Raw genomic sequence first — 230686 nt, 5'->3', positions numbered from 1 at the left:
CCGTCCTGTTGAAATAACTACTTCAAAGCCTCTATTTTGGGCATATTGAATCGCCTTTATATTTTCTTCACTAATTTCATTCTGGTCGTTTAATAATGTTCCGTCTAAGTCTATCGCAATGAAACTCATGCTATATAGCTCCTTTTCATTCTATCTATTAAATTTTCTTTCTAGCTTTTTTTGCTGCTATCAAGAAAAGAGAGTACTCCCTCTTTCATCTCTTTTATGGGCTATGCTTGAATCCAATTGACTTCCTCTAATTTGGAATCATTTCTCCATTCCTCTGGAAATGGCTGTTCGCAGACAATCACATCTACTTTTTCTAGAGGACAAACTTTACAAAAAGTGTCAACACCAATTTTAGAGTAATCCGTTAGCAATATGACTTGCTTTGATACCTCGACCATTTTGCGTGAAACTAATGTTTCACGTAAATGATAATTACTAACACCACTTTGAATGGAAACACCACCAGCTGAAATGAACGCTTTATCGATATTAAATTGATTTAACATTTGTTCAGTGAGACCCCCGCATATAGATTGATGCTTTGGATCAATTTGTCCTCCCAGTAATAGAATTTGTCCTGTAAACTTATTTTGATTGAGCAATTCGGTCAACACAGACGACACAGGAAGAGAATTGGTTAAAATCGTAATGTCTTTTTTATTTTCAATACACTGGGCAAATTTAAGCATGGTTGTACCTACATCAATGGCAATCACATCTCCGTTGGAAATAAGTTCCACCGCTTTTTTCCCAACCTTGATTTTCGCATCTTGATTCACCGTTGTACGCTGTGTAAATGGAGGCTCCTCAAATTCAAAGACTGTTTTAATCGCTCCACCGTAAACCCTCTTTAACAGTCCTTTTTCCTCTAATATCATCAAATCGCGTCGAATCGTTTCCTCTGAAACATTAAATTGATCAACTAATTCTATAACTTTTACTTTTCCCATTTTGTTAAGTTCTTTTAAAATTTCATTCTTTCTTTCTTCAGGCAAAACAGACATATTTCTCCCCCTAGATCATCAATACTTTATAACATAATGCATTCTTTCTTCGGTACAAGAATTTGAACGCGTGCTCCTTGCTCAAACATTTCCCCACGGTGGTGAAGATAGTCTACATGAAAAGCGCACTCCTCTGTTTCTACTTCATATCTCAAAACATTACCTGCCATGGAAACATCTTTAATGAATCCTTTAATTCCCCAGTTCCCTTGTAAGTCCAACCTGTCTTCACCAACAGAAACTATTTGTAAAACTTCTGGACGAATGGCAACTTCATTCCCTTTTAATTCTGTGGCGCGAACAAGTTTTTGGAAAACTTCCATATTACAGACATTATAATTCCCGATAAATTTTGCAACAAATGTATTGACTGGAGAAGTATAAATTTCTGAAGGAGAACCGGATTGTACAACTTGTCCTTTATTCATGACAAAAATCCGATCAGACATCGTCATTGCTTCTTCCTGATCATGTGTAACAAAAATAGTTGTGATATCTAATTCTTTCTGTATTCTCTTTAATTCTTTTTGCAAACTTTTTCTAATTTTAGCATCTAATGCGCTTAACGGCTCATCCAGAAGCAGTACTTTTGGCTCCATGACAAGCGCACGGGCAAGAGCAACCCTCTGCTGTTGTCCACCAGATAATTGATGAGGATAAGACTCTTCTTTTCCTATTAAATCAACCATATCAATCATATTTTTCACTTTTGACTTAAGATTTTTCACCTTTTTCATTTTAAGGCCGTAAGCGATATTATCAAAAACATTCATATTCGGGAAAAGCGCATAAGACTGAAACACCATACCGACTTCACGCTGACGCGGTGATAAATCAGTAATATCTTTTCCATCAATTAAGATTCTTCCTACATCAACGTCTTCAAGTCCCGCAATGGAACGTAATAATGTACTTTTTCCGCACCCGCTTTGCCCAAGAAGTGTAGCAAATTCACCTTTTTTTAATGTTAAAGAAATATTATTTAAAACTAATTGATTGTCATATCCCTTAGTCACTTGTTCGATGGTTACATAGCTCATTAGTTTTCACCTTCTAAAGTAGTATTTTATGACGGTATTTTTCTTAAAAAAATGAAGGAATTCGCTTCTTATTTTGACCCGACAGGATTTCTTTTGTTTCTAAACGTAAGCTTTAATACAGTCCCCGTTAAAAGTAAAATCATTGAATAATAGGTAATAACAATTGCACTTGTTAAGTGACCACTGCTGTTAAGTTTGTCGGATAGATAAATTTGAAGGGTTTCGAATCGGCCCCCGACAAGCAAATTGGCAAAAGCAAACTCACTAAATAAAAGAGAGACAGATAATAAGGTAGACACTAAAATTCCAGATATAATATTTGGAAACACCACCGTACGAAAGGCTTGGAATTTTGTGGCACCGAGTAATTCAGCTGCATCAACAAGTTGTACAGCATTAAGCGTACGAAGGCTGTTACGAATTCCTTGATACATAAATGGTAGAATGGTTATGAAATAAGCACCAATTAAAATCCAAGGTGTTCCGGCAATTTGAATCGGTCCAGCAGAATAAAGCTTGATTAATCCCACAGCTCCAACAATGGGAGGAACTCCATAAGGAAGCATGGCTGCGGCTTGGAGTAATCCTTCCCATTTACTGAAATATACCGTGATAATAAAAATTGTCGGAAGCATTATAACAACACTAAGACCTACAGACATGACAATTAAAAACAGTGTTCGTCGGAAAGCATCATAAAACCGTTCATCTTGAAACAATTCAATATACCATTTCATTGTATAACTCTCAGGTAAAATGGTATGATCCCATTTACCAGCAATCGAGAATAAAAGTGTTCCTACAAGCGGAATTAATAAATATATAACTAGTAATCCAACAAATAATTTATGAAATGTCAATGAAGACTTCATCGTAGATCCCTCCTAACTCTACGCATCATTTTTTCATTGAACCACATCGCCCCTATCATGGTCGTAGCTAGAAGAACTCCCAACGCACTACCTAGCTGCGGCTTTAATGCAACATCACTAGCAACTAGAGAAGCAATTTGCAATGACAATATGTTATAGTTGCTGCCGACCAATGCATAGGCTGTTGCGTAGGCTCCCATCGCATTAGCAAACAAAATACTGAATGTACCTACAATACTAGGTAAAAGAACTGGAACCCCTATCCGAAGCCAAAATGAAAATGTTGACCCTCCTAATAATGAAGATGCTTCTTTCCATTGTTGCCTAATTCCTTGATAAGACGGGTAAATAAGCATAACGGCAAGCGGAATTTGAAAATAAATATAAACAAGAATGAGGCCTGTCCAGGAATATAAATTAAAATCTGCAAACAGGTCCCAACCAATCTTGGCAAATAGCAACGTAAACAACCCATTGTTTCCAAGTAAGATAATATATGAAAATGAAAGGGGAATCCCTTCAAAGTTCGACGTCATATTGGTAACCATCAGTAGTCGGTTTTGTATTTTTTGAGAGAACTTTGTAAACGAATAGGCTGCAATGACTGCTACAATCACAGAAGTTATAGCAGAGAACAAGGAAATGACCAGGCTATTTTTAATGGCTTGTAAGTAAAATTCACTTTTGAATATGGTTAAATATTGATCAATCGTAACTTGAATTCCATCATCTGCATAAAAACTATTTTTAATCATTGCCACTAATGGTCCTATCTCAAATCCAATCACAAACATAATAAATGGCAGTAAAAGAGCTAATAAGTAAATTTTTTGTTTTTTTATTTTTCGCAAGACTTCTCGCTCCTCTATGTTCTCTAACAATTTGGGAATTGGTCTAACAGTACATTCGTTAAACCAATTCCAGTCAATCTTGAATCATCATTTAATGTTTTTACAGGGTGACTTTTCCTTTCAGACCTGGAAATTGATATGAAATCATTTTATCGGACGGCTCAATATTTAATAGTTCACAAACGAGCGGTGCAAAAGCTAATTGCGGAACCACTTCACCATAAATGCCAGGCTCAACTTTTGGACTAATGATAAAGAGCGGTACATCACGTTCACCATCAGTTATGCCGCCATGGTTGCCATATTCACTCATGCCATGATCCGATGTAATTAATATGTGGTAACCTTCTTTGATCCAAATTGGCAATAGTTGTGCCAACAAGCTTCCCATTTTTAGGATTTGCTCACGATATTCTTTTGATTCCGATCCAAAAATTTCTCCTTTTACATCTACACCGAGCGGATGAATAAATAAAAAGTGAGGGTCATACTTTCTGCGTAAAGCTTCTGCATCCATTAACACATGGCTATCTGGATAGTCATCGTCCCAATAAAATTTTCCGTATTGAATTGGATTGGATTCATCTTCTTGCTCACGGTCTTCAATAAATTGGAATGGCGTACGATTATAAAGTTCGCTTACCCAGTAATAGGACACTGTTCCGTTTCTTAACCCGTTTTCTTTCGTAAGATGAAAGAGACTTTTCTCAGTAGATAAACGAACGGCTTGATTGGACGTAATCCCATTCATTGAAGCCGGCGTACCTGTTAACAACACTTCATATAATGGACGGGAAAGACTTGGAAGCTCCGACTTAACTTTGTAAAGTGACGCTTGATTCGTTTCGACTAAATGCTGAATAAATCCCAGCGCTTCGCATGCTTTATCGTATCTCATGCCATCAACAACAATTGCTATTACTTTATTTGACATGGACTAACACCTCTTCTTGCCAAATCTGAGGTAAATTTTTAGCCGTTTCTTCCCAAGCTTTGTAATCTTCAATTGGTTTTGCATTTTTGTACTGTTCTTCTGGAACCATTTTTTCAGCTACTTCTTTCGGAAGTTCTATATCGCGAATTGGACGGGCAAATCCTTTAGCTAAATTAATTTGTCCTTCATCGCTTAAGATATATTCTCTAGTTGCCATCGCCGCATGCGGATGCTTTGCAAATTTGTTAATAATGGTTGCGTAGCCGCTTACGACTGAACCTTCAGTTGGAATGGTCACTTCAAATTGATCGCGGTTAATTTGGTCAGCGTAACCAAGAGCATTGAAATCCCAAACAAGGGCAACTTCCACTTCCCCTTTTTCGATGTTAGCCGGCTTGGCATCAGTTAAACTAAGGCGGCCTTGCTTGGCAAGCTTAGCAAAAAAGTCAATTCCTGGTTGGAGATTTGTTTCATCACCGCCGTTAGCGATAGCGGCAGCAAGTACGGCCATTTGATTCTGTGTACCACGCTGAACATCTCCCACTGTTACTTTATAATCCCCTCTTAATATGTCATCCCAAGATTTAGGCGGGTTATCTACTAATTCTTTATTAGTAAAGAATGCAATCGTTCCTTGATAGCCAACAACCCAATCTCCATTGTCATCTTTTGCCCACTCAGGTACCTCGTCCCAATAGGAAGTTTTATATGGCATCGTTAATTCTTTTTGTTCCGCAATTGGCCCAAAGGAAATCCCTACATCGCCGATATCGGCTGTTGCATTCTCTCCTTCAGATTCCATTTTGGCAATCTCTTCGGCACTGGACAAATCTGTATCATTGTGTTTCAATGTATATTTTTTCATTACTTCATTCCAAGTTTCTCCCCAGTTAGCCCATGAATCAGGCATACCTACACTATTAATAGTCCCCTCTTCTTTTGCCTTTGTTTCAATTTCTTTCAAGGTTAACGAACTTGGATCCTTAACCACTGGAGCAGCCTCCTCATTAGTAGCTCCACAAGCAGCTAATCCCAGTACACTCACCCCTAACATCAAAGCTTGAATAGACTTGTAACAATTCTTCTTGAATGTGCGATTCATAAAAAGTGCCTCCATTTAGTGTGGAATCTTTAATGTTCATTACTGTTTATTACGGTTTAATCATAATCAGAAAACATTAATCCCACATAAACCAAATGTTAAGATTTTGTAAACCTGCTCTTTATTTCTCCAACTCATCAGCTTTTATCTTCATAAGCATTAACAACAGTCCGCAAACAGGACCAAGGAAAGGCAAGTCTATAAAATAGAATGTGAAAAATTTTTCATTAAAAACATATCATCCTTTTCCCCTTCTTTTTAGCTCGCCATTAACAAAAATCCATTTAGCTAAATAAATTTTCATAAAAAAAACTCTCTTGATACAAGAGAGTTCAGACTGTAGACAAACTCGATGAAAATCGAGTTTGTCTATTTTTTATGAGTTGTACAATTGGCCGTTGATTTTCCACTCCAGGCACTCGCTTTCCGCGGGCGGTCGGGGAGCCTCCTCGGCTTTCGCCTGCGGGGTCTCCCCTAGACGCGCTTTTCCCGCAGGAGTCTCGTACCTTCCGTTCCAATCAACTTTGTCTTACCTTTTAGATAAACACTTTTGCCTGGAGTCATTTTTGTTTTAAAATAGAAGTATTAAAACTTGAGGTGATGAGGATGCTTTCTAAACATGATTCTATTCAGCGAGATCAACTTGAAATGATTACGTTAGATCAACTGGTGCCACCGAACCATTTGGTTCGTAAAATGGAGGCTGCCATTGACTTTCACTTTCATTTATGACTTGGTGAAAGAGATGTATTCAGAGGTAGGACGCCCAAGTATTGATCCAGTTATTTTAGTTAAACTGACATTCATTCAATATACCTTCGGTATTCGTTCCATGCGTAAAACGATTGAAGAAGTTGAAACCAATATGGCTTACCGTTGGTTCTTAGGCTATGGTTTCCATGATAAAGTACCTCATTTCTCTACGTTCGGGAAAAATTATGAGCGACGCTTTAAAGATACAGACCTGTTTGAACAGATTTTCTATCGCATTTTAATGACAGCTGCTAATAAAAAGTTAATAAGTGCTGAACACGTTTTCGTGGATTCCACACATGTGAAAGCCAGTGCGAATAAACGGAAATTTGAAAAGAAAATCGTTCGTAAAGAAACACGAGCGTATCAAGGGCGTCTTCAAGAAGAAATCAATCAAGATCGTGAAAACCATGGAAAGAAGCCTTTTCCATTAGATAAATTTGATAAAGAAGAGACCAAAGAGATTAAAGAAAGTACAACGGATTCTGAGAGTGGCTACTATGTGAAAGATGAACGAACAAAACAGTTTGCCTATTCATTCCACGCGGCTGCAGATCGCAACGGTTTTGTATTGGGAACGATTGTAACACCTGGAAATATACATGACAGTCAGATCTTAGAGCCACTAGTTGAACAAGTGATTGAGAAAGTTGGAAAACCGGAAGCCGTTGCCGCAGATGCAGCTTATAAAACACCAGCGATTACAAGCTACCTATTTAACAAAGAAATCATACCGGCTTTACCTTATACACGTCCTCGCACCAAAGAAGGATTTTTCCGCAAACAGGACTATGTATACGATGAACATTTTGATTGTTACCTTTGCCCTGCGGGCGAAACTTTAAAGTACTCAACAACCAATAAAGAGGGCTATCGCGAGTACAAATCGCCAAAACAAATTTGTACAACATGCTCATTTTTATCTCGGTGTACAGAAAGCAAAGACTGTCAAAAAGTGGTGACACGGCATATTTGGCAAACACATGTGGAAGAAGCAGAAGCAGATCATCTGCGTCATCATCAAGATGTAAAAACTATATATGCGAAACGTAAAGAAACGATTGAGCGTGTATTCGCAGATGCAAAAGAAAAGCATGGTATGCGTTGGACAACTTTAAGGGGACTTAAAAAATTGTCGATGCAGGCGATGCTTACTTTCGCTGCTATTAATTTAAAGAAGATGGCCAATTGGACATGGCGAGGTCCAAAAATGGCCTAACATAGTGGGCTCGTAGAGCCCCAATCTCTTAACTTCAGGAAAAAATTCAAAGGGAATCTCAAAAAGGGGTTCGGAATTTTTTAATTCCGAACCCCTTTTGTCTACAAACTGAACTCTCTTGATACAAGAGAGTTTTACATAGATCTTATTATTATCAATGTTTGGCTATATATAATAATTGGTCTGGGCGGAATTTTTATACCTCATCCATTCCCCCAATTATAGCGCACACTACTAAACTGATAATTACAATATAAAAGTCGTTACACTTCAAAGCCATGTCGAGACTATGAACTATAATAGCCACACCAATTGTAACCGTCACAGTTTATTTCATATGATCTGGAATTCTTCTTTCAAAAGCCCAAATACTGTTCCGAGCACTATACCTAGTGCATTAGCAGAGGAAGCACTTTTTTTCAATTATTGTAAAAATTCAAGAGAGGAAGAAATAAATATGCGTCATATTTTCGTCAATTCCACTACCCTTAGCGCTTTTCTTTTTCCACTTATTTAACTAAAACGAAGCTTCCTCCGCCAATGAGAAGCTCCTTCCCCCCTGCCTAGACTACACCATTTCATTCATTTCAGACTGGGCTAAATCACCAGCTGCTTTCACACGAATACGGGTTGCATTCCCAGGCATATATGCTAAAGGTACATCTTCTAATTTTCGAGTGATTTTTTATTATGCCTCAAGAGATTCGTCCATGGTCAAAACAAACTAATCCTTTGGCAACATCGGCATTAGTATGTCCTTTTTGTTGGATCCAGATAGCAGATTCATGGTTCAAAAATCATTTTGTTTAGGTTTCCAAAAAAACAAAAAATCCATTTATCATTAAATAATGAAAAATGGATTTTAATAAACATTTATAAGATTGTAGTTATAGACCCAGGTAATCCATTTTAAAGACTCTTCCGACGGCGCGCAGAAACTGATAAAGGTTAGAAAAATTGAAAGATCACGGAGGTTCTGCAATGAAGACAAAGATTTTGCTTGATTATTTATACCCATTTTTCACCTAATAAATATGTGCATGATCATAAATCTCCTCTCTCCTTATATTTTTACATTTATTATTATTATAAGGAGGAGGATCATTTAGCAAGCTACAGGTTATAAACGGTTCTCTTATTTACACTTATAAACGTTAAGAATTTCGTTGTGTTGTAATGAAGGAGAATAAATCCGAAACGAAATAATCGTTTCCCTCCAGAGGGGATGCAATTACATTGTTTCATAGTTTTTTATTTCAAATTCATTTAAAGGCCGATTAATCGACTTACTCAATTTTTTAATAAGCTCTTGGTAATCCTTAGTATCATTGGGATCTATACCTTCTCTGACGTTTAGTATCTCGTATCGGTCATACTGTTCTGGAATAAGTTTTCCGTCTACATGGATATAAAGCCTATATTTGATCCTTAGATTCATATTACCATCTCCTTTACTATCAGTTCGATATTGGATGCTATTTTCCTGCAAGAAAAAAAGCCTATATGTGATGCTCCACTATCTATTCATTTATAACCCGAATGTGGTAGCTCGTATTATCTCAAAACCTCTTATTTATATATATATATTACATTTGAGGAGCACATATACCCGAAGAATCATAAGGAGGAATTGTTATATAAATTATAGAACAGCATATTAATGAATATGCTGTATTGAATAAACCTGAATACTTTGTTCTTACTGTATAAATTGTCCAATACGAAAAAACTAGTGTATATGGAGGTTTTTTAATGAATCACCTCGAGCCAGTATTAGAAATGTATAACTATCACGCATGGGCAAATGGAGTCATCATCGATCGGTTAAATGAACTTCCAGAACACATTTACCATAAGGAAATTCAAAGTGGTTTTTCGTCGGTATCAAAAGTGTTGTCTCACATTTATCTGACAGATTACACATGGTTTGATATTATCTCTGGTATAAGTATGGATGAAGCAATGGCATCTTCTAGTGAATTAAAAAAAGAGGTGGAAAAGAAAAGTATTGAGGAAATGAAAAAAATATTTATAGACTTGTACGAAAGAAACAAAGCAATTCTGAGTACAGAGGATATGGAAAAGGTAATGGTTGTGGATAACCCATATGCTGGGTCGCTTGAAACTACCATTTCCGAATCGGTATTACACCTTGTCACTCACGGATCATATCATCGTGGCAATATAGCTACCATGTTACGGCAAATGGGGCACACTTCCGTTATGCAAGATTTTGGTCTTTACCTTTATACAAAATAGAACACCAAACTATATACCATTTCCTGAATAGGGGGATGTATCGATGGATGAACTAGTTGGCTCTTGTGTTCGCTGTGCACATGATGTGTATTGTACGGCTGGTTTTCTGAACGGTATTCTTTTAGATAACAAGAATATCTTATGTTTTAATTGTAAGGATATTTTAAATGCGATGATCAAAGAAGAAAGTTTGGAGGAGGAGAATCAAAACTAGATGTTTAAATAGGTCATGCCAAATTAATGGCATGACCTATTTTGCCCGATGAACAGTCAGATTGACCTTGTTGGTTTCACACATGAACGTTGAGAGGTGCACAGGTTGGTCGTTTGCATCGAAAGCAATCTTCACTATTCTAAATAAATTTGCGCCAATATCGCATTCTAAATATTTAGCATGGATTTTTGTAGCACCAATCACGTCTATAATTTTATCGTTACTGACTATTTCGGTATGGTAATCTTCCAATAGGATCTTATAAGTTGATTCATCCCTTGCAATCTTCTTTTCCAAATCCGGAAAACGAAGTAACGAATAATGAGCGGTATCGTAGAAAAGCGGACGCTCATCTACATACATGAGTCGCTCCAGTTCGAGAACGGGGCTTCCTTCTTCAATGAGGAGATGACCTGCAACATCTTTTGGTGCAGCTATGACCTCACTTCTTAAAATCCGGGAATTCGGTATCTTCCCAAGCTGATGACTAAACTCTGAGAATCCACTTATGGATAACAACTCATTATGAAACTTATTAGATGCAACAAAGGTTCCCCTGCGCGGAATACGTGTCAGTGTTCCTTCCTTAACCAATTCCTCGATTGCTTTTCGAATGGTGATGCGGCTAACGTTATAAGTTTCACAAAGCTCTGCTTCGGTTGGGATTTGTTCATCTGGTTTGTATTTACCGTTCTGAATATCATTCTTCAACATTTGCCTTATTTGCATATATAGTGGCTGGGGGGTTGAAGGATTTAAATTCATATTAGATTCATCCTTATCCGTCAAAATTTATTATTTACTACCTATTATACATGATTTACAGTCCCAGTCACCACGCACCGAAATAGCTAATGGTTTTCGCAGCAGACTCCGTACCCAATTCTAAGCAATTTTCGATAGATTGGCCTTTCAATAATCCATAAATAAAACCGGAAATGAAGGAATCCCCCGCACCCATTGTATCCACCACATTCGCTTTAACGGCACCGCATTGATAAAATTGAATGCCGTCATAGGCAAGTGAACCATTTTCTCCTAAAGTGGCGACCGCAATTTTAGATCCTTGATTTTTTACATCTTTTAAAAATTGGCGGATAAAAGCATCATCCTTCGTATAAGAGAAAAATGGATAATCAACAAACTGCGGTAAAGTCTTCACGAGATCGTGATCTAGCTGATCTGAGAAATCAAAAGAAGTGAGCATTCCATTTTCTTTAAATAAGGAATAGTACTTATCCGCATGTCCCCAAATCCCTGAATGTATGAGCTGGTATGTTTGAATGTAATGGAGTTCTTCAGTCGTTAAGCGGAAATGTTTCATGACACCTTCATCGTATTCTCCAAACCTGCGGTCATTTCCTACCATTTCAACAAAGGTAACAGCTGTTTTTCCTTCTTTCCGCGAAAGATGAGAAATATCAACACCTTTTTCCTGTATCGCTTTAACCATTTTTTCACTGTATTGATCGGAGCCCACCCAGCCGATATAAGCAGATTCAGCACCTAACCCTCTTAAATAGACAGCCACATTTAAAGGATTACCGCCAGGATAGACCTCCCCGCTCTTTTGATAAACATCCATACAGTTATCTCCGACTGTAACCGTTCTCATCATTTCCCCCCGCTTTCTTTAAACTTAAGAGCACTACTAAGTAGTGCTCCACTTATCTTAATATTCCATTTGGCGATAGTATCTTCTAAGTGTTAATGGATGATTTCTCTCACGCTCAAGGTATACGCTGATTCGACTTAATACTGACCAGTTGATGCTAACTGAAAAGTGCTTTCTGAATTCTTCGCTGATGCCTTCCATTTCAAAGTTTTTGGTATCAATAACCGTTATATTTTTTGAGATTTTTTCTACAAATCTCTCTACACGGTCCATCAGCGGTCTAGTTTCATCTTCCCCTTTTAATAAAATAACACTTGTATCTTCAACAACAAGTTCAAGCGTACCATGGAAAAACTCTGCAGCGTGGATGGATTTCGCTTGGATCCATTGCATTTCCTCTAAAATGCACATGGCATATGAATAAGTGTTTCCCCAGAGGTTACCAGAGCCAACCATCATGTGGTAATCCGTGTCTTTATGTGTAATGGCGAATTCCTCTGCTTTTTTGTCAAAAGATTTAACGGCATCTAGAATTGCACGCGGAAGTAGAGAAACTTCCTTCGTGAATTGTTCATATTGCGGGAATTCATCGTTGTTATGCATGAAACGGAAGACGACCATATACAAAAGCATAAAGAAAGTATCAAAAGAGTGCGTTTCAGAACCGGTCGTTATACAGTAATCCGCAATTTGTGTTAACGGAGTATTTGGCTCTGCAACTAAAGCGATTGTAGTGGCCCCTTTTTCTTTACAATACTCAGCCGCTGCAACTGTTTCTTGAGTAGTCCCGGATACAGATGTAAAAATGCAGACTGAATCTTTGCTGAAATGCTTATGATTCATCACCATGAACTCAGCAGCAATTTCTGCATGGACATCGATGGTAGAATTTGATTTTAAAATGTATTCATATGGATACATCATGGCTATGGTGCCGCCAGCACCGATAAGGAAAATATTGCTGTAGCCCCTTTTTGTGATTCCATCTACGATTTCTTCAATCTGGCCTCTAAAAGCAAGGCCCTCTTTTTCTACAAGATTTAGAAATAACTCCTCATCAAACTTTAGCATTAACAGCTTCCTCCCTTATCCCTGTTTATTTGTTATGTCTTGTATTATATCTAAACATAATAATTTGTACAATTGTTTTATTTTAAATTTTAGTGTGTTTGTCAAAAGAAGTCTTAACTTCCCTTAAAATTCTGCTAAGCCACGATATCACTGTCGTTATTTTTCTTTGATCCATATTTCCTTTCCCAATAATAGTAAACCGGCAGACCTGTTGCGATGACGATCAATGCTGCAATCACTCCTTGAATAGGCGCCCAAGTAAATGTTCCCCAAGCCAGCCATGATGCTCCAAGAATAGCTAAAAGCGTCGTTAACCTCCACATTGGCATACGATAGATTGGATTATAATCATCCCTTTTACGGCATTTATAAACAGCGGCAAAGTCCATGATGTTAATTACCAATTGAATCAGTGTGAAATAGCCAAGTAATACTGTTAAATTACTGAAGCACACAAGTATACATGCATACGCAACCTGAACGATGATAGAGAAACTTGGAGTTTCATATTTAGGATGAACTCTTGCAAAACGTTGAAAGAATAGTCCGTCCTTTGCCATTGCGTACTCAAGGCGGGGCTGAAACATTATGCAAGAGCTCAGCGAACCCAAGATAACAATGATCGCCGTAATGGCCACGAATGAAGATGCAATATCAGATAATCCCGGAATATATTTTACAGCTTCAGAAACAGCCGCATTGGAGTTGATTAATTCATCAAACGGCATCAAACCGATGACACAAACGGCTAATAGCGTATATAAAGCCAACACGATGAATACCGAACTAATAAGAGCTCGCGGAAGTATTTTCCCTGGATTTTTGAACTCCCCAGCCATGAAACAAATCGCAGCCATTCCCGTATATGCCCATGTGGTTGCGGATACACCACCTATTAAACTTGACTTTTGGGCACCAGGTCCTGGTGTATAAGCAAAGTTATCAGGATTCATGTACATAATTCCCAAGACAATGACAATCAGGAAAGGAATGATCTTGATAGCCGTGATAATGACTTGGAAAAGACCTCCTTCCTTCACACTTCGATAATGAATCGATGTGATGAGCAGGATGATCGCAATACCCAATAATTTCCCGGCGACCCCAGAGAAAAATGGGAAAAAGGTTGCTAAATAAGAAACGAGGGCTAAAGCCATAATCGATATGGATGGAGGATCCAACGCCCAGAAAGTGGCCCATCCATATAAAAATGCCAGAGGCCTCCACCCAGCTTTATTTAAATAAACGTAACCGCTTCCATTTTGGGGGTATGCTGTCGATAACTCCGCCAGCACCATTACTTGCGGAATGGCAATCACCCCGCCTATTATCCAGGCTAGAATGGAAATGGAAGGAGTACCCGCAGCCTTTGCAACATCACCGGATGAGACAAAAATACCCGACCCTATTGTAGTTCCAACAGCAATAGCCAGAGCAGACCAAAAACCCAGTTTTCGTGTAAGTGTGCCATTACTCATAAAGAGTTCCTCCAAATTAGATGATTAAATTCCCAATTCCCTAACTTTTTCAATTGATTTCTTGATTGCATCGCTTGGATTTTGATAATAATTTGATCCCATAATCTCTAAAGTACAACTTCCTTTGTAACGATGGCTTTGAAGGCTTGTTAAATATCCCCTCCAATTTAAAACCCCATCATCCAGTGCCAAATGTGCATCTGATTGACCATCTCCGTCCATTAGGTGAAAATGGCCTAATTCGGGAAGGAAGGAATAGTACTCATCAGGTGTTTCACCTGCCAGATGCATGGAAACCGTATCTATCATTCCTTTTAATGAAGTAGATTGGATTTCCTCTAACATTTTCTTTAGCCCTTTTGAGTCGATTACCAGATTGGATTCATGCTTTGTCAATGGCTCTAAAACAAGAATCAAACCTTCCATCTCAGCTACTTTGGTTAATTGAAAGATTGAGTCACTTGCATATTTCCATGATTCCTCTTGTGAGACAGAAAAGTCCCCTATTCCAGAAGTGATAAGCATCATGTTTGTGTCTAACTCCAGCGCGGCATAAAGATTTTCCATAAAATATTCCATGCTTTTTTTTCGCCAATGAGCATCCGATGATGCAATGTTATATGGATAGATACATTGTTCTGGAGTATAGCAAATGATTTTCATATTTCTAGACTTAATTTCCCTTCTCAAACTCCTTATATTTCCTAATATGTTTCGATAAACATACAAATGTGGCTCCCCACCCCATAACTCAATGCTATTAATCCCAAGGTTGTCCATGCAATCCAAAAAATAATGAAAAGGGAAATGCCTAAAAGTTATATTCATCCCTGCAATATTCAATTATTTCACCCCCTCATAATGACTTTTTTATTTGTTATGCTTTGTATTATAATTAACCAGTACATTGATTGCAATAATTATTTTGAATATTAAAAAAATAATTATTCGCAAAATACGGAAAAGTCGTGATTTTATTATTCAACATTAATTAACTATTTTTTAATGAATACGAATGGTAGAATGTTAAAGTATTTATACCTGTGCACAAATTTCTCTGGTACATTGTGAGTATTATATGAGTGATTATTGTTTGTAATATGATATACCTGTAGAATGGATGTTAACCTGGGGGATTTCCAAGAGATAATGTATCCTGAAATATTGTCAAGTGAGTGGTTAATAAAGAATAAACACCTCAAAAAAGCCGTAATTGAGGTCAATCTCCTTAAATGCTGTATTTTTATCGGAAAATATAGGTGGGTTTACACTAATACTTCGTGAGTCGAATTAGTTTCTAAAACTATTAAAAATAGCAGGCAGTACAATTTGTACTATCCTAACGGAAAGGACGTGCCATAATAATGAATCATGACAAAACAGCCATCACAAAAATCCGTACAGGTCCCATGTTTGCGGTGATGCTGGCTGGTGCTCTAGTAGCTTTCTTAAATCAGACTTTAATTAATATTGCATTGCCTCAATTAATGACTCATTTTGACATATCAGCTGCAACAGCGAATTGGCTTACTACTATCTTCTTATTGGTCAATGGGATTGTCATCCCGATTACCGCTTTCTTAATGGAACGATTCAATACAAGACAATTATATCTAGCTTCGATGGGACTCTTCGCCTTAGGAACTTTTTTATGCGGAATTGCACCCAGCTTCTCCGTCTTATTGATCGGACGTGTGGTTCAAGCAGCAGGTGCGGGGATTTTGTTCCCGTTGATCACAAATGTGATTTTCACTTTATTTCCGCCTAACAGACGCGGTTTCGCAATGGGCATATTTGGTATCGCGATGAACTTTGCCCCAGCTGTAGGACCTACACTATCAGGATGGATTATCCAAAACTATTCTTGGCGGGTTCTGTTTTTTATCATTTTCCCATTTGCCCTACTTGACTTCATCTTTGCCATTTTCATCATTAAAAAAGTAGGGAAAACCAGCCGGCCTAAACTCGATAAACTGGGTGTAATACTATCCACTATCGGATTCGGCGGGGTTCTATATGGATTTGCTACTGGCGGTACCAAGGGATGGGGCAGTCCCGAAGTACTGACGATGTTCCTTGTTGGAGGAATCAGTTTAGTTGTATTTGTCTGGAGGCAATTTACTGTATCTCATCCTATTTTGGAATTTAGAATTTTTCGGTATCGGATGTTCACTTTAACGACAATCATCAACATCATCGCAACCATGGGTATGTTCTCTGGAATGATCATCATGCCAATCTATATGCAGAATATCCGTGGGTTCACTCCGATGGAATCCGGTCTAATGCTATTGCCTGGCGGGATTTTAATGGGGATCATGTCCCCTATCACAGGTAAGCTATTTGATCGATTTGGTGCGAGATGGCTTGCGGTGAGCGGACTTGCCATCACTATCATTACAACCTATCTTTTAACGCGGCTTCAAACAGATACGTCCTATTCTTATGTGGTGTGGGTATATACCATTAGAATGTTCGGAATGTCGATCCTGATGATGCCTATCTTCACAGCCGGATTAAATGAATTGGCACTTAGCCTAAATAAATATGGCACAGCGATGGTCAATACATTGAGAATGGTGGCGGGTGCCGTTGGCATGGCATTCTTTGTGTCCATCATGACAAACCAAGGAACGAAACATGTTCAGGAAATCTTATCTCAAAGGAACATATCACCGGATAATACATCACAAATGGCGAAGGCCATTAAACAGGGCAGCGTAATGGGAGTGGATGATGCATTCATGATAGCAACAGGTTTGACCATAGTTGCATTCATACTGGCCTTTTATATACGGCAAACTTCACCACAAGAAGATACCATTACAAATCGCCTATCAAAAAAAAGCAGCTTGAATAAACAAGGCTAAATCCAACCTATTTTCCAAGGTATAAAAAATTCTTATATTATTAAACTGACTTGCCCCATGAAAACATATAAATGCAAAAAAAGAGGCACTTTTTATGAGTGTCTCTTTTTTTGCCCAAATTACATCATGGCCTCAACGAGAAGACCTTTATTTTGATTAGCTTACTCCCATGTGAATTAAAAATATCTTATGAAGAACAAATAGCAATCGTAATTTCCAATCAGCTAAGTATATATTTAGATTTCTCTCATATATTTTAAAATAATGATTTGGACAAGGGGAATTTTTTTATGAAAAAGTTTGTTACGCTGCTTTTTTCAAGTTTTTGCATTGGAGTAGGTCTTAACTTATTTATTATCCCCATTCATCTAATAAATGGCGGGATATTTGGCATAAGTTTATTAATCAAATATGTTTGGGGAATCCAGGTAGGACATACCATGCTCATGATCAATATTCCCATATACCTTCTATCTCTTCTATACGATAAATCATATTTCTTTAATGCCATCCTTGGGTTAGCATTCACTTCAACCATTATTGATTGGCTAACACCACTAAACGGTTTGGTTCATCTGCCGATCATAACAAGTGCCATTATCGGTGGAATGACGATTGGGATTGGTGTCGGTTTTATGCTGAGACAACATATTAGCCCAGGTGGAGTGGATTTACTAGCACTATTAATATCTAAAACCACAGCAACCAATCCTGGAATTATTATTTTTATCATTGATTCTCTCATAGTAATTGCGGGAATCATTATATTGAAAGACTTAAAGTTAATGTATTCCCTCATCACGATATCCTGTGTCGGGTTCTGCGTCATTATAATCAATTCTTTTAAGACAATTAACTTTTTAAGATAAAGTTGTACTTACAAGTGCTGAACAAGGAATGCTCTCCCTTACGATATGCATTTTGCTCGTACTGTACTCGGGATTTCGTACGTTTTCCCATGATTTCGCACCGTTTACGCGTGAGTTTGGTCCGTTTACTCGTAAGTTACGGCCATTTACTCGTGAATTCGGCTTATTTACTCGTGAATTCGTGCTACACTTGTGATTTCGCTCTGTTTACTCGTGAGTTTTGGCTTCTTACTCGTGAATTTTACTGTTTTACTCGTGAGTTTTGCTGTTTTACTCGTGAATTCACCCTATTTACTCGTGAGTTCGTACTATACCCATGATTTCGGCTGTCACCTTGTGGGAGTAGATTTCTGAAATCAAATGAATATTTTTCAAGAAATAACTGCAGGCAAACTCGCTTTTCTTCAAGTTATCCTTCAGTCAAGCGTGATTCCTAAAGGATTGTGCCACAACTGTTTAAGATTATTTTTTTAGAATGCATTAAAAAAAGAAAAGTGGAATATGATTAAAATGTCAATCTAAGGGAGGGAATGTGAATAAATGAAAAAAACAAAAATTATATATTGGATTTTCACAGGACTTTTAGTGGCACTAATGGTTTTGGGTTCTATTCCGGATATAATGTCTGTTCCCGATGCAGTCGCTTTATTCAATCATTTAGGTTATCCTACTTACCTCCTACCCTTTATTGGGATTGCCAAATTATTAGGTGTCGTGGCAATACTTATTCCAGGCTTTCCAAGAATCAAGGAATGGGCTTATGCTGGTTTTGTATTTGATTTGACGGGGGCTATGTATTCAAGCATTTCAGTGGGCGACCCTGCCAGTGGATGGCTGATTTTCATTATCGGGTATATATTGATAGCCGGCTCTTATATTTACCATCATAAAATATTAAAATCCGCTTCTTCTGGCACATCGAGCAATAAGAATAGTTTAACAATATAAATAAATTGGCCATGAAAAAACACCGTGAAAGGTGTTTTTTCTAATTGTATAAAAGTGGAGGAAGTGATATCAAAAGAAATAAAATCAAAAGCGTCCCAATAGGTTTCCTTATTGGGACGCTTTTTTTAGTACATTTGATTAACTTACTGTTTTTGAAGTTAAATACGCGACAAGGATATAGCGTTCAGGTGCTGACCCAATATAATCAAAAGGGTAACAGGTACTGACGGTTAGCGTTGCCCGTGGCTTTGGTACGATTACGGTTCGATCATCCTTATCCACAATCCGAACTTTGTTGACTTTGTATGTGAACTCTCCTGCCGATGTTCTTACTATCAACAAATCTCCTTCGCCCACTTGCCCGAGTTTACGGAATACCGTATCTCTATGACCGGAAAGTACGGAATTGTCATTTTCACCAGGTAACACACTTCCTGCAAAGTGACCAACGCCTTTTTCCAATTCATCCTCATTTGTGCCATGGAAAATAGGGAGTTTTGTTTTTAGTTTGGGTATATACAGCTCCCCGATTTCTTCACCCGTTTTAGGGCGGACAGGATATAGCTCTTTCTTTGTTGTGTCATTACTTGGTGTTTTATCAATTGTTGGTTTATCACTTGGTGATTTCTGTACAGTTTCATTCACTTGGCTACTTGGAGCATGAGTCTTGTAAAGATAGTAGCCTTTTGCAAACTTATACAGATTTGATGTGGAAAACCAAACCCCAAATAAAATGATGGCAATTGCACAAGAAAGCAGCAGTAACCGCTTTTTCTTTAATTTTTTCATATTAAGCTTTCCTGATTTTTCGATACATCAAGCTTCCGAACAAGACAAGAAATAGTCCTAAAAGGGCACTAGGCAAATAACCGGAAGCGGTATTTGGCAGTTTAGCACCTTTTACGGTTTGATGTTCTGAATTAGTATGGGCACTGATCTTTTGTTTTACTGGTTTAGCAACTGGTGCCTTTCCAATGGTCTTTTGTACCTCTTTAGCAGATTCCTTTATTTGTCCGCCTGCATTAGTAAGAGTATCAGAATCGACCATATCACCTGTTATTAACAGATCAGCCAAGAACTTCCCGTCAGTATTATATATTGATATTTTCAAGTTAGCACCCTTCAATTCTTCCAATTTCATTAAATCCAAAAGGGATACAGGTGATTCCGAGCCACTTTTCACAAGGGAATAGGAAACATTAAGCTTAAAGATGGAAAGTAATTCTTCATAGATTGAGGCCATTTCAGCTATCTGTTCAGCTGTAAGCTCGGTTGCTACATCAAATTCCTCGTAAGCCATCATGCGGTTGCCCAATTCTTCAAGTTGCTTGACTGTTTCCGGGTTGGAAAGATGGTCTTCCAAAGACATCAAGTGGTCTTCAAGCCGCTGTAGTTCCTCTTCCGTTAGACCGAGTTCCTGCTCGAAAATAGGAAGAAGCTCTTCGGCAACTTCGCCATCCATCCCGCCGCCAGTAAGGTTCCAAACAGTTTCTTCAAGATTATCTATGTATATATAATCGTTAATATTTTCACCATTTTCTTCCAACATTTGAAGCAAGGCTTGTTTATCCAATCCATAATTCTCATTAAAATAATCTAAGTTGCTTAGATCTGCCTTTATGACGTCACCCAGGAATTCGCTAAGCTCTTCGACAGATTCAAATTCTTCCGTGCTAAAATCATAGGGTTTCAATGACGCTTCGATATCTTCTAGTGTTACTTGGAAGCCTCTTTCCTTGCTAACCTTGGCCAAATAATTGACTAATTCTTTGTCAAAGTTCGGATCGCGTTCAAAATCGCCCTCTTCTGTCTCTTCTGTATAGAAATAAACAGTTTCATCGAGGTCCCAGATAAAGATATAATCGTCTAGTTCTTCGCCATTTTCGTGTAATAGATTAATTAGGCTCTCATTAGTTAGATTATAATCTTCATAAATGGCATCTAAATTACTCAAATCAGCCTTAATAACTTCGCCCAAGGCTTCTTTTAGATCACCAATAGATTCAAAGTTCTCAATACTTTCATCGTAAAAAGAAAGAGATGTTTCAATATCATCCTTCGTCACTTCAAAACCCCTGACAAGGCTTACCTCTTTTAAATACTTTGTAAGTTCTTTCTCAAAATTCTTGCTTGGTGCCGCCGATGCTAATTGCGGGAATAAGCTAATCAACAACGTAAATGAAACTAAAATGGTCCACAGTTTTTTCATACTTTTCTCCTATTCATAACATTTCATATGTTTCTAGAAAATTATAAGGTAATAACAATAATTTAACAATGAAGTTATTTTTTCCAATAAGGAAAAATTGCTATATTACTTACTTTTTAAACAAACTTTTTAACAGCATATACCACTGTTTACGGTAATCAAGACGTATTTCTTCCTATTTATATATTGACTTCAAAAAGAGGGATTAAAAAACTCCCGCTAATGTGACTCCAGGTAAAAGAATTATTAATATTTTAGGGGAAACATAACTTAGCTCAAGCAAAATGAATATAAATTCACCACCGGGCTACATCAATTTCAAGTAAAGTAGTCAGTCTATAAGTATCAGACCTCATAGCCTATAAAGTTACGCTTAGACAAAGCGAAAAAAGACATACTCGACCTGGAATGGGTCGAGTATGTCGGAAACAGCTATCCAGCTTAATACTCCTTCTTCTACAACTAGACAAAAAACTACAGGTTTTTTATCATTATTTAATCACCGGTATTAACTACTGATACTATACCGTTTCAGAGATTTAAAATGAGTGTTTATTTAATGAGGTCCCCGTATCATATTTAAGACTACTTAAATAAAAAAATGATTCAGGAAGTTAAGCAGTATTACCTGATCGATTATTATTATTTTATTTCCTTTATTGAATTCCTTTTACCTTGTTAAATAAAGAATATAGATATTTTACGCATAGATAAATTGTTTACCATCTCCCACTCCTTTGAAATTATCTAGTTGTACTCACCCGTACAAACCTCCTAGGGCCGATACGTCATTTAAAAGATAAAAGGAGAACGACAGCCCCCTTTGCAAGTTAATTATTTTGTTCGCTAATCCAATCATTTAACTTCATCTATAATGATTCCTGGTTAGTTAATCCATATCCAGCTTGTGAAGTATAAGAGTAGTCACCATTTTTAATCGGCTAAAAAACTACTTATTGTCCTTCAGGGTTTTTGCAACAGATGATTTAAAAGTAAGCAAGCGTTCAGCATTTTTTAAATTACCAAAGCCGAATTCATTGCTGAATCCGGCTTTGGCTAATTCTACTATTTTTCGAAAATTGCATTAGATAGAAGACGGAACAAGTAATCCGGGTGGTCGCGGAAACCTGCTTCTAACCCAATAAGAGTTACATCTTTATTCTGTTCTTTTACGATTACGGCTTGGCCCTTGGCGGTTATGTTATTTTGCCAGTGACCAGCTACGAAGAAATTATCTGAATCTGCAAAGGTCGCGACAATTTCATCATTATCCGTACCCGTGAACCATGTTGGACGATAGACAAAGCCGATATCATCCTCTCCATAACCTGCTGTTAAACCAGTTCCCTCATAATCAACTTTTACGATACCATTACTGTTGGAACCTCCTACATTAATGATGTCGTCTGTAAGACCGAGTGTTTTAGTTGCTCTAGATGCACCAGCACCTACAGCTATATATTTGCCTCCTTCATTTAAGAAGCTTGTCACATTGTCTTTAAATGCATTAAGTTGCCCGGCGTTCTGTAATCCAAATTCTTTATTAGCTTCGGAAAGGTTAGTAGAAATGAGACTTTCCGTTCCACTATAGACAAAAATATCAAAACCGTTAAGGGGATTTTTAGCCACTTCGACTGGCGTAACTTCTGTCACATCAAAACCTAGTCTTTTCAAAGCAAGCTTTGTTCCTGCGTGTGATTTCTGTTTACCCATACCTCCATCCTTTAATATAGCCACTTTTACAGACGTAATAGCCACTGCATCTGCTGGTACATCAGCAGTTCCAACCTGTAACCCAGATTCTTTCACCGCTGCTGATACCTGATTAGCTACTGTTTTTGCAAAGAAGTTACCTTGTGCATCACGTACAATAGGTATTCCTTGCTTAAGCAATCTATTTACTAAATTTACCGATTGGACAGAGCTGTTCGGAATCATAAACGGTCCTTTTCCTGAAACCTTTCCTTGACCTGTAATCTGGTTTACTTTCGTTGCATTGACTTTAATAGGATTTTGCGTGGCTACTGCCTCGAATCCCCAAAGCTCCGGTAAGCTCCATGCGGAAATGTCGTACATTGCTGGGGTATCGTTCGTGATGTCTTCCCCATCCCAGAGCATCGTGTTTGCTAATCCGGCTTTCGCCTGGTCCATCTCAACGAGATAAGTTCCTTTTGGATATAACACTCCATCCGCTTCAAATGCATTCACAGCTTGAACAACTTCAATATCATTATTGATCAAATGATTTACAGCCTTATTCGTAACAGTCGGATCCTTAGGGTCTAGTGGAAGTATGTAGGCTTTTGGAAATAACCCTTCCTTATGAAAAGGATGGTCAAAGTTAATTCCTCTTTTAAAAACTTCAATTTGATCAGTAATCATGGATTGCTTGTTGGCTGTTGCAAATTTCAGTGCTCCCATAATCGAATTATACATCCATCGTACGCCGTCCCAATCATTTGTTGGAGCTTCTAATGTATGACCGTAAGCACCATGATACATCGCATACATTGGTGTGAAAATTGGTGGGTAATCATCCCAGCCAGCGGAGTCATCGCGCAGCGGAATATAGGTACCTTTCATGTTTTGATACAAGGATCCTGAATAGTTCTCATGATCCTTCATTATTTCCGCTTCCATCGCTTCTGCCTGTTTATAGGCCCATTTTCCGTATAAGTCATACTCATAATTAGGATTATGCGGTGGCGTACAAGGCTCAATTAACCCCTGCAGATTTGGCTGATAATTCTTCACATAACCATGAGTATCAAGGAACACCATCGGGTTCCATTCTTTAATGAGCTCAACCATCTCTTTCGTTTCTGGCTGCGATTGGGTGATAAAGTCACGATTTATGTCAATTCCTTCGCCATTAAAGCGGGTGGCATCAATACGTCCATCAGGGTTTTGTACGACATTGAAAATAAGAATATTATTCTCTAAAACGTCTTTGGTTGTTGCATCATTTTGGGTAGCAAAACGTTCAATTAATTGAAGGATTGCATCGCTTCCGACAAATTCAGTCCCATGAATAGAGCCATTAATCATGATTGGAACTTTAAAGTCTGGATTATTGGCAACCCATTCTTGAGCTTTGCCTGGATTCTTAAACATTTGCTTTCTAAGTGCCTTCACTTTTCCGAACTTTCCTTGTGTTGTTGGGTCGGCAATCGTGACAACATAGAGTGGGTTTCCATCAGCTGATGTTCCACGGACTTCAACTTTCACACGGTTTGAAAGTTTTTCAATCTCTTTTAATTTGGAACCAATTTGTGAAAATTTCACAAAGTCATAGTTTTCGCTATTAAACTTGCTTCCGTCCTGTTCCTCATATGTATTCACATTTGTCCATTGAGGTTTCTCAGCATGTCCAGAACTCCACGGTATTACTGTTAGTAAACTCACAGCCATCAGGCCGGATAATGCTTTTTTCTTTTTCATCCTAAAACCTCCAGTATGATTTTTTTTGTATATATCCCACCAAGTCGTTCAAGGTTTATTTTATTGGGATTCGCTTTCCTATTGCAGCACTAGTTTCGGAAGGTCAAATTTATGTAGTGTTACTTGCTGGGGACCTTATCAAATTTTATAAAGAATATTTTTAACGATGTGGTTTGTTCAACGTTATAAAATTAAACCGCTTTCAACAGGGTTTGTTCAGCCATTTAGCGAGTCATTTCGTGTTGTATTCAATTAAAATATGTATTAGTTAATTAACGCAATATCTAAACCCGCATTGGCTACTGTAGCTGATTAAATTCCTTTCTAGACTAATAAATTTCTCCTTTTCTGCTCCCTACTAATATTTTAAATTTACATGTTTAAGAGTATCGCCTCCTTATTAAGAAATAGTAACTACAAACTTAGATAACTGTTTTATAATATTATACACTTATTTTTGTGCGAATTAAGAATTTTCAGTTAATAATAATTGAATTTTTATCCTTTTTTCATACATCAGAAACATAAAATTATTTACAAATAATTTCCACGCGCTAAATTAGTAAAAATCTGTATAACTGTTTTGAAGTTTGTCCCCAACGGTCAGTTACATGGGAAATCCCTCGAATCCTTTGAAATTCATGTGCTTTTTGATTTCCTCTAATCAGTATTATGAAAACTAAAATGAGCTCACTTTTCTGATAACCTTATATTGAGTATAGTAAATAGAGCAAACCACAAATGTTGAACTTCCGTACTTGGGCCTAAAAAACATATTCAGTATTGCACACTGCGAAGGAATCCCGAGAGGACTATTATAAAACTCCTAGGCCACAGTTGATAAAAAAGCAACCGTTTTATATCCAAACGGTTGCTTTTTTTCATTGCTATAAAGGTTTCCAAATTCTCTTTAAATCTATTGGTACGAATACTTTATCCCCATGCTTATATATGATGAGATGTAAAAAGTATGGTTCTAAACTTAACCCTTCTGTTTTATGTCTATCTGGATTTTATTGATAATAGGAGCCCATTCATTGCACTTACACTATTAGATTTAAATCTCCACACACATAACTGACAAAGAACTTGAATATCATTTACAGGCATCGTACTCCATGAAATTTAATTGATTGAAGTAGCAATACAGAAAAGGATGTAGCATTCGCTCCTTCCTTTTCTGTATTATGGGACATTAATCGAAGAATAGTCTTGGTCTACGACTATCAGATGAACTTTTTCACCTTATTTAAGGGCAGTTTTTATAACAATGTGATTATCATACTTATACCTTGGCTAAAAGCTCCTAAGGTTTACTGAGCTTTCTTGAAAAGATTGCCTAATCAAAAAGGAGATAGAGCAACATTTTGGTCTAGATCATATTTAAGCAAAAGTTGCAGTACTAAAATACTTGCTTTATTATTTAGGGTATAGTATATTAATTGACGCATCAACTATTGAGCTATCAATTACTTTGTCTAACGTATGAAAAGAGGGTGTTTCTTGACGAATTCATTGTGTAATGAATCCTTAATTTTATATAAAATGAACTGCCTTAACAAACAGATAAGTTCAAAATTTGAAAGTTGTACAGGCATTAGTCAATCAAGACATGATATCTTATATCAGCTTTATCAAGTTGATGAAATTAGTCAAACAGCACTTCAAAAAGAGGTTAACATTGACAGTGCAGCGATTACCCGGCATTTAAAACAACTTGAAGCGACTGGGATGATTTTAAGACGCAAAGATCCGGAGGATAATCGATTTACTCTTGTCTGTCTTTCAGATCATGGTCGCAAACAGATTATTCTCTACCAAGCTGAAAAGGCTCGTTTTGTCACTTTAATGCTTAAAGATTTTAAAGAAGAAGAACGTCAAGAGTTAACAGATATGCTGACACGAATTCAAAAAAATATAAGCCAAGTCTAACACTTGCTTAAATTAAACTACTAAATTTAAAAAGAGGAGACTATCAACTATGGCTACTACAGCACAATTAACAAATGATTTCAAAGAAATTGTCACAGGACGCCGCTCCATAAAAAATTACGACAAATCCGTAAAGATCAGTAGGGAAGAAATGGAGAAAATACTTACCTTAGCGACACTTGCTCCTTCTTCAGTTAATATGCAACCATGGCGCTTCCTTGTAATTGATAGTCCTGAGGGAAAAGCAACACTTGCACCTCTTGCTCGCTTTAACCAAAATCAAGTCGAAACATCTTCCGCAGTAATTGCCGTATTTGGTGATATGAACAATTTTGATAACGCCGAAGAAATCTACGGTAAAGCTGTAGATTTAGGGCTTATGCCTTTAGAAGTAAAAGAAAACATATTAGCTTCATTTGCTGGATATTTCGAAAAAATCACTAGAGAAGAGATGAAAGAGGTCGTTCTAGTTGATGGTGGTCTTGTATCCATGCAACTGATGCTTGCGGCTCGTGCTTATGGCTATGATACAAATCCAATTGGTGGCTATGAAAAAGGCCAGATCGCAGAAGCTTTTGGATTAGAAAAAGATCGGTACGTACCAGTTATGCTAATTTCAATCGGTAAAGCAGCAGATAATGGCCATCAATCAGTTCGTCTTCCAATTGATAAAGTCGCACAATGGAAGTAAAGAATCCATTCATTTCAACCGAGATGTTATTTTTACTTTAATTATATATTAAGTTTATTATGCTTAACAAATGAGAGGATGACGTTTAATGATTATCATTCATGCCGTATTCAATATTAATCCAGCAAAACAAGATGCATTTCTAGAGGAGATTCAACAGCTAATCGCAGCTTCAAGAGCGGAAAGTGGAAATGTTTCTTACAATCTTCACAAAGCTACAGAAAAAGACAATGAGTTTACAATGGTTGAAGTTTGGCAAGATCATCTAGCGGTTGCAAGCCATAATTCAAGTGAGCACTTTACCTCGTTTGTTGGTAAAGCTAAAGAATTCCTCTCTTCACCTTTAATTGTTAACGCATTTGAAGGACAACCATTAAAATAATGAGTTAAAATGTATGGGATATCCTATATACCATCTTATAAAACAAAGAGTTGCTGCTTCAGTAAAACAAGCTGCAACTCTTGTTTATTTCTATTCCATTTTCTCGAACATCACGCGCTTATTTGGCGTACATAATCTGTGTGACAATTTCCATGGAAAGAGGAATGCAAATAGTTCCATTTATTTATCGAATTTCAGTTTTTCCAAAGCATCCGCCAATGCTGTATCAATCGGTTCTTCTTTATTTTGATTCTTCATGAAATTGGAGATTTCTTTTTTCGACACTTTTTGATTTTTGTTTTGTTAATTATTTTTATGTTCATACGAATTCTAAAAGGAGGGCTGAAAGTGTATATGCTTCATTCACCAAGGATGGATATCCCCCACAATAAAGCGAAATATCTAGGGATGGCCGGCTAATTTTTTTGACGAGTTTCTTCTATTACTTGAGCTTTCGGTCGCCCGAAAGGCACACCGTTTTGCAAAGCCACATCAATTGCTTCACGCTGCCGTTTCCGGATCCTATCCCGTTCTTCTTCCTCCATCTAGGAAAGAATTTGCAAAACTAAATCTGCAATGAATGTACCGAGACTATCTTTAAATTGAGTTGTATCGAGCAATGGCATATCCAAAACGACGATATCCTCCTGGATATTTTTTGTAATGTCATTCCACTCTTTTAGTATCTCCTCTTTGTTCCGACCAAAACGATCAAGAGAATAAATGTATAGAATGTCTCCTTTAAGTACCACACATTTTAGTAATTGGTATTGAGCCCTATTGAAATCTTTTCACATTATTTATCCAAAATATCACGTGGATTAACGCCTAATTTTTTTATCGCTTCTAACTGCCGACCTTCATTTTGATCTTTGCTACTAACTCGTGTGAAACCAAATTTACGAACATCCATTTTTCCATTCCTTTTTCTGCTTTCTTCCCTCTTATACTGCCAAAATCGTTCGTAAAAGTGTGTGCAACACTAAGTACGTTCGTAAAATGTTTTTCAACTTTAACGAACGTAAAAACAGGGTGAATTTATAGAAAAAAGAACCGTTCATTAAAGTGTACTTTTACGAACGACACCTGTTAGTTTAAGTACACTAATTAAAAAACTTAAAATAATTTCTTTTTTGTTGTTAAAAGAGGCTGCCGATTGGCAGCTAAGCTCGGTGCAACCCCCTCCCCTGAAGTAAGACACCGAAGAAGAACGAAAAACTTCTAATATAATAAGAACCATTAATTAGTTACTAAAGACAAGAATTATAAATTAAAAACAAGAACATTGGAAGCAAGATGGATACGCATTGTCTAAACAAGGGATTCAAAACAAGGATCAAACGAGAAAGCAAATCGAGAAACAGGATAAAAGAAATGATATTGAACTAGGTAATGAATTTCAAATTGATAAACAAGTTCATAGAGCCCCCAAAAAAGTGGACGTCAAGTAAATAAAAAATAACACCAATCTTTCGGGGTTATTTTTTCTATTTATTTTCAGAAACAGCTCCTGAAAAAACCTTAAGAATTTGGGAATCTCCTTCTTTCAAGATAGATTCTTTATTATTAGATGTTTAACAACTTCCTTTTCTTTTTGTTAGGCTGCAGTCACCTCACAATTCATTTCAATCTTCCATAGAAAGCAAAATGTTGATTCCAATAATCTTTTAATTTACTGTACCCACTCCCTTTACTTTCGCGTTATATTTTTCCTTCCCCTACATAAATTCCAACATGAGATATATGGTTATAATTAGCTGTTCCTGAAAAAAATAAAATCACCGGTTTAAGCTCATTCTTGTTGATCCGTTCTGTGTAGTTATACTATTCTGCATCTGTACAAGGAATATTAATTCCAATTTGATTAAATTCCACTGCATAATCCACCCCAATCAAAGCTTGTATTCGGTTAACCCCTCCCCATTGGTAAGCATCCCCTTGTAGGCAAAGAGCCGCGTCCATATGAGACACTTGGTAGGGGTTGCAGTCATAAAAAAAGCCGACAGAATCAACTGACAGCTTTGGGAAACAATATGCTTTTCAACCTTTAACTAATGCGATTAGTCCAGCTTAGTTTTATGCCTTTGGAGGGATTTAACGTCTACTTCTTCTCAATGGTATTTTATTAATTTGTGTTATCAATAATTTTCACACGAGAATTGGAACAAAATAGTTATTATAACTAAACTAGAATTTCATTCTGAATGTTGATTGATTCACTCTGATTAATTCTTGTGTTCTCCCACATCCAATTGTGAAATTGTGGATACGCTTTTCTATATTGTTCAGCATATAATTGATATTTTTCATGATTTTCTTTATTAGGTTCTATTCTTTCTTTTTTAAATCGCACCATGTTTGCCACGGCTTCCTCAATATTTTTATAGGCTCTTCCAGCCACACTAGCCAAAATTGCAGAACCTAAACAAGCTACTTGATTGTCTTCTGGTACATTTATTACAATATTACTCACATCTGCATGAATTTGTAGAAATAATTTACTATTTGTTGCTCCACCTGCTGCATATACCTCTGAGGTGTCAATGCCATTGTTTCTAAAATTTCGGATATTATAATCTGTTCCATATGCAACCGCTTCCAGTACAGCTCTGTAAATATGTGCCCTTCCATGTTTTAATGACAATCCAGATATTAAGCCTCTAACATTTGGGTCTACATGAGGTGACCGGTTACCCTGCCAATAATCTAAAACAATAAGCCCCTCAGAACCTGGCGGAATGATAGAAGCTTCACGATTTAATAGATCATAAACACTCACATTTTTAACATTTGCTATAGCTTCTAAATCCTTACAAAAATTTGTTCTAAACCACTTGATAGTCGAGCCCGATGAAGATTGTCCTGCTTCTACGAGTCTTAATCCAGGAATTACTGCATCCGGAAATGATCCTAGTATTTCCTTTGCATGAATTGGTTTAGTTGTTAATCCATAAACATTATGTGAAGAACCTGTAACTAGCGCTATTTTTCCTGGTTGAGTCACTCCTAAACCAATTATGCCATTAAGGGCATCTACGCCTCCTTGAGCAACAGGTGTTCCTTCGTTTAATCCTAATTCATCTGCTATCTCTTGTGTAAGTCCACCGATATGTTCACCTAATTTACAAATATCCTTAGGCAGTTTTTCAAAGATATCACCTATTCCAATTGCTTCATAAAAGTGCTTTGGAATCCCTCCTTCTTCTTGATTGTAATGCCACCTATATGTTGTGGTACTAACACTTCCAGTGCACCTACCTGTCAGTCTGTAGGTATACCAATCTGAAAAGTCTAAGATTTTGTCTGCGCTTTCATAATTTTGAGGTTCATTTCTCTTTAGCCAAAGAGCCTTACATACCATCCATTCTGGAGAAACATTTCCATAACCGTTGTATTTTAACGCGTCATCCCCAGTGGAGGAAATAAATTGAGCTTCCTCATGAGAACGAATGTCCATCCATAAAAGAGCACGTCTCAATGGTGTTCCGTCATTTTTACAGGGTACAATTGTAGCGCAAGTCGTATCCAAACTTAAGCCAATAATCTGATCTTTAGTGGAACCAGATTGATTCATTGCTTTTTTAATACTATCAACTAAAGCAGCCCACCATTCGTTCGGATCTTGTTCTGCCCAACCAGGTTCAGGGTGATACGTTGGGTAACCCGTAATACCTAATCCAACTTGTTTTCCATATAAATCGTATACCCCTACTCTAACACTCTCTGTTCCAGCGTCAATTCCTATGACTAGCTCCTTTTTCATTGGTACAATCCCCTCTTCCAAAACTAAAATAATTTAAAAAAATCCTCTACAAATGTTCAAGTCACATTTAGAAATCTGGATATTTTCTAAACCACTATAATTTTTCTGAAAATTCCCACAAATTACAATCTTAATAAATAGCAATTACTTTCGGTTATAGCAAACTATTAAATCTTAAATTGCTTTACTTTTTATTATCTTTCTAAATAAGAGGGATAAAGCTCAGACCAAAAATAAGAGAATTTTGATCTGATTTTATTATCCCTCTAAAATATTTGATTATTTTTTATAATCTTAATTTTTTAGATTAAGGTTATTATAAACTTTTTATTTAAACTAAAATAGACTTTAATTTCACAAATTCATTTTTAACAGACTTATTATCTGTACTCTGCATCTGTATTGAGCGTAACTTCCAAATCATCGATTCCTTTTCTTGTTCAATGGCATCAAATGTGATAATTTCCCCTTTTCTTATAGGGCGAGTTACTACTACATTCGGATCCACTAATCCAATTGGAAGAGCACTTCCTGTCGAAGCCTCATTATAGGAAAGTAGTTTTCCATATACAGTGTAGCCTCCAATTCCATCAAGGTGATCTCCGGGTTGTAGATCTTTTTTTGCTACAGCAACCGTTTCAGCCTGTAGGCCCTTCCATGGTGCAATTGTTGCTTCTTTATGAAAATATGCACGTGCGACCGAAAGTGGGGTTTCTAAACTTGTTAAATGGTATGGACGGTACAATACATAGTTTGGACCTTCACCCATTTTCAGATAATTCATTTCATGGTGAACTTCTTCCTTATCAGAAGAAATGATCGCAAATACGCCTGGTGCTACACCGTTTACATAGTCTACGATCCCTTTACCATTAAGAATTCCACCTTGTTCTTTTAGTTGAAATAAAGATGGAAGTTCCCCGACGTTACCTGAGGGTCCATGCATTCCAGCCACATCTGGTAAAAATCCAGTTGCGTTCGCAACCGCATTCATTTCCACCATTGTTTTCGTTCCATCTTGGAATGAAGCGATCATCTTAGGGCTAGCCCCTTTTACCTTGGCTTCTACTTCTGCCGTGGAAGGATTCGCCTCGTGATTTAATGGATTGTTTTTTCCTTTTCCTAAAGCAATAATCTCAAAGCCAATCGCATCTGCAAAATCATATAATTCCATTACTGCTCCTGGCTCATCCCCCGCTGATCCTGTGTAAATCACACCGCTTGCATCTGCCATCTGCTTTAAAAGTGGTCCTACTGTGACATCTGCTTCAACATTCAACATCACAATATGCTTTTTGTTCAATATGGCTTTCCAAGCGATTTCAGCTCCTAAGTTAGGTACACCAGTCGCATCTACAATCACGTCGACACTTGGCAAACTTGTTACCAATTCACTATAGACTGTTCCTACAACCTTTCCTTGTTCAATGGCTTTTTCAGCTTCTTCAAGTTGAGTTGTTAAAACAATTGATTGTTTACTGATACCAGCTTTCACATATGCTTGTTCAATTAATGTTGTATGAAGATCTGCTGTTGCCACAACACGCATGCCCTTCATATTTTCAATCTGAGAAATCATGCCTCTCCCCATTTGTCCGCAGCCAATTAAGCCAACATGTATTTCTCTGCCTAGTTTCTCTAATTCTCTTAATTTATAGTTTAATCCCAACATCTGTTAAACCTCCTAAAATTATTATTAAACACAGTTTGGTTAGCCAGCGATTACAATAATCATTATTAATTTAAATTAAAAACATAAACTAACTATTTATTCTCTTTACAAAAGTTCATTAAAGTTACCTTTGTAAAAATTATATATTTCTCTTGATAATGTTGTCAATATATTTTTTCATTAAACAATGTAACAATCACTTGTTTTACAACATTTACATTCATTTTCTTAATTTTTATTAATTGACTAATTTATCAAACAACATTATTATTTTTACAATAGTAAACAAACTGAACAAATGGAATACCAAATGAAAAGGGGGAATGATTCAATTGGAAAATAGCCTTTCTATAGAACTTGTACGTGTTACAGAAGCAGCTGCTTTAGGAGCTGCAAGGTGGATGGGAAGAGGAAGAAAAGAAGAAGCAGACAGTGCAGCTACACAAGCAATGCGAGAGGTTTTCAATACTATTCCTATGAAAGGGACCGTAGTAATTGGTGAAGGTGAAATGGATGAGGCACCAATGTTATATATAGGAGAAAAATTAGGTACAGGTTACGGCGATCGACTTGATGTTGCTGTCGATCCATTAGAAGGGACTAATATTGTAGCAGCTGGCATATGGAATGCTCTAACTGTACTAGCAGTAGCTGATCATGGGAATCTTCTGCATGCTCCCGACATGTACATGAAAAAAATTGCTGTTGGCCCTGAATCGGTCGGTAAAATTGATATAAATGCACCTGTCATTGACAATCTACGGGCGGTTGCTAAAGCTAAAAACAAAGATGTAGAGGATATTGTTGTGGCTATTTTAGACCGAGACAGACATCAAGAAACCATCCAGGAAATTAGAGTTTCCGGTGCGAGAATTAAACTAATTCCAGATGGGGATGTTGCAGTAGCTATAAATACTGCATTTGAGCATACTGGTATCGATATTATGCTTGGGTCGGGTGGTGCCCCTGAAGGTGTACTAGCAGCTGTTGCATTAAAATGTTTAGGTGGCGAGTTTCAAGGAACGCTATGGCCGCAAACACCAGAAGAAGTGATTAGATGTAGAGAAATGGGGATAAAGGACGTCAATCGTGTATTAAGAATGGAGGACATCGTAAAAGGAAAAGATGCTTTTTTTGCAGCAACAGGGGTGACAGATGGAGAACTTTTAAAAGGAGTTCAATATAATGGAGAAAATGCTACCACACATTCAGTTGTTATGCGTGCTAAATCAGGTACAGTACGTTTTATTGAGGGTAAACATAGTCTAAATAAAAAAAACAATTTAGTAACTATTTATTAGTATCTAACATGCTTTTTAAAAAGTTTTTTATTACACTTTATCAACATTTATTTTATCAGCCAGAAAACGCTTGATAAAATAACATAATTTATCAATTTGAGTCCACAATCATCTTTAGTAAGGCCTTCTCTAGACGATGCTACAATCCACAGAATTGAATATTTTCTTGGTTTGTACCATCGTCTAAAAAACCCTTATTGTAAGTGTTAAACCTTATATATATAAGATAAAGCCTAAAAAGTACTTAAAGCGACTAGAAAGTCAGCTATCTTCTAAAAGAGCCGAAGCTGTTTGCTCGTCTATAATTAATACATCTAAATAATTCCCTCTCAAAGAAGCAGATACACTTTCCAATTTATGAGTTCCTTCGACTACCCCTATTACTTCCTTAATTTGCTTTAGGTGCTCTAATGATAAACCAATAACTTTATCATTTAATGGATGTTTAATTATATCTCCTGATTCATCAAAAAAACGAGAAGCAATGTCACCTACTGCGCCCATTTTGCGAAGGTTTTGTATGTCATCTTCTTGTAAGTAATTAAGTTCTCTCATTGTAGAACCCCTGTAAGGATTTCCTATACCTATAAGAGCTACATCTACTTCTTTTCCCTCTTCAAGAACGGACGAAATCTCTTTCATAGCTACTAGATGATCTTTTAATTCCTTTGTTTCTACAATAGCTGGAGCATATAAGTAAGAACACGTACAATTCATTTTTTTAGCTAATTCATAGGCTAACTGATTAGCATGAATTTCAACGTGTTGTGTTCCCATACCTCCCACAAGAGGTACAATATTCATCACTTCTCTTCGTTCAAATGGATATTCCTTCACCAATTCTGCTAAAGTGGAACCCCATGAAATACCTAGTCGGTTTACATCCTGTTTCTTTAAATATTTAGAGAGATAATAGGCTCCTGCCTGTCCGACTGCCTTTTTTATCATTTCTGGTGTCAATCCAACAGTTGATATGACTACGGCATCTTTTAATCCATACTTTTTCTCTAGTTGTTGTTCTAAATCCACGGTATGAGCGCTTTCATCTTTTATATAAACTTCCACTATTCCGAGGTCTCTTGCCTTTTGCAATAGTTTTGAAATAATAGGTCTAGATACCCCAATTTTTTTAGCAATTTGTTGTTGTGTCCAGCCATCTATATAATACAAATTAGCTACTTTTACTAACTGTCGTCTTTCTTCCCAATTTAACATATAATCGCCTCTTATCTGTTCATATGCTTTTTAGTATAGCAAATAAATATATCAAATGAGAATCACTTAACATTTACTTAAATATTAAATGCAACACATAAAATTTATTTGATTTAAAATCCTCAAATTTCTAAGGTCTAATTAGTTGTAAGTAAAATAAGAACGTCTTTTAAAGACGTTCTTATTTTATAATTTACTATGTGTTATTAACTGGTAGTAATCAGTTCGAAGATCCGACTACATCTTTTAAATTATTGATATCGTTAGATTGATTTTTTTCTTCCGTTTTTGGTAAGGTGATGAATTTCATTAGAAATGCACTAATCAAATATAAAACAGTATAAACCCATATGACACCCAATGTACCTATAATGCCGATGAAGGCGCCAACAATCGCAGGACCAAGGAAAGTACTTAAACCTGCTCCAAGGTTGAGAATAGACATCGCAGCTCCCCTGTTATCAGGTGCTAACGAAGGAACTAAAGCAGATAAGGGAGCATAAGCAGCCAAACAAGCTCCAAAACAAATAGCTGTAATCGTTGTCATTAAATAGTTCGGTCCCATTATATCAGGAACATAGTAAAATGCAGCCATAAAAATCGCACAGCCTACTCCACCAAACCACATAACTGTATTGCGCCACCCTAACTTATCTCCAAGAATCCCAAAAATCAAGTTGAAAAAAATGTTACTAGTCCAAAGTGCTCCGTAAATTTGCAACCATTCTGTTCTTGTGAATCCAATTTCCATCATATATGCAGGCATAAAAACAACAATTCCATATGCACCGGTTGTATTGATAGTTCGCACAATACCACCTAGTCCAATTTTTGGATTTTCAAATGCGATAGTAATACCTTTTGACAAGTATTTGAACGCTTCTTGTCTGTTTTGGAATTTCTTTCCTACGTTTGAATCATCTTTATTGGCAATAATAGCAATTGCAGCACCTATACCTATAAAAATCAGCGCACTCCATAAAGTGTTCATTTCCCCTAGAACCGGAAGGATAATACTAGAGTAATAAGCTCCTAAAACGTTTAATCCAGCGGCAAATGCAAACCAAAACCAACCTACCGCTGTTCCAAGTTTACTACTTGGGGTATAGTATGTAAGCCAAACTAAAAAGGAGTAAGCAAATAATGGATAACCAAGTCCTCTAAGAGTATAAGTTGGTATCATAACCATAAGATTCATAGTTGGTAACCCTATTGTTAAAAAAACGATTGTTCCTAATAAAAATAAAGCTACCCCTATTGCCATTGCTTTTCGGGGTCCTAAAATTTCAGCCAATACTCCTGAAAACCAGGCAGCGATCGCTACAGCAAAACCATAAACACTAAATAATAAAGCCGATTGTTGAATAGTCAAACCATTATCTATTAAATATGATGACAACCAACCTTGTTCAAGCCCATCCCCCATCATAAAAAACATTACCCCTAAATATCCTAAAGCCATTTTAGAATCCATTCCCATTTTCCCTAATACCCCTTGCATATTCCCCCTCTTTTCTCCCATAGGACCCATAAGAGCTAAACTCAAAGAACACTACTCCTAAAGTGCCACCTGAGTCACCCTATCATTTCGCTTCTAAAAGTTTTATAGCTGTTTGTTCATCTGTGATTAGCACATCTAAATAATTTCCTTTCAAGGCAGCGTTGATACTTTCCACCTTATGAGTTCCTTCAATTAGTCCAATTACTTCTCTAATTTCCTTAAGTTGTTCTAATGACAGAGCAATAACTTTATCGTTTAACGGATGCTCAATAGCAACTCCTGATTTATCAAAGAAACGAGATCCAATATCACCTGCAACCCCTATTTTACGTAGTTGTTTTAAATCGTTGTCGTGTAAATATCCAAGCGCTCTCATTGAACCTTTGTACGGGTTTCCTAATCCTATAAGGGCTATTTCTACCTCTTTGCCTTCTTCTAGAACGGACGAAATCTCTTTCATGGCCACTAGATGGTCTTTGAGTTCCTTTGTTTCTACAATCGCCGGAGCATATAAGTAAGAACACGTACAATTCATTTTTTTAGCTAATTCATAGGCTAACTGATTAGCATGAATTTCAACATGTTTCGTTCCCATCCCCCCTACAAGAGGCACAATGTTCATCTCTTCTCTTCTTTCAAAAGGATACTCTTTCACTAGTTCTGCTAAAGTGGAACCCCAGGAAATCCCAAGACGTTTTACATTCTTTTTCTTTAAACATTTAGAGAGATAATAGGCTCCTGCTAGTCCAACTGCCCTTTTAATCATTTCTGGTGTTAAACCGACAGTGGATACGACGATGACATCTTTTAGTCCATACTTTCTCTCAAGTTGTTGCTCTAAGTCCACAGTATGAACATTTTCATCTTTAATATAAACTTCTACAACTTTATAATCTCTAGCCTTTTGCAATAGTTTTGAAATAATAGGCCTGGATACACCAACTTTTCTTGCTATTTGTTCTTGTGTCCAACCATCTATATAATATAAATTAGCTACTTTTGCTAACTGTCGTCTTTCTTCCCATCCAACTACCATACAATCGCCTCTTTATCTACCCAGGGTCCTCTTTCTTTCAAATAACTAGCTTATGCTAAACCAGAGCACCTTTCTTCTTCATAGAGGTTACACTGTTTAAAGCCGCCTCATAGAACGATTCAGTAACTGTAGGATGAGGGTGAATCATTTTTGAAACTTCTTCAACTGTCCCCTCCAAATATACAAAGGCAGAGGCTTCTGAAACCATTTCTGTAACGTGTGAACCAACCATCGTTACACCAATGATTTCTCCATACTTTTCTTCATACACTATTTTGACAAAACCGTCAGTTTCCCCCAAAGTAAGGGCTTTTCCATTTCCAGCATGGTCAAATCGCTCTACTCGAACTGCTAACCCCTGCTTCTCTGCTTCTTCCTCAGTCATTCCTACACTTGCTACCTCGGGTAATGTGTAGATACAACGTGGTACTACTTTATAATCTATTTTGTCGTTAAAACCAGCTGCATTGTTAGCAGCTACAATTCCCTCTGCACTGGCTACGTGTGCTAATTGAAAACCTCCGACCACATCACCAACCGCATAAATAGATGGAATACTAGTTTCCATTTTTTCATTTACCCTGATAAATGGACCCTCTTTTTCAATCGCTACATTTTGAATAGCAGTAAGATTCGGTTTACGTCCTACACTCACAATGAGGGCTTCTGTTTCAAGAGAAAGTTCTTTTCCTTTCGCATCGATACATGTCACTACTTTTTGATCACTCTGTTGCTGAATTTTTGTTACCTTCGTACTTGTATAAAAACGAATACCTTTTTTCTTAAGGAGTTTGTTTAGAAGCTTGGAAGCGTCTACATCTTCACTTGGAATAATACGTTCCGCTGCTTCAATAACCGTTACCTCTGCTTTCAAACTGGCAAAGATACAGGCAAATTCTACTCCAATGACACCACCTCCAATAATTACAACCGATTTAGGAATCTTTTGTATATCAAAAATTGTGTCACTTGTATCAAAATCAACAGAAGCTAAGCCTTCAATCGGTGGTACAACAGGTGTTGAACCAGTAGCTATAATGATACGTTCTGCTTGAATTCGCTCTTCTTTCTCCTTTGTTTCAATCTTAATCACTTTTTCTTCTTCAACCGTGCCGAATCCTTCATACAAGTCTATTTTTCCTTGATTTAACAAATATGCAATCCCCTTGCGCAAACGCTGAATGACATCATCTTTACGTTGTTTCATTTTTTCTATCGAAAAAGAAAGATTCCCTGTTTCAATTCCCCAAGCTTGTGCCTTTTCAATGGATTCGATTACTTCTGCATGTTTCAATAACGTCTTAGAAGGAATACACCCTCTATTTAAACAAGTACCGCCTAAAAAGTCTGCCTCAATTAAGGCCACCTTTTTTCCAACCTCAGCCGCATGTAATGCAGCTACATACCCTCCAGGTCCTCCACCTATTACTACAACTTCATAAGATTTTGTCATTCTTTCCACCTCTTTTATCTTATACTAGCAATTCAAACGGATTCTCAAGAACACGTTTGAGTTCTGTTAAGAATTCCGCTGCTGGTGCACCATCAATCACACGATGATCAAAAGACATACTGACTGTCATCATTGGTCGAACATCAATTGCCCCTTTTATAACAACTGGCTTCTCATGCATTCTGCCTACTCCTAAAATAGCAGTTTCTGGTTGATTGATAATTGGTGTAAAACCATCTATAGCATACATACCGAGGTTACTGATCGTAAATGTAGATCCTTTTAATTGTTCAGGTAACAATTTTTGTTCTCTTGCACGTTTACCAATATCTTTTGCTTCTGTTGTTAAATCGGCTAAGCCTTTATGATTAACATCATACATAACAGGAACCATTAGTCCATCTGGAACTGCAACTGCTAAACCGATATGAACATCATCATTATAGATAATTTCATCATTAACAAAAGATGCATTAATAGACGGAAAACGTGATAATACTGATCCAACTGCTTTTATAATCACTTCTGTGTAAGATAAACGGAAGCCCGTTTGTTTTTCAATGATAGGTAGAAGTTGTACACGTAACTCTTTCACTTTCGTCATGTCGATCTCACTTGTTAATGTAACATGTGGTGCTGAAAAAGCACTTTGGGACATACGATCAGCAATCACCTTGCGCATACCAGAAATTTTTCTTCGCTTCTTAGAAGAAGTAGACGCTTTTTTATTTTTTTCTGGAATAGTTGCCGATATATCTTGTTTAATAATTTTACCGTTTAGTCCACTCCCTGATATCGCAGATAGATCTACGTTCTCTTGTTCAGCAATTTTTTTCGCAAGTGGTGTAATCTTTGTCTTTAATTGACCTGTACTTACATATTGGTTGATATCTTTTAGATGTACTCTCCCATTCGGTCCGTTTCCATGTACAAGTGCTAGCTCAACTAGTTGAGCTTTCGCTACCCTTCTTGCTGCAGGTGTAGCACGTGTCTTTTCTCCAGAGGAGACTTGACCTGTCACTGATATATTCTGAGTTTTTTCGTTGGTGATTTCTTCTTGAACTGATTTGCTTGATTCACCTGATTCACCGGGTGATTCTGCAGGTACTTGTTCATTCGCTTGACCAATGTAACCAATTACATGGTTAACAGGAACCTGATCATCGGTATCAAAATACTTCTTTAGTAAAATACCATCATCGTACGATTCAACTTCAATATTAATTTTATCTGTTAGGATTTCAAAAAGTGGTTCTCCTGTCTCAACTGTATCTCCTTCTTCTTTAAACCATTCAAGGAGGGTACCAGTCTCCATTGTACTACTTAGTTTTGGCATAAAAATTTCTTTTGCCATGCTTTCTCCCTCCTTATTTAAAACGAACTGTTTCTTTTACGGCTTCGATAATATCAGGAACTTGAGGAATAACCGCCTTCTCTAATGTCGGGTTATAAGGAACAGGCACTGCCAATCCACCTAATCTTTTGATTGGAGAGTCTAAATAATCGAAAGCTTCACTTTCAGCAATCATACTAGCAATTTCTCCTCCAAATCCACCACGTTTAACCGCTTCGTGTACTACAATAAGACGACCTGTTTTCTTCACAGATTCTATGATTGTTTCTTCATCTAAAGGTACAAGTGTACGAGGATCAACGATTTCTACGTCAATTCCTTCTTTCTCTAGTTCAACCGCTGCTTCTAACGCTTTATGCACCATAATGGCTGTAGCCACTATGGTGACGTCTTTTCCTTTTCGCTTAATATCTGCTTTTCCCAATGGAATCGAGTACTGCTCCTCTGGTACATCACATTGTGTACGATATAATAATTTGTGTTCGTAAAATATAACAGGATTATCATCATCCATCGCTGCTTTCAATAAACCTTTTGCATCATAGGCCGTAGATGGTTGAACAACTTTTAGCCCAGGAATATGAGCCATCCATGCTTCTAAGCTTTGCGAATGTTGTGCCGCTGCCCCCGTACCAGAACCCGCAGGTGTTCTCACAACCATTGGCACTTTTCCTTTACCACCAAACATGTAGCGTGTTTTAGCTGCTTGATTTACTAATTGATCCATAGCAATTGTAATAAAATCCGAAAATTGCAATTCCAAAATAGGCCTCATACCAGTAAGTGCTGCTCCAACTGCTCCACCTGCGATCGCAGCTTCAGAAATAGGTGTGTTACGAACTCGTTCGGGACCAAATTCCTCAATCATCCCACGTGTTACCCCAAATGCACCACCATATACGCCAATATCTTCACCTAAAATAAATACATCTTCGTTTTGGCGCATTTCTTCGCTCATTGCTTCTCTAACTGCTTCTAAATAAGTAATTTCTCTTGTTTTATCTGTCACGTTAATTCCTCCCATGTTTTAGGCGTAAACGTCTTCTAAAAGACTCTCGATTGATGGCTCTGGACTATTTTCAGCAAACTTTACCGCTTCCTCAACTTCTTGCTTTGCCTCTTCTTGTAACTTATTTGCTTCTTCTTTTGTTAAAATTTTTGATTCTATTAATAAATCCCTAAATTGTTTAATACCATCTTTCTTCCTCCATTCTGTTTCTTCTTCACGTGTACGATATTTCTTAGCATCACTCTTAGAGTGACCTTTCCAACGATATGTTTTCATTTCAATTAAAGACGGACCACTACCTTCACGGGCTGTTTCTACTGCCTCATGTACGGTATTCATGATTTCAATCATGTCATTGCCGTCTACTACCTTACCAGGAATACCGTAAGCGCTTGCTCGATCTGCAATATCTTTAACTCTAACCATATCCTTCACAGGACCGGACATTCCATATTGATTGTTTTCACAAATGAATACAACTGGTAAGTCCCAAATAGCAGCTAAGTTCAAAGCTTCATGAAAACTTCCTTCATTAGAAGCGCCATCTCCAAAAAAACACAACACTACATAACCTTGATTTTTCATTTTAGATGTTAACGCAGCTCCTACCGCTAGTGGAATTCCTCCACCTACAATTCCATTGGCTCCTAAGTTCCCTTTTTCAACGTCCGCGATATGCATTGAACCACCTTTTCCTTTACAATAACCTGTTACCCTGCCAAATAACTCTGCCATCATTTTATTTATGTCACCTTCTTTGGCAATACAATGACCGTGACCTCGATGGGTACTTATAATTTTATCTTTACTCTGCAGAACCGCGATTGAACCAGAGGCTGACGCTTCCTGACCTACACAAAGATGAGTAGTCCCATGAATCATCCCTTTAGCAAAAAACTGATCGACTTTTTCATCAAAGTATCTAATAAGCCACATTTCTTTGTAAAGACCTGTAAGTTTTTCCTCTGTGATATGAGAGGGTAATTTTATTGTGCTTAACATATTTTTTCCTCCTCTTTTACATTTGTTCTATTTAATTACCTTTGTTAACATCATATTTATTTTCCGAAAATTCGTCAAGTAATAAAAATTAATTAACTCGTAAAATAGTTCACCCAACCTCTTAAAATCATTAATGTATATGAATTATTTTTTTTTAAAAAAGATAAGTATATTGACAAAATTACAAAAATAATTTTATACTCTTAACAAAAGTAACACAACAGAACTTTTGTTAAAGGAGTGAGTCTATGTGGGTAATATTTATTGCTATCTTTATAGTGCTTTGGTTATTACAACTTTTCATGACAAGGATGCAGATGAAACACTATCACCAAACAGTTCAAGAAATGAGTAATCGCATTTCAGGTTATCTAGGTGTAGGAGTCGATAGGAAAAGATTAGGTGTAGGAACTATCTTAATTTTAGTAACAGACGTAGAAGGTACTATTACCGATTGCAGAATTATGTCGGGTGTTACAGTCTTTTCTAAATTTAAAAATTGTAAGCGTTTTAAAGGTCTTAATATTTTAGATTTACACCTTTCAAGTCATAAAAGTAAATATCAAGTTTCGCTAAGAACAGCAATTGAAAAAATACAACACCAAATGAATCAAGTGATTTCCACTTGATAAAAGGGAGGAAAATTCATGGATTGGATTGTAGTGTTAGCTGAAGGTTTCATAGGAATGTTTGAAAAAGGAGGAGAAACGTTCATTGGGATGTTAACAGGGATTGTTCCTACTCTCATTTGTTTAATTACAGCTGTTAATGCCATCATTAAATTGGTTGGAGAAGATAGGATTCAGCACTTCGCTCAAAAATGTACTAAAAATATCATTTTAAGATACAGTGTATTTCCATTATTAGCTGTTTTTTTCTTAACGAATCCAATGGCATTTACCTTTGGAAAATTTTTACCCGAAAAACAAAAACCCGCTTTTTACGATTCAGCTGTTTCTTTAGTACACCCTATAACTGGACTGTTTCCACATGCAAATGCAGCTGAGTTATTTGTTTATACAGGGATCGCAGCAGGTATTACACAACTAGATTTATCCCTTGGACCATTAGCAATACGCTTCTTTATTGTAGGTATGATTATAATTTTAATTAGAGGGATTATAACAGAAAAAATCACTACAAAAATGATGAAAAACCGTGCATTAAAAGTAGAGCCTAACTAATCAGATCTAGAGAAGGGAGGAAAAGTCATGAGTAAAAGTCAAGCAGTCCTAACTGCATTTAAACCAATAAAAATATCGAAAGGCAGCAGTGGTTGGGGTGGGCCTTTAGTCATCCAGCCAAATGAAACAAGAAAATATATTGTATCTGTTACTGGAGGAGGTATACATCCTACAGCCCAACGAATTGCTGAAATGACAGGAGGAGAAGCCATAGATGGTTTTAAATCATCTGTTGAAAGCAGTCAAATGGCTTGTGTCATTATTGATTGCGGTGGAACTGCTCGCTGTGGCGTCTATCCAAAAATGGGGGTTATGACAGTCAATTTAACACCAACATCTCCATCAGGCCCTCTAATGAACTTTATCAAAGAACATAACTTTGTTTCAGGTGTGAAAGAAGAAAATATTGGATTTATTTCAGAAGAATTAGAAGTGAAAAATCCGACTCAAGTCACACAGCTAACTTCCTTTCAAACGCCACAACAATTAAAAGAGGAAGCAAAGCAAAAAGCTGCTCAGTATGCTTCAAACGATCCAAGCAACAAATCATTCATCGAGAGAATTGGAAGAAGTATGGGAGGAATAGTCGGAATATTCTACCAAGCAGCACGTGAAACTGTTGAACAAGTCATTAAAAATATATTACCATTCATGGCATTAGTCAGTACCATTATTGGAATCATTTTATACACAGGCATCGGAGATTTGATTGCTAAATTTGTCTCTCCACTGGCTGGTAATATTTTAGGGCTTCTACTTTTGTCTGTCATTTGTGCAGTGCCGATTTTATCACCGATTTTAGGTCCTGGCGCTGTTATCGCTCAAGTTGTCGGTGTATTAATTGGCGTAGAGATTGGTAGAGGAAATATACCCCCAAATTTAGCTTTACCTGCATTATTTGCCATTAATCCACAGGCAGGATGTGACTTTGTACCAGTAGGACTAACTCTTGGTGAAGCAAAGCCCGAAACTGTTGAAGTGGGTGTACCTGCAGTATTAATGTCAAGGCTAATTACAGGGCCAATGGCTGTAGCGTTAGCTTATATATTTAGTTTCGGATTATACGAATAATATACTATGGAGGATGAATGATATGAAAACAATTTACCAATCTAGAGTTACTGAAATAGGTTCACAAGTAGGGCTATTCTTAGAAGAAAAAATGTTTATTTTATTCAATGAAACCGCGCCCGCTGATTTGCGTGACGTCGCTATTGTGCATACACATTGTTCATTAGAAGAGGATATTAAAGTAGGTGACGAATTAGTTATTGACAACCAATCTTTTAAAATCACTTCTGTCGGAAGTAAAGCTAATGAGACTATGAGAGATTTGGGACATACAACTGTTGCTTTAAATGGCTCAACAGAGTCTGAAATGCCAGGAACCATCTGCGTGGAAGAAAAAGAGATCCCATCTATTAATGTTTCATCACAACTTATATTTAGACAAGTACGCTAGAAAATTTCACATTTTTTAAAATTAAAGTGCTAATTTAAAGAATTAGAGAAACCCCAAAGATAAATTTATATTGACGAAATTAGTTACGGACAAATGGGTAAAGGGACGTATTCTCAGGTTGAAATTATGAAGATTGGTCGTCGAACGCCAATCTTCACACTAATTATCCCAACAGGCTTTAGAAGTATCTATTTTGTAGAAACCCCCTATTTTTAATTAAGATGATTTTATTAATCATTGAAACATAGATGTTGCTTTAGAAATACCATTTAGATGTGTTGTAAAGAATAATATAAGTAAATGGGAGGATTTGTTATGAATGCTGTTGAAATAAGAGTTATGAATGATACAGGGTTACATGCAAGACCTGCATCACAGTTTGTGAAAATATCTAACCGTTTCCGATCGGAAGTTTCAGTCATAAAGGATGGGCGGAAAGTCAACGCTAAGAGCATCATGGGTCTTATGAGCTTGGCTATTTCAAAAGGTACCACTATCAGGATAGAAGCTGAAGGATTGGACGAACAAAAAGTAGTAGAAGCTTTAGTTCATTTTATTGAACATGAGTTAGATAATTAAGATTAGAATTGTTTTTTAAGGAGGTAGACAACATGAAAAGTTCGGAAATGGAAGCCAATTTATTTTGTATTAGTTGTAATGATGAAACCCCCCATTTAATCCTTTATATTAATAATAAAATTGAAAGTGTTGAATGTGAAGATTGTAAGCGTGGAATGGTACTAAATAGAGACATCATGAAAGAATTTTATAATGAAGTCTATGAACGTATCTCATCGAAGCCGTCAAGAATAACGACAGAATACAAAGAAGATTTAAGTGGATTTCTATATAAACTACCGATCCGTGTTGTTAGTAAACCTTACCGAATTATGCGTGATTTAAATCAGTCACGTAAAATTATTCGCCGATTTAAAAAGTAATAAACGTTTACTTTTAAACAAAAAGTTTTACTTAGTATAACTGTATTTTAAAAACAGGACATCGATTCTTCATAAGTAAAGGGGCTCTGGTACAAACATAGTATATAAATTCAAAAAATAATTGGATTCCTAACAGAATTTTAACAAGTCGGTCTCTTTACTGAAGTTGTTAAATATTTCTTTGCTTATAGAGCTAATGGTTTTAGGCGCCGTTTTAGGCGTTTCTTTTTTGTTTATAAAGTATAGATGAGAATCTAGCAGCAGCAATTAAGTCCAATATCAAACGTGATACAGTCTGGCGTGTAACTTGTGCTCCTATAAAGGATTCCCCTTTTAAAGTGGGTAATAATCCTCGTTACCTTCTTTATTATAAAGCCAAGTTAATCGGAGTAATGTATAGTCAATGTTCGATTCTTCCACTACTTTTGCCGCAGATTTTAACGAAGGTGTGTGTATTCCAACCATTGCTTTATTCCAGTTACCAAATGCACCAGGAACTTCATCATAAATACCTAAAGCTGTTGAACCAATCAGACGTTTTACACCAGCTTCATCCATTGCGGAGACAATAGATTGTACTGCAGAAGCGTTTAACATATCATTTAAGTAAACAACATCTACCCCAGACATCGAATTGATGAGTTTTGAATATTCCTGAAAGTCTCCTGAAATTATCTCAACTCGTTTGCTTTTCGCTTCCAAACGATAATCAGCTCGTCTTGCATAAAGGACTATGTCGTGGTCTGTTTCTTTAAGTAATTTGTCAGTCAAGATTCGAGAAATTTGACCAGCAGCTCCTAATATTAAAATCTTCAACTTAACTTCCTCCCTTTCATACTGTGGATGATTTATTGGTTTTGTAACGTAGTTATTTATCGTCCAAAAGATCGACTAAAAGATTGTCCAGATTGTACTATTTGACGTGAATTTTCTAAACGGATAGACTCATATTCCAAAAGCGCGTTGCACGCTGCAGTTCCTTTTATTCCATTTTCCACACACTCGGCTAAGATAGCAGCATCTTGCAAGGAAGCATTAAAACCCGATGCAGTAAGTGTTGTAGGTAAATGTGCAGCATCTCCAACAATTGCTATACGTCCTTTTGCAAGAATGTCAGGTATATACTCAGCAACAGGTGCACCAATAAGGTTACGTGTTTTAATGCTATAAAGAATGGTATCTAACCATGGTTGAGACCATCTAACAGAAGCTTTTTCTGCCAGCTCAATCAGTGTCTGTTCAGGGATTTCAGATGCATGGAGTGAATGTTCTACAATGGTTCCTTCTACACATCCCAGACGACGTAACAATTCATTTTGAGTATTATCCGTACCAAGCCCATCCTAATCTTCTTTTTCCTAAAGTGACTGAACCGTCTGCTCCAGCTATAATTGTACCTAGTAAAAAGTCACCAATGCCATCTGGCATAACAAACTTCGGAGCATGGAGGTTAGGTCTGCTTTTTTTCGTTTAGTACAAATAAATTAAATGATAATCAGCCAATATCCAAAGGAACTTGGCTGCTCTCTCTAAATTTGCGAATTAATTCACTTATTAAACTCCCTGAGTTACAAAAACAGCGATAGCTTCTTCAGGTAAGTTAAATAATTATTGCTAATTTAAATGGTTCTTTCTCACTGAAGAAAAGTCGATGATCTTAGATTGGCTTTTTTAACTTTGTGAAGAAATATACTTAAACTATCATGCCCCTTTAGTTCCATAAGAAACTCCTATGGCGGCCAACCTCGCCGCCACCATCTACTACGAAAATCTAAACTCAAAAATAGAGTCTAACCCATAAACCCCTTGACGATAATGGATGATAACAATACAACCAGGCTGAACTTTTTTTGGTGGATCTTAAGGAAGATACCCTGTATAAGAAACTGGTTGTGACAGTATGGAAGAACCATTTAGTATACTGCTAGTACGTATACAAAAATTTTTGTAACAAATCTACTGTCATATGTATTGTTAATCTTTTATTGAGGTGATTCTCCTATGGAAGCAATGATTGAACGGTGTGCTGGCCTAGATGTACACCAAGAAACAGTAGTAGCCTGTGTATTATTTGGTCCATTAGATAAAAAGCCAAAGACCTCTATTGAAACTTTTTCAACTACAACAACGGGACTGTTGGCTTTAAGTGATTGGCTCTCTACCCTTCAGGTATCCGATGTTGTGATGGAAAGTACCGGAGTCTACTGGAAACCAATATGGAATATACTCGAAGGATCTTTTCACCTTGTTCTTGCCAATGCCAGGCATGTCAAAAATGTTCCAGGGCGTAAAACTGATGTGAAAGATGCCGAATGGCTTGCCAAGCTTCTAAGATGCGGACTTATTGAAAGCAATTTTGTTCCACCAGAGGATATTCGTGATTTACGAGATCTTACTCGTTATCGAAAAAATTGATTCATCATCGCACCTCAGAGCAGAATCGCATTCACAAAATTCTTCAAGATGCTAATATCAAGCTAACATCCGTGCTATCAGACATTTTTGGTGTATCGGGACGCCGTATCCTTGAAGCGATTCTAAACGGTGAAAAAATAGAGACCGATGGTCTTCGAAAAATGGTGGATTGGCGAACAAAAGCAAGTATTACTGACATTGCCCATGCAATTAATGGTCGTATTCGCCGTCATCACCGTGATATGTTGCGTTACCATTGGGATCATATGAGTTATTTAGAAAAGCCATAGAAGAATTGGAAAAACAAATCGATCAACTCCTGTCCCCCTATCGTAAGGAAGTAGAATTATTGGATGGTATACCCGGTGTGAACAAAGCTGCCGCAGCTACTTTTATTGCGGAGATGGGCGTTGATATGTCCGTATTTAAGTCGGCTAAACATCTTGCCTCTTGGGCTGGTGTGAGTCCTGGAAATTACGAAAGTGCTGGTAAAAAAAACGAGTAAAACCACACAAGGAAACAAAGCATTAAAAACGATGGCTGTAGAATGTGTACTGGCAACCTCTAGGCAAAATAATCGAATTGCTTCACATCGAAAAAGGATTACCAAACGACAGGGAAAAGGACAACTTCAACCGTTTTGGATGGATATTGAAGAATGTCTTGCATGGACAGCAGTAATGGAGCTGATACTACTCCATTTATAGGAAGCCAATAGTTTGATTTAGAAAGTGTCGGATAAGTAAAGTGGTTCCTTCTAAAAAATAATTGGTTTTCCACACTATCATTATTGATGAATTGAATGGGTGTCTCCTGATTTTCCGGCAGCAAACTACGCGTAGTTAAATAGGGTCTCACTTTTTGAGTTTTTGTCATAGTTCCCTCCTTATTAATATGAATCATTATAGATGTATACTTCGTTACTGCCCACTTCATCCTACACACCATCTGTTTAAATCCAGTTTGTCTAATCCTACGGCCGATCCCTTTGATCCATATTTGAATGGCTATTTGCTGTGCATTTGCTTGTAATAAGTAAGGTTAGGGGTCATTTAATTTCCAGTCTTTAGGATATTAATCCAATTACACTTTTTAGTACTTTCGGTGCTTTTTTAATTCCTTCCGTTCCAACAAAACTGCTCGCACTCGCTATTAATATGCTTGAAGAAATGAATTTGACCACATAAAAAATTCCTGATCCAATAATTAGATCCAGGATTAAAAACCTTTTAATTGTTGAACCTTTTATTATATAAATAACGATTTGGTCGTTTTTCTTCATACTCAGAATGGTCACACCCTTATCTTTTTCTAAATGTTATGTCAAAGAGGGGTTGTCATATTCTTCTGCATCTTGCATTTACTATTTAAGTGGACCCTCCCCTATAATTAGTGCGGTAATCTACATAAGGAGACCATGTATATTTGGAATATTAACAAACTTGTCAAGACGTTACAGGCAGGAACAATAACTGGCAAACAAAAGAAAAGATATCGGATAACTTTTGGGGTACTAGTTGCCCTTACAGTGTTTTCACTGCCGGGAGTTTATAACTCTTCATCTATGAATGGATATGATGTTATTGATCTAATTTTATTTTTTATTATCAATGTGATTGCAATCTATCTTTTAGTCGGTATTTATAAAAAGAGAATGAGGAAAGAATTAGATTTCTTCTTACCCTTTTTTGGCTTACTGATTCCACTGTTTTTACGTAACAGCATATGGACCATACTTTTAACTATCATTGGCTCAATTTACATTGTCTTATTTGCTCCTTTCATTCACTTGAGGAAACTAATATTTTCGATGTGAGTATTAATGCTATAGTCGAAATTGTCATGAATATTATGTTTGTCCATTACTTTAAGAAGATATATAACTAGGCAGCACCTTTTTTGGTGCTTTTTTTAATTTGACTTCACACTTTCACTTCTTCCTGACAGCTTCATTCATGCCTTATAGGTATCACGTTTCTTCCTATTAATTAAACAAACGAGAATCAAAAATGAAAAAATTTTGCCTCTTATCAGTTTCTTAGTACTAATCTCTTTTTCTCCTAATAAACTTAATAAACTAACTATTTAGGAGGGGTGCAATGTTTAATCAAAAGCTGGATAATATTAGGCCGCTTATTTGTAAAATTAATGACGTCACTTACCAAAAGTACCATCTATATAAGAAATCATATGAGCGGGAAGTTTTCGTCATAAAAGATTACGGTGAAGACCGCGGTATTACCAATAAAAGTATTGCATTATTCGAAGCAGTCAAGGATCATTTTGATCGTTTTAAAATTGCTAAAATTACTAAAGAAATTAATAAAGATAATATTTTGCTCGATAGCGATCTCATCCTTATAGACAAAAAAGGAAATGAGCTACACCTTTCTGGTTGTAGTTGCGGGTATGCTGGCACTGGTTCACAGGGGACAGTTGAAATTTTGAATAAGGCTGGATTCGAGATAGATAGAAGGTTTGTGTTTTGTTCAAAAGGATTCACTCTTTTTCATCCAAATGAAGAAAAAGAACTTTATGGCGAACGTTTATAAATTATCCAGATAACGGTCTATATCTATCATTACCTAATCTCCTCAGCAATATATAAAATGGAAATGTATGAAATAAAAAATAAAAAAGCCTTGGGAACTGATAAATCAGTATACCAAGGCTTTAAAGCTATTAATACATTGACATTAATTAAAGATCATTAACGAAACTCGGGATATATCTATGAAGAACAGCAATATATCGACGAAATTCAGGATATATCTCCGAAAACAGCAATATATCGTCGAAATTCAGGATATATCTCCGAAAAACAGCAATATATCGCGAAATTCAGGATATATCTCCGAAAAACAGCATTATCTACATTTCACTGTTAATTACAAAACCTGTTATTCCTCAAGCATGCCCTTCACTCGTTCTACTTTGTCTTCCATCCTGCGTTCTTTATCACGACGGTCATCGATTCGGATATTCGTACAAACTCTAGCAAGACCTTTTTCAAAAGGTACTTCGTGCATCGCTTGGATCACTTCAAACAATTTAGGCAGGTCGCCTTCAATGATTGTATTCATGGGTGTCAATTGAAAACGAATTTCCCCCTTCTCTTCATATTGCTTTAATACTCTTTGAATATCCGCCACATAGCTGCTAACACTTGGAGTTTGTGTACCGACAGGAATAACCGTTACATCAACTATTGCCATTCTTATTCACCAATCCTTTATATGTATTTCAATCAAGAAGCATCCATCCTATAGAAGACGGATGTTTTTTACTATTATAACTCAAACTTCGCACCTGGGAAATTTGAGAAGAGCTTTGAAGTTTGCGATTCGTGAATCAAAGCACTTCATCCCTTACGAGTAGAACTGGATGTATTCCAGTTCTACTCATTTTGGTATTCCAGCTAACAAATCCACCTCTATTAAAATAGAGGTGGATTTGTTTTAGATCGATTTATTATGCCTTATCTTTTCATTTATATAATCCTTATAGACCAACACAGCAACAACAATAAAACTTAGACTAACAAGCCTGTAGATCATCTCTAAACTGATCCATTCTGCTAAAATACCTAATACAAACGCGCTAACTCCAACACCAACGTCAAAACTGGAAAAAAAGGTTGCGTTGGCTGCTCCTCTTTTTTCTTCACTTACCTTTTGAACAGTCCATGTTTGTAAACATGGCATAACGGTACCATAACCTGCCCCAAATAAAATCGCAGCAACGATGAGTTGAGATTCATTTGTCGTATATGACAGGATAACAAGTGAAAAGAATCCTAACCCAGCCGCCATAATGATTATAGACCAAGGTCCTTTTTTGTCATACCATTTTCCGGTAAACGGACGTAGTAAAGTTGAGACAGTTGCATTGATAAGGAAGAATAGAAAAATATGATCTACTTCCCTTTGCTTCCCAAAAAGAACCAAAAATGTGATGATAGCCCCAAAACCTAGTGTTGTAATAACCGTAAGTAACGCTTGGAACCATACGTCTTTTTCAAAAATCATATCCATAAAGCGAAATGGCTTCTTCTCACGCTTTACAATAGTAGGTGGATAGACAAATTGAAGCGCAAGTACTGCCAATAAGCTCAATACGGCTGATGACCATATCAATATTTCGTAGGAAAAAGAGTCATAGATAAGGATACCTATACTCGGTGCAACGATAGCCCCGACCGTTGTGGATATAGAAAAATACCCTATCCCTTCTCCTAAGCGTGTCTTAGGAATAAAATCCACTACCATTGTACTGTTAGCTGTGGTTGATACACCCCATGCTGCACCATGGAAAAGCCGTAACAATAGAAGAAGCCATATCATATTAAGAAACGGATATAGAATTGTAATGACCATTAAAGCTGCACTTGCACAAATGGCCAGACTTTTCCTCTGGCTATCCATTAAATAGTAACCTACAAAAGGCCTGATTAAAACAGCACCTATCGTAAATAATGATGTTACTAGACCAACTTGAATGGAAGACGCATTAATGCTTAACAAATAGGCAGGCAAAATAGGAAGCATCATTTCAAACCCAATAAAAACTAAAAAGTTGCTTATAAATAAAAAAAGAAATGATTTATTAAAGATTCTTTGATTTTTCATATGATTATTCCTCGCTTCTAAATTATTTTTCTAAGTTAGAAGCGTTTGGAACACCGAAACATTTTTCAATTGCCTAAGGTTTTTAGTCAATTGACTCACCCTCTCTAAACCCCTTAAAAAATTTATCAAACAATCATAACAGAACCTACCCTTATAAACAAGCAGCTCTATTTTAAATAAACTTTATAGGATGGAACTAAGTGAGGAAAATCATTTATGGAATATATAAATAGCTTGTGGTTATTTAGGTTGTGACGAGAAAAACCCGACACTTTCTAAATGAGTAAAAAGTTATTGGGAGTACTATGTTTTTTTCTACTGTCAAGTAAAGCAATACAGTGAGCCAATCGCTCTACCCCTAGTTTAATTTGACTCTCGTTCACTTGAGAGATGCATAAACGAACGAGATTCTCCTTTTTATATTCTGCTAAAAACATTCTGGAGGCATCATCAACATATATTTGCTGCTCGTTTAGCATATGAACCACCTGTTTTGCTTTCACATTCTCGGGCAAATTGATGGAAAGATAGAATCCGGAATTCGGTTTAGAAAAAGAAGTATTAGCCGGCAGCAATAATTCACATGCTTCTTGAAGGATTTGCATTTTAGTTCGGTATACCTCTTTTACATTTTTGAGATGATTATTAAACATACCGCTTTTTAAATAGATTTCTAGCGCACCTTGAGAAAGTGCTGAACTATTAAAATCCGAACTGAATTTATAACGTAAAAAGTTGTTCATCATTAATGCAGGAAGAACGACAGTCCCAATCCTTAGCCCTGGGAGAAAAATTTTCGAAAGGCTTTTAATATAAATCACTCTCCCAGAAGGATCAAAAGAAAATAAAGGATCTGATTTTGGATTTGGATCAAGATCTCCTAAAATATCATCCTCCACTATGTATACATCGTATTTTTCAGCTAACTCAACGATTTTTTTCTTTTCGCCATTCGTGTAACTATGTCCAAGTGGATTGTGAAATCTCGGGATAATATAGAAAAACTTTATATCATTATTTCGAAAAATGTATTCCAGTCGATCAAGATCTATTCCTTCCATTGATAATTCAATCCCAAAAGTGGTCGCTTGATGCAGATTGATGGACTCGATGAATCCAAAATAAGTAGGCTGTTCAATTAGAATATTGTTTTTCCCATTTGGAAATGGCATAGAAACTAATAAATGGAGGGCTTGCTGCGAGCCAGAGACAACGACTAATCTTTCTGGTTTAGTGAAGACCTGTAAATTCTCCAAATATTTCACCAACTGTACTCGCAGTGAGTAAAGCCCTTGTTGATCAGAGTATGTAAATAGCTCTTCTTTGTAATGATCAATTGCTTGATTCATACAATGTTGAAATTCAACATAAGGCATAACATTTTTATCTGGACCGGCAGACAAAAAATCAATCACCTCATTTTCTTCCTTCGCTTTTTGATATTCATTCACAACATAGTAGCCGCTTTTAGGAACAGAATAAATTAAATGCTCTTTTTCAAGTTCTGCATATGCTTTAATGACCGTATTTTTGCTACATGAAAAATACTCTGATAATTGACGAACAGAAGGAAGTTTACTGCCTGCAATTAGCGAACCATCTTCTAGGCGAAGCTTAATGTCTTCCATTATCATTATATATTTTGAGTTCATATATTAATCCCCCTCCAACTGTACCAGGACAGATAGGTAAAAAAACGGTTTATTTTTATTGAATGTACTCATAGTATGTTAATTATATCAGAACTGTTTTTAAGATAAGTTAAAATGGTACAGATGTGGTACAAAGTATAAAGATTGGGGTTGGAAAAGATGCTGGGGGAAACAAGAGAAAAATTCGGATTATTTTTGGGATTGGTGGGTGTCATTTGTTTTAGCTTAACGCTCCCCGCTACAAGTATTGCTGTAGAGTATTTTGGGACTACGGTCGTCGGTTTAGGAAGAACGGTTGTTGCTGCTATTTTAGTAGCGGTGGTATTGATCGTTCGAAAGGAAAAACTGCCTTCTCCAAGTCAATTCAAAAGTCTACTTATTGTTGCTGTTGGTGCAGTTTTAGGATTTCCTCTCCTCACTTCTTGGGCAATGGAATCCTTGCCTGTTTCTCATGGAGCTGTGGAAGTAGCCCTGTTACCGTTAGCAACAGCTGGATTTGCTATGTTTAGGGCAGGTGAAATCCCTTCAATCAAATTCTGGGTTTCAAGTATAATCGGCTCTTTAGCTGTCATTATGTATGCACTTCATCTTGGATTCGGCCAATTGCAATTAGCCGATTTAGCTTTACTGGCAGCAGTGATCATACTGGGACTTAGTTACGCAGAAGGGGGGAAATTAGCGAAAGAATTAGGCAGCTGGCAAGTGATTGCTTGGGCCATTATGATCGGTGCTCCATTTTTCATTATTCCAGTTGGACTAAACCTTTCAACTGAAATGCTCCATGCCCCTATCCAAGCTTGGGTTAGCTTAATTTATCTCGCAGTGGTTAGTCAATTTCTAGCATATGTTGCTTGGTATAGCGGAATGGCTATGGGCGGAATAGCAAGGGTTAGTCAGATTCAATACTTACAACCATTTTTGATGATTGTATTTGCAACAGTATTTCTAGATGAATCCATCACATTTTTCACCATTGTAATAGCAGTAATTGTTGTCTTTTCTGTCATATTAGGCAAAAATGCTCCCGTAACAAAAAAAGTAGCTGTATCAGGGAAAAGCTAACTGCATTTAGAACAACCGAATTCCAATAGATGAAAGAGACCGACAGTCATGAATATGGATTCAAAATAAAAATCAACAAAATCGTAGGGAAACTAAGTTATGTCAAAATCATCCATTGTAAGGACAAAAGTTAATCATTGATCAACTGAACGAATTTCGAATACGGATGAGCAACAGATTTCATTATTAATGAAATCAAATCTAAAGAAATAATAGAATGTTACTGCCTAACGGGAGTGTTGATCAAGGATTAACGCTCTTTCTTTTTCAAATTAGGCTTAAATTTCGTATTGTAAAATCCTTATATGTAAAAGCTTTCATATTCATTAGATCTTCCAGATTCCACGACTTAGTTTCAATGGCTTCTTAACCGTTTTCTTTCCTTATCATGGTTCATCTTTTACACCGCCATAAAAAAGCACCCAAACCAATGGATGCCTTCTCCTTTTATTCATTAATTTTGACTTCTTTCAATAGATCATTCCTATACGAAATTGCATCTCGTTCAAAAACTTTTTTAAACCTGTTTTCGTACTCTTCACGGGTTATTAAACCTTTTTCTTCCAGTAATTCCACTATAGTTCTAACCCTTACTCTACTCGACACTAATTCGTTTGTCATATTGGACAATAAAATACTAATTTTCTCATCATCATTCATTTTCTCATCCCCTTTGTTTAACTAATTTGACAAAAGGGACCAATTCCCTGCAAAAAAAGCACCCAAAATAATCGATACTAATGTTTTTAAATAAGTAAAATAAGAGTGGTGTTTGTTCCTCTTTTACACCCTCATATAAACTATGAGCCATACCATAACACCATATTATGGATAACTTTATTGCGTCCTATGGTAATAATGCACCTTTTACTCTATGTAAACTCCTTCAATCTTTGCTACATAAAATAATGAATAATGTTAACAGCTAAGTTTATGCTATTCTATCGGCTTAACCTTATATCTCAAAATTGCTACAAGTTCATGTTCTTGTTTTGGGATATATAAATTCTTCTCTCGTTTTCTCCATTCGTATTTCATTAGTTTTTGTTCCCTTCTATATATTTTTTCCATTCATCTAGAAATTAACAAACAGTTTGTCATCCTATTATCAAAGGACAATAGTTCCTCTAACGTTCATCCACAACCTTTTTATTACCCGTGCGGAAAAGAACATCATTATGATAAATCTGCCCTTTGTCCTGAAGGTCTTTAAGATTCACTATTGGTTGATATTTCTTTTTATCACCCATCTATTATACCCCCTCTGTTGTTCCGGGATAAGACTTTCCACCTATCTTCCGGAAAAGGGCATCCCGAGTCTCTATTTCCCTTCTTTGTCCGCTCACGCTTGAACATTCCTTATTGTAAGCCATCCCCATCGCTGTCCACATGTGTCTGTTCCTTGTCTAATGCCTCATGAAAATCGTTTCGATTAAATGTTAGCTCTCAACTTAAGGATCCATACAAAAATTCCATCCACAATTTAATCGATCTTTTTGAATAGATTTCACTTATAAAAGCCAGATTATTAAAATATATGAGTGATACAAATGAGGGTCCTACATGAATCAAGCTGGTGTTAATGAAAAATATAAGGTATCGCCATTTTATGTGTTTTTTTTAGTGCATTCCATGCAAACTGGATTAGGCGTATTGAGTTTTCAAAGAGATTTGGCTAAAGCGACGGGAACCGATGGCTGGTTATCCATACTCCTAGCTGGATTGATTGTTCATATATTAATTTGGCTAATCTATAAGATATTTAGTTTTGTTCCTGGCGATATAATCTCCGCTAATAATCATGCATTCGGTAAGTGGATTGGTAATTTCTTCAGTCTTTTATTTATTCTTTACTTTTTTGTCCTTGGAATGACGATCATAATCGGCTATATAAATGTCATTCATGTTTGGATGTTTGAAGAGGTACCTTCTTGGGCATTTGCTTTGGTTTTCCTTATCTTGATTTATTATATAAATACAGGGGGATTCCGAACCATTACGGGTATTGCCTTCTTAACTGTACTAGTTTCATACTGGCTTTTATTTGTACCTTTTTATGGTTTTAGATACTCTGATTTCACCGGTTTTCTTCCTATTTTCCATCATAATTTATTCGAAATAATGAAAGGAACTAAAAGTTTTTCATTATCCATGCTTGGATTTGAAATGATACTGATGTATTATCCGTTCATCAAAAATGCTGAAAGATCGCAAAAGTATGCTCACGGAGGAGTTGTGCTCACTACGTTATTGAGCTTATTACTTTATTTTGTATCGATAGTCTTTTATTCACAGAAACATTTGACCCTTACTCTATACCCAACACTAACATTGACCAGTATTATTGAGTTGCCCTTTATTCAACGGTTCGAATACATAACTGTTTCTTGGTGGACCATCATTATCATACCCAATATGGTCATTCCTTTGTGGGCTGCCAGCAGGGGTGTCAAGCGCTTATTCAATGTCCAGCAAAAGTATCCCTTATGGGGAATGTCCATAATCATACTACTTGTGAATATACTTTTTTATGATATCGATTCCTTATATATATTAAATAAAATAATCAATCCCTACATCGTATGCTTCATTGTTATATATTTGCCTCTTCTTTTTGTTTTCATAAGCATTAAAAAATCGCGGAACCGGTTATGAAAAAGTTTGAAATTCCTAGTGATACTGTATTCCGCTGTTCTTATAACGAGCCCACTTTCACGAATTGTCGCCATCAGATAAATATCAATTCCTTCACCAAATAAGTTCGGGCTAGGGAAACAAAAGGAAGACCACTTATTGTGGTCTTCCCAGACTGTAGACAAACTCGATGACAATCAGTTTTTCTATTTATATGGCTTGTACAATTTGAACGTTGATTGGAACGCAGGGCACTCGCTTTCCGCGGGCGGGCGGCCCTCGGCCTTCGCCTGCGGGGTCTTCCCCTAGACGCGCTTTTCTAAGCAGGAGTCTCGACCTTCCGTTCCAATTAACTGTGTCTTACCTTTTAGATAGAACACTTTTGCCTAAAGTCATTTTCGTTTTAAAATAGAAGTATTAAAACCTGAGGTGATTTTTAAGTCCCCTTAAAGTAGCCCAACGCAACCATGCTTTTCTTTTGCATCTGCGAATACACGCTCAACCGTTTCTTTACGCTTCGCATATATAGGTTTTACATCTGTATAAGAAGTTCAACTCCTCTATGAAATGCTTCTTTGAAATGCTTTCCCATATTTAGATTGCTCTAAGAATGCCTGAACTTGGCTCTCCCCTTTTACCACATCCAGACAAAAAACTGGATTCATTATTTTTACCTCCTACACTTATAAACCAGTACCCTAATCCTCCATGCAGTGTCATAGAACTTGTTATACAAGATCTGCGCTGTGTCCCAACCAGATCAACATTTTTCTGCAAATAGTGGGCGGACAGTTTAGTTCACGGGATCAACGCCCTCACACCCATCAGTTGCTTAAAAGAATGGCTTAAAGTTAAGCTAACCAATCTGAAATATATTTATAAACCAGCTACTTGTCCAAACATAAATAAATCTGTCTTTATATGATGTGGTATATGGATAAAGGAGGTGAAATATTTGGGTACTTTTTTAGATGCACAGACTTCACAGAATGCTAGCTATAGAAACTCCATCGCCATTCCCGTCACCACTACACCAGCTCTATTCGGTACACTAGGTTTAAGCACAGTAGGCGCAGGAGCCAATATTCATGTTGAATTTGCTTTCTCAGCTGCCATAAGCTCATTAGCTGCCCTTTTAACTCCTGTCAATATTGAAGTTTATAGAGGGGTAGGCCCCGGTAGGGTACTAGTATATTCAGCACAAATAACATTGCCGGTTGCAGGTCTAGGAGTAGCCTCCGAAACAGTATTCACTTTAGCTGGAGCAGACTTCAATCCTCCATCCCCTTCCAACTTTTTAATTTATCAATCGTTCATTAGTATACCTGCTGGAATAGTAATCTTACCAACGCGTACGGGTCCTGAAAGCTTTTATGCAGCTGAATATTCCGATTAATATGAAAGTAAATAATAAAAGATTATAAGGGAATGAATCGTTTCCCCTTAATAATATTATAAATAATAAAAACTCTCAGGTTTCCAATTCGAGAGTTTTTATTTATATATGGTTAACTGCCCATTTAAATCATGGTTGATTTTGCACTCATTCTTCATCGGGATACTCTGCACTAAAATACTATCTTCTACTTTCACACTTCATACTAGAACTTTTTTCCAAGTCCCTTACCAGGCATTCATATTTTACCCTGCTGGATGGTTCTGGTTACACAAGACGAACTTATAGGAAGAAAACCCCCGAAAATTTTAATATCAGGGGTTTTCTTCATTTTTTATATTTAGTATTTTTCTTCACATACTTAGTTTTATTTAAGTAATCTGGATTGTGCTGCAATTGTAATACAATTTTTTTCACTGCAAAAATCTACATTAGTCTCTCTAAACTCTTTTGGACTTTCAACGTAGGAATAGTGGATACTATCTAACACACGAGCTTTTCAGATTTAGTCATGTGTTCAATAGTAGACTCTTATTTCCAAATAGAATTATCAACTGTGTTATATCGTTAGATTTTTTAGCATTTCAATATATGCCTTCAATTCTGAATCCGTCAATCCTGAAATACGTTCGAAAAAAATAGATTCTTTTTCTTTTAAAGCTTTTATTGTTTTGTCATGACCAAGCTCGGTTAAAGATAACATTACGCCTCGACGATCTTTAGGGTGGGGTTCACTCTTTACATATCCCAGACCTTTTAATTGCCCTATAAGTCTACTGATAGAGCTACGGTCCATTGCTGTTGATTCAGCTAAAGTCGATGCGTTAGTAGGACCATGTGAAAATAACCAGCGAACAATCAAAAAGGCTGCTGGCTGCAAAGTTGTATCAAATGTAGCTGCAGTTCTGACATTAAGTGCATGTGCCTCACTAATCAACGAATTGAGCTGTTCACCAAGAGCTAACTCCAGTTCTTCTCTCAAATCAGAATTATTAATATCCATAGTTCTCCCTTCTCAACGCAACTAAATGTATTTGACATATATCAAATACTTGAATATGATTGATATATGTCAAATATATTTAATTGTTAATACTATGTCAAGTTTATAGAAGGAGAATGCATAATGCCCGAGTATCCAATAATTGTAATGACTGGTGCTACCAGTGGTATTGGTCAGATTGCTGCAATTGAAATCGCAAAACGTGGTGCACATTTAGTGCTGACTGCTCGTAACAAAGAACGGGCTAAAGCAACTGAGAAATTAATTAGAGAAGCTTCACCACATACGGAGGTTGATTTCTATTTTGGTGATTTATCGTTAATACATGATGTTCGCCGTATAGGACTTGAGATAAAACAAAACTATTCAAAAATTGATGTACTCATCCACAATGCTGGGCTTCATGGGTTCGAGCAGCGTGTCACCTCTGAAGGATTTGCCGAGATGATTGCGGTAAACTATCTAACGCCCTGGCTACTAACAAATCTGTTAAAGGACTCTTTGGTAAAAGCAAAAAATGCAAAAATTATTAATGTCGCTTCGGAAGCCTCACGAAATCATGGGGAACTAAAATTACCATATGATTTGACGGACACATCTTCATTTACATTGAGGGGTTCATCTAAAATTTATGGAAAAACAAAGCTTCTAAATATCATGTTTACTGGTGAGTTAGTGCGTCAGTTTTCAGGTACTTTGGTTAATGCCAACGCTCTAAATCCTGGTTTCAATAATACTGGCCTGGGAAGAGAACTTCGTATATCTTCTGTATTGGGAAAAGTCTTAGAATTCCTTAATATCGGAGATCCAAAAAGAGGGGCTGACATCATTGTTCGTTTAGCACTTGATTCCGAATATGAGAGAGTGACAGGGGGATACTTTAATGTTGGAACTGGAGATAAAATTGATCCGATATATCCAGGAAAAGATGTTTCTATGCAGCAAAGTTTGTGGAATGATACCAAAGAATTATTGTTAGAGTATATAAAATGATTTTCTATTCTTCAATGAAGTTACATTTTCCTAAACGGAAATGTATATGGGGATTGATTAATGCGATTCCAATTTAGACAAATAGTCTTTTATTATACAACTAGTGCTGAAACTTTAGTAAATTCAAGTTCAATTTCACTTCCCGTATTTCTCATTTCCAAACTTTTATTACGTTTGTTATTGAACTAACCTCCCTCAATAAACTAAACACACTCTCACGATCGCTCTAGAATTCTTAGGATTTCTTAGTCATATCATTAACAGTTATTTATGTAAGCTCGGATCACTCCTCAAGGGTAGGGATTTATCGAAAAAAGTGTATGCTAAACTAGCCAATTATAGGAAAAAATCAGTTTAAGCAATGTTATGATCGCACTATAGGATATCAATGTTTCATGGAGGTCAACCCTCCCATGTCTCACAGAATCGATGCTCCTACATTCCTTCGTTCAACCTTTCAATAAGGGGTTGCCGCAGCACCCCCTTATGAAGTAAATCCCCTTTAGTTGGATAAGATAAGCTACGACAATGAAAGCTACGATTTTCAAAAATAAACCACTTAATTGAAAACCGTCTATTGATAGCAAAATAAATTATTATTTTAATCGGTGATTTTTAACCTTTATGTTAATAATTTGTATTATGTAAACCAGGAAAGTTAAATATATTGTGTTTAATGATGTCGGTATATGTTGTTTTATGTAGATTGAAATATAGAATAAATATGAACCCTATTTGTTACAAAAAAGTTCACTCAATATGTTAAGTTGGAGACTATCTTCGTTAATTATTAATTACTATAATTTGTCTTACTTGAGTTATTATATTTTTATTTATCACTTAATATTAAATACTTATATTGTATGTTTAAACGGGGTTTTAAAGAAATAAAAGAGGGAAGATATGAAAAAATTAAATGATCAACTATTGATAGACTCATACCTTAAAGCAATTGAATTAGACTTGGAAAAAAAATTCATCCTCGTTCTAGAAGAGGAATTGAAGAGAAGAGGTCTACCCCTTATCGATCAAAAAGGTAGGAGTAACTAATTAGTATATGCTTTAAACTGTAATTCTTTGCTTTGTTTTTTAACCCATACTAATAATTCTTGTTCCTTAGTCAATTCTCTGTATAAGACTCGATCAAGCTGTAAAACTAATTAACTCTCTAAGATTAACCTTTTAGTGTCAAAATATTGACTATAAATCCACTTTTAGAATTAATTAAATCTCTTACTTGAATTTCGACATAAACTTTCATTTGTCCTTTATGAACTAAACTGTAAACGGATTGATACGCAAATAGCATTGTTGAAGGAGACTTCTAATTAATATTCGTTAAGGAGGATGAAAGATGATAAGCGTAACAGTAGATAAGTTAAAGTTCAAGAAACAATTATCGGTGATTGAACAAATCACACTGAAAGATTTTCTGTATACCTGGGTACGTAGCTCCAGCAAGGGATTTGACGATTTTTTTCACCTTGAGTACACAGTAGATGTATTTGCCAAAATGGAAAAAACGACGAATGACAACGATTTGTTGATTTCTGATGATGATTATTTCAGATACATAACATTGACGGAAGATAATCAAATTGTGATAGGTGTTTTAGATATGAATTCAGAATTAAAACATAGGATAATTTCACTAGATAAGATTAAATAATTCTTCGTTTTCTTTAATTCATACAAAATGAGGCAGCGTGGTACACTGTCTTTTTTTATTTGTTCACTATATGTCTTATGGGACGTTACTGTCCTGCCCCAAAAAAGCTGCCTTAAAGACAACTCAGAGCTTCAGCTAATGCACCCGTTAGTTTTAGTAGATTTCTTCACGTACTTTTTAGTATTTCAGTTAATACAGGAATGCCGCCCCATGCCGCATGACGAAGCTAACATTCTGAATTTCTATGGTTTTTTCCAACAGAATAAAAATCATGTAAGAAATATCAAAATATGATAGTATTTTCTATGTCATACATAATTTAATAATTAATAAAGAAGGAGCTAACTAGACATGAAAATAAAAAAATATCTAGGAATCACGTTTCTATCAGTTACACTATTACTTTTTGGATCTATCACTGTTATCCATAGCTCAGCAAATAGTAATCCAAAAGAAGAGAGAGTAGAAGCAACTTCAACAAATCCAAAGTTAAACAATGTGAAAATTTTAGCTACTGGTGGAACGATTGCAGGTTCTGCTACGTCCAATACTGACACAACTGGTTATCAAGCAGGTGCACTTGGTGTTGAAACACTAATTAAAGCTGTTCCTGAACTAAAACAAGTAGCAAATGTGAGTGGTGAACAAATCGCCAATATTGGCAGTAACAATATGGATAATAAAACTTTATTAAAGTTGGCGAAACGAATTAATGAGTTATTAAAATCTAAAGACGTTGATGGTATCGTCGTAACGCATGGAACAGATACCTTAGAAGAAACTGCTTACTTTCTGAATCTGGTCGTAAAAAGCAACAAACCTGTCGTGATTGTTGGATCAATGAGACCGGCTACAGCTATAAGTGCAGATGGACCTTTAAACTTATATAATGCTGTAAAAATTGCTGCTAGTAAAGATGCTAAGAACAAAGGTGTTTTAATCTCATTAAATGACCGGATAGGTTCTGCACGTTATATAACAAAAACCAATACAACCATGACAGATACATTCCAATCGGAGGAACAAGGCTATTTAGGAGCAATCGCAGGTAATAAAATACTTTTCTACAATGAACCTACTCGTAAACATACAACCAAATCGGTGTTTGATGTATCAAAACTAGATAAACTTCCTCAAGTGGACATTATTTATAGCTATCAAAATGATAGTAGATATTTTTACGATGCATCTGTGAAAGCAGGAGCTAAAGGGATTATAATAGCAGGTGAAGGAAACGGTTTAACTTCTGATACTGCTTTTGAGGGTGCTAAAGACGCTGTCAAAAAAGGCGTGATCATTACTCGCTCTAGCCGTGTAGGAAATGGTATTGTTACGAGAGAAAAGATTGACGATGAAAATAATTTTGTTACAGCGGACTCACTCAATCCTCAAAAAGCACGTATTTTGACGATGCTTGCATTAACAAAAACAGATGATCCAAAAGAAATTCAGCAATTTTTCAACGAATATTAATCATTAAAATTAGAAATTTCTTGATTAACTAAAAGTGAATGAAATTTAAAGCATACGATGGTGTGAATCACCAACGTATGCTTTTATTTATTTTTGTACTAAGTTGAACTCAACTGCCCCAGTTGTATAAAGAAAAAGCTGCCTTAAAAGCTCAGATTTCGACTAACGCACCCATTAGCAAAAAACTCTTTACTTAATATTCCTAATATAATCATCCGTTTCATTATAAGAATTTATCTGTTTCGTATTTCCTCGATTTTTCATATAGTAGAAGAGATAGCATAAAATAATAAAAGGTACTCCACAATACAGAGCAATTCTTTGGCTCGCATCAAAAGCAAGACCTATACAAGAAGCAAGACACAAAACACAAGCAGCAATGGGTACAAAAGGATAAAGTGGTGTACGGAATTTTAAATTTTTAATATCTCCACCCATTTTCAAAAAATGTTTACGGAACATGTATTGTGATAAAACAATCCCTATCCAAACTACTACTACTGCAAATCCTGATATAGCCACAAGTACTACATAAACTGTATCAGGTGCAAATACACTAGATAATAAAGATAAACAAGCTACTGCCATACTTATAACTAAAGCATTCAATGGTACTCCATTTGACGTTATCTTTCCAAAAAATGAACTTATCATTTTCTCATTTGAAAGAGACCATAACATACGAGTAGATGCATATAGACCAGAGTTTGCTACTGAGAGTAAAGCTGTAATAATAACAAAGTTCATAATATCAGCTGCATAAGGAATTCCAATGTTGTCAAAAACCATCACAAATGGACTTTCAATGACTCCTGCTTCTTCCCAAGAGATTAAACCAGATAAAACAAAAATTGCACCAACAAAGAAAAACATTGTTCGCCAAATTACATTTCTAATAGATCTAGGAACGTCTTTTTCTGGATTTTCACTTTCTCCAGCAGCAATGCCAATAAGTTCTGTTCCTGAAAAGGCAAAATTAACGGAAATCATGGCCATAAAAACTGGAAGCAGGCCATTTGGGAAAAGACCCCCATCTGCAGTGAAATTAGAAAGCATGGGGGCAGAGGCTCTATCATCCATTGGAATAAATCCAAGCATTGCAGATCCTCCAAGTACAATAAATAAGATAATAGTAATTATTTTAATACCTGAAAACCAAAATTCGGTTTCTGCAAATATTTTTACTGAAAAGGAATTAAGTAAAAATATTAGAATCGCAAAGACGGCGCTCCACATCCAAACAGAAGTGTTAGGAAACCACCTCTGCATCAACAGTCCAGAGGCAGTAAATTCGGAACCTACCGTTACCACCCAAGTAAGCCAGTACATTAAACCAATAGTAAATCCAGTAGCAGGACCGATATATTTGGTAGCATAAGTTTGAAATGAACCTGTTACTGGCATAGCAACAGTTAGTTCGCCTAGGCATAACATGACAAGGTACATGATTAATCCGCCTACTAAGTAAGCGAGAATCGTACCTCCTGGTCCAGCTTGGCTTATTGTATATCCACTGCTCAGAAAAAGACCCGTTCCAATTACACCACCTAGCGAAATCATGAACAAATGCCTGCTTTTCATTGAACGTTTCAACTGGTTTTCATTGGTATCATTTGTGTTTGGCATCTAGTCTCCTCCTCGTTTACTACTCTACAAGTACTTATTTTAATAGATAACAAAATACAAAGTTTATATTCTTACAGAAAAATCAGAATCTTTAATATAAAGACTGACCTGCACAGGTCAGTCTTTATGTCATCATATTGTTTTATTATTAACTTTAAAACAAACAACTTTTGGTTCAGTCATTTCTTGAAGTGCAAACTTAATTCCTTCACGACCTAAACCAGAACCTTTTACACCTCCGAAGGGCATCGCATCAATGCGATAATCTGAGCTATCATTTACCATTACTCCACCTACATCAAGTTTACGTATTGCTCTAAATGCCTTATCTAAATCACGAGTGAATATACCTGCTTGCAGTCCGAAATCTACACGATTAGATTGGGAGATAGCTGTATCAAGATCAGGAACATTATAAATGGTAACAACTGGGCCAAAAATCTCTTCAGTTGCCAGTTTACAATTTTCTGGTACGTTAACTAGAACAGTAGGTTGATAAAAAGACCCTTCACGTTTTCCACCACAAAGCAACTTTGCACCTTTCTCAACAGCTTCATTTACCCAACTTTCAACACGTTTTGCTTCTTTTTCGGAGATCATTGGTCCCATATCTGTTTCTTCTAATAATTTATCACCTACTCGATATTGTTGAGTACGATCTATAAATTTACCAATAAAATCATGATAAACACCTTCTTGGACATATATTCTCTGTACCGCTAAACAATTTTGTCCTGCTGCCCAAAATGCTCCAGAAACAGTTGATTTCACAGCTTCTTCTAAATCAGCATCTTTCAATACAATAACGGGTGAGTTTGATCCAAGCTCCATACATATCTTTTTCAAACCTGCTTTTTGAATAATTGCTTTGCCAGTGGCAAGTCCTCCTGTAAAAGAAATCATTCGTATAGCTGAATGAGTAATTAGGCTATCTCCCATGTCACCTGGATGACCGGTAATGACGGATAAAATTTTCGGTGGCAAATCGGCTTTTTCAAAAGCTTCTGCCAATAAGAGAGCACTTAAGGGTGTTACAGTTGCTGGTTTTACAATAATAGCGTTCCCAGCAGCAATAGCAGGACCCACTTTATGTGCAACAAGATTTAATGGATCGTTAAAAGGTGTTATAGCTACAATAATGCCAATAGGAAAACGATAATAGTAACCTATACGATCTTCGCTTCCGGGCATTTGATCAAACGAAATGGTTTCTCCATTAATTCTCCTTGCTTCTTCAGCACTTATACGAAGTGTTTCAATACAACGTAGTACTTCTTTTCTTGCTTCTTTAATTGTTTTACTTCCTTCACGAGCAATAGTAGTTGCATATCTTTCCTTATTTTCAAGGATCCAGTCCGCAGCACGATGAAGAATAGCAATTCTATCGTGTGTTGGCATATCTGCTGCTATTTTAACTCCTTTTTTTGCTTCTTCTATTGTATATATGACGTCGCTTTCATTAGCAGCAGGAACTGTTGTGATTAAACTATGATCCTGTGGATCCAAGACTTCAATGCATTTATCACGAGATACCCATTCCCCAGCAAGAAACATCTTATTTTTATTTATTAATTTGTCAGTAAATATCATACAAAATCACCTCAAGATAAGTAATTTTTAACTTATAACTTTAAGACTGAAACGAATTATAATTATAATTGATCACGGTTAATGTTGATTAAATCAATAAGAATCGAGAATCCTGTTTCTTTACGTCCAGCTCCGGCTCCAATTAAGGTAATCGGGCCAGCTAAATCACAATCATAAGTAATAGCATTTTGTGCACCTAAAACTCCAGCTAGAGGATCTGTAAGAGGTATAGCTTCAGGTCCTACCTTTGCAATGACTTTATCGCCATCCTTTATACATTTAGCAATTAACTTCCATCTCTTACCTTCTGATTTTGCCCACTCAATGTCCTTTTCCGTAAGATGACTAATCCCTTCACATTCTACTTCTTCTCGTTTCATTGGAATACCCATTACAATGTTAGCAAGAATGGTAGCTTTATATTGAGCATCATATCCCTCAACGTCGCTAGTCGGATCTGCCTCTGCATAACCAAGAGCTTGTGCCTCTGACAATGCATCTTGATAACTCAATCCTTCTTCCATTTTAGTTAGGATATAATTAGTTGTTCCATTCAAAATCCCCCGTATTTCAAAAATGCTGTTCCCTGCCAATGAACTCAGAGGCATTCTTAATGCTGGGGTTCCACTCATAACTGTTCCTTCAAAGCCCCAACGAACATCATTTTTTTTTGCTAATTCAGCTAACTCTTGATAAGCTAGAGAAACCGGACCTTTATTGCTCATTACTACGTTCTTTTTGCTTTCAAATGCTGCTTTACAATGATTAATGGCAGGTTGTCCTGTTTTTACATCAGTAAAGGTAATTTCAACAACAGTGTCTGCATTACTCTCACGTATTGTTTGAAAACTATCCCACCCTCTTACCAAGCCAGGGGTTTCAGGGTAACTATCTAATTCTCCTGTTTCCTTTACAGCTTGTAACGCTAAAGAAAGATCCAACCCCTTTGGATCATAAAGGGAACCTTTCATAACATCAGAAATAGCAACGATTTTTGCATCAAAGTTAAACCCACTACGTAGTGACTCACTTTTATCTTGTAAAATTTCAGCTAACCCTTGACCAACTACACCAAATCCAAGTAATGCTATCCTATGTGTCATATTTCAATACCTCTTCCATTAGTAATATTTTATGCTTTCAACTACAGCTAACAGGGTAATTGGATTCTAAGTAAGAAAAAGCTTGCTCTAAATCTGCTATAAGATCTTCTGTATCCTCGATACCTACAGAGATACGAACTAAACCTTCTGGGATACCAAGGGCTTTACGCTCTTCAATAGTACATTCAACATGGCTGGTCGTTCTTGCAGGCCCATATATCGTTTCAACGGCTCCAAGATTTCCAGCTTTGTTTGCATATTTTAATTTCGATAATAAAACTTTGATAGCTTTCATTTCATCTTTTAATACAAAACTTAATATCCCACCGAACCCTCTCATTTGTTTCTTTGCGATATCATGATGTGGATGCGCTTCCAATCCCGGGTAATAAACTGCGTCAACAAGCTTTTTCTCTTGAAGATACTTTGCAATTTCCATTGCACTTTTTTCTTGTTGCCGTACACGAAGCTTTAACGTTTTCATCCCTCTTAAAATAAGGTAGGCTGACCACGGGTCCATAGTTGCTCCATTAATTTCACGAAAATGATAGACTTTTTTCATTAATTTTTCAGAGCCACATACTATGCCACCTAATGCATCTGCATGTCCACTTAAGAATTTAGTTGCACTATGGACTACAATATCAACTCCTAATTGAAGAGGATTTTGATTAATTGGAGTAGCAAACGTATTATCTATGATAACTAATGCACCCACTGATTTTCCGACTCTTGCTAGCCTCTCAATATCAGTAACTTTCATAGTAGGGTTAGTAGGAGACTCTAAATATAGCACTTTACACCCTTTGGCCACTTCAGCTTCAATTTCTTTATGGTTTCCGGTATTACACAATGTCACATCGACATCAAGATTGGGCAAGAATTCAGTGAAAATTTTATTGGTTCCTCCATAAGTATCTTTAACTGATACAACCCGATCTCCCGGTCTTAGAAATGTATATAATGTACTACTAATAGCAGCCATTCCTGAAGAAAAACCTACAGCTTCCTCTGCCCCCTCGAGTATCCTCAATTTTTCTTCCAGGGCTTGAACAGTCGGATTTGCCATTCGATTATAGGTATAACCAGGTTTATTTCCAAGGGCAACTTCTTGCCATTCATCCACGTCATCGTAATTGTAGGCTACACTAAGAACTACTGGAACTTGGGTTGCATTATATGCAAGAGATTCTTTTTCTCCTGCCCATACCGCTTTTGTTCCATCTTGCACATCTTTAAAGTTATTCTCACTCATATTTTTCCACCTCTAATTTAATTACTTTGTAAAAATGGCCTTGTTGAAACATGAATTTTATTTTGTATATAATATATTGTATATTTTATACTCCACCCCCTTCCACATTACAGTTTTTACCTAGTGTTTTCTTGGGTTTATTTCTTGACATTAAGGTATCTAATACAAATAGTTTAAAAAACTTAAAACAAATGCAAAAAATATACTTTATACTTTATATTGTATATTGTATATAGTACAGAATAGTCTGAAAATATTTTACATATCGAATTATATAATTAACTTATCTATTTTTCAATGCTTTATTATTTTATTCTTAAAAATTCTTTTAAAAAAACTGCATTATTTCTAATGCTATAAGCTTTATCAACTTGAAAAACAACAATTCATAAAAAAAAATGGATGTAGGAGTCGTTTTAAATCTTTAATATAATAATAAATAATAGAGATATTGAAGTCTGTAAAAGATGGTGCTAAGCTAATATAAAAGACAAGAATTTCGAATTATATATTGTATACTATATATATTAACTTTTGGCTTAGGAGGAAACGCTATCAAAAATAAATATCAATCATTAAAAGATCTCGTATATGATTATATAACTGAAAGAATTCAGAACGGAACCTTACTTCCTAAGCATAAGATAAATGAATCGGTACTATGCGAAAAATTAGGAGTAAGTAGAACTCCTGTAAGGGAAGCTTTGATACAACTAGCTTCAGACAATTTGCTCGAGTATCTTCCTAGAAAAGGATTTATTGTAAAAGAACTTGATACCAAGAAAAAGCTAGATGTATTTCGAATTGTTAGTGTATTGGATTCTTTAGCAGCCTCTTTATCTTTAGAGCATATCACAGAAAGTGATATTGAACGTATGGAAGATTTGGTTAAGAAAATTGAATTTTCAATTTCAACAAAAAATTATTTAGATTATCAAAAATACCAAAATCAATTCCATAAAGTATATATTGATAAATGCAATAATCCTACATTAATAGATCTTCTTGATTCTTTACAAAATAGTTTTGTTAGACAAATTTATTTAAGTAATAATGAAGAAAAGCTTTTTGCCGTATTAGAGGAAATGAATGAAGATCATAAAGAAATTACTAATTATTTTAAAAAAAGAGATAAAGAAAATTTAGAGCAACTTATTAAGAATAAACATTGGGAAATAACTCATTTAGATATGATATAGGGTTCCTGTCTTATAGTGGAAGGTAACGGGATTACCGACTCCCACCCACCAATCCGATTCTGGAGAGGGCTTGAAATACTTATATGACTAGTGTTTAATGAACATCACTATTCATTAAATATTTTAACAATATAATATTACTAGCTATTTTGTAAACACAAAGAGCGTTAACCCTTTTGGCTAACGCTCTAAATCTATTAATAATACCTTTCCGACTATGTGTTAAGCTCATACATCACACTCTTCTTTCTCTATTCTATCCCTCATATAAATCGTGACCACCAACATAAATAGGACCGTTTGCATGATCAATTCTTATTGGCCATTCATACGGAACAGATATACGTCTAGCCACACCTCTCCAAAAATTACATAAATCGGCTTCAAAGTCTTGAAACTCTTTTAATAGTTCTTTATAAGATGCACCGTCAAATTGTATAATCATATCCTGCAACCTCATGAAAGCCATATGTCTAATTGCCTTTTCCATTTCTTCATCAGTTGCCTCATCAATAATTGTTCCTGGCGGGGGGAAAAATAGCGTAGATATTATCTACTTCTTCTGTCGTTTCTTGTGTGGGAATCAATTTATTTCGGATCTGATTAAGCATAAAGTCAACCCCTAATGGTTTTTTCTAGTATATATTACCTATCAAACTTAATAAACTAAATAGTCTTAATGTTCAACAAATAAAATTATTAGTCGTGAATGAGCATAGTTGAACATGTCTAATCTCGTTCCATACACGTGACCTAAAAACTACTCCTGCTGCTCATGTGTCTTGTACTCTGCCAAGCTAAGCAACAACTCCTAGTCATTCGCTCGTAAACCGTTTCATTTACTTATAGAACTTCTTAGCTTATCAGGCTTTTATTTGTTATTGTGAGCTACTTACCCATGAATTAACACAATTATAATAGACCCTAGACTTCCCTTACTATCTTAATATAGATGGCTTTGCAGTAAATCCTAACCTATAATTAGTCTGATACTGTACTACATAAGGGGACAACAATGTATATCTGGAATATTAACAAACTCGTCATAGCTTTACAGGAAGGAACAATAACCAACAAACTAAAGAAAAGATACCGTATATTCTTCTGGGTAATATTCACTATTTAAGTACTTGCATATCCTGTAGTTTATAACCCTTCAACTATGAATGGATGTTATAGATTTAATTTTGACTTCAATTATCGATGTAATTGCAATCTATCTGTTAATAGTTATTTATAAAAAGAGAAGTAGAAAAGACTTAGATTTTTTCTTACCATTCTTTAGCTTAACGATTCCTCTATTCTTGCATACCTTCGTATGGTCAATACCTTTATTTATCATTGCTTATACATATATTGAACTTTTCGCTCCTTATCATTCTATGGATGAAACTAATCTAATTGATATAATTATATTTACGATAATCGGAATTGCTATTAACATAATGAATATTCATTACTTTAAAAAGATATTTAACTAAGCACCTGTACCTTATTGGTGCTTTTTTATTTCCTCCTGATAAATTAAATATCTTAATTAATGGTAATCCAAATTAAAAGCTCTAGCTATCATGACATTTAATTTTGTATTATACAAAAATGGTAACTACAAGCCAAAATCAAGCCTTTTTAATTCAATTGCGTGAATCCTAAAAAAGCAGAGCTTCCCTCTTTGCCTATTCACTCAAATCAATATCAGGCTGGCGCAAGCATGAAATACATTCAAGAGCGTTTAAGGACATGGCAATATGAAATCTCAGCAGATGTATAATTACAAATCAGTTAAAAATTGAACATGACACAATGGATATATTTGAGGAGGATATTAATAATGCCCTTGAATAGATTTTTTTCCGGGCATTTATCGGGCAATTGATATGAAAGAATGTTCGAAATAAAAAACCCCTGACACCAGAGGTGCCAAGGGTTTGAGATATTAATACATTGACATATATTGTTCGCGTTCCCATGGGTGAACTTGTGTACGGAACATACTTTATAGCATAATTAGACATCATAATACATCACAAATGCCTGTTTAATAGCATTTCCGAAAATGTATTTTGCATTAGAAAGAGTAAAATATCATGAGTTGGTGGGCAAATGGTGGGCAAAATATACGCCTTTATCTAATTATGCATAGCCGATATAAGTATTGCTATCAACCTCCTTTCTTACTTCCTTCTAGTAGTTAAAAAAAATGAGCAAATCGATATAAGATATATGTGTAAAATGTGTTCTGGAAGGTGATTATGGAAATAATATTACTTGAGCTAAAATAAATAAACTGAAATGAGCAAAATGAATGAACATAAATATAAAGGTTTACTTGCTTGCAAAAGAAACTAATTTCTTACAAAGTGGAAACTTCCCTGTCTTAGGCTCAGACTTTAAGAAAGATCCTGATTGGACGGCAGCCATCGCGGCGTATGAATGGATTCAATTAATTAAAATAAACTTTGCAGCTAGTAAGGATTTTCGTATAAATCAGGTGATTTATACGAAATGATATTGATATTACGGAGTTAGTTAAAAATGTTAAGCCTAATTAAACAAAAAAACAAGCCCTTCTCACTTTTGAACTATACCCCGAATAATGGACACAGTAAAAAAAGTCCCTTATTCGGGGTTTTCTATGTCCTTTTTCTAGAACCCCGTTTATAATCATTTCAGATATAGGGCGGAGGAAATCAAAATGAGTAAGATTTATTTTAATGAATTTCAAATAAAGGAATTAGAGAATAATCCACATGTGAAACAGGTTTCAGATCGTTCGATTGCTTATCATCCAGACTTTAAGGTAAAGGCTATTAAAGAGAATCAAGCTGGTAAATCACCTACCTAAATCTTTATTGAACATGGCTTTGAGTTAGAGATGATTGGATCGGATAAACCAAAAGGCTGCTTAAAACGTTGGAGAAAAACGTTTGAACAATATGGCGAGGATGGCTTCTATACAGAGCGACGTGGGAAAGGAAGTCCAGGAAGACCAAAATCCAAGGAGTATTCGCAGGAAGATCAGTTAAAAAAGGCTGAAGCTCGTATTAAATATTTAGAGGCTGAACTTGAATTTCTAAAAAAGTTAGACGAACTCGAAAGGCAGGCTTCGAAGAAGAGAAAATGACAACGAGTGAAAAATTCACGTTAATTGAACAAATCATTCGCCAATATAATCTTACCAATATGGTCCGTTATTTTTGTGAAATGGCCGAAGTCAGTCGTAGTGGATATTATGCTTGGATACATCCTGAAAGGATTCGATTGACTCACGAGAAGAAAGATTCGCAGGATTATGAACTTATTAAGGAAGTATTTGAGGCCAAGAAGAAAAAAGCAGGTGCCCTCACCATCAAAATGATTTTAGAGAATAAGTATTTTGTCACGATGAACCATAAAAAGATTCGAAGGCATAAGTTCAATCTTAAAGCCATAATTCGTCAAGCGAAACCTTATAAGAAATTAGCGAAAGCCACTCATGAGCATAAGGCCGTTCTAAACAGGAATTTTAACCAAGGAGAACCGAGGAAAGTTTTCCTTACAGATATTACTTACGTTTATTATGGTTCTGGACAACCAGCTTATCTTTCTTGTGTCAAAGATGCTGTTACACGAGAAATCATCGCTTTTCACTTATCTAGAAGTCTCAAGATGGGGATTGTCTATCACACATTGGAGAAGCTCTCTGATTCCCTAAATGATCTGATTCATCCTGAAGCGACCATTCATTCAGACCAAGGCGTTCATTATACACACCCTGAGTTCCAGCGCCGAGTGAAAGAACTAGGGCTGAAACAATCCATGTCCCGAAAGGGAAACTGTTGGGACAATGCCCCTATGGAATCATTCTTTGGCCATTTTAAAGATGAAGTGGATTATTTGGAGTGTCAAACTTTTGATGAGGTACACCAATTAATTGAAGAATATATGGAAGATTACAATACAAATCGTTACCAATGGAGCCTAAATAGAATGACTCCCGCACAATACGGGAGTCAACTATTAGCTGCTTAATTTATAGGTCTTTTTTTAAGACTGTCCATTTTGATGGGCACAGTTCACTTTAGAGATGGGCTTTAGAAAAGAAAATTATCATTCTTTAAGGGGGTTTGATCGAGAACTTCTATTATTAACTGTAATATCATAATCTTTGTTTCAGAAAGTCATAGGTCGTTTCAATCCAATGGTGGAGCTCCTGGCATACCAGAAAAGGGGTTTGCTGGTCCTGGCCAAAGCCCCCCTCATCCCGGAAATCGTGGAGCATACTGCTGACCACTATTATATCCTGGATTTTGGTATCTCGGATTATGGCATCCCGGATTTTGGTATCCTGGATTGTGATAGCCTGGATTGTGATAGCCTGGATTGTGGGTTCCTGGATTGTGATAGCCTGGATTGTGAGTTCCTGGATTGTGATAGCCTGGATTGTGATAGCCTGGATTGTGAGTTCCTGGATTGTGATAGCCTGGATTGTGGGTTCCTGGATTGTGATAGCCTGGGTTTAGAGATCCACTGTAACTTCCAGGATTTTGTACTCCGTAATATCCAGGCGTCTGATATCCTCCGAAAGAGCCAAATGGTCCACCAGGTCCACCCTCACCATCCCATTGTGGAATAGTTGTTCCTCCAATCATAACAGGTTCATCTACACCTTCATCATCATCATCCTCCGCGTAAATGCTTCCATCCCAAGGAGACCCAGGCTGAGTAATAATAGGGCCTTGCATCGGTCCTCCTGACATTGTTCCTGGTGGTTGGTACACAGGTCCTCCTGACATTGTTCCTGGTGTTTGGTACACAGATCCTCCTGGTCCAGATCCTCCTGACCCAACTCCTCCTTCATATTCTGGTGTAGCTGGATCAATTTGAATTGAAGGTTGCTGAACAGTCGTTGGTTGTTGGCGATAAGGCAAATAATAATACGGAATAAAATTATTATACATTTATAAGCTCTCCTCTTTTTTTATTTATCTGCTGTCCTGTCTTTTGACATTGTCTAAATGAATTAATAGGACATATTGGTGAACTTTACAGACTATACAAATAAATCATCCTTTTTAAAAATAGTCATTTGTTGATTTTCATGTCATGATATGTACAAAATATTTACAGGGATAGTTATTTACCTAATGAGAAAAGCCTAATTTTGCATAGGTGTACAAAGAACAGAGCTTCAAAAAAAATAGCCCCTACACAATACGAGTAAGGGGCTATTGATCATGCAGCAACCAATTCAGTGAAAAGTAGCTTTACCCGCCTTCCTATCAACTGAAATATCACCCGCTTTCTGGTTAGCTAATGCAGTTTCAGTACCTTTTCCAAAGATAGAATCAAGTGATCCAGGGCTATATCCTTCAGTATAATGTGCAGCCTGAAGAATCCATGTAAGATTGCCTTTTGCACCTTTTTTGGACAATGGCTGCTCTAGTCTTAGGTGCCCATTTTCCATCCACAACTAATTTTTTATTGTATTGGTTATTAAGTTCTATTTGTAAGGCTTTGATAAGAGCTGACTTAGTTTTAGGTCCCGGAATGTCATCCACATTATGCCCAATTGAATATGAAATAGTTTGAAATGTGGTCAACTAGCCAGTTCCCTTTCATTTTATAAAAGTAAAAAAAAGCCTCGGCAACTGAGACACTCAGTAATACCAAGGCTTTAAGGCTATTAATACATTGACATATATTGTTCGCGTTCCCATGGGTGAACTTGTGTACGGAACATATCCCACTCGATTTCTTTTGCTTCAACGAAGTGTTCAAGTAAATGTTCACCTAATGCTTCTTTGATGACTTCATCAGATTTTAATGTTTCCAATGCAGCATATAAAGTAGCTGGTAGATCAACGATACCTACTTCTTCACGTTCTTCTTTATTCATTACATAGATGTTGCGATCAACTGGAGCTGGAGGAGTCAAGTCGTTCTTGATACCGTCAAGACCAGCTTTTAGGAGAACGGCAAGTGCCAAGTATGGGTTTGCTGCTGGATCGACACTACGTACCTCTACGCGAGTACTTACTCCGCGTGAAGCTGGGATACGGATTAGCGGGCTACGGTTTTTAGCAGACCATGCAACATAACAAGGAGCTTCGTAACCAGGAACTAGACGTTTGTATGAGTTAACAGTTGGGTTTGTTACCGCAGTGAAGCTTGGAGCATGCTTAATGATACCCGCGATAAATTGCTCAGCTGTTTTGCTTAATTCCAATTTACCTTCTTTATCATAAAATGCGTTTTCGTTGCCTTTGAATAGAGAAACGTTACAATGCATTCCAGATCCGTTAACACCGAACAATGGTTTTGGCATGAATGTTGCGTGTAAACCATGTTTGCGAGCAATCGTTTTAACAACCAATTTAAATGTTTGGATGTTATCACAAGCTGAAATCGCATCTGCATATTTAAAGTCAATTTCGTGTTGTCCTGGAGCTACTTCATGGTGGGATGCTTCGATTTCAAATCCCATTTCTTCAAGCTCAAGAACGATATCACGACGGCAGTTTTCACCTAGGTCAGTAGGTGCAAGGTCAAAGTATCCGCCTTTATCGTTCAATTCCAGCGTCGGCTCGCCTGCTGCATCCAGTTTGAATAGGAAGAATTCAGGTTCAGGTCCAAGATTGAAATCTGTGAAGCCCATTTCTCTTGCTTCTGCAAGAACACGTTTTAGGTTTGCACGTGGATCCCCATCAAAAGGAGTTCCATCCGTATTGTAAATATCACAGATCAAGCGTGCAACTTTACCTTTTTCGGAAGTCCAAGGGAAGATAACCCATGTATTTAGATCAGGATATAAGTACATATCAGACTCTTCGATACGAACGAAGCCTTCAATGGAAGATCCATCAAACATCATTTTATTATCAAGTGCTTTTTCTAATTGACTGACTGGGATTTCAACGTTTTTAATTGTCCCTAAAATGTCAGTGAATTGTAAACGAATGTACTTAACATTTTCTTCTTTCGCTAAACGAGTGATGTCTTCACGTGTGAACTTTGCCAATTTCTATTCCCCCTAATAATTCATAAATCATATTTTTTATTGGAAAAAACGGGACATATCCCCTTGTCTAAGAGATGTACGATGCTTGCTTCCTTGTAAAAGCTCGGCACGCAGAAGCTTGCGAAGATCCTCGTCACTAAGGTCATGCCTTATTTTTTCCGCTTGTTCTAATTCTTGGGTTTTAGGTAAATTCTGTTCCTTTACAGTGAAAATCTTTTTAATGCCGGCCAGATTGACTCCTTGTTCGATTAAATCTTTAATCTCAAGCAGTCGATCGATGTCATTTAATGAAAAGACCCGACGATTTCCATCTGTTCTCATAGGAGTAATAAGTTGATGCTCTTCGTAATACCGAATTTGGCGTGCAGACAACTCAGTTAACTGCATGACGATTCCGATGGAAAAAAGAGGCATCGAACGCCGAATGTTGTTGCCGCTCATTCTTAGCATCCTCCTTTTGTTTATCTTAAAATAATCTTATATCATGTTATTAAACTTGTCAATATGATGTTACATTTTATGACGTGATTTTTTCAGAAAAATTAAATGATTTGTTACTACACAAATATTATGACTATTACTCTTACTGGAATCCAATTGTATCTGGATTCCCATAACATACCTTATTTAATTCCAATTACAATTGGATCAGCTTTTTATCCATTAGCGCATTCACAGCAGTCAATACAGCCATTTTAACATGGGCGTATGTCAATCCGCCTTGAACATAAGCAACATATGGAGCCCTTGTCGGACCATCTGCCGTCAGTTCAATGCTGGCCCCCTGTATAAAGGTTCCTGCAGCCATGATTACATCGTCCTCATATCCTGGCATATAGGCAGGATACGGTGTCACATGTGAATTGATTGGTGATGCATATTGGATGGCCTGACAGAAGGCAACCATCTTATCCCGTTCATCAAATTGAACGGATTGAATCAAGTCAGTTCGTTTCGCATCCCATTTTGGGGATGTATTCATACCGAGCTTTTCTAAAAAGGCAGCTGTGAACATGGCTCCTTTAACAGCTTGGCCCACGACATGCGGTGCTAGGAAGAATCCTTGGTACATTTCCTGCAGACTATAAAGCGAAGCACCTGCTTCAGCCCCTATTCCTGGTGATGTTAACCGATAAGAGCAAGCTTCAACCAGGTCCTTTTTACCAACAATGTATCCACCGGTTTTCACTATCCCGCCGCCAGGATTTTTAATGAGTGAACCAGCCATTAAATCCGCTCCGACATGACATGGTTCTTGTGTTTCAACAAACTCTCCATAACAATTATCCACGAACACAACGATTTCCGGGTTAATGCCTTTAACAAAGGCAATCATTTCCTTTATTTCATCGATCGTAAAGGAAGGACGTGTAGCATACCCTTTTGATCTTTGTATACCGATCATCTTCGTATTCGGTTGAATGGCATGTTCGACGGCTTCGAAATCAACGGTTCCAGTATCCGCCAACGGAACGGCCTTATAGCTGATCTGAAAATCACGTAAAGATCCAATACCCGTCCCCCGGATACCGACGATTTCTTCTAAAGTATCATACGGCTTTCCTGTTATGTATAACAATTCATCCCCTGGGCGCAAAATGCCGAAAAGAGCGGTGGAGATGGCGTGTGTGCCTGATATAATTTGAGGGCGCACCAATCCAGCTTCCGCTCCAAAAACATCTGCGTATATCAATTCCAGCGTATCGCGGCCCATATCATCGTATCCATACCCAGTAGTCGGGATGAAGTGGGAATCACTCACTTTATGTGCTTGATAACTTTGTAATACGCGAAATTGATTTTCTTCGATTCGTTCGTCCACTTGCTTATGTAATGGAGAAATCATCGCTTCCACTTCCTGGGCAATGTTTTTCAATACTTCTCCATTTGTTAACTGCTGATACATCAAAATTCCCCTTTATAATGAATATTTCTCCAGCTGCCCGGTTATTGGATGATCAGCTAGACAAAAACCTTTGCATTCATATCTTTCCGATTCTTCATTAAAGGAGAGAGTGCGCAATATGGTTTCATTTTTCAGCTGTGATAATAGTTTACCCTCACTCGATGGCAGGAAAACATGATACGGGATCATTTCTTCAATCACGTACTTTTCAATTTCTTCCATGATTTCATTCAGATCCGATTGTTCATAGGCACTGATCATTAATGAAGCACGACTGGCTGATCTCACAAAATCAGCGTGAACCTTATCTTTCTTATTATACAATGTTAGCTGTGGAATGGAAGGGACATCTAAGTCATTTAGCAAATCCTGCACCGTTTTCTGATGATTAAAGTAATCGGTACTCGAGGAATCGACCACATGTAACAGCAGATCCGCTTCTTTCACCTCTTCCAAGGTAGAGCGGAATGCGGCAATTAAAGATGTCGGCAAATCTTGTATGAATCCAACCGTATCCGTCAGAAGCACGGTAAATCCGCTAGGAAGAATCGCCTTTCGTGTCATGGGATCCAGCGTAGCGAATAATTGGTTCTCTTCATATGAATCCGCCTCCGTCAAACGGTTGAACAGCGTTGATTTACCTGCATTCGTGTATCCCACTAGTGCTATTTGAAAGGTCTTATTACGTTTCCTTCTATCACGATAGCGTTCACGATGCTTCACTATTCCACTTAATTGCTGCTTGATTTCATCTATTTTTCCACGGATGTGGCGGCGGTCGCTTTCCAGCTTCGTCTCCCCTGGTCCCCTTGTGCCGATTCCGCCTCCTAGCCTGGACATTGCCGTCCCCTGTCCAACCAAACGCGGCAATAAATATTGGAGCTGAGCAAGTTCAACCTGCAGCTTCCCTTCCCTGGATCGAGCCCGCTGAGCAAATATATCCAATATTAGCTGTGTCCGGTCTATGACCCTTGCCTCCAATTGTTTCGAAAGGTTCCGAATCTGGCTCGGGGATAATTCATCATTAAAGATAAATAAATCCGGCTCCAGCTCCTCTTCCAGATTCCGGAGTTCTTCCACTTTTCCTTTTCCTATATATGTAGCCGGATCGACGCTTTCCCTTTTCTGGGAGATGGTCATTAAAACCTCAGCATTCGCCGTCTTCGCCAAAGAAGACAGTTCATCGAGTGAATATTCAAAATGTTCACTTGTCTCAGTTGTTTGACACCCAATCAAGACAGCCGTTTCCTTTATTGCTTCTTCCAAATCACACGCACCACCTTCTGGTAAATTTAACTTAATCATAACAAAAAAATTGAATATATAAAAATTTCCTCAAAACGAAGCTTTTAACCGTTTTAAAAAATGCGATACCGTGCTAAAATCAAATTTGGCTTTACCATCAAAATCGAAAAGACATAGAGGGACATTCATATGACATGGGAAGTATTAAGCTTCATAGGTACGATTGCATTCGCTATAAGCGGAACCATCATCGCCATGGAAGAAGAGTATGATATTTTAGGAGTTTATATTTTAGGAATCATAACCGCCTTTGGCGGCGGGGCAATCCGCAATCTGTTGATCGGCGTCCCCGTTTCAGCTTTATGGGATCAAAGTTTCTATTTTGTCATCGCTTTAGTATCCATCACCATCGTTTTTGTTTTTCCTACAAACCTATCAAAGCACTGGGACAGATGGGGAAATCTCAGTGATGCCATTGGCCTCTCAGCCTTTGCCATTCAAGGGGCGATGTATGCCGTGGAACTTAATCATCCAATAAGCGCCATCATAGTATCAGCTGCATTAACCGGATGCGGCGGCGGGATACTCCGTGACGTGCTGGCTGGAAGAAAGCCATTGGTCTTCAGAAAAGAAATCTACGCAGTATGGGCCATCATTGCAGGCTTGGCTTTAGGCAGTGGTGTATTATCCCAATCATGGCAGCTTTATTCGCTCTTTGCCGTCATCACAATATTGCGAGTCCTTTCTTACACCAATAATTGGCATCTTCCTAATAAAAAATGGGTGCCTAAAACATAAATTTGAAAAGCCCGCCATCCTGGTGGGCTTTTCCATGTCATTCTTTCTCTTCATCCTCGAAAATCAAATCTTGGCTGGTAAGCGTCAATAAATCGGATTTTTCAAATGAATCTTCCAGTAAAAGCCGCATCGCCTGCGCCCTAATTGACTTTTCTATTATATTGCGGATATAACGACCGTTAGAGAATGAAATAGGTCCCCGGAATGAACGTAATATGATTAAATGTTCCCTTAATTTCCTTTCGGCATCCCGATTCATAAGATACTCCTTTTCCTGCAGCATCCGATCGGCTATTTCCATTAACTGTTCAATCGTATAATCCGGAAAATCAATAACAAGCGGGAACCTCGAATGAAGGCCAGGATTAAGACTTAGGAAATATTCCATTTCCCTCGAATATCCAGCAAGGATCAAAATGAATTCATGCTGCCGATCCTCCATATGCTTGACAAGGGTATCTATGGCTTCTTTTCCAAAATCCTTTTCGCCGCCTCTTCCCAAGGAATAGGCTTCATCAATAAATAAGATTCCGCCAATGGCCTTCTTAATCAAATCCCTGGTTTTTTGGGCAGTATGGCCAATGTATTCCCCGACTAAATCTGCCCTCTCCGCTTCAATTAAATGCCCTTTCGAAAGTACATTCATTTTTTGAAACAACTTCCCGATTAAACGTGCTACCGTTGTTTTCCCTGTTCCCGGATTCCCTTTAAACATCATATGCAGCGCTTGCCGGCCAGTCTTCAGCCCCTTTGCCTCACGTTGTTTATTGATGTAAATCCAAGCATATATCTCTTTTATCATCCGTTTCATTTCTTCCATTCCAACCAGCGATTTCAATTCATCTTCAATCTCTTTCAATGCCACATGCTGGTGGGGGATTTCCTGCACCAAAATTTCTTTTATCGGCAGATCCTTTTGTAGCGCTTTTCTGTTTTCCGCATTAAACACAATATTGATTTGCCCGTTATTTTTCATACGGATCGGTTGTTCCATTTCATTCACCTCTCCATCTTGGACCCTGACTCTAACACCACAATTTTTTATGATGGCATGGCAAATGCTGCATAGCCAAAATTATCCCATCGGAAAATCCGTTTATTCCTTTCGTGATTAAGCCCATTCCCTTCCCGAAAATGCGACTTATTCTGACAGGATTTTTTCATTGGAGGATTTATTACGACAAATCCCAATCCCATTCACCAATATATTAGGGGGTAATGTCATTTCCTGCGGTTTCCCGGAAAATAATCCGTCCCTTGATATATATTCAAATAAGGTACGTAAAATTATCGTTTCTTTGAAAAAGGACAGAGAAGGGCATGCAAAAAAAAAACAGGTCGCTATAAGCTAGACCTGTTTTTTACATTCATATATATGATTATTCCTTCACTTCGTAATCGATCTGAACATTACGTTGTGGAGCAAATGTAGAAATCGCATGTTTATAGACTAATTGCTGCTTGCCCTCCGATTCAAATAAAACGGTAAAATTATCGAACCCTTTCACTTGTCCTCTAATCTGGAACCCGTTTAATAAAAATACCGTCACATACGTACCATCTTTACGTAATTGATTAAGAAACTGATCTTGAATATTTACTGATTGTTTCATGTATTAGTCCTCCTCTTTTCTCTCTAAATTTATGTATTCGCCTTCACCGAAAAGCTTTCCTGCTATAAATCCAGATATTTCATGTATTTTTTTTGGAAAACCCTCGAGATCGGTCATATCAAACCAAATTACATCCATTTTATTCCGGAACCAGGTCAATTGCCTTTTTGCGTATCGACGGGAGTTTTGCTTTAATGTCTCAACGGCTTCATCCAATGAAGCCCTTCCATCAAAATAATCATAGATTTCTTTATAGCCTATAGCCTGGATCGATTGGCAATCCCTCAAACCTTTTTCATGAAATGACTCCACCTCTTGAATCAGCCCATCTTCTACCATAGCATCAACACGTTGATCGATGCGTTGATATAACTTTTCACGTTCCATTGTCAATCCAATGATGCACGTATCATATTTGAATTCTGTAGGCTGTTCATTCAGCTGCTCACTCATCGTTTTACCAGTACAATGATAAATCTCAAGTGCCCTGATCACCCTTCTTACATTATTAGGATGAATCCGATTCGCGCTTTCCGGGTCAATGCTGCGTAATTGTTCAAAAACAGGATCGATTCCTGACTCCCTTACCTGTTTTTCAAGTCCCTCCCTATAAACAGGGTCGGATGGCGCCTCCGAAAATTGATAATCATAGATGACTGATTGTATGTATAATCCTGTTCCACCGACGATAATGGGAAGTTTACCTCTGCTTTGGATATCCTCGATACAAGCATTGGCACGCTCCTGAAACTCTGCCGCACTAAATGGTTCATCAGGTTCTTTAATATCAAGTAAATAATGAGGGATTCCTTCTGTTTCTTCCCTCTTGATTTTTGCAGTACCAATATCCATCCCCTTATAAACCTGCATGGAGTCTCCGCTAATAATTTCACCATTAAATAACTTTGCCATCTCAATGCTCATCTTTGTCTTCCCAACAGCAGTCGGTCCAATGATAACGAGAAGTTTTCCTTTTTGTTGTTTCACAATCTCACTGCCTTAAATGATTTTTTCCCTATCTTATCATAATCTCGTTGAGAGCAGCTAAACATCTACCCATTATGTCCAATTGAGGTACTTTTATTCAATTTTTCACCTGCAATAATCATCATCTTTATATAAAAAAGGTATGATCCCTTTCAGGGTCATACCTTCTTATCAAATGTGTTTCCTTTGGATCAATTTAGCCCATTTTTCCATTTACGGGAATGATCATCGTAACGGTCGTTTCTTTTTCAGAGGATTGTACATGAATCTCTCCATCATATCTGTTCACTAAGTCCTTGACGATGAACAATCCTTGTCCGCGAACTTTGCCCTTTTGTGCCTTTTTGGTTGAAAAACCGCTGGCGAATATATTCTCCAAATCTAATTCCGAAATCATTGGTCCGGTGTTCGTGACCATAAACGTATACTTTTCATCATCAGCTTTGCAGGCAATATCCATTCGGCGTTCTTGCTCTGGCAATTCAATTGTTGCCTCAATAGCATTGTCGATAACATTTGATAATAATTTTATCAAATCGATTGTTTTGATCCGATTGAAGGATTTGGGTGAAACATCAATTTCGATATCGATATTATAATTCTGGGCCGAGAGCCTTTTGGTCTCCAACAGGACAGACAAGCCCGGATGAATCACATCCAATTTCATCGATTCAATTGAATGCACTTCTTTTGAAAGCCCTGTTAAGTATTCGAGTGCTTTTGCGTTCTCCTCTAATTTAAGCAGTCCATGTATCACCTGAATATGATTGGAAAAATCATGCCTTAATGAGCGGACTGAAGCAAATAGAGATTGAAATTCCGATTGATACGTATCTTCCGTATCCCCCACTTCACGTGTCAGTTCCTTTTGATACCATTTTTGAATGACAAAAAAGGTAACCAGCAGCATGATGACAAATCCACCATTATAAACAAGAATGGCAATGCTGCTTTTCAATACCTTGCCGTTAATGGCATTAATATCTTCCGCGCTCACATCAATGCCCAAAAAACCAATAATGTCGCCATCTTGATTTTTCATTGGCACTCCCACAGTCAAATACTCACCATATTCCGGATCTTCTAGAATCCCGGTAATGAAGCTTTTGCCTTCATACCCCTGTTTGACCTGCTCCGGCGGAACAGTACATGCACCACCGATAGGAAAATCCCCTTTATGATCTTTAGAAAACCCAGTAATCATGCACTTGGATACTGTGGGATTATCAATCATGATGGTATAAACATATAATGCTCCTATTTTTTCACGGGCATCCTCTAAGTAAGCTTTTATATCCAAATATTCCTGGCTCTTTACTTGGTTATTGAGAAATCGCTGATAAGCCTCCATATCCATCGAGTCGGCTATAGATCTGGCAGCTACCAAGTTTTGATTGGCAACGGATTTTTGCACAGAATTTTTAATGCTTAAATATGTTGAAAACATATTTAGAAGAATGAAAACAATCAATAAAAGTATGGTCAAATAAAGAAGTGCCCTTAACTTTTTATTTTTCATAGGATTAAACTTACCTCATCTCTAGCAGCTAAAAGTTAACGAACCTATTCTGAGTTTACTATATTAAGGGATAAAGAAATAGGGAAAAATCTAATATTCTCTATAACCCCAGGCATATAATACTATAATAAATCAAATAATTGACAGATCACCCACCATTTTTTTGATCATATGACCTTTTATGTTTTAATATAAACCACATCCATTATTAATCATTTCCAATAAATCATTTTATTTCCACAAATTAATTATTTTAGTATAATTATGTATGTGAAAATGGTAAAAATAAATGATGCGGGGTTCGATATTCTCGCTTGAAATAAATAATTTTACCCTTTATATGAAAATATTACAAGATTGTATAGGATTAATCTGTAAAATCACACCATATTTCATATATTTGTGCAAAATAGCGGACCACTCCTCTTTCAATAGTGCATATTGACTAATTTATCATCAATAAAAATGCCGTTTCAATGAGAGGACTCCTGAATAAAAAAATGGAATCAGGGACTGAACCCCAGATTCCAATACATATGATAGCTTTTATTTAATAGAATTTATGACTGCCCGCTCATACATCTTTTTAGTTACTTGATAGTATAGCAGTTGAAAAAGAAAATACGTTGCGATGACCATGGACGAGTAGGCAAACAAATTCGATTCCAATAAATTGCTTAGTGCCACGTAGGCGACTATGGCATGAATCACCCCTATCAGAAACGGAGCGAAAAAGAGGATGCGTATTTCAGCGCTTAAAATTTGCCGTATTTCTTTTTTTGTCAACCCCAATCGATGAAGGGCATGGATTTGAATTTTTTTATCTTCTAAATTCGTAAAAACTCGCAGATACATCATGCTCCCTTGGACGATAAAGAATAATAGACTGACAAACAAGCCGATAAAAAGAATCAATATGCTTCCCTGTTTCATTTCTTGATAAATCGGAGCTCTTGTTTGCAGTTGATTATGATTATTAGACATTTGTTCGATTTCACTAAATGTTTCCATTGATTCTTCCCAATCTTTAACTTCATACCCCCGTACTCTTGCCATCTCTTTTAATGGCACATCAGCAGTGATTTCATGATACAGCTGATCATCGACCACCATCAAAGTCGTTGCTGCTTTTATGGGTGCGACTATCGATTGATTTCGCTGACCAGCCATTGTTACCTGAATGGTTCCATTGCCAAAGTGCAGCTCCTTTTGTTCTCCCTTGTGGACGAATTGATAGTCCATTCCCCCATAAGGAAAAATATATAACGCTTCTTTTCCTGATAACTTTGCTGGTTCAATTTTTCGCAATGCAGCCGCATTGTTATAATCACTTTCCGAGATTAATAATGACCTATTTTCATTGGGTTCTCCCGTTCTCATATGGGGTAACATGTGGGTGATGGGCACTCCAGTCATATTTACTTCGTAAAGGATCTTGAATCCATCTTCCTTTAATATTTTCTCCACTGCGGATGGTTCAATAACTGAATAAACGGAAGCATCATTTTCAATCCAGCCAATTGATTGCGGAATGTTATCCATCCCTTGCTTTTTTAAATCTGCACTGAACATGAAAAGTGTTCCTGCAGCTGTCAAAATCACGGCTGTAATGATCGAGGTCAAAAAAAATAACCTGGAATAGTCCTTAATATTGAAGATCAGGTTTGTTTGAGTAATTAAATTCGTTCCGCCATATAAGCTTTTCTTCTTCCGGTAAAGCCTGCTGCATAGAGCGACAATGCTTTGGCTGAATAAAAAATAGGTGCCGATCAGTACGAAGAACACTATGGGCAATACTCGAATATAAGAATTGTTCAACGACAGCGTACATGCCAAATAATAAGAAATGCTTAAGCAAACTGCTGATAATGCAACTAACCACTTTGAAACGAAGGGAGTCTTTTTGGGTTTTTGTTTATCTTTTAGTAAATCGACTACCTCCGCATTTCCTATGTGGAACAATGAAAAGAGCGATAATAGCTGAAATAGCAAAATGAAACCAACAATGGTATAAATAAAGGCCTCAGGGACAAAGACAAACGATATTGGTTGCTCTACAGCCAATAACCAAGAAATTGCCATTAAGAATAACTTTGAGAACAAAAACCCTAAGCCAACTCCAATCAGGATAGATATGAGGGAAACCATCGTTTGCTCCAGGTAAATCAGTTTTCTAAGTTGGGATTTGGACATTCCAAGCAGTGTCAGCAGCCCAAACTCTTTTTTTCGCGGCTGTATAAATGCTGCATTCGAATAAGCGATAAAGAAAACCGAAAATATGATGATCACAATTTCAGCTGCAATGAGTCCCCTGCTAATTAGCTTTCCCCCCGGGATATCCGCATGGACCACATCAGGATGAAAGATAAATGATGCGTAAATAAAAAAGATTGAGACGGATAGGACAATACTGAAAAAATAAGCTAGATAACGTTGTGCATTTCCTTGGATATTTCTTTTAGCGAGAAGTCGGATGTTCATGATAGACTCCTCCCAAAACGCTTAACGTATCTAAAATCCTTTGATGGAAACTCTGTCTTTCCCCTCCGCTGTGCACCTCTGAAAAGAACTTGCCATCCTTTATGAATAGAATCCGGTCACAGAAGCTGGCGGCAGTCGGGTCATGAGTGACCATAAGGATGGTTGCTCCCTTTTTCTCCTGAAGTGTCGTGAGGGTATCCATTACCTGCTTGGCAGATTTGGAATCCAAATTACCAGTAGGTTCATCCGCTAAAATAATGGAAGGCTCATGAATCATCGCTCTTGCACAAGCCGTTCGTTGCTGCTGACCTCCAGAAATTTCAAAAGTCCGCTTTTCTAAAATCCCTTCTATACCAAGAAGGCTCGCCAACTGATTCACCCTATTTTCCATTTCCTGCAGTTTATAACGATCTAACGCTAGAGGAAGGAGGATATTTTCGCGAACGGTAAGTGTATCAAGAAGGTTGAAGTCTTGAAAAACAAATCCAATTTCCCTCCTGCGAAACAATGCCAGGTCCTGATTGTTTAATTCATTAGGATTTTGATCATTTAGAATGACTTTACCTGTGGTTGGCTTATCAATCGTGGCCATTAAGTTAAGCAGGGTGGTTTTCCCGCTGCCGGATGGACCCATCACTCCGACAAATTCCCCTTTCTGTACATTCATGGTGAAATTATGTAACGCCTTATGAAATAAATTCCCCTGTTTTTGAAAATAAGTTTTGGATAGTTGTTCTGCTTTTAAAATCGACATCCGAAAATACCTCCCTTTCTTACCGTAAGTATAATGAATAAAGCGGGAGGCTCCCATCGAAGTTTATTACATAATCGTTTAGCACCCTTACAATTCTGTCACCTTTCATGTAAGATATTTGTCTTAAAGAGAAACTCCACAGTAGTCCCTTCGGATACAGTCGATTGGATGGTAACGACATGCCCAAGTCTATTAACGATTTCCTTCACAAGATATAGCCCCATCCCGGTTGACTCTTGTTTGACTCGCCCGTTCTCACCAGTAAAGAATGGATCAAACACCCGTTTTACATCATGTGGGACGATTCCAATTCCCTGATCTGTTATCCTAAGGAAAATCTCCGACTCTTTTTCAATGATATTGAACGTTATGCTGTCATTCTCTTCCTGCCTTGAATACTTCAGTGCATTAAAGACCACCTGACTAATGGCGAAGTGGAGCCACTTACGATCCGAATGCACATATACATTCTCAAGCTCCGTTTCAAGCCTGGGATATATGAACCGTTTGATGAACTGTTTCTTTTCCTCGTTAATCACTTGCTTGACTAGATTAATTAAGTCAACCTGCTCCGATTTTACATCCTCCGAAAAACGCTGCAGCCTTGCCCCGTGCAATATAATTTCCAGCCCTCTGCGAAATCGATCATTTTCTTCTTCTACCTCTTTAAGATAATCCTTCATCGGCTCATTCGAAAATGTCCTTTTGCCTTCTTGAATCAGTAAGGAAATGACTGAAACAGGTGTCTTCATTTGATGAACCCATTGATGAATCAACAGCTCATATTGCTCCTTCTGTTTGATTTGTTCTTGTAATTGACCAATGGTTACCTTGTTCATTTGTTGAAAAAGTTCCATCCACAACTTTTGTTCATTTGTCAAAGGTTCCCTAAAGGCTTCGACATATTCAAATGACAAGCTCGTTTCTTGCTTCATTCTTGCTAATTGATTAAGAAAACGGTAATGCCTTATGTAATCGGCCGCTAAAAATAGAAGCATCATAAACAACGCGAGAATAATTAAATAGATGATATTTGAAATCGATATGTGATTCCCAGCTTCCAGAACGGATAATGTATAAGCAATAATAAGCAGGCTTACCAATAGAACGGTATAAAAAATAAAATAAAGACGGTCTTTAATAAAGGATTTCAGCTTCACTTTTCTTCACCTTGCACTATTTTTAGTCGGTATCCTTTTCCCCTGCTAGTTGTTATGGCATGCTTGATGCCAATATCCTCAAGTTTTCTCCGTACCCTTGTGACATTGACGGTCAATGTATTGTCATCAACAAATGAATCATCATTCCATAATGCTTCAAGTAACTCTTCACGCGAGACGATGGTGTCATACTGTCGTAGTAAACAACTCAATAATTTCAACTCATTTTGAGTTAACGCTACCTGATTGTCTTGATATTCGATCATCGCTTTTTCCGTATAAAGCGTTAATCCCTCCATTTCCTTTACTTGCTGGTGGAATGAAGATCTATCCGCATATTCACCATACACCCTACGCAGGACACTCTTTATTTTCGCTAATACCACTTCCAAATGAAACGGTTTTGTTAAATAGTCATCTCCCCCATATTCAATGGCCATGACTTGGTTCATTTCATCTGTCCTTGCAGAGATGAATATGACAGGAACCTTCGAAACCGTCCTTATTAGCCGGCACCAATGGAACCCATCATAATAGGGCAGATTAATATCCAATAAAACCAAATCTGGCTTTGTATCTTGGAACTCCGCAAAAACTTGGTCCAGTTGCTTCACTTCAAAAACCTCATACCCGTACCTTTTTAAATAATTGACCAAGATTCCAGCTATTTTGAGATCGTCTTCAACCAATAATATTTTATACATTTTTATCTCCTCATTAACCTGACAATAAAAAACCTTGAATGGCATGAGCCAATCAAGGGGATTACAATAAAATTAGATTTCCTCCGGGACTTTCAATCCCTCAATGAATGATTGAAAACTCGATGCAACTTTATAAATGTTTTCATCCTGGCTTGATGGATCCGAATACCAACCTTGATCCCAGAAGTAAACTCCCTTTTCTTCTTCATTATTTATCAGCAAAATTTTACCTGCACATGTATCATTACCTATTATAATGCAATTCTTATGTAAGTCTTCTCTGTTTTCTTCATGCCATTTCTGTAAATCCAGTTCTTTATCTAGAAGCTCTAATCCATAAAGTGCATGTAAGCATACAAGTGTGTCTAATCCATCCACATAAAACTTACAGTTTTGAACCGTAGTTGTGCCGCCATTATGCTTAAGGAGAAATTGTTTATAATCTTCAGGAATTTCAAAACCCACAAATTCCTGAAAATTATTCACTGCTTCTTCTCTAGCTTTCCCATATCCAGTAATACTCACCATTGTATCGACTCCATTTCATTTTATTGTAGTAAAATCAATTGAATTAATTGCTGTTTAGAAATACCTTTTCTTAATGGAGATCCTTTAAATATAAATTATTCATTATTACTTTAGAAAATAATACTTTTTTTAAATATATTAACATAATTTTACTATCCATTTCAGTATTTTCTGATATATTTTTTGACAATTTCGTTGCTTTTCACTAAGAAAATAGCTTTTTTTAATCGAAGTTTTGTCGAAAAATCGATAATCGTATACTTTAACAGATAATTCAGAAGTTTTCGATGATATATCTCCATTTTCGAAGATATATTCCCGATTTCGCAGATAAAATATTATTCTATAAAAAAGGCGCCAACTTCATCTTCAAGATTGGGCGCCTTTTCTCTATTTATCAAACAATTTTATAGTCTTCATACGTAATTAATAACCTGCTCATAGAAACTGTTTCAGCACGAAGCTTATTCTTGTCACGACAATAAGCAATGATGGAACTATTAGGAACTTTAGCTGTACAATTCCATTTACTATATTTTTCATTATACCTAGAGGATATTTCGATAATCTCACCACGTACCTTTAACATCCTGCGTTCTACCAAGGGCATCAACTCCAATTCCGATAATAGTATGTACCCTAAATCAGATAAAATATTCTCGAATCCCATTCCGTCAAAGATTATGGACATTATAGCAAAACAAAAAGGTGTCTGCTATATATAGATTTATTATAGGAAATGACAAGGTAGAATGCCTCTAATCCCCTCTTTATTTAAGGTATTATAACCAGAATAATCTTAATACTCTTTTGGAATATTAAGATAAATCAAAAAAACCACCAAATAACTCTTAATTATTACGATAAAATTATATTCGTATCACAAAAGAAATATTTGAAATTAAGAGATTAGAGTCGTATGATTAGTAGTATCGGCGGAAAAAACATAAATCAAAATAATTAAGTTTAAAGGGGAATTAGATATGGTAGATGTAATCTCAAAACCTGAACATGAAACACTTAATATTTCTGCAAACCAAGAGCAATTGGATATCTTAGATCAGCTTTTAAAGCCTGAGGTTCAGGAATCATTGAACACTTTAGTCGAGCAGTTACCAAAACTGACTGAGTTAGTGAATATTTTAACAAAGTCTTATGAATTCGCTCAATCGGTTGCGACTGATGATGTGTTGAAAAATGATACGGTCAGCGCCATTTCGGAGATCGCGACACCTGTGGTCCATTCAGTGAAAGGGCTTGCGGCAAATGCCATCGAAGCTAAGGATCGTGCAGAAGCGAATAATGATGTGATCGGTCTTTTTGGTCTGTTAAAAATGTTGAAAGATCCGCAAGCACAAAAGCTTTTCCGTTTCGCCCAAGCTTTTCTTGAAGTCTCTTCAGAACGTAAAAACCAAAAATAATTTGATAACTTTCAATCAGTAAGGACGGGGGATTAACTATGTCAAAACAAATCGTCATCTTAGGTGCAGGTTACGCAGGATTACTATCTGCCTTATCCGTACGTGAATATTACAAAAAGGATGAAGTGCAGGTTACAGTGGTGAACCAATTTCCAACGCACCAAATCATCACCGAATTGCACCGTCTTGCAGGCGGATCCATTTCTGAACAAGCCGTTTCCATTCCTTTGGAAAAGCTTTTCAAAGGAAAAGATATCGACCTTGTCATTTCCAAAGTGGAGTCATTCTCGGTCGATAATAAAGAAGTGAAACTTGCCAATGGTTCCACATTATCTTATGATGCCCTGGTTGTTGCTTTGGGAAGCCAAACAGGATTCTTCGGCATTCCGGGACTTGAGGAAAACAGCATGGTCTTGAAATCCGTTAATGATGCTAACAAGATTTACAAACATATCGAAGATCGCATCCGCGAATATTCTCAAACGAATAATGAAGCGGACGCAACCATCGTGATTGGCGGCGGCGGATTGACGGGCGTTGAGTTAATCGGTGAAATCGTGGATCATTTCCCTAAAATCGCCAAAAAGTTCGGAGTGGACTTCAAGGACTTGAAAATCAAGCTTGTGGAAGCTGGTCCAAAAATCCTTCCGGTCCTGCCTGATCACTTAATCGAACGTGCCATGACAAGCTTGGAAGCACGCGGCGTTGAATTCCTGACAGGTCTGCCTGTAACGGGTGTTAAAGGAAATCAAATCGAATTGAAAGACGGACAAACGATAACGGCCAATTCGCTTGTTTGGACAGGCGGAGTTGCGGCCCTTCCTATCGTAGGTGAATCAGGCCTTGAAGTGGATCGCGGCAAAGCAACCGTCAATGAGTATTTGCAATCCAAATCCCATAAAGACGTATTCGTTGTCGGCGACAGTGCCGTTGCTTTCCCTCCAGAAGGCGGCCGTCCATATGCTCCTACTGCACAAAATGCTTGGCAAATGGGTGAGCTTGTTGGATACAACCTATATGCAGCATTTGAAGGCAAGAAACTTGAAGAATTCTCACCTGTAAACTCAGGTACACTTGCGAGCCTTGGCCGTAAGGATGCAGTGGCAACCGTTGGGGCCAATAACACGTCCCTTAAAGGCCTTCCGGCTACATTGATGAAAGAAGCAAGTAATGTTCGTTACCTATCACACATCAAAGCCCTATTCAGCCTGGCTTATTAATTTTAACAATAAAAGAGGACCATTCATCAAAAGATGAATGGTCCTCTTTTGAAATCAAATCTTTACTTGGTTGATGCTGAATCTAAGGGAAAATCCCTCAGGTAATTTTGCCTTTGTCAATATCCTGGTTTCTTTCAAGCGTTTATCATTATAAGAGGAGACCTCCATCAATTCTTCATCCATATAAGCAGGATGGGTCATTATCTCCACACTCGCCCCATCCATTACTCTCCCTTTCAAGTTTTGAAAGTAATCTTCAACCACCATTTCTCCATAAAAATCATCCAGGAATACATCTGTAACGGTTTGAATCCCTGCAAGGTGGCTTCCGGCATTACGGACTGGCAATCCATATTTATCTGACAGCTTTTTAATAACCGGTAGAAATGCTTTGATCCCGTGTACATGATGGTGGCTGTCGAAATGAGTCGGGAATAGGCCAAATTCCAAAAATCTTTCGATTTGCGCTGACCACTCCCTCTCCAATTCGCTCAAGGAAATGCCGGCAGGATCCCCATATACCGTACCTTGCTTCTTAAAGAAACCAGATTCGTCAACCAAACTCGGAACATCACTCAACAAAGGTTTACCCCATGTCAGGACTAAGTGAACACCTACCTTCAACGAGGGTGTTTTCTTGGCGATTTCAATCGCATGCTCCGTTGCTTTCGCATTCATCATGATTGTTGCCGAATTGACAATTCCATATTTGTGGCTATCCAAAATCCCATAATTCACCGCTTTAGTTAACCCGAAATCATCTGCATTTACAAGGACTTCAATCATGATAAATTATCCTGCAACTCCTTTTTTTCAAAAAACTGCGGCAAATAATCTTTATGTGCCTCCAGCATTTCGTCCAAGATAAGTTTTGCAACCCGGTCGCTTGGAACGAGTGGATTGATCGTCATGGCAAGCAACGCAGTATCATAGTCCCCCGAAATTGCAGCTTCGATGGCTACCCTTTCAAAGGATTTGATTTGCTGAATTAATCCGCGGACAGCGACAGGAAGCTCTCCTACATTGATTGGTTTAGGTCCATCCTTAGTTATCACGCAACTGGTTTCAATCGCCGATCCGTACGGGATGCCTTCAATTGCACCATGGTTGACCGTATTCACCGCTTGAATATCTCGCTTATCCGTATGCATCGAGCAAATCAACCGCACAGCCGCATCACTGTAGTACGCACCTCCGCGCTCTTCAAGCTGCGGCGGCTTGATAGCCAGATCTTGGTCTTTGTATAGCTCGAATAAACCCGCTTCAAGTCTTTGAACGACCTCTGCGCGTGTTTCCCCTTTTTCCGCATCCTTCAATTCTTGGGCCAGCACATCACCCGTTTTATAATAGTAATTGTGGTATGGACACGGAAACAGGTTCAACGCTCTAAGGAATTCCGGCTCCCAGCCCATTGCATGAATATTCTTCATCGTGACAGCTTTAGCTGGATCAGTAATCAACTGGATGATTTGATCTTTGACACTCTCGCCATCAACGAATACATCCAAGCCGTAAACCATATGGTTCAACCCAGCAAAGTCGATACGGACCCTTGATGGTTCTACACCCATCAAATCCGCAACACCTCGTTCCATCCCAATCGGCACATTGCAGAGTCCGATGATTTTGGAAATATTACTGTGACGCAGAACTGCTTCCGTTACCATTCCTGCAGGATTCGTGAAGTTAATCAGCCATGCTTCCGGACATAATTCCTCCATCTCATGGGCAATATCCAGAATGACGGGAATCGTTCTAAAGGCCTTGAAAAGCCCGCCTGGTCCATTCGTCTCCTGTCCGATCACTCCGTGTTTCAATGGAATCTTTTCATCAAGAGCCCTGGCTGCGAGCTGGCCAACCCGCAGCTGGGTTGTTACATAATCAGCGCCTTTAAGCGCTTTCTTCCTATCCAGCGTGAGATGGACTTCAATATTCACACCAGCCTTTTCAATCATCCTTCTTGCCAAATTCCCGACAATTTCAAGCTTTTCCTTTCCGGCTTCGATGTCCACGAGCCAAATTTCACTCACAGGAAGTTCTTCATGATATTTGATGAAACCTTCGATCAGTTCAGGCGTATAGCTCGAACCTCCGCCAATCGTGACGATCTTCAACCCCTTGCTCATTCAGCAGTCCTCTCCTTCACAGCATCTGCATGTAAGAATTCTTCGCGTAGATCGATCATTTCAATTGCAAGATCCTTCATAGTCATCGCTGTCATTAAATGATCTTGTGCATGCACCAGGATAATGGGAAGATCAAAAGAGTCCCCGCCTGCCTCAGCATGGATTAATTGGGTTTGGTATTTATGGGCTTGCAGTAATTCCGTTTCCGCCTCGGCGATTTTCAAACGGGCAGAATCAAAATCCTTCTTCTTTGCCTCCTGCAACGCTTCCATTGCAAGGCTTCTCGCATTCCCGCTATATAAAATCAATTGAAAGGATAGCTGGTATAATTCTTCTTTTTCCATTTTTCATCACTACTTTCTTAAAGGCTTAGCGTTTCTGAATCTTTTGTAAGCTTTGTTTCATTTTTTGTGTCTATCTTCACTTGAGCATAAACGAATGGTAAATAAATCGCTGTTGAAATGACTAAGTTGATTGCAGCCAGGACCGCTCCAGACACATGCCCGCCTGTGGCCAGGAATCCACCCACAATCGGAGGGGTTACCCATGGAATCTTAGCAACGATCGGGAAAACCATTCCGCTGCTTACTGCGATATAAGATATCACCGTTGTAATTACCGGGCCGAGAACAAATGGGATGAACCACATTGGATTCAGAACGATAGGCAATCCGAAAAGAATGGGTTCGTTTATCTGGAACACTCCTGGCGCCCCTCCGAGTGCAATCATCTGTTTATACCGTTTCCGACCGGCAATGATCATTGCAATGATAAGGCCCAATGTTGCACCAGATCCGCCTAAATATACAAATGCATCCAGGAAAGAACCCGCCAATACGCCGTATTGGTCCATGTCTTTGACGCCTTTTGCATATAAATCGATATTTTTCACACCCGAACTTTCAAATAGCGGTGTCGTTATCCCGCCAAGGATATTAGGTCCATGCAAACCGATCATCCATAATAAATGAACAAGAAAAACTAGTAAAATAGCGAATGGCAATGAATCTACTGCACTTTGTAACGGAGATACAATCACTTTACTCAGCCAGTCATTCAGTACCTGCCCATCCGTAGCTTTACGGAATAGCAGTCCGAATACGCCAGCGATAAAGATCGTTGCCATACCCGGCACTAACTTTGCAAATGAACGGGCTACCGCTGGAGGTACTCCATCCGGAAGCTTGATGACTAAATATTTTACCCGGGAAAGTCTTACGAAGATTTCAGTTGCTATTAAGGCAACGACAATTCCTGTAAATAGGGCTGTAGCATTAAAATAGTTTACGCTTACAAAACCCCAGGCCCCGCCAGTAACATCCTTATCATCGATGGTTAAAGTGACATTTCCGATTTGAGGTAATAATAAAAAGAAACAGGCTGCGGAAACCAACATCGCTTCAAAACCATCGTCACCGTATGACCGTGCCAATTTATAAGAGATGCCGAATACAGCGAATACCGTCATGAATGCAAAGGTTCCAAACCAAATATCACCGCCAAGCGTATTCCATGCAGGACCGAAGATGGCCTCCATCATTCTCCCGTAAGGCTTGATGACTTGCCCAAGATTATTAAACAGGACGGCGAATGAACCGATCATTGTAATCGCTATCATTCCAATCAATGCGTCACGAATCGCAAGCAAATGCCGGTTATTTCCTACCTTTACCGCCCCAGGCATAATATACTTATCAATAAAAGTCATCATATCCTTATTCTCCTTTTATTAAAGTAGTGGCTTGTTTTAGCACTTCTTCACCATTACATAGTCCATAGAACATCGGATTGATGGTTGCGACTGGAATTCCCTTTTCTTTCCCCGCTTCCTGTAGCTTGGAAAGAAGATATCTAACCTGCGGCCCTAATAAAATAACATCGGCCTTATCTATTTCATTGTTAACTTCTGTAGAACCAACTGCCCATATATGACACTCTACCCCTTGGTTTTTAGCACTTTCCTCCATCTTGGTAACTAATAAACTAGTAGACATCCCTGCAGAACAACATAATAAGATATTCATTGAAATTACCCCCCTTTTTAATGATTGATTATTCAGTATTTTCAAGTGAGTTGAAACCGTTTTCTTTCTTATAAATAACCGATGTTACTTTTTTATCACTTCCCTTGAATGAAATGGGTATTATTGCCTCCATACATACATTGTAGTTACAAATCGAAAAAATATCAACACAAATTTAAATTTGTTACTACAAATTCGTGAATTAAAGTTGATTATTGTACTTATCCGAGATAATCTATATGTATATATTGGGAATGAGCATAGGAGGAATCACTGTGGAGACCATGAATAAAGAAGCGGCATTGCATTCCATAGTTAAGGAATCGATTATCGATCTCATAAAAAATGGCGAATATCAAACAAATACAAAATTACCGACTGAGGCTGAATTTTGTAAAATATACGGAGTAAGCAGGACAACAGTTCGCACGGCCTTACAGCAATTGAATGTCGAAGGCTATATTTACCGTGTCCAAGGCAAAGGTACTTTCGTTTCGGAGAATAAAGTGAAGCAATTTCTTACAAGCACGGTTGAAAAATTCTCTGAGCAAGTCACGATGCAAGGTAAAAACCCTTCAACAAAGGTCATTAGCTTAAAGGTGATTGAAGCAAACGCTACCCTTGCCAAGCTTTTCAAACAAAATATTGGAGACCCCGTAAATAAACTGGAACGGATACGTTACGTAAACGATATCCCCCTTCAATATGAAATTGCCTTTCTCCCTTGGTATAAAACACCCGGGCTTAATATCGAAGCCTGTGAAAAATCACTCTTTAAAGTACTTGAGACACAATTCAATTTAAAAGTAAAAAAAACGGTCGAACACTTGGAGTTTTCACTTGCCGACGATTCCATTTCTGACAAGTTGGACGTACCGAACGGTTCACCTTGTTTTTCATTGGAAACTTACACATATGAGAATGACGGATCGGTCATTGAATTCTCTAAAACTCTCTTTAGAGGCGATCGTGCTCACTTTGTCATCGAGCGGAACTATTGAAATAAGACGGATGCCTTATTAATTAAGGCATCATAGTCTGTAGACAAACTCGATTTTTTTAGTGTTTGTAAGATTGGAACGTTGAATTCCACACCAGGGCCCCCCTCCAATCAACTGGAACGTTTTTTTAATAAAAACTGCATGCAAACTTATTTTTCTTTTAGAGGCAATCATAACGATTGCCTCTTTTTGTCGTGTTCCTGATACATTTTTACATAATTACAAATACATTCATTTTATGAGTAAAATTGACAAATACACCATAATCACCTAATCTAGAAGACTAGGAGATTCCATTCTATTTACATTGGCATTCAACTTTGTACCTATTTTTTGAAAATATTAATAAAAGTTATTAGGAAATCTCTTACTATTAATTAATTAATTAGGCAGGTGGATTTTATGTGCGGTTTTGTTGGATGTATTCACGAATATCCGAAAGCCATAAATTCAAATATGAAAGAAACGATTCAGAAGATGAACACGATCATTACCCATAGGGGGCGGATGATGAAGGATATTTCTTTGATGAATTTGTGAATTTTGGATTTAGGAGATTAAGCATAATCGATATAGATAATGGAAACCAACCCCTTCCATATGAAAATGAAAGATATTGGATCATTTTCAATGGCGAAATCTATAATTATATTGAACTAAGAAAAGAACTTACTGATGAAGGATATGAGTTTACGAAAGATTCTGATACGGAAGTAATATTGGCCCTCTTTAGTAGCCAAAAAGAGCAAACTGTCCAGAAATTGCGAGGCATGTTCTCTTTTGTCATTTGGGATAAAATCGAGCTAAAGCTTTTTGGTGCAAGGGACCACTTTGGAATCAAGCCTTTTTTCTATTGTGAGCAAGATGATGTTACTTATTTTGCATCAGAAAAAAAGAGTATTTTGACAGCCATGAATGACGAGCTGGATGTGAATTCATTACAACATTTTCTCAGTTTTCAATATGTTCCCGAACCATCGACCCTATCCAAGAATATTGAAAAGTTATTACCTGGACATTACTTCACTAAAGAACCAGGAAAGAAAATGGATATAAAAAGGTTCTGGAAACCTATTTTTCACCCTTCCAATATAGATGATTCAAAGGTCCTGAAAGAAATACAAGACACTCTGTTGGATTCCGTAAACGTCCATATGAGAAGTGATGTTCCAGTTGGATCTTTTTTATCGGGCGGGATTGATTCATCATTTATCTGCTCCATCGCAAAAGAGATTAACCCTAAGATCAAAACTTTTTCTGTTGGGTTCGAAAGAGATGGATATAGTGAAATAAACGTTGCACAGGAAACAGCAGCCGCACTGAATGTAGAAAATATAAGTTATATCATTAGTCCTGAAGAATTCTTGGCGGAACTGCCGAAGATCATCTGGCATATGGATGACCCTTTAGCGGACCCCGCTTCCGTTCCACTATATTTTGTCGCCCGGGAAGCTAAAAAACACGTCAAGGTCGCTTTGTCCGGTGAAGGGGCAGATGAGTTATTCGGCGGATATAATATATACCGGGAGCCCCATGCCCTGCGCATATTTTCCTATTTTCCAACACCATTGAACAAAGTGTTGAAGGCGATTTCCTCTGTTTTGCCAGAAGGTGTTAGAGGAAAGAGTTTTATAGAGCGTGGAGTGACACCTTTAGAAAACCGATATATCGGGAACGCAAACATATTCGGCGAGAAAGAGAAAAAACGACTACTTGTGAATTATCTCAACGGACTAGAAAATGAAAAAGTGACAAATCCCATCTATTCAAGTTCTTTAGGGTATGATCCTATAACCCAAATGCAAAACATTGATATTCAAACTTGGCTAAAAGGTGATATTTTATTGAAGGCAGATAAAATGTCCATGGCGAATTCTTTAGAGGTGAGAGTTCCCTTTTTGGATAAATGCGTTTTCAATACGGCTTCAAAACTTAATATGGATCAAAAAGTGAGAAATGGAACGACCAAATACATGCTCCGAAAAGCTGCCCGCGGGATAGTGCCGGAACATGTATGGAGCAGAAAAAAGCTGGGCTTTCCTGTTCCGATACGACATTGGCTGAAGGATGAGTTATACGATTGGGCAGTAAGGTTAATCCAGGAAAGCCCGACTGACTACCTTTTTAATAAAGCGCAAATTATAGAATTACTTGAAAACCATATAAATAATAAAGCGGACAACAGCCGGAAGCTCTGGACCATTTTGACGTTTATGACTTGGCATCAAATTTATATAGAAAAACGATATGAGCCCCAAAAGAATTTACAATCCGCTTTATATTAAACACATTTATTGGCATCACTCTTTGCACCCAAGCATCCATTAAAGATTGCTTGGGTGTTTTTATCACCGAAAAAACAATATCCATTCAATTCAATATAACAATTGGTATATGACGAATTTCTCAAAAGGATTAGATTCAGTCAAGCCAGGTAATATCACTTCGTTTTTCAGCTCGAAGGCCGTTTGATTTTCGAGGAAAAAAATATAATCCTGTGAAGCATAATATAATATCAGTTCGATTTGGCGAGGTTCTTTTTCAAAGGAAAGCAAAATGTTATTGATGATTTTAATGAAAATCCGTACCGAGAACGGATTAAAGAAATAAAAATGATTGTCCTGCTTATCAATATCATATTCTTCTGCCAAGCAACAGTGGAATTCTATATCGTTATTGTCGTTTTTCCTTTTTTTCATGTAGCCATTCAGATTCTCGATCGCTTCTTTATAGAAATTTTCATTCATTTCCACGCCAACCACAGATGATTGATAGAAGTGATGGATCAAAAAATTCAAGCGTCCTTTACCGCAGCCAAAATCCACAATGCGATCATTTCTTTTCAGTGGATATTCTTTAAATAAATGTTCTAATGCACTGTATGGCGTAGGTTCATATCGATGATAATGCAAAGAATCATTGAATTTTTTTTGTTCACCTTCCGTCCTGATGTTCAGCATTTCATCATAATTTTTTACTTCCATTGTTATATGCACCTGCTTCATGTTTTTTAATAAAGGGCGTCCTAACTAAAAACCCCGGAAAGCGTTGATCTTATCCAGGGTAATGTTTTGTTATATGAATGTCCAGACAATTAATTGGATTTTGCTCTCGTTACATAATCATTAAAATCAGAGATACTTGGGTTGGCTATATGATGACCGCCTTCCACTTGGATCGTCTGACCCTGTAATGAATTTGGACTCGTCAGATGCAAGGAATAGTACGGTATAACCGATATCATCCGCTTCACCATAATATGGCAATGCTTTGAATTCGCCAAAAATATCGAGTACGGCCTGAGGCATATTATTTTTCGCTGCAGGAGTAAAAATGAGACCTGGTGCCACTCCATTACAACGAATATGATCTTTACCCTACTGTGCAGCGATATAACGAGTCAAATTCACTACACCCGCTTGGACGCACCATATGCGGATCGTACGGAGTCACCTGTAATCCGGCCATTGAGAGGCCGTATTGATAATCGAACCTCCTCCAGCTTTAATCATGTGAGGAATCGCAAACCTGCTTCCCAATAGCACACTTTTTAAATTCACGTCCATAAATCGATCCCATTCTTCCAAATCTAATTTCACGACATCCAGATCTTTATGCAGGTTAGTTAAACCCACATTATTAACGAGTACCGTAACCGTTCCATATTGTTCAATGGTAAAGTCGACTGCTGCCTGTATGGAGTCTGCTTATCCAGCATCCAAAAATACTCCAGCTGCTTCCCCACCTTGTTTTTTAATGTTTTCGGCCGCTTCTTTTGCTCTTGCTTCATTAAAATCAGCAATCACGACTTTTGCGCTTTCTTTAGCCATTAGTGGGGATATGGATAACCCAATGCCTGAAGCTCCACCTGTCACTAACTTTACCTTGTACTCTTCCCATGATAACCCACCTGCTCTTCAAAATGTGAATAGTTTTGCTTTATTAATCATGACTAACAGTACAAGAATACAACGCATATAAAGTTATTACAAATAATTATACCTATAGTCTAATTTCATAAAATGCAGATGTGGTAAATTTTGTACCAATACAGAAAAAAGCTGAAGCACCCAGAAGTGCTTCAGCTCTTTTTCATTTTTTTCTTCATCATCCCATATGATCCAATCATGAACCTCTAGAATTTCCAGGAATTTCATCAACCTCGGTAAGGCTGGTTCCGCTTCCTCACCAAAATGTTCACTCATCGCTTCAGAGATCTGATTTACATTCCTTTGGAACTCCATCTGTTTAATGGCATATGCTCCAAACTTATCAAGCTTGATTTTACGGACTGATGGCTGTTTTAAGAAACGAATGGTCATTCTTTCCACAAAATTGGTCCTTTGAATGACCAAAAAAGTTGCTTCCGAAGATTCTTGCACCATAGTAACGCGTCTTTCCAAATGGGGAACCATGGTTAACAGGTTCCTCTTTTTTGATTGGCGTTTACGAAGCATCTTCTTTTTTCCCTTTGCTGGATACGAACCAAAGCAATCCAGCTAGAGCAAGGAATAATAAGAATGGCAGCAAATTGCTGGCTAATTTAGCCGCAGCCGGAACTTGGACACCTGCTGCGATCAATATGGCAATAAGAACACCAATCAATGATTCACCCGCTATTAAACCAGAGGCAAATAATACACCTCTGTCAACCCGTGCTTTAAGCGCTTCTTTTGTTTTCGAGAAGAACTCAACGAAGAATCGAATAAATCCACCGATCATGATTGGCGCACTAGTATGAACCGGCAAGTAAATGCCCACTGCAACGACAAGTGAATTCAAACCGAAAAACTCTAATGTAATGGAAATAGCCGCACCGATAAAGATCAGAGTCCAAGGTAAATCTCCCCCTAAAACACCTTCGGCAAGTATTTTCATAAGTGCCGCTTTAGGTGCAGGCAGTTCTGCAGAACCCATCGTATATGCGTTATCCATAAGAACCAGGATAAAACCAATGACAGAAGCGGACGCAACAACACCGATCATCATGGCAACTTGTTGTTTCCATGGTGTTCCGCCGACGATAAATCCTGTTTTTAGATCCTGAGAAACATCACCTGAAACCGCAAGCGCTGTACAAATGATTGCAGCGACGGTTAAAGCGGCTACCATTCCAGTCGTACCAGTAAAACCAGTTGCCTTATAGACAATCGCAACAATCAATAGAGTGGCGATCGTCATTCCAGAAACAGGGGAAGACGAACTTCCAACGATTCCAACAACCCTTGAAGCCACTGTCACGAATAAAAATCCAAAAATCGCGATTGCAATCGCACCGATGATTCCTACATCCGTTATAGGTGTGAAAGCAATGATTAAAATTAAGATGATCGTACCCAACCAAACGTATTTCACCGGTATGTCTTGTTCTGTACGGATAGAACCCGATTTTAGTTGTCCTTTATTGGCTTTTACGCCTTTAAGAGTATCAATAACTGAACTGAAAAGTATTGGTAATGTTTTGATCAAAGTGATCAATCCGCCCGTTGCAACGGCACCAGCACCAATATAGCGAATATAATTATCCCAAATTCCCCATGCATCCAATTCACCGATCGGTACATCAGAAGGGAAAATGGCTGTCCCATTGTTTCCGCCAAAAAAGCTGATGGCCGGTATTAAAACGACCCAGGCTAATAAACCCCCACCTAGCATTTGCCCTGCAACACGCGGTCCAATAATGTACCCTACACCCAAAAGGGAAGGAAAGGCATCAAGACCAACCACTGCATTTTTAAAATTCGTGATCCCTGTTTCAACCTCTGTCTTGAAAAGCTTAAATCCATCACCAAGCCCTTTAACAACACCGCCAATTACCAAACCGGCTCCGATTAGCTTGGCGCTTGTACCGCCCTTTTCTCCTGACTTCAGGACCTCGGCACATGCCGTACCTTCTGGATAAGGCAATGTTTCATGCTCCCTTACAATCAAAAGCTGGCGAAGGGGAACCATCATGAAGACCCCTAAAAATCCCCCAGTTAATACTACGAAAATGATGAATGCTTGACTCACGTCCATGTCCCACATGAATAATGCCGGAATGGTAAATACAGCACCGGCACCAATAGCCTCACCTGCCGTGGTCATCGTTTGCACAATATTGTTTTCTAATATTGAATCCCTGCGAAAAACCCCTCTTAATATGGCCATTGAAATTACCGCTGCGGGTATAGAAGCAGAGACAGTTAAACCAATAAGTAGGCCTAAGTATGCATTTGCCGCCCCGAATACGATTGCAAGAATGATCCCTAGAATGATTGCAGTTGCAGTCAATTCCGGTAGAGATTTAGATGCAGAAACGTACGGGACGAATTTACTCTCTTTTGAATTGTTCAACAATTTAGCCACTTCCTATGTTAAACTTTAAAATCACAGAGAACATTATATCACTGTAATTTAAAGTCACGCAATGGGGAAATTCTGCTTATTAAAAGTTTGATTATATCCAATAATCAGATTAGTAGTTTCGGTTATAAAATATATAAAATAATATTGATATAATAACCATGACTAATACGTTACCCGAAGTCACTGTCTATCATTCATTCAATGATAGTATCATCAGCAACCCTTATCACCTCGATAGGCACATAACCACTGGGTAAGTGCACATTAGAATGAGATTTAACATATCCTGAAAAATCAAGTCTTAAAAAAGGAATGATAAATTCATGGTCTCCTATATGGACTATACTTCACCATCCACACAATTCTTTTTCGATGTCAATAAAAGCAATTTCATGAAAAAAGACAATCAAAACTATATTAATTCATTAGGTGTTAAACAATTAAATACCCTCGAAAATGTTTCATTATTAGATATTTACCTTAGTACAGACAATGTCGTAGAACCGCATTATCACCAAAATGCAGCGGAGCTAGTGTATTGCATTTCTGGAGCGGCAACCGTTTCCTTACTTAATCCATTTACAAAGCAAATTCAAAATTACCCCATTAAACCCGGTCAAGTGGCCAACGTCCCACAAGGTTGGTGGCATTATGAAGTGGCTAATGCTGATAATACCCACTTGCTCGCCATTTTTAATGCACCAACACCTGAGGTGATCCTCGGTTCAGATATCTTGAAATTGACACCTGCAAATATTATGGCTCATACTTATTGCATGGATGAAAACCAATGGAAAAAAGCAATTGCACCAGTTCAGCCATCAACATTCATCGGTCCGCCAGCCAACTGCCATCGAGCGGCCGAAGAAGACATGCAGCAATATCCTCAATATATTAATCACTATGATAACCAAATGTATACTGCCCCGGATTACAACTATCAATATCAGCTCAATCCCCCGTATTATTATTATTGAAGATAGATATTGGGAGCATGATTCCCCCTGTTCGAGGGCCTATACAACTAATATATCGGAATCGAAAAAGCAATGGAGAACCCTATTACATAAGGGTTCTCCATTGCTTTTAATTACATGATCCGTTTTTCCCGCCACATCTTATATTATGGTAGTCACCTAATGTGGTTTATGGGCATTAAAAATCCAGGGTACGCTTGGATACAATCAGTTATACTTCTCTTTATATTCTACCGAGTTTCTTCTTATAATATAAGAGATTCTCAAATTGATCCCCCATCTATAACAACAGACGATTCATTTCAATTTTGCGGTTGGCTCAGAGCTTTTCTTATATAAAGGTACCTACAGATTTCAAAGTGTTCAATCCAATTCCATAAAATTGCAACTATAATGTTGGAGATTGGAGAAAATGCTAAAGTGGTATCAGAAAGATTAGGACATTCAAATCAGGATCTTCAGCAGAAAACTTTTCAAAAGCTCTAGGAATAAAGAGCATGGACCAATAAATGTGGTCATTTTGTGGTCATTTAACTAAAAAAGCAATGGAAAACCCTATTACATAAGGGTTCTCCATTGCTTTTAATTACATGATCCGTTTGAACATTTTTTCCATTTCATATATGGAATATGAGATGATGATAGGTCTTCCATGAGGGCATGTGAAGGGATCTGTTGTCCGCCTCAGTTCATCCAGTAGTGCTTGGATTTCATCATTGCGCAGATGACGGTTTGCCTTTATGGAGGCTTTACAGCTCATCATGATGGCTGCTTCTTCGCGCAATTTTTTGATGTCGACCTTTTTCATCGATAGCAATTGTTCTATCATTTCCTCAAGGATTTCCTGTTCAATTCCTTTAGGGAACCATTGTGGATGCGATCGGACAATATAGGCATTATAGCCAAACTCCTCTAAAAAGACGCCGACTTTTTCCAACTCATTCCGATATTCATTTATCCGGATACATTGGTCCGTTGAAAATTCAAGGGTGATGGGGACCAGCATATCCTGTAGCTCGTTTTCAACCCGACCGACTTTTTCTTTAAAGTATTCGTATTTAATCCGTTCCTGGGCAGCATGCTGGTCTATGATATACAAGCCCTTTTCGTTTTGGGCGAAAATATATGTTCCATGCATTTGCCCAATCGGGTACATCGGAGGGATGCGGCTTTCCGGTTCATTCGCCTCGATTTCCTCCTCTTGTTCGACTGTGTAGGTTGTAAACTTTTCAGCTGACTCGAAATATGATTTGCTTTCATCATCTAGTAAGACCGGTACATAGACATCTTCCATTTGCTGCTGTTCAGTGCTATAGATTATTTCCTTTATTGGTTCAAAATTGAAATCTTCATTATGATCCACGTAATTCTTTTGTTCCTGCTTTTCCCGTATCAAGGTATCCTTCAAGAGGGAAGCTTCTTTCTTGGCTTCTTCCAGGACCCGCTTGCCGCTTTCCACAACATGGTCCAATTCCAGAGTGGTTTGCTCACTTTTCACCTGTTCCGGCTTTGCTGCTGGTGTATATCCACTTGGTATTAGAGACATCTTTTTAAACGAAGATTTAATCGTTTCCGATACAAGACTGTACAATTCCTGTTCCTTGCTGAGCCTTACTTCCATTTTGGATGGATGTACATTGACATCGACAAGAATCGGATCCATTTCGATATTCAGCAAAGCGATTGGAAAACGTCCAATTGGAAGAAGTGTATGATACCCATCCAGGATTGCTTTCACGAGCGCATAGTTTTTAATGAAGCGCCCGTTTATCATGGTTGAAATGTAATTCCTTGATGCCCGGGTGATCTCAGGCATGACGATATATCCGGATAATTTGAAATCTAAGGAGCTTGCCTGAACCGGAATCATCTTTTTGGCAATATTCGTACCATAGATTGCCGCTAGCACCTGCCTGACATCACCGTTACCATTCGTATGGAGGATACGCTTCTCATTGTGTGTTAACCGTATAGAAACATCCGGATGTGAAAGTGCGAGCCTGTTAGCGACATCCGTAATATTTCCTAGCTCGGTATGAATGGTTTTCATATATTTCAACCGTGCAGGGGTATTAAAAAACAAGTCGGAAACCAGGATATCCGTTCCTTTACGGCTGGATGAAGCCTCAAGTTCCTTAACCAAGCCTCCTTCAAGAAGTATGCGCGTTCCTACCCCTTCGCCAGTGCTGCTTTTCATTTCAAAACGGGAAACTGAAGCAATACTGGGCATGGCTTCACCGCGGAAGCCAAGTGTTCGGATTCGGAAGAGATCATTTTCATCTTTAATTTTACTAGTGGCGTGACGTTTAAATGCCGCTTCTATGTCATCAGGTAAAATCCCATCGCCATTATCCACGATCCGAATGGAACCAAGTCCAGCCTCCACCAATTCAATCTCTATAATGGTACTGTTTGCATCTATTGCGTTTTCCACAAGTTCCTTAACGACTGAGGCTGGGCGTTCAACAACTTCGCCAGCTGCGATTTTATTAGATAAAGCCTCATCAAGCTGTATGATTTTTCCCATTTTTATCGCCTCGCTTTAATTCTCATTTAAGTTTCTTTTGTAATTTATAAAGGGTATTCATTGCCTCAAGCGGCGTCATTTCAAGGATATCCAGTGATTTTATGTCATCCAGCACCTTTTTTTCCTTTGGTGAAGAATTCACCCTTCCTTTAGGAGCTTCTTCTCCAAAGAAGGAAAGCTGTGCCTCATTGACGGATGTAACAGGGGCAGCTTCGGCAATAGATGCTTTTTCAGCAGCAGGCTGTTCAGGAATCGCCTTTGCCTGTCCATTTTCATTCTCTAGCTTGGCTAAAATAGCAGCCGCCCGATCTATTAACTGCTCCGGTAAATCAGCAAGCTTAGCCACATGAATTCCATAGCTTTTATCTGCTGGCCCTTCTTTAATTTTATGAAGGAAAACGACATTTCCATTTTGCTCAATGGCACTTACATGGATATTTTTCAATTTTGGGAGTTCCGTTGCCAAAACAGTCAATTCGTGATAATGAGTCGAAAAGAGTGTCTTTGCCCCAATTTCCTCATGAATATATTCAATGATGGCCTGAGCAAGCGCCATCCCATCATAAGTTGATGTTCCCCGGCCTATTTCATCAAATAATATCAAACTGTTTTCTGTCGCATTCATGATGGCATTTCTTGCTTCAAGCATCTCGACCATGAATGTACTTTGACCGGAAATCAAATCATCTGCCGCGCCAATCCTGGTAAATACCTTATCAAAAATAGGTAATTCAGCTATACTTGCGGATACGAAGCATCCAATTTGCGCTAAAATCGATGTTAGCGCTATTTGACGCATATACGTACTTTTACCAGACATATTGGGCCCTGTGATCAAGAGTAACTCCCGATCTCCATCCATAAAGCAGTCATTGGGGACATATTCCTGTGATTGAAGGACTTTCTCGACCACTGGATGCCTGCCTTCCTTCAGTACGATTCTTCGATCATCGGAAAAGACAGGCTTCACATAATGGCGTTCTTCACTAATCGTCGCAAAGCACTGCAGGACATCCAGTTCACTGACGCCTTTCGCCAAATCCTGTAAGCGAGGGATATAGCTTTTGACCTCTTCACGAAGATTGAGGAATAAGTCATACTCCAAACTGATGCTTTTTTCTTCTGCTTGTAAAATCAAAGCTTCCTTTTCTTTCAATTCAGGTGTGATATAACGTTCGGCATTCGTTAAAGTCTGCTTCCGTTCATAACGGCCTTCTTCAAGCAGATGCAAATTTGCTCGTGTGACTTCAATGTAATAGCCAAATACACGATTATATCCGATTTTCAAGGATTTGATCCCGGTGCGTTCCCGCTCTTCGCGTTCAAGCTGTGCAATCCAAGTTTTCCCGTTTCTGCTGGCATCCCTGTATGTATCCAGCTCCTTATGGAAACCGTCCTGAATGATATTCCCTTCCTTCACGGACAATGGAGGGTTTTCTACAAGCGCCGTTTCAAGTAAATCCGTCACTTCTTCACAAGGATCCAATTTATCGGCCAGGATTGAAATATCCTGATTGGAAGCCATTGACTTCACGATTTCACGAATGACCGGCACCTGTTGCAAGGAACGTTTCAGTTGAATCAAGTCCCGAGCGTTTACATTCCCGAAGGCCACCCTTCCGGCAAGCCGCTCCAAGTCGTACACTTCCTTCAGGCGTTCACGTAAGTCTTGTCGTTCGAAGTATTGATTTTTCAGGGTTTCAACAAGGCTTTGTCTCCGCTCGATCTGTTTTTTATTTATGAGCGGTCTATCAATCCATTGCTTCAACATCCTTCCGCCCATGGCTGTTTTTGTTTCATCAAGCAGCCATAGTAATGAGCCTTTTTTACCTTTGGAACGAATGGTTTCAGTTAATTCCAAATTACGTTTGCTATAATAATCAATTTTCATATATTGTGATGTTTCATATGCAAGCACTGGCTGTAAATGATCCAGGCTGCGTTTTTGGGTACGGTATAGATAATTCAATAAACGTGAGGTCGTTATCGCCAGTTTCTGGTCTTTTAACAAATGAAGCAATGGAGCGAATGACTCGCCTTGGACCAAATTACTCTCTAGGGATAGGGCGGCTGCGCCCCGTTCTTGAAGCATTTTTTTCCATTCTTCATTGAAATCCTCGGCAATGACCACTTCACTCGCACCAAGGATGGCAAATTCATTCAGAACTTCCTCGAAACTCTCAATCAATGTAACCTTATTTTCCCCTGTTGATAAATCATTGTATCCAAAGCCAAACTGACCATCCGTAAAATAAGTGATGGTGGCAATATAATTATTTTCCTTTTCACGAAGACCCTTACTATCCATTTTCGTTCCCGGGGTAATCAGCTGGACAACTTCCCTGCGTACCACACCTTTGGCTTGCTTCGGATCTTCGGTCTGTTCACAAATAGCTACTTTAAAACCTTTTTCTATCAATATATCAATATAATTAGCAGCCGAGTGATACGGAATGCCGCACATCGGAATTCGCTCTTCACTACCGCCTTCTCGGCTCGTTAATGTGATTTCGAGCTCTTGTGATGCATTCAGTGCATCGTCAAAAAACATTTCATAAAAATCGCCTAAACGAAAAAATAAAAAGGCATCCTGATACTCTGCCTTAATTTTTAAATATTGCTGTATCATTGGAGTATATCCAGCCATTCCTTCAAAACCTTTCCAAACTAAAATCTATTACACATTTATGTCCTTCATTATAACATACGAAAATGCAACATGGCCTGTATTCGAAATTGCATGGTAAATCAATTATCCTTTACATTGTAAGCTAGCTGTATCTGCAAAGCCATAGGGACTTGTCCCGCTTCAAATGAAATAAAACCGGATGAAGGGAATGTCATCCGGTATTAATTTCTATATTCTATTCGTCTTCGAATTCATCAAGGAAATCCGGATCTAAATCTTCGAAATCCTCATCATCGAAATCAGAGCCCCAGTCATCCTCACAGCGGCCATCTGGACTTACAGCGACACAAATTTTCGTTTCGCCGACGACTTCCACAAAGAATTCCCTTTCCACATGGACAATGATTTTTTGTCCACATGGGGAGATGCATGCTTCTAAACAATTCGGCTGTTGGACAGCTTTTGCAGCGATTTCATGGTCATCAAGATAATCGGGATCACGGTATTTCAGCGAAATAACGTCGGTATATTGCACTTTTTCAGTTACAACTTCCGTCTTCGAATTATGGTTATAAGAATACCAGACGTTGATTTCGTAGCTGCCGTGAATTTCTACCTTTTTGCCGACTTTCTTTGCATCGTATTTATGGTTGATGATCCAACAACCTAGAATGCTAGAAGGATGATGAGCCGGGCAAATGGTGTGAGAGGACTTTGTGAATTTACGTCCTTTTGCCACCACCGCTTTAGTAATTATCTCTCTATATTGTGACATGCTAGCGAACCCTCCTCATACAGTTTCCATTCATCCTATGCGTGGTAAAAGTCTATTGTGCGTAGAATTTTAATTGTTTGAAAACTGCTGTAATGTTTTAAACCTAGGTTATTTTATGCGCATGTTTTGGGATATGTGTCACGAATGGGCACTGTATAAGGATTTCCGCATATTAAAAAAGCCCTTCTGAAACCAGAAGGGCTTTTTTAATATTCATGAACAGCTTCCGCCGCCTGCTTGTACCTGTGAACCTGTCTCACCTCGAAGGACATCGCCTTCGGTTGATTCAATAATCAGGTCCGTCACCTTATTCGATACCTGTGATGAGACCATTTGTAAAAGATCATTTACATCCACTTGGGATTGTTTGAATTCTTGCACGATCGGAAGTTCATCCAATTGTTTTTCCAGTGCATCAATTTTGGCCTGCACTTGACTGTATGCTTTCTCTTTGCCGTAATGTTGGAAGTTTACAGCCTGTTTTTGCAAACTCTTGATGCTGGCGATCATTTCACGGATTTTTTGATTTTCATTGATGTGAGCTTCTGCCCGTTTAAAGAAATCGACTTCTTCCGTGCTGGCGATCATTTCAGCAAGCTCGGCCGCTTTATTCAGAATGTCATCTTTAGTATATTTAGTCATATTACTCCACCTCAATCGCCGTTGCTTCTTCAACCATATCCCCATTTAATGACCATGTTTTCGTTCCGGTGATTTTCACTTTTACGATTTTGCCAATAGCGGATTTTGGTCCTTTGAAGTTCACGAGCTTATTTTTCGTTGTATAACCTGCTAATACTTCCGCATTCTTCTTGCTTTCGCCTTCAACGAGCACTTCAACAATCTGTCCATCATACTCTTTCATTTTCAATGCGCACGTTTCATTTACAAGGGCATTCAAGCGTTGCAGACGTTCCTTTTTCACTTCCATCGGTACATTATCCTGCATTTTCGCAGCCGGTGTTCCCTCACGTGGTGAATAGATGTAAGTATATGCTGCATCAAAACCAACTTCACGGTATAATGACATCGTTTCTTCAAAGTGCTCTTCCGTTTCATTCGGATAGCCTACAATGATGTCCGTGGTTAGCGATGCACTTGGGATAGCTTCCTTGATTTTTTTAACTAGCTCTAAATATTGTTCGCGTGTATACTTACGGGCCATGATTTTAAGTGTTTCCGTACTTCCCGATTGAACTGGAAGATGGATATGGTCAACGAGATTTCCGCCTTTAGCCAGAACTTCAATCAAATGATCATCAAAATCACGGGGATGGCTTGTCGTAAAACGAATACGCGGAATGTCGATTTTGCGGATTTCATCCATCAAATCGCCGAAACGATAATCGATATCCGTAAAATCTTTACCGTAAGCATTCACATTCTGTCCAAGCAGGGTTATTTCCTTGTAACCCTGTGCCGCTAAATGACGGACTTCCTGGATGATATCTCCAGGCCTGCGGCTTCTTTCTTTCCCTCTCGTGTACGGTACGATGCAGTATGTACAAAACTTATCGCAGCCATACATGATATTGACCCATGCCTTAGTTTTTCCTTTACGCACTTTCGGAAGGTTCTCGATTACATCACCTTCTTTAGACCAAACCTCAATGACCATTTCCTTGGAAAGATACGCTTCATTAAGAATTTGCGGCAGGCGGTGGATGTTATGCGTTCCGAAAATCATATCTACAAAATGGTGCTTCTCAAGAATCCGCTTTACAACTGTCTCCTCTTGTGACATACAGCCGCAAACCCCAAGCAGTAGATCAGGCTTTTCCAATTTCAATGATTTCAAATGCCCCAATTCACCGAACACTTTATTCTCTGCGCCTTCCCGAATCGCACAAGTGTTAAGTAAAATGACGTTAGCATCATCCACCGAGTCTGTCGCCTGATAACCAAGTGCCATAAAGATGCCCGCCATGACTTCTGTATCATGTTCGTTCATTTGACAGCCAAAAGTGCGAATGTAAAACTTTTTACCTTCTCCCATTCCGCGGAAACCTTCAGGAATGGCAAAGTCATCATGATATTCTACTTCTTCTTTTCCCCGCTTTTTCGCATCCTTTAAGGAAGGTGGAATATAAACGGCTTGAAAGTACTTACTGAAGTCCTTTTCGGATTTTTTGTCCGCTGGATTCTCAGCCTGTACTTGTTGTGATTCTAATCGTTGTTTCTCGTTCATAGTTAATCTCCTTTCAAAATAGTTAGTTTATTTCTTTCACCAACTATTCCAAGACCTATCATCAAATGGATTTATACGGATTCCTTTTTAAGAATTTCCAGTAAATATTAGCTATTAAGTGTGATATATCCACATTATCATAGTATAAAGCTTTTAACAGCAAGAAACAATCATTCTGTCGTGGCTTCTTCAATTGTAAGAAATTTTTCACAAATATTGAAAATAAGAACATGAAAGAAGAGGCTATGACGAATTTAGCCTCTTCTTATCATTTTTGGATGACGCTTTCCCCTTTCAAGATTTTTCAAATGCAGAGCATGCAATTTCCACCTTTTTAGGTGTTCAAGGTATAAGGAGAACCTTACCACACTGGCCTTTGATCATCAGTTCAAATCCCTTTTCAAAATCACTGAGTGAGAACCGATGGGTAATCATTGGTTTTACATCAACCTTGCCACTTTCAAGCAGACTTGAAACCTGTTGCCAGGTTGAAAACATCTTCCTTCCAGTTATCCCTTGGACAGTAAGACCCTTGAATACGATATCCTCAGTTATATTAATCAAGACGGGCTTAGAAGGCAGACTTAGAATGGATATTCTTCCACCATTGGTCGCCATCTTGAACCCTTGTTGGATAGCTGCTGGATTCCCGCTCATTTCACAAACAACATCCAGCCCGTCCCCACTTGTAATACTTTTCGTGATATCCACTGGATCCTGATTCATTGAATGAATGAGGTGTGTGGCACCCATCTTTTTGGCTAGCTGAAGTCGATAATCATTAATATCAAGAGCGATTACTTTATCAGCACCTGCAGCCTTTGCTACAGCAATCGCCATAAGCCCAATTGGACCACAACCGATTATTGCCACCGTTTTACCCAGCACCTCGCCAGCTAGCACTGAATGGACGGCATTCCCCATCGGTTCTTGGATGGTAGCTATATCGAGTGGCATATCACTTGGATTTTTCCATAAATTCTTGGCTGGCAGAGCTATGTACTCTGCAAAGCACCCTTGTTTATCCACACCGATAATGTTTGTTTTTTTACAGATATGGAATTGTCCGGTTAAGCATTGCCTGCATGTACCGCAAACTATATGTGTTTCGGCAGATACACAATCACCAACTGAAACATTACTGACACTTGCTCCTATCTCGATTACTTCCCCTGCAAATTCGTGCCCAAATACGTATGGCGGGCTCACCCTTCCTTGTGACCATTCATCCCAGGTGAAAATATGAATATCCGTTCCGCAGATCGAGGTCATCTTCACTCGAATCAAGACCTCGTCATCACGAATGTCCGGTATATCGACAACTTGTAATTGTGCCCCATAACCTCGGTGATGTTTGACGATCGCTTTCATTTTACCTTTCAACATGTACATTCCCCCTGAAATAGGGCTGTGCTTTTTCATCTACCTTAATATGTAAAGATATGAAAAATCAATCACAAAAATACCATAATCACTTTTGTACCGGCCTTTTCACATTAATAATGATGATTTTTAGGCATTCGTACATTTTTGTTAAATGGGTCATGTTTCTATAGCATCTTGTCCGCTCTCGAATAAGATATCTTGTACAACAAAAAACAAAAACAATGAAGGAGTGACTTATATGTCATGTGGATGCAATAATCATGATCATCATGATCGGGACCGCGATCGGGACAGAGATAACGACAGAATCGCAGACGATTTTTGTCGTGCTGTAAGGGGCTGCAATAGGCGCGACCGCGACCGGGATCGGGACCACGATCGGGACCGCGATCGAGACCGCGATCGGGACCGCGATCGGGACCGCGATCGGGACCGCGATCGGGACCGCGATCGGGACCGCGATCGGGACAGAGATAACGATAGAATCGCAGACAATTTTTGTCGTGCTGTAAGGGGCTGCAATAGGCGCGACAACGATCGGGACCGCGATCGGGACCGCCATCACAATTGTCGTAGAAGGAATCGTTGCAATTTCTTCGGATTCTAATTTAGAGAGTATAGTGATTCTCTCTTCCTGAGCTTTCCAGTTAATCACAAAAAAAAGGTTCACCCCATCTTAAGGGGTGAACCTTTTAACTTTTACATAAATTCAGCAACAAGCTTATCAAAGTGCGCTTGATCCAGTGTCAAATCTGATTTGTTTAGTGCTTTTTCGGCATACCCTGGCACTAATTCCTGGTACGAAGGGCGTGAAGAGTCTTGATAAATGATCCCTGTCACAAGGCTGTCATGCTGCATCAAAGTCTGCATGGCCTGTTCTTTATTTGATGAATCATAGCCTTCAATCGTGTTCAATTTAGTTAAGTTTTGTTTAAACCAATCATACGTATTGATCTTATTATATGTTACGCAAGGAGAGAAAACATTGATAAAGGAGAACCCTTTATGGTTTATCCCTGCTTCAATGATCGCCGTCAGGTCTTTCAAGTCAGTGGAAAAGCTTTGGGCCACAAACGTAGCTCCAGCTGACAATGCTAATTCCATAGGTGAAACAGCCTGTTCTATTGATCCTTCTGGAGTGGATTTCGTTTTAAATCCAGCAGCGGATCTAGGAGAAGTCTGGCCTTTAGTCAATCCATAAATTTGGTTATCCATGACAATATACGTAATGTCGATATTACGGCGGATCGCATGGATGGTGTGTCCCATCCCGATTGCAAAACCATCTCCGTCACCGCCTGAAGCTATAACGGTCAATTCACGGTTGGCCATTTTTACTCCTTGGGCAATTGGCAGTGAGCGCCCATGGATGCCGTGGAAACCATATGACTTGATGTAACCGGATATACGCCCTGAACAGCCGATACCGGAAACAACGGCCAAATTCTCCGGCTCCAATCCCACATTGGCTGCCGCACGCTGCATGGCAGCCTGAACGGAGAAATCTCCGCAGCCAGGACACCAGTTAGGTTTTACATCATTCCGAAACTCTTTAAACGTTGCCATATTCGAACATCTCCTTGCATTGTGTGTGAATTTCATGCGGGAGGAATGGGTTGCCATCATATTTTAGGATGCTTTTTATTTTATTAACATGTCCGACATTCATCTTGATAATATTAGCCAATTGTCCAGTCGCATTATTTTCAATAACTACTACTTTCTTAGCACTTTGCACCAATGAAAGGACTTCATCAGCTGGGAAAGGATGAATCAAGCGGATTTGCGCATGATTCACTTTCATTCCGTCCGTTTCTAAACGGCCGATCGCTTCATCAATCGTCCCGCGTGTTGAGTTAAAACCAAGAATTAATAAATCCGCTTCTTCATGCGGTGTATTTTTGTATACTGGTGTTTGGAATGTGTTAGTTAAATTATTCAGCTTACGCATCCGTTTATCCATTTGCACTTTGCGATTCAAGGCCGTCTCGGAAGGTCTGCCCGTTTCATCATGTTCAACACCCGTAACATGGTGAATTCCATTTTTCATACCAGGCACTACCCGTGGTGAGACTCCGTCTTCCGTTACTTCATAACGCTTGAAGTAAGATTTGTTTTCTGGCTCTTCAATTTCAAAGTCCACCAATTTACCGCGTCTTATCTCCACTTTGCCGTAATCAAGCGGCTGAACCGTTTGTTTACCTAATGATAGCTGTAAGTCGGATAAAACGATAACCGGACATTGATATTCCTCTGCAAGGTTGAATGCTTCTGCCGTATCATAAAAAGCTTCCTCAACAGTACTCGGAGCCATGACGATTTTAGGTATTTCACCATGTGTACCATAAATCATGGCCATTAAATCGGATTGCTCCTGTTTTGTAGGAAGTCCCGTAGATGGACCGCCACGTTGAGTATCGACGATGACAATTGGCGTTTCGGTAATGCCCGCTAAACCTATCGCCTCCATTTTCAAGGAAAGCCCAGGTCCAGCTGAAGCTGTGATGGCACGTACACCGCCATAATTCGCACCGATAGCCATTGTGGCTGCCGCGATTTCATCTTCAGTCTGTATGACCGTCCCGCCAAATTGAGGAAGTTTCTTAATTAAGTATTCCATGATTTCCGAAGCCGGAGTAATCGGGTAAGCTGCCATGAAGCGGCAACCTCCTGCAACTGCGCCTAAAGCGATAGCATCGTTTCCGATCATGAACATTCGTTTTTGGCCGTCTGCCTTTTCCAGCTCCATCGCGCCCAGTTTTTCTCCAAGCAGCACTTCCATTGCCTTATAGCCGGCAGTAATGGCATCCATATTCTTCTTAACGATTTCTTCACCTTTACGGCCGAATATTTCATCAACCACATCGTTGAATACGGAGATTTCCATTCCGAGAACAGCACATGTTGCACCGATGGCAACCATATTTTTCATTAATGATGTTCCTAATTCGGCTGCTATTTCCGTAAAAGGAACAATATATAATTCTGCCTTTGTATCTTCTGGGCAGACAGGTTTGAATTTTGCATCTGCAATTATGATGCCACCCTCATGTAATTCTTTATAATTGACGTCAATTGTTTCTTGGTCAAAAGCAACTAAGATGTCTAAATCATCAGAGATAGCACGAGTTTCCGTAGTACTTACACGAATTTTGTTATTCGTGTGTCCACCCTTGATTCGGGATGAGAAATGACGGTAGCCATACAAGTAATAACCTAAGCGATTGAGGGCAATACAGAATATTTCTCCTGTACTTTCAATACCTTCACCTTGTTGTCCGCCAACTTTCCATGAAAGTTGATTGATCATGTCTTACACTCCTTTAGGACGTTCGTATATAAATGCATTTAACCGCACCTCTCTTAGAACATTCAACTATGTATAATTATCGTTCTAATTTAGGAAAGGTGTACTAAACGCTTTCAATTCTATCGGTTAAATCATTAAATTGCAACCTTTTTGCTTTTATTTTTTATATTTTCAGAATATTTATTCATATCTATATAGTAAGAATTGAAAATCACTTAAGATATTTCCTTTTCAAGCGGAAAATTACGAGTGAAATTATCAAAAAGGAGACCTTTTACAAACTCACTGGAATAAAGCCTGTTCAATTCATTTATTAAGTTATGATAATCCTTATATGACGTTAACTTCTCTACCATATGATCGATTCCATCGAAGTCGGACCCTAATCCAATTTGTCTTTCCCCGCCCAAACTGCATATATGCTCTATATGTTTCAAGATATCCTTTATCGTAACCGGGCCATTTGCTAGAAATTGCGGGACAAAGGTTACGCCGATCATCCCATTTTTCTGTAAAAGGGCTTTTATCTGCCCGTCCTTTAAATTTCGCGGATGCGGACAAAGCTGATAAGCATTCGAATGGGAGGCGATCGGGAATTTCGCCAACTTTAGGGTGTCCCAAAATCCAGCTTCAGATAAATGGGATAAATCACACCAAATTGACTTCTCATTCAGTAGCGCGACCACTTCCGTTCCAAACCCGGTCAAGCCTCCCCCTCTTGTTTCCAATGCCCCATCCGCTACCAAGTTAGCGTGATTCCAAGTCAAACCTACGGAGGATACTCCAAGATGAATAAGGGTTTTCAGTTTCAACAAATCATTCCCAATGCAATCGCATCCCTCCAAAGTTAGCATTGCACCGATTTCCTTTTCTTTTAAAGATTCGATATCTGCCTTGGTCTTTATAAATTTCATTTCCGGCTCCGACAAAATCTTTTCATGAAAAATATCCACCATCGCCAAAGCCGCTTGAAATCTCATATCAGGGTGGACTTTTTCAGGTATATATATGGCAAAACATTGGACTTTTCCCCCTTCGTCCAATAAACCCCGCTTTGTTATATGTAATTTATCACTATTTGTAAAAGAAATATCCGGATCGATGAACATCTTCATCAGCACATCACAATGTGCATCAAAAATTTCCAATGTAATCCCCCTTCCTGTACTTTTTTGTGATTATATATACCATTATAAGGCGACACGGGCCTTTCGTCATTTGGAAGTCACGACAAAAAAGTGCCTGCTCGCCATCCGACAAACAGGACACCCAAACTTGCAATTATCTTGGTTCAATGATTAGTTTTATTGCCGTTCTCTCTTCGCCATCAATAAGTATATCTGTAAAGGCAGGAATACAAATCAAGTCAACTCCACTAGGTGCGACAAACCCTCTTGCGATTGCTACTGCCTTGACGGCTTGATTTAACGCACCTGCACCGATTGCTTGAATTTCGGCTGCTCCTCTTTCCCTGAGCACTCCCGCTAGTGCGCCTGCTACAGAATTAGGATTAGATTTTGCTGAAACTTTTAATATTTCCATTCCTAGTCCTCCTTGTTTTCCCTGCCGATTCTAACTTGGCTCAATAGTTATAACACTTTCCACTGCTACTATATTCATCAAGTAAAACTTGTATGACAAAGAAAACCGGGATTGTACACCATTTATTAAAGAATGTAAAAACGGATGGCAGTTTGACTGTCCATCCATTCGAATCAATGGTAAAAGGGATGATCTTCGTTAATCAGGATCCTTTCTATCTTCTTTGCCTTGCCAGTTTTCTCATCAATATCAAGGAGAACCCCGCTTAATAGGGTCCGTCCCTCTTTTGGGACTTCGAAACGAACTGGAAGGCTGGTCAGGAACCGATGGATGACTGCCTCTCTTTCCATACCAAGGATGGCATCATATGGTCCTGTCATGCCTACATCTGATATGTAAGCGGTGCCTGCAGGTAATATACGGTTATCTGCTGTCTGGACGTGTGTGTGTGTACCAACGACTGCTGTAACCTTACCATCCAGGAACCAACCCATGGCTTGCTTTTCACTTGTCGCTTCACCATGAAAATCGACAAAGATGATCGGTGTCTTTTTTCGAGCCTCCGCCACTAGTTCTTCCGCCTTTTTGAACGGACAGTCCAAATCCGGCATGAACGTTCTCGCTTGCAAATTGATGACCGCTATTTCATGCTGGTTCAATTTTAAAAATTTCATACCTTCTCCGGGTACCCCGTCTGGAAAGTTTGCTGGACGGACAAGATATTTCGCTTCATCGATAAAGTTGAAAATATCACGATTATCCCATGTATGGTTTCCCATGGTCACTGCCTGCGCTCCCCACTCTAAAAAACTGCGGTAAATCTTTTCTGTAATCCCCCGGCCACTTGCTGCATTCTCGCCATTGATGACCGTGATATGCGGACGATACTTTTCTTTTAACTTAGGAAGGTATTCTTGGATCATGTCGCGACCTGGAGATCCCACTACATCCCCTATAAATAGCAATTTCATTGTAAAACCCTTTCTGGATTCACCTGATTATATGAATTATTCAAGTATGTATTGTAACATAATTTGGGGTAATTATAAGAATTACGCTTAACGATTCATATGGGAAAAAGAAAAAACGAAGTGGTTTGCACCACTTCGTCTTTCACTAACAATTATTTGGCATATTCGACTGCTCTTGTTTCACGGATGACCGTGACTTTTATATGACCTGGGTAATCGAGCTCTTCTTCAATCCTTTTCCGGATATCACGTGCGAGTCGATGTGCCGAAAGATCATCGATTTGTTCTGGTTTCACTAGAATCCGCACTTCTCGTCCGGCTTGAATCGCAAAAGATTTCTCCACTCCATCATAGGACTCGGAAATTTCCTCAAGCTTTTCAAGTCTTCTAATGTAATTTTCAAGCGTTTCACTTCTTGCTCCCGGTCTTGCAGCTGATAATGCATCAGCGGCAGCCACAAGCACTGAAATGATGGAAGTTGGTTCCGTATCGCCATGATGTGAAGCGATGCTGTTAATGACAGTTGGATGCTCTTTATATTTGGTTGCTAATTCAACGCCAATTTCAACGTGACTGCCTTCCACTTCATGATCGATCGCTTTCCCAATATCATGCAATAAACCTGCACGGCGGGCAAGAACTTCATCCTCACCGAGCTCAGCGGCCAGTAAACCTGAAAGCTGGGCCACTTCAATTGAATGTTTAAGTACGTTTTGCCCATAACTGGTACGGAATTTCAAACGTCCTAGTATTTTGATGAGATCTGGATGGAGACCGTGAACTCCAACTTCAAAAGTAGTCTGTTCACCAATTTCACGAATATGTTCATCTACCTCACGTCTTGCTTTGTCAACCATTTCTTCAATTCGAGCCGGATGGATCCGTCCGTCCTGAACAAGTTTCTCAAGAGCCAAGCGTGCCGTTTCCCGTCTAATTGGATCGAATCCAGATAAAATGACAGCTTCAGGAGTATCATCAATAATTAGGTCAATACCTGTTAGCGTTTCTAACGTCCGGATATTTCGTCCTTCACGTCCGATTATCCGTCCTTTCATTTCATCGTTTGGAAGATTTACTACAGAAACGGTGGTCTCTGCAACATGATCAGCCGCACAACGCTGAATGGCAAGAGAAAGGACTTCTTTTGCTTTTTTATCAGCTTCTTCTTTGGCACGGGTATCACTTTCTTTAATCATAAGCGCTACATCGTGAGCAAGCTCGTTTTCCATTCGGTCTATAATGATTGCTTTAGCCTCTTCACGAGTTAAACCGGAAACACGTTCAAGCTCTGTTTGCTGCTTACGAACCATCTCTTCCACTTTGCTTTCCATCTCTTCAATATGCTGTTGTCTTTGGTTTAGAGAATCATCTTTTTTCTCCAAAAGGCTCTCACGTTTGTCTAACGTTTCATCCTTACGGTCCAGATTCTCTTCTCTTTGCAATAACCGATTTTCTTGTTTTTGTAATTCGTTCCTTCTTTCACGGGCTTCCCGATCCGAATCGGCACGAACTTTATGAATTTCATCTTTTGCTTCCAACAAGGCTTCTTTCTTAAGTGCTTCCGCTTCACGTTTTGCATCCTCAAGGATGTGTTCTGCAGAGCCCTTTGCCCCTGCTATTCTACTCTCAAATTTTGATTTGTGAATAAAATAACCAACAACTGCACCGACGATTAGGCCAAGCAAAGTGAAGATGATTGTCATGGGTTCCATCGTTTCACCTCCCCTTGCTATGAACTTTTTACATAAAATGTTGAACTGTCGGCAAGTACATTGCACATAAATTCAATATACAGCACTTAATTTTCAAAATTTTAGTTTGAAAAATTGTAAAATATACATATTAATTGTATAGTTGAGAATTTTTATTGTCAAGCGTTTGTCCCTTATGTATCAATGTTTATTCAAGTTTTCTTAATATCAACCATCATAATGTACAGCATTCATTATGGAAGCAGTCTGTAAATCTGATTACAATGCCATTTAATCCGTTGAAAATTTCGCATTTTTCTTAAAATATACATAAAAGGCCTAAGCGAATAAGCTTAGGCCTTTTCCAAATATCATTAATCAAGCAATTCAAAATGCTCTTCTGTTTCATTTTCTTCTGGTGGTAATTCATGCTCTCCATCAAGATTATAGTGATTTCTGATTTTCTGAGAAATTTCCTGAGCGATATCCTGATTTTCTTTCAAGAACAGCTTCGCATTTTCACGGCCTTGTCCGACACGCTCTTCATTGTATGAATACCATGAGCCGCTTTTAAGGACGATATCAAGGTCTGCACCCATATCGATGATTTCACCTTCCTGTGAAATCCCTTGACCATACATGATGTCAACTTCTGCTTGGCGGAATGGTGGAGCAACCTTGTTTTTTACAACTTTGATTTTCGTTTTATTACCCACGATTTCATTACCTTGTTTTAATTGCTCCGCACGGCGCACTTCCAGACGAACAGTTGAATAGAACTTCAATGCCCGGCCTCCCGGAGTCGTTTCTGGATTCCCAAACATAACACCGATTTTTTCACGGACTTGGTTAATGAAAATGGCAATGGTATTTGATTTATTAATGGAACCAGACAGTTTTCTAAGTGCCTGAGACATCATCCGGGCTTGGAGACCCATATGGGAATCTCCCATTTCGCCTTCGATTTCAGCTTTAGGAACAAGTGCTGCCACCGAGTCAATGACAATGATATCTACCGCTCCGCTTCGAACTAGCGCTTCAGCGATCTCTAAGGCTTGTTCACCCGTATCAGGCTGTGAAAGCAGTAACTCATCGATATTCACACCAAGTTTTTCTGAATATGCTGGATCTAAAGCATGCTCGGCATCAATGAATGCAGCCGTCCCGCCAGTCTTTTGTACCTCTGCAATGGCATGTAATGCTACAGTCGTTTTACCGGAGCTTTCAGGTCCATATATCTCAATGACCCGGCCTCTTGGATATCCGCCTACTCCCAACGCTACGTCCAATGCTAAAGAACCGCTTGAGATCGTTGAAATCCTACGATCAGTCTGTTCCCCAAGTTTCATAATCGAACCTTTACCAAATTGTTTCTCAATTTGTTTTAACGCCATATCTAAAGCCGCTTGACGATCACTCACTTAATTTCCTCCTCTATATTCAACTAATCGGCTGTCCGATTAAAGGTGTACTTACGTTAGCAATTATTCGAGTTCAAGGTTTGTACCCTGTCTCAAAACCTATCTTTACTATATACTCTTTTTACTATTTTGCCAAGCAAAAAGTCGAACATTCATTCGTTTTTTTCTTTCGGGATATTCTTTGTAAAAAAGCGTTTTAGCTTAAGGAAATTTCCATTTCGCTTCACTTACTCCCTAAAAAATACATTTTTATTGAATTAACTTTTTTCTTTTTTCCCTATTTTTCAAGAAACAAACTTCTAAAACCAAATAAAAAGCAGAGCTGTATTAAAGCTCTGCTTATGGCGTTTATAAATCCCTTAATAGGTAATGACAGCCGTATTTCACACTCCGAATACGGTTTTGCGCCCTGCTACCGGAAAGATTCAACTCCTTGAAATGAGTGTTTCCATCGCGATAGGAAATGCCAATAAATACTGTACCAACAGGCTTGCCTTCTTGTTCATCCGGCCCTGCAACACCCGTAAAGCTTATGCCTACATCCGCATCGAGCTTACTCCGGACATTAGAGGCCATTTCCATTGCACACTCACCGCTGACCACCCCATACTCAGATATGGTATCATCACTGACGCCGAGGACATTGGACTTCGCATCATTCGTATAGCAGACCATTCCGCCCTTAAAGACTTTACCGGCGCCCGGGATGGTTGTCAGCTGTTCTTGGAACATCCCCCCGGTCAAGCTTTCAGCTGCCGCGATTGAAAGCTTGCGGACCGTTAATTCTTTTACAAGTTCCTTTATTAGCGAAGTATTATCACTTCCATAATGGAACTTGCCGACCCTGCCAAGAATTTCTTTTTCCGTTTCTAAAATAAGTTCTTCGCATTTTTCTTTGGAAGGGCCTTTGGCGGTGATCCTTAACGTCACTTCCCCTTCGGCTGCCAGCGGAGCGATTGTCGGATTCGTTTGATTGACAAGGAGATCTTCAATCACCGTTTCCAGTTCGGCTTCACCTATACCGTAGAACCGTAAAACCTTGGAATCGATCCGTTCATGCTTTTCCAATTTATTCATGATCTTTTCATAACCATAACTTAAAAACATCGGCTCCATTTCACTTGGTGGACCAGGCAGGAGCATATATGTAATCCCGGATTTGGACAAAACCATTCCTGGGGCCATGCCATGATCGTTTGCCAACACTTCACTGCCTTCTAAGACAAGGGCCTGCTTTTTGTTGTTTTCCGTCATCGGCCGTTCCCGTTTTTGGAAGTAAGCTTCAATGGATTGCAAAGCTTCATCATTAAAAACGAGCTTTTTCCCGATATGGCGAGCAATCGTTTCTTTCGTTAAGTCATCTTTGGTAGGACCAAGCCCACCAGTAAAAACAATCAAGTTCGCCCTCGATTCAGCGATTTCTATAGCTTGTTGTAATCGACGGTCGTTATCCCCGACCACAGTATGGTAAAAAACGTTGATCCCCATTTCCGCAAACTGCTGCGATAAGAATCTTCCATTAGTGTTATTGATTTGACCTAAAAGAAGCTCTGAGCCCACTGCAATGATTTCTGCATCCATCTTTTCAAAACCACCATTCGTTTTTACTTTGAATTAACAAATACTTCTTTGTTTTTTATAAAATAATCCAAACCTGACCAGATTGTAAAGATTAATGCAATCCATAATGCAATATTGGCAAATGGAAGTGAAATGAGGGCAAATGGAAGGTTATGCAGCAATAAAGCCGAAATAGAAACAATTTGTGCCCATGTTTTAATTTTACCTAACTGGTTCGCTGCAACCACTTCCCCTGTACCCGCTAACACCAAACGCAATCCAGTGACTGCAAACTCGCGACTTATGATCACGATGGCAATCCAAGATTGACCGTACATTAAATCCAGATCAACCAAAACGATTAAGGCAGCCGAAACAAGAAGTTTATCTGCCAATGGATCTAAAAATTTCCCTAAATCAGTAATCATATTATATTTTCTGGCAAAATGGCCATCGATCCAATCCGTAGTGGAAGCGATTATAAAGAGGATGGCTCCAGCCAGGTGTGCCACTGGCAAACTGTATTCTCCCCAAGTCAGAGTCCCCCATGAAAAAGGAACGAGCATGATGATTAAAAATACTGGTATTAAACAGATTCTTGCTACTGTAATCTTATTAGGCAGATTCAAAACTTTTACCTCCAAAATTTACGCCTGCCATTCGGGCCTGCGTCTTAGATCTAACATAATGCTTATATGTATAATTTAACTCAAAATCCAATCTTATATGCCGCCGAGTGGACCATTTTCCCGCCGCCTTACCATTAAATAGAGCAAAAATAGTCATCTATAAGATGACTATTCGGCTTTCGTAAATTGTATCGTAACCAATTGCGTATTCACTTCAGTCGGTGAAATGGAATACTCCAGCTTCTCATCATTCACATAAATCTCTGTTTCATATGCCCTGCCTATATTGATGACAGCTTCTTTTTCATTGGTGAAATCAATTACCTGGCTTTTGTCCTTTTCGATAGTGCCTTGGAAAAGTAATTTACCTTCACCATTTTTTATGCCGACCCATGGTGAGCCTTTGGAGGTCACCTTTAATTTAAAAGTATCGGTATTTTTTAATTCATACGTACTATTTTTACCGCTGGAACTTGTGACGGCAAGATTTTGCTCTTTCTCTTCATCTTTGACTGCTGTATCATCTTCATTCTTCTTTTCAGATGAATCTGATTTTTCTTCATTCTGTTTTTGGCCTGCATTCTCTTCTTCTTTGTTAAACTCTTCACTTTTATTGTAACCCACGGCATCGCTCTGTTTCGCGTCCTTTTTGTCCTCGTTATCCGGATTACTCATATAGTTCAATACCAGAACCCAAATCAATACGGCCGCACCAATGACTAAAACGGCAGCCAAGATCTTCGGTAACAATTCCACAACCTTTGAATCTCCTGCCGGAATGGTTTTCCGGGATTGGACCCGTGAAAGCTGTTCTGGCAATTCCTCACTATAGACCGATGGTATTTCACTCTTATATTGTTCGAAAATCTCTTCTGAATCCAGTCCGACCGCTTCACAATATTGCTTTATGAATGCCCGTACATAGAACTTTCCTGGCATCATACTGTAATTTCCCTCTTCAATGCCAATGAGGTAACGCTTTTGGATCTTCGTTAATTCCTGTAAATCTTCTAGGCTAAGACCTTTGGCTTCCCTAGCTTCCTTTAATCGATTACCCAACTCAGTCAAATAAAACACCTGCCATTTTAAAAGTCAAAGGAACCAAAATCGGACCCTGAAAACTGGTCTTTTTGGTCGACAACTTCATATGTTATTTCTTCTTCAGGATTGTTTCGCAATTCAATAATATAATCGAAGTCTTCGAGGGTATACTCCGTATTTTGGACAAAAACATCCGGATGTTCGATTACTTTGACAGCATCAAGCCTCATTATTTCACGAATCAACTGCCAATGACGCTCATTTGCACGGCGAGTGGAAACAATTCCATCTAAAATGAACAAATTATCATTATTATATTCATCCTCAATAAGCTGGCTGCGGATAGTCTGCTTTAAAAGGGTCGATGACACAAACAACCATCTCTTATTAGCACAAACACTCGATGCCACGATAGATTCAGTTTTTCCGACACGGGGCATCCCTCGGATCCCGATCAATTTATGACCTTCCTGTTTAAATAGCTCGGCCAGGAAATCGACAAGCAAGCCTAGTTCATCACGAACAAACCTAAAAGTGTTTTTCTCATCGGCATCGCGCTGAATATAGCGTCCATGCCTGACTGCGAGGCGATCACGTAATTTAGGTTCCCTAAGCTTAATGACCTTTATCGTATCCATCGTACGGAGAATTGACTCGAATCTTTCTATATTACGGCTGTCTTTGGCCAACAAAAGTAACCCACGCCTGCCTTCATCGACCCCGTTAATGGTGATGATATTAATGGAAAGCATACCCAGAAGGGATGAAATATCCCCTAATAAACCAGGACGGTTGACTTGAATTTCATATTCAAAATACCATTCTTTATTATCCACGATAACACTCCTTAAGCCTAAAAGCTTTTACCCTAATCATGGGCAAAAAACTTATCCATCGTAAATTTCAAGGTCTGAACACTTTAATATTAATTGTCTAGCTTCTATAATATAGCATTTCGTGATAAGTTAAAAGGAAAAACCCTATAAAATTATTCATTTTTATATAAGAGGACAAATAGTCATCCCCCTCGAATCCAAAAGGCCCTGTTAATTAAATAACAGGGCCTTTTGGATTGATATTTTACTTCGTTCCATTGTTCTCGACTAACTTGACCATGACACTTGCCATGGCATGTTTTTCTTGATCGCTTGCCACTGACCAAAGATCAGCAAGCACTTTCTCTTGATCATTCTGGGGCTCAACCTGATTAGCTAGGTAATCACCGATTTCGTAAGCCAAGTTGGTAACAGCGCCTTCTGACAAGCCTTGTTGTTCACCTTGATGTAATCTGTCGCCTAAGAAGTTTTTCCATTGATCCCAATTGTCCAGTACAGACATGAATGGTCACCCTTTCCTTCAAGATAGTACAAAGATATTTTGTGAAGGAATTGAGGAAATTATACATGTCTTTTAAAAAAATCATGTGTACCATCCGCCATTTACGCCTAAAATCTGCCCGGTTATATAGGACGACTTGTCGGAAAGCAAATAGTATACGGCCTCCGCGACTTCTTTGGAATGCCCCATCCTGCCCATCGGGATATCGCCTTTGATGATTTCCAGATCTTCTGCACTGAAAGATTCTAGCATGGAAGTGGAAATCGCACCGGGGGCAACGGCATTCACCCGGATTCCATTAAGCGATACTTCTTTGCTAAGCGCCTTGATAAAAGCATTTTGACTGCCTTTGACCATTGAATATAATACTTCACAAGATGCACCTGTCTGCCCCCAAATTGATGTGACGGCAACGATGGCAGCCTGTTCTTGGTACATAAGCTTTGGAAGCAGTTCCTTTGTTAATTGGAAAGGGCTCGTTACATGCAGCTGAACCATTTCAGTAACGATAGTCTCATCCATATCAGATATAAGCCCATAATAGCTATTGCCACTATTAAGGACGATTGCATGAAGGGCAAAAATATTTTCCGCCAATTTCTTATAGCCGTCCGGTGCAGCCAAATCCGCTTGTATTGGAATAAGTTCGACTTGATGAGGCTTCAGTTCTTCAATCAGGGCAAGTATCGCTTCTTCATTGCTGTTATAATGTAAATAAAGTGAGTAATTCTCCTCGGCGAGCTTTATAGCGATTTCCCTGCCGATTCCTCCACTGGCTCCTGTAATAAGGGCAAAACGTTTCCCCACTTTCACGCCCCCTTTATATTATTTCGGAAGTACCTGACAGACTGTCATCCGTTCATCGGATATTAGGTCCTTGGCGACCTCCCTGATATCTTCGATCGTTAGTTTTTCCAATACCGATACAACATCGAACAAGTTCATATCATTGAATGCATATCTGGTGAATTGATTCGCTATATATTCCGGCGAATTCAAGGAACGAAGGAAAGAACCGATTTTTTTCTTGATAGTCCTTTGCAGGCTTTCTTCATTCAGGCCGGTTCCGGCTTTTGATTTTTGCAGGATACCGAATAAAGACTCCATCAACTCATCAGGTTTGGCACTGTCCCCGCCAATTAACGCAAACCCAAAACCTTGTTCCTGTGTGTAATCATATGAGAAGCTTTGATCGATCAACCCTTCCTCATACAGCTCCTCATGTAAAGGCGAACTTTTGCCAAACAGCATTTCCAAATAAATATTGGTCGCCAATTCCCTTTTCAAAAGCTGTAAACCGGATTGGTTTACATTGATGGCCTTGATGCCCAGCATCACTTTTGGTGTTTGGACATTCATCCTTAAGACTTCCTTATCCTTGGCAACGATTTCCGGCTCTTCGTCAAATTTACGTTCCACTGCTGGTTGTTCGTTGTACCCTTTATCATTTTGGTTATCCCGAATCAGCTTCATGGTACTTTCGACATCTACCGGTCCTACAACAAATAGGAGCATGTTGCTAGGATGGTAAAACGTATTATAACATTCATAAAGCATATCTTTCGTAATACCTGCAATCGATTCCACAGTACCGGCAATATCGATTTTCACTGGATGCTGATGATACATATTGGCAATCGTCCCAAAATATAACCGCCAGTCTGAATTATCATCATACATGTTGATTTCCTGCCCAATGATTCCTTTTTCCTTTTCTACCGTCTTTTCCGAAAAGTAAGGATCCTGGACAAAGTCAATTAAGGTAGTAAGATTCCTCTCGAAATCAGACGTGCTGGAAAATAAATAAGCTGTACGGGTGAAAGAGGTAAAGGCATTTGCAGATGCTCCCTGCTTTGAAAATTGCTGAAAAACATCACCATCTTCCTTTTCAAATAGCTTATGTTCAAGAAAATGGGCAATCCCATCTGGTACTTTAGAGAATTCCGTTTCATTCAATGGTTTGAAATGGTTGTCGATTGAACCATAATTCGTCGTGAAAGTCGCAAATGATTTATTGAACCCGCTTTTCGGAAGAATATATACTTCGAGACCATTATCCATTTTTTCATGGAAAAGCTCTTCTTTCAATTGAGTGAATGCTATTTTTTCCATTACCCTTGCACCTCCGCTTCCGTTAGGAAATAAATCGTATCAAGCTGGATCTTTTGACCAACTGCAATGATTTCTTCCTTTGTCGTCCGCTCTGTTTTTGTAAACCACTCGTCGAGTGATATATCCTGCCCGGAAATCACATTATGATATAAAATTTCCACAAGCCCTCTCGAAACGTCAATGGTTTCAAGGAGCTGGTTCTTAACGACCGCCTTTGTCTGTGCAAGTTCTTCATCGGAAAAGTTACCTTGCTTCATTTCCTTCATTTGTGCATGAATGATATCCAATGCCTGCTTGTAGTTGGCATTTTCAATGCCGGCCATGACCATCAATAGTCCTTTATGACTTTCAAGCCTTGAAGCTGCATAATAAGCAAGGCTGGCTTTCTCCCTGACATTAATGAAAAGTTTTGAATGTGAAAAGCCACCAAAAATCCCATTGAAAAGCTGAAGAGCATAATAATCCGGATCACCGTATGCAACTTGGGTTCGATAACCGATATTCAATTTCCCTTGTTTCACATCCGAATTCTCGATGATTTCTTTTTCCTTCTCCACTGCCTTGCCCGTATCCCTTGGCAGTCTAACAGGCTCACGTTCTTGCAACGACACATACTTGTCAGCCAGTGCCTCCACTTCCGATCCATCGATGTCGCCGATTACATATAAATCGATTTCATCTTCCGACAGCATTTTTTTATAGTAGGCGAATAGGGACTCTGGAGTTATCGTTTCCAAGTCTTGAAGATTACCGCTCGCTTCTAAAGCATATGGTTCGTTTTTGCACATTTCCTCTACTAGACGTGTAGCTGAATATCGCATTTTGTCATCGGAAATGGATTGAATCCGCTGTTTTAAGGAACGGATTTCATTGGAAACCGTTTTAGAGTCAAAGGCTTCGCCGTTTTTCTTCGGATTGAAGATCACCTCTGATAATAACCCAAAAGCCTTTTCGAGAAGCGGGGTTGAATCACTAAGGAATTTTTCATTGACGATATCAATCGTAAAACTTATGATTTGATATTCTCCTTTTTTAGCTACATCGACATAAAACCCTGCTCCATATAAATCATCAAGATAAGATCGAAGCTCGGGTGTTGTAGGATATTTACTTGTATTGCTTTGTAACACATATGGCAGCAGTGCACGATATGTAACGTCCTCTTTTGTCAAAGCGGCCTTCATCTTCAGCACGAGAGTATTCGTTTTATATTTATCCGTCCGGACCACATGAAGCTTGTAGCCGCTTTTTTCCGTAATTGTATCGGAAGCAATAGACATGAATAATCCTCCTCATTATATAAATCATCTTTATTAGCTTATTGTTTGTAGTTTGGAACCCTTTTAAACATCTACTTAAAATATACATGTGAAAGGAAAAATCATGCAAGTTACAGCTACTTTTTTTGGTTTTTCACCAGCTCACCATCACTTATGGCTCAATCTCTAAAGAAAAAACCGGCCAGCACAGTTTGCTGACCGGTTAGACACTTATCTTTTCCCTTTGATGTATGGCTGTCCGGATGCTTTTGGAGCATCAGCACGTCCAATGAAACCAGTTAGCGCAATGATCGTCAGAACATATGGAGCGATCAAGAGGTAAACTGATGGAATATCCTTGAAGAAGGGAAGGCTCGAGCCAACAATACTTAAACTTTGAGCCAAACCAAAGAATAAAGCTGCTCCCATTGCCCCGATCGGGTGCCACTTACCAAAAATCATGGCGGCAATGGCCATGAAACCTTGACCATTAATTGTCGCATGATTGAATTCATTTGAAAAGATGGTAGCATAAATCGCTCCGCCGATACCTCCAAAAGCACCTGATAATAAAACGGCGGCATATCGGATTTTCGTAACATTGACACCCATCGTATCAGCAGCCATGGGATGTTCTCCCACTGCACGAATCCTTAACCCGAATGGTGTTTTATAAAGAACATACCAAACGACAAAAGATATGAGAATCGCTATATATACGATGTAATAACCATTTGCGAAAAAGATGGGTCCAATAAATGGAATATCACTTAATAATGGAACATCAATCCTTGGGAATGTTTCTGTGATTCTATCAGTTTGACCTTTGTCAAAAATCAGCTTCACCAAAAACATGGTCAGACCTACTGCCAACAAGTTGATTGCAACCCCACTAACCGTTTGGTCCGCCCTGAACGTAATGCATGCCACAGCGTGCAGAATGGAAAACAGCAACCCGGCAATCATTGCCGCTAAGACTGCGAGCCAAGGAGTCCATTCCCCAAATACATCAGCAAACATTAAGTTAAAAACAATCCCTGTAAAGGCACCAATGACCATCAAACCTTCTAAACCGATGTTTATGACACCAGCCCGTTCAGAAAACACTCCTCCGAGTGAAGTAAAAATAAGTGGAGCAGCTAGAGCTATCATAGATGGAATAATAATTTGTAATACTTGGAAAAAATCCACTTATTTCACCCCTTTCTTAAATCGAGCGGAAATCCAACGAATAAAATAACTGGATGCTACGAAGAAAATGATCAATGCTATGACAATATCCACAATTTCACTAGGTATTCCGGTTTCTAGCGGCATATTTAAGGCCCCGGCTTTCAGTCCCCCAAATAATAAGGCTGCAAGCACAACACCAATAGCCGTATTCGCCCCTAATAAGGCTACTGCAATCCCATCGAAGCCCATACCTGTGAACCCGCCTTTGACCGCGGCATAACCGAAAGTTCCAAGGCCTTCCATCGCACCCGCAAGTCCTGCAAAAGCACCTGAAATAACCATGGAAAGTATGATGTTCTTATTGACACTCATCCCTGCATACTCGGACGCGTGCTGATTGAAACCTACCGCTTTCAGTTCAAAGCCGGTTTTGGTCCTTTCAAGCAGGAACCACATGATGATTACGCAAATAATCGCTACCACTATTCCCCAATGCATCCGGGAAAAATCCGTAATGCTTTCAAAAAAAGGAGACCGCAGTGATGCTGTATCAGCAATTCTTTCTGTTTTATCCAGCTTGTCAGTCATTACATTCCTAATTAAATAATTCGTCACATATAAAGCTGTATAATTCAACATGATGGAAACGATTACTTCATGTACACGGAACTTAGCTTTTAAATAACCAGGGATAAAAGCCCACAATGCCCCAGCAGCTGCACCAGCTAATATGGCCAATGGCAAATGGATGATCCTTGGAAGATCAAAAGCGATTCCGACCCAAACTGCCGCCAGCCAGCCTACAATTAATTGCCCTTCTACACCGATATTGAAAAGGCCCGTACGAAAAGCAAAAGCCACTGCCAAACCGGCAAGGATATAAGGGATGATTGTCCTGACGGATTCCCCTACATAATAAGAATCCCCAATAATTCCATTTACCATGGAGCCATAGCCGGCAACTGGATCATAGCCGCTTACCAACATGATTATGGCCCCAACGACTAAGCCGAGGATAACTGCTATTAACGGACTCGTTAATTTAGATAAATACTTAGACATTTTGTTTTCCACCTGCTTCCGTCCGTTTACTGCCGGCCATTAGAAGGCCAAGCTCCTGTTCAGTCGTTTCTTTCGGATCAACAATTGCGACAATTTCCCCTTCGTATATAACGGCAATCCTATCGCTCACATTCATGATTTCTTCCAATTCAAATGAAATGAGAAGTACCGCTTTTCCTGCATCACGCTGTTCAATGAGCCGTTTATGGATAAACTCGATCGCTCCTACATCAAGCCCGCGTGTTGGCTGTGCGGCAATCAATAAATCCGGGTTCCTATCAACTTCCCGGCCGATGATCGCTTTTTGCTGATTCCCGCCAGAAAGAGCCCTTGCCGGGGTATATTCACTCGGAGTCCGAACATCATAGCTTTTGATCAATGAACGGGCTTTTTCAAATATTTTCTTTGAGTTCAAGATACCGGCTTTTGAAAAAGGCCTTTGATAGTAGGTTTGCAAGACAATATTTTCCCCAATGCTGTAATCGAGAACCAAGCCATGCTTATGCCTGTCTTCTGGAATATGGCCGACACCTGCTTCAGTGATTTTACGCGGCTTCAGATTCCTGATTTCTTTTCCATTTAGCATGATCGAACCAGCTGTTGTCTTCCTTAGGCCAGCCAATGCCTCAATCAGTTCGGATTGACCGTTTCCATCTACACCGGCAATACCGACAATTTCTCCTGCACGGACTGTTAAATCCAAGTTCCGAACAGCTGAAACGCCACGGGAATCCTTGACTTCCAGTTCCTGAACCTCGAGAACTACATCCGAAGGAGTAGCTGCCGTTTTTTCCGTCTTGAATAGAACTTCCCTACCGACCATCAAGCTCGCCAATTCGTTAGGATTCGTTTCGTTGACGTTCACTGTACCAATTCCTTGCCCTTTGCGGATAACCGTTACCCGGTCACAAACCTCCATGATTTCCTTAAGTTTGTGTGTGATTAAAATGATAGATTTACCCTCTTTGATAAGGGCTTTCATAATATAAATCAATTCCTTGATTTCTTGAGGAGTCAATACAGCGGTCGGTTCATCAAAAATCAATATTTCCGCACCACGGTAAAGCGTCTTAAGAATCTCGACACGCTGCTGCATCCCTATTGAAATATCGGCAATTTTCGCATAGGGGTCAACACGAAGCTGATATTGTTCTGATAGTTTCCTAACTTCCTCGCTCGCTTCTTTTAAATCGATCTTACCCGCTTTGGATGGTTCTTTTCCTAAAATGATATTTTCCGTTACTGTAAAAGGGTCAACGAGCATAAAATGCTGATGGACCATTCCAATTCCTAAATCATTGGCAATGTTGGGACTGGTAATCTTGACTGGCTTGCCATTCACACGGATTTCTCCCTGCTCAGGCTGGTATAAGCCGAATAAAACATTCATCAAAGTGGATTTACCCGCGCCATTTTCACCTAATAATGCGTGAATCTCCCCTTTTTTAACCTGAAGTGTAACGTTATCATTTGCGACGATGCCGGGGAATTCCTTACGGATATTAAGCATCTCAATTACATATTCCACGTATTATCAACTCCTAAAATGAGTGTAAATATTCTTAAATCATTTAATTGCTTTTACTAGCTTATTGATTTTTTTAAAAAAACCAAATGAAAAACTACGATTTTTTCATAGTTTTTCATTCGATATTTTTTCAGTTTCAAAGCGTGATTGGGAAAAGAAAGAATAGAGGGCAATTCTGCCTCCCTATTCTTTCTGGCATTACAGCTTATAAATCAAGTTTTTCGAATTCTTCATCCGTACCCGGAACGACGAATTCACCTGATTTAATTTTTTCTGTCCATTCTTCGACCGCTTTTAAAGATTCTTCTGTTACGTTATCTTTTGTTTCGGAAATGCCTACACCATTTTCTTCGATACCGTACTCAATTACTTTTCCGCCTGGGAAGTTTCCTTCTTTCGCTTTCTCGGAAAGGTCTTTAACTGCCACGTCAACACGTTTTAGCATGGAAGTCAGAGTGATGTTGTCGTCTGTTCCAGGAACTGCCCCCAATTTAGCTTGGTCGCTATCTACACCGATAACATAGATTTCCCTCTTAGGATCTTTTTGCTTTTGCTCTACTGCTTCAGTGAATACACCTTTTCCAGTTCCGCCAGCAGCATGATAAATGATATCGATACCTGAAGAATACATGGAGCCTGCAGTCGATTTACCGATGTCAGCTTTATTGAAATCCCCGGCATATTTAACTTCAACTTTTGCATCCGGATTTACAGATAAAACCCCAGCCTTAAAGCCAACTTCGAATTTCTTGATTAACTCAGATTCAACTCCGCCGATAAAACCGACTTTGTTTGTTTTCGTTTGCATTCCAGCAATTACACCTACTAGGAAAGAACCTTGCTGCTCTTTAAAATTAATGCTGGCTACATTCTTTTTGTCTACAACTGTATCCACGATGGCAAAGTGTGAATCCGGACGTTGGTCAGCCACTTCACCAACAGCTTCCGCTAAAAGAAAACCGATACCATAGATTAGTTGGTAATCTTCACGTACAAGCGTATTCAGGTTCTTAGCGTAATCGGCATCAGATTTAGATTGCAGGTAGTTGTAGCCATCTTTACCTTTTTCCAGGCCATTATCCTTACCGAATTCCTGAATGCCCTTCCAAGCGGATTGGTTGAACGACTCATCATCCACGCCGCCAGTATCAGTTACCATCGCAACAGTGAAGTTATCTTTGTTTTTCCCATTTGAAGATTCTTTATCATCATTCTCTGAATTACCACATGCTCCCAGTAGCGTACCGGCTGCAAGAACAAGTGAAAGAGCTAGTCCTAATTTGCGCTTTTTCAATTTTTATCCCCCTAATTTACATAGTTTTTTGAGCAGGAATGTTCTGAAAAGTCATTTATGTTTGCGTTTTCACTTCTCGTTAATTTTTTTTTGCATACGTTTTGATCGACTTTTTTTGGAATCGAAACAATCGCTTGCATTCATCCGTATGCAGAGTCAAGGCCTACACACGTTTACGAAGAACATGAAAGCTGAACATATTGGCTTTAAAGTAGTTAACAGAATACAGGATAGGCTGGTCCCAATCATCCAGATGCATCTGCTTTAAAACGAGTAGCGCGGCTTCTGGCGAGCATTTAAGGATAGGAGAAACTTTCTCATGATATCCAATGGGCTCAATCTCCGCTACGGCATGCGTAATTTTCCGATGCGCATCTCTTTCCAAAATATCAAAAAGAGACTCATCATTACGGTCAAAATTTTCTGAAAGAATAGATTCAGGAATTTTGTCAATACAGTAGACGACTGGCTCCCCATTCGCTGTCCTTACTCGTTCGATGCTGACGATGCGTTCGTCTGTTGAACAAGAAAACCTGCGTATATCCTCTTCTGTAGGTTCTTGGGCCGTCGAACTTAAGAAAATCGTACCCGGCTTCATCCCTGCCTCTTCAATCATGTTCGTGACACTTTTTAATTGCTCGATACCTGAAGTGAACCGAGGTTTCGGATTGACGAAAGTCCCAACTCCATGGCGGCGAATGATAATGTTTTCTTCTTCCAAAATTCGCAGCGCTTCTCGAAGTGTCGCCCTACTAACTCCCAATTTTTTCGCAAGATCGAATTCTGAAGGGAATTTTTCATTTTCCTGATAGACTCCAGCTTCAATATCCTGCTTCAGGTAATCAATGACCTGCAAATATAAATGTCGACTATCTGATTTTATTGACATACAGTTTCCCCCAGCTAATTTCTTAAGACATCAGACCTCTGATGTTGAATCATTCCTACTAATCGAAAATAATATAACATTTTTTTTAATATAAATATATAGTGTTTTACTATTTACTTTAAAAGAATTTAGGAGAAATTACCCTTCCCTGTGTCTTTCAATCTAGATGTGGCCGCGGAATTTGCACGATCATTCTCCTAAATCAGATAAATTTTTAAAAAAGTGCAAGATACATGCAGCTATGTTCAGATGCTTTTTTCCTGTATAATAGGATTTATCTTCTTTGAAGGGATGTACACAAGATGTTAAAGATTACAGAATACACAATCGAAAAATTGAATGATCCATTTGGTATTTTGTCCGGGGAACGTTACGAGTTGTTCTTGGATATTGAAGTGCCTGAAGAGGATGAGCTCTTTTCAGAAAATGGTTTATATATCCGGGTGCTTTTTGCTGTAGAAGAACAACAAGGCAAATTGATTAAATATGATATTTTTGAAAAAGGGAACGAAGGCGCACTCGAATTCGATTTAGAAGAAGATGAAGAAGCGATGATTACCGACTTCTGCCTTCAACATTTAGACGAGGCGATGAATATTTAAAAAACCGGGCAGCTGCCCGGTTTTTTCTTTACCTATGATGAATGCGCTTCATCTTGTTCATCTTTTGTAACCAATACATTTCGTGGTTTACTGCCTTCATATGGACCGACAATTCCCCTAGCTTCCATTTCATCAATCAATCTGGCTGCCCGGGTATAGCCAATCCTGAAACGGCGCTGCAGCATGGAAACGGATGCAGTCTGCATTTCTACGATCAAGGATACCGCATCCCCATATAAATCATCTTCGACTTCACCATTTGAGGTTTCTGCAATTTCATCGGGTATCATTTCTTCGTTGTATTGTGCTTTTTGCTGTGAAATGACATATGTGACAACTTCCTCGACTTCATTGTCGGATAAAAAGGCCCCTTGGACGCGGACCGGTTTTGAAGCTCCTGAAGGCAGGAAGAGCATGTCACCCCGGCCTAACAGTTTTTCGGCCCCGCCCATGTCGAGGATCGTTCTCGAATCGGTCATTGATGAGACACTAAAGGCAATCCTAGATGGGATGTTCGCTTTAATGACCCCTGTAATTACATCTACGGATGGCCGCTGAGTGGCAATTATCAAGTGGATGCCAGCCGCACGTGCCATTTGTGCAAGCCTTGTGATGGCATCCTCTACATCGTTAGAAGCGACCATCATCAAATCTGCCAGCTCATCGACAATGACTACGATATAAGGCAAGAGCGGTTGTTTGGCGTCTTCTTCAATGTTATACCGGTTAATGTAATCATTGTAGCCTTCAATATTTCGCGTACCGGAATGAGAAAATAGCTCATAGCGCCTTTCCATTTCACTGACCACTTTTTGCAGAGCCTGTGCAGCTTTCTTCGGATTGGTCACTACAGGTGCGAGTAGGTGGGGAATTCCATTATAGACATTCAACTCGACCATTTTTGGATCGATCATCATCATTTTCACTTCATGCGGTTTTGCCCGCATCAGAATACTCGTAATAATCCCATTGATACAAACGGATTTCCCGCTGCCCGTAGCACCAGCCACTAGTAAATGCGGCATTTTATTGAGCTCCGCCTTAACCGCTTCACCGGAAATATTCCGCCCTAAGCCTATTTGCAGTTTTGCGTCAGGCTTGTCAACTTCTTTGGCCTCTAAAACTTCCCTTAATGACACCATCGCCACTTCGGAGTTAGGCACTTCTATTCCGATTGCCGATTTTCCGGGAATCGGCGCTTCGATCCTAATATCCTTTGCGGCAAGTGCAAGGGCCAAGTCATCGGATAGGCTGACAATTTTACTTACCTTCACCCCTACATCCGGATGTACTTCGTATTTGGTTACGGCAGGGCCTAAATGAACTTGAGTGACCCTCGCTTTCACTCCAAAGCTATGAAAGGTGCGCTCAAGTTTTGCCGCATTTTCATGAATCAATTGGTACTCTCCGCTTTGGTCGGTTTTTTTAGGCTGCAATAACAAAGAAAGAGGCGGTAAAAGATACTCTTTATTCTCCACTTCCGTAAAATTCATAGGCGGAACGGCATCATCCTGGTCCCCTGCATTTTCAGCTGCAGTTTCCGGAACAGCGGGAATTATTTCGTTTTCGTCATTATAGGCTTTATCAGCAAAACTGGAAATGATCCGTTCCGTCGCCATTTCCTGTGTTTCCTCTTCTAGAGGGAGCTGATCCGTTTCTTCCACCGGTTCGTTTTGCCGTTTCTTCTTTTTCACGGGATTCTTTTTCTTTTCTTTTTTGTCTTCATTCCACGTTTTCACATCATCTCTGAATGCGGACCATTGTTTTTTGAAAAAGCCTCCAAGACCCCTGAAAAACTTCCCGAGGGTTTCACCTAACGTTTTCCCGGTCAATAGGACGGCACCTACAATGATAAAGAGGAATGAAACGATTTTCGATCCAGCTTCGTCGAATAAAAAGTATGAAGCTGCAAATAATATCGCTCCAATCATACCGCCCCCAAGGTCCTTTGAGCTGGCCTTGCCGGTCACTTCCATCCAGAATAGTTCCCATGTATTCGAAATGACGCTGGGCTTCGTAAATGGTCCCCCATCTGCAAGCATGTTAAACAGGGTAACATGACTTAGCAGGAGCATGCTCGCAACAAGGAAGTACATCCCGACCAATTGCCGTTTCAACAGGTACGGGACCTCTCTCTTTATCATCAAATAGAACCCAGCTGCAATTGCCCCCAACAAAAAGAGGATATACCATTCCCCCATGAAGAAGCGGATTAAAAAGACCGTCCCGTTTCCCACTGCTCCAAGCTTGGCAATGGCAATGATGGCCAAACCTATTATGGTGAGGCCAATCAATTCATATTTAAGCGTTAGTTTTAACTTCTCTGTACTATTCTTTTTTCTGCGTTTCTTCTTTGCCATAATATCACCTGATTCTTCATGAAACTATTCTAACTTTCCTATTCAACATCACCACTTGATTTCCCTTCACGAAACAAACGTTCGCTACTGATTATACCAAATAAATATGACCCTGTCCTTGATATATATACCATTCATTCTTTAGGCGGACATTTTTCCCATATAATGAATAAAGCAGCCAAGCGGCTGCTGATTTTTTCCAGTATATCATAATTTACCTCAGTTAGTCGTATTTACTAATGGTTCATATGTTCGAACACATTTATGACAGCTCCCGGCTGAATGTGTACATTCATATAATCTTCAGGATCGGTGCTGACGATTCGATCAATGCGAAACGTACGGCCACCGTCATGTTCAACCATCACATGTACACCATTGTAGATCATTTCTATTAAATTTGCCGTCTTCTCATGGTGATGAGGGAAAATTATTTCTTCAGGAACGATCGTATAAAGCGTCATTGCAGAAGCCCCTCCTCTTCCCCGGCAATTTTTGGCCTTCTTTCTTCCATGAAGCTATTTAGTTTTCTCATGGCCTGGCCCACTCCTCCTACATCATCGATCATACCGATTTCAACTGCCTCGGCCCCGATAACATTCGTACCGATATCACGTGTCAAGTTTCCTTTGGCAAACATTAAATCCTTAAAACTTTCTTCCGTAACGTTGGAGTGGCGCGTAACAAATTTAATGACTCTTTCCTGCATTTTATCCAAGTATTCAAAGGTTTGAGGCACGCCAATGACTAGCCCTGTCAAACGAATTGGATGAATCGTCATCGTTGCTGTTTCTGCTATATAGCTATGGTCACACGAAACCGCAATCGGCACACCGATCGAGTGCCCTCCCCCAAGTACAATCGAGACGGATGGCTTTGATAGGGAAGCCAGCATTTCTGCGATTGCCAGTCCCGCTTCGACATCTCCTCCGACTGTATTTAATATGACAAGCAGCCCCTCTATATTGGGATTTTGTTCAATTGCCACAATTTGCGGAATAACATGTTCATATTTGGTCGTTTTATTTTGAGGCGGCAGCTGCATATGTCCTTCAATTTGTCCAATGATCGTCAAACAATGGATTTTTGAGTCTTGAGATAGTTGCGGAACATTAGTAGCCCCCAGCTGCTGGATCTTTTCGATTAAAGTTGAATTCTTACCTTCCTGCTTGCCTTCATTTTCATTTGGTAATGGTGCATTATCCACTATGCCAACCCCTTTCTCTTTTAGCCTATAGCTTTATTATGTCTCGAGCCTCGGACTTCATTCTTCAAGATATAAGAGTCAGAAAAAAGAACCCCTGACTGTTCAAATCAGGGGTTCCTTACTTAATATTCCATTATGATCGGTAAAATCATTGGGCGGCGTTTCGTTTTTTCATAGAAGAATTGGTTTAACGCATCACGCATTTCCTGCTTCAGCGTGGACCAATCAAAAGGCTGGCGCGACCCATTTTTCTTTACGATTTCACTTACTATTTCAGTTGCTTCCGCAATCATTTTTTCTGATTCGCGAACATATACGAAGCCCCTTGAAATGATTTCAGGGCCTGCTGCAATGCTTTTATCCTGACGGTTCAACGTGACAACTACAATCAAAATGCCATCTTGGGATAACAAGCGCCGATCACGAAGAACGATATTACCCACATCTCCAACACCGCTGCCATCTATCAAGATATTTCCTGCCGGGACTTTGCCTGAAAGCCCCATTTTATTGCCCTTAAGTTCGATGACATCCCCTTTTTCGGCAATTATGATGTTTTCACGCTTAATTCCCGCAGCAACCCCAACTTTTTGATGGGCATATAAATGGCGATATTCCCCATGTACAGGGATTAAGAATTTAGGATTCATCAAATTGATCATCATTTTTAGCTCTTCCTGGCTGCCATGCCCTGTTACATGCACTTTATATTTATTGGCAGATACCACTTCAGCACCTACCCTGTATAGCAAATCGACGGTTTTGGATAAAATAAGTTCACCGCCCTGCAGGGGTGATGCACTGATCAAAACGGTGTCTCCCTTTTTGATCGTTACCTGCTTGTGGGTCTGCTTTGCCATTTTTTGAAGTGCTGCAATGGGTTCGCCCTGATGACCTGTCGATAACACGACGATTTCACGGTCGTCATACTGGCCAATTTCATTAGTCGGGATTATCAGCTCTTCTTCGACCTTTAAGTAGCCAAGATTCAAGGCTGTTTCATAGACGCGTTGAAGGCTTTTTCCTACAACTGCCACTTTTCTGCGACTTGCTGCCGCTGCATTGAAAACATGTTGAATCCGGTTGATGTTCGAAGCGAAGCACGCAACGATGATCCTTCCGGAGGCAGCATGGAAAGCCTCTGTAATATCTTTGGCCACAACTGCTTCTGAAGTCGTATAACCTGGCCTCTCGGCACCGGTACTATCCGAAAGCAGGCATAGGACACCTTCTTCACCGATACTGGCCATCTTACCGATTTCCGGTTTATATAGATCCGTTGCTGCCTGGTCGAATTTGAAATCCCCTGTATAAACGATTGCACCTTCACGAGTGTGGATCACGACTCCGACAGAATCGGGAATGCTATGGTTAGTCCGGAAAAAGGACACGGCTGCTTGAGGGAAACTTAAAAGGGAATCCGAATCGACTTCAGTGAAAGTTGCCCTGCCGTTAAAGCCATCTTCCTTTAATTTCGTTTTGATTAAAGCAAGTGTAAGCTTAGTTCCATAAACAGGAGCCGGTAAATATTTCAAGACATAAGCAAGCGCTCCCATATGGTCTTCATGACCATGGGTAATGAATATCCCCTGCACCCGTTCCTTATTATCCATCAAATAAGAAATATCTGGGATGACCGCATCGATTCCGAGCATTTCGTCTTCCGGCAGCATTAATCCTGCATCAAGAAGATAGATGTCCTCGTTCACCTCAACAACGTACATATTTTTACCAAGCTCCCCTTGTCCTCCAAGAGAAATCACTTTTATTCCATTATTTTTATCATTACCCAATCGAATATCCTCCTTAAAAAATCCCGTTCATAATTTCCCAATGATTTCATTATAACCGATGTTCAAAAAACATGACAACACTTACCATTTTCAGAGGGACTTTTTCATATAATTCAAAAAACAACCTATTATGTAAGAGATCCTTTGTACTTTTACCAGTTTCGATTGATCATAAAAAATTCCAATACTATCATCCCGAAATCGGAAAGTATATCCCGTTCATATACATCATTATGTAAAAACAAGCCAATCTTCAACGATCAGCTTGTTCCGTGTCTTTTTATTTTTTTAAAACCTTGGTTAATGCCAGGCGTTCCTGCTCCGTCAATGGCACGATTGGGAGTCTCACCGATCCAACGTCAATTCCATATAACTGAAGAGCTGTTTTGACAGGTGCAGGGCTTGGCGCTGCAAACAAACCTTTTATAAGCGGTAACAGTTCCTGATGCAGCCGGGCTGCCTCTTTCAAGTTCCCACTGATGAAGGCCTCCACTATTTTCTGCAGCTCCTTGCCAGCAATATGTGAAGCAACCGATACTACACCCACACCACCAATCGCCAACACCGGTAGTGTTAAAGCATCGTCCCCGCTATATAATGCAAAATCTTCATCCGTGCCGGCTATGATTTGGGTCATAGCGTTTAAATCCCCGCTCGCTTCCTTAACGGCTACGATATTAGGAATTTTCGAAAGGCGGATGATCGTTTCCGGTTCAATGTTAACTGAAGCCCTCCCAGGGATATTATATACCATAACAGGGAGCGTCGTACTGGCTGCAATAGCCTTAAAATGCTGGTACAGCCCTTCTTGATTCGTTTTACTATAATATGGGGCAACCAGCATTATCGCATCGGCGCCATTTTGTTCCGCCTTTTTTGTCAACTCGATGGAAGCATACGTATTGTTGCTTCCTGTACCCATGATGATGGGCACACGTTTTTCAACAACCTTAGAAACATGACGCAATAACGCGATTTTCTCCTCCGAAGATAAAGTTGGAGATTCCCCTGTCGTTCCCGACAGCACAAGCGAATCGGTTCCATTCGTTAATAAGTAATTAACCAATGAAGTCGTCTTTTGAAAATCAATATTTCCCTTGCTATCGAAAGGGGTGACCATCGCGGTTGATACTCTACCAAATATCATCATCTAACACCTCTTTAATTTTTAAAACATTACTTAATAAAAAACCTGATTATTGGACTTCCCCTTCATGCAATTGAAATGCATAGTGCAGGGAATTAACGGCTTCTATTAAATCTTCTTCTTTTACGAGTACCCAAATTGTCGTATGGCTATCCGCTGACTGGAGAATGGCAATTTCCTTTTCGGAAAGCGCTGTGACAATCTTCGCTGCCACGCCAGGTACTCCATTGATGCCTGCACCGACTACCGATACCTTGGCACAATTCCTTTCAATGACCGGTTCATGACCAAGCTCGGCCAAAATCGAGAGGGCAAGTTCTGTCATCTCTTCCGATACGGTATAAACTACACCACTTGGATATATATTTATAAAGTCAACTGAAATGGAGGCATTTGCCATCGCTTTGAAAACTTCAGCCTGTAGATTATATTGATCTTTTTTCGCACGGACCTTGATTTGAGTGATCTTTGGCACATGGGCAATCCCGGTCACAAGCCTTTCACGTATGTCACTGCCCTGGCTTCCCTTGTTCACGCCTGTAACAAGGGTTCCCAAACCTTCGCTGTATGTTGACCTTATCCGAATCGGGACTTTCGCCTGCATCGCAATTTCAACAGCTCTCGGATGAATGACCTTCGCCCCTTGATATGCCATGTTGCAAACTTCCGTATATGAAACGATTGATAATGGACGAGCTTGATTGGCAATCCGCGGATCTGCTGTCATGATTCCTTCCACATCCGTAAAAATATCGACCCGTTCAGCTTGCAATGCGGCACCTAATGCAGCTGCTGAAGTATCACTTCCACCACGGCCGATGGTCGTGATGTCACCATTTTTAGCAGCTCCCTGGAAGCCAGCTACAACGACAACATCCTTCACCTCAAGTTCTTTCATGAGGCGATCGCATTTCATTTCGATTATTTTCGCACTGGAATAGTCGGTATTCGTCATGAATCCTGCTTGAGCTCCAGTATAAGCAACCGCATCAATACCATGTTCCAAGAGCATGTTAGTAAATACTACAGATGATATCGTTTCTCCGACAGACATAAGTAAATCCTGTTCTCGCTTTGAAAGGCTGGCTTTGGCTCCATTTACAAGGGAAAGTAAGGTATCCGTTGCATAAGGATCCCCTTTTCTTCCCATTGCTGAAACCACAACCACCACTTTATATCCTTCTTTAATCGCTTTTTCGATATGCCCCTTGGCAAATGAACGGCTTTCCTCATCACGAACGGATGTCCCACCGTATTTCTGGACGATAATTTTCATAATATGCACCCCAAATATAAGCCAGCTCCCCGATCCGGGAAGCTGACAAAAACTCTCTATCCTATTGGAATTTATTTTTCTGTCGAGTTCATTAAGAATAAATTATTACTTAACGGTAACCAAACCTAATTTCAAAAGGCTTTCAGCAATTTGAACGGAATTCCAAGCTGCACCTTTTAATAGATTATCGGAAACCACCCATAAATGGAAGCCTTTATCTTCATCCAAATCTTTGCGAATTCGACCGACGAATACATCATTCTTGCCGACGGATGAAGCAGGTGTTGGGTAAACTTGTTGTTCCGGTTCGTCTTCCAACACTATTCCAGGTGCCGTTCTCATTAAATCCTTGATTTGAGAAGCCGCTATGCCTTCTTTTTCAACTTCAATGTATACAGATTCCGAATGACCTGTTACAACAGGAAGCCTCACGCAAGTTGCAGCCACTGGCAGGCCTTGCATATGCATGATTTTCTTTGTTTCATTAATCATTTTCATCTCTTCGAATGTGTACCCATTATCTTGGAATTTATCGATTTGGGGAATGACGTTAAATGCGATTTGATAATGCTTTTCGTCCCCTTTTACCGGTAATATTTTCGGATCGATCTCTTTTTCATCAAGCAAGTCGCGAGCCTGTTCCTTTAATTCATTTATCGCTGCTGCACCTGCACCAGAAACAGCCTGGTAGGTAGAAACGACAATTTTTGATAAGCCATATGTCTGGCGGATAGGCTCTAATGCCACAACCATTTGGATAGTTGAACAATTCGGGTTTGCAATGATCCCATTATGCTGCTTCAAGTCTTCTTCATTTACTTCAGGAACGACTAGCGGCACATTTTCATCCATGCGGAAAGCGCTCGTATTATCCACCACTATCGCACCGCGTTTCACTGCTTCTGGAGCCAATTCCTTAGACACGCTTCCTCCAGCACTGAATAAAGCGATATCGATGCCTTCAAAGCTTTCAGGTTTTGCTTCCTGCACTTCGATTTCTTCGCCCTTAAACGTAAGTTTGATGCCTGCGGAACGAGCCGATGATAAAAAGATGATTTTCTTAATCGGTAAGTCCCTTTGTTCGAGTGTTGAAATCATTTGTTGTCCTACTGCTCCAGTTGCTCCCACAACTGCAATACGCAATCCCTGTGTCTCAGTCATTTATACATACTCCTTTTCTATCTCTTAAATTAGTTATTTGTTGGATTTATTACTTCTTGTTCAGAATATCATTTATTTTATCACATTAACATTCCAAAGGGTCGGACTTTAACAAAATATTCTGGTAGTGGAGTGGTTTTTTATAACTTCAACCTACAAATTTATGCATATATGTCAGTCGTTGAAAGCTAGATCCGTGGCAAAAACTTGTTCAGGCTAAATCATCCTTGAACCTTTCGACGATGACAGGTTGGATCTGTTCCCTCTCCAGTGCCGATATGATCGTATCCCTTATCATGCTCATCCTTGCAACCATGGAACTTGGTTTGCCAGTGGGATTATCCTGGCCATATGGAACAAAATAAATATCTTTTGCTGCCATCAGCCTCATTAGATTGACACCATTTAACCCAAGTGCATCATTTGTTGATATCGCGACCACGACTGGACGGTGATTCCTCATCGTCGCTTTTGCAGCCATAAGTACAGGCGAATCGGTAAGTGCATTTGCCATTTTACTCATTGAGTTACCCGTTAAAGGAGCGATCACCATACAATCGAGTGGCAATTTAGGTCCTAAAGGCTCCGCTTTGACGATTGTATCAACGACGTGATTCCCCGTCAATTTTTCTATTCTTTCGACCCAGTCTTCGCCCTTTCCAAAACGGGTTTCCGTGTTTTGAACAGTCGATGTTACGATTGGGATGACTTCCGCCCCTTCATTTACAAGTTTTTCTATTTCCGGAAACACTTCATCATATGTGCAATGTGATCCTGTTAATCCGAAACCAATCCGTTTACCTTTGAGACTCATATCATTTTCCCCTTCCTTTTCAAGAACTCGCCTTGAATCAATAGTCCCAGTGCATTCGCTAATATCTGACCAGCTGTTTTCGGGGCGACTATCCCCGGCAGGCTCGGTGCCAACAGCGCCTTAATTCCCCTTTTTTCAGCGTAACGAAAATCCGTCCCCCCCGGTTTTGAAGCAAGGTCGATGATTAATGTATGAACGGGCATATTAGCGATGACTTTTGCGGTAATTATAGGAAAAGGGATCGTATTGATACATATATCTACATTTTTCATTTCTGCAGCAAGATCATTTAAATGAAAAGGGGCTAATGCCATTTCACTGATCCTTGCTATATCTTCGCTTTTTCTTGCCCCCACCTTTACTTTTGCTCCAAGTGCCTGGAATGACCGGGCTACACTCATACCGACCCTTCCCAGTCCTAGAACGGCTACATTTGATCCATGGATAGTAAAATCCGTATGTTGAATGGCCATCATGATTGCACCCTCAACAGTGGGAATCGAATTATAAATAGCGACATCATCACGTTCGAACAATAGAACAAGTTTGCGATCCACCTTCTTGAATATCTCATCGAGGTAATCGTTACTGATTCCTGCATAAAAAGTGCAATGTTCCGGGGTATTTTTTATCATTTCTTCAGTCAAAACAACCTCTTCACTGGAAAAGATCGTTTCTACTTTCCCATCTGAATCCGTACCCCGGACAGGTAAAATAACTGAATCTAATTCCTTGAAGTTTATATCTTCCATTTTTTCCTTAACAGCTCCGGTAAAAGCATGGTCGAGCTGTTCAAAACCTACCAATAATAGCTTTGCATCAAGCTCTGTCAGTTTACGGACAACTTCAAGCTGACGCGCATCTCCACCAATTACAGCGATTTGCATGCCTGTAAGCATTAAAACCGTCACCTTCTTTATATAAAAGATCCTAAACATTCCTTGCCCCATGATACAATTCCTTCAGGAAGCAATTCGGTTTTTGCTACATTCTCTAGTTACCCTGCCATCTTATGTTTTTACTTAAAAAACGGTGATAAGAAAAGAAAAAACGCCATAGCTATTGCCAGCTAAGGCGTTTTCGAGAGTGTATTTCGAAAAGTTCCAAGGAGTATGAAGCGAGCGTCATTATCCGTCCATATGCTCTCCGTCTTTAAGCGAAAGTCCTTCCTGAAAATCAATGATGACCATATCCGCACCGATTTTTTTTATATGTTCCCATGGCACTCTTATTTCACTGCCATTCCTTAAAAGGCCGAACCATTTGACAGATGGAATGATCAACGAGGTAATTTGTCCGGTTTCATCTATTTCCAAATCCGTCTGACCAAGGATTCCTAATCTTTCCGCCCTATTCACATCGACTATTTCCTTACCGCTCAGTTCGCTTAACCTCAATTTTGGTTCCCCCTTTTTCGTCTTCTATTCAATCTATATCCGAAAAAGGTAAACTTAGAAGGCATTTAACCAAATATTGTCCATAACACTGGACACTGCCGCATTCAAAGAAAAAAAGCCTGACCTTCCATTAATGAAGGTTCAGACTTGTTCGATATTATTTGTCCCAATTTTCCAGCGGGCTCACTAATGACAAGGAATGTTCCGTAAAGATCTGATTTGCCAATTCATTGACGGTATCCTCAGTCACTTCGTCAATCTTGATGATGATATCATCAAGGGAACGGTGCTCACCCAACATAAGCTCATTTTTTCCGTTCCGGCTCATGCGGCTATTCGTGCTTTCAAGGCTGAGCATCAAGCTTCCTTTAAGTTGCTCTTTGCTATTCCGTAATTCCTTTTCCGTAATGCCATCCCTTTTTAAAGTATCCAATGTTTCCTGAATGGTTTCATACAGGCTGTCAAGCTGATTTGTGCCTGTCCCCCCATATACTGTCACCATACCGCTATCTTGATAGCTGGAATGATAAGAGTAAACGGAATAGGCAAGGCCGCGTTGCTCCCTGACGTCCTGGAATAGACGGCTGCTCATGCTTCCCCCAAGGATATTATTCAAGGTAATCAGGCTGTATGTTTTATCATTGCCGATTTCCAATCCGTTGTAACCAAGGCATAAGTGGGCTTGTTCCGTATCTTTTTTACGGGTGATCCTATTTTCGTGGAAGGAAGGTTTGACCAATTCAAGACGGTCTTCCCCTCCTTGATAAGAGCCAAAGTAGCTTTCGACTTCCTTGATCAATTTTTCATCCACATTCCCAGCAATGGACACGACTACCTTATCGGGTGTATACATGTCATGGACGTATTTTTTTAATGTATCACTATTGAAGGTTTCAAGCGTATTTTCCGTCCCTAGTATTGGATAACCAAGGGGGTGATTTTCATATACAGCCTTGCTTAAGAGGTCATGGACAATATCATCTGGTGTGTCTTCGTACATTTTTATTTCTTCATAGACGACATTTTTTTCTTTTTTCAATTCTTCCCCATCAAATGTTGAGTTGAAGAACATATCAGCCAGGATTTCAAGCGCATAGCTTGCATGGTTATCCATTACTTTAGCATAATAGCATGTATATTCTTTTGAAGTGAATGCATTCACCTGTCCACCGATACTATCGAACGATTCGGCAATTTCACGCGCATTTCTCTTAGTTGTCCCTTTAAAGAACATATGCTCCAGAAAATGTGAAACCCCATTCAATTCTGGCGTTTCATTTCTTGAACCTGTTTTGATCCATACTCCAATTGCCGCTGAACGTACAGTTGGAATATTTTCCAATACAATTCTAACTCCATTTTGACACGTGTATTTCTTAATCAACTAACATTCCTCCCAATCATTCTATGCTGATATCGTTACCAATACATTATGGATTCGATCGCTCTTCATCTACTGCTTCCGAAACGGTAACAACATCTAAATCTTTCTTTTTTATTTCAATTATTAACGTTTCCAATGATTTTGCAGTAGATTCAGTCGGATGCATCAATATAAATGCTCCAGGGTGTACCTTAGAAAGCACTCTTTGTTGAAGGACTTCAGGGCTTGGCTTTTGCCAGTCGATCGTATCCACACTCCACATGGCGGTCTCCATACCGAAAGAATCCGCGATTTTCACCGTTTCATCCCGGTAGCTTCCACTTGGTGGTGCGAACCATTTCATTTTCAAACCTGTCACAGCTTCAATGACTTCATTCGTTTTTCGAATTTCCTCACGTGTAGCTTGTGCGGATATGTTTTTCATATCTGGATGTGAATAAGAATGATTTCCAATTTCGTGCCCGCCACCCTTAATCATCTTGGCCAATTCTGGATTTTTCTTGGTCCAATTACCTTCAAGGAAAAATGTGGCCTTAACATTATTCTTTTTTAACACGGCCAACATATCTTGTAGGTATTCATTCCCCCAGGCCACATTGATTAAAAATGATACCACTGGCTTTTCGGGATGGGCCCGGTAAATGGGAGCCGGCTCCAGATCCTCCATATGTATCTTTGCAGGGACCTGCTGAAATACCAGCTTATTCTTATCGAACACGCCCTCCTTCTTCATGGCTTTATACGAATCATCAATATTTACCTTCAGGCCGTTATATGCAGGAACGGTTTTCCAAACAGAATCTATTCGTGCATCCTGTGGTGCAATCTCATATTTTTTTGTTGATTCTTTTATTTGTAAAAGAAGCTCGTCTTCTTGCTTCATAGAAGCAACTGAATCATCGGTTAATTGGGTCAAATAAATTTGTGTATATGGATTTTGCACTAATAACCATGATATACCTGCAATGGCACTTATCGCAACTATCTGCTTCCATTTATTATTCATTTTTTACGCCCCCTTCATACCAAAATGTATGAAGAAAACGGACAAGGTAGAACATGACATCCTTTTGACGCCATTCTCCCCATGGATATTCCAATACCTTTAAACAAAAAAAGCATGCAGATTCACAAGGAATCGCATGCCGGATTTCTATTTTTCATTACGATTGAGAAGGGTTGGCTGCCTCTTTTTGCTCTTTCAAGACTGCTTTACGGGAAAGGTTAACCCTTCCTTGCTTATCGATCTCAGTGACTTTGACCAATAATTCATCGCCAAGTGAAACGACATCTTCCACTTTTCCGACTCTTTCTTCAGCCAGTTCAGAAATATGTACCAAACCGTCTTTACCATTGAAGATTTCAACGAAGGCACCGAACTTTTCGATACGTTTAACTTTACCTAAGTATAGTTCGCCCACTACGACTTCACGTACGATATCTTCAATGATTTTCTTCGCTTTTTGAATCATTGGTTCATCAGTAGAAGATATGAATACCGTTCCATCTTGTTCGATGTCGATTTTCACGCCAGTTTCTTCAATGATTTTGTTGATATGTTTTCCGCTCGGTCCAATGACATCACGGATCTTATCCGGATTTATGGACATTGTAACGATTTTTGGAGCATATTTGGATAACTGCTCACGCGGTTGATTGATCGTTGACATCATTGATTCCAAAATGTGCATCCGGCCATGTTTGGCTTGAAGTAAAGCTTCTTCAAGAATCTCTCTTGAAAGTCCTTCAATCTTAATATCCATTTGTAGGGCAGTAACACCTTTTGAAGTCCCTGCGACTTTAAAGTCCATGTCTCCCAGATGATCTTCCATACCTTGAATATCCGTTAAGATTGTATAGTGCTCACCTGATTTGACTAGGCCCATGGCAATACCGGCAACTGGAGCTTTCAATGGAACTCCGGCATCCATCATTGCCAAAGTGCTTGCACAAATACTTGCTTGTGATGTTGAACCGTTCGATTCAAGCACTTCAGAAACAAGTCTGATTGTATATGGGAAGTCTTTATCGTTTGGAATGACAGGCTCCAATGCTCTTTCACCAAGTGCACCATGACCGATTTCACGGCGACCTGCCCCACGGATAGGACCAGTTTCACCTACACTGAAATGCGGGAAGTTATAGTGGTGCATAAAACGTTTTGACTCTTCGGTTCCAAGTCCGTCCAGTATCTGCACATCACCAAGTGCACCTAATGTACAGATGGATAGAGCTTGGGTTTGTCCGCGTGTGAACAATCCGGAACCATGTGTACGTGGCAGAATGGTAACTTCTGATGATAATGGTCTGATTTCGTCAGGATTACGGCCATCCGGACGCACTTTTTCTTCCGTGATCAAACGGCGGACTTCGGATTTGACCAATTTATTCAGGATTTCTTTGATTTGCTTTAATTTTGCTTCATCAGTTTCTTCTTCATAATGAGCCAACACACGATCTTTAACTTCTTTAATCGCGTCTTCACGAGCATGTTTTTCCTGAACTTGTACAGCTTTGTTCAAGTCTGCTTCACATAGGCCTTTCACTTCTGCTTCCAGTTCCGCATCCACTTGATATAAAGCGATCTGCATTTTTTCCTTGCCGATTTCAGCAACGATTTTCTCTTGGAATGCAATGATCTTCTTGATTTCATCATGTCCAAACATGATTGCTTCAAGCATCGTTTCCTCTGGTACTTCATTCGCTCCGGCTTCAACCATGTTGATGGCATCTTTAGTGCCTGCAACCGTCAAATTGATGTCACTTTTAGCTAGTTGGTCAACAGTAGGGTTAATCATGAATTCATTATTGATTCTCCCCACTACAACTCCAGCAATTGGACCTTCGAACGGAATATCGGAAACTGAAAGTGCAAGAGAAGAACCTAGCATGGCTGCCATTTCCGTAGAACAATCTTGATCGACACTCATGACCATGCTGATGATCTGAACATCATTCCTGAAGCCATCGGCGAAAAGCGGACGGATTGGACGGTCAATCAAGCGGCTTGCAAGAATTGCCCTTTCACTCGGTCGTCCTTCACGTTTGATGAAGCCTCCCGGAATTTTACCGACTGCATAAAGTCTTTCTTCGTAGTTGACTGTCAAAGGGAAGAAGTCAACATTTCTAGGTTCCTTCGAAGCTGTCGCAGTACTTAATACAGCAGTTTCTCCATAACGGACTAAAACCGCCCCGTTCGCTTGTTTGGCTAATTGCCCTATCTCTACCGTTACATTACGGCCGGCCCAGTCAAATGAATACGTATGTTTTTCCTGTCCCATTTATTAAACCCCTCTCTGAATCTTCACTTAGAGGCTTAGTTTACCTAAACCTGTATTGGATTAAATCATTTATATGTGAAAGTAACTGAACTCCAGTTAAAACCAAACTATTCCTATTATGCACGAAAAAAACAAGCATTAACAGTAAAATGAATAAAAATTTCATTCATTTGATTATGTATATCCTGATCATTTATAAATGGAAAAGGACCCGGCTCCTGCCGAGTCCCAAGGACGAAGGCCCAGCCTTAAGTAGAACACGTCCAAATCATTTGATTAACACCAAAAAAGCGGGAAATTTCCCGCCTTCCTGAAAAAATTATCTACGTAGACCTAATTTGTTAATTAGTGTACGGTAACGAGTTACGTCTTTGTTACGTAGGTAAGTTAAAAGATTACGACGTTTACCTACCATTTTTAGAAGACCGCGACGTGAATGGTGGTCTTTTTTGTGTGTGCGTAAGTGATCGTTCAAGTTGTTGATTTCTTCTGTTAATACTGCGATTTGAACTTCTGGAGATCCAGTGTCAGTATCGTGAGTTCTGAATTCTGTGATAAGTTCGTTTTTGCGTACTTGTGTAATTGCCATGTTATTATTCCTCCTAAAATTCTGTGTAAAATCACCTATTACCGAGCCAGCGTCGGAGTCTCGACTAGCCAAGCAATGGTTATTTTCATACATACAATAGAATACATGTTTTTCATTAAAATTGCAAGTCTTGTCTTTTATCCTTCAAGCTTTGCAAAATAGACTATGGCATTTTGCTTATCCGTTTCGATCTGAGTGACCAATGCTTCAAGTCCGGAAAATTTCTGCTCACTCCGAAGTCTAGTATGCCATTCAACCGAAACCTGGTTGCCATAAATATCTCCCGAGAACTCCAAGGCATGAACCTCTACAGTCGGATATTTAGGTTTTTCCTCGTGGAACGTAGGTTTGTATCCGACATTGCAAACCCCTTTATACCATTTACCGCTTATTTTGATCCTGACGGCATATACGCCGGCAGCAGGAAAAATATAATCATCACCCACTTCTATATTAGCGGTGGGGAAACCCAATTTCCTGCCCCGCTTTTCACCGTGAACGACATGACCTTTCGTTAAATAGCGGCGACCAGCCAAATGATAAAAGTCGGTAAAGCTGCCATTACCGAGAGTTTCCCTGATTCTCGTCGAGCTAACCTTTTCATCTTCAAGTGTCTGTTTTGCAACGACTGTCTGCGAAAATCTGCCCTGTGCGTAAACAGGCAAATCTTCCATCGACCCTTGTCCATAGCGACCGTATGAATAATCAAAGCCTGCAACTACATGACGGACATTCAGCCCGGCAATGTATTCGTCAACGAACCGTTCCGGCAGTACCGAAGCAAATTCCTTGCTGAAATGGACAATGAATAAATAATCGATCCCCATCGACTCTATGATATCGACCTTATCTTCAAGTGGAGTGATATAGCGGATATTTTCCGTTTTCCTACCCAGTACTGCAGAAGGATGCGGGTCAAATGTCATGACTGCTGACTTAAGATTCATTTCATCGGCTTTTTGCATAGCGGTTTGAATGACAATTTGATGGCCTTTATGTATGCCATCAAAAAATCCAAGCGCCATTACAAGCTCGGGAAAATCATCCGTATTAAATTGATGAGGATGCTCTATTGCGATCACTTTCACCTTTCAATCTCCTCTTTCCGGCGGTAAAACGGTCTATAATTCTTGTGCCAATACTTTTACAGGTTTAATTAATCCCTCTTTTGCCGGATGTATTTGATAAATGGCAATGGCCTTATTTGTTGGATCGACCATTACAAATGGCATTCCTTTTTCAACAACAACATCCTTTGTTTGTTCCAATACCGCGCCGTTAAGTACTTTCTTTGCTACTTTATCACTAATCTGAAATTTGGGCAAATGAAATAATCCCCGCTCCAAAGGCAACAAAAATTCATCCGTTTGACCATTTTCCATGAACTCTTCCACTTCAGAAAATGTGACACAGTCCTCCTGCTTAAAACCTGCTGATTCAATACGCGTCAAGTCTGACATATGAGCAGGAAAACCCAGTTCTTCACCCATCATGACTGCAAGTGTCCGAATATACGTTCCTTTGCTGCAATTTACGCGAAAACGAAAAGATATGGTTTCCCCTTTAAATTCAGAACGATCATCGAGAAGGGTAATATCATAGATGGTGACCTCCCTTGTCGGCCTCTCCACATCTATCCCTGCACGGGCATATTCATATAATTTCTTCCCGTTTACCTTTACCGCTGAAAACATCGGCGGCGTCTGTTTAATTTTTCCAGTTAATGATTCAAGCACTTCCAGAATCCGTTTACGCTGAATCACTTGATCAATCTTTTTCTCTTCGACTTTTTCACCGCTTGCGTCTTCAGTTGTCGTTGAAAAACCAAGGGTGACTTCCCCTTCATAAGCTTTACCGGCTTCTGTCAGATATTCGGCTATCTTTGTTGCCCTGCCAATACAAATAGGTAAAACCCCTGTTACATCAGGATCTAAAGTACCTGTGTGACCAACCTTTTTTGTCTTTAAAATCTTTCTTAATTTAAAAACACAATCATGGGATGTCAATCCCTTGGGTTTCCATAATGGAAGAATACCGTTCACGCTTTCACCTCATCTTTTATAAAACACCTTAAACGATTATGAACCCGTCCCGAAAGGTGTTTTTCCTTTTTTCATATTCGGTTTCAAAAAAAAGAAACCGACTTCAAGAAGTGCAAAGCACTTATTGAGTCGGCCTCCTTTTACTGCTTGCTTATTCCTCGTCTTTTTCAGCTGGTTTATCCTCTGAATTGATTTGGGAAATCAACGACTCGATACGATTACCATAATCGACCGATTCATCAAATTCAAAAAACAGCTCAGGGGTTTTGCGCAGGCGGATTCGCTGCCCAATTTCTGAACGCATGAATCCTTTTGCCTTAGCTAGACCTTGCAGGGTTTTCTCCCTTTGTTCCTGGTCACCCAAAACGGAAATATAAACTGTTGCCTGTTGTAAATCGCCTGTAACCGCGACATCCGTCACTGTAACAAATCCGATTCTTGGATCTTTAATTTTTCGGCCGATAATTTCACTCAGCTCTTTTTTCATTTGTTCGCCAACACGATTTGAACGAAGGCTCATAATATCACCTCGATAGCCTAAAGCCAGTCTATATCTGTTATTGTTCGCTCTAGTTCCGGAAAAGAATCTAGAAATTTAAGGGCATTTTGAAGTTCCCGTTCAGTAGCCTTCCTTGAGGATGTTACGGTTACGATTGAAATCTTTGTCCGCTGCCATAAATCCTGAAAATCGGTCTCTGCTACAGAAATATTGAACTTCTGCTTAAGCCGTGTCATGACACGCTGAAGCACGGCCCTTTTTTCTTTTAAAGAATGGGTGTCATGGATGATGCATTCACATTGGACGGAGCCAACGATCATTTACGTTCGATCTCTTCCATTACATACGCTTCTATTACATCGCCTTCTTTAAGGTCGTTGTAATTTTTAATCGTAATACCGCACTCATAGTTCGTTGCCACTTCTTTAACATCATCTTTAAAACGTTTCAATGCATCAATTTCACCTTCGTAAATGACGACACCTTCACGAATTAAGCGAATTCCGCTATCACGTGTAATTTTTCCTTCTGTTACGTAAGAACCGGCAATCGTACCTACCTTGGATACTTTGAAAGTCGTACGAACCTCAGCCTGACCGATAATTTTTTCTTCGAATTCAGGGTCAAGCATCCCTTTCATAGCCGACTCGATCTCTTCGATCGCTTTATAGATGATGCGGTGTAGGCGGACATCAACATTTTCTGATTCAGCTGCACGCTTCGCATTCACGTCAGGACGGACGTTAAATCCGATGACGATCGCATTCGAAGCTGTAGCAAGGATGATGTCAGACTCTGTAATGGCACCAACGCCTGTGTGAATGATTTTCACTTTAGCGCCTTCCACTTCTATTTTATTCAGGGAAGCGGCTACTGCTTCCGCAGAACCTTGAACATCAGCTTTTAGAATGATGTTCAATTCTTTTATTTCCCCTTCTTTCATTTGTTCGAACAAAGTATCTAGGGTTACACGGGATTTCTCATTGCGTTGTGAAGCAAGTTGTCTCTGTGCACGCACTTCCCCAACTTGACGGGCCGTTTTCTCATCTTCAAAGACGATGAAACGATCGCCGGCTTGCGGCACTTCGTTCAATCCAGTGATTTCAACCGGTGTTGAAGGACCTGCATCCTTAACACGGCGTCCAAGATCGTTGACCATCGCACGAACACGTCCGAATGTATTACCGATAACGATCGGATCCCCAATTTTCAACGTTCCGTTTTGAACAAGCAATGTGGCAACCGATCCGCGCCCTTTATCCAAACGTGCTTCAATAACCGTTCCATTTGCTTTACGAGATGGATTCGCTTTATACTCCTCCACTTCACTGACAAGAAGAATCATTTCAAGCAAGCTATCGATACCCTCACCGTTCTTAGCTGAAATTGGTACGAAAATTGTGTCTCCGCCCCATGCTTCAGAAACTAAACCATGTTCTGTCAATTCTTGCATGACACGGTCCGGATTGGCAGCTTCTTTATCCATCTTATTTACAGCGACAATAATTGGAACTTCTGCCGCTTTAGCATGGTTGATCGCTTCAATCGTTTGAGGCATGACGCCATCATCCGCAGCGACGACAAGAATGGTGATATCGGTAACTTGTGCACCGCGGGCACGCATTGTTGTAAACGCAGCATGACCTGGTGTATCAAGGAATGTTATTTTCTTATCGTTAACTTTAACTTGATAAGCACCGATATGCTGAGTGATTCCGCCCGCTTCGCCTTCAGTGACTTTTGTATGGCGTATAGAATCAAGCAATGTCGTTTTACCATGGTCAACGTGACCCATGATCGTTACGACAGCCGGACGTTCAATCAAATCTTCAGAAGCATCCTCAGTGACAAGTGATTCAAGGTCTGTTAGATCGACACGAATCTCTTCTTCGGCCACTACACCGTATTCCGCACAAATCAATTCAATTGCATCTTTATCCAAAGTTTGGTTGATTGTTGCCATAACACCAAGCATAAAGAGCTTTTTAATGATTTCAGAAGGTTCACGGTGAAGTTTTTTTCCAAGTTCCATAACCGTCAAAGACTCATAAAACGTAATTTTCTCTGGAAGTTCTCTTTCTTTACGTTTTGTAACAGGTGCCTGAGGCGCTTGTTGTCTTTGTTTATTATTTTTATTCTTGTTATTGCGACCTTTGTTGAACTGGCCGCCAGTTGGTTTTTTCGTCCCTACAGGTTTAACTGGTGGTTTCTTCTTCAGTTTTTCTTTATTGACAGTGCTCTTTTCATCCGCTTCGGCTTCGTACTTCGCAACCGTAGCGTTAGCTTTTGGCTCTTGGCTTTTATCTTCGTTTTTAGGTTTGATTGAATCGTTTAATTTATTTACAGTTGAATCGTCTAATGCTGTCATATGGTTTGTTACCTCTATATTCATTTCTTTAAGTTTATTTATTACATCCTTGCTTGAAACGTTCTTTTGTTTTGCATATTCATATACACGCAATTTTGTCATACGTTCACCCCCGTAAAATTTAATCGAGCAGCGTTCGGAGTTTTTGTGCAAAACCTTCATCCAGAACTGCGACGGCAACTCTAGCATCTTTACCTATCGCATGGCCGAGCAATGACCTGCTTTCGACTCTTTTTAAAGGAACCTGATAAAATGCGCACTTATCAGATATTTTTTTTTCAGTGTTTTTTGAAGCGTCCGCGGATAAAATAACAACTTTGGCATTACCGCTTCTAATCTCTTTAACCACTAATTCTTCACCCGAAATTAGCTTGCGTGCTCGATTGGCCAAACCTAATAGAGACATCCATTGTTGTTGTTGGGTCATGGTGTTAGTTTTTCTCCTTATTCACTAATTCGAGCAATTGTTCATAAAGGGAAGAATCGATTTGGGTACTAAGGTGATTAGCCAGCACATTTTTCTTTTTGGCCAGCTCGATAACATCCCGATCAAGAGTCAAATAAGCTCCCCTTCCAGATTTCTTACCGGTCGGATCCAGGCTGACTTCCCCTTCTTTAGATCGAACGATGCGAATGAGTTCTTTCTTCGGCTTCATTTCGCCTGTCGCCACACATTTACGCATCGGGATTTTTTTTCGGTTATTCATCTTTTTTCACCTCGAATTACTCGTTATCCTCTTCGAAATCTGTTTCCTCTTCAGTAACATAACTATCTCTGCTCAAAAGGAATTCCTGTTCTTCCACAGGATATATACCAGCTTCGCGGGCTTCCGTTTCACTCTTGATATCTATTTTCCAGCCTGTAAGCTTTGCAGCTAAACGGGCATTTTGTCCACGCTTACCAATTGCCAGGGAGAGTTGATAATCCGGTACGATTACAGTCGTCGCCTTTTCCTCTTCCTTAACAATGACCTCAAGTACTTTTGAAGGGCTTAAAGCATTCGCAACGAATATGACCGGATTCTCCGACCATTTGACGATATCGATCTTTTCACCTTTCAATTCGTTGACGATGGCCTGAACACGCTGGCCTTTTTGGCCTACACAGGAACCGACAGGATCGACTTCTTCGTTATCGGAGTGCACGGAGATTTTTGAACGGTCGCCTGCTTCGCGGGCAACTGACTTGATCTCGACTGTTCCATCGAAAATTTCAGGCACTTCGATTTCGAATAAACGTTTTAAAAGGCCAGGATGTGAACGGGATACAAAAATTTGCGGACCCTTGGAAGTCTTTTCAACTTTAGTGATGAAAACTTTAATGCGGTCATGCGGTTTATATTGTTCATTCGGCATTTGCTCATTCACCGGGAGCAAAGCCTCGATTTTACCTAAGCTCACATAAATGAATCGGGAATCCTGGCGTTGAACGATACCAGTCATGATATCCTCTTCACGATCGATGAATTCGGCATAAATGATGCCCCGTTCCGCTTCACGCACCCTTTGAGTGACGACTTGTTTTGCTGTTTGTGCAGCAATACGGCCGAAATCCTTAGGTGTTACTTCCATTTCGACAACATCATCTAACTGATAGTTGGGATCAATTGCTCTTGCTTCTTCAACAGAAATTTCCAGACGCGAATCGAACACTTCGTCAACAACGTCTTTTCTGGCAAATACACGCATTGTTCCTTTACCAAGATTCAAGTCGATACGTACATTTTGTGCTTGGTTAAAGTTACGGCGATATGCCGATATAAGGGCAGATTCAATCGCGTCGATCAAAACCTCCCTGGAAATTCCTTTTTCGTTTTCTAAAATATAGAGAGCATCCAATAACTCATTGCCCATGGTGATCCCCCTTACGGATATTTAAATTAATGATTTGCTTGACTTAAGCGAAGGTAATCGCCAATCTTGCTTTCGCTACCTTTTCGAATGGTATGACGATCGTTTTCTTTCTTGTCTTGATTCTGACTTCGATTGTCACTTCTTCACCATCGAAACTGGTTAAGATTCCTTCGAATTCTTTTTCATCTAAAATGGGCTCGTATGTTTTTATGTAAACATTTTTACCGATAGCATTAAGGAAATCCTTCTCTTTTTTCAGAGGCCTTTCAGCTCCGGGTGATGAAACTTCGAGAAAATAATTTTGTGGAATCGGATCAACCTCATCAAGCTTTTCACTGAGTTTTTCACTCACATTTCCGCAATCATCAATATCTACGCCTGTTTCTTTATCAATGTACACTCGAAGGAACCAGCTTTTACCTTCCTTCACATACTCCACTTCGACTAATTCAAGCTGCAATTCTTCAAGAATTGGTAATGCTAATTCCTCTACGACTTCCGTTACCTTTTTACTCATTTGTTTCCTCCATACGTGCGTTGTATGCGCTTGGTTTCGGATTCAAAATAAATGGTCATTACAACACGAAAGAGTGGGTTTCCCCACTCTTGCCATTGGTTCCTCTTAGTATTTCCAATAAAAATATACCATAATCAAGATATTTATGCAAATATCATGTCTGTTTCTTCCTTTTTGAAATCCGTTTCTTCTTTTAAAATAAAGATAACTGATTTTGTTCAGGCAATGACTCCAGACAGCCTTGTTTATCAAGGTATTCAAGGATGGTCTTCGAAACCTTACCCCGCTGTTGAAGGTCTTCTTTGGAGAGGAATTCACCATTTCCCCGCGCGTTGACGATATTGATCGCCGCATTCGTTCCAAGACCAGGTATCGAATTGAAAGGCGGAATCAAAGTATTTCCTTCAATTAGGAATTGATCTGCACTGGATTTGTACAAGTCCACTTTAGCGAATGAATATCCTCGTTCACACATTTCCAAAGCTAGTTCAAGAACCGTCAATGTATTCTTTTCCTTTGTGGATGCATCCAATCCCTTTACCATGATTTCTTCCATTTTCGCTTTGATCGCTTGCGATCCCCGTGTCATGGCGTCGATTTCAAAATCATCGGCACGTACTGTGAAATAGGCCGCATAGTATAATAAGGGCAGATGCACTTTAAAATAGGCAATCCGGACAGCCATTAAGACGTAAGCTGCAGCATGGGCTTTCGGGAACATGTATTTAATCTTCTTACATGAATCGATATACCATTCCGGCACCTCATTTTTCCTCATTTCCTCTTCGAATTCCTCCGAGAGCCCTTTCCCTTTACGTACAGATTCCATGATTTTAAACGCCAGGGAAGGATCGAGACCTTGATAGATCAGATAGACCATAATATCATCCCGGCAGCCTATAACCTCACTTAGTGTGCAGATCCGGTTGTGGATCAGTTCCTGTGCATTGCTCAGCCATACATCCGTACCGTGGGAAAGGCCTGAAATCTGAACAAGCTCGGAAAAAGTCGTAGGTTTCGTATCTTCAAGCATCTGCCGGACAAAACGCGTACCAAATTCCGGGATGCCAAGCGTACCCGTTTTACACATGATCTGTTCTTCGGTAACTCCTAAAGATTCAGTACTGCTGAATATTTTCATTACTTCAGGATCATCGGTAGGAACGGTCTTTGGGTCGATGCCACTTAAATCTTGAAGCATCCGGATTACTGTCGGATCATCGTGTCCAAGTATGTCAAGTTTCAAAATATTATCGTGAATGGAATGGAAATCAAAGTGAGTTGTTTTCCACTCTGAATTCCGGTCATCCGCAGGGAACTGAATTGGTGTGAAATCATAGATATCCATATAATCCGGAACGACGATGATTCCGCCCGGGTGCTGTCCAGTCGTCCTTTTCACACCAGTACAACCGGCAACAAGGCGATCGGTCTCGGCTCCGCGCATATGGATATTATTATCAGAGGAATACCCTTTTACATATCCATAAGCCGTTTTTTCAGCGACCGTACCAATCGTTCCGGCACGATATACATATTCTTCACCGAATAAGACCTTCGTATAGTTATGGGCCTTCGGCTGATATTCACCGGAGAAGTTCAAGTCGATATCCGGAACCTTATCCCCTTTAAATCCAAGGAAAGTTTCAAACGGGATATCATGCCCGTCTTTTGTATAAGCGATGCCACAATCCGGACAGTCTTTATCGGGCAGGTCAAACCCGGAACCTACGGAACCGTCATTGAAGAATTCGGATTTCTTGCACTCAGGACATACATAATGCGGCGGAAGAGGGTTCACCTCTGTAATTTCAGTCATGGTGGCAACGAAAGATGATCCAACCGATCCCCTTGAGCCAACTAGATAACCATCATTCAATGATTTTTTAACAAGCTTGTGGGAAATTAAATAAATAACGGCAAAACCGTGGCCGATGATGCTTTTCAATTCTTTCTCAAGACGGGCTTCCACGATTTCCGGCAGGTTTTCCCCATAAATCTTCCTTGCCATGCCATAACTCATTTCACGCATCTCTTCATCTGCACCTTCAATTTTAGGTGTGTATAACTCATCCTTGATTGGCTTGATTTCTTCAATCATATCAGCGATTTTATTCGTGTTGGTTACCACGACCTCTTTGGCTTTCTCGGAACCGAGGAAGGAGAATTCCCGCAGCATTTCATCTGTTGTCCGAAAATGTACGTCAGGAAGCTTATGACGATTCAGCGGGTTCGCGCCGCCTTGTGAATTCACAAGGATTTTACGGTAAATTTTATCATTCGGATCCAAATAATGCACATTTCCCGTGGCTACGACTGGCTTGTCCAGCTTTTCACCAAGCTTGACGATATTGGAGATGATCGTTTCTAATGATTTATCATCCCTTACATATTCAAGCTCAATCAAATGCTGATACACTTCCTTCGGATGGATTTCAAGATAATCGTAGAATTCGGCGATATCGACGACTTCCTCAAAACCCTTCTGCATCATCCCTTCAAAAACTTCCCCTTTATCACATCCCGATCCGACCAGGATTCCTTCACGATACTTTTTAAGTTGTGAGCGCGGTAATCGGGGCACCCGATAGAAATAATCGATGTGTGATATTGAAATTAATTTAAAAAGGTTTTTTAACCCCGCCTGTGTTTGCGCGATCAACGTACAATGGGACGGCCGGGAACGCTGGTAAGCATTTCCTTTACCCATATTGTCATTAAGTTGATCATGATGGGTAATCTCCTTTTCCATTGCATCCTTCAGCATCTTCAGCATAAGGTAACCTGTAGCTTCGGCGTCATAAATGGCCCTATGATGCTGGGTCAAATCAATATCGAACTTTTTACATAGTGTATTTAACCGGTGATTTTTAAACTCTGGATATAAGAAACGGGCAAGTTCCAATGTATCAAGCACAGGATTGGAAGCTTTAGGATAACCCAAGTTTTTATAACCTATATTCAAAAACCCCATATCGAAGGCTGCGTTGTGGGCAACCAGGATTGCATCGCCCGCCCATTCCTTGAACTTTTCCAGCACTTCCGAGACTTCTGGAGCATTTTCTACAAGATCATCAGTGATTCCAGTCAATTCTATCGTCGTATTGGATAGTGGGTGATGCGGATTAGCAAATGACTCGAATCGATCAATGATGTCCCCGTCACGGATTTTGACTGCAGCAAATTCAATGATCGTATCATAAACGGCTGACAGACCCGTCGTCTCTACGTCAAACACAACATAGGTTGCATCTGCCAAAGGGATATGCGTCTCATTATAAACGATGGGTACACCATCATTTACCAGATTCACTTCGACGCCATAAAGGATTTTGATACCATTCTTTTTCCCGGCACTATAAGCTTCAGGGAATGATTGTGCTCCCGCATGATCTGTAATGGCAACAGCCTTATGCCCCCACTTTGCAGCTTGGGCAACAAGCGCTGAAGTAGGTGTCACTGCATCCATCGAGCTCATTGGGGTATGCATATGCAGTTCTACACGCTTTTCTCCTTCCGGGGCCTTATCCTGCCGTCCTTGTTTAGAAATTTCATTTATATCATTTGCGATCATTACAAGGTCACGTACGAATGTATCATTTTGAATGCTGCCTTGGGCACGTACCCACATCCCTTTTTTCACTCGGGCAAGTATGGCAGCATCTTCTTTATCACGCGAAAACATTTTGACCAATATCGAGCTCGTATAATCCGTGACTTTAAATGTCAACAGGCTTCGTCCGCTTCGCAACTCACGCACTTCTGCATCAAATACGAAGCCTTCGATAGCAATCCTGCGCTCTTCATCGATAATTTGTTCGATTCTGCGGAAATCCGCATCTTCTTTAATCGTGTAGCCAATTTTAACCGGTCCTTCGTAGACGCCATCGTCGCCGCCTTTTTCCGATTCTTTCTTCTGCATTTCCACTAGCGCAGCAAGTCCCTTTTCCGCGTCTTCCTTTTGTTTCTCTTCCAAAAACTTTTGGTAATCAGGATTCGACACCGTTTCCTTCACTTCCGCTTCAAGTGTCAACGGAGGAAAACCGAATGTTTGGTAGATATTCGAAATGATGCCGGAGTATTTTCGTTTCAGCTGACCAGCTTCCGTATCATTTCGGGCGCTTACGATAAGCTTATATCCATTTACCGTTGGCACTTGTTCATTCAGGAGCGATAACAGTGCTGGAGACATGCCTTCAAGCTCCCCAATGCAGTTTTTCCAATACTCTTTTACCAATTGTTCGGTCACTTGCGGATTGGCCACATTCAAGTTGAATGTGACCTTTGCAATATGGGAAAACGTACTTGCCAGATGTGTAGCAAGTCTTGTATGAACACTGCAAGGAATCAATGCAGGTATATTAAAGGCAAAATGCCATGTTTTGGACTCCCTCTCGATTGAGAGTTTATCAATTTCGGCACCTATGAAATAATTCACAAAGGCATCCTCGGTCAAGTCCATTTGCTGGAGCAAGAGTTGAAATCTCTCTCTACCGCTATTTGGATTTTGATCCATTCCCTCTCTCCCCTATCTACTATCTCTTTAGATATTATTCACTAGCATTTTCGTTTTGATATCAGAGGCTATTATAACATATCATGAATGTTTCACTAGTATCCAAATCCATGAAAAGGAAAGGCATCATCCAATTGAATGATGCCTAGTTCCCCCATTTTTAAATTATCCCAGTATTTCGTGAAGCTTTTGAGTTAGTTCAGCTCTTTCAAGTTCAAGAACCTCACCCGTTTTGCGAATTTTCACTTCGACAATTCCGTCGGATGCCTTTTTACCAACAGTCACCCTGACAGGAAGACCGATCAAGTCGGAGTCTGCGAATTTTACGCCGGCACGTTCTTGACGATCATCCATTAGAACTTCCATGCCTTGTGCCTTTAAATCTTTATATAAATCTTCTGCCAGGGCAGACTGAGCCTCATCCTTCATATTGATTGGAATCAAATGGACTTGGTATGGCGCCAAATTCTTTGGCCAGACCAATCCTTTTTCATCGTTGAATTGTTCAGCGACAGCTGCAAGTGTACGGGAAACCCCAATACCATAACATCCCATGATCATTGGCTGCGACCGTCCATTCTCATCCAGGAATGTCGCATTCATAGCTTCGGAATATTTTGTTCCCAGCTTGAATACGTGGCCCACCTCAATTCCTTTGGCAAATTTAATTTTTCCGTTTCCGTCGGGCGATGGGTCACCCTCTTGGATGAAACGAAGATCTATATAATTAGCCACGTTAAAATCACGAGCGGGATTGACGTTCACATAATGGTGGTCTTCCTCATTTGCACCACAAACTCCATTAACCATGGCTTCGACGGCAAGATCCGCAATCACTTCCACATCAGAAGTGACATTTATTGGTCCAAGAGATCCAATTGCACATCCCAAGACTTCCTTCGTCTCATTTGGATCGACCAAATCAACGATTGAAGCGTTATAGAAGTTCTTCAGCTTGATATCATTGACTTCATGATCTCCTCGTACCAAAACTAGCACATACTTTTCATCCACTTTAAACAATAATGATTTTATTAGTTTCGCTGCATCGGTATTCAGGAATGCAGCAACTTCTTCTATCGATTTTTGACCCGGTGTATGAATTTTTTCAAGTGCAATTTGTTCTTCGCTGCTTTGTTCATATTTTACATTCACAGGTGCCATTTCAATATTGGCTGCATAATCGGAAGTATCCGAATAAGCGATGGTATCCTCCCCTATTTCAGACAGGACCATGAATTCATGTGTATCCTTACCACCCATTGCCCCAGAATCGGCAATGACCGCACGGAAGTTCAACCCACAACGGCTAAATATATTCGAATAAGCCGCAAATAAATTTTTATATACAGCATCCAGGCTTTCTTGATTAGCATGGAAAGAATAAGCATCCTTCATGATGAACTCACGTCCACGCAACAATCCGAAACGCGGTCTTTTTTCATCACGGAATTTGGTTTGGATTTGGTAAACCGTCAATGGAAGACGCTTATAGGATTTCACCTCATCGCGAACTAAACTGGTTATCACTTCTTCATGCGTGGCACCAAGCGCAAATTCACGGTTGTTGCGATCCTTAAGCCGCATCAACTCTGGACCATAAGTATACCAGCGTCCAGATTCCTGCCAGAATTCAGCTTGTTGTAAAGCCGGCATCAACAGTTCCACTGCACCTGCATTTTCCAGTTCTTCCCTAACGATCGCCTCAACCTTTTGAAGCACCTTTTTTCCAAGCGGCATAAAACTATAAACCCCGCTGGAATTTTGTCTCATAAATCCTGCACGCAATAGCAGCTGATGACTTTTGATTTCAGCATCTGCAGGCACTTCCCTCAATGTAGGGATCAACGTCATACTTTGTTTCATATTTGCACCTCTTCAATATTTCCTTTAAATTACTTGCAGCTTCGGTAAATTTGATACCGCAACATTTTAATACGGTCATTTCATACAAAAAAGACTTTCCGGTCATTCAGAAAAGCTAATTTAATATACTCATTCTCGATTATACTTACGATTTCCCTAGAAAACAAACAATTTCCCCAAAACGATTAAAAAACTAGGAAATCCCTTCAGATAAGAAAACGGCCAACAGATAATTCTGCTGGCCAGTTTTTGCATTATCCAAACATGTCTTACAGGAAGAATCGCTGGATGTCATTCCAGGTAACGACAATCATCAATAACATCAGCAAAGCAAAGCCGATGAAGTGGACCATCCCTTCTTTTTGACGGTCAATTGGTTTCCCTCTTAAGAATTCGACCACAAAGAACAACAGTCTTCCTCCATCCAATGCCGGCAGCGGAAGCAGGTTCATGATTCCCAGGTTAATGCTTAGCAGTCCTGCCCATTTCATTAACGTGAATAAACCTTGTTTCGCCACTTCCTCAGTTGATTTATATATGCCTACAGGACCAGATAAACTGTCGATCGTAAATCCTCCCGTCACAAGATCACCAAGGATGATAAAGATTTGTTTTGTCCAAAAATACGTTTCTGTAAAACCATATTGTATAGCTTTAATCGGTGCTTTTTCAACCGGAGGGTAAACACCGATAATCCCGATTTTCTTCCCTTCCCTTTCCACTTCTTGTGGAACAACCGGTACTTCTAGTGTTTTCCCGTCCCTGTCAACGACAAACTCGATCTCTTGCCCAGGGTTCTTTTGAATGCTTTCCTGAACATCTCCCCAAGTGGAGACTTCCGTACCTTCTATGGATTGAATGACATCTCCCGATTTTAAACCGGCATTTACAGCCGAACCATCCGGAGTCAACTCACCTAGTTTCGCTTCATCCACCACAACACCTTGAAACAGGCCGATCAGCACAAAAATGACAAAAGCCAAAACGAAATTCATTGCCGGACCAGCTACAATCGTCAGAAAACGATGCCCAAGCGACTTTGAGGCAAATTGCCGGTCAAAAGGAGCAATCTGGTTCTCTACACCATTTTCAACGATCACAGCCTCTTTATGGATGGCAAACGTTTTTAGTGTATCTTCCTCTCCCTCTTCATAACCAGTAAGGATCAGTTTATGATCAAGGTCGATCACTTCAACTTCCACAAGTCGAATATCAGGATATTTATCTTTATTGTTCAAAATGATCTTTGTAACATTCTCATCATTATCGAACATTAACCCCACCCGATAGCCGGGTTTCAATTCTATATTTTCTGCGTCTTCACCGGCCATACGCACGTAACCGCCAAGAGGAAGCAATCGGATGGTATAAACGGTTTCCTTCTTTTTATATGTGAATACTTTTGGCCCGAAACCGATTGCGAACTCACGGCATAAGATTCCTGCTCGCTTTGCAAACACTAAGTGCCCAAGCTCATGGAAAAAAACTAGAGCTCCAAAAATTATGATGAACGCTATAATCGTTTCTAAAGTCTGCATGTTCCGGTCACCTATCTTTCACTAAAGATTCTATATACTGCCTTGTCATATTATCCACTTCCTGAATCGTTTCTAAATCTGGAAGGGCTATGACGGAATGCTGATTCAGCGCTTTTTCAATTAACGTCTCAATTTCAAGGAAGGTTACCTTTCCAGATAAGAATGCAGAGACTGCGGCTTCATTGGCGGCATTCAACACAGTAGTCATCGTTCCGCCCATTTTACCTGCTTTATAAGCGAATTGCAAACAAGGATATCTGGTGAAATCCATATCCCTAAAATGCAGTTTGCCTGCTTCAGCAAGGTTCAATCGTTTGCGGCCTGCCAGCGGAATACGGTCTGGATAAGTAAGTGCATATTGTATCGGCACCCGCATATCCGGTGTCCCCAGTTGTGCTATCACGCTGGAGTCATGAAACTCAACCATGGAATGGATGATGCTCTCCTTATGTAGCAATACATCAATTTTATCGTAGGGAAGATCGAATAGCCAATGGGCCTCGATCACTTCCAATCCTTTATTCATCATTGATGCTGAATCGATCGTGATTTTAGCTCCCATTGACCAGTTCGGATGGTTCAGTGCCTCTTCCACCGTTACATCCTTCAATTCTTCCCTGGTCCGATCTCGAAAACTGCCTCCTGAAGCAGTAATGACAAGACGTTCTATATTTTTTTCCTTTTCACCTTGCAGTGCCTGAAAAATAGCTGAATGCTCACTGTCAACCGGCAGCAATCTGACCCCAGCTTTTTTTGCTTCACTCATGACCAAATGACCCGCCGTCACCAACGTCTCCTTGTTGGCGATAGCAATATCCTTTTTTGCCTTTATTGCTTGAAGTGTCGGATAAAGACCCACGCTTCCGATGACGGCATTGACCAATATCGTCGCCTGACCATAAACAGCAACAGCAGTCAATCCCTCATCCCCATACATGAACTCGATATCTTTGCGGTTGGAGAATTCACTTTTCAAAACATGATAATCTTCTTCCGTCTGGACTGAAACCAGTTTCGGTTCAAACTCTTGTATATAAGTCCTGACCAATTCTATATTCTTTCCAGCAGAAAGCGCCACGATCTTGAATTGATCTGGATGGGACCTGACTACATCCGCCGTTTGTTGACCAATCGATCCTGTCGCGCCCAAAAGGCTGATATTTTTCAAATTGTTCATCTCCTAATTCATATAACGCTTGCCTATATTTATATTATAAAACATGCAATAAATGCAAAATCGGTAAAATGAAGATCACACTATCTAGCCTGTCCAAAATTCCACCATGTCCCGGGAGAAGATTCCCTGAATCCTTAACGCCATAATGACGTTTATACGCGGATTGGACGAGATCACCCAATTGGCCGAATACCCCAATGATTAATGAAATCAATAATAATTGTAATAACGTGTAATCAAGGCTGGAGAAGGAGTAAAATAAAACACCCACCACCATCGCGGATATTAACCCGCCGATAAATCCTTCCACCGTCTTGTTTGGACTTATTTCTGGCCATAGCTTTCTTTTACCAAGCGATTTACCAATGAAGTAGGCTCCGGAATCAGTTGCCCAGATCGTAAATAGGGTAAGCAGGATATAGATCAGCCCCAACCCCAAAGAGTCACGTGTTTCAAATAGGAAGTAGAAACCTATCCCCAAGTATAGGATTGAAATCACTAGAAAGCCTGCGTCATCAAAGGTAAAACGGTTTTTTGAAACGACTGTATAAAGTAACAGCAGCAAAACCCCGATTAAGAATACTTGAACTTTATCATAATTAAATTCTGCCAAAAAAGCGGTATGCTCATTAGGCAATAAAAGCACCCACAATAATATGTGTGAAAGAAATGCTTCAAAAGAAAGTACACGTAACTTTTTCATTTTCATCAGTTCGTACAAACCAATTGAACCTAACAGATAAACCGTCAGTAAAAAGGGAGTGCCCCCTAAAATGACTAGTGGAATGAAGATAGCGGCAACTACGACCGCCGTAATAATTCGTTGTTTCATTATTCCATTTTCCTCGCCTTCTACATTAAACGCCACCGAATCTTCGTGAACGCTTTTGATACTCCTCAACTGCCTGCAATAAATGCTCTTCACTAAAATCCGGCCACAGCACTTCAGTAAACCAAAGCTCCGTATAAGCAGACTGCCAAAGCATGAAATTACTTAAACGGATTTCACCGCTAGTACGGATCAGTAAATCGGGATCCGACAAATGTTTGGTCATCAGGTAACTGGAAACCATTTCCTCCGTTACATTTTCCTTTATTATACCATTCTTAGCATCTTGAATGATGCTATTCACTGCAGATACAATCTCCCCACGGCTTCCATAGTTCAGGGCAAAATTCAGAATCATCCCATCATTGTCTTTAGTGTCTTCCATTGCCCGTTTAACGGCACTTTGAGTATGTGACGGAATGAGTGACAAGTCCCCAATCGTTTCAACTCTAACATTTTCGGAAATGAGCTCGGGCAAAAATGTCCCAAGAAATTCCTGGGGCAGCTTCATCAAAAAGTCGACTTCACTTTTCGGGCGTTTCCAATTTTCAGTGGAAAACGCATAGACCGTCAAAGTTTTGACCCCTAATTTATTGGCAACTTTCGTAATTCTACGAACGGTTTTCATTCCTTCATGATGACCCGCCACACGTGGCAATGCACGCTTTTTGGCCCAACGGCCGTTCCCATCCATAATGATGGCGATATGCTGAGGAACATCAAACTGTTTAATATGCTGAATCCTATTTGTTACATCGGAAGAAGCATCTTTTTTAACGAAACGCTTCCAAAGTGAATACATATGTTAGTCCCCCATCAGGTTGTACTTATCTCTCTACAAAGGCAAAGTTTTTCGTGCACTATGTATATCAAGCTTTCTGCCGCTTAAAAAGAATCTATATTATAATATCAAAAAAAAACTGGTTCTCATATTATTATTATGAAAATTATTTCTTCATTAGAAGCTTGAAAGGGAGAAATCATTCCTTCTTTTTTTCTGAAACCGATTCTGACTGACATGAAAAATGCAAAAAAAAGGCCACCTCCAACGTTTGCATGCAACATACTAACTCAAGGAGTAATCATTATCGGAGAAACCTTATTATAACAGTTTTCTCCTTTAAGCACACCTATATGTTAGCACCAAGACATGACCCAGTATGGATTCGGCCCTCTTTATTTAATCAATTCTTCAATGGAAATTATACTTCCAAAATTTCTTTTTCTTTATCTTTTGTAATTTCATCGATTTTCGTGATATTGCCATCTGTCATCTTTTGGATGTCATCAGCATAGCCACGCAAATCATCTTCAGTGATTTCACCACTTTTTTCAAGCTTTTTCAAATCATCATTAGCATCGCGACGCACATTACGGACAGCTATTTTTGCCTCTTCCGCTTCTTTTTTCACAACTTTCACAAGCTCTTTTCTGCGCTCTTCAGTTAACGCCGGGATGGCTATCCTGATGATCGATCCGTCATTAGAAGGATTTAAGCCTAAGTCTGATTTCAAAATCGCCTTTTCGATTTCACCCAATACCGTTTTATCATATGGTTGAATGACTAATAGTCTAGCTTCCGGGACAGAAATACCAGCCACCTGATTAACTGGTGTCGGCGAACCATAATAATCAATCGAGATTTTATCAAGCAATGAGGCATTTGCCCTTCCGGCACGGATGCTTGCTAATTCACGTGTGTACGCTCCAATGGCTTTTTCCATTTTCGTTTTCGCATTCGAAATAACTTGTTTCGGCATCTTTTATTTCCCCCTTACAATAGTTCCAAGCGTTTCGCCTAAAACGGCCCGTTTAATATTGCCTTTTTCCATGATCGAGAAGACGATCAATGGAATATCATTGTCCATGCATAGTGAGGACGCAGTTGAATCCATTACTTCTAACCCTTCTTTAATCACATCAAGATAGGAAAGTTTATCATACTTCACTGCATTTTTGTCTTTAACCGGATCTGCATTGTATACGCCATCCACATTATTCTTCGCCATCAAGATGACATCAGCTTCAATTTCTGCAGCACGCAGGGCGGCAGTGGTATCCGTTGAGAAGTATGGATTACCTGTACCAGCTGCAAATATCACCACTCTCTTTTTCTCTAGATGCCTGATTGCACGGCGTCTAATGTATGGTTCTGCTACTTGTCTCATCTCAATGGAAGTTTGCACGCGTGTTTCAATTCCAAGCTGATCAAGGCTGTCTTGTAATGCCAATGAGTTCATGACTGTAGCCAACATCCCCATATAATCGGCATTAGCACGATCCATGCCCATTTCACTGCCTATTTTCCCGCGCCAGATGTTTCCGCCACCGACAACAACAGCTACTTCCACATCAAGCTCAGCCACTTCCTTGACTTGTTCAGCAATGGATTTAATTACTGCAGGGTTAATTCCAAATCCTTCTTCACCGGCTAATGCTTCACCACTTAGTTTTAGAACGACACGTTTATATTTAGCGTTACTCATGAGAACCTCCAACTATGTAATCTTTTCATTCGTTCATCATGCTTTCTTGCAATACTGCCAAAAAATCATGACATTTCAAAAAATAGGGAACACAAGAGTGTTCCCCATTATTAATTATCTGACAATTAGTCTTTTTTAACTTGGTTCATTACTTCTTCAGCAAAGTTTTCTTGACGTTTTTCAAGACCTTCCCCTACTTCATAACGAACGAATGATTGGATTTTTCCGCCTTTTGATTCAACGAATTGTCCCACTTTTTGATCAGGGTTCTTAACGAAAGCTTGTTCGTTAACACAGATTTCTTCGTAGAATTTATTGATACGTCCTTCAACCATTTTCGCAACGATTTTTTCAGGTTTTCCTTCATTAAGAGCTTGCTGCGTAAGAACTTCGCGTTCGCGTTCTAATTCGCTAGCATCCACTTGGTCGCGAGAGATATATTTAGGGTTAATTGCAGCAATATGCATTGACACGCTTTTAGCTGCCTCTTCGTCAGTTGTACCTTCAAGAACTGACAGTACGCTGATGCGTCCGCCCATGTGAAGGTATGCACCAAATGCGTCGTTATCTGTTTTAGAAACGACTTGGAAACGGCGAAGAGTTAATTTTTCCCCAATTTTAGCAACAGCAGCATTGATATGATCTGCAACTTTTGCTCCATTTTCCATTGTTTGCTCAAGAGCAGCTTCAACGCTTTCAGGTTTGTTCGCAAGAAGGAACCCAGCCAATTCCTTAACAAGAATTTGGAAGCCTTCGTTTTTAGCAACGAAATCAGTTTCAGAGTTCACTTCAAGAATAACCGCTTGGTTTCCTTCAACAACGATTGAAGTTAAACCTTCAGCAGCGATACGGTCGCCTTTATTAGCAGCTTTTGCAATTCCTTTTTCACGTAGGAAATCGATTGCCTTTTCCATATCGCCTTCTGTTTGTACAAGTGCCTTTTTACAGTCCATCATACCGGCACCAGTTTTTTCACGCAATTCTTTAACTAATTGTGCAGTGATTGCCATAATATATATCCTCCTCAAATTAAATGCAGTTTATTCAATCTTTACCCATTATTGCCAAAAAATACTTGTTATCATCAAAGAAAATAACGAGCTTTGACAATATTTCCGAAAAACATCCACTTTTTCAGTCAATATGACGTAACTAAACCAGCTGATGATTTTCATCCCTTAAAAATCGCCCATACCTTTAAAAAAAGACATTCCGTACAGTGATTTTATGTATGTTTATTTAGTGCAAAAAAAAGGGATAAAAGGCATTATCCTCTTATCACCTTTTTTCTTACTGAATAAGCAACCTTTTTTACTTATTAAGCAGTAGTTGTTTCAGTTGCTGTTTCTTCGCCTTGTTTAGCTTCTAAGATAGCATCTGCCATTTTACCTGTTAATAATTTAACAGCACGGATTGCATCGTCATTCGCAGGAATAACTACATCGATTTCATCCGGATCACAGTTTGTATCAACGATACCAACAAGTGGAATGTGTAATTTGTGTGCTTCCGCAACAGCAATACGCTCTTTGCGAGGGTCGATAACGAAGATCGCATCTGGAAGAGTCTTCATATCTTTAATACCGCCTAAGAATTTTTCTAAGCGATCCCATTCTTTTTTAAGTTGGATAACTTCTTTTTTAGGAAGGACTTCGAAAGTTCCGTTTTCTTCCATTTTTTCGATATCTTTAAGACGAGTGATACGTTTTTGGATTGTTTCAAAGTTTGTTAAAGTTCCGCCTAACCAACGTTGGTTTACATAGTACATACCAGAACGGATAGCTTCTTCTTTAACAGATTCTTGAGCTTGTTTTTTAGTTCCGACGAAAAGAACAGTACCACCGTTAGCAGCTAGTTCTTTCACGAAGTTATAAGCTTCTTCAACCTTTTTAACTGTTTTTTGAAGGTCGATGATGTAGATGCCGTTACGCTCAGTGAAGATATATTTCTTCATTTTTGGGTTCCAGCGACGTGTTTGGTGTCCGAAATGCACACCAGCTTCAAGCAATTGTTTCATAGAAATGACTGACATTTTAGTTCCTCCTAAATGGTTTTGTTTTTCCTCCGCACCGATCATTTTCATACAGAAACTGTCGTAACAGCACCATCTGCAAGAATCACGAGGCGTGTGTATTAACACCATTTCATAATATATCATAATGACTCTGCACAATCAAGAGATAAGTTTATCTATTCATGCGAAACTTTAGTAATAGCTCTATCTCCGTTCGACCGCAACCTAACTTTTTGGCGATTTCCTCTATTGAATGTCCTTGATCCGCTAACATATCCACTTTTTCATTTAATGACCGTTCATTTAACGAAGCCTGCAGCATGTCCGAAAGTTCCTTGGCAGCCGGCTTTCCTTGATTTTGAGGGGAAGTGGCAGCCGATGCAAGTTCCAATTTGTCCTCGGCTTTTACGGGTAAAGCATTGGCCTCATTTTTTTCAGGCATTATTTTATAAGCGTTAATTGCCTGCTTTTTAGCGGCGGCACGACTTCCCGCTTTATACTCTAGCAGAATGTTTTGTTCTTGTTTTTCTTTCTTTGTTTCTTTGATTGAACTATGTTCTTGTCCTATTTGTCCATGCTCAGGATTCATTGCCACCGAATTGTTGATTGCCTTTACCAGTGTCTCGTTATCCTCTTTCATCTCCATTAAATAACCAGACAAAAGTTGTTCCATTTCTCCAATGACGGCTTTTTGGTCTTTTTCCAACATGCTTAAACGATTTTGGCGAAGATATAAAACGAGGATGGCAAAAATGGTGAATATGTTCAATACAAACAACAGAAATATAAAAAATGCTGACATACTGCCTCCTAATTAACCGGAATAGTCAATCCTGTTACCTTTAAACGGATGGGGATCTTTTTTCACTGTTGTTTTTTCTTGAGTACTTTCCCTATTCTCTTCTTGACAAAGTCCAGTTCGAACATTCTGTGATTTCGAAACATTTATTGATGAAGGTATCCGTAAAAATTTTTGATTTACAGGGCTTTCTTCGTTCAATAGGAATCCCTTATGCCTTCCAGACTCCACCGCTCTATTCAATGAAAGTATCTTCATTAAATCTTTTGATCTTGCATCGTGTTTCTTAATTTATAAATCGCTTTCGAGTGAATTTGGGATATCCGTGACGTAGATAGACCCATCACTTGTCCGATTTCGGTTAACGTCAGTTCTTCTTTATAAAAAAGCTGTAAAACCAACTGTTCTTTTTCATTTAGGGTTTCAATGACTTTGGCTAATTCCTCATACAGTTCGTCCCTTAACACATGTTCCTCAGGTAAATCCGCCTTTTCATCTTTAATATGAAAATTCGCGCTTTCTTTATCGTCCTCTTGGGGATTTTCATCCATAGATAGTACATTGGCAAAGAAATTCTCATTTAATGCAGCATACACTTCATCTTCCGGAATATTCAATTCAGCGGCAATCTCAGTTGGCGAAAGGTTCCTCATGTATTGCTGCTCCAGCTTCTCTATTGCAGATTCAATTTTCTTGGCTTTATCTCTTGCACTCCGTGGAAGCCAATCCTCTTTTCTTAATCCATCTAAAATGGCACCACGAATTCTAAATGATGCATATGTGTCAAACTTGAGGTCACGCTTCGTATCAAAACGTTCCAGGGCATCGAATAACCCCATCATCCCTAAACTCCTTATATCATCCCGGCTCACATTTTTAGGAAGACTTACTGAAATACGTTGAACATGGTACGATACGAGAGGTATGTATTTCTTTACCAAAATGTCCCCGGCTAGCGGATCTCTGCAATCCACCCAATTTTTCCAACATGACTGCTCTTCTTCGAAGGTCAGATGAGACATTGGACATCCTCCTAACATTGTTATACGATTTGTGATCAATACGGCCCTTAAAGCCATACATGCAATAATGATTCGGTTGCAAATGTACCTGTCATATTTTTGGCTTTTCAAAAGCCAAATCCGATCCTATATGTTTTTAGTCCCTTTTGTAACGGTCCGTATATTTAGCAGACAATCATTTAAATTGAATTCAATCGTTCTTCCGCTATTCCCGCCAACATCTTCGGCAACGATTCTAATCCGCAAGTCAGATAACTCTTTCCGGACAGCTTCCACATTCCGGGGTCCGATTCTCATTAAATCCCCTCCGGAGGCAAATTGAAACATTTGTGCTCCTCCAGCCAGCTTCGCTTTGATGTATGGCATTCTTGCGCCTTCTTTGACTAATACCTGCACTAATTCCTTTATCGCCGTATCTGCAAATTTGGCAACATTGATCTGTCCCGATTTTGCGAGTGAAGAGTCTGGAAGCATAATATGGGCCAAACCTGCGATTTCTTTTTTATCATCATAAATCACAACACCGACACACGATCCCAAACCTGAAGTACGAATCGTATAGGGAGGTTTTATTATATTCATATCCGCTATTCCAACCTTAACAACCTGGACCTTTACGGATTCAGTCATTAGGTGAAACTCCTAAGGCGGAAAAAATGATATCAAAAAATTCGGGATCAGGTAATAAAAAGAAATGTCCACTAACCGAGTCAGCAAAAAGCTTTTCCTTTTCAAGTACAGTATCGATGACGATGGCTGCGTCACTTACTTGAGATAATTCCAATAACCCATAACTGATCGTTGCCCCTACCATATCGATGCTCAAGGATGGAACGGATGGATAGATATTCAATCGGGTAAAATCAGAAAGGGAAGAGAGATAGGATCCCGATAAAATATTCCCTAATTCCTGAAGGCAAGAAAGTTCCAGTTCAGTATAGGGTGCGGATTCCATCAAAAAGGTTTCATCACCAGTCATCCTACGAATCAAGTATTGGGCTACAGGAAGTGAAAGGATAAAAAACATACTCCCTGAAGCATCACCTTCTATTCTAAGAAAAACGCTGGCCACGACGTGATCGGCCCCGCCAGCCATTTCCATCATTTCATCAAAGGAAACGATTCGGACATTAGGAACATTCATATCAATTTTCCTATTAAGGATGGCAGAAAGTGCAGTTGCAGCGTTTCCTGCACCTATATTACCGATTTCCTTCAAAATATCGAGCTGAAGAGTGTTGATTTTCTCAATGAACGACATATGATTATCCTTCTCTTAACATATTTTCAGTCATTTCAAGACTTAAAGCCTTCTCCAAATTGATTAGGACGAGCAGTCGCTTTTCAATTTTAGCCACTCCGCTAATGTATTCTGAAGCCAAATGTCCTACAACTTCAGGCTGAGGTTCGATACTCTCCACTGGAATATCCAAAACATCATTGGCAGAGTCCACTATTAACCCCACCTCCATATCATTCAGAATGACGATGATAATCCTTGTTGATTCATCATATTCCACCTCTTCAAAATCAAAACGAACCCGTAAATCAATAATTGGAGTGATTACCCCCCTTAAATTTATGACTCCCTTAACGAATTTTAAAGCCTTTGGAACCCTAGTAATATGCAGTAGCTTTTCAATGCCGCTCACCTTATCCACTGGAATTGCATATTCCTTATCCTTTATTTGAAATACGATTACTTTCATTTCCTCAGACATCCATTCCCCTCCTTAAAAAAACTAATGATGATCGTCTTGACGAAATCTGCATCGATACGGTCGAACCATTCCAATACCTGCACCGTTTATCTATCATTCAATGAATCAATGTGTTGCAATCTATGATTAATGCAACTTGACCATCACCAAGTATCGTAGCCCCGGATATGGCAAATGCACCGGTTAAATAATTGCCCAATGATTTCAGAACGATTTCCAGTTGCCCGATGAATGAATCTACGACTAATCCCGCTAATTTATCACCTTTTCTTACAATGACCACCGAGAAGGACTCTTCTTCTTCCTGACTGATAGGCACTTCAAATATATCTTTCAAGAACAGAAGCGGCAGAACCTTACCCCTGAAGTCAATGACTTGTTGATTATGGGCATTCATGATATCTGCTTTTTTTATGATTGCTGTTTCTATAATGGAAGAAAGCGGTATGGCATATTTTTCATTTTGGATGGCAACCAGCATGACAGAAATTATGGACAATGTAAGCGGAAGCTGAATAAGGAAGATGGATCCTTCATTTTCTTTGGAATCGATCGTCACGGATCCACCGAGGGACTCAATGGTATTTTTAACTACATCCAGCCCCACACCGCGTCCCGATACATCTGAAATGGTTTCGGCTGTTGAGAAACCAGAAGCGAATATCAATTCATAGATTTGCTTATCCGTTAGGGTGGCGGCAGTTTCCTTAGTTAATATCCCATTGGATAGCGCCTTGTTCAAGACTCGATCTTTATTGATTCCTGCGCCGTCATCCTCGATTTCAATGAAAACATGATTACCGCTGTGATAGGCTTTTAACAGGATTTTACCTTCTTCATTCTTTCCTTTCGCCAAACGTTCTTCAGGTGTTTCAATTCCATGATCCATGGCGTTCCTTATTAAATGGACTAGAGGATCACCGATTTCATCAATGACTGTACGATCAAGTTCCGTTTCGGCACCCTTGATTTCCATACTGACTTTCTTGTTTAAGTCCCTTGCCAATTGACGGACCATTTTAGGAAAACGATTGAATACAGTTTCCACGGGCACCATCCGCATATTCAATACGATTGTTTGTAAATCACTGGTTATACGGGACATTCTTTCTACTGTTTCATGCAATTCCTGATTATCCAAATTACTTGAAATCTGGTCAAGCCTGCCTCTATCGATTACTAGTTCCTCGAATAAGTTCATTAATATATCTAGCCGCTCAATGTTCACCCGAATGGTCTTGCTTGATGCCGACTTAACGGGTGCCTGTTTTTTCTTATCATCATTTTCCGTTGGAAGCTCGGCATTATTTGTCTCTTGTTTTGGGATTTCAGTAACTTTAGCCTCTTTAGAATGGGCGGCATACCTTAAATGTTCAAGATCAAGTGCAGTTACAACAACTTGATCCACTTCGGAAACCTTCATGATTTTATTCTTTATCTCATCACTCGATTCCGTTGTTACCATCGTGATTGTAAATCGCTGATTGAATTGCTCTTCTTCCAAAAGTTCGACGGGTGGATGTGACTTGATTACTTCACCGGACTTTTCAAGCACCTCAAAAACCATAAACACCCTGGCAGCTTTTAAAAGACAGTCCTCACGCAACCTTATCGAAATTTCGAAGCTGTTGAATCCCTGATCCTTTGACTGCTGTAGTACTGTCCATTCAAATTCATCGTACTCTCCAACAGTCATTTCCTCCTTGTCAAGAACGGCAGAAGCCGATGCCACTTCTGCAATGGCTGAAGAAACGGGCGACTCCCCTTTTTCAATCATTTCCAGCTGACGGACAACCCCCATCACATTTCTTTTCCCATCTCCACCTTCAGCAATGGACATGACCATCGCTTCTAAATCATCTACCGCTAAAAATATCACGTCAAACAATTCAGGCGAAAGAACAATTTGACTGTTTCGGATCGCATCCAAAACATTCTCCATTTTATGAGTTAAATTGGCTAGGTCCTCATAACCCATAGTTGCCGACATCCCTTTTAATGTATGGGCGGAACGAAAGATTTCGTTTACTATCGAGAGGTCTTCCGGGTGCTTTTCGAGTACCAGCAACTGTTCGCTGCATGTTTGAAGATGTTCCTTACTTTCTTCAATAAATACCTCTAAATACTGATTCATATCCATACAATCTCACACCTCCGCGTGTTAACAATAGCTTATTACCGCTCTAGCTATTTTTTCTACATCCTCTATGCTATCTATTAACTTGGTATCGATTGCCGCCTTAGGCATACCAAAAACGATTGAAGTCTCCTGTGATTCGGCTATCGCTTTTAAAGGACCCTTATGTTTAAGCTTGATAAGCCCCTTTGACCCATCCATCCCCATCCCGGTCATGATAACGGCTATTTTCGCATAATCATTCATTTCACTCACCGATTCAATTAGCACATCAACCGACGGGCGATGTCCATTACGCAATTCGGATTGATCCAAAAGGATTGCCCAGCTCATTCCGACTTTCCTCACTTTCAAGTGATAACCTCCAGGTGCGATGTAGGCGACACCTTTTTGAATCAGTTCTCCCTCTTCAGCTTCCTTCACTTTAATCTTGCATAACGAATTCAGGCGTGTTGCCAAGGATTTTGTGAAACCGGGGGGCATATGCTGGACAATGAGTATAGGAGCATCAATGTCTTCCGAGAGTCCTGTCAAGACAGTCTGCAGAGCTCTCGGGCCTCCTGTTGATGTACCGATGACTATTATTTTTTTGTACCCATGGGCCCGTTCACTTCTATTTTTTTCGTTTATTGACGATAATATTGAATCTATTTTACTATATTTCCCCCAAACGGATGGGCTTCTTTCAATATTTCTCGCATTTTTTTCTAGTTTGTGAACATTTCCCCTGCTGGCAGCCATAACTTTTTCATGGAGTTCTTTCTTGATTTTATGTATGTCCAATGAAATGGCTCCCGAAGGTTTAGCCACAAAATCAAAGGCTCCGCTGTTCATGGCGGCAAATGTATTTACCGTTCCTTTTTTTGTTGTGCTTGATAACATGACTACAGCGGTTGGACATTCATTCATGATCCGGTTTAATGCTTCCAACCCGTCCATAATCGGCATTTCCACATCCAAAGTCACGACATCGGGTTTTAAAGTCTTTATTTTTTCTATGGCATCTATTCCATTCCTGGCAGTCCCGATGACTTCCATCCTGCTATCTTCTGCTAAAAACTCTGAGATTAACTTTCTCATAAATGCAGAATCGTCCACTATCAGCACTTTTACTTTATCCATAAAAGGAGACCTACTTTCCCAAAAAATATCTCTTCATATTTTGGAGGAAACGGCTTTTTTGCATAGTCAATTCTTCCCCAATTGAATGATTTGCATATCTAGAAGCAATGTCCATGATGGCTTTGGATACATCGGCTTCAGAATCTAAAAGGAGAAAGGGCATTTGTTTGGCAACAGGATTTGGGTACGGTTCTATCATCTGGCAAGTAACCTAGTGCTACAGCTTCAGAACCTAAAAATTTCACTAGCGCATTTTGTAGCCGGTTAATCGTTTCTTTGCCGTCCTTACTAGAGAAAACACGATTGCAAACTAGTAAGAATGGAATTTCTTTGTTTACTGAATGAATATATTTCATTGCGGAATATGCATCCATGATGGAAGTAGGTTCAGGCGTCGTGATAACGACCATTTCATCCACACATAACAGGAATTTCACGGAATCCTCGGTGATGCCTGCACCCATATCAAATAAGATATAATCGTAATTTGCCAGCAATAAACTGAATTCTTCATTAAACCGGGCATACTTATCTTCATCAAGTGAAAAGAGATTCGTCATCCCTGTTCCTCCTGTAATGACTGAAATATTTCCCGGTCCTGACATGATGATATCCTTCAACCTACATTCTTTTTCTAAAAAATCAATAATACTGCAGGGCGAGTTTTCCCCAATCAAAATATCAATATTCCCCATACCGATATCCAAGTCGAACAACAGTACCTTTTTCCCTCTTTGGGATAAGGCAATGGAAAAATTCAAAGAAAAGTTTGAGTTTCCCACTCCACCTTTACCGCTTAAAACGGCAATCGTTTTGGCCATTGATTGATTTTGGCGGGCTTCCAATCTTCTTCGTAAATTCTCAGCTTGATCTTTCATATTTTTTAGCCCCAAAAGCCATTTTCATTAGCTGTGATGATGTAGCTATTTCAATATCGTCCGGTACATTCTGTCCATCTGTTATATAGGCAGCTCCTAATTTATGAGTGTGTATAAAATTGAATACAGGACCGAAAGTGGAAGTTTCGTCCGCTTTTGTAAAAATGACCTGTTTAAGCGGTATGGAAGCAAACTGTCGATAAATATCTTCCATATCCTTCTGCTTAGAAGTCAATGACAGCACTAAATAGGTTTCCATCTCATCTGTAAAATGGATGATTTCATTAAGATCCTTAACATATTGCGCGTTACGGAAATTCCTTCCGGCCGTATCAATAAAAACAAAATCATAATGGGAGAAGCGTTCAGCCGCCCTTTTGAAGTCTTCCAGATTATAAGCCACTTCTATGGGAACGTTTAAGATCTTGGCATATGTCTTAAGTTGATCTATTGCAGCAATCCTGTACGTATCCGTCGTAATGAAAGCCACTTTTTTATCATGCTTCAACATGGTTTCTGCAGCCACTTTTGCCAAGGTCGTCGTCTTTCCCACACCTGTCGGGCCAACAAAATTAATATACTTTTTTTGCAGCCCGGTTTTTCCATTATCGACCTTTTCCAAAATCCCGAACATGGCTTCTTCCAACCAAACTTGAACCTCTTCATCAGTGGATAGTTGTTTGAAAACGAACCATTTTTCAAGAAGTTCATCCATGATTTTGGACCGAAGTGAACGATCCACTTCCTGCTCGGTTAGGTATTCATGCAATTTCTGCAGTTTCCCCGGATATTTTCGATCAGGTGAATAAACTTGCAAGCTCTTTATCATATCTTTCAAACCTTCGATTTCTTTTAATAAGTCAGCACTTTCCCTATTGCCTTCATTAGGTTCAAGGGCATGCCTTGCCATTTCCAGCTTTGATGGCAACTTCTTCGATTTTTGTTTGGTCACGGTTTGGATAGATTGGGACATGGGGTCCATGGCTGCAATGACTTCAATATTCCTCTTCTTGAATAATCCTAAGAAACCACCAGTATATACAGCCTTTGAACTTAAGATTACCGCATCACTGCCTAGTTCCTCCCTTATTCGCTTCATTGCCTCGTTCATTGATGGTGCCAAATATTTCTTTAGCTTCAATCGAAATTCACCACCCCTACACTTTGTACTTCTACATTCGATTCGAGTTCATTGTATGAAAGAATCGGTACATTAGGAAAATAACGTTCAGTTAATTGCCGGGCATACATCCTTACTGCCGGAGAGCAGAGTAAGATCGGTTGGTGATCCATTAGGGTCAGCTCTTCCAGTTTGGCTGCAATTGCCTCCAATATGGATTGCGATAGAGTTGGATCCAATGATAAAAAATTACCATGTTCGGTTTGCTGTACACCATCCGCGATGGTCTTCTCCACTTTCCCCGATAATGTTATGACTTTAATTCTATTTTCATCCGTAATAAAAGAATCGGTTATTTGTCTGGCTAAATTTTGCCTTACATATTCAGTAAGCAAATCTGTGTCAGTCGATAACTTGCCATAATCAGCAAGTGTTTCGAAAATGATCGGTAAGTTCCTTATTGAAACTTTTTCCTTCAATAATTTTGCCAATACCTTTTGTACATCTCCTATAGACAAAGGATTCGGAGTGACTTCCTCCACCAGTATAGGTGCCGATTCGTGAAGATGATCGATTAATTGTTTCGTTTCCTGCCTGCCCAATAATTCCTGCGCATTGGCCTTTATGACTTCCGTCAAATGAGTGGATACAACGCTTGGCGGGTCCACAACTGTATAACCAAACAACTCGGCGTGTTCTTTCATGTCATCCGTGATCCACTTGGCCGGTAAACCGAAAGACGGTTCTATCGTATCGATTCCTTCTATTGAATCATCCTCCATCCCTGGACTCATGGCCAAGAAATGATTAAGGAGCAATTCGCCCTTTGCCATGACGCTTCCTTTAATCTTCAGCCGATACTCATTGGGACTCAACTGAATGTTATCACGTATTCTGACAACTGGGATCACGAGCCCCAATTCAATCGCAAGCTGCCTGCGGATCATGACGACCCGGTCCAGCAGGTCTCCCCCTTGATTGGCATCCGCAAGCGGAATCAATCCATATCCAAACTCAAATTCGATCGGGTCAACACTTAAAAGGTTAACGACGCTTTCTGGACTTTTCATTTCATCAGTTTCCAACACTTCTTCCATTTCTTGTATTTCACTTTCGTCCTGCTTTGGTATCCTTGAAATCGTATACCCTCCAACGACTAATAAAGCAGCAATCGGAATGGTGAATAAGTCAGAAATGGGAGTGAATAACCCTAAAAGGAAAATGGTTGCTGCTGTTAGGTAAAGCATTTTGGGAAATTGAAATAACTGTTCGACAATATCCGCTCCGAGGTTTCCATTCGAGGCAGCCCGGGTTACAACTATTCCCGTAGCTGTAGAAATCAATAAAGCAGGGACCTGACTCACGATACCGTCACCAACCGATAACATGGAAAAATGGACGGCTGCCTCTCCAAAGCTCATGTCCAACTGCATGACGCCAATGATCATACCGAAAATCAAGTTAATGATGACAATGATGATGCCCGCTATGGCGTCCCCTTTTACAAACTTACTCGCTCCATCCATGGATCCATAAAAGTCCGCTTCGTTACTAATTTTTTCCCTTCTGGCACGTGCTTCGTTTTCGGAAATCATCCCCGCATTTAAATCTGCATCGATGGCCATCTGTTTCCCTGGCATCGCATCCAGCGTAAACCTTGCCGCCACCTCCGAGACCCGTTCGGAACCTTTTGTGATGACGATGAAATTGATGATGACCAAAATGATGAATACAACTAATCCTACAAGCACGTTACCGCCGACTACAAATGACCCAAAGGTTTCTACAACTCCCCCAGCATCACCATAGGTCAAAATGGCACGAGTCGTGGAAACATTCAACCCTAGCCTGAACAACGTCAGTAAAAGGAGCAGGGAAGGAAAGATTGAAAATTCGAGAGGTTCTTTCATATTCATCGTAGTCAATAGAACCAGCAACGCAAGAGAGATATTTAATAGGAGTAAAATACTTAACAACCACGTTGGCAATGGAATGACCAACATGGCAACGATCATGATGACGCTCGATATAACAACTAAATCTCTTGCTCGCATGTTTTTTTCTCTCCTAACTAGCGGGTTACCCTATTACTTCTTTACAGTTTACCTTTGGTTTTATATACAAAGGCCAGTATTTCAGCGACCGCCTTAAAGAACTCTTCGGGTATCGCCTGGCCTAATTCAGCTTGATCATATAAAGACCTGGCCAAAGGCCGATTTTCCACCATGATCACATCATTTTCTTTAGCAATGAATTTAATTTTCTGCGCAACAAAATCAACGCCCTTAGCCACTACATACGGAGCCTCAGCTTTTTCTTCATCATATTTTAAAGCAATGGCAAAATGCGTCGGGTTGGTGATGACGACATCCGCATTGGGAATTTCCTGCATCATTCTTTGAGCGGCCATCTGCCTCTGCTTTTGCTTTATCTTGGATTTGATGAGCGGGTCCCCTTCGGAATTTTTATACTCATCCTTAATATCCTGTTTGGACATCCGGATGTTTTTTTCAAAGTCATATTTTTGATACAAATAGTCTAATAGAGCAATGAACAATAAAGCCACGGCGGCATATAATCCTACCTTTATCGTAATATCCGCCAATGTTGCCATTGCTTCTTCCACAGAAATCTGTGATAAGATCATAATCTCATCCATGCGCTGCCATAGTACATAAAAGGCAACAAAACCAACAAATGCTATTTTAAGAATGGATTTCAATAATTCAACAATGGCCCTCATTGAAAAAATACGCTTGAATCCTTTAATGGGATCCAATTTTTCAAGTTTGAACTGAATGGATTCAGTCGAAAACAAAAATCCGACTTGCATGACATTAGCCAATATCCCAGCCACTAACGCTGCTGCGAAAACGGGTCCCAGGATAATGCCCATCTCCTTTAAAACCTCAATCATGATAATTTGCATATTTTCCTCGTTGAATCCATTCAAGGTAAAATGTTGCAGATATTCTTTCATGAGACCGAGCAGATGATTATACATGTACGGTCCCATAAGCAATAATACTGAAAACACTGCAAGTAAATTCACAGAGGTATTTACATCCTGACTCTTTGCCACCTGACCTTTTTTCTTCGAATCCTGACGTTTTTTGGGAGTCGCCTTTTCGGTCTTCTCACCTGCGAAAAACTGCAAATCCAACTGAAACATCTCCACATCAAACGCCTCCAATCAACTGCATTAGATGACGCATGGCCAAAAGCAAGAAATTGAAGAGTCGGGTGACAACTGTCAGCATCATCCCCATTACCAGTATGATAACCGCTAAGCCGGCAATGATTTTCACTGGAATTCCGACAACGAACACATTTAATTGAGGGACTGTCCTGGCAAGGATCCCCAGCGTGACATCCACTAGGAAAATACTTCCCACTACAGGTATGGACATTTGAAAAGCAATCATGAAAGCTTTGCTGAAAGCTTTGGCCAAATATTCTATCAGTGCATGATCTCCGAATGGTAAAAATAATTGGTCAATCGGGATGAACTGATAACTATAAAAAATTCCATCCAAAAGCAAATGATGACCGTTAGTGCTCAATAGGAATAATAAAGCGACCGTATAAAGGTATTGTCCCATCAACGGGCTTTGTACCCCCGTTTGGGGGTCGATGACATTCGCTATTGAAAAACCCATTTGGAAATCAATCAATCCGCCAGCGACTTGAACGGCCGACAAAATCATATACGCTGCAAAACCAATGAAAAGGCCAACAAGCGCTTCCTTCATGACCAATAAATAAAACGTCACATCCAATTCCAGAACCGGAGCATCGATGGTGTAATACATGATCCAGGCAAGGAAGATTCCAAGCCCGACCCGATGTTGCACCGGTATTGAACGGTACGAAAAAATCGGCATGGCCACGAAAAACGTAGTGACCCGGACTACAATTAATAAAAAGGCGGGAAAGTGCGGAAATAATTCCTCCATGCCCTACCCTACAAATCGATTCAGATTGCCGAAAATTTCATTTGCATATGATAATAGGTGGCTCAGCATCCATGGAGCCAATAAAATGAGTCCCAATAAGACTGCGACGATTTTCGGAACAAATGCCAAGGTTTGTTCCTGAATCTGTGTAGTCGCCTGAAAGATGCTTACTACTAGTCCTACAATAAGAGCAATTACCATCAATGGACCAGCAATTATCAATACCATATAAATTCCTTTTTCTGCTATATCAATAACAAAATCTGCACTCATTTTTTCTCACCTGCTTAAAAACTCTGTAATAAAGACTTCACCACTAAATACCATCCATCAACAAGAATGAAAAGGAGGATTTTAAATGGCAGGGAAATCATGACTGGCGGCAACATCATCATCCCCATCGACATCAGAACACTTGCAACGACCATATCAATAACCAAAAAGGGAATGAAAATCATGAAGCCTATTTGAAAAGCTGTTTTGATTTCACTGATTGCAAAAGCAGGTACAAAGGCAGTCAAGGGAATGTCCTGTATCGTTTCAGGCTTATCCACCTTGGCATAATCCAAAAATAACGCCAGATCCTTTTGCCTTGTATGGGCACTCATGAATTCCTTGAATGGTATCGAGGCCTGTACATATGCCTCTTCTAAATCTATCTCTTCATTAAATAATGGGGTTAATGCCTTTTCATTCACTTCCTGAAAAGTCGGTGCCATTATGAAAAATGTCATGAAAAGTGCCAAGCCGACCAACACCTGATTCGGCGGCATCTGCTGTGTAGCTAGCGATGTTCTCACAAAGCTCAGGACAATGATGATTCTTGTAAAACAGGTCATCAAGATCAATATGCTTGGAGCCAGCGATAAGACAGTCATCAGAAGAACAAGTTTGACGGAAGTAGAGACATTAGTGGGATCACTGTTATTAAAAAACTCCATGAACTCATTCATTCATTGTCTCTTCCTTTCCTATCAAGCTCCTTTATTAGCTTTTTCCTGCTATCAGACATTTGGTCAAGTTGATTTTTGAACTCTGCAGAGAAACTAGCGGTTTCGGAACCGCTTTTCTTCAACCACTTATTTTTCAACTTCATTGCAAGTTTCCCAGGTTGGATCATTTGATCGATCTTATCGTTGTGATCTTTCAAAAGCTGTTCATATTCCTCGGGATCATCTATTTCTTTCAAAAGCTGAATATTTTCGCCGACCCCGATCACCAATATTCGACCGCCGACCTTAACAAGCTGAACAGAACGGTTTGCACCAAGACCCGTACCGCCTAAATTCTCCACTGAATTTGCCTTTTGATACGATTTACTTTTTTTATTTATGAACTTTAATAGGCTATATAGAAGGGCCACTACAAAAATAGTAGCAAATATCATCCTCAGAAACTCCCAAACGGTTATCCCCACTTTGTCAGGATTCGTTGCCTGTTTGGTAGATTTCGAGTCTATTGATTCACCTTTATCCACCTTTAAATCACCTGGCTGTTCATAAACATCCTTCACTGTTTTTTCAAGATCTTCCGCATGGGCCTGTATGGCCCCAGAGAAGACTACTGCTATCATCAGTGAGAACTGAAGCCATTTTTTAATTAATACCAATATGTAGACACCTTCTTAACTTAATGCTTTATTTATGGCTTCCAAAACACGGTCTGCCTGGAATGGCTTCACGATAAAGTCTTTTGCACCCGCCTGGATCGCATCGATGACCATGGCTTGCTGCCCCATCGCTGAACACATGATGACCTTAGCTTGAGGATTTATCTTTTTAATTTCCTTTAACGCTGTAATACCATCCATTTCGGGCATGGTAATATCCATCGTTACAAGATCCGGATGGGTTTCTTTATATTTATCCACTGCTTGGGCGCCATCTGCTGCTTCCCCGACTATTTCAAAACCATTTTTAGAAAGGATATCCTTTATCATCATTCTCATAAATGCTGCATCGTCCACAATTAAAATTTTATTAGCCATTATTTTCGTCCCCTAAATTATTTTATTTTATTTAATCGTTCACTTTGGCCCATGATATCGGTAACACGCACTCCAAAGTTTTCATCGATCACCACTACCTCACCTTTTGCTATCAAGCGGCTGTTTACCAGGATATCCACTGGCTCTCCTGCTAATTTATCCAATTCGATGATCGATCCGGAGGAAAGCTCCAAAATATCCTTTACGGAGCGTTTCGTTCTTCCAAGTTCCACAGTCACTTGCAAGGGGATATTCATCAGCATGCTGAGATTTTTCGTTTCTGGCTCCTGAAGCTGATAAGGCTGGAAACTAGTGAAACTGGCAGGCTGAACATTCACCGGCTGTCCTGTTGGTACGGATGAAACTCCAAAATGTTGTGGTACATTCGGTATTTGGTTCATGGGTTGGGTTTGATGACCGCCTTGTCTATAAGTTTCATTTACCGATCGATCAGTCCGGTTATCCTGGAATGGTGCAGGCTCCTGAGTCGGAATGTTCATTTCTGGATCACTCTGTGCTTTTTGCGTATTCATATCGGCAGGTTGGCTTTCGCCCGTCCCATTTAATAATTCAGAAACCAACCCTTTAGCAAACTCTAACGGCAACAATTGCATAATGCTGGAGTCAATTAAGTTACCGACACGGAGGCGGAACGAGATTTTTGCAAATAAATCCTCGTCAGGTATCGCATTTTCACCAACACCATTTAAAAAGTTAAGTAAATCTACGCTAGGTGGTGAAATATCCACTTTTTTACTGAAAATGGTCGACATGGATGTCGCAGCAGAACCCATCATTTGGTTCATGGCTTCCTGGACAGCACTCAATTGAATTTCCCCAAGCAGGTCAGAAGGATTCCCCCCATCTCCGCCAAGCATCAAATCTGCAATGATAGCTGCATCGCTCTGCTTGATTACCAGCATATTTATACCTGAAAAACCTTCTGTATATTGCACTTGAATCGCTACGTATGGATGCGGGAATTCTTCCGCAATCTGTCCCCTTTCAATTAAAGTAACCATCGGGGTGGTGATATCCACTTTCTGATTCAACAACGTGGATAGGGCAGTGGCCGAACTTCCGAAGGAGATATTACCAATTTCACCGAGGGTGTCGAGTTCCATCATTGATAAATAATCGTCAATCGAAAGAGGGAACACCTCATCCTCTATATCACCTGTACCTTTTAAAAGGGCATCTATCTCGTCTTGTGAAAGCATTCCATCACTTACCATCTTCGTCTCCCCCTTTCAAAATATCAAGAATCTGGATAGCATGTTTTTTTCCTACTTTTCCTGGCTGCCCGCTGTATTTTGGGATTCCTCCAATGGTAATCGTCAAAGGTTCATTGATCGACTTATTTAAATCGATGACATCGCCAACATCAAGCAGCAAAAAGTCCTCGATGGTGATGTCCGTGGAACCAAGTTCGGATATAATGGGAAGATCTGCGTTTTGGATACGCTTTTCCAAAATCATGATTTCCTCCGGGATTTTTTCCTTTTGGGAATTTTCCATCCAATAATGAGCGGACAACTTTGGTATGATCGGTTCCAATACGACGTGAGGAATGCAAACATTAATCATTCCGCTCGTTTCTCCGATTTGTGTATTCAAGGAAATGACCACAACTGTATCGTTAGGCGAAACCAGTTGCAGGAATTGTGGATTCACCTCGAACTCAGTCATCACCGGTTCGATTTCAACAATCGTTCCCCAAGCCTCCTGTAAATTTCCAAAAGCCTTCTCGAATAAATTCGACATGATTTTCGTTTCTATTTCCGTTAAACTATCTACCTTATTCACGCTTATGCCCCGCCCGCCCAAAACGCGATCCATCATGGAATAGGCGATATTCGGGTTGACCTCAAGAATGATTCGGCCATCCAAGGGCGGTACCTCAAAAACATTCATGATGGTCATTTTCGGAATCGATCGGATAAATTCTTCGTATGGTATTTGATCTGCAGAAGCAACGGATATTTGGACATATGTTCTGAGCTGAGCAGAAAAGTATGTGGTCAGCAGCCTGGCAAAGTTCTCGTGTATCCTAGTCAAACTCCGTATTTGATCCTTTGAAAACCGAAGCGCCCTTTTAAAGTCGTATACTTTCACTCTTTTTTCTACTTCTTCTTTTTTTAAATCATCTGCATCCATTTCCCCTGTGGAAATGGCCGATAACAAAGCATCGATTTCATTTTGCGATAATATTTCCCCGGACATTAACACTCACCTCCAAAGCTTCCCCTTCTTATTTAATGAAGCAAGGATGTTCTCATTGCAGAATCGAGGAAGTTATATAAACCTTTTCAACCTTTCCTTCTTCCATTAATTCATTCATTCTAGTCTTTAAAGCTTCCTGAAGCTTTTCCTTGCCTTTTTTACCGGTTAAATCTTCCGCTTTCATTTCGGATAGTTCGGTAATGATGATATTCTTCACTTGAAAATTTCTTTTTTCCAACTCTTCTTTTGCTTTTTTATTTTCTGTTTGGACCATAAATGAGATTTTAATATAATCATTGCCGGCAAGATTCGTAGTAATTTCAGGAACCTCCACTGATGATTGCACAATTTCGTCAATGCTAGGTTTATCTTCGGCAGATGTGGGATCAGATAACTTTGTAACGACCACGACCACTATGACACCAACAAGCGTTATAGCCACGAGTATAATCAACATAATGGTCAATAAGTTTTTTTTCATGAACTTACCTCCACATCCTTACGAAAACCGAGAACATTAACGGTCCGATAAAATTGTATGATAGCTTCAACCAGTTCCTCTTCCTTCTCTAGCACAACGATTTTCTTACCATTTGTAAAGGTAATCGTCGTATCTGGCAATGACTCTACTGTATCTATGTACAATGCATTTATATGAACGCATTTTCCATTGAGCCTTCTGACTTTGATAATGATATTTAGGAGCCAGAGCAAAAGACCTGGCTCCTCCCTCCCTTAACCTATCGTTTTAAATTAACTAATTCCTGTAAAATTTCATCCGACGTCGTAATGATCCTGGAATTCGACTGGAAACCACGTTGAGCAACGATCATTTCAGTAAATTCTTCAGATAAATCCACATTGGACATTTCCAATGAACCTGATCCAATCACACCGCGCCCCTCACCTGCGATATTGATGTTTGCAGTACCTGAATTGATTGATTCCTGAAAAGTATTACCACCCGTTTTCGTCAAGCCTGATGCATTGGAAAACTTGGCAACGGCCAGTTGCCCTAAGGTTGTGATAAGTCCATTGGAATAAACGCCATTTATTTCCCCCGATGAACCAATATTAAAACTTTCCAGTTTACCTTCTTTATTACCATCCGGATTGATAAGAGCAGTAGTGGAACCTTTAACTTGAGTGAGGTTCGAGAAATCAAAATCCAAATTAACTTTTTGAACGCTTTCATCGACTGCTGTATCCGAGTCATCCTCATTGCCGCTTGAAATGTTAATGGTTTGACCTGCCTGGGTTTTATCCGCTGTCACAATCTGACCATTAGCATCGAAATTCACTGAAGTGAACGGCTTTGGTTTAGTTGCTGAGGTATCCCCCAAAGCAGCAGGTTCTTCATCAAATAGCTCCCATTTATCATCACCGTTTTTTTGGAAATAGATAGTTGCCGTTTGTTCTTTTCCCTTTTCATCCACAACTTTCATTTGCTGGCTAAATACGGTACCATCAATTGCGTCAGAAGCTAGATTTCCACTTACTGATATTTTAGTAGTGGTGATGGCAGGTAAAATCGCATTGACGTTAACAGCAACGTCGCCAATCGTTTTTGATCGTTTCCCGTTTTCATCAATCTTGTATGCCTGTACTTTCAAACCATTCGCGTTTACAAGCGTACCATTATCATCCAGATAAAAATTACCTGCACGTGTATATGAAAGAGAATCACCTTGCTTGACGACAAAATAGCCATCACCGGATATCCCTAAATCAAGATCGCGGCCGGTGGTTTGCAGGCTTGACTGTGTATGGATCGTATCGATTGTAGCAATCGTGGAGCCCAATCCAATTTGTTTGGAATTGGTTCCGCCTTTATTGGCTGTTGCTGCGCTTGCACCAGATACCGTTTGGTTCATCGCATCACTGAATGTCACACGGCTTTTTTTGAAGCCATATGTATTGACATTTGCAACGTTATTACCGATAACATCCAATTTTGTCTGTAAGTTTTTCAATCCGCTTATTCCCGAATACATTGAACGAAGCATGTAAAAGCTCCCCTTTCATATAACGACTGCTTCCGTCATTCCGCAGTCCAGGCTTCCTTTTCCAGTTCCAGCCTATTTATCTATAATTATGGTTCCATTGATTTTCGTGAAAATTTGTGATGTTGCTTCATCTCTGTCCATGACCGTGAAGGCCTTGTTGTTCTCTGTGCTTACTATGAGTGCCCCATTAGCTGTAATGAAAAGAGCTTCGGTTACACCCATCTTTTTGGCCCCATTTGCTTTATAGGCTTTTTTGCCCCAATTTTGCGGTGCTATATCTATATTCCTTTGACTCATCCGTAATTGAGCATATTTACTAACGATCTAATTTTCATTTGTGGAGACAGCAGCTTGAAAATGCTGTCGAAAGAATTGTGGGATCATCTGCCCTTTGCCTAAACTGTAATTGGGTTTGTGACATCGCTTGAGCGGAATCTGCTTGAAAACCAAGTTTATTCATATTCCTGCCCCTTAAGCTTCAGCGATTTTTATCAATTGCTCTGATGATAACTTGGTTTTCTCCTTATCATCCACTTCAATTTGCAGCTTGCCATTACTCATGGATACCGAGATTACGACAGCGGACGACTCACCACTTTTTTCGTCCATCCAGGAAACGCGCTTGCCTATTAATTCACTTGCCGCCGTCAGGCTATTTGCCGTGGAACTTGTTTGTTTCATTGCCGAAATATTTGCGGGTTCAAGCTTTGTGCCATCTTCTAAAAGAAAATAAACACCATCCCCCTTATATTGGATGGATTTAACGATGCCTGTCCCTTCTTCTATCGCAAGGTCTTCATCGCCTTCATCCAATTTGTGCCAAGTTACTTCCTTTCCTACAAAAGAGTTATAGTTCATTAAACTATTTTGTTGATTGATCCCAATTATTTCTTCCAATTGGGCTCCCATATTCATCATCTGTTCCAGAGAAGAAAAAGTTGCCATTTGGGCGATGAATTCCGTATTATCCATCGGACTTGAAGGATCTTGGTTTTGAAGCTGGGTAAGCAACAATTTCAAGAAATCATCTTTTCCCAATGCATCCCCGGCTTTTCTGTTTTCAGTTTGAGATTTTGGTAATAATAGCGACGTATCGATGGTCGTCATTTTTTCACCTACACTTCCAGATTCAACAGAGCATCGGCAAGGGATCCCATAAACTCGCTTTCCGTCTCATCATTGTTTTCTTCCTTACTCTCCTGTTGTTCATTATGTTCTTCCGCATCTTTCTGGCTGAATTTCTCAGAGTTAAAAGCATTGAAGGCCTGTGATATTTCAATTTGAATGTTTTGTCCGCTAAAGGCTTGTTTTAAACCATGAATCTGATTCTCCAGCATATCTTTGACCTGGGCAGTAGTAGCCAGAATCTTGGCTGACAGCATACCATCCTTTTGAATCAACTCGATTCTTAGGGACCCTAAATGTTCAGGATTCAATCTGATCAACAGTTTATTTACACCGTTAGTTCCGCTAAAGTTAGCCTTACTTAAAATATTTTCAAATTGCTTAACAAACTCTTCTTGACTGACGGTTTGCTCACCTTTTGGAGCTCCCAAGACGAATTGTTCCAGCTTTGTCATGAGAAAAGGCATACCAGGCCCTTGATGTTTACCGCTATCCGTACTTTGCAAAGTCACACCGCTGCCCATTGTCCCGTCCTTATTTACCTTGTCACTCCCGGATAATTGCGAGAATGCGCTTTTCAATGTTTCTATGGCTTTAGTTTGCCCTTTCTCCAACGTGTTAAAAGATCGGTGAATTTCTGATTTAGACTGATTGGACAGCCATTTCTCCAGCTTTCCCGTTATCCCTTCAAGCAGGCGTTTCATTTGTTTCTGGATGGCCGCTTCATCTTGTGTCATATCCTTATTCTCCGAGAGAAGTGCTTGAATTTTCACCAGTTTCAAAAGATTCACCACACCAGATAAGGGAAGTTCTTGCCATTCTTCTTCGCTCAATGCAGTAACTTTATTCAGGATTGTATACAGGTCCATGCCATTGGCTGATAACAAACTTTGTGAATTCAGGCTGAAGTCATCCACTTCTTGTTCTATATCCAGTTCCTCAATGCTCGCTAAGAAATCAGCAAGGGCATCCTCATCATTTCCCGCTACATTTGTTAGGAGCTGGAAAATATGGTTTTTGTCTAGTTGGTTTACTGCAGGGGCAACCGCTGCACTCTCTTTTCCTGTATCACTCAACCTTTCAAGTTTCAAAAAAACAAGCAATTCCTTTATTACAGATATTCGTCCTTCAGTGATGCCTGCCATATCCGATGGAATGGGGGGTTCTGTCCCCATAGCTGATTGAAGGACGGAACCAAACCCTGAATTAGTTTGCTGATTTGCCTTAATTGGTACCTTTTGATTCAATGATGCCAAAGGAAGTAAAGAATTAATGGCTGAATTCATCTATTCACCTCCTCACTCTTTCCCCTTAAGAACTTTGTTCCGTTAGTTTCTTCGTTAATCTTGCAGCATCAGCTGTTGTCATTTGCTCCAAAACCTTAGCTAAAGTGGCTGCTTTCATACTTGAGAGAATTTCCACTGCATCTTCATCATTCATTTCTGTAATGATAGGTGCAGCTCTCTTAGGAGCCATCGTTTCATAAGTACGGATTATATCTTTGAACGCTTGTTTACTATTATTCTGACTATCCTTAAGTTGATTCATTTCTGTTTGAAGCTGCTGTTTTTCCGCTTCTGCCTTCGCAATGGCCTTGTCACGTGTATCAATGATGCCCTCAAGCTTTTCTATCTCTTTTTCCTTATTTTCAATCTCGGTTACTAATTTTTCGAGCTTCATGGAAACTTTCTCATCATTCTTCGCTGGTTTATCATTCTCTTCAGCCTTTTGATCCGATTCAATGAAGGGTATTTGCGCCGACATTTCCTTTGCCTTTTCCACTACATTTCCCCCTGCAACTGTATAAACGATCAACGCTACAGTTACCGCAAAGATTAATGGAATGAAGATGACAAGAAACCATTGAAACTTGCTTATCTTGTTTTCTTCCAATTCATTAGATTCACTTTTTTTACGCATTCCATCACCTTACGCCTTTGCTTAAGTATTGCCGGATAGATATTTCATCCATTTCTTTGTTCTCAGCTTCCTTCATGACATCGAGAAATTCAAGAAAATCATGCTCTTTCATTTTCTCGTACTTTTTAACCTCGATATTTCTTTCCATTAATATATCCCGTTGAGTATTCATCTTGTATCGCGCTTCAATGACTTCCTGTTGACAGAGGCTTAAGAGTTTTTCCAAATTGCCCATAAATAACTGATGATGACGAATATCCTGAACGGATAATCCATTTCGCAGCTTCTCCTGTTGAAACTCAAGCAACTCTTCTTTTTTCTTTAAAAGCGTATATAATTTTTCTGCCACTTCTTCAAATTTTTTTAAAGCAGCATTATATTTAGCTAGTGCATCGGTTTTTTCTTTTTCTTTGATGGACAGGATCTTCTCGAATTTATATTGATAAATCATCATTAATCACCTTTCTTCATCAATTCGACAAGGGCGTTGATACTATTATCTTTAGAAGCTTTTTCATGGGTTCCTTGCTTTAAAAATGAAATGATGTCCGGATAGCGTGAAATAGAATGATCAATTTGTTTGGAAGAACCCTTCTTATAAGCTCCTATATTTATCAAATCTTCCGACTCCATATAGGTTGATAAACTTGTCCGCAATTTTTCTGCAGCGTTTTTATGCTTTTCACCAACAATATTGTTCATGACACGACTAATGCTCTTTAATACATTAAGCGCTGGAAACTGTCCTTTATTGGCCAAGTTACGGTCCAGTATGAAGTGACCATCCAAAATCCCCCTGACAGCATCAGCAATCGGTTCATTCATATCATCACCGTCGACGAGAACTGTATAAAAAGCTGTAATGGTACCCAGCTGATTTGTTCCCGTTCTTTCGAGTAACCTTGGAAGGATGGCAAAAACGGATGGAGTATACCCCTTGGTCGTCGGCGGTTCACCAATGGCAAGCCCAATTTCCCTCTGGGCCATCGCAACCCTTGTGACCGAATCCATCATCAGCATCACATTCAATCCCTTATCACGAAAATATTCAGCGATGGCAGTTGCCGTCAAAGCACCCTTTATCCTCATCAACGCCGGCTGGTCAGATGTCGCCACTACAACGATTGATCGTGCCAGCCCTTCTGGTCCAAGGTCTTTCTCAATGAACTCCCGAACTTCACGGCCTCGTTCTCCAATAAGACCGATTACATTTAAGTCCGCCGTCGTATTCCTAGCCACCATTCCAAGCAACGTGCTTTTCCCGACACCGCTCCCTGCAAAGATACCAACACGCTGTCCTTTTCCAACTGTTAATAAACTATCAATCACTCGAACTCCTACATCTATCGGCTCATTAATGGGAGGTCGTTTCATCGGATTCGGCGGATCTTGATCCACAGAAATTGTCGCGAGACCTTTTGGAAGCTTGGAGTCATCTATAGGATGTCCCAATGGGTCGACTACTTTGCCAATTAGCCCACTTCCCACCTTTATCTCAAGGCTCCGTCCGCTCCCTTCCACTATACAACCCGGTGCAATATCATTAACTGCTGTAAACGGCATTAAAATAACCATTTCATCACGGAAGCCGACAACTTCGGCCAAGATTCGATTTTTCTTTTTTTGTATACCTGTATAGATATAACAAACATCGCCTACAGAGCTTTCAGGGCCTTGAGATTCTATCATTAACCCCACGACACGTTTGACCCGTCCATAATGTTTGAAAGGATCAACCTCATCAACTAAGGCCAATAGGTCTCTAGTTTTCATCACTACTCCCCTTCCAGCAATTCAGTTAGTTTCACTTTAATTTCCTGCAGCTGACTGTCGACACTGGCATCCATCCTTCCGTTTTCGGATTCGATGATACAGCTGCTTTCTTCAAGCTCATCATCCGGAAAGATGTACAACTCGGTATCTTTCGGAAAGATTGCCATCAATTCATCTTTATGAGAAAGAATCGATTGATATTGGATCGGATGGATATGCAATTGCACTTCACGGTTATCCCTCACCTCTTTGATGGCTCTTTTGACTATGGATAAAAAAGACACTTCATCTTTTTCAAGCTGTTGCCCGATAATTTTCTCTGCCACTTTCAGGGCAAGATTCAAAATAACCGTTTCAGATGATTCAATGTGGTGCCGATAATCTTTTTTAGAAGACTCCACCACTTCCTTAGCGAAGGCAATTTCCGCTGCAATCTCGTTATACCCGTTTTGAATACCATCTTCTACTCCCTGCCGATACCCTTCTTTTTGAGCTTGTTCGATAAACATTGCTTTCTCTTGATTCTCCCATTGTTCTCGGTCTTGCTGGATTTCAGCAGCAATCGCTTGGGCTTTTTGTTTAGCTTCGAGCAATAAAGTTTCCGCTTCCTGTTTAGCATCATTGAGAAATTCATCAGATTGAAGATAATGAAAGTTTTTCCGCTCATCTGCATCATCATTTTGAAGAAAATCGAAAGGTCGAACTTTTATTGCAATCTTTTTGTTTTTATCCTGATTAGCCTGCTGGTATTTGATAATCCTAGACAATGATATCATCCCCTCCGCCGCGGGCTATCACGATATCACCAGTTTCTTCCAGTTTCCGAATGACGGAAACAATTCTTGATTGTGCTTCTTCCACATCACGCAAACGTACCGGTCCCATAAATTCCATCTCTTCCTGGAACGTTTCAACCATGCGTTTTGACATGTTTCGGAAGACGATTTCCTTCACTTCATCACTAGCCACTTTAAGAGAAAGTTTAAGGTCTTCGTTATCAGATTCCCTGACTACTCGCTGAATCGCCCTGCCATCAAGGGTCACGATATCTTCAAAAACAAACATTCGTTTCTTGATTTCCTCAGCAAGCTCCGGATCTTGGATTTCAAGTGCATCCAAGATCGTTCTTTCCGTTGAGCGGTCAACACCATTCAACACATCTACAACAGCTTCAACTCCACCAGTCTGTGTATAATCTTGGGTAACGGTCGCAGAAAGTTTCCTTTCGAGTATTTGCTCCACTTCATTGATGATTTCCGGAGAAGTGCTATCCATTAATGCAATCCTTCTTGCAATATCGGCCTGCACCTCTTGCGGAAGTTCAGACAATATTTGTCCAGCCTGTGTGGGATCAAGGTAAGAAAGGATTAATGCAATGGTCTGCGGATGCTCGTTCTGGATGAAATTCAAGATTTGTCCAGGATCTGCCTTTCGTGCAAAGTCGAATGGACGGACCTGTAAGGATGATGTTAAACGGTTAATGATGGCGGTCGCCTGATCAGTGCCTAATGCCTTTTCCAGTACCTGCTTCGCATATCCTATCCCGCCCTGCGAGATGTAATCCTGTGCCAAAGCAATATTATGGAATTCTTCCAGGATTTCTTCTTTATCACGGGAGTCCACTTTCCTCACTCCAGAGATTTCAAGGGTCAATCTCTCAATTTCCTCTTCAGTAAGATGCTTATATACGGATGCAGAAACATCCGGGCCTAAAGAAATAAGGAGGATGGCTGCTTTCTGTTTGCCAGTCAATCCGGCCTTTTTTTTTCTTTCTGTCACTTTCCAAGCCTCCTAGTCTTCCGCTATCCAGCTTCTTAATAATTTTGCAAATTCATCCGGCTTTTCTTTTGCAAGTTTCTCCAATTGTTTTCTTTTTAAGGATGCTTCCGTTTCCTTCTCTTTGTTCAAATCCGGAACTTCGAATACGACCTCTTCCTCATCAACTACGTACTCCTCTTCAATTTCAGCTTGTTTTCGGGAACGGAGGAATAAGATTAATAGAATGATAATGGCAAGTATTAGCACTCCGCCGACGATGTACGCCCATATTGGTAACGAAGGATTCGTTTCATCTTTTTGCACCTTCATTTTTCCGTTAAACGGCTGAACGGAAATCGCAATTTTATTATTAAGCTCCTCGTCCGTCAGTTCTTCCCCTTCAGCCTTTTTCTCGATTGTCGTGCGTATTATCGTACCTAGTACTTGTGCAATATCATCCACACTCTGTTGAGATAAAGAATTCGGATCGTCAGCTGTAGGCGGTTCGACCATGACTTGAATACCTAAATCTTTAACTTTATATGGGCTTTCGACTATTTCTTTCTTGATTCGGTTCACTTCACTATTTATCGTTTCATCCACTTTTTCATAATCACCGGAACCTTTTGTGCCTTCAGCGTATTGGGTTCCCAATGAATCTGAGGAATCTTCACTTTGCGGAACGCCCCCTGCACTTGCTGCGTCCCCACTATACGATTCATTGATTCTTTGCGCAGAAATCTCAATCCCGGCCATATTTTCATCATCGACCGGTTCAACTAAATTCTCTTCCCGATTCTCTTGGGTGAAATCAATGTCTGTCGTGACTGAAACAACGACTTTGTCACTTCCCATTATCGTTCCAAGCATATTTTGTACCTGTCTTTGAATATCGCGCTCTATCTCTTTTTTTATTTCGTTTTGGGTAGCAAATGCGGACGCAAAAGAAGAGTGTTGTTTTTCAAGATCGAAGTACTCAAACTCTTGGTTCATAATGACGATATTATCTGTAGGGAGATTCGGAACACTTTTTGAGACAAGATGGTAAAGGGAATTGATTTGACTTTCCTCAAATTTATAACCGGGTTTCGTATTCAATACAATGGATGCTGACGCTTTCCCAGCTGAATCACTGACAAAAACTCCTTCATCAGGAAGAGTGATCATGACACTGGCATCTTCCACTCCATCAATCTTTTTTATTAAATTGGCCAATTCCGTTTGCATCGAGTCCAATTTAATGACATTGAATTCATTTTCAGTCATGCCGATACCGGCACTCTGACTAAAAAAGGAATAGTCGATGCTGCCCGATTCCGGAATTCCTTCTGCTGCCAGTTCCACTTTAAGTGAATCCAGTCTTTCTTCAGGAACTTTTATACTCGTTCCATTTTCAGAAACTTCATTCATAATCCCTTGACTGTCTAGAGTTTCTTTAATGCTCCCCGTTTCCGATGGAGTTAAGTTGGAGTATAAGGGCACCAGCGTCGTACGCGTGGTTAAAATTGAAACCGCCGTGATGATGATGATAATTAATGTCGCTGAACCAACCATCATGATTTTTTGGTTTTTACTGCGGCTCGTCCAGTAAGCAGTTATTTTGTTTTTAAAATTCACTAGTACTTCATTCATTTAAATCCCCCGGTCAGTCTATGAATTTATGATTGGGGGATTTCTTTTCCCCCTGGTCATTTTTCTCTATATTATGAGGTTAAAAAATGAATGCTATATACTCATTCTCATCATTTCCTGGTAGGCTTCCACAACCTTATTCCGAACCTCTAATGTAGCCTGCATGGTAACACTTGCTTTTTGTGAAGCTATCATCACCGAATGAAGCTCAACATCCTCTCCATTAACCAATTTGGTTGTAAGGTCATCAGATGTCACTTGTGTTTCGTTGACTTTATTCATTGATTCTTTTAATACCGACGCAAAATCCCTCTGTGCTTCGTATGGTGTATTAGTATTGCTTTGATCTTTTTTCAGTACATGATTTGCATGGGTCACTGCCGAAAGAGAAATCCTCTCCATGACAACTTCTCCTTTCAAAATTTTATTTTCCGATTTCCAAAGCTCTCATCATCATTCCCTTTGATGCATTTAGAACTGTCACATTCGCTTCGTATGAACGTGTGACACTCATTAAATCAACCATTTCCCTTAGCGGGTCGACATTTGGCATTTCGACATAACCATCTTCATTGGCATCAGGATGGTCGGGATTGTAATCCAGTTCAAAAGGTGTTTTATCCTCTACTATTCCAGTCACCTTCACTCCATTCCCTACTTCGCTCGCTTTTCCGGATGCTGCGTATAAGAAACTCGAAAAACCGTTTTCCTTACTTTGCAACACAACCGATTTTCTTGTGTATGGCTTCCATGTTTTCGATTCAGCGTCATATTCCGCCCTGGTCGTATCGGCATTAGCCATATTAGCAGAGATTACATCCATCCTAACCCTTTGACTCGTCAGGCTAGATCCGGTCATGTTTATACTTTGGAAGATCCCCATCACTTACCTCCTCTAATTACATTCTGCAATGATTGAAACTTACCCGAAATCCTGTCGGTTACTGCATTATAGTAAATTTGATTGGCAGCAAGATCCGTCATTTCCTTATCAATGTCCACGCTATTTCCATTGTTGTTATATCGGACATTTTTCTGCACCACGATGTTAGAAGCATGACTCCCCTCTGATTTGAAGGTAAAATGTCTTTCATCGGTACGATATGACTCGAGGGAGGATTCCAGCTCTGCCTTAAAGGACTTTGTTTTGTCGACATCTTTAGCTTTATAATTAGGCGTGTCGGAATTGGCTATGTTCTGTGAAATGACTTTTTGTTTGGCATTAGAATAATCAAGGGCATTTTCTAGTGATTGAAAAGTATTTGAAAATAATTCCATATCGATCACCTCTTTCTATAATTAACAGATAATTACTTTACCAATAAATTAACCCAGCGGATTTACGTTTTAATTTTAAAGAAACATTATAACTATGTCCATAAATAATACATAGACTTTAGACCTATTATCGTCGAAAATTGTCACAAATTGCTCAATTTTGTCTTTTTTTCTTAGTATTATTATAGGATTATATTACGTAATCTTACATTATAATATGATATTCTACATTTTAACCAAATTTTACTTCTGTTAACTTTTATATCATATCGAAAAACCAACCTATATACCTGATACTTTAGAACTAATTTTCACATTTACTTGCAAATAATTATTTTATTTTAGTTGATTTCACCCTTTTAAATAAAGGATTTATAAGAAAGAAACAGATTACAGCATTTTTTCTTTTTTGAAAAAAATTCTTTTTATCAAAGTGTTGAACCATTCGACAAATTTCCCTAATGACTGAAAACCGTTATCGATAGTCTTTTAAGAATCAAAAAGTTATCCTATCGTTCATTTACACCATTTCGACAGTTATAATAATATAATTACCCTTTATAAGAAATACTTAACTATATTTTGCTTCTAATAGAAAACATGCCCATATTCACATTTCCATTTTACCTGAATTACCTCTTTTCCCTTTCTCCCCCTGCCCTTCACCGCATTTGCCTGCTTGTCCCGGACAAGTAACACATCCAAATATCAAAAAAAGGCAGCCCTTTTTCAAGGACTGCCTTTCTATATGTTAATTATTTTTAAGCTTCTCTAATTCAAGAAGGAATTTATCGTTCAATACCTTGATATAAGTACCTTTCATTCCAAGAGAGCGTGATTCAATGACCCCTGCACTTTCCAGTTTCCTTAGGGCATTTACGATAACGGAACGGGTGATGCCGACACGGTCCGCAATTTTTGATGCTACAAGCAGACCTTCATTACCTTTAAGTTCCTCAAAGATGTGCTCTATTGCTTCCAATTCACTGTAAGATAACGAGGAAATCGCCATTTGAACGACAGCTTTACTACGAGCTTCCTCTTCTATCTCTTCTGATTTTTCCCGAAGGATTTCCATGCCGACTACAGTCGCACCATATTCAGCTAAAATTAAATCATCATCGTGAAATTTTTCTTGTAAACGGGCAAGAACCAATGTTCCTAAACGTTCTCCACCACCCATAATCGGTACGATCGTTGTTAATCCAGTTGCGAAAAGTTCCTTGTTTTCGACTGGGAAAGCAGTATATTCGCTTTCGATATCAAGGTTCGAAGAGGTTTCAGGAATATTGAACAGGTTTTTTGTGTACTCTTCAGGGAATTGTTTATCTTCCAACATTTTGTACATGCGTTCGTTTTCAATTTGCTGACTTACCGCGATGCCAAGTAATTTCCCGCGGCGGCTGACGACGAATACATTTGCTTCGATAACTTCACTTAAACTCTCAGCCATTTCCTTGAAGTTAACTGCTTTACCTGCTGCCTTTTGGAGCATTGCATTGATTTTTCTTGTTTTTGCTAATAAGTTCATTTGATTTGTTCCTCCTAAAAATACCATGGTTCACAATAACTATGAAGTTGTATTTCCGTAATTTTATGTTCATTGCGTAGGCAAATTATTGCCAAAATTGTTTCTAATTAAAGGATAAACTGGCTTAAATCTTTGTTCCGGGCGATAGAACCAAGCTTACCTTCGACATATTGGGGTGTAATTGTAATCTTCTCCATCGTTATTTCCGGAGCTTCAAAAGATAAGTCTTCAAGCAACCGTTCCAAAATGGTATGAAGTCTTCTAGCACCAATATTGTCTGTGTTTTGATTTACTTCGAAGGCCACTTCTGCTATCTTACGAACAGCATCGTCAGAAAATTCAATTTCTATACCTTCAGTTTCCAATAAAGCAACATATTGTTTTAACAAGGCATTATCCGGTTCATGCAGAATCCGTACAAAGTCGTCTACAGTCAGTTTGTTCAATTCTACACGAATTGGGAATCTACCTTGTAATTCCGGGATTAGGTCGGATGGCTTAGCCATATGAAAGGCCCCTGCAGCAATGAATAGGACATGATCCGTTTTAACGGAACCATATTTAGTCACTACTGTTGAACCTTCAACTATTGGCAGGATATCCCTTTGGACACCCTCTCTTGATACATCCGCTGATGAACTTCCAGATTGCTTACTCGCAATTTTGTCTATTTCATCTATGAAGATGATCCCATTTTGCTCAGCCCCGTATACTGCATCTGAAGTTACTTCATCCATATCAATCAATTTTGCCGCTTCTTCATTCGTTAAAACGGTTCTCGCTTCACTTACTTTCAATTTGCGCTTCTTGCTTTTTTTCGGCATCAAGCTTCCTAAAGCATCCTGCATGTTCATCCCCATTTGTTCCATTCCCGAACCTTGGAGCATATCAAACATCGAAGCAGCCTGTTCTTCCACTTCGACCGTTATCATTTCACTTTCCAGCTCACCATTAGCCAGCTTTTCAGCGACGATTTTTCTTTTTTCCTGCAAACTTAAATCTTCGGAATTTTCTTCCGGATCCTGTTCGTCTTGATTGTTATTGCCTCCAAAAAAGACTTCAAGAGGATTCTTGAAATTACTCTGTTTTTTTGTTGATGGCACTAATAACTCTATTAGGCGGCGATTTGCATTTTCTTCTGCCCGTTCCTTTACGCTGGCCATCTTTTCTTCCTTCACGAGGCGGACGGAAGTCTCAACCAAATCACGAACCATGGACTCTACATCACGGCCGACATACCCGACTTCCGTAAATTTTGTTGCTTCAACTTTTACAAAAGGAGCACCTACCAATTTAGCCATTCTCCGAGCTATTTCTGTTTTCCCAACACCTGTCGGTCCAATCATTAATATATTCTTCGGAACGACTTCATCACGAAGTTGATCCGAGAGAAGGGAACGTCGGTAGCGATTCCGAAGAGCCACTGCCACTGCCCGTTTTGCCTCACGCTGCCCAACGATATACTGATCCAGTTTTTCAACGATTTGCCTCGGTGTTAAATTAGCTTTTTTTGACATTTGCGCTCCTCCTTACAACTCTTCCACGATTATATTCGTATTCGTAAATACACAAATTTCCGCTGCAATTTGTAAAGATGATTGAGCGATTTCCTTTGCCGATAAATGGTCACTGGAAAACCGCATCAACGCCCTGCCGGCAGCCAGTGCATAATTCCCTCCCGATCCTATGGCGAGAATCCCGTCATCCGGTTCAATTACTTCCCCGGTACCAGAAACGAGCAGCAAATGGTTCTTATCCATCACGACTAGCATTGCTTCCAGCTTTCTCAAAACATTGTCACTTCTCCATTGCTTTGCCATTTCAACGGCAGCACGCTGAAGATTGCCATTATACTCTTCAAGTTTGGCTTCGAACATCTCAAATAAAGTGAATGCATCTGCAACGGAACCAGCAAAACCTGCAAGAACATTACCATTAAAGATTTTTCTCACTTTCCTCGCTGTATGCTTCATCACTACTGAATTTCCTAAAGTAACCTGCCCATCACCGGACATGGCACATTCACCTTTATGATGCACTGCAAATATCGTTGTCATAAAGTGTCCCCTTTCAACATTTAAGGCCGCGGATGTGATGCATTGTAGACTTTTTTCAATTGGTCTTTTGTAACATGCGTATACACTTGAGTTGATGAAATTTTAGAATGACCAAGCAATTCCTGAACCGTGCGAATGTCCGCCCCATTATTCAATAGGTGTGTAGCAAACGAATGCCTTAGCATGTGGGGATGAAGACTTCCATCTGCGGCTGACTTTTTAATCAATTCATTCAATATATAGCGAACTCCCCTAGGTGTCAGAGGGTCTCCACGAAAATTAACAAATAAATAAACATGCGCCTTGGCGTCAGACGAAGTCAATTCCATCCTGGCTGTACGTATGTATAAATCTATCGCTTCCTGTGCATATCTACCAACCGGAACGTAGCGATCCTTTTTTCCTTTTCCATGGATCAGTATCGTCCCCAAGGAAAGATCGATATCCTGCAGTTTAATATCACAACATTCACTTACGCGAATGCCTGTAGCATACAATAATTCCAGTAAGGCATTGTTCCTTATTCCTATCGGTGAATCTTTCTTTAAAGAAGAAAACAACTGATCCATTTCCTTCTCATAAAGAAACCGTGGCAGTCTTTGATCCTTTTTAGGTAAAGAAGCAAGGGAAAAAGGGTTATCCTTCACATCACCTTCACGCAGTAAAAATTTATAAAGGCTCCGCAAGCAAGAAGTTTTTCTTGCAACAGTACGCTTAGAAAGTTTTTTCTCATATAAATTCGTTAAATATAACCGGACATCAAGATATTCAACGGACGTGATGTCCTCAATCCCCTGTTCATTAAGGAACAGAAAAAATTCGTGAATATCACGTTTGTAATTTTCAATGGTGTAATGTGAACTGTTCTTTTCAATTTGTAAATATTCGATGAAGGATGATAATGCCTTTTTTTGATTAATCATGGAAACACCTCGCAAAGGCTAATAAATAGTATCATACTTTAAAACAGCAGGCAAATATTTTACAAATTTTTCACAAAGTTCTGAATTGTGTCTAAAGCGCGTTTAGCATGCGTTTCATTCCGCTCTTTTTTGGATTTGATTCTCACTTCAAGGTCTGGAAGCAATCCAAAGTTGGCATTCATCGGCTGGAAGCTCTTACCATTCGTCGAAGTTATGTACCTTGCCATGCTGCCCATCGTCGTCTCCGCAGGGAAAATGATAGGCTCCAAACCTTCGACGATCCTTGCAGCATTGATACCCGCTACAAGTCCCGACGCAGCCGATTCAACATACCCTTCAACTCCAGTCATCTGACCGGCAAAGAATAAATCATCGCGATTCTTGAATTGGTACGTTGGCTTCAAAACATTAGGTGAGTTTATGAAAGTGTTTCTATGCATGACCCCATAACGTACAATTTCCGCATTTTCCAATCCAGGTATGAGCTGCAATACTTCTTTTTGCGGCCCCCATTTCAAATGTGTCTGAAAACCAACAATATTGTAAAGTGTTCCTGCCGCATCATCCTGACGCAATTGAACTACAGCAAAAGGGCGTTTTCCCGTTTTTGGATCTTCTAGGCCAACAGGCTTCAATGGACCAAATAACATCGTTTTCTTCCCACGTGATGCCATCACTTCAATCGGCATGCAGCCTTCAAAAAAGATTTCTTTTTCGAATTCTTTAAGCGGAACTGTTTCAGCAGCAATCAATGCATCATAAAAGCGGTCAAACTCTTCTTCCGTCATCGGACAGTTCAAATAAGCCGCTTCCCCTTTATCATAACGGGATTTCAAATAAACTTTATCCATATTGATGCTGTCTTTTTCAAGAATTGGTGCTGCAGCATCATAAAAGTACAAGTATTCTTCATCCATGATTTGCTTTAAGCTATCAGATAGTGACTGACTAGTAAGCGGACCGGTTGCAATGACGGTAGGACCTTCCGGAATTTCCGTCACTTCTTCATTAATGACCGTAACATTTGGATGATTTTTGACCCTTTCCGTAACAAGACCGGCAAATTCATGACGATCAACAGCTAATGCACCGCCAGCCGGTACAGCACAAGCATCCGCTGCGGACATGATGACCGAATCCAGTATACGCATTTCTTCTTTTAATACACCAACTGCATTTGTTAACGTATTTGCCCGAAGTGAATTGGAACAAACAAGTTCAGCGAATTTATCGGTATGATGGGCTGGCGTTTGTTTTACAGGGCGCATTTCGTATAGATCGACTTTAATTCCTCTTTTAGCTAACTGCCACGCCGCTTCACTTCCAGCAAGCCCAGCACCGATTACACTTACTTTTGTTTCTTTCATTTTTCGAACCTCCATGTATAGATATGATAAGACAGGATCATTTATCATTAAAACTGCTTTCCAGAAGTTTCATTTTTAACGATATCTATGTATTTATACCCGAAATACTCATTCCTGCTAACGATTATTTTAAAGATATGCCATCCTTATTCACTAAAAGGGTAACGGACGCAAATAGGAATTATATCTTTAAAAGAATGTACTTGTCCACTGAATTTTACATCACATGGCCTAAATAAAAAAGTTTCAAGTGTTATCCATTTTCTTCTTGGAAGTAAATCCACATATCACCATGATATCATACTTCCCTGAACATAAAGAAACCCGGCAAATGCCGAGTCCATTTATATTTAGGGTTTTTCGATAGTTCACAAGGAAAGTAAACGATTTCACGGCCTTTTCTATGCTTGGGGCATTTCTTTAAAATCACAATCCATGCACTGGACCTGGACTCCTTTTTTGAGTTTTTTCTCAACAAGTGTACCTTCACATTTTGGACAACTCCGCGGCAGCGGTTTATCCCAAGATATGAAGTCACATCCAGGGTAGGTATCACACCCGTAAAATATGCGTCGTTTTTTACTCTTCCTTTCAATGATATTTCCTTCTTTACATTTTGGGCATTTGACCCCGATTTCCTTGACGATTGGTTTGGTGTTACGGCAATCCGGGAAATTACTGCATGCCATGAACTTTCCATAACGTCCCATCTTAAAGACCATCCCATGTCCGCACTCCACGCAATCTTCACCTGCAGGTTCATCTTTGATTTCAATTTTCTCCATCTCGACTTCGGCCTTAGCCAAATGAATGGCAAATTCTTTATAAAATTCATCGATGACCTTAATCCATTCAATATTGCCTTCCTCAACGCTGTCAAATTCCTGTTCCATCTTGGCAGTGAACTCTGCATCGAGAATATCCGGGAAGAATTCGCGTATCAATTCGAGAACGATCTCACCAAGCTCTGTCGGGATGAACCGTTTATTATCCAAGGTAACATAGCCCCGTTTTTGGATCGTATCCAAGGTAGGCGCATATGTAGAAGGACGGCCTATTCCCAGTTCCTCTAGGGTCTTGACCAGACGGGCTTCAGTATATCGGGGCGGAGGCTGTGTAAAATGCTGCTTCGGCTCGATATCTTTTGAAAAGAATTGATCTCCTTTTTTCACATCCGGAAGTGCATTTTCCTTTTCTTCCACCGAGTCATCGGATCCTTCAACATATACCTTCATGAAACCCGGAAATTTAATTTTTGAACCATTTGCCCTGAAGATGACATCCCCGTTATGCAGGTCGATGCTCATCGTATCCATGACCGCCGAAGACATTTGACTGGAAACGAATCGTTCCCAAATCAATTTATAAAGACGGAATTGATCTCTGGATAAGAACTCCTTGACTACACCCGGTTCACGTAATGTGCTTGTTGGCCTGACCGCTTCATGCGCGTCCTGGGCATTAGTTTGTTTTTTCTCCTTCCGCTGCTCGACCTGAACATATTCTTTACCATAATTATTTTGAATGAACGTATGGACTTCCTCTTTGGCACTATCTGAAATACGGGTCGAATCGGTTCTCATATAAGTGATTAACCCGACTGTACCTTCCTTGCCAAGCTCGATTCCTTCATAAAGCTGCTGAGCAAGCATCATGGTTTTCTTCGCACGGAAATTCAATTTACGTGCCGCTTCCTGTTGCAGGGAAGAAGTTGTAAAAGGTGCTGCTGGATTGCGCCTTCTTTCCTTTTTAGCCACAGCTCCTATCGTAAATTCGCCGCCATTTAAAGAAGCGAGCACTTTTTTGACGTCCTCTTCGGTATTTAATTCCTTCTTCTCGCCGCCAAGGCTGAAGAAAGAACCTTCAAACTGTTCTTTCCCTTTTACAAAATCAGCCTTGATTGTCCAATACTCTTCCGGAATAAAATCTTTGATCTCCTTCTCCCGGTCAATGATCATCCGTACAGCAACCGATTGTACCCGTCCCGCGCTTAAGCCTTTTTTCACCTTTTTCCACAATAACGGGCTTATATTGTATCCGACCAAACGGTCCAAGACCCTTCTTGCCTGCTGAGCATCAACCAATTTCATATTTATTGGCCTAGGCGATTTAAATGATTCCTTGATAGCCTCTTTCGTGATCTCGTTGAATACCACGCGGCAATCTGAGTTAATGTCAACATCAAGACTGTGAGCCAAATGCCAGGCAATCGCTTCCCCTTCCCTGTCGGGGTCAGCCGCGAGATAGATTTTTTTCGCTTTTTTTGCAGCGGTTTTCAATTCTTTTAAAACCGGGCCTTTGCCGCGGATAGTTATATATTTAGGTTCATATTCATGTTCAACATCGACACCCATTTGACTTTTAGGCAAATCGCGTACATGCCCCATGGAAGCCTTTACTTTATATTTTTTTCCCAAGTAACGTTCTATTGTTTTCGCCTTTGCGGGCGATTCCACAATCACTAAGTATTCTGACATCCAATAAATCCTCCTCAAAGAGGTAATATAAATCTTCACTATTATTAATCATTCAAAAATCATTTGTCAACACCTCTTTATTTTTCAAAGCATGCTGATTCATTTATTTCTAGTTTTTTGACAAGAGGTGCCATTTGCAAAACTTATAACAGTTTTACAATATTTTCAACCTTTTTGTCTAATAATTCAACCCACCCTTCAAAAAAAGCACCTATTTTTCAATTTTTCCGTTTGATTCTCCGTCTATCTTCTATATTATATTGTTCAAAACTCTTCCTCGATCTGCCTGGAGCTAAAAACAAGTTTGGCACCATCATAAATTAATTGATTGGTACCCAGTGATTCAGGGCTCGTAACATTACCAGGAAGCGCAAATACTTCCCTGCCGTGTTCCAAAGCAGCTTGTGCCGTAATAAGGGAACCGCTTCTTTCTTTTGCTTCCACCACGAATACGCCCTGTGATAATCCGCTGATGATTCGATTCCTAAGCGGAAACATCCATGGTTCCGCCTTCACTTCCGGCGGAGTCTCAGATATAAGCAGGCCTTTATTCATGATTTCTTCAGCAAGGGTAAAATTGGATTTCGGATATATTTGCTTAAGCCCTCCGCCTAAAACCCCGATCGTATCTCCGCCTTCCCTTAATGTGATCTTATGCGACTCTGCATCGATTCCAGCCGCCATTCCGCTTATGATCACGAACTTTTTCTTTACAAGCGGTAATAGAATCGTTTTTAAGGCCTCCAGCCCATACGAGGTTGGCTTGCGTGTTCCAACAACACCTAGGGTATTCTTCCTTGTTAAAAGCTTCTTATCACCTTTAAAATAAAGAACCCACGGAGGATCGAATATTTGCTTTAGCAAAAAAGGATATTCATCATCGAAGATCGTCAAACAATGGATTTGGCTATCTTCGTATTTTTTAAGTTTTTCGATGGAATGGAGTGAATGTAAATCTTTGAGAAAGAGGTTAAGCTTATTTGAAGGGATAGGGAGCATTTTTGCCCATTCAACGTAATTCGTCGTGAACAGGGAAGATAATGATGGGTCTTTGGACATGATTACTTGGATTGTTTTCCATCCTGCTCCGCGGCAATGATGGAGATGGATTAACTTTTCTTTTTTATTCAATCGGAAACGCCCCTAATCGGATATTTTTAAAGGTAGGTTGATAGTGATGTACTTGGTCTCTCCCGAGGAAATTCGAGGAAATAAAGACCGACCCACAAAAAGGTCGGCCCTGCTTAAATCAATGTGTTTTACAAGGTTCGTAAATATCTTTTTCTTTTAAAACGGAAATCAATGTTTCTCCCATTATGGATGGAGTTTCGGCAACTTTAATTCCACATTCGTTCATGACGCGGATTTTCTCGTCAGCCGTCCCTTTTCCTCCTGAGATAATGGCACCAGCATGTCCCATGCGTTTACCGGCAGGAGCCGTACGGCCACCAATGAAACCAACAACTGGCTTAGTCATATTTTCCTTCACCCAGATTGCCGCTTCTTCTTCTGCTGTTCCGCCGATTTCCCCGATCATGATCACCGCATGTGTTTCCGGATCTTCATTGAACGCTTTTAAAACATCAATGAAATCCGTTCCGTTAACGGGATCTCCACCGATACCGACAGCCGAAGATTGCCCGATGCCTGCTTGCGATAATTGGTGAACAGCTTCATATGTCAAAGTTCCAGAACGGGAAACTACGCCTACATGGCCTTTTTTGTGGATATACCCTGGCATGATACCAATCTTACACTCTTCAGGAGTAATGACACCCGGGCAGTTCGGTCCGATCAAGCGCGTTTTTTTGCCTTCCATGTAACGCTTCACCTTGACCATATCCAGTACAGGAATATGTTCCGTGATACAAATGGCAAGATCAAGTTCCGCGTCTACGGCTTCAAGAATTGCATCGGCAGCAAATGGTGCCGGTACATAGATAACAGATGCACTCGCGCCGGTTTCAGTGACAGCTTCGGAAACTGTATTGTATACAGGTACCCCTTCCACTTCTGTTCCACCTTTACCCGGAGTGACTCCCCCTACGATTTTCGTGCCGTATTCCAACATTTGTTTTGTATGAAATAATGCTGTTGAACCAGTGATTCCCTGAACGATCACTTTCGTATCTTTATTAATATAAACGCTCATTATGTTCCCCCCTGCCTATTATCCTACAAGTGATACTATTTTTTGTGCTCCATCTGCCATTGATTCAGCAGCCGTAATATTTAAACCTGACTCTTTTAGAATCTTTTTGCCAAGGTCCACATTCGTTCCTTCAAGACGAACAACAAGAGGGACATCCAGTCCAAGCTCTTTGGCAGCAGCCACGACGCCTGTAGCGATGATGTCACATTTCATGATTCCTCCGAAGATATTAACGAAGATGCCTTTAACATTTTGATCGGAAAGGATGATTTTGAAAGCCTCTTTTACTTTTTCCTCAGTGGCGCCGCCACCAACATCAAGGAAGTTAGCCGGATCTCCCATATAATGTTTAATGATGTCCATCGTCGCCATAGCAAGCCCGGCACCATTAACCATGCATCCGATATTTCCGTCAAGCGATATGTAACTTAGGCCATGTTTTGATGCTTCAATCTCTTTCGCATCCTCTTCATCCAAATCACGGTACTCCGCGATGTCCTTATGGCGGTAAATCGCATTATCATCGAAATTCAATTTAGCATCAAGCGCCATTACATCGCCGTCGCCCGTTACCACTAATGGGTTGATTTCTGCGATTGAGCAATCCTTATCAACGAAAGCTGTATATAGGTTAATCATCAGTTTAGAAGCTTTATTTATAAGTGAAGCCGGAATATTGATATTGAATGCAATCCTCCGTGCTTGGAAACCAGTCAGGCCGACAACCGGATCGATTACTTCTTTGAATATTTTCTCTGGTGTCTTTTCGGCCACTTCCTCAATTTCCGTACCGCCTTCTTCAGAAGCCATCAATACGACACTGTCCGTAGCACGGTCAAGGACAAGCCCGATATAATACTCTTTAGTAATGTCGCAGCCTTCTTCAATAAGTAAACGCTTAACTTCCTTGCCTTCAGGTCCCGTTTGATGGGTCACCAGTGTCTTGCCAAGAATCTCTTCTGCATATGTACGTGCTTCATCAAGATTCTTCGCTACCTTGACTCCGCCGGCTTTACCGCGGCCGCCCGCATGAATTTGAGCTTTGACGACAACAACTTCCGTACCTAACTCCTTCGCTGCTTCAACTGCTTCATCAACAGTAAAGGCAACTCGGCCATTTGGAACGGATACCCCGTATTGTCGCAATATCTCTTTCCCCTGATACTCATGGATATTCATTTCCCATCCTCCTTATCTACTAAAAAACAACTTTGAAATTTAATGCGTGTTTTCTCTATCATATTACAACAAAATTCTCCCTCGTGCATAATATTCTTTCACATAATTTTTGAAATATTATTATAATATACTTCCTTACCCTTTAATAAAATAGAAAAAACCTTCTGCGCCGTTGTGTTTTTTTCTTATTAATACCATTTATTCCGGATCTGCAATTCTAGTACAAATAGAGTCATATTTCTATCAAAAACACTTCCATGAAAGCCTTTTCAATCTTTTGATCCAAAGATATCCTCATGAAAAACTACTGTTAAAACCTGGTCTTGATTCAAAGGAAAAGCAAAAGGACAAAGCCATGGCCTTGTCCTTTAACAAATAGTTTAGTATTTTTTTAATATAATGAAAAATCGTCTGTGATTTCCCTAATATTCTACATAAACCAACAGAAACCCATTGGTGAAACCAAATGGTTAGTCTCCTACCGATTCATGCCCTTATCAACTTTATAAATGAATGCAAATACCTCTGCAACAGCTCCATACAATTCTTCCGGAATCGTTTGATTTATATCCAATTGACCTAAAAGTACAGCAAGCGATTCGTCCCTTTGGACCGGTATATCGTGTTTCATGGCCTTTTCCATAATAGTTTCAGCCGTTTTCCCTTTCCCCTTGGCCAATATGACGGGCGCTTTGGATGTCTTTTGATCATACTTTAAAGCAATGGCTTCTTTTCGTTTATCTTTTATCATATTCGAATATCCACTCCACTATAAAAAGGAATCGCTTTCCCCCTAAGGTCCCACTCTTTTTCATATACGGGATTAACAAACGAAACTCCTGATAATCTGTAATCCATTTTCCCAAGATTCTCTCTCAGGATGCCAAGATATTGACCGGCCGCCTCTTCAAGGGTTGCACCATGCCCATTGATGACCGTCACCTTTATGATTCGGTTTTGAACCTGCATGTCGATGACCGTCTCTTCAAGGCGCCCCAATTCTAAATAAAATAGGACTCGGCAGTAATCCGGGTCTATTTTGCCTTCTTTTGTCTTCCTTCCGCTCCATTGTAACGTCAGATCCGTTTGAACAGACCCCAGATTAAGTGGAAGTGTAAGGAGTAAATTCTGAATCGGCCCGTTTTCCTGTGAAAGGACCTGTTGCGCAGTAATCCGATTCAGGATTTGTTCTGCCATCTCCTTGATAGCTGCCGGAATTTGCTCATTCAGCAATTTAAGCAGCAGCGGTTTAAGTGTCTCTAGATCATTGGGGAAATCCGCCATATCATCTCCTGAAAGATTAATGAGTGCATGTTCCAGCTGGAGTCCAAGGATCTTGGTCATTTCTTTCAGTTGGAGTGCGACAGAAGGTCCATTGGTAAAATCGATTGATTGAAAATCAGCTGCCAATACATGTGAAAGGACCAGCTTCTCATTAATCCTAGCATATTGGGCCTCAGGAGGCTCATTAAGCGACTTAAACAGTAACTCAGCTGCTTTACCCTTCGACTCAGCTACTTGCTCTGTGTCCATATTCAAGTAGCCTATAAGGTCATTCACTTCTATTTTTCCGCCTACTGCCTTTGTAGCTATCGCTTCGGCAAAAGCATTCTGGAGTAAATGAAAGGCAAGAGGGGTGAGTTTTTCTGCAGAAATGTTTTTTCTCTGCATCGAGTGGATATCGATCGGCAGTTTTGCCTTCTCGTGATCATGACTATTCAATATGCGGTTAATAGCCATTTCGATTTCTTCAACATGTGCAAATGCTCCGCCTTTAGCCTCGGAAAGCAGCTGCAATCCTTGGTGTAATTTATCAATCGCTGAATTTTTAGGAATACCGGACCTAACCTCAGCAGCTCCATCCACTAAACTTTCCAGAAAGACGGATTCAGTCATTCCCTTTGAAACGAAACCCGTCTTTTGAAGCAGGGAAAATGCCCCGGATTTCATTTCTGGCGTTGAATCGAAATTCAGCCAAGTGGTCACAAGTTTTTGTAAACCGATTTGTTGAAGCTGGTTCTGTTTGGCAACATGTAAAGAGTCCAATACCTCCTTTAGTTTGGAGGCAGTCCCCGTTACTGCCCCACCATCCTGCAGCTGCTGCCTGAAGCCACTGAGGAGTTTGTGGAAAGGTTCACCTTTGGACTGCGTAAATAATGCATCAAATACACCTTTTACAAAAGGCAGTTGCTGAATGAACATTGTTTTTATTACAGGCAGACCAACTTCTGCAGCATCAGCAGCTTTTAACCATTGCAAAGCGGATCGAAAAGTCTCCTTGGTTATCGGAAGGCGGTTTGCCAGCAGGTATTCGGCAAGCTTGATTGCGGCCGGTTCAGCTTTTATGCCGAGGTGAGCGATCAATTGTGCAACTGTTCCCTTTAAGCCAGAAACGTTCAAATTGGGGGAATCTAAAGCTTTTAACACGACAGACCCCTCAATTGCTTGCTGCACTTGAAACCAATACTTCACTCCTGTACGAAGCGGGATATCAAGAGTGGCAACCATTTTTTGATGGCCAAACTGTACCTCGGCCGTTTGGTTAAGAAAAACCTTATTTACCTTCCCGAAAAGGATTTGCCCGTTTTTCAAACTCGCAGTTCCTTTTATTTCAATGGGTGAAGCTACGGGTTGACTGCTTGCTATGGATTGCACCACTCATCCCCCCCTTATTCCTTCGTTCGTGCAGCGATTTCCTTAACTGGCGCAAAACTTCTTCTATGCCAAGGTGTAAGCCCGTGTATGTCGAGCGCTTCTAAATGTTGGCTTGTCCCGTAACCCATGTGCTTTTCAAAACCATATTCCGGATATTTTTCACCATATTCCTTCATCATCCTATCACGAGTCACCTTGGCTATTATGGATGCCGCAGAGATGCTAATGCTTCTTGCGTCACCCTTTATGAGCGAAAGCTGGGGAATCGGCACATCCAGTTCCATCGCATCGATCAACAAATGATCCGGGAATTCTGACAGATCGTTCACTGCAGCCACCATTGCCTTTTTCGTAGCTTGATATATATTGATTTCATCAATTACTTCGCTATGTACAACACCTACACCTACGGATATCGCTTCCTTAAAAATCATCTCATAAAACTGTTCCCTTTTTGACTCCGGAATCTTTTTAGAATCATTAAGCCCTGGCAAATAAAAAGAATCAGGCAAGATGACTGCACTTGTCACAACCGGTCCTGCCAGAGGTCCTCTTCCCACTTCATCGATGCCAGCGAGAATGGAAAACCCCTGTTTCCTTAATTGCCTTTCAAACTCTGTCATTTCCGTGAAAGCATCCCTTACCTGTTGTTCTTTTTCATAATTTCTATGCCATTTGTTTACTAAGTCGGTTACTCCCTTCCGACCGTCCTCCCGACATTTCTGTAAAAATAAATCTTCAGGCTCTCTTATCGTCTTTAACTTTAAGGAGATTTCCTTAATGCTCATTGCAGTTATCATCTTTTATCACCCATCATTTTAATTATCGGCAGTCTTGCTTCCTTTCTACAGTTCAAACAAAAATACGGAGCGGAAAAGAGACATCAAAAAGAAAAAATCTTTTCGACATCCAACTCCAGCTCCGTATTACAACACTCAAGTCAATGTTAATCTTATTCGGGGATATCATCCTTTTCATAATCCGAAGGAACCTCGAACGTAAGCGGGCCCATCTTTTCTGAACGGATTTCACGTACGACCAACTCTGCGGTTTTGTCATAATCGATGAAGCCCCCAGATGCTAAACAGCCCCTGAACTTTCCGACAGCATCAAACAATTCGAGCGTTTCCTGCGGAATTACATCCAGGTTATAACGGGATTTCAGTCTTTCCGGGTATTCTTTTTCCAAAAAGCGAAGGCCGTATAATGAGACTTCGTGCAAGTTTAAAATCGTATCCTTGATCGCACCTGTCAACGCAAGCTTCAAACCTACTTCTTGATCCTCGAATTTCGGCCAGAGAATCCCCGGCGTGTCGAGCAATTCCAATTCCTTACCCACTTTTATCCATTGCTGCGCTTTAGTGACTCCAGGTGTATTTCCTGTTTTGGCAATGTTCTTTTTGGCAAGTCGATTGATTAAAGTCGATTTCCCCACGTTCGGAATGCCGACTATCATGGCACGGATCGCTCTCGGCTTTATTCCTCTTGATTCCATCCGCTCATACTTTTCTTTTAAAAGATTTTTGGATGCAGCTGTAATCTGGTTTAAACCGTTTCCTGCCTGTGAGTTAATGGCAATCGCCGTTTTCCCCTGCGATTTATAATGTTCCAGCCACATATTCGTTTTTGCCGGATCGGCCATATCAGCTTTATTCAAAAGGATGACCCTTGGTTTATGCTGAATGATTTCGTCGATCATCGGATTTCGTGAAGATGCCGGAATCCGGGCATCCACAAGTTCAAAGATAATGTCGATCAGTTTTAATTTCTCTGTTACTTCCCGTCTTGCTTTGGCCATATGGCCAGGGAACCACTGTATTGTCAATGGAATCCACCTTCCTACTATTCCGCCAATCGAAAGTCCTCGATCGGCCAATAAACTAATTTAGTTTTTCCTAACACTTTATCGTAAGGAACGACACCTACACCAATATGGCGGCTATCCTTGCTGAAACGGCGATTATCCCCCAGGACAAATAGGTGATCTTCAGGCACCGTTCCTTGTTCTATGACATCACTTAATGTAAAAGGTTCCGTCAAAGCCCCGCCATCAATCAATTGTTCTTTATATTCATCCAAGTATGGCTCATCATAAGCTTTTCCATTCACGTAAAGAGTATCATTTCTATATTCAACTTTTTCCCCTGGCAATCCGATGACGCGCTTTATGTAATCTTTGCCTTCTGGAGCTTCGAAAACGATAATGTCGAATCTTTTGGGTTCGCCAATCGAATAGGAGATTTTATTAACGATCATGCGGTCCGTATCCTTTAATGTCGGCATCATGGAATTGCCGTCCACAACAATAGGAGCCAGAAGGAAATAACGAATCAGCGTCGCCGCTATAACCGCGATTATGACCGCCTTTGTCCATTCCCACAATTCATTTTTCTTTTTCGCCATCCTTATCCACCCTTTTTGAAGCATATCAACAATTATTTTAACATGTTGCAGACGCTATAGCGAGCAGGATTCTATATAGCTTTCACCCTATGTGCATTCATCGTTTCTTAAAGTGCAAAAAGGGAGCCTGATAAACAAGCTCCCTTTTTTTGCATGATACTGTTTGGTTATTCACCTTATGTGGATCATGGTAAACCCGCATGAAGATATTCGAAGAATTAACGACGAATTTCTTTAATACGTGCTTTTTTACCACGAAGTTCGCGTAGGTAATAAAGTTTCGCACGACGTACTTTACCGTGACGGATAACTTCTAGTTTCGCAATTTTTGGTGTGTGAACAGGGAAAGCACGTTCAACTCCAACGCCGTAAGAGATTTTACGTACTGTGAAAGTTTCACTAACTCCGCCGCCACGACGTTTGATTACAACGCCTTCAAACAACTGGATACGTTCGCGAGTTCCTTCAATAACCTTTACGTGTACACGTACTGTGTCACCAGGTCTGAATGATGGAAGATCTGAGCGAAGTTGTTCTTTTGTGATTTCGTTAATAAGATTTTGCATCGATTTCAACTCCTCCTGGACGCTCTTGCAAATACTTATTGTTTGCAGCGGAACATCGTTATAAGACTGAGCATTTTGCCCAAGTCACAAGGTATATCCTATCATACTCTAAACGTCGATGCAATAGACATCAGTCTTCTTTTTTAATCTCGGACAATAATTTTTTTTCAACTTCCGATAGTTCATAACTATCGAGTAAATCCGGACGTCGAATCCAAGTTCTGCGCAGAGATTCCTTCATCCGCCATTCATCGATTTTTTTATGATTCCCGGATATTAGCGGATCGGGAACTTTCATCCCCCGGAAATCTGCAGGTCTAGTATAATGGGGATGCTCTAACAAACCAGAAGAATAGGAATCAAGGATCGGGGAGTCAACATTCCCCAAAACGCCCGGCAGCAAGCGAACAACGCTGTCAATAATGACCATTGCGCCCAATTCCCCGCCTGTAAGCACAAAGTCACCAATAGATATTTCATCCGTTACGACATGCTCCCGGATGCGCTCATCATACCCTTCATAATGCCCGCAAATGAAAATGAGATGTTCCTCTTCAGCAAACTCTTCGGCTTTTTTCTGCGTGTAACGCTCTCCCTGGGGACAAAGGAGGACCACCCTTGGGGTTAGCTCCCCTTGCCCTTTAAGAGCTTCCACAGCATCAAAGATCGGCTGTGCCTTTAATACCATTCCGGCACCGCCTCCATAAGGATAATCGTCTACCGTCGAATGCTTATTATCTGCATAATCTCGAAAATTGGTCACCTTATAGCTAACAGCCTGCTTTTCCGCAGCCTTTTTTAAGATTGACGAACCAAATACCCCTTCGAACATTTCTGGAAAAAGCGATAGCACATCGATTTTCATCAGTCTAAAAGTCCTTCCATCGGTGTAATGATGACCTTTTTAGAGGAAATATCCACTTCTTTAACAATTTGTTCAATATACGGGATCAGGATGTCCTTACTGCCAGCTTTCTTAATGACCCAAACATCATTGGCACCAGGCGTAAGAACCTCAACGATTTCCCCAACTTCCATTCCTTCATCCGTAAATACCGAACAGCCGATGATTTCATGGAAGTAGAACTCACCTTCGTCCAATTTATCAAGCTGTCCTTCCTTCACTTTCAGGACGCCGTTTTTAAATGCCTCGACCTGTCCGACGTTATAATAGTTCTCGAACGTCAATAGGTTAAAGTTTTTATGGGTGCGATGCGACCTGATGATGAGGGGCAAGGGTTTTTTCTCCGTGTCCCTAAACAGATACAGAGTATTTCCCACTTTGTATCGTTTTTCTGGAAAGTCTGTTGAAGAAATTACACGTACTTCTCCTAAAAGACCATGTGTGTTGACAATTTTACCTACATTAAACCATTTTTCCATTCTTTCACCTCTAACGAATTTCCGAGACGATTCCATCTTTTATGACAATGGTCTTCGTTGCCATGATTTCGTCCCAATCTGCCCCAATTTCCACATCAATGATACTTTGAACTTCCCGTTCCTTCAATTCACTACCTGCGGGAAGGATCTCCAACTGCTCCATTTGAAATTCAAGCAGTTTAATTTTTTCTTGCCTCTGGTTTATTTCTTTTTCAAAATGAGCACGGAGACTAGCAGGTTGGAGAGTTCTTGTTTTTTCAAGTTTTTTCAGTTCAAAGCGAAGCTGTTCACTCTCTTTTTGAAGCTGAAGGCGTTTTGACTTGTATTTCTCGAGGAGCTGATTCTTGCTGGATTCCGTTAATACTTGGTTAACGATTACATTTTGGAGAATTTTCATTCCAGCACCTCCTATTATCTATGATTTCTTATTTCCTTCAAAAAATATGTATGATGGGGTAATCTTTTTGAAATGGGGGTCATTCTCTTAAGTATAACGTAAATCGATAAAAGATGCGTCTTAAAAAGGCGTAAAGTTTAAAGTCCGGGTCTATTCAATTAGGATCCAAGTCGAAATTTCACTATCTTGAAGTACAAAAAAAGGAGGGGTATTAACCCTCCTTATTCGGAAATCTCCAAATAGATTTTCTTCTGCTGTGAAGATCCTGCTGCATATACCACAGTCCGAATCGCCTTAGCAACACGCCCTTGTTTACCGATCACCTTGCCCATATCCTCTTTATGAACGGAGAGGATATAAACAATCCGGTCGGATTCTTCCTTGGAGGTCACAATGACCTCTTCCGGATAATCCACAAGTGCTGAAACAATCGTTTCAATAAGTGCTTTCATCAACTACCGTCGATTACTTGCTGTTTTTTGCAACATGGAATTTTTCCATGATGCCTTGTGTAGAGAATAAGTTACGAACTGTATCAGATGGTTTAGCTCCATCTTGTAACCATTTAAGAGCAAGCTCTTCGTTGATTTCAACTTTAGCTGGTTGAGTAACCGGGTTATAAGTTCCTACCACTTCAATGTAACGTCCGTCACGTGGTGAACGAGAATCTGCAACTACAATACGATAGAAAGGAGATTTTTTAGCTCCCATACGTTTTAAGCGAATTTTTACTGCCATTTTAAATAAGCACCTCCGAATAGTTTCACACAAGATAGTATAATATCAAATGTCTTGCATGTTTGTAAAGGTTTTTTTCTTAACAGGTAAAAAAAGTGTTGAAATACATGGCTTCAACCCGTATTCGCCTCAGTTTAAACCTGAAATAAACCTTACATGAACGGGAATTTGAATCCCTTTTTCTTTCCTTTTTGCATGTTCGTAACCTGTTTCATCATCTTTTTCATTTCTTCGAATTGCTTCAGTAGACGGTTCACTTCTTGAATCGATCTGCCGCTTCCTTTTGCAATCCGTTTCTTGCGGGATGCATTCATGGTTTCCGGGTGTTCCTTTTCATGCGTTGTCATTGAACGGATGATAGCTTCAACATGACCGATCTGTTTCTCATCGATCTGAAGGTTGTCCATCCCTTTCATTTTATTCGCACCGGGAATCATTTTCAGAATATCATCAAGCGGTCCCATATTCCGCACCTGACCAAGCTGATCAAGGAAATCATCAAAGGTAAAAGTGGCGGTACGCATCTTTTTCTCTAATTCTTTCGCTTTTTCTTCATCTACATTGGCCTGTGCTTTTTCGATAAGGGTCAATACATCACCCATGCCGAGGATCCTTGACGCCATCCGTTCTGGGTGGAACGCTTCAAGTGCATCCAATTTTTCACCCATTCCGACGAATTTAATCGGCGTGTCGGTGACCGAACGAATTGAAAGTGCCGCACCACCACGTGTATCCCCATCAAGTTTCGTTAATACGACTCCTGTCAGGCCAAGCTGTTCATTGAAGCTTTGGGCTACATTGACCGCATCCTGACCTGTCATCGCATCGACAACCAGAAAGATTTCATCAGGTTTTGTCAACTCTTTGATATCCTTCAGTTCGCCCATCAAGTTTTCATCCACATGAAGACGGCCTGCGGTATCAATCAACACATAGTCATGATGTTCTTCCTTAGCTTTTTCAATTGCCTGTTTGGCAATTTCAACAGGGCTGACCTGGTCCCCAAGGGAGAAAACAGGCATGCTTAATTGTTTGCCAAGTGTTTCGAGCTGCTTAATCGCCGCCGGACGGTAAATATCAGCCGCAACGAGCAATGGCTTGCGGTTGTATTTTTTTCTAAGAAGATTGGCAAGCTTTCCGGTGGTCGTCGTTTTACCAGCACCCTGAAGACCTACCATCATAATGACAGTCGGTGGTTTCGAGGCAACGGCAATCTTGCTCTGTTCGCCGCCCATCAGCTCAGTCAATTCTTCCTTAACTACTTTAATTACCTGTTGACCGGGGGTTAAGCTTTTCAGCACTTCCTGACCTACCGAACGTTCACTGACACGTTTTACAAAATCCTTCACGACTTTAAAGTTAACATCCGCTTCAAGCAGAGCCAATCGAACTTCACGCATCATTTCTTTAACGTCCGCTTCGTTGACCTTCCCTTTTCCACGGATCTTTTGCATCGTGCTCTGCAGTTGGTCGGCCAATCCTTCAAATGCCATATTGCCGCCTCCTAATCCAACTTCTCAAGCGTTGCGATTGCGTCTAGCAGCTTCTCTTTTGAAAAGGATTCCTTTTCTATGAGTCCCTTCATATTCGCAATCCACTGGTTACGCTCTTGAAATTTTTGAAATAACAATAGCTTTGCTTCATATTCCTCAAGCATCGCTTCTGTTCTTTTTATATTATCATAGACTGCCTGCCTACTGACTTCGTATTCATCGGCAATCTCGCCAAGAGAGTAATCATCCAGATAGTAGAGGGACATGTAGCTCTGCTGCTTCTCTGTTAACAACGATTGGTAAAAGTCATACAAATAATTAATCCGCGTTGTCTTTTCAAGCATCTTAGCAAGCCTCCCTGCTGTTAAGTGAAAACCCTTTACAAGTTTATATTGTAAAGCCTTGTTTATTTGATGTCAAGTTAAACTCCTTACCACGTGTTTGCAAAGCATTATTTTTTTCATTTTCCGCTTCTTTTTTGGACCTTTCTTCAATAGGTCCTCCAATTATCATGGTAAAAAACCAGAAGAGAATGAACTCTTCCGGCTTACAATTTTCCCTTAAACCTCTTCTTTATCGATGATATCAGCAAAAAGGCCATAAACATATTTCTCGGCATCGAATTCCTGTAGATCATCCATTTTTTCACCTAGCCCGACAAATTTAACGGGAATGGCCAATTCATTGCGAATCGCCAAAACAATTCCACCTTTTGCGGTGCCATCAAGCTTTGTTAAAACAATACCGGAAACATTTGTCGCTTCCTTGAATGTCTTGGCCTGGATAAGGGCATTTTGCCCAGTTGTAGCATCAAGGGCAAGCAGCACCTCGTGTGGTGCACCTGGTACTTCACGTTCAATTACACGTTTCACCTTTTCCAATTCCTTCATTAAATTCACTTTATTCTGCAAGCGACCGGCAGTGTCACAGATAAGGATATCCGCTTTTCGTGCCTTGGCGGCCTGAATGGCGTCGAACATGACAGCTGCTGGGTCAGAGCCTTCACCCTGTTTGATTACACTGACACCGACACGCTCACCCCAAACCTCAAGCTGTTCAATCGCACCGGCACGGAAGGTATCCCCTGCAGCCAATACGACAGATTTTCCCTCTATTTTGAATTTGTGGGCAAGTTTACCAATGGTCGTCGTTTTACCTACCCCATTAACCCCTACAAACAAAATGACCGTCAAACCTTCTTCTTGTATATTCAGGCTAGAAGTCGCTTCTCCATCACCTTGGTAGATTTCAACAAGCTTTTCGGAAATAACGGACTGCACTTCCCTCGTATCAGAGATATTGCGAAGCTTGACTTCCATTTTTAATTGATCAATCAGTTCCATCACAGTATCAAAGCCTACATCAGCCTGTATCAGGATTTCTTCAAGTTCTTCAAAGAAGTCTTCATCCACTTTCCGATAACGGGCAACAAGTTCATTAACCCTTCCAGTAAAGGAATTCCGCGTCTTTGTCAAACCTTGTTTGAATTTTTCCCCAATGGATACTTCTGCTTCAACTAATTTTTCTTTTTCTTCCTGAGTCGTAAATTTCTCTTTTAACTTTTTGAAAAAACTCATTGTCCCACTTCCTCTAATTCATGAATTTTAAACTTCCATAAAGTTTTCTGATTCTTCCATCCGGACGGAAACAAGTTTGGAGACACCTGACTCCTGCATCGTAATGCCATATAGGACATCTGC

215 protein-coding genes and 6 pseudogenes (2 of these 221 only partly in view) are annotated in these 230686 nt (G+C 39.6%); 39 read left to right on the top strand and 182 right to left on the bottom strand.

Annotation, left to right across the window (positions count from 1 at the left end; all coding sequences use genetic code 11):
* From AC0VX1_RS09315 to AC0VX1_RS09285, 7 genes are all read right to left on the bottom strand, one after another.
* On the bottom strand, window positions 1-129 hold the 5' end (the start) of the coding sequence (locus tag AC0VX1_RS09315) for a Cof-type HAD-IIB family hydrolase (RefSeq protein ID WP_475470867.1). Its footprint begins 744 nt before the window's first position; the window shows 129 of its 873 coding nt (coding positions 1-129); it begins with the start codon at window positions 127-129; the stop codon falls past the left edge of the window.
* Window positions 130-230: 101 nt separating this feature from the next.
* Window positions 231-1013, bottom strand: coding sequence for a DeoR/GlpR family DNA-binding transcription regulator (locus AC0VX1_RS09310; protein WP_475470865.1), 783 nt, complete (start codon window positions 1011-1013; stop codon window positions 231-233).
* A gap of 26 nt (window positions 1014-1039) precedes the next feature.
* Window positions 1040-2053 (bottom strand): ABC transporter ATP-binding protein, encoded by a 1014-nt coding sequence (locus AC0VX1_RS09305; RefSeq protein WP_475470864.1) that lies wholly within the window; start codon window positions 2051-2053, stop codon window positions 1040-1042.
* Window positions 2054-2121: 68 nt separating this feature from the next.
* Window positions 2122-2925 (bottom strand): ABC transporter permease, encoded by an 804-nt coding sequence (locus AC0VX1_RS09300; RefSeq protein WP_057276218.1) that lies wholly within the window; start codon window positions 2923-2925, stop codon window positions 2122-2124.
* The gene (locus tag AC0VX1_RS09295) at window positions 2922-3776 is read right to left on the bottom strand and encodes an ABC transporter permease (RefSeq protein ID WP_063576769.1); all 855 of its coding nucleotides are present in this window, start codon (window positions 3774-3776) and stop codon (window positions 2922-2924) included. Before AC0VX1_RS09295 ends, AC0VX1_RS09300 begins: the two co-directional genes overlap by 4 nt.
* A 100-nt stretch (window positions 3777-3876) precedes the next feature.
* Window positions 3877-4710, bottom strand: a complete 834-nt coding sequence (locus AC0VX1_RS09290) for an alkaline phosphatase family protein (protein ID WP_475470861.1) — start codon at window positions 4708-4710, stop codon at window positions 3877-3879.
* A complete protein-coding gene (locus AC0VX1_RS09285; RefSeq protein ID WP_475470859.1) occupies window positions 4700-5812 on the bottom strand; it encodes an ABC transporter substrate-binding protein in 1113 nt (370 codons plus the stop codon). Before AC0VX1_RS09285 ends, AC0VX1_RS09290 begins: the two co-directional genes overlap by 11 nt.
* Before the next feature lie 606 nt (window positions 5813-6418).
* Between AC0VX1_RS09285 and AC0VX1_RS09280 the strand changes: the two are divergent.
* Window positions 6419-7784, top strand: a pseudogene (locus AC0VX1_RS09280) (IS1182 family transposase).
* Between the two features lie 1231 nt (window positions 7785-9015).
* Here AC0VX1_RS09280 and AC0VX1_RS09275 read toward each other — a convergent pair.
* On the bottom strand, window positions 9016-9222 hold the full coding sequence (locus tag AC0VX1_RS09275; RefSeq protein WP_053534520.1) for a hypothetical protein: 207 nt from the start codon (window positions 9220-9222) through the stop codon (window positions 9016-9018).
* 314 nt (window positions 9223-9536) lie between these two features.
* On the opposite strand from AC0VX1_RS09275, the gene AC0VX1_RS09270 reads away from it, so the two are divergent.
* Window positions 9537-10043 (top strand): DinB family protein, encoded by a 507-nt coding sequence (locus AC0VX1_RS09270; RefSeq protein WP_475470857.1) that lies wholly within the window; start codon window positions 9537-9539, stop codon window positions 10041-10043.
* Between the two features lie 43 nt (window positions 10044-10086).
* On the top strand, window positions 10087-10257 hold the full coding sequence (locus AC0VX1_RS09265) for a hypothetical protein (RefSeq protein WP_170946962.1): 171 nt from the start codon (window positions 10087-10089) through the stop codon (window positions 10255-10257).
* Between the two features lie 36 nt (window positions 10258-10293).
* Here AC0VX1_RS09265 and AC0VX1_RS09260 read toward each other — a convergent pair whose 3' ends face one another.
* From AC0VX1_RS09260 to AC0VX1_RS09240, 5 genes are all read right to left on the bottom strand, one after another.
* Window positions 10294-11022: a GntR family transcriptional regulator gene (locus tag AC0VX1_RS09260; RefSeq protein WP_048678490.1), complete on the bottom strand. Its 729-nt coding sequence runs from the start codon at window positions 11020-11022 to the stop codon at window positions 10294-10296.
* A gap of 67 nt (window positions 11023-11089) precedes the next feature.
* On the bottom strand, window positions 11090-11872 hold the full coding sequence (gene frlD / locus AC0VX1_RS09255) for a fructoselysine 6-kinase (protein WP_187049151.1): 783 nt from the start codon (window positions 11870-11872) through the stop codon (window positions 11090-11092).
* Window positions 11873-11929: 57 nt separating this feature from the next.
* Complete coding sequence (locus AC0VX1_RS09250) at window positions 11930-12943, bottom strand: SIS domain-containing protein (RefSeq protein WP_413023029.1); 1014 nt, start codon at window positions 12941-12943, stop codon at window positions 11930-11932.
* A gap of 134 nt (window positions 12944-13077) precedes the next feature.
* Entirely contained in the window at window positions 13078-14421 is a 1344-nt protein-coding gene (locus AC0VX1_RS09245; RefSeq protein WP_413008959.1) for an amino acid permease, read from the bottom strand.
* 24 nt (window positions 14422-14445) lie between these two features.
* Window positions 14446-15264: a TIM barrel protein gene (locus AC0VX1_RS09240; RefSeq protein WP_096340615.1), complete on the bottom strand. Its 819-nt coding sequence runs from the start codon at window positions 15262-15264 to the stop codon at window positions 14446-14448.
* Window positions 15265-15785: 521 nt separating this feature from the next.
* Here AC0VX1_RS09240 and AC0VX1_RS09235 point away from each other — a divergent pair.
* The 3 genes from AC0VX1_RS09235 (at window position 15786) to AC0VX1_RS09225 (ending at window position 19108) form a co-directional block, all read left to right on the top strand.
* Window positions 15786-17291, top strand: coding sequence for a DHA2 family efflux MFS transporter permease subunit (locus AC0VX1_RS09235; protein WP_475470853.1), 1506 nt, complete (start codon window positions 15786-15788; stop codon window positions 17289-17291).
* 290 nt (window positions 17292-17581) lie between these two features.
* A complete protein-coding gene (locus AC0VX1_RS09230) occupies window positions 17582-18160 on the top strand; it encodes a YitT family protein (protein WP_413001991.1) in 579 nt (192 codons plus the stop codon).
* A gap of 540 nt (window positions 18161-18700) precedes the next feature.
* A complete protein-coding gene (locus AC0VX1_RS09225; protein ID WP_048687048.1) occupies window positions 18701-19108 on the top strand; it encodes a DoxX family protein in 408 nt (135 codons plus the stop codon).
* 138 nt (window positions 19109-19246) lie between these two features.
* Here AC0VX1_RS09225 and AC0VX1_RS09220 read toward each other — a convergent pair whose 3' ends face one another.
* From AC0VX1_RS09220 to AC0VX1_RS09210, 3 genes are all read right to left on the bottom strand, one after another.
* On the bottom strand, window positions 19247-19897 hold the full coding sequence (locus tag AC0VX1_RS09220) for a class D sortase (RefSeq protein WP_475470851.1): 651 nt from the start codon (window positions 19895-19897) through the stop codon (window positions 19247-19249).
* A 1-nt stretch (window position 19898) separates the two neighbouring features.
* On the bottom strand, window positions 19899-21317 hold the full coding sequence (locus AC0VX1_RS09215) for a processed acidic surface protein (RefSeq protein ID WP_475470849.1): 1419 nt from the start codon (window positions 21315-21317) through the stop codon (window positions 19899-19901).
* A 1065-nt stretch (window positions 21318-22382) separates the two neighbouring features.
* Complete coding sequence (locus tag AC0VX1_RS09210; protein ID WP_475470847.1) at window positions 22383-24758, bottom strand: M14 family zinc carboxypeptidase; 2376 nt, start codon at window positions 24756-24758, stop codon at window positions 22383-22385.
* 1503 nt (window positions 24759-26261) lie between these two features.
* Between AC0VX1_RS09210 and AC0VX1_RS09205 the strand changes: the two genes are divergently transcribed.
* The 3 genes from AC0VX1_RS09205 (at window position 26262) to AC0VX1_RS09195 (ending at window position 27763) form a co-directional block, all read left to right on the top strand.
* Window positions 26262-26690 carry a MarR family winged helix-turn-helix transcriptional regulator gene (locus tag AC0VX1_RS09205; RefSeq protein ID WP_413008951.1) on the top strand — a complete coding sequence of 143 codons (429 nt, stop codon included), beginning with the start codon at window positions 26262-26264 and terminating at the stop codon, window positions 26688-26690.
* Between the two features lie 49 nt (window positions 26691-26739).
* Window positions 26740-27381 (top strand): nitroreductase family protein, encoded by a 642-nt coding sequence (locus tag AC0VX1_RS09200; protein ID WP_475470845.1) that lies wholly within the window; start codon window positions 26740-26742, stop codon window positions 27379-27381.
* An 88-nt stretch (window positions 27382-27469) separates the two neighbouring features.
* Entirely contained in the window at window positions 27470-27763 is a 294-nt protein-coding gene (locus tag AC0VX1_RS09195) for a putative quinol monooxygenase (RefSeq protein WP_413008949.1), read from the top strand.
* A gap of 434 nt (window positions 27764-28197) precedes the next feature.
* Here the strand turns inward: AC0VX1_RS09195 and AC0VX1_RS09190 are convergent.
* Window positions 28198-28676, bottom strand: a pseudogene (locus AC0VX1_RS09190) (recombinase family protein); the annotation flags it as partial.
* Between the two features lie 394 nt (window positions 28677-29070).
* On the opposite strand from AC0VX1_RS09190, the gene AC0VX1_RS09185 reads away from it, so the two are divergent.
* Entirely contained in the window at window positions 29071-29214 is a 144-nt protein-coding gene (locus AC0VX1_RS09185) for a hypothetical protein (RefSeq protein ID WP_475470843.1), read from the top strand.
* A 731-nt stretch (window positions 29215-29945) separates the two neighbouring features.
* Here the strand turns inward: AC0VX1_RS09185 and AC0VX1_RS09180 are convergent.
* A complete protein-coding gene (locus tag AC0VX1_RS09180) occupies window positions 29946-31526 on the bottom strand; it encodes an FGGY-family carbohydrate kinase (protein ID WP_475470841.1) in 1581 nt (526 codons plus the stop codon).
* A 331-nt stretch (window positions 31527-31857) separates the two neighbouring features.
* Entirely contained in the window at window positions 31858-33198 is a 1341-nt protein-coding gene (locus AC0VX1_RS09175; protein ID WP_413023044.1) for an NAD(P)H-dependent oxidoreductase, read from the bottom strand.
* A gap of 332 nt (window positions 33199-33530) precedes the next feature.
* On the opposite strand from AC0VX1_RS09175, the gene glpX reads away from it, so the two are divergent.
* Window positions 33531-34499 (top strand): class II fructose-bisphosphatase, encoded by a 969-nt coding sequence (glpX, locus tag AC0VX1_RS09170; RefSeq protein ID WP_475470839.1) that lies wholly within the window; start codon window positions 33531-33533, stop codon window positions 34497-34499.
* A gap of 261 nt (window positions 34500-34760) precedes the next feature.
* Here the strand turns inward: glpX and AC0VX1_RS09165 are convergent, their stop codons facing one another.
* The 7 genes from AC0VX1_RS09165 to pdhA all read right to left on the bottom strand — a co-directional run bounded on the left by AC0VX1_RS09165 (window position 34761) and on the right by pdhA (window position 43069).
* Window positions 34761-35714 (bottom strand): sugar-binding transcriptional regulator, encoded by a 954-nt coding sequence (locus AC0VX1_RS09165; protein ID WP_413023046.1) that lies wholly within the window; start codon window positions 35712-35714, stop codon window positions 34761-34763.
* 220 nt (window positions 35715-35934) lie between these two features.
* Window positions 35935-37236, bottom strand: a complete 1302-nt coding sequence (locus AC0VX1_RS09160) for an MFS transporter (RefSeq protein WP_413023100.1) — start codon at window positions 37234-37236, stop codon at window positions 35935-35937.
* A 61-nt stretch (window positions 37237-37297) separates the two neighbouring features.
* On the bottom strand, window positions 37298-38251 hold the full coding sequence (locus AC0VX1_RS09155; RefSeq protein WP_475470836.1) for a sugar-binding transcriptional regulator: 954 nt from the start codon (window positions 38249-38251) through the stop codon (window positions 37298-37300).
* Between the two features lie 55 nt (window positions 38252-38306).
* Window positions 38307-39704: a dihydrolipoyl dehydrogenase gene (gene lpdA / locus AC0VX1_RS09150; RefSeq protein ID WP_413023049.1), complete on the bottom strand. Its 1398-nt coding sequence runs from the start codon at window positions 39702-39704 to the stop codon at window positions 38307-38309.
* 19 nt (window positions 39705-39723) lie between these two features.
* Window positions 39724-41058 (bottom strand): 2-oxo acid dehydrogenase subunit E2, encoded by a 1335-nt coding sequence (locus tag AC0VX1_RS09145; RefSeq protein ID WP_413023050.1) that lies wholly within the window; start codon window positions 41056-41058, stop codon window positions 39724-39726.
* 13 nt (window positions 41059-41071) lie between these two features.
* Window positions 41072-42067 (bottom strand): alpha-ketoacid dehydrogenase subunit beta, encoded by a 996-nt coding sequence (locus tag AC0VX1_RS09140; RefSeq protein ID WP_413023052.1) that lies wholly within the window; start codon window positions 42065-42067, stop codon window positions 41072-41074.
* Window positions 42068-42085: 18 nt separating this feature from the next.
* Window positions 42086-43069 carry a pyruvate dehydrogenase (acetyl-transferring) E1 component subunit alpha gene (pdhA, locus tag AC0VX1_RS09135; protein WP_413023053.1) on the bottom strand — a complete coding sequence of 328 codons (984 nt, stop codon included), beginning with the start codon at window positions 43067-43069 and terminating at the stop codon, window positions 42086-42088.
* A gap of 248 nt (window positions 43070-43317) precedes the next feature.
* Between pdhA and AC0VX1_RS09130 the strand changes: the two genes are divergently transcribed.
* From AC0VX1_RS09130 to AC0VX1_RS09105, 6 genes are all read left to right on the top strand, one after another.
* On the top strand, window positions 43318-43698 hold the full coding sequence (locus AC0VX1_RS09130) for a transcriptional regulator GutM (RefSeq protein WP_413023054.1): 381 nt from the start codon (window positions 43318-43320) through the stop codon (window positions 43696-43698).
* Between the two features lie 18 nt (window positions 43699-43716).
* On the top strand, window positions 43717-44253 hold the full coding sequence (srlA, locus tag AC0VX1_RS09125) for a PTS glucitol/sorbitol transporter subunit IIC (RefSeq protein ID WP_475470833.1): 537 nt from the start codon (window positions 43717-43719) through the stop codon (window positions 44251-44253).
* 27 nt (window positions 44254-44280) lie between these two features.
* A complete protein-coding gene (gene srlE / locus AC0VX1_RS09120; RefSeq protein WP_413023057.1) occupies window positions 44281-45324 on the top strand; it encodes a PTS glucitol/sorbitol transporter subunit IIB in 1044 nt (347 codons plus the stop codon).
* Between the two features lie 22 nt (window positions 45325-45346).
* Window positions 45347-45715 carry a PTS glucitol/sorbitol transporter subunit IIA gene (locus AC0VX1_RS09115; protein WP_063576801.1) on the top strand — a complete coding sequence of 123 codons (369 nt, stop codon included), beginning with the start codon at window positions 45347-45349 and terminating at the stop codon, window positions 45713-45715.
* 315 nt (window positions 45716-46030) lie between these two features.
* Window positions 46031-46294: an HPr family phosphocarrier protein gene (locus tag AC0VX1_RS09110; RefSeq protein ID WP_413023059.1), complete on the top strand. Its 264-nt coding sequence runs from the start codon at window positions 46031-46033 to the stop codon at window positions 46292-46294.
* A gap of 32 nt (window positions 46295-46326) precedes the next feature.
* Window positions 46327-46656, top strand: a complete 330-nt coding sequence (locus tag AC0VX1_RS09105) for a bh protein (protein WP_413023060.1) — start codon at window positions 46327-46329, stop codon at window positions 46654-46656.
* Between the two features lie 333 nt (window positions 46657-46989).
* Here the strand turns inward: AC0VX1_RS09105 and AC0VX1_RS09100 are convergent, their stop codons facing one another.
* Together AC0VX1_RS09100 and AC0VX1_RS09095 are read right to left on the bottom strand one after the other, a co-directional pair.
* Window positions 46990-47472: an NAD(P)H-binding protein gene (locus AC0VX1_RS09100; RefSeq protein WP_475470830.1), complete on the bottom strand. Its 483-nt coding sequence runs from the start codon at window positions 47470-47472 to the stop codon at window positions 46990-46992.
* A 56-nt stretch (window positions 47473-47528) separates the two neighbouring features.
* Window positions 47529-47966, bottom strand: a complete 438-nt coding sequence (locus AC0VX1_RS09095) for an FAD-dependent oxidoreductase (RefSeq protein WP_475470828.1) — start codon at window positions 47964-47966, stop codon at window positions 47529-47531.
* A 691-nt stretch (window positions 47967-48657) separates the two neighbouring features.
* Here AC0VX1_RS09095 and AC0VX1_RS09090 point away from each other — a divergent pair.
* The 3 genes from AC0VX1_RS09090 to AC0VX1_RS09080 all read left to right on the top strand — a co-directional run bounded on the left by AC0VX1_RS09090 (window position 48658) and on the right by AC0VX1_RS09080 (window position 49576).
* Window positions 48658-49071: an IS110 family transposase gene (locus AC0VX1_RS09090; RefSeq protein ID WP_475470826.1), complete on the top strand. Its 414-nt coding sequence runs from the start codon at window positions 48658-48660 to the stop codon at window positions 49069-49071.
* A 71-nt stretch (window positions 49072-49142) separates the two neighbouring features.
* Window positions 49143-49361 carry a hypothetical protein gene (locus AC0VX1_RS09085; protein WP_475470824.1) on the top strand — a complete coding sequence of 73 codons (219 nt, stop codon included), beginning with the start codon at window positions 49143-49145 and terminating at the stop codon, window positions 49359-49361.
* Window positions 49328-49576 carry a transposase gene (locus AC0VX1_RS09080; protein WP_475470822.1) on the top strand — a complete coding sequence of 83 codons (249 nt, stop codon included), beginning with the start codon at window positions 49328-49330 and terminating at the stop codon, window positions 49574-49576. Before AC0VX1_RS09085 ends, AC0VX1_RS09080 begins: the two co-directional genes overlap by 34 nt.
* A gap of 98 nt (window positions 49577-49674) precedes the next feature.
* Here AC0VX1_RS09080 and AC0VX1_RS09075 read toward each other — a convergent pair whose 3' ends face one another.
* The gene (locus tag AC0VX1_RS09075) at window positions 49675-49947 is read right to left on the bottom strand and encodes a hypothetical protein (protein ID WP_475470820.1); all 273 of its coding nucleotides are present in this window, start codon (window positions 49945-49947) and stop codon (window positions 49675-49677) included.
* Window positions 49948-50488: 541 nt separating this feature from the next.
* Between AC0VX1_RS09075 and AC0VX1_RS09070 the strand changes: the two genes are divergently transcribed.
* Together AC0VX1_RS09070 and AC0VX1_RS09065 are read left to right on the top strand one after the other, a co-directional pair.
* Window positions 50489-50887 carry a hypothetical protein gene (locus tag AC0VX1_RS09070; RefSeq protein WP_475470818.1) on the top strand — a complete coding sequence of 133 codons (399 nt, stop codon included), beginning with the start codon at window positions 50489-50491 and terminating at the stop codon, window positions 50885-50887.
* 283 nt (window positions 50888-51170) lie between these two features.
* Window positions 51171-51623 carry a hypothetical protein gene (locus AC0VX1_RS09065; RefSeq protein ID WP_057276245.1) on the top strand — a complete coding sequence of 151 codons (453 nt, stop codon included), beginning with the start codon at window positions 51171-51173 and terminating at the stop codon, window positions 51621-51623.
* 348 nt (window positions 51624-51971) lie between these two features.
* Here the strand turns inward: AC0VX1_RS09065 and AC0VX1_RS09060 are convergent, their stop codons facing one another.
* The 3 genes from AC0VX1_RS09060 to AC0VX1_RS09050 form a co-directional block, all read right to left on the bottom strand.
* Entirely contained in the window at window positions 51972-52286 is a 315-nt protein-coding gene (locus tag AC0VX1_RS09060) for an MTH1187 family thiamine-binding protein (protein WP_057276246.1), read from the bottom strand.
* A gap of 243 nt (window positions 52287-52529) precedes the next feature.
* Window positions 52530-53699 (bottom strand): MFS transporter, encoded by a 1170-nt coding sequence (locus AC0VX1_RS09055; RefSeq protein WP_475470816.1) that lies wholly within the window; start codon window positions 53697-53699, stop codon window positions 52530-52532.
* A 275-nt stretch (window positions 53700-53974) separates the two neighbouring features.
* The gene (locus tag AC0VX1_RS09050; protein WP_475470814.1) at window positions 53975-55351 is read right to left on the bottom strand and encodes an aminotransferase-like domain-containing protein; all 1377 of its coding nucleotides are present in this window, start codon (window positions 55349-55351) and stop codon (window positions 53975-53977) included.
* 159 nt (window positions 55352-55510) lie between these two features.
* On the opposite strand from AC0VX1_RS09050, the gene AC0VX1_RS09045 reads away from it, so the two are divergent.
* Window positions 55511-56413, top strand: coding sequence for a DMT family transporter (locus AC0VX1_RS09045; RefSeq protein ID WP_278089964.1), 903 nt, complete (start codon window positions 55511-55513; stop codon window positions 56411-56413).
* 447 nt (window positions 56414-56860) lie between these two features.
* Here the strand turns inward: AC0VX1_RS09045 and AC0VX1_RS09040 are convergent, their stop codons facing one another.
* Window positions 56861-57073, bottom strand: a complete 213-nt coding sequence (locus AC0VX1_RS09040) for a hypothetical protein (RefSeq protein WP_063576823.1) — start codon at window positions 57071-57073, stop codon at window positions 56861-56863.
* 467 nt (window positions 57074-57540) lie between these two features.
* Window positions 57541-57663, bottom strand: coding sequence for a hypothetical protein (locus AC0VX1_RS09035; protein ID WP_413001955.1), 123 nt, complete (start codon window positions 57661-57663; stop codon window positions 57541-57543).
* A gap of 313 nt (window positions 57664-57976) precedes the next feature.
* Here AC0VX1_RS09035 and AC0VX1_RS09030 point away from each other — a divergent pair, with 313 nt between their 5' ends.
* On the top strand, window positions 57977-59068 hold the full coding sequence (locus AC0VX1_RS09030) for a GerAB/ArcD/ProY family transporter (protein WP_475470811.1): 1092 nt from the start codon (window positions 57977-57979) through the stop codon (window positions 59066-59068).
* A gap of 414 nt (window positions 59069-59482) precedes the next feature.
* Here AC0VX1_RS09030 and AC0VX1_RS09025 read toward each other — a convergent pair.
* Window positions 59483-59580, bottom strand: a pseudogene (locus AC0VX1_RS09025) (transposase); the annotation flags it as partial.
* A gap of 422 nt (window positions 59581-60002) precedes the next feature.
* Between AC0VX1_RS09025 and AC0VX1_RS09020 the strand changes: the two are divergent.
* Entirely contained in the window at window positions 60003-60443 is a 441-nt protein-coding gene (locus tag AC0VX1_RS09020) for a hypothetical protein (protein ID WP_475470808.1), read from the top strand.
* A 559-nt stretch (window positions 60444-61002) separates the two neighbouring features.
* Here AC0VX1_RS09020 and AC0VX1_RS09015 read toward each other — a convergent pair.
* Complete coding sequence (locus AC0VX1_RS09015; RefSeq protein ID WP_034313372.1) at window positions 61003-61446, bottom strand: MarR family winged helix-turn-helix transcriptional regulator; 444 nt, start codon at window positions 61444-61446, stop codon at window positions 61003-61005.
* A gap of 123 nt (window positions 61447-61569) precedes the next feature.
* Here AC0VX1_RS09015 and AC0VX1_RS09010 point away from each other — a divergent pair, with 123 nt between their 5' ends.
* The 4 genes from AC0VX1_RS09010 (at window position 61570) to AC0VX1_RS08995 (ending at window position 65581) form a co-directional block, all read left to right on the top strand.
* Window positions 61570-62439 (top strand): SDR family NAD(P)-dependent oxidoreductase, encoded by an 870-nt coding sequence (locus AC0VX1_RS09010; protein ID WP_475470806.1) that lies wholly within the window; start codon window positions 61570-61572, stop codon window positions 62437-62439.
* A gap of 903 nt (window positions 62440-63342) precedes the next feature.
* The gene (gene sda, locus AC0VX1_RS09005; RefSeq protein ID WP_106028533.1) at window positions 63343-63489 is read left to right on the top strand and encodes a sporulation histidine kinase inhibitor Sda; all 147 of its coding nucleotides are present in this window, start codon (window positions 63343-63345) and stop codon (window positions 63487-63489) included.
* 304 nt (window positions 63490-63793) lie between these two features.
* Window positions 63794-64108, top strand: coding sequence for a hypothetical protein (locus tag AC0VX1_RS09000; RefSeq protein WP_475470804.1), 315 nt, complete (start codon window positions 63794-63796; stop codon window positions 64106-64108).
* Window positions 64109-64459: 351 nt separating this feature from the next.
* A complete protein-coding gene (locus AC0VX1_RS08995; protein WP_475470802.1) occupies window positions 64460-65581 on the top strand; it encodes a type II asparaginase in 1122 nt (373 codons plus the stop codon).
* 189 nt (window positions 65582-65770) lie between these two features.
* On the opposite strand, the gene AC0VX1_RS08990 is transcribed toward AC0VX1_RS08995, so the two are convergent.
* The 4 genes from AC0VX1_RS08990 to AC0VX1_RS08975 form a co-directional block, all read right to left on the bottom strand.
* The gene (locus AC0VX1_RS08990) at window positions 65771-67207 is read right to left on the bottom strand and encodes an amino acid permease (RefSeq protein ID WP_034313403.1); all 1437 of its coding nucleotides are present in this window, start codon (window positions 67205-67207) and stop codon (window positions 65771-65773) included.
* Between the two features lie 132 nt (window positions 67208-67339).
* Window positions 67340-68797, bottom strand: coding sequence for an aldehyde dehydrogenase family protein (locus tag AC0VX1_RS08985; RefSeq protein WP_475470800.1), 1458 nt, complete (start codon window positions 68795-68797; stop codon window positions 67340-67342).
* Window positions 68798-68859: 62 nt separating this feature from the next.
* Window positions 68860-69900, bottom strand: a complete 1041-nt coding sequence (locus AC0VX1_RS08980; protein ID WP_475470798.1) for a homoserine dehydrogenase — start codon at window positions 69898-69900, stop codon at window positions 68860-68862.
* Window positions 69901-69937: 37 nt separating this feature from the next.
* Window positions 69938-71155, bottom strand: a complete 1218-nt coding sequence (locus tag AC0VX1_RS08975) for a cystathionine gamma-synthase family protein (protein WP_475470797.1) — start codon at window positions 71153-71155, stop codon at window positions 69938-69940.
* A gap of 503 nt (window positions 71156-71658) precedes the next feature.
* Between AC0VX1_RS08975 and AC0VX1_RS08970 the strand changes: the two genes are divergently transcribed.
* Window positions 71659-72354 carry a GntR family transcriptional regulator gene (locus tag AC0VX1_RS08970; RefSeq protein WP_318262368.1) on the top strand — a complete coding sequence of 232 codons (696 nt, stop codon included), beginning with the start codon at window positions 71659-71661 and terminating at the stop codon, window positions 72352-72354.
* Window positions 72355-72610: 256 nt separating this feature from the next.
* On the opposite strand, the gene AC0VX1_RS08965 is transcribed toward AC0VX1_RS08970, so the two are convergent.
* Window positions 72611-72799 (bottom strand): hypothetical protein, encoded by a 189-nt coding sequence (locus AC0VX1_RS08965; protein ID WP_475470796.1) that lies wholly within the window; start codon window positions 72797-72799, stop codon window positions 72611-72613.
* Between the two features lie 1860 nt (window positions 72800-74659).
* On the opposite strand from AC0VX1_RS08965, the gene AC0VX1_RS08960 reads away from it, so the two are divergent.
* Window positions 74660-74863, top strand: a complete 204-nt coding sequence (locus AC0VX1_RS08960) for a hypothetical protein (protein WP_475470794.1) — start codon at window positions 74660-74662, stop codon at window positions 74861-74863.
* A 186-nt stretch (window positions 74864-75049) separates the two neighbouring features.
* Window positions 75050-76365: pseudogene (locus AC0VX1_RS08955) on the top strand (IS3 family transposase).
* Window positions 76366-76592: 227 nt separating this feature from the next.
* Here AC0VX1_RS08955 and AC0VX1_RS08950 read toward each other — a convergent pair.
* The 6 genes from AC0VX1_RS08950 to hflX all read right to left on the bottom strand — a co-directional run bounded on the left by AC0VX1_RS08950 (window position 76593) and on the right by hflX (window position 82526).
* Window positions 76593-77294 carry a hypothetical protein gene (locus AC0VX1_RS08950; RefSeq protein ID WP_475470792.1) on the bottom strand — a complete coding sequence of 234 codons (702 nt, stop codon included), beginning with the start codon at window positions 77292-77294 and terminating at the stop codon, window positions 76593-76595.
* Window positions 77295-77584: 290 nt separating this feature from the next.
* A complete protein-coding gene (locus AC0VX1_RS08945; protein ID WP_475470791.1) occupies window positions 77585-77767 on the bottom strand; it encodes a peptidoglycan-binding domain-containing protein in 183 nt (60 codons plus the stop codon).
* Window positions 77768-78019: 252 nt separating this feature from the next.
* On the bottom strand, window positions 78020-79354 hold the full coding sequence (gene glnA / locus AC0VX1_RS08940) for a type I glutamate--ammonia ligase (RefSeq protein WP_034313424.1): 1335 nt from the start codon (window positions 79352-79354) through the stop codon (window positions 78020-78022).
* Between the two features lie 36 nt (window positions 79355-79390).
* Entirely contained in the window at window positions 79391-79795 is a 405-nt protein-coding gene (locus AC0VX1_RS08935; protein ID WP_034313425.1) for a MerR family transcriptional regulator, read from the bottom strand.
* Window positions 79796-79991: 196 nt separating this feature from the next.
* On the bottom strand, window positions 79992-81260 hold the full coding sequence (locus tag AC0VX1_RS08930) for a methionine gamma-lyase family protein (protein WP_283867469.1): 1269 nt from the start codon (window positions 81258-81260) through the stop codon (window positions 79992-79994).
* A gap of 12 nt (window positions 81261-81272) precedes the next feature.
* Window positions 81273-82526: a GTPase HflX gene (gene hflX / locus AC0VX1_RS08925; RefSeq protein ID WP_057276372.1), complete on the bottom strand. Its 1254-nt coding sequence runs from the start codon at window positions 82524-82526 to the stop codon at window positions 81273-81275.
* A 168-nt stretch (window positions 82527-82694) separates the two neighbouring features.
* Between hflX and AC0VX1_RS08920 the strand changes: the two genes are divergently transcribed.
* The gene (locus AC0VX1_RS08920) at window positions 82695-83303 is read left to right on the top strand and encodes a trimeric intracellular cation channel family protein (RefSeq protein WP_057276371.1); all 609 of its coding nucleotides are present in this window, start codon (window positions 82695-82697) and stop codon (window positions 83301-83303) included.
* A gap of 37 nt (window positions 83304-83340) precedes the next feature.
* Here AC0VX1_RS08920 and spoVK read toward each other — a convergent pair whose 3' ends face one another.
* From spoVK to AC0VX1_RS08870, 10 genes are all read right to left on the bottom strand, one after another.
* Entirely contained in the window at window positions 83341-84297 is a 957-nt protein-coding gene (gene spoVK, locus AC0VX1_RS08915) for a stage V sporulation protein K (RefSeq protein ID WP_034313433.1), read from the bottom strand.
* 385 nt (window positions 84298-84682) lie between these two features.
* Window positions 84683-84916, bottom strand: a complete 234-nt coding sequence (gene hfq, locus AC0VX1_RS08910; RefSeq protein WP_034313436.1) for an RNA chaperone Hfq — start codon at window positions 84914-84916, stop codon at window positions 84683-84685.
* 3 nt (window positions 84917-84919) lie between these two features.
* Window positions 84920-85840: a tRNA (adenosine(37)-N6)-dimethylallyltransferase MiaA gene (gene miaA / locus AC0VX1_RS08905; protein WP_475471742.1), complete on the bottom strand. Its 921-nt coding sequence runs from the start codon at window positions 85838-85840 to the stop codon at window positions 84920-84922.
* A 259-nt stretch (window positions 85841-86099) separates the two neighbouring features.
* On the bottom strand, window positions 86100-87422 hold the full coding sequence (locus AC0VX1_RS08900; protein WP_363929435.1) for a sensor histidine kinase: 1323 nt from the start codon (window positions 87420-87422) through the stop codon (window positions 86100-86102).
* Between the two features lie 546 nt (window positions 87423-87968).
* Window positions 87969-89903 (bottom strand): FtsX-like permease family protein, encoded by a 1935-nt coding sequence (locus tag AC0VX1_RS08895; protein WP_475470787.1) that lies wholly within the window; start codon window positions 89901-89903, stop codon window positions 87969-87971.
* Window positions 89881-90657 (bottom strand): ABC transporter ATP-binding protein, encoded by a 777-nt coding sequence (locus AC0VX1_RS08890; protein WP_475470785.1) that lies wholly within the window; start codon window positions 90655-90657, stop codon window positions 89881-89883. The genes AC0VX1_RS08895 and AC0VX1_RS08890 overlap by 23 nt, the downstream gene beginning before the upstream one ends.
* Before the next feature lie 98 nt (window positions 90658-90755).
* On the bottom strand, window positions 90756-91817 hold the full coding sequence (locus AC0VX1_RS08885) for a sensor histidine kinase (protein ID WP_475470784.1): 1062 nt from the start codon (window positions 91815-91817) through the stop codon (window positions 90756-90758).
* The gene (locus AC0VX1_RS08880) at window positions 91814-92521 is read right to left on the bottom strand and encodes a response regulator transcription factor (RefSeq protein WP_475470782.1); all 708 of its coding nucleotides are present in this window, start codon (window positions 92519-92521) and stop codon (window positions 91814-91816) included. The genes AC0VX1_RS08885 and AC0VX1_RS08880 overlap by 4 nt, the downstream gene beginning before the upstream one ends.
* 72 nt (window positions 92522-92593) lie before the next feature.
* On the bottom strand, window positions 92594-93049 hold the full coding sequence (locus AC0VX1_RS08875) for an SMI1/KNR4 family protein (protein ID WP_052137464.1): 456 nt from the start codon (window positions 93047-93049) through the stop codon (window positions 92594-92596).
* Window positions 93050-93446: 397 nt separating this feature from the next.
* Window positions 93447-93740 (bottom strand): hypothetical protein, encoded by a 294-nt coding sequence (locus AC0VX1_RS08870; protein ID WP_134402162.1) that lies wholly within the window; start codon window positions 93738-93740, stop codon window positions 93447-93449.
* Window positions 93741-94032: 292 nt separating this feature from the next.
* On the opposite strand from AC0VX1_RS08870, the gene AC0VX1_RS08865 reads away from it, so the two are divergent.
* A complete protein-coding gene (locus AC0VX1_RS08865) occupies window positions 94033-94470 on the top strand; it encodes a helical membrane plugin domain-containing protein (RefSeq protein ID WP_475470780.1) in 438 nt (145 codons plus the stop codon).
* A 38-nt stretch (window positions 94471-94508) separates the two neighbouring features.
* Window positions 94509-95690 (top strand): NAD(P)/FAD-dependent oxidoreductase, encoded by a 1182-nt coding sequence (locus tag AC0VX1_RS08860; RefSeq protein WP_475470778.1) that lies wholly within the window; start codon window positions 94509-94511, stop codon window positions 95688-95690.
* Window positions 95691-95744: 54 nt separating this feature from the next.
* On the opposite strand, the gene chbG is transcribed toward AC0VX1_RS08860, so the two are convergent.
* Genes chbG through AC0VX1_RS08835 form a run of 5 tightly spaced genes read right to left on the bottom strand, consistent with a single transcriptional unit; the run spans window position 95745 to window position 99840 of the window.
* Window positions 95745-96476, bottom strand: coding sequence for a chitin disaccharide deacetylase (chbG, locus tag AC0VX1_RS08855; protein WP_475470775.1), 732 nt, complete (start codon window positions 96474-96476; stop codon window positions 95745-95747).
* Window positions 96473-97816 carry a 6-phospho-beta-glucosidase gene (locus tag AC0VX1_RS08850; protein WP_098865156.1) on the bottom strand — a complete coding sequence of 448 codons (1344 nt, stop codon included), beginning with the start codon at window positions 97814-97816 and terminating at the stop codon, window positions 96473-96475. The genes chbG and AC0VX1_RS08850 overlap by 4 nt, the downstream gene beginning before the upstream one ends.
* Window positions 97813-98160 (bottom strand): PTS sugar transporter subunit IIA, encoded by a 348-nt coding sequence (locus tag AC0VX1_RS08845; RefSeq protein ID WP_475470773.1) that lies wholly within the window; start codon window positions 98158-98160, stop codon window positions 97813-97815. Before AC0VX1_RS08845 ends, AC0VX1_RS08850 begins: the two co-directional genes overlap by 4 nt.
* Window positions 98161-98177: 17 nt before the next feature.
* On the bottom strand, window positions 98178-99527 hold the full coding sequence (locus AC0VX1_RS08840; protein WP_048684683.1) for a PTS sugar transporter subunit IIC: 1350 nt from the start codon (window positions 99525-99527) through the stop codon (window positions 98178-98180).
* Between the two features lie 4 nt (window positions 99528-99531).
* Window positions 99532-99840 carry a PTS sugar transporter subunit IIB gene (locus tag AC0VX1_RS08835; RefSeq protein ID WP_063576866.1) on the bottom strand — a complete coding sequence of 103 codons (309 nt, stop codon included), beginning with the start codon at window positions 99838-99840 and terminating at the stop codon, window positions 99532-99534.
* A gap of 284 nt (window positions 99841-100124) precedes the next feature.
* Here AC0VX1_RS08835 and AC0VX1_RS08830 point away from each other — a divergent pair, with 284 nt between their 5' ends.
* Both AC0VX1_RS08830 and asnB read left to right on the top strand, forming a co-directional pair.
* On the top strand, window positions 100125-100841 hold the full coding sequence (locus AC0VX1_RS08830; protein ID WP_057278475.1) for a GntR family transcriptional regulator: 717 nt from the start codon (window positions 100125-100127) through the stop codon (window positions 100839-100841).
* A 402-nt stretch (window positions 100842-101243) separates the two neighbouring features.
* Window positions 101244-103126: pseudogene (gene asnB / locus AC0VX1_RS08825) on the top strand (asparagine synthase (glutamine-hydrolyzing)).
* 90 nt (window positions 103127-103216) lie between these two features.
* Here asnB and AC0VX1_RS08820 read toward each other — a convergent pair.
* From AC0VX1_RS08820 to AC0VX1_RS08805, 4 genes and pseudogenes are all read right to left on the bottom strand, one after another.
* The gene (locus AC0VX1_RS08820; protein WP_475470771.1) at window positions 103217-103825 is read right to left on the bottom strand and encodes a methyltransferase domain-containing protein; all 609 of its coding nucleotides are present in this window, start codon (window positions 103823-103825) and stop codon (window positions 103217-103219) included.
* Window positions 103826-103972: 147 nt separating this feature from the next.
* Window positions 103973-104671, bottom strand: a pseudogene (locus AC0VX1_RS08815) (SDR family NAD(P)-dependent oxidoreductase).
* A 156-nt stretch (window positions 104672-104827) separates the two neighbouring features.
* On the bottom strand, window positions 104828-105298 hold the full coding sequence (locus tag AC0VX1_RS08810; RefSeq protein ID WP_475470769.1) for a PqqD family protein: 471 nt from the start codon (window positions 105296-105298) through the stop codon (window positions 104828-104830).
* On the bottom strand, window positions 105288-107177 hold the full coding sequence (locus AC0VX1_RS08805; protein WP_475471740.1) for an OPT family oligopeptide transporter: 1890 nt from the start codon (window positions 107175-107177) through the stop codon (window positions 105288-105290). The genes AC0VX1_RS08810 and AC0VX1_RS08805 overlap by 11 nt, the downstream gene beginning before the upstream one ends.
* Before the next feature lie 335 nt (window positions 107178-107512).
* Between AC0VX1_RS08805 and AC0VX1_RS08800 the strand changes: the two genes are divergently transcribed.
* A complete protein-coding gene (locus tag AC0VX1_RS08800) occupies window positions 107513-108166 on the top strand; it encodes a cupin domain-containing protein (RefSeq protein ID WP_463502428.1) in 654 nt (217 codons plus the stop codon).
* Between the two features lie 586 nt (window positions 108167-108752).
* Here AC0VX1_RS08800 and mutL read toward each other — a convergent pair.
* The 26 genes from mutL to AC0VX1_RS08670 form a co-directional block, all read right to left on the bottom strand.
* Entirely contained in the window at window positions 108753-110693 is a 1941-nt protein-coding gene (gene mutL, locus AC0VX1_RS08795) for a DNA mismatch repair endonuclease MutL (RefSeq protein WP_475470767.1), read from the bottom strand.
* Between the two features lie 22 nt (window positions 110694-110715).
* Entirely contained in the window at window positions 110716-113340 is a 2625-nt protein-coding gene (gene mutS / locus AC0VX1_RS08790; RefSeq protein WP_475470765.1) for a DNA mismatch repair protein MutS, read from the bottom strand.
* Between the two features lie 217 nt (window positions 113341-113557).
* Entirely contained in the window at window positions 113558-114097 is a 540-nt protein-coding gene (locus AC0VX1_RS08785; RefSeq protein ID WP_057278378.1) for an outer spore coat protein CotE, read from the bottom strand.
* A gap of 213 nt (window positions 114098-114310) precedes the next feature.
* The gene (locus tag AC0VX1_RS08780) at window positions 114311-114739 is read right to left on the bottom strand and encodes a YlbF/YmcA family competence regulator (RefSeq protein ID WP_034313499.1); all 429 of its coding nucleotides are present in this window, start codon (window positions 114737-114739) and stop codon (window positions 114311-114313) included.
* A 1-nt stretch (window position 114740) separates the two neighbouring features.
* On the bottom strand, window positions 114741-116285 hold the full coding sequence (miaB, locus tag AC0VX1_RS08775) for a tRNA (N6-isopentenyl adenosine(37)-C2)-methylthiotransferase MiaB (RefSeq protein ID WP_048684706.1): 1545 nt from the start codon (window positions 116283-116285) through the stop codon (window positions 114741-114743).
* A 342-nt stretch (window positions 116286-116627) separates the two neighbouring features.
* On the bottom strand, window positions 116628-117668 hold the full coding sequence (gene tdh / locus AC0VX1_RS08770) for an L-threonine 3-dehydrogenase (RefSeq protein WP_475471738.1): 1041 nt from the start codon (window positions 117666-117668) through the stop codon (window positions 116628-116630).
* Window positions 117669-118370: 702 nt separating this feature from the next.
* Window positions 118371-119237 carry a 2-oxoacid:ferredoxin oxidoreductase subunit beta gene (locus AC0VX1_RS08765; protein ID WP_057278380.1) on the bottom strand — a complete coding sequence of 289 codons (867 nt, stop codon included), beginning with the start codon at window positions 119235-119237 and terminating at the stop codon, window positions 118371-118373.
* Window positions 119224-120981 (bottom strand): 2-oxoacid:acceptor oxidoreductase subunit alpha, encoded by a 1758-nt coding sequence (locus tag AC0VX1_RS08760; protein ID WP_057278381.1) that lies wholly within the window; start codon window positions 120979-120981, stop codon window positions 119224-119226. The genes AC0VX1_RS08765 and AC0VX1_RS08760 overlap by 14 nt, the downstream gene beginning before the upstream one ends.
* Window positions 120982-121196: 215 nt before the next feature.
* Complete coding sequence (locus tag AC0VX1_RS08755; protein ID WP_411739775.1) at window positions 121197-122129, bottom strand: dipeptidase; 933 nt, start codon at window positions 122127-122129, stop codon at window positions 121197-121199.
* Between the two features lie 133 nt (window positions 122130-122262).
* Entirely contained in the window at window positions 122263-122523 is a 261-nt protein-coding gene (gene spoVS, locus AC0VX1_RS08750) for a stage V sporulation protein SpoVS (protein ID WP_029281188.1), read from the bottom strand.
* Between the two features lie 173 nt (window positions 122524-122696).
* Complete coding sequence (locus AC0VX1_RS08745) at window positions 122697-123494, bottom strand: TIGR00282 family metallophosphoesterase (protein WP_145504992.1); 798 nt, start codon at window positions 123492-123494, stop codon at window positions 122697-122699.
* Between the two features lie 152 nt (window positions 123495-123646).
* On the bottom strand, window positions 123647-125206 hold the full coding sequence (rny, locus tag AC0VX1_RS08740; protein WP_034313519.1) for a ribonuclease Y: 1560 nt from the start codon (window positions 125204-125206) through the stop codon (window positions 123647-123649).
* A 353-nt stretch (window positions 125207-125559) separates the two neighbouring features.
* Complete coding sequence (recA, locus tag AC0VX1_RS08735) at window positions 125560-126606, bottom strand: recombinase RecA (protein ID WP_106027328.1); 1047 nt, start codon at window positions 126604-126606, stop codon at window positions 125560-125562.
* A gap of 348 nt (window positions 126607-126954) precedes the next feature.
* The gene (locus AC0VX1_RS08730) at window positions 126955-128187 is read right to left on the bottom strand and encodes a competence/damage-inducible protein A (RefSeq protein WP_057278384.1); all 1233 of its coding nucleotides are present in this window, start codon (window positions 128185-128187) and stop codon (window positions 126955-126957) included.
* A gap of 23 nt (window positions 128188-128210) precedes the next feature.
* The gene (gene pgsA / locus AC0VX1_RS08725) at window positions 128211-128795 is read right to left on the bottom strand and encodes a CDP-diacylglycerol--glycerol-3-phosphate 3-phosphatidyltransferase (RefSeq protein ID WP_034313524.1); all 585 of its coding nucleotides are present in this window, start codon (window positions 128793-128795) and stop codon (window positions 128211-128213) included.
* A gap of 168 nt (window positions 128796-128963) precedes the next feature.
* Window positions 128964-129872, bottom strand: coding sequence for a helix-turn-helix domain-containing protein (locus AC0VX1_RS08720; RefSeq protein ID WP_413000422.1), 909 nt, complete (start codon window positions 129870-129872; stop codon window positions 128964-128966).
* An 8-nt stretch (window positions 129873-129880) separates the two neighbouring features.
* Window positions 129881-130672 carry a DUF3388 domain-containing protein gene (locus AC0VX1_RS08715; RefSeq protein WP_034313530.1) on the bottom strand — a complete coding sequence of 264 codons (792 nt, stop codon included), beginning with the start codon at window positions 130670-130672 and terminating at the stop codon, window positions 129881-129883.
* 244 nt (window positions 130673-130916) lie between these two features.
* On the bottom strand, window positions 130917-131174 hold the full coding sequence (locus tag AC0VX1_RS08710) for a DUF3243 domain-containing protein (RefSeq protein WP_057278386.1): 258 nt from the start codon (window positions 131172-131174) through the stop codon (window positions 130917-130919).
* An 81-nt stretch (window positions 131175-131255) separates the two neighbouring features.
* On the bottom strand, window positions 131256-131981 hold the full coding sequence (gene ymfI / locus AC0VX1_RS08705; protein WP_048684725.1) for an elongation factor P 5-aminopentanone reductase: 726 nt from the start codon (window positions 131979-131981) through the stop codon (window positions 131256-131258).
* Window positions 131982-131999: 18 nt separating this feature from the next.
* Window positions 132000-133286: an EF-P 5-aminopentanol modification-associated protein YfmH gene (yfmH, locus tag AC0VX1_RS08700; RefSeq protein ID WP_057278387.1), complete on the bottom strand. Its 1287-nt coding sequence runs from the start codon at window positions 133284-133286 to the stop codon at window positions 132000-132002.
* On the bottom strand, window positions 133286-134566 hold the full coding sequence (gene yfmF / locus AC0VX1_RS08695) for an EF-P 5-aminopentanol modification-associated protein YfmF (protein ID WP_057278388.1): 1281 nt from the start codon (window positions 134564-134566) through the stop codon (window positions 133286-133288). The genes yfmH and yfmF overlap by 1 nt, the downstream gene beginning before the upstream one ends.
* A 210-nt stretch (window positions 134567-134776) precedes the next feature.
* The gene (locus AC0VX1_RS08690) at window positions 134777-135697 is read right to left on the bottom strand and encodes an ABC transporter permease (protein WP_048684941.1); all 921 of its coding nucleotides are present in this window, start codon (window positions 135695-135697) and stop codon (window positions 134777-134779) included.
* Between the two features lie 39 nt (window positions 135698-135736).
* Window positions 135737-136780 (bottom strand): ABC transporter permease, encoded by a 1044-nt coding sequence (locus AC0VX1_RS08685; protein WP_413021423.1) that lies wholly within the window; start codon window positions 136778-136780, stop codon window positions 135737-135739.
* On the bottom strand, window positions 136773-138308 hold the full coding sequence (locus AC0VX1_RS08680) for an ABC transporter ATP-binding protein (protein WP_034313549.1): 1536 nt from the start codon (window positions 138306-138308) through the stop codon (window positions 136773-136775). Before AC0VX1_RS08680 ends, AC0VX1_RS08685 begins: the two co-directional genes overlap by 8 nt.
* Window positions 138309-138513: 205 nt before the next feature.
* The gene (locus AC0VX1_RS08675; RefSeq protein WP_048684735.1) at window positions 138514-139602 is read right to left on the bottom strand and encodes a BMP family lipoprotein; all 1089 of its coding nucleotides are present in this window, start codon (window positions 139600-139602) and stop codon (window positions 138514-138516) included.
* Between the two features lie 163 nt (window positions 139603-139765).
* On the bottom strand, window positions 139766-140491 hold the full coding sequence (locus AC0VX1_RS08670) for a GntR family transcriptional regulator (protein WP_034313556.1): 726 nt from the start codon (window positions 140489-140491) through the stop codon (window positions 139766-139768).
* Between the two features lie 302 nt (window positions 140492-140793).
* On the opposite strand from AC0VX1_RS08670, the gene AC0VX1_RS08665 reads away from it, so the two are divergent.
* The gene (locus tag AC0VX1_RS08665) at window positions 140794-141093 is read left to right on the top strand and encodes a DUF6509 family protein (RefSeq protein WP_413008848.1); all 300 of its coding nucleotides are present in this window, start codon (window positions 140794-140796) and stop codon (window positions 141091-141093) included.
* A gap of 32 nt (window positions 141094-141125) precedes the next feature.
* Here the strand turns inward: AC0VX1_RS08665 and AC0VX1_RS08660 are convergent, their stop codons facing one another.
* From AC0VX1_RS08660 to smc, 90 genes are all read right to left on the bottom strand, one after another.
* Window positions 141126-143453 carry a DNA translocase FtsK gene (locus tag AC0VX1_RS08660; RefSeq protein WP_413008847.1) on the bottom strand — a complete coding sequence of 776 codons (2328 nt, stop codon included), beginning with the start codon at window positions 143451-143453 and terminating at the stop codon, window positions 141126-141128.
* 236 nt (window positions 143454-143689) lie between these two features.
* Complete coding sequence (locus AC0VX1_RS08655; RefSeq protein ID WP_034313564.1) at window positions 143690-143917, bottom strand: YlzJ-like family protein; 228 nt, start codon at window positions 143915-143917, stop codon at window positions 143690-143692.
* A complete protein-coding gene (locus AC0VX1_RS08650) occupies window positions 143914-144660 on the bottom strand; it encodes a ClpP family protease (RefSeq protein ID WP_034313566.1) in 747 nt (248 codons plus the stop codon). The genes AC0VX1_RS08655 and AC0VX1_RS08650 overlap by 4 nt, the downstream gene beginning before the upstream one ends.
* A gap of 122 nt (window positions 144661-144782) precedes the next feature.
* Entirely contained in the window at window positions 144783-146453 is a 1671-nt protein-coding gene (locus AC0VX1_RS08645; RefSeq protein ID WP_475470754.1) for a ribonuclease J, read from the bottom strand.
* A gap of 280 nt (window positions 146454-146733) precedes the next feature.
* Window positions 146734-147603 (bottom strand): 4-hydroxy-tetrahydrodipicolinate synthase, encoded by an 870-nt coding sequence (gene dapA / locus AC0VX1_RS08640; RefSeq protein WP_034313572.1) that lies wholly within the window; start codon window positions 147601-147603, stop codon window positions 146734-146736.
* A 46-nt stretch (window positions 147604-147649) separates the two neighbouring features.
* Window positions 147650-148876, bottom strand: a complete 1227-nt coding sequence (gene dapG, locus AC0VX1_RS08635; RefSeq protein ID WP_413021427.1) for an aspartate kinase — start codon at window positions 148874-148876, stop codon at window positions 147650-147652.
* Between the two features lie 105 nt (window positions 148877-148981).
* Window positions 148982-150037 carry an aspartate-semialdehyde dehydrogenase gene (gene asd / locus AC0VX1_RS08630; RefSeq protein ID WP_413008841.1) on the bottom strand — a complete coding sequence of 352 codons (1056 nt, stop codon included), beginning with the start codon at window positions 150035-150037 and terminating at the stop codon, window positions 148982-148984.
* A gap of 211 nt (window positions 150038-150248) precedes the next feature.
* Window positions 150249-150851, bottom strand: coding sequence for a dipicolinate synthase subunit B (locus AC0VX1_RS08625; protein ID WP_034313581.1), 603 nt, complete (start codon window positions 150849-150851; stop codon window positions 150249-150251).
* On the bottom strand, window positions 150848-151750 hold the full coding sequence (dpaA, locus tag AC0VX1_RS08620; protein ID WP_048684752.1) for a dipicolinic acid synthetase subunit A: 903 nt from the start codon (window positions 151748-151750) through the stop codon (window positions 150848-150850). Before dpaA ends, AC0VX1_RS08625 begins: the two co-directional genes overlap by 4 nt.
* A 228-nt stretch (window positions 151751-151978) precedes the next feature.
* Window positions 151979-152248: a YlmC/YmxH family sporulation protein gene (locus AC0VX1_RS08615; RefSeq protein ID WP_048684753.1), complete on the bottom strand. Its 270-nt coding sequence runs from the start codon at window positions 152246-152248 to the stop codon at window positions 151979-151981.
* Between the two features lie 157 nt (window positions 152249-152405).
* A complete protein-coding gene (locus tag AC0VX1_RS08610; protein WP_053534388.1) occupies window positions 152406-153632 on the bottom strand; it encodes a M16 family metallopeptidase in 1227 nt (408 codons plus the stop codon).
* 46 nt (window positions 153633-153678) lie between these two features.
* Complete coding sequence (locus AC0VX1_RS08605) at window positions 153679-154638, bottom strand: polysaccharide deacetylase family protein (protein WP_034313591.1); 960 nt, start codon at window positions 154636-154638, stop codon at window positions 153679-153681.
* Between the two features lie 157 nt (window positions 154639-154795).
* Window positions 154796-156913: a polyribonucleotide nucleotidyltransferase gene (gene pnp / locus AC0VX1_RS08600; protein WP_413008835.1), complete on the bottom strand. Its 2118-nt coding sequence runs from the start codon at window positions 156911-156913 to the stop codon at window positions 154796-154798.
* Between the two features lie 319 nt (window positions 156914-157232).
* Complete coding sequence (gene rpsO, locus AC0VX1_RS08595; protein WP_098184642.1) at window positions 157233-157502, bottom strand: 30S ribosomal protein S15; 270 nt, start codon at window positions 157500-157502, stop codon at window positions 157233-157235.
* A gap of 137 nt (window positions 157503-157639) precedes the next feature.
* Entirely contained in the window at window positions 157640-158590 is a 951-nt protein-coding gene (ribF, locus tag AC0VX1_RS08590) for a bifunctional riboflavin kinase/FAD synthetase (protein WP_475470751.1), read from the bottom strand.
* Between the two features lie 33 nt (window positions 158591-158623).
* Window positions 158624-159544: a tRNA pseudouridine(55) synthase TruB gene (gene truB / locus AC0VX1_RS08585; RefSeq protein WP_475470750.1), complete on the bottom strand. Its 921-nt coding sequence runs from the start codon at window positions 159542-159544 to the stop codon at window positions 158624-158626.
* 151 nt (window positions 159545-159695) lie between these two features.
* Window positions 159696-160064, bottom strand: a complete 369-nt coding sequence (gene rbfA / locus AC0VX1_RS08580; RefSeq protein WP_034313607.1) for a 30S ribosome-binding factor RbfA — start codon at window positions 160062-160064, stop codon at window positions 159696-159698.
* A 17-nt stretch (window positions 160065-160081) separates the two neighbouring features.
* The gene (locus AC0VX1_RS08575; RefSeq protein WP_034313609.1) at window positions 160082-160363 is read right to left on the bottom strand and encodes a DUF503 domain-containing protein; all 282 of its coding nucleotides are present in this window, start codon (window positions 160361-160363) and stop codon (window positions 160082-160084) included.
* Window positions 160360-162513: a translation initiation factor IF-2 gene (gene infB, locus AC0VX1_RS08570; RefSeq protein WP_413000437.1), complete on the bottom strand. Its 2154-nt coding sequence runs from the start codon at window positions 162511-162513 to the stop codon at window positions 160360-160362. Before infB ends, AC0VX1_RS08575 begins: the two co-directional genes overlap by 4 nt.
* Before the next feature lie 19 nt (window positions 162514-162532).
* A complete protein-coding gene (locus AC0VX1_RS08565) occupies window positions 162533-162838 on the bottom strand; it encodes a YlxQ family RNA-binding protein (RefSeq protein ID WP_034313614.1) in 306 nt (101 codons plus the stop codon).
* Window positions 162839-162842: 4 nt separating this feature from the next.
* Window positions 162843-163118, bottom strand: coding sequence for an RNase P modulator RnpM (gene rnpM / locus AC0VX1_RS08560; protein WP_034313617.1), 276 nt, complete (start codon window positions 163116-163118; stop codon window positions 162843-162845).
* A 16-nt stretch (window positions 163119-163134) separates the two neighbouring features.
* Entirely contained in the window at window positions 163135-164265 is a 1131-nt protein-coding gene (nusA, locus tag AC0VX1_RS08555; RefSeq protein WP_057278398.1) for a transcription termination factor NusA, read from the bottom strand.
* Between the two features lie 43 nt (window positions 164266-164308).
* Complete coding sequence (gene rimP / locus AC0VX1_RS08550) at window positions 164309-164782, bottom strand: ribosome maturation factor RimP (protein WP_057278399.1); 474 nt, start codon at window positions 164780-164782, stop codon at window positions 164309-164311.
* A gap of 193 nt (window positions 164783-164975) precedes the next feature.
* Window positions 164976-169298 carry a PolC-type DNA polymerase III gene (locus AC0VX1_RS08545; protein ID WP_413021433.1) on the bottom strand — a complete coding sequence of 1441 codons (4323 nt, stop codon included), beginning with the start codon at window positions 169296-169298 and terminating at the stop codon, window positions 164976-164978.
* Window positions 169299-169463: 165 nt separating this feature from the next.
* Window positions 169464-171164, bottom strand: coding sequence for a proline--tRNA ligase (locus tag AC0VX1_RS08540; protein ID WP_475470745.1), 1701 nt, complete (start codon window positions 171162-171164; stop codon window positions 169464-169466).
* Window positions 171165-171433: 269 nt separating this feature from the next.
* Window positions 171434-172702, bottom strand: coding sequence for an RIP metalloprotease RseP (gene rseP / locus AC0VX1_RS08535; RefSeq protein ID WP_034313629.1), 1269 nt, complete (start codon window positions 172700-172702; stop codon window positions 171434-171436).
* Window positions 172703-172709: 7 nt separating this feature from the next.
* Complete coding sequence (gene dxr / locus AC0VX1_RS08530) at window positions 172710-173870, bottom strand: 1-deoxy-D-xylulose-5-phosphate reductoisomerase (protein WP_034313632.1); 1161 nt, start codon at window positions 173868-173870, stop codon at window positions 172710-172712.
* 43 nt (window positions 173871-173913) lie between these two features.
* Window positions 173914-174711 carry a phosphatidate cytidylyltransferase gene (locus tag AC0VX1_RS08525; protein ID WP_413008826.1) on the bottom strand — a complete coding sequence of 266 codons (798 nt, stop codon included), beginning with the start codon at window positions 174709-174711 and terminating at the stop codon, window positions 173914-173916.
* Window positions 174712-174736: 25 nt separating this feature from the next.
* Window positions 174737-175510 carry an isoprenyl transferase gene (locus AC0VX1_RS08520; protein WP_034313634.1) on the bottom strand — a complete coding sequence of 258 codons (774 nt, stop codon included), beginning with the start codon at window positions 175508-175510 and terminating at the stop codon, window positions 174737-174739.
* A 400-nt stretch (window positions 175511-175910) separates the two neighbouring features.
* The gene (gene frr, locus AC0VX1_RS08515; protein ID WP_413008824.1) at window positions 175911-176468 is read right to left on the bottom strand and encodes a ribosome recycling factor; all 558 of its coding nucleotides are present in this window, start codon (window positions 176466-176468) and stop codon (window positions 175911-175913) included.
* 3 nt (window positions 176469-176471) lie between these two features.
* The gene (pyrH, locus tag AC0VX1_RS08510; RefSeq protein ID WP_034313639.1) at window positions 176472-177194 is read right to left on the bottom strand and encodes a UMP kinase; all 723 of its coding nucleotides are present in this window, start codon (window positions 177192-177194) and stop codon (window positions 176472-176474) included.
* A gap of 125 nt (window positions 177195-177319) precedes the next feature.
* Window positions 177320-178204, bottom strand: coding sequence for a translation elongation factor Ts (gene tsf / locus AC0VX1_RS08505; RefSeq protein ID WP_034313641.1), 885 nt, complete (start codon window positions 178202-178204; stop codon window positions 177320-177322).
* Window positions 178205-178512: 308 nt separating this feature from the next.
* Window positions 178513-179226, bottom strand: coding sequence for a 30S ribosomal protein S2 (rpsB, locus tag AC0VX1_RS08500; RefSeq protein ID WP_053345349.1), 714 nt, complete (start codon window positions 179224-179226; stop codon window positions 178513-178515).
* Between the two features lie 154 nt (window positions 179227-179380).
* On the bottom strand, window positions 179381-180010 hold the full coding sequence (locus tag AC0VX1_RS08495) for a hypothetical protein (protein WP_475470741.1): 630 nt from the start codon (window positions 180008-180010) through the stop codon (window positions 179381-179383).
* Window positions 180011-180264: 254 nt separating this feature from the next.
* Window positions 180265-181029: a FliA/WhiG family RNA polymerase sigma factor gene (locus AC0VX1_RS08490; protein WP_475470739.1), complete on the bottom strand. Its 765-nt coding sequence runs from the start codon at window positions 181027-181029 to the stop codon at window positions 180265-180267.
* Between the two features lie 126 nt (window positions 181030-181155).
* Window positions 181156-181659 carry a chemotaxis protein CheD gene (locus tag AC0VX1_RS08485; RefSeq protein WP_413021441.1) on the bottom strand — a complete coding sequence of 168 codons (504 nt, stop codon included), beginning with the start codon at window positions 181657-181659 and terminating at the stop codon, window positions 181156-181158.
* Complete coding sequence (locus tag AC0VX1_RS08480) at window positions 181652-182290, bottom strand: chemotaxis protein CheC (protein WP_283930314.1); 639 nt, start codon at window positions 182288-182290, stop codon at window positions 181652-181654. Before AC0VX1_RS08480 ends, AC0VX1_RS08485 begins: the two co-directional genes overlap by 8 nt.
* Window positions 182291-182294: 4 nt before the next feature.
* Window positions 182295-182750 carry a chemotaxis protein CheW gene (locus AC0VX1_RS08475; RefSeq protein ID WP_413008818.1) on the bottom strand — a complete coding sequence of 152 codons (456 nt, stop codon included), beginning with the start codon at window positions 182748-182750 and terminating at the stop codon, window positions 182295-182297.
* 97 nt (window positions 182751-182847) lie between these two features.
* Entirely contained in the window at window positions 182848-184890 is a 2043-nt protein-coding gene (locus tag AC0VX1_RS08470) for a chemotaxis protein CheW (RefSeq protein WP_475470737.1), read from the bottom strand.
* Between the two features lie 21 nt (window positions 184891-184911).
* Entirely contained in the window at window positions 184912-186009 is a 1098-nt protein-coding gene (locus AC0VX1_RS08465) for a protein-glutamate methylesterase/protein-glutamine glutaminase (RefSeq protein ID WP_475470735.1), read from the bottom strand.
* A gap of 137 nt (window positions 186010-186146) precedes the next feature.
* Entirely contained in the window at window positions 186147-186887 is a 741-nt protein-coding gene (locus tag AC0VX1_RS08460) for a MinD/ParA family protein (protein WP_475470733.1), read from the bottom strand.
* Window positions 186871-188028: a flagellar biosynthesis protein FlhF gene (gene flhF, locus AC0VX1_RS08455; RefSeq protein ID WP_413008812.1), complete on the bottom strand. Its 1158-nt coding sequence runs from the start codon at window positions 188026-188028 to the stop codon at window positions 186871-186873. The genes AC0VX1_RS08460 and flhF overlap by 17 nt, the downstream gene beginning before the upstream one ends.
* On the bottom strand, window positions 188025-190061 hold the full coding sequence (gene flhA / locus AC0VX1_RS08450; protein WP_413008810.1) for a flagellar biosynthesis protein FlhA: 2037 nt from the start codon (window positions 190059-190061) through the stop codon (window positions 188025-188027). Before flhA ends, flhF begins: the two co-directional genes overlap by 4 nt.
* A 41-nt stretch (window positions 190062-190102) precedes the next feature.
* Window positions 190103-191179 carry a flagellar biosynthesis protein FlhB gene (flhB, locus tag AC0VX1_RS08445; RefSeq protein WP_413021526.1) on the bottom strand — a complete coding sequence of 359 codons (1077 nt, stop codon included), beginning with the start codon at window positions 191177-191179 and terminating at the stop codon, window positions 190103-190105.
* Between the two features lie 7 nt (window positions 191180-191186).
* Window positions 191187-191963, bottom strand: a complete 777-nt coding sequence (fliR, locus tag AC0VX1_RS08440) for a flagellar biosynthetic protein FliR (protein WP_475470730.1) — start codon at window positions 191961-191963, stop codon at window positions 191187-191189.
* Between the two features lie 3 nt (window positions 191964-191966).
* Entirely contained in the window at window positions 191967-192236 is a 270-nt protein-coding gene (gene fliQ, locus AC0VX1_RS08435) for a flagellar biosynthesis protein FliQ (protein ID WP_048684818.1), read from the bottom strand.
* A 14-nt stretch (window positions 192237-192250) separates the two neighbouring features.
* Entirely contained in the window at window positions 192251-192916 is a 666-nt protein-coding gene (fliP, locus tag AC0VX1_RS08430) for a flagellar type III secretion system pore protein FliP (protein ID WP_063596265.1), read from the bottom strand.
* Window positions 192913-193572, bottom strand: a complete 660-nt coding sequence (locus AC0VX1_RS08425) for a flagellar biosynthetic protein FliO (protein ID WP_475470727.1) — start codon at window positions 193570-193572, stop codon at window positions 192913-192915. Before AC0VX1_RS08425 ends, fliP begins: the two co-directional genes overlap by 4 nt.
* A gap of 15 nt (window positions 193573-193587) precedes the next feature.
* Complete coding sequence (locus tag AC0VX1_RS08420; RefSeq protein WP_048684828.1) at window positions 193588-193950, bottom strand: response regulator; 363 nt, start codon at window positions 193948-193950, stop codon at window positions 193588-193590.
* A 17-nt stretch (window positions 193951-193967) separates the two neighbouring features.
* Entirely contained in the window at window positions 193968-195185 is a 1218-nt protein-coding gene (gene fliY / locus AC0VX1_RS08415) for a flagellar motor switch phosphatase FliY (protein ID WP_475470724.1), read from the bottom strand.
* Window positions 195175-196173: a flagellar motor switch protein FliM gene (gene fliM / locus AC0VX1_RS08410; protein WP_413021457.1), complete on the bottom strand. Its 999-nt coding sequence runs from the start codon at window positions 196171-196173 to the stop codon at window positions 195175-195177. Before fliM ends, fliY begins: the two co-directional genes overlap by 11 nt.
* 52 nt (window positions 196174-196225) lie before the next feature.
* Entirely contained in the window at window positions 196226-196654 is a 429-nt protein-coding gene (gene fliL / locus AC0VX1_RS08405; RefSeq protein WP_475470722.1) for a flagellar basal body-associated protein FliL, read from the bottom strand.
* Window positions 196651-196887: a flagellar FlbD family protein gene (locus AC0VX1_RS08400; RefSeq protein ID WP_413000473.1), complete on the bottom strand. Its 237-nt coding sequence runs from the start codon at window positions 196885-196887 to the stop codon at window positions 196651-196653. Before AC0VX1_RS08400 ends, fliL begins: the two co-directional genes overlap by 4 nt.
* A 26-nt stretch (window positions 196888-196913) precedes the next feature.
* On the bottom strand, window positions 196914-198179 hold the full coding sequence (locus tag AC0VX1_RS08395; RefSeq protein WP_475470720.1) for a flagellar hook protein FlgE: 1266 nt from the start codon (window positions 198177-198179) through the stop codon (window positions 196914-196916).
* 72 nt (window positions 198180-198251) lie between these two features.
* Window positions 198252-198401: a hypothetical protein gene (locus AC0VX1_RS08390; protein WP_264640687.1), complete on the bottom strand. Its 150-nt coding sequence runs from the start codon at window positions 198399-198401 to the stop codon at window positions 198252-198254.
* Window positions 198402-198650: 249 nt separating this feature from the next.
* Window positions 198651-199286 (bottom strand): flagellar hook assembly protein FlgD, encoded by a 636-nt coding sequence (gene flgD, locus AC0VX1_RS08385; RefSeq protein ID WP_475470718.1) that lies wholly within the window; start codon window positions 199284-199286, stop codon window positions 198651-198653.
* A gap of 8 nt (window positions 199287-199294) precedes the next feature.
* Window positions 199295-200590 carry a flagellar hook-length control protein FliK gene (locus tag AC0VX1_RS08380; protein ID WP_413021463.1) on the bottom strand — a complete coding sequence of 432 codons (1296 nt, stop codon included), beginning with the start codon at window positions 200588-200590 and terminating at the stop codon, window positions 199295-199297.
* A gap of 25 nt (window positions 200591-200615) precedes the next feature.
* Window positions 200616-201224 carry a MotE family protein gene (locus tag AC0VX1_RS08375; protein WP_413008795.1) on the bottom strand — a complete coding sequence of 203 codons (609 nt, stop codon included), beginning with the start codon at window positions 201222-201224 and terminating at the stop codon, window positions 200616-200618.
* A 4-nt stretch (window positions 201225-201228) separates the two neighbouring features.
* Complete coding sequence (fliJ, locus tag AC0VX1_RS08370; protein ID WP_413008793.1) at window positions 201229-201675, bottom strand: flagellar export protein FliJ; 447 nt, start codon at window positions 201673-201675, stop codon at window positions 201229-201231.
* Window positions 201676-201677: 2 nt separating this feature from the next.
* Complete coding sequence (fliI, locus tag AC0VX1_RS08365; RefSeq protein ID WP_475470714.1) at window positions 201678-202997, bottom strand: flagellar protein export ATPase FliI; 1320 nt, start codon at window positions 202995-202997, stop codon at window positions 201678-201680.
* Between the two features lie 2 nt (window positions 202998-202999).
* Window positions 203000-203764 carry a flagellar assembly protein FliH gene (gene fliH / locus AC0VX1_RS08360; protein ID WP_413021471.1) on the bottom strand — a complete coding sequence of 255 codons (765 nt, stop codon included), beginning with the start codon at window positions 203762-203764 and terminating at the stop codon, window positions 203000-203002.
* Window positions 203757-204776 (bottom strand): flagellar motor switch protein FliG, encoded by a 1020-nt coding sequence (gene fliG / locus AC0VX1_RS08355; RefSeq protein ID WP_262869229.1) that lies wholly within the window; start codon window positions 204774-204776, stop codon window positions 203757-203759. Before fliG ends, fliH begins: the two co-directional genes overlap by 8 nt.
* 12 nt (window positions 204777-204788) lie before the next feature.
* Complete coding sequence (fliF, locus tag AC0VX1_RS08350) at window positions 204789-206387, bottom strand: flagellar basal-body MS-ring/collar protein FliF (protein ID WP_475470712.1); 1599 nt, start codon at window positions 206385-206387, stop codon at window positions 204789-204791.
* A 93-nt stretch (window positions 206388-206480) separates the two neighbouring features.
* On the bottom strand, window positions 206481-206789 hold the full coding sequence (fliE, locus tag AC0VX1_RS08345) for a flagellar hook-basal body complex protein FliE (RefSeq protein WP_413008785.1): 309 nt from the start codon (window positions 206787-206789) through the stop codon (window positions 206481-206483).
* A gap of 22 nt (window positions 206790-206811) precedes the next feature.
* Window positions 206812-207270, bottom strand: a complete 459-nt coding sequence (gene flgC / locus AC0VX1_RS08340; RefSeq protein WP_475470709.1) for a flagellar basal body rod protein FlgC — start codon at window positions 207268-207270, stop codon at window positions 206812-206814.
* A complete protein-coding gene (gene flgB / locus AC0VX1_RS08335; protein ID WP_475470707.1) occupies window positions 207270-207665 on the bottom strand; it encodes a flagellar basal body rod protein FlgB in 396 nt (131 codons plus the stop codon). The genes flgC and flgB overlap by 1 nt, the downstream gene beginning before the upstream one ends.
* Before the next feature lie 751 nt (window positions 207666-208416).
* The gene (gene codY, locus AC0VX1_RS08330; RefSeq protein WP_057278408.1) at window positions 208417-209196 is read right to left on the bottom strand and encodes a GTP-sensing pleiotropic transcriptional regulator CodY; all 780 of its coding nucleotides are present in this window, start codon (window positions 209194-209196) and stop codon (window positions 208417-208419) included.
* 107 nt (window positions 209197-209303) lie between these two features.
* Window positions 209304-210713, bottom strand: a complete 1410-nt coding sequence (gene hslU, locus AC0VX1_RS08325; protein ID WP_048684871.1) for an HslU--HslV peptidase ATPase subunit — start codon at window positions 210711-210713, stop codon at window positions 209304-209306.
* A gap of 12 nt (window positions 210714-210725) precedes the next feature.
* Window positions 210726-211253 carry an HslVU peptidase proteolytic subunit gene (hslV, locus tag AC0VX1_RS08320; protein WP_048684874.1) on the bottom strand — a complete coding sequence of 176 codons (528 nt, stop codon included), beginning with the start codon at window positions 211251-211253 and terminating at the stop codon, window positions 210726-210728.
* Between the two features lie 20 nt (window positions 211254-211273).
* On the bottom strand, window positions 211274-212176 hold the full coding sequence (gene xerC, locus AC0VX1_RS08315) for a tyrosine recombinase XerC (RefSeq protein WP_413021481.1): 903 nt from the start codon (window positions 212174-212176) through the stop codon (window positions 211274-211276).
* Between the two features lie 59 nt (window positions 212177-212235).
* Complete coding sequence (gene trmFO, locus AC0VX1_RS08310) at window positions 212236-213543, bottom strand: FADH(2)-oxidizing methylenetetrahydrofolate--tRNA-(uracil(54)-C(5))-methyltransferase TrmFO (RefSeq protein WP_048684880.1); 1308 nt, start codon at window positions 213541-213543, stop codon at window positions 212236-212238.
* A 401-nt stretch (window positions 213544-213944) separates the two neighbouring features.
* Window positions 213945-216020: a type I DNA topoisomerase gene (gene topA, locus AC0VX1_RS08305; protein WP_413021483.1), complete on the bottom strand. Its 2076-nt coding sequence runs from the start codon at window positions 216018-216020 to the stop codon at window positions 213945-213947.
* A 264-nt stretch (window positions 216021-216284) separates the two neighbouring features.
* Complete coding sequence (gene dprA / locus AC0VX1_RS08300) at window positions 216285-217151, bottom strand: DNA-processing protein DprA (protein WP_413021485.1); 867 nt, start codon at window positions 217149-217151, stop codon at window positions 216285-216287.
* Window positions 217152-217269: 118 nt separating this feature from the next.
* Window positions 217270-218172, bottom strand: coding sequence for a succinate--CoA ligase subunit alpha (gene sucD, locus AC0VX1_RS08295; RefSeq protein ID WP_475470703.1), 903 nt, complete (start codon window positions 218170-218172; stop codon window positions 217270-217272).
* Window positions 218173-218190: 18 nt separating this feature from the next.
* Window positions 218191-219351: an ADP-forming succinate--CoA ligase subunit beta gene (gene sucC, locus AC0VX1_RS08290; RefSeq protein ID WP_034313681.1), complete on the bottom strand. Its 1161-nt coding sequence runs from the start codon at window positions 219349-219351 to the stop codon at window positions 218191-218193.
* 478 nt (window positions 219352-219829) lie between these two features.
* Complete coding sequence (locus AC0VX1_RS08285; protein ID WP_413008774.1) at window positions 219830-220102, bottom strand: EscU/YscU/HrcU family type III secretion system export apparatus switch protein; 273 nt, start codon at window positions 220100-220102, stop codon at window positions 219830-219832.
* On the bottom strand, window positions 220099-222009 hold the full coding sequence (locus tag AC0VX1_RS08280; RefSeq protein WP_475470700.1) for a hypothetical protein: 1911 nt from the start codon (window positions 222007-222009) through the stop codon (window positions 220099-220101). Before AC0VX1_RS08280 ends, AC0VX1_RS08285 begins: the two co-directional genes overlap by 4 nt.
* 11 nt (window positions 222010-222020) lie before the next feature.
* Complete coding sequence (locus tag AC0VX1_RS08275; RefSeq protein ID WP_413021527.1) at window positions 222021-222803, bottom strand: ribonuclease HII; 783 nt, start codon at window positions 222801-222803, stop codon at window positions 222021-222023.
* Between the two features lie 155 nt (window positions 222804-222958).
* The gene (gene ylqF, locus AC0VX1_RS08270; RefSeq protein WP_048684908.1) at window positions 222959-223831 is read right to left on the bottom strand and encodes a ribosome biogenesis GTPase YlqF; all 873 of its coding nucleotides are present in this window, start codon (window positions 223829-223831) and stop codon (window positions 222959-222961) included.
* A 17-nt stretch (window positions 223832-223848) separates the two neighbouring features.
* Window positions 223849-224409, bottom strand: coding sequence for a signal peptidase I (gene lepB, locus AC0VX1_RS08265; RefSeq protein WP_034313700.1), 561 nt, complete (start codon window positions 224407-224409; stop codon window positions 223849-223851).
* 218 nt (window positions 224410-224627) lie between these two features.
* Window positions 224628-224975 (bottom strand): 50S ribosomal protein L19, encoded by a 348-nt coding sequence (gene rplS / locus AC0VX1_RS08260; protein ID WP_034313702.1) that lies wholly within the window; start codon window positions 224973-224975, stop codon window positions 224628-224630.
* A gap of 130 nt (window positions 224976-225105) precedes the next feature.
* Window positions 225106-225840, bottom strand: a complete 735-nt coding sequence (trmD, locus tag AC0VX1_RS08255) for a tRNA (guanosine(37)-N1)-methyltransferase TrmD (RefSeq protein WP_048684912.1) — start codon at window positions 225838-225840, stop codon at window positions 225106-225108.
* Window positions 225840-226358, bottom strand: coding sequence for a ribosome maturation factor RimM (gene rimM / locus AC0VX1_RS08250; protein ID WP_475470698.1), 519 nt, complete (start codon window positions 226356-226358; stop codon window positions 225840-225842). The genes trmD and rimM overlap by 1 nt, the downstream gene beginning before the upstream one ends.
* Before the next feature lie 10 nt (window positions 226359-226368).
* On the bottom strand, window positions 226369-226755 hold the full coding sequence (locus AC0VX1_RS08245; protein ID WP_034313711.1) for a YlqD family protein: 387 nt from the start codon (window positions 226753-226755) through the stop codon (window positions 226369-226371).
* Window positions 226756-226976: 221 nt separating this feature from the next.
* The gene (locus AC0VX1_RS08240) at window positions 226977-227207 is read right to left on the bottom strand and encodes a KH domain-containing protein (protein WP_048684915.1); all 231 of its coding nucleotides are present in this window, start codon (window positions 227205-227207) and stop codon (window positions 226977-226979) included.
* A 13-nt stretch (window positions 227208-227220) separates the two neighbouring features.
* On the bottom strand, window positions 227221-227493 hold the full coding sequence (rpsP, locus tag AC0VX1_RS08235) for a 30S ribosomal protein S16 (RefSeq protein ID WP_034313715.1): 273 nt from the start codon (window positions 227491-227493) through the stop codon (window positions 227221-227223).
* 152 nt (window positions 227494-227645) lie between these two features.
* Window positions 227646-228986 (bottom strand): signal recognition particle protein, encoded by a 1341-nt coding sequence (gene ffh / locus AC0VX1_RS08230; protein WP_475470695.1) that lies wholly within the window; start codon window positions 228984-228986, stop codon window positions 227646-227648.
* Between the two features lie 11 nt (window positions 228987-228997).
* On the bottom strand, window positions 228998-229330 hold the full coding sequence (locus AC0VX1_RS08225) for a putative DNA-binding protein (RefSeq protein ID WP_413008764.1): 333 nt from the start codon (window positions 229328-229330) through the stop codon (window positions 228998-229000).
* Between the two features lie 216 nt (window positions 229331-229546).
* Window positions 229547-230563, bottom strand: coding sequence for a signal recognition particle-docking protein FtsY (gene ftsY / locus AC0VX1_RS08220; protein ID WP_475470693.1), 1017 nt, complete (start codon window positions 230561-230563; stop codon window positions 229547-229549).
* A gap of 27 nt (window positions 230564-230590) precedes the next feature.
* Window positions 230591-230686, bottom strand: partial view of a chromosome segregation protein SMC gene (gene smc, locus AC0VX1_RS08215; protein WP_413008760.1) — the final stretch only. Its footprint extends 3468 nt past the window's final position; 96 of the gene's 3564 nt are visible here — the last part of the coding sequence; its start codon lies beyond the right edge, outside the window — the gene reads right to left on this strand; the stop codon is at window positions 230591-230593.

Source organism: Peribacillus sp. QJM3NY_7, from assembly GCF_056173225.1.
This window is presented reverse-complemented; position numbering and strand designations above follow the sequence as displayed.

Coding starts and splice junctions, on each gene's coding strand:
- yfmF (WP_057278388.1), bottom strand. CDS start 134,566: ATGTCTATTGCTTCCGATACAATTACGGAAAAAAGCGGCTACAAGCTT.
- AC0VX1_RS08285 (WP_413008774.1), bottom strand. CDS start 220,102: ATGATAAAAGATAAACGAAAAGAAGCCATTGCTTTAAAGTATGATCAA.
- AC0VX1_RS08930 (WP_283867469.1), bottom strand. CDS start 81,260: ATGTATCAGCAGTTAACAAATGGAGAAGTATTGAAAAACATTGCCCAG.
- dapG (WP_413021427.1), bottom strand. CDS start 148,876: ATGAAAATTATCGTCCAGAAATACGGTGGGACATCCGTTCGTGATGAG.
- AC0VX1_RS08935 (WP_034313425.1), bottom strand. CDS start 79,795: ATGAGCGGCAACAACATTCGGCGTTCGATGCCTCTTTTTTCCATCGGA.
- fliP (WP_063596265.1), bottom strand. CDS start 192,916: ATGAATGAGTTCATGGAGTTTTTTAATAACAGTGATCCCACTAATGTC.
- AC0VX1_RS09075 (WP_475470820.1), bottom strand. CDS start 49,947: ATGACAAAAACTCAAAAAGTGAGACCCTATTTAACTACGCGTAGTTTG.
- flgD (WP_475470718.1), bottom strand. CDS start 199,286: ATGACGACCATCGATACGTCGCTATTATTACCAAAATCTCAAACTGAA.
- fliM (WP_413021457.1), bottom strand. CDS start 196,173: ATGTCCGGGGAAATATTATCGCAAAATGAAATCGATGCTTTGTTATCG.
- fliQ (WP_048684818.1), bottom strand. CDS start 192,236: ATGAGTGCAGATTTTGTTATTGATATAGCAGAAAAAGGAATTTATATG.
- rpsP (WP_034313715.1), bottom strand. CDS start 227,493: ATGGCAGTAAAAATTCGCTTAAAACGTATGGGAGCTAAAAAATCTCCT.
- AC0VX1_RS08460 (WP_475470733.1), bottom strand. CDS start 186,887: ATGAAAGATCAAGCTGAGAATTTACGAAGAAGATTGGAAGCCCGCCAA.
- AC0VX1_RS08730 (WP_057278384.1), bottom strand. CDS start 128,187: ATGGATGCAGAAATCATTGCAGTGGGCTCAGAGCTTCTTTTAGGTCAA.
- spoVS (WP_029281188.1), bottom strand. CDS start 122,523: ATGGAAATATTAAAAGTTTCAGCAAAATCTAATCCTAATTCTGTAGCA.
- AC0VX1_RS08800 (WP_463502428.1), top strand. CDS start 107,513: ATGGTCTCCTATATGGACTATACTTCACCATCCACACAATTCTTTTTC.
- rpsO (WP_098184642.1), bottom strand. CDS start 157,502: ATGGCAATTACACAAGTACGCAAAAACGAACTTATCACAGAATTCAGA.
- pyrH (WP_034313639.1), bottom strand. CDS start 177,194: ATGAGTAACGCTAAATATAAACGTGTCGTTCTAAAACTAAGTGGTGAA.
- AC0VX1_RS09115 (WP_063576801.1), top strand. CDS start 45,347: ATGAAAACAATTTACCAATCTAGAGTTACTGAAATAGGTTCACAAGTA.
- AC0VX1_RS08835 (WP_063576866.1), bottom strand. CDS start 99,840: ATGAATATCTTATTATGTTGTTCTGCAGGGATGTCTACTAGTTTATTA.
- AC0VX1_RS09045 (WP_278089964.1), top strand. CDS start 55,511: ATGCTGGGGGAAACAAGAGAAAAATTCGGATTATTTTTGGGATTGGTG.
- AC0VX1_RS08990 (WP_034313403.1), bottom strand. CDS start 67,207: ATGCCAAACACAAATGATACCAATGAAAACCAGTTGAAACGTTCAATG.
- AC0VX1_RS08745 (WP_145504992.1), bottom strand. CDS start 123,494: ATGAAATTGCTATTTATAGGGGATGTAGTGGGATCTCCAGGTCGCGAC.
- AC0VX1_RS08785 (WP_057278378.1), bottom strand. CDS start 114,097: ATGTCACAATATAGAGAGATAATTACTAAAGCGGTGGTGGCAAAAGGA.
- AC0VX1_RS08665 (WP_413008848.1), top strand. CDS start 140,794: ATGTTAAAGATTACAGAATACACAATCGAAAAATTGAATGATCCATTT.
- AC0VX1_RS09230 (WP_413001991.1), top strand. CDS start 17,582: ATGAAAAAGTTTGTTACGCTGCTTTTTTCAAGTTTTTGCATTGGAGTA.
- hslV (WP_048684874.1), bottom strand. CDS start 211,253: ATGACAACGATATTTGCAGTGCATCATAAAGGTGAATGTGCCATGTCC.
- AC0VX1_RS09290 (WP_475470861.1), bottom strand. CDS start 4,710: ATGTCAAATAAAGTAATAGCAATTGTTGTTGATGGCATGAGATACGAT.
- flhB (WP_413021526.1), bottom strand. CDS start 191,179: ATGTTTCAGTTGGATTTGCAGTTTTTCGCAGGTGAGAAGACCGAAAAG.
- AC0VX1_RS09145 (WP_413023050.1), bottom strand. CDS start 41,058: ATGGCAAAAGAAATTTTTATGCCAAAACTAAGTAGTACAATGGAGACT.
- rimM (WP_475470698.1), bottom strand. CDS start 226,358: ATGGAAAAATGGTTTAATGTAGGTAAAATTGTCAACACACATGGTCTT.
- AC0VX1_RS08980 (WP_475470798.1), bottom strand. CDS start 69,900: ATGACACATAGGATAGCATTACTTGGATTTGGTGTAGTTGGTCAAGGG.
- sucD (WP_475470703.1), bottom strand. CDS start 218,172: ATGAGCGTTTATATTAATAAAGATACGAAAGTGATCGTTCAGGGAATC.
- AC0VX1_RS08670 (WP_034313556.1), bottom strand. CDS start 140,491: ATGTCAATAAAATCAGATAGTCGACATTTATATTTGCAGGTCATTGAT.
- AC0VX1_RS09180 (WP_475470841.1), bottom strand. CDS start 31,526: ATGAAAAAGGAGCTAGTCATAGGAATTGACGCTGGAACAGAGAGTGTT.
- AC0VX1_RS08480 (WP_283930314.1), bottom strand. CDS start 182,290: ATGTCGTTCATTGAGAAAATCAACACTCTTCAGCTCGATATTTTGAAG.
- AC0VX1_RS08950 (WP_475470792.1), bottom strand. CDS start 77,294: ATGTATAATAATTTTATTCCGTATTATTATTTGCCTTATCGCCAACAA.
- AC0VX1_RS09275 (WP_053534520.1), bottom strand. CDS start 9,222: ATGAATCTAAGGATCAAATATAGGCTTTATATCCATGTAGACGGAAAA.
- AC0VX1_RS09030 (WP_475470811.1), top strand. CDS start 57,977: ATGAATCAAGCTGGTGTTAATGAAAAATATAAGGTATCGCCATTTTAT.
- AC0VX1_RS08390 (WP_264640687.1), bottom strand. CDS start 198,401: ATGGGTGTAACCGAAGCTCTTTTCATTACAGCTAATGGGGCACTCATA.
- AC0VX1_RS08845 (WP_475470773.1), bottom strand. CDS start 98,160: ATGGAAAAAGAAGAATTATACCAGCTATCCTTTCAATTGATTTTATAT.
- AC0VX1_RS09260 (WP_048678490.1), bottom strand. CDS start 11,022: ATGAATTTAAATCCTTCAACCCCCCAGCCACTATATATGCAAATAAGG.
- AC0VX1_RS08685 (WP_413021423.1), bottom strand. CDS start 136,780: ATGTCTAAGTATTTATCTAAATTAACGAGTCCGTTAATAGCAGTTATC.
- AC0VX1_RS09265 (WP_170946962.1), top strand. CDS start 10,087: ATGGATGAACTAGTTGGCTCTTGTGTTCGCTGTGCACATGATGTGTAT.
- ffh (WP_475470695.1), bottom strand. CDS start 228,986: ATGGCATTTGAAGGATTGGCCGACCAACTGCAGAGCACGATGCAAAAG.
- AC0VX1_RS09305 (WP_475470864.1), bottom strand. CDS start 2,053: ATGAGCTATGTAACCATCGAACAAGTGACTAAGGGATATGACAATCAA.
- AC0VX1_RS08830 (WP_057278475.1), top strand. CDS start 100,125: ATGAATAAAGAAGCGGCATTGCATTCCATAGTTAAGGAATCGATTATC.
- ftsY (WP_475470693.1), bottom strand. CDS start 230,563: ATGAGTTTTTTCAAAAAGTTAAAAGAGAAATTTACGACTCAGGAAGAA.
- AC0VX1_RS09270 (WP_475470857.1), top strand. CDS start 9,537: ATGAATCACCTCGAGCCAGTATTAGAAATGTATAACTATCACGCATGG.
- AC0VX1_RS09165 (WP_413023046.1), bottom strand. CDS start 35,714: ATGTTAAATTGGGAAGAAAGACGACAGTTAGTAAAAGTAGCTAATTTG.
- AC0VX1_RS09220 (WP_475470851.1), bottom strand. CDS start 19,897: ATGAAAAAATTAAAGAAAAAGCGGTTACTGCTGCTTTCTTGTGCAATT.
- AC0VX1_RS08965 (WP_475470796.1), bottom strand. CDS start 72,799: ATGATTATACAATTTGACGGTGCATCTTATAAAGAACTATTAAAAGAG.
- codY (WP_057278408.1), bottom strand. CDS start 209,196: ATGAACTTATTAGCAAAAACAAGAAAAATCAATGCAATGCTCCAAAAG.
- AC0VX1_RS09160 (WP_413023100.1), bottom strand. CDS start 37,236: ATGGGAGAAAAGAGGGGGAATATGCAAGGGGTATTAGGGAAAATGGGA.
- AC0VX1_RS08485 (WP_413021441.1), bottom strand. CDS start 181,659: ATGACTGAATCCGTAAAGGTCCAGGTTGTTAAGGTTGGAATAGCGGAT.
- AC0VX1_RS09225 (WP_048687048.1), top strand. CDS start 18,701: ATGAAAAAAACAAAAATTATATATTGGATTTTCACAGGACTTTTAGTG.
- AC0VX1_RS08540 (WP_475470745.1), bottom strand. CDS start 171,164: ATGAAACAAAGTATGACGTTGATCCCTACATTGAGGGAAGTGCCTGCA.
- nusA (WP_057278398.1), bottom strand. CDS start 164,265: ATGGGCAATGAGTTATTGGATGCTCTCTATATTTTAGAAAACGAAAAA.
- srlA (WP_475470833.1), top strand. CDS start 43,717: ATGGATTGGATTGTAGTGTTAGCTGAAGGTTTCATAGGAATGTTTGAA.
- AC0VX1_RS08225 (WP_413008764.1), bottom strand. CDS start 229,330: ATGCTTGAAAAGACAACGCGGATTAATTATTTGTATGACTTTTACCAA.
- AC0VX1_RS08420 (WP_048684828.1), bottom strand. CDS start 193,950: ATGGCTAATAAAATTTTAATTGTGGACGATGCAGCATTTATGAGAATG.
- rplS (WP_034313702.1), bottom strand. CDS start 224,975: ATGCAAAATCTTATTAACGAAATCACAAAAGAACAACTTCGCTCAGAT.
- AC0VX1_RS09215 (WP_475470849.1), bottom strand. CDS start 21,317: ATGAAAAAACTGTGGACCATTTTAGTTTCATTTACGTTGTTGATTAGC.
- AC0VX1_RS09105 (WP_413023060.1), top strand. CDS start 46,327: ATGAAAAGTTCGGAAATGGAAGCCAATTTATTTTGTATTAGTTGTAAT.
- AC0VX1_RS08920 (WP_057276371.1), top strand. CDS start 82,695: ATGACATGGGAAGTATTAAGCTTCATAGGTACGATTGCATTCGCTATA.
- AC0VX1_RS08810 (WP_475470769.1), bottom strand. CDS start 105,298: ATGCTTCGTAAACGCCAATCAAAAAAGAGGAACCTGTTAACCATGGTT.
- AC0VX1_RS09050 (WP_475470814.1), bottom strand. CDS start 55,351: ATGAACTCAAAATATATAATGATAATGGAAGACATTAAGCTTCGCCTA.
- AC0VX1_RS08895 (WP_475470787.1), bottom strand. CDS start 89,903: ATGAACATCCGACTTCTCGCTAAAAGAAATATCCAAGGAAATGCACAA.
- AC0VX1_RS08240 (WP_048684915.1), bottom strand. CDS start 227,207: ATGAAAGCACTTATTGAAACGATTGTTTCAGCACTTGTGGATTATCCG.
- AC0VX1_RS08860 (WP_475470778.1), top strand. CDS start 94,509: ATGTCAAAACAAATCGTCATCTTAGGTGCAGGTTACGCAGGATTACTA.
- AC0VX1_RS09000 (WP_475470804.1), top strand. CDS start 63,794: ATGATAAGCGTAACAGTAGATAAGTTAAAGTTCAAGAAACAATTATCG.
- trmFO (WP_048684880.1), bottom strand. CDS start 213,543: ATGAAAGAAACAAAAGTAAGTGTAATCGGTGCTGGGCTTGCTGGAAGT.
- AC0VX1_RS08465 (WP_475470735.1), bottom strand. CDS start 186,009: ATGGATAAAGTAAAAGTGCTGATAGTGGACGATTCTGCATTTATGAGA.
- AC0VX1_RS08565 (WP_034313614.1), bottom strand. CDS start 162,838: ATGACCCAACAACAACAATGGATGTCTCTATTAGGTTTGGCCAATCGA.
- pnp (WP_413008835.1), bottom strand. CDS start 156,913: ATGGGACAGGAAAAACATACGTATTCATTTGACTGGGCCGGCCGTAAT.
- sda (WP_106028533.1), top strand. CDS start 63,343: ATGAAAAAATTAAATGATCAACTATTGATAGACTCATACCTTAAAGCA.
- hslU (WP_048684871.1), bottom strand. CDS start 210,713: ATGTCAAAAAAAGCTAATTTAACACCGAGGCAAATCGTTGAAAAACTG.
- AC0VX1_RS09235 (WP_475470853.1), top strand. CDS start 15,786: ATGAATCATGACAAAACAGCCATCACAAAAATCCGTACAGGTCCCATG.
- flgB (WP_475470707.1), bottom strand. CDS start 207,665: ATGGAATTATTTTCAAATACTTTTCAATCACTAGAAAATGCCCTTGAT.
- spoVK (WP_034313433.1), bottom strand. CDS start 84,297: ATGGAACAACCGATCCGTATGAAAAATAACGGGCAAATCAATATTGTG.
- AC0VX1_RS08495 (WP_475470741.1), bottom strand. CDS start 180,010: ATGTCAGCATTTTTTATATTTCTGTTGTTTGTATTGAACATATTCACC.
- AC0VX1_RS08520 (WP_034313634.1), bottom strand. CDS start 175,510: ATGTATTCACTTTGGAAGCGTTTCGTTAAAAAAGATGCTTCTTCCGAT.
- fliY (WP_475470724.1), bottom strand. CDS start 195,185: ATGGTAAGTGATGGAATGCTTTCACAAGACGAGATAGATGCCCTTTTA.
- AC0VX1_RS09245 (WP_413008959.1), bottom strand. CDS start 14,421: ATGAGTAATGGCACACTTACACGAAAACTGGGTTTTTGGTCTGCTCTG.
- AC0VX1_RS09090 (WP_475470826.1), top strand. CDS start 48,658: ATGGAAGCAATGATTGAACGGTGTGCTGGCCTAGATGTACACCAAGAA.
- fliJ (WP_413008793.1), bottom strand. CDS start 201,675: ATGATTTATCAATATAAATTCGAGAAGATCCTGTCCATCAAAGAAAAA.
- AC0VX1_RS08660 (WP_413008847.1), bottom strand. CDS start 143,453: ATGGCAAAGAAGAAACGCAGAAAAAAGAATAGTACAGAGAAGTTAAAA.
- dpaA (WP_048684752.1), bottom strand. CDS start 151,750: ATGCTTACAGGCATGCAAATCGCTGTAATTGGTGGAGATGCGCGTCAG.
- hfq (WP_034313436.1), bottom strand. CDS start 84,916: ATGAAACAATCAGTAAATATTCAAGATCAGTTTCTTAATCAATTACGT.
- mutL (WP_475470767.1), bottom strand. CDS start 110,693: ATGGGAAAAATCATACAGCTTGATGAGGCTTTATCTAATAAAATCGCA.
- infB (WP_413000437.1), bottom strand. CDS start 162,513: ATGACAAAATTGCGTGTATATGAATATGCAAAACAAAAGAACGTTTCA.
- AC0VX1_RS08545 (WP_413021433.1), bottom strand. CDS start 169,298: ATGGATCAAAATCCAAATAGCGGTAGAGAGAGATTTCAACTCTTGCTC.
- rpsB (WP_053345349.1), bottom strand. CDS start 179,226: ATGTCAGTCATTTCTATGAAACAATTGCTTGAAGCTGGTGTGCATTTC.
- AC0VX1_RS08780 (WP_034313499.1), bottom strand. CDS start 114,739: ATGACTAAATATACTAAAGATGACATTCTGAATAAAGCGGCCGAGCTT.
- AC0VX1_RS09200 (WP_475470845.1), top strand. CDS start 26,740: ATGGCTACTACAGCACAATTAACAAATGATTTCAAAGAAATTGTCACA.
- AC0VX1_RS08490 (WP_475470739.1), bottom strand. CDS start 181,029: ATGTCTCATCTGACCTTCGAAGAAGAGCAGTCATGTTGGAAAAATTGG.
- AC0VX1_RS09035 (WP_413001955.1), bottom strand. CDS start 57,663: ATGGGTGATAAAAAGAAATATCAACCAATAGTGAATCTTAAAGACCTT.
- fliL (WP_475470722.1), bottom strand. CDS start 196,654: ATGAAAAAAAACTTATTGACCATTATGTTGATTATACTCGTGGCTATA.
- AC0VX1_RS09130 (WP_413023054.1), top strand. CDS start 43,318: ATGTGGGTAATATTTATTGCTATCTTTATAGTGCTTTGGTTATTACAA.
- chbG (WP_475470775.1), bottom strand. CDS start 96,476: ATGATTGAAGTCCTTGTAAATGCAGATGATTTCGGGTTAACTAAAGCG.
- flhA (WP_413008810.1), bottom strand. CDS start 190,061: ATGCGAGCAAGAGATTTAGTTGTTATATCGAGCGTCATCATGATCGTT.
- rnpM (WP_034313617.1), bottom strand. CDS start 163,118: ATGAATAACCGAAAAAAAATCCCGATGCGTAAATGTGTGGCGACAGGC.
- trmD (WP_048684912.1), bottom strand. CDS start 225,840: ATGAAAATCGATGTGCTATCGCTTTTTCCAGAAATGTTCGAAGGGGTA.
- tsf (WP_034313641.1), bottom strand. CDS start 178,204: ATGGCAATCACTGCACAATTAGTTAAAGAATTGCGTGAAAAAACTGGT.
- AC0VX1_RS08760 (WP_057278381.1), bottom strand. CDS start 120,981: ATGATCAATCAACTTTCATGGAAAGTTGGCGGACAACAAGGTGAAGGT.
- miaB (WP_048684706.1), bottom strand. CDS start 116,285: ATGAACGAGAAACAACGATTAGAATCACAACAAGTACAGGCTGAGAAT.
- AC0VX1_RS09015 (WP_034313372.1), bottom strand. CDS start 61,446: ATGGATATTAATAATTCTGATTTGAGAGAAGAACTGGAGTTAGCTCTT.
- AC0VX1_RS08690 (WP_048684941.1), bottom strand. CDS start 135,697: ATGATAGCTCTAGCTGCTCCACTTATTTTTACTTCACTCGGAGGAGTG.
- AC0VX1_RS08985 (WP_475470800.1), bottom strand. CDS start 68,797: ATGATATTTACTGACAAATTAATAAATAAAAATAAGATGTTTCTTGCT.
- AC0VX1_RS08575 (WP_034313609.1), bottom strand. CDS start 160,363: ATGATCGTTGGCTCCGTCCAATGTGAATGCATCATCCATGACACCCAT.
- rseP (WP_034313629.1), bottom strand. CDS start 172,702: ATGCAGACTTTAGAAACGATTATAGCGTTCATCATAATTTTTGGAGCT.
- AC0VX1_RS08375 (WP_413008795.1), bottom strand. CDS start 201,224: ATGCGTAAAAAAAGTGAATCTAATGAATTGGAAGAAAACAAGATAAGC.
- AC0VX1_RS08655 (WP_034313564.1), bottom strand. CDS start 143,917: ATGACGCTTTATACGATCGTTCCTGAAGAAATAATTTTCCCTCATCAC.
- AC0VX1_RS09285 (WP_475470859.1), bottom strand. CDS start 5,812: ATGAATCGCACATTCAAGAAGAATTGTTACAAGTCTATTCAAGCTTTG.
- AC0VX1_RS08525 (WP_413008826.1), bottom strand. CDS start 174,711: ATGAAACAACGAATTATTACGGCGGTCGTAGTTGCCGCTATCTTCATT.
- rny (WP_034313519.1), bottom strand. CDS start 125,206: ATGGAACCCATGACAATCATCTTCACTTTGCTTGGCCTAATCGTCGGT.
- flgC (WP_475470709.1), bottom strand. CDS start 207,270: ATGGGGATCTTCCAAAGTATAAACATGACCGGATCTAGCCTGACGAGT.
- AC0VX1_RS09065 (WP_057276245.1), top strand. CDS start 51,171: ATGTTTAATCAAAAGCTGGATAATATTAGGCCGCTTATTTGTAAAATT.
- AC0VX1_RS08380 (WP_413021463.1), bottom strand. CDS start 200,590: ATGAATTCAGCCATTAATTCTTTACTTCCTTTGGCATCATTGAATCAA.
- AC0VX1_RS08875 (WP_052137464.1), bottom strand. CDS start 93,049: ATGGTGAGTATTACTGGATATGGGAAAGCTAGAGAAGAAGCAGTGAAT.
- rimP (WP_057278399.1), bottom strand. CDS start 164,782: ATGAGTAAAAAGGTAACGGAAGTCGTAGAGGAATTAGCATTACCAATT.
- rbfA (WP_034313607.1), bottom strand. CDS start 160,064: ATGAGCCTTCGTTCAAATCGTGTTGGCGAACAAATGAAAAAAGAGCTG.
- yfmH (WP_057278387.1), bottom strand. CDS start 133,286: ATGGAAAAAATAGCATTCACTCAATTGAAAGAAGAGCTTTTCCATGAA.
- fliE (WP_413008785.1), bottom strand. CDS start 206,789: ATGGAGAGGATTTCTCTTTCGGCAGTGACCCATGCAAATCATGTACTG.
- AC0VX1_RS08710 (WP_057278386.1), bottom strand. CDS start 131,174: ATGTCTGTACTGGACAATTGGGATCAATGGAAAAACTTCTTAGGCGAC.
- AC0VX1_RS09195 (WP_413008949.1), top strand. CDS start 27,470: ATGATTATCATTCATGCCGTATTCAATATTAATCCAGCAAAACAAGAT.
- AC0VX1_RS08625 (WP_034313581.1), bottom strand. CDS start 150,851: ATGAGTCTCAAAGGTAAACGGATTGGTTTCGGATTAACAGGATCACAT.
- AC0VX1_RS08960 (WP_475470794.1), top strand. CDS start 74,660: ATGAACATAAATATAAAGGTTTACTTGCTTGCAAAAGAAACTAATTTC.
- xerC (WP_413021481.1), bottom strand. CDS start 212,176: ATGATTAATCAAAAAAAGGCATTATCATCCTTCATCGAATATTTACAA.
- AC0VX1_RS09310 (WP_475470865.1), bottom strand. CDS start 1,013: ATGTCTGTTTTGCCTGAAGAAAGAAAGAATGAAATTTTAAAAGAACTT.
- AC0VX1_RS09300 (WP_057276218.1), bottom strand. CDS start 2,925: ATGAAGTCTTCATTGACATTTCATAAATTATTTGTTGGATTACTAGTT.
- AC0VX1_RS09175 (WP_413023044.1), bottom strand. CDS start 33,198: ATGTTGGGATTAAACTATAAATTAAGAGAATTAGAGAAACTAGGCAGA.
- frlD (WP_187049151.1), bottom strand. CDS start 11,872: ATGAGAACGGTTACAGTCGGAGATAACTGTATGGATGTTTATCAAAAG.
- AC0VX1_RS08995 (WP_475470802.1), top strand. CDS start 64,460: ATGAAAATAAAAAAATATCTAGGAATCACGTTTCTATCAGTTACACTA.
- AC0VX1_RS08395 (WP_475470720.1), bottom strand. CDS start 198,179: ATGCTTCGTTCAATGTATTCGGGAATAAGCGGATTGAAAAACTTACAG.
- AC0VX1_RS08975 (WP_475470797.1), bottom strand. CDS start 71,155: ATGAGTGAGAATAACTTTAAAGATGTGCAAGATGGAACAAAAGCGGTA.
- AC0VX1_RS08870 (WP_134402162.1), bottom strand. CDS start 93,740: ATGTCCATAATCTTTGACGGAATGGGATTCGAGAATATTTTATCTGAT.
- AC0VX1_RS09110 (WP_413023059.1), top strand. CDS start 46,031: ATGAATGCTGTTGAAATAAGAGTTATGAATGATACAGGGTTACATGCA.
- fliI (WP_475470714.1), bottom strand. CDS start 202,997: ATGAAAACTAGAGACCTATTGGCCTTAGTTGATGAGGTTGATCCTTTC.
- miaA (WP_475471742.1), bottom strand. CDS start 85,840: ATGAGCATTGAGATGGCAAAGTTATTTAATGGTGAAATTATTAGCGGA.
- AC0VX1_RS08850 (WP_098865156.1), bottom strand. CDS start 97,816: ATGAGCAAGGGGTTGAAGATCGTCACGATTGGCGGAGGTTCGAGCTAT.
- AC0VX1_RS09040 (WP_063576823.1), bottom strand. CDS start 57,073: ATGAATGATGATGAGAAAATTAGTATTTTATTGTCCAATATGACAAAC.
- sucC (WP_034313681.1), bottom strand. CDS start 219,351: ATGAATATCCATGAGTATCAGGGGAAAGAGATATTGCGACAATACGGG.
- AC0VX1_RS09055 (WP_475470816.1), bottom strand. CDS start 53,699: ATGAAAAATCAAAGAATCTTTAATAAATCATTTCTTTTTTTATTTATA.
- AC0VX1_RS08900 (WP_363929435.1), bottom strand. CDS start 87,422: ATGAAAAATAAAAAGTTAAGGGCACTTCTTTATTTGACCATACTTTTA.
- fliR (WP_475470730.1), bottom strand. CDS start 191,963: ATGGAGGAATTATTTCCGCACTTTCCCGCCTTTTTATTAATTGTAGTC.
- AC0VX1_RS09210 (WP_475470847.1), bottom strand. CDS start 24,758: ATGAAAAAGAAAAAAGCATTATCCGGCCTGATGGCTGTGAGTTTACTA.
- AC0VX1_RS09070 (WP_475470818.1), top strand. CDS start 50,489: ATGTATATTTGGAATATTAACAAACTTGTCAAGACGTTACAGGCAGGA.
- AC0VX1_RS08245 (WP_034313711.1), bottom strand. CDS start 226,755: ATGAAAATTCTCCAAAATGTAATCGTTAACCAAGTATTAACGGAATCC.
- lepB (WP_034313700.1), bottom strand. CDS start 224,409: ATGGCGAAAAAGAAAAATGAATTGTGGGAATGGACAAAGGCGGTCATA.
- AC0VX1_RS09010 (WP_475470806.1), top strand. CDS start 61,570: ATGCCCGAGTATCCAATAATTGTAATGACTGGTGCTACCAGTGGTATT.
- srlE (WP_413023057.1), top strand. CDS start 44,281: ATGAGTAAAAGTCAAGCAGTCCTAACTGCATTTAAACCAATAAAAATA.
- asd (WP_413008841.1), bottom strand. CDS start 150,037: ATGACTGAGACACAGGGATTGCGTATTGCAGTTGTGGGAGCAACTGGA.
- AC0VX1_RS08865 (WP_475470780.1), top strand. CDS start 94,033: ATGGTAGATGTAATCTCAAAACCTGAACATGAAACACTTAATATTTCT.
- frr (WP_413008824.1), bottom strand. CDS start 176,468: ATGCCGAAACAAGTTATTTCGAATGCGAAAACGAAAATGGAAAAAGCC.
- AC0VX1_RS08605 (WP_034313591.1), bottom strand. CDS start 154,638: ATGAATAATAAATGGAAGCAGATAGTTGCGATAAGTGCCATTGCAGGT.
- pdhA (WP_413023053.1), bottom strand. CDS start 43,069: ATGTTAAGCACAATAAAATTACCCTCTCATATCACAGAGGAAAAACTT.
- AC0VX1_RS08880 (WP_475470782.1), bottom strand. CDS start 92,521: ATGTATAAAATATTATTGGTTGAAGACGATCTCAAAATAGCTGGAATC.
- AC0VX1_RS08765 (WP_057278380.1), bottom strand. CDS start 119,237: ATGGCAACGTTTAAAGAGTTTCGGAATGATGTAAAACCTAACTGGTGT.
- AC0VX1_RS09155 (WP_475470836.1), bottom strand. CDS start 38,251: ATGGTAGTTGGATGGGAAGAAAGACGACAGTTAGCAAAAGTAGCTAAT.
- dapA (WP_034313572.1), bottom strand. CDS start 147,603: ATGATGATATTTGGTAGAGTATCAACCGCGATGGTCACCCCTTTCGAT.
- AC0VX1_RS09250 (WP_413023029.1), bottom strand. CDS start 12,943: ATGCTAAAGTTTGATGAGGAGTTATTTCTAAATCTTGTAGAAAAAGAG.
- AC0VX1_RS08840 (WP_048684683.1), bottom strand. CDS start 99,527: ATGATGACTTTTATTGATAAGTATATTATGCCTGGGGCGGTAAAGGTA.
- AC0VX1_RS09060 (WP_057276246.1), bottom strand. CDS start 52,286: ATGGCAATAGTTGATGTAACGGTTATTCCTGTCGGTACACAAACTCCA.
- AC0VX1_RS08820 (WP_475470771.1), bottom strand. CDS start 103,825: ATGGAAGTAAAAAATTATGATGAAATGCTGAACATCAGGACGGAAGGT.
- mutS (WP_475470765.1), bottom strand. CDS start 113,340: ATGGCTGGATATACTCCAATGATACAGCAATATTTAAAAATTAAGGCA.
- AC0VX1_RS08890 (WP_475470785.1), bottom strand. CDS start 90,657: ATGTCGATTTTAAAAGCAGAACAACTATCCAAAACTTATTTTCAAAAA.
- AC0VX1_RS08475 (WP_413008818.1), bottom strand. CDS start 182,750: ATGTCTGAGGAAATGAAAGTAATCGTATTTCAAATAAAGGATAAGGAA.
- AC0VX1_RS08470 (WP_475470737.1), bottom strand. CDS start 184,890: ATGGATATGAATCAGTATTTAGAGGTATTTATTGAAGAAAGTAAGGAA.
- lpdA (WP_413023049.1), bottom strand. CDS start 39,704: ATGACAAAATCTTATGAAGTTGTAGTAATAGGTGGAGGACCTGGAGGG.
- topA (WP_413021483.1), bottom strand. CDS start 216,020: ATGTCAGAATACTTAGTGATTGTGGAATCGCCCGCAAAGGCGAAAACA.
- fliF (WP_475470712.1), bottom strand. CDS start 206,387: ATGAATGAAGTACTAGTGAATTTTAAAAACAAAATAACTGCTTACTGG.